Source organism: Streptomyces sp. Act143 (assembly GCF_003143935.1).
In the GTDB taxonomy this organism is placed as follows: domain Bacteria; phylum Actinomycetota; class Actinomycetes; order Streptomycetales; family Streptomycetaceae; genus Streptomyces.
Genome location: NZ_QFRX01000001.1, coordinates 3625836 through 3803390 on the forward strand (window position 1 = coordinate 3625836; position 177555 = coordinate 3803390).

A 177555-nucleotide genomic window follows, 5' to 3' on the forward strand; every position below is an offset into this window, starting at 1 on the left:
TACGGCCACGGCTCTCGCGGTGTCCTCGTCCGACGACGGCGCGTCGAAGCAGGCGAACGTGCGGGTGACGGACGACGACCGCGACGACGAGCGCACCGACGACCACGACGACGCGACGGCGACCGCGGTCGCCGGGAGGAGCGGTGTGACGGCCGCCGACGCCATCGCCGCGGCACTGGAGCAGACGCCGGGCACCGCCGCCTCCGTGGACCTGGAGGACGACGGTGCGGGCGTGTGGGAGGTCGACGTGATCAAGGGCGACGGCACCGAGTGGACCGTGTCGGTCTCCCCGGACACCGGAAAGGTCACCGGCGCGCACCAGGACACCGACGACGACCGCGACGACGCCGAGGACCGTGCCGAGCTCGCCGCACTGAAGGGTGCGGGGACCGACGCCCGCGAGGCCGCGCTGGCGGCCGCCGCCAAGGGGACGGTCACCGAGGTGGGCCTCGACGACGATGACGACAGCCGGAGCGTGGTGTGGAGCGTGGACACCACGAAGGGCGAGTGGAACGTCGACCTCACCACGGGCGAGCTGACGGCGGACCGGGACTAGCCGGCCTGTCCGGCGCCGGCCGGGGCGGCGGGCGCGAGACCCCTCAGCCCCGCCACCCCCGCCGCCACCAGCGCCACACTCCCGGCCACCACGAAGCACACCGCCGACGGAAGCCGCTCCACCAGCAGCCCCGCCGTCGCCGCCCCCGTCGAACTCCCGGCGTTCACCGCGGTGTTGACCCACGTCCCGGCCTGCGTACGGAACCCCTCCGGAGCGGCCTCGTCGGCGATCAGGTACGCCGTCGTCAACGCCGGCGCGACGAAGAACCCGGCGCAGGCGGCGGCGATCGCGAGGACCCCGACCCCAGGAGCCAGTCCCGCCAGCCCCAGGGTCACCCCCAACCCCGCGGCGAGCAGCGGAAGTCGGACCCGTGCGGTCACCCGCCAGTCGACGGCGCCGTTCAGCAGACCCCCCACCGCGCTGCCCGCCGACAGCGCCGCCAGCACCCAGGCGACGGTCTCGTCCCCCCGCCCGTGTTCCGCGGCGAAGGCGACCACCAGCAGGTCCACGGCGCTCAGCGCGAGCCCCATGCCGGCCGCGACCACCACCGGCTGCGCCAGCCCCCGCCCCCGCAGCGAACCCCCGCCGCCTTCCCGCGACTCGGGCCGCCCCGCAGGCCGTACCAGCGCCACCGCCGGCGAGGACACGAAGACCAGCGTGCCCACCGCCATCAGCAGCGCGCCCAGCAGCACACCGACCGCCGCCGACGCGACGCCGATCACCGCGCCGACCAGCAACGGGCCGCTGACGTACAGAAGTTCCTCGGCGACCCCGTCCAGGCTGTACGCGCGCTGCAACAGCCGCCGGTCGCCCACGAGTTCGCCCCACACCGAGCGCATCGTGGGGCCCAGCGGCGGCGCGCAGGCGCCCGCGACGGCGGCCAGGGCGCCGAGTACCACCGCGGACGCACCCGGCCGCCAGCTCACCGCGGCGAGGGCGCAGAGCAGGCCGGAGTGGAGCAGGGACATCGGGATCAGGGCCCGCCGGGGGCCGTGGCGGTCGACGAGTGCCGCGCGGTAGGGCGCCAGGACGACGACCGTGGCGCCGAACAGCGCCATGACGACACCGGCCACGGCGTACGACCCGGTCGTCCGGGTCACCGCCAGCATCACGGCGAGCGGGGCCACGCCGTACGACAGCCGGCCGACGAGGGCCGCGGCGAAGGTGCGGCGGGCACGGGGAACGGAGAGCACGGCGGCATACGAGGGCCGCCGCGTGGAGGACGCGGACATGAGGGAGGTTCCTCTGCGGGAGGCATGAGCAAGGGACGCCGAAGTGCCACGACGGCTGTGATCAGCGGATCGCAGGCACGGGCGCGCTCTATGCCAAGAGGAGGAACATGCGGATCAACGTACCAACATCGTCCGGCGGTTGACCAGGGTCAGCCCTCCGTCAGCCCTCCGTCAGCCCCGCCACCAGCTCGTCGGCCGCGCGGTACGGGTCCAGTTCGCCCGCCACGATGCGTTCCGCCAGGGCGCCCAGGCGGCGGTCTCCGTGCAGGTCGCCGATGCGTTCGCGCAGGGCCGTGACCGCGATGGTCTCCACCTCGCGGGCGGCGCGGGCCTGGCGGCGCTCGGCCAGGACACCGCGCTCCTCCATCCACGCGCGGTGCTTCTCCAGGGCTTCGACGACCTCGTCGACGCCCTCGGCGCGGGCCGCGACCGTCTTGACGATCGGGGGACGCCAGTCGCCGGGACCGCGGGACTCGCCGAGGCCCAGCATGTGGTTGAGCTCGCGGGCGGTGGCGTCGGCGCCGTCGCGGTCGGCCTTGTTGACGACGTACACGTCACCGATCTCCAGAATTCCGGCCTTGGCCGCCTGGATGCCGTCGCCCATGCCGGGGGCGAGGAGGACCACGCTGGTGTCGGCCTGGGAGGCGATCTCCACCTCGGACTGGCCGACGCCGACCGTCTCGACCAGGATCACGTCGCAGCCCGCCGCGTCCAGCACCCGGATCGCCTGCGGGGCGGCCCACGCCAGTCCCCCGAGATGCCCACGGGTCGCCATCGAGCGGATGTAGACACCGGGGTCGGAGGCGTGGTCCGACATCCGCACCCGGTCGCCGAGCAGTGCGCCGCCGGAGAACGGCGAGGACGGGTCGACGGCCAGGACGCCGACCCGCCTGCCCTGCTTGCGGTAGGCGGTCACCAGGGCGGACGTCGACGTGGACTTGCCGACACCCGGCGAACCGGTCAGGCCCACCACGTACGCGTTGCCGGTCAGCGGGGCCAGCGCCGCCATGACCTCACGGAGCTGCGGGGACGCCCCCTCCACGAGGGAGATCAGCCGGGCCACGGCCCGCGGCCGGCCTTCCCTGGCCTGGGCCACCAGGGTGGAGACGTCCTGCATCACAGCTCCGTTCACAAAGAGGTCCTACCGAGGTCCTGCAGAGGTCCTGAAAGGAGAACTCAGGCCTTGGGTACCCGCACGATCAGCGCGTCACCCTGACCGCCGCCACCGCACAGCGCCGCCGCGCCGACCCCGCCGCCGCGCCGCTTCAGCTCCAGCGCCAGGTGGAGGACCAGCCGGGCGCCGGACATGCCGATCGGGTGGCCGAGGGCGATGGCTCCGCCGTTGACGTTCACCGTTTCGGTGGACACGCCCAGATCCTTCATTGACTGGACCGCGACGGCGGCGAAGGCCTCGTTGATCTCGATCAGGTCGAGGTCGGAGACCTCCAGGCCCTCCTTCTTCAGGGCGTTCAGGATCGCGTTGGAGGGCTGCGACTGGAGGGAGTTGTCCGGACCGGCCACGTTGCCGTGGGCGCCGATCTCCGCGATCCACTCCAGGCCCAGCTCCTGCGCCTTGGCCTTGCTCATCACGACCACGGCCGCCGCACCGTCCGAGATCTGCGAGGAGGTGCCGGCCGTGATGGTGCCGTCGCGGGTGAACGCCGGGCGGAGCTTGCCGAGGGACTCCACCGTGGTGTCGCCGCGGATGCCCTCGTCCTTGCTGAAGACGACCGGCTCGCCTTTGCGCTGCGGGATCTCCACCGGGGTGATCTCGGCCTCGAAGACGCCGTTCTTCTGCGCGGCGGCTGCCCGCTGGTGGGAGAGAGCGGCGATCTCGTCCTGCTCGGGGCGCTGGATGCCGAGGCGGGTGTTGTGCTTCTCCGTGGACTCGCCCATGGCGATGCCCTCGAAGGAGTCGGTCAGCCCGTCGTACGCCATGGCGTCGAGCATCTCGATGGCGCCGTACTTGTAGCCCTCACGGGACTTGGGCAGCAGGTGCGGGGCGTTGGTCATGGACTCCTGGCCGCCCGCGACGATCACGTCGAACTCGCCGGCGCGGATCAGCTGGTCGGCCAGCGCGATGGCGTCGAGGCCGGACAGGCACACCTTGTTGATGGTGAGCGCCGGGACGCTCATGGGGATGCCGCCCTTGACGGCGGCCTGACGGGCCGGGATCTGACCGGCGCCGGCCTGGAGGACCTGGCCCATGATCACGTACTGGACCTGGTCGCCACCGATCCCCGCACGGTCGAGGGCGGCCTTGATCGCGAAGCCGCCGAGGTCGGCCCCGGAGAAGGACTTCAGCGAACCGAGCAACCGTCCCATGGGCGTACGAGCGCCCGCGACGATCACAGAAGTAGTTCCGGAAGACATGAGGTGCGATCCCCTTCCAGCTGGACAGCCGAGGAGTGAACGAGGGTTTACTTCGAATGTACTGAGTGGCACTCCGTGCCGTCACCGGCCCGTCAGTGTGATCGCTGGCACGTTGCGTAACCATCTCTCTAGCGCTGCACTGAACACCATGCTGACGCGAATCGACCACATCGGGATCGCCTGTTTCGACCTCGACAAGACTGTCGAGTTCTACAGGGCCACCTACGGCTTCGAGGTCTTCCACTCCGAGGTCAACGAGGAGCAGGGCGTCCGCGAGGCCATGCTCAAGATCAACGAAACCTCCGACGGCGGCGCCTCCTACCTGCAGCTTCTGGAGCCGACCCGCCCCGACTCGACCGTCGCCAAGTGGCTCGACAAGAACGGCGAGGGCGTCCACCACATCGCTTTCGGCACGGCGGACGTGGACGCGGACGCCGCGGACATCAAGAGCAAGGGCGTACGCGTTCTGTACGAGGAGCCGCGACGCGGCTCCATGGGGTCACGAATCACCTTCCTGCACCCCAAGGATTGCCATGGCGTACTGACAGAACTGGTCACTTCGGCGCCGGTTGAGTCACCTGAGCACTGACCCTCGTACATATGGGCCGGTAGGGTTGGGGGCGGTCGCCCCGACAACAGGGGTGGCCGCATGCCGGGGTCCGGGTTTCGGGGGGCGAGCGTCGGGGCAGCAGCCCAGGCTCTGCCGTTGATCTGACACCATTCCCCGGGGGCCTCGTTCGGCGGACGGACGGAGCTCGTTTGGCCAGACTTGCGACCAGGGGACGGATGGGACCGCGCAGTGCGGGGCTACGAACGCCAGGAGCGAGAGCCGGCGGCTGACGTCGACCACCTCTCTCGGTTCGAGGCCGAGATGGATCGGCTGAAGACCGAGCGGGAAAAGGCGATCCAGCACGCCGAGGACCTCGGCTACCAGGTCGAGGTGCTGCGCGCCAAGCTGCACGAGGCGCGCCGCACCATCATGTCCCGGCCCGAGTTCTCGGGCGGCGACATCGGCTACCAGGCCGAACAGCTGCTCCGTAACGCCCAGATGCAGGCCGACCAGCTGCGTCAGGACGCCGAGCGCGAGCTGAGCCAGGCGCGGGCGCAGACCCAGCGCATCCTCCAGGAGCACGCCGAGAACGCGGCGCGGCTCCAGGCGGAGCTGCACCAGGAGGCGGTCACCCGTCGCCAGCAGCTGGACCAGGAGCTCGCCGAGCGCCGCCAGACCGTCGAGTCGCACGTCAACGAGAACGTGGCGTGGGCCGAGCAGCTGCGCGCCCGCAGCGAGCAGCAGGCCCGCCGGCTCCTGGAGGAGTCCCGCGCCGAGGCCGAGCAGGCCATGGCGGCCGCCCGCGCGGAGGCCGAGCGGCTCACCGCCGAGGCCCGCCAGCGGCTGACCAGTGAGGCCGAGTCGGCCCGCGCGGAGGCCGAGCAGCTGCTGCGCCGGGCCCGCGCGGACGCCGAGCGGCTGCTGAACGCGGCGTCCACCCAGGCCCAGGAGGCCACCGACCACGCCGAGCAGCTGCGCAGCTCCACGGCGACCGAGTCGGACGCCGCCCGCCGCCAGGCCAGCGAGCTCAGTCGGGCCGCCGAGCAGCGGATGACCGAGGCCGAGGAGGCACTGCGCAAGGCGCAGACCGAGGCCGAGAAGCTCGTCACCGAGGCCAAGGCGGCCGCCGAGAAGGCCCTGTCGAGCGCCGAGTCGGCCAACGAACAGCGGGTCCGTACGGCGAAGGAGCAGGTCGCCCGGCTGGTCAGCGAGGCCACCCAGGAGGCCGAGACCACCAAGGCGGACGCCGAGCAGATCGTCGCGGACGCCCGCGCGGAGGCCGAGAAGATCGTCGCCGAGGCCGCCGAGAAGGCCCGCACGATCACCGCCGAGGAGACCGCGTCCCAGCTCGGCAAGGCTGCCAAGACCGCCGAGGACGTCCTCAACAAGGCGTCCGAGGACGCCCGCAACACCACCAAGGCCGCCGCCGAGGAGGCCGAGCGGATCCGTTCCGAGGCCGAGGCCGAGGCGGACCGGCTGCGCGCCGAGGCGCACGACCTGGCCGAGCAGCTCAAGGGCGCGGCCAAGGACGACACCAAGGAGTACCGCGCCAAGACGGTCGAGCTCCAGGAGGAGGCCCGGCGGCTGCGCGGCGAGGCCGAGCAGCTGCGCGCCGACGCGGTCGCCGAGGGCGAGAAGATCCGCGCGGAGGCCCGCAAGGAGGCCGTCCAGCAGATCGAGGAGGCGGCCAAGACCGCCGAGGAGCTGCTGGCCAAGGCCAAGGCGGACGCCGACGAGCTGCGCCAGACGGCGACGGCGGACAGCGAGAAGGTCCGCACCGAGGCCATCGAGCGGGCGACGACGCTGCGCCGGCAGGCCGAGGAGACCCTCCAGCGCACCCGGCAGGAGGCCGAGCGCCACCGCGAAGAGGTCATCGAGCAGTCCGAGGGCATCAAGAACGACGCCGAGCAGGCCGCGCGCGAGCTGCGCGAGGAGACCGAGCGCGCCATAGAGACCCGTCGCGCCGAGGCCGCCGAGGAGCTGAGCCGGCTCCAGGGCGAGGCCGAGGAGCGGCTCGCCGCCGCCGAGCAGGCGCTGACCGAGGCCCGCGCGGAGGCAGCGCGGATCCGCCGCGAGGCCGCCGAGGAGAGCGACCGGCTGCGCGCCGAGGCCGCCGACCGCATCCGCACGCTTCAGCAGCAGGCGGAGGCGGAGGCCGAACGGCTGCGCACCGAGGCCGCGTCCGACGCGTCCGCGTCCCGGGCCGAGGGCGAGGCCGTCGCCGTACGGCTGCGTTCGGAGGCCGCGGCCGAGGCCGAGCGGCTGAAGTCGGAGGCCCAGGACACCGCCGACCGGGTCCGCGCGGAGGCGCAGGCCGCCGCCGAGCGGCTGGCCGCGGAGGCGTCGGAGACGCTCGCCGCCGCCCAGGAGGAGGCCGTACGGCGGCGTCGCGAGGCCGAGGAGACCCTCGGCGCGGCCCGTACCGAGGCCGACCAGGAGCGGGAGCGGGCCCGCGAGCAGAGCGAGGAGCTGCTGGCCTCGGCGCGCAACCGGGTCGAGGAGGCGCAGGCCGAGGCGGTGCGGCTGGTCGAGGAGGCCGACCGGCGGGCCACCGAGATGGTGTCCGCCGCCGAGCAGCACGCCCAGCAGGTGCGGGACTCCGTCGCCGGGCTGCACGAGCAGGCCCAGGAGGAGATCGCCGGGCTGCGCAGTGCCGCCGAGCACGCGGCGGACCGTACTCGGCGGGAGGCCGAGGAGGAGGCGGACCGGGTCCGCGCCGACGCCTACGCCGAGCGGGAGCGGGCCAGCGAGGACGCGGGCCGCGTCCGGCGCGAGGCGAACGAGGAGTCGGAGGCCGCCAAGGCGCTCGCCGAGCGCACCATGGCGGACGCGATGGCCGAGTCCGAGCGGGTGCGCACGGACGCGTCCGAGTACGCCCAGCGGGTGCGCACGGAGGCCTCCGACGCGCTCGCCGAGGCCGACCAGGCCGCCGCCCGGACCCGGGCGGACGCCCGTGAGGACGCCAACCGCATCCGTTCGGACGCGGCCTCGCAGGCCGACACCCTCATCACCGAGGCGCGCAACGAGGCCGAGCGGCTCACCACGGACACCATCCGGGACACCGACCAGCTCCGTCAGGACACGGTCGCCGACGCGGAGCGGCTGCGTCAGGAGACCGCCGCCGAGGCCGAGCGGGTCCGCATCGAGGCCGTCGCCAAGGCCGAGCGGCTCATCGCGGACGCCACCGGTGACGCGGAGCGGCTGCGCGCCGAGGCCGCCGAGACGGTCGGTTCCGCCCAGCAGCACGCCGAGCGCATCCGCACCGAGGCCGAGCGCGTCAAGGCCGACGCCCGGGCCGAGGCGGAGCGCACGGTCGGCGCCGCGCGCGAGGAGGCCGAGCGCACCCTCGACGAGGCCCGCAAGGACGCCGCCAAGCGGCGCCAGGACGTGGCCGAGCAGGTGGACACGCTCATCACGGAGACCACCGCCGAGGCCGACAAGCTGCTCAACGAGGCGCAGACGCAGGCGCACAAGACCACCGCGGACGCGGAGGCGCAGGCCGACACCATGGTCGGCGCGGCCCGCAAGGAGGCCGACCGGCTGGTCGCCGAGGCGACGGTCGAGGGCAACTCCCTGGTGGAGAAGGCCCGTACGGACGCGGACGAGCTGCTCGTCGGGGCGCGCCGGGACGCCACCGCCATAAGGGAGCGCGCCGAGGAGCTGCGCGACCGCATCACGACCGAGATCGAGAACCTGCACGAGCGGGCCCGCCGCGAGGCCGCCGAGACAATGAAGTCGACCGGCGACCGCTGCGACGCGCTCATCAAGGCGTCCGAGGAGCAGTTGGCGAAGGCGCAGGCCAAGGCCAAGGAGCTGGTCTCGGAGGCCAATTCGGAGGCGGGCAAGGTCCGGATCGCCGCCGTGAAGAAGGCCGAGCTGCTCCTGAAGGAGGCCGAGCAGAAGAAGTCGGCCCTCGTGAAGGAGGCCGAGGAGCTCAAGGCGGAGGCGATCCGCGAGGCCAAGCGCACGGTGGAGGAAGGAAAGCGCGAGCTGGAGATCCTGGTGCGGCGCCGCGAGGACATCAATGCCGAGATCTCCCGTGTCCAGGACGTCCTGGAGGCGTTGGAATCCTTCGAGGCTCCCGCGGGGGGCAAGGACGGCGGCGTCAAGGCGGGCGTCTCGGTCGGTGCCCCTCGTTCGGGTAAGCCTTCGGACAGTTAACCGACAGGTTCCGGCTGGTCACAACCAGTCGAACTGCGGTGCCGTCTGGGGCCTTTGACCAAGTTTTTGGCAAGCCGTCCGAGGGTTAGCCACTCAAAAGGGGTGTCATTCTCCAGATCAAACACGTATCCGCTCGATGACACACCGCTTCGGCCCCTAGGATTCCCCCTATCACCTCACCGGTCTCATTTGACAGGAACCCCATGAGCGACACTTCCCCCTACGGCTTCGAGCTTGTGCGGCGTGGGTACGACCGCGCTCAGGTGGACGAACGGATCTCCAAGCTCGTCTCCGACCGTGACAGCGCTCTCACCCGCATCACTGCTCTGGAAAAGCGCATCGAGGAGCTCCACCTCGAGACGCAGAACGCCCAGGCCCAGGTAAGCGACGCCGAGCCGTCGTACGCCGGTCTCGGCGCGCGTGTCGAGAAGATCCTCCGCCTCGCCGAGGAGGAGGCGAAGGACCTGCGCGAGGAGGCCCGTCGCGCGGCCGAGCAGCACCGCGAGCTCGCCGAGTCGGCGGCCCAGCAGGTGCGCAACGACGCGGAGTCGTTCGCCGCGGAGCGCAAGGCCAAGGCCGAGGACGAGGGCGTCCGGATCGTCGAGAAGGCCAAGAGCGACGCCTCCCAGCTGCGCAGCGAGGCCCAGAAGGACGCGCAGTCCAAGCGCGAGGAGGCGGACGCCCTCTTCGAGGAGACCCGCGCCAAGGCCGCGCAGGCCGCCGCCGACTTCGAGACGAACCTCGCCAAGCGTCGCGAGCAGTCGGAGCGCGACCTCGCGTCCCGCCAGCAGAAGGCCGAGAAGCGTCTCGCGGAGATCGAGCACCGCGCGGAGCAGCTCCGCCTGGAGGCCGAGAAGCTGCGCACGGACGCCGAGCGCCGCGCCCGCCAGACGGTGGAGACGGCCCAGCGTCAGGCCGAGGACATCGTCGCGGACGCGAACGCCAAGGCGGACCGCATCCGTTCGGAATCCGAGCGCGAGCTGGCCGCCCTCACCAACCGCCGCGACTCGATCAACGCCCAGCTCACGAACGTCCGCGAGATGCTCGCGACGCTCACGGGCGCCGCGGTGGCCGCGGCCGGTTCCCCGGCCACGGACGACGAGCCGATCTCCCGTGGGGTTCCGGCGCAGCAGTCCCGGTAAGTCCCGGTAACACCGCCTGACGGCAACGACAAGGGTCCGCACCCTCTCCCCCGAACGGTGCGGGCCCTTCGTCGTACCGGCGACAGGCTCAAGTGGCAGCGCCCCAGGGCCCGTCTTAGCGTGGCCGCATGATCGAGCTCGAAGGCCTGACCAAGCGGTACGGCGAGAAGGTCGCGGTCAACAACCTGACCTTCACCGTCCGGCCCGGCATCGTCACGGGCTTCCTCGGTCCCAACGGCGCCGGCAAGTCGACGACGATGCGCATGATGCTCGGCCTCGACCGGCCCACCGCCGGCGACGTCCGGATCGACGGACAGCACTACGACCGGCTGAAGGACCCCCTCCGGTACATCGGCGCCCTGCTGGACGCCAAGGCCATGCACGGCGGGCGCAGCGCCTTCAACCACCTCCTCTGCCTCGCGCAGAGCAACGGCATCCCGCGCGGCCGGGTCGACGAGGTGCTCGACACCGTCGGCCTGACCGCGGTGGCGAAGAAGAAGGCCAAGGGGTTCTCGCTCGGCATGGGCCAGCGGCTCGGCATCGCGGGCGCGCTGCTCGGCGACCCGCGCATCCTGATGTTCGACGAGCCGGTGAACGGGCTCGACCCCGAGGGCATCCACTGGATCCGCAACCTCATGAAATCGCTGGCCGCGCAGGGGCGGACCGTGTTCGTGTCCAGTCACCTCATGAGCGAGATGGCGCTGACCGCGGATCACCTGGTCGTCATCGGACAGGGCCGGCTGCTCGCCGACACGTCCATGGCCGATTTCATCGAGCAGAACTCGCGGTCGTACGTCCGTATCCGCACCCCCCAGCGCGAGCGGCTGCTGGACGTGCTGCACGGGGCCGGGATCACGGTCGTGGAGACCGGTGGCGGGGCGCTGGAGGTCGACGGCGGCAAGCCCGAGCACATCGGGGAGCTGGCGGCGCAGCACCAGATCGTGCTGCATGAGCTCAGCCCCCAGCAGGCCTCCCTGGAGGAGGCGTTCATGCAGTTGACCGCCGAGTCGGTCGAGTACCACGCGCACGCCGAGACGCCCCGGGAGCAGCAGACCTGGGGAGACGGCTGGAAGGGGAACTGACCATGGCGGCAGCCCAGGTCGTCCGGTCCGAGTGGACCAAGATCCGGTCGGTGGCGTCCACGGTGTGGACGCTCTCCCTCGCCGTGGTCGTCACGCTCGCGCTCGGCATGCTGATCTCGGCCCTGTCGAAGAACGAGTTCGACAAGATGGACCGCAAGGACCAGCTCTCCTTCGACCCGACCTACATCAGCTTCGCCGGGATGAGCCTCGGCCAGCTCGCGATGATCGTGTTCGGGGTGCTGGTGGTCTCGAACGAGTACAGCACCGGCATGATCCGCACCTCGCTGGCCGCCGTGCCGCAGCGGGGCACCTTCCTGTTCAGCAAGATCGCGGTCGCAACCGGCCTCTCCCTCGTCGTCGGCCTGGCCACCAGCTTCGTCGCGTTCTTCCTCGGGCAGGCCATGCTCGGCGAGCACCGGGCGCACATCGGCGACCAGGGCGTGCTGCGCGCGGTGATCGGCGGCGGTCTCTACATGACCCTCATCGCGATGTTCTCCATGGGCGTCGCCGCGATGCTGCGCTCGCCGATGCTGTCGCTGGGCATCCTGATGCCGTTCTTCTTCCTGATCTCCAACATCCTCGGCAATGTCCCGGCCACCAAGAAGATCGGCCGGTACCTGCCCGACCAGGCCGGCAGCAAGATCATGCAGGTGGTCACCCCCGTCGACGACGACACTCCGTACGGCCCCTGGGGCGGGCTGGCGATCATGGTGGTGTGGGTCGTGGCGGCGATCGCGGGCGGGTACGTGCTGTTGAAGAAGAGGGACGCCTGACAGGAAAAGGGGACTTCTGACAGCACTCGGGCTTTGCTTGCTCTTGAGTGGAACCGTCAGCGCCCGGATAAGCTCCTAACCCTTACGGGGGCGTGCGCCCTGCTGTCCTGAACCTTTCGATGGGTGCGGAGCATGATCGAGGCAGTCGGCCTGACCAAGCAATATGGCGACAAGACCGCTGTGTACAACCTTTCCTTCCAGGTGCGGCCCGGTGCCGTCACCGGCTTCCTGGGGCCCAACGGCTCCGGCAAGTCGACGACGATGCGGATGATCCTGGGCCTGGACAACCCCACCTCGGGGCAGGTGACGATCGGCGGCTACCCGTACCGCAAGCTGCCGAACGCCCCCCGCCAGGTCGGTGCCCTCCTCGACGCCAAGGCCGTGCACGGCGGCCGGCACGCCCGCAACCACCTGCTGTGCCTCGCCCAGCTCTCCGGCATCCCGGCCCGCCGGGTCGACGAGGTGCTCGGTGTGGTCGGTCTCCAGGACGTGGCGCGGAAACGTTCCAAGGGCTTCTCGCTCGGCATGGGCCAGCGGCTCGGCATCGCCGCCGCGCTCCTCGGCGACCCCCAGGTCCTCCTCTTCGACGAGCCGGTCAACGGCCTCGACCCCGAGGGCATCCTCTGGGTGCGGAACCTGATGAAGGCGCTGGCGGCGGAGGGCCGTACGGTCTTCGTCTCCTCCCACCTGATGAGCGAGATGGCGCTGACCGCCGACCACCTCATCGTGATCGGCCGCGGGCAGCTGCTGGCCGACATGAGCGTGAAGGACTTCATCGCGGCGAACTCGGCCGGATTCGCGCGCGTGCGCACGCCGGACACCGAGCCGCAGCTGCGCGAGAAGCTGACGTCCGCGCTGACCGAGGCGGGCGGCCATGTGATGCCCGAGCAGGACGGCGGGCTGCGGGTGACCGGGCTGCCGCTCCCCCGCATCAGCGACATCGCCCACGACACCGACGTACGCCTGTGGGAGCTGTCCCCGCACTCCGCCTCGCTGGAGGAGGCGTACATGCGGATGACGCAGGGGGCCGTCGACTACCGCTCGACGATCGACCAGAAGGCCGGCCTCATGCAGCCCCTGCCGCCCGGCGCGCAGCCCCCGATGCCGGTGCCCGGCCAGGGCCAGCCCGACTGGTACGCCCCGCCGCCGCCCCAGCAGTCCGCTGCGCAGGGCGGACCGGTGGCGGGCCCGTACGGCGCCGCACAGCCCCCGGCGGGCCCGTACGCCGCCCAGGGCGCCCCCGGCGGCGCCCAGCCGCCCGCCGGTCCGTACGGCGCTCAGGCACCGGCCGCTCCGCCCGCAGCCGCCGGCGCGGGCACGGCCAATCCGTACGCCCACACGGCTCCGCAGGCGCCCCAGGCCGCCCCGGTCGGTGCTCCGGCGCCCCAGGCCCCGGCGCAGGCCCCCGCGGACGCAGCCCCGGCGCCGTCGGCCGCGCAGCCCGCCGCCGCCCCGCAGTCCGCCGCCCCGGCCCCCGCGCCCAGCGCCGCGCCCGCCCAGCCCGCCGCCGACCTGACCAAGCCCGAGGACGCCCGATGAGCACGCCCCAGCCTCCGATGCCGCAGGCCGCCGCGCCCCACTGGCAGGCGGCGCCCGCCCCCGCGTACCCGACGTACACCTCGCCGATCCCCGTGGTCCGCACGCACCTCGGGCACGCGATCGCCTCGGAGTGGACGAAGATCCGTTCCGTGCGGTCGACGATGTGGACGCTCGGCGTGTTCATCCTCCTCGTCGTCGGCATCGGTCTGCTGGCCGCCGTGGTGGTGTCGAGCAGCGCCGGCGAGACCGACCTCGCCGGGGAGAACCCGCTGTCGTTCGGCTTCTTCGGGCTGCTGCTCGGCAGCATGTGCGTCATCACGCTCGGCGTGCTGACCACCGCCTCCGAGTACGGCACGGGCATGATCCGCACCACGACGACCGCGTGCCCCAACCGCGTCCGGGTGCTGACGGCGAAGGCCATCGTGTTCTTCGCCGTCGCCTTCGTGGTGACCTTCGGGTCGGCGCTCCTGGTCGCCCTCGCGGACGTGGCCCTGCTGGACAGCACCGGCGTCCGGGACCCCTCGGGCGGCGAGTGGCTCAAGGGCACCCTCGGCATCTCGCTCTACCTGGCGCTGCTCGGCCTGCTCTCGCTGCTCATCGGCTCGATCATCCGGCACTCGGCGGGCGCGATCACCATCATGATCGGCGTGGTGCTGGCCCCGCTGGTCATCGCGCTGTTCATGTTCTCGTCCTCGCTGGAGAAGCTGCGCGAGGCCCTGTTCGAGTACTCCATCCCGAACCAGCTGAGCGTCTTCTACTCCAACTCGCTGACCGAGTCCGGCCCGTCCGGCTGGGACCCGCTGTGGATCATGCTCGGCGTGACGGCCGTCGCGTTCGCGGGCGCCTGCGCGCTGCTGGAGAAGCGGGACGTCTGAGCAGGACGCCCGAAGACGTTCAGAACCTGGGCGCGTTACGGGACCGCTGCACCCGCGTGGTGCGGCGGTCCTTCGCGTTCCAGCAGGCCTTGTGCCAGTGCCGGCGCTCGTCGACGCCGGAGTGGTCGGGCCAGGCCACCACGTGCGGGACGCCGTCCGGGATCAGCTGGTCGCAGCCCGGGCAGCGATAGGACTTGCCCTGCGCACTCGCCCCCGCCACATGACGGACGTTCCACTCCTCGCCCTGCCAGCTCTCCGTGGACTGCCAGCCGCCGTACCGGCCGGACCGGTCGTCCTCGGCGCTCCGGCCGGAATCGGCACCCTTGGGTCGGTTGCGACGCGGGGACACGGAACACCTCTCGGGGCTATACAGGAAACACGGGCCGTGTCCAGCCTACGCGGCGTGGACAGGGGTACGCGAAGGGCACCAACCCCCGCAAGTCCCCCATGCGGACGCCGCATTCGGCAGACAATCCGCAAATCTCTTCGCCAGGCCGTGTCCTCGGCACGTGTCAGACGGTTATGCCGGGTGGGGGAGCTCCGCGTCGGAGCCAAGGAAGCAGGAAAAGCACATGCGCGTTGGAAGTTTCGTGTTGGCGGCCCAGTTCCCGGGACAGGGCCAGGGGGAGGCGCTGCACCGCGCGGTCCGCTCGGCCGAGGTGGCCGAGGAGGCGGGGCTGGACTCGGTCTGGCTGGCCGAGCACCACTTCGTGCCGTACGGCACCTGCCCGTCGGCGATCACCCTGGCCGCGTTACTGCTCGGCCGCACCCGCCGGCTCCATGTCGGCACCGCGGTGAGCGTGCTGCCCACCGCCCACCCGGTAGCCCTCGGCGAACAGGCCGCGCTGCTGCATCTCACGTCCGGCGGGCGCTTCTCGCTGGGCGTCGGGCGCGGCGGGCCGTGGGTCGATCTGGAGGTGTTCGGCTCGGGGCTCGCGGCGTACGAGAAGGGGTTCCCGGAATCACTCGATCTGCTGGTGCGCTGGTTGCGCGAACCGTCCGTCGCGGCCGACGGCGAGCGCTACCGCTTCCGCGAGGTGCCCGTCGTACCCCGTCCGTCGGAGTCCCTGTCGGACGAGCCGGGCTCCGGCCCCGAGGTCATCGTGGCGTGCACGTCCCCGGCGAGTGTGAAGCTGGCGGCCGAGCGCGGGCTGCCGATGCTGCTCGGCATGCATGTCGGGGACGAGGAGAAGGCGGAGATGGTGGCCCTGTGGCGCAACCACGCACGCGCGGCGGGCCGTTCGCAGGACGAGATCTCGGGCGCGGCCCATGTCTCCGCCGGCGTCTGCCAGATCGCGGACAAGCGCACGGACGCCGTGGAAGCGTTGGTGAAGGCGATGCCGGGCTGGCTGCGGCAGGGGCTGGAAGCCCATGTGACGGTCGACGGGCGGCACCGCTCGATGCGCGATCCCCTGGCGTACACCGAACTGCTCTGCGGGCTGCACCCGGTGGGCACCCCCCGGCTGTGCGCCGACCGGCTCGCCGCGACCAGCGAGCGGACCGGCATCTCCCGCTTCGCCCTGCTCGTCGAGGGCTCGGGCGACCTCGCGGCCACCGAGGAGAACGTACGCAGGCTGGGCGCCGAGGTGCTCCCTCACCTCGGCTGACCATGGCCCCGCGCAGAGCTTGCCGCCCCGGTACTGAATGCACCTCCCGCGTACGGAGCGGCAAGCAAGACGGCTCGCTGCGTCAGCAGTCCCGGAACTCCGGGGACTGGTTCAGCAGCTGACTGCGGACCGAGGTGAAGCGGGCCAACGTCTCGTCCACCGAGGCGTCCAGGGGGAACACTGCCACTCGGTGGCAGTTCTGGAAGGCCAGCCGTACCCCGAAGTGCCGTTGCAGCGCGCCGCGTATCGCGTCACTCGCGAGCGCACGCAGCAGCTGACCGCGCGCCTGCTCGTCCGGCGGGGGCGTCTGGTTGTCGGCGAAGGAACCGCCGTCGACCTTCAGCTGGGCCACCAGGGAGCTGATCATCTCCCATGCGTAGGGCAGGGAGGTCCGGACGCAGTCGACGAATTCCGCTTCGTCGACCTCGCCTCGCTCGGCCTTCTCGAGTAGGGCCGGTGAGACGTCGAGCGACATGGGTTCTCCTCTCGCACCCCCGAACAACAGGGGTTGCCGGACAGATGAGGGAGTCCGTGAGGCCGAACACGCTGAGTACATGCCCCACGACCTCCCGTTTACTACGGTAGGCAACCGACCGTGACGGCACCAGGAGATTGCGTACATAGAGGGGCCCCAATGGGCACACAATCGGCCACAAATGAACAGGGGTCGTTCCGGGTGCTACGGGCCGAATCGCTTCCACGCCGGGCCGTCGAGTAGCGTTGCCCACCATGCGTCTCGTCATTGCCCGGTGCTCCGTCGACTACGCGGGCCGGCTCACCGCCCACCTCCCGTCCGCGCCCCGCCTGATCCTCGTGAAGGCGGACGGCAGCGTCTCGATCCACGCGGACGACCGGGCCTACAAGCCCCTGAACTGGATGTCGCCGCCCTGCACGTTGAAGGAGGGGGCGGGCGACGAAGAGGGCGTCTGGACCGTCATCAACAAGGCCGGCGAGAAGCTGATCATCACGATGGAGGAGATCCTCCACGACTCCTCGCACGAACTCGGCGTCGACCCGGGCCTGATCAAGGACGGCGTGGAAGCGCACCTCCAGGAGCTCCTCGCCGACCGCATCGAGACCCTCGGCGACGGCTACACCCTCATCCGCCGCGAGTACATGACCGCCATCGGCCCGGTCGACATCCTGTGCCGGGACGCCGAGGGCCAGACCGTCGCGGTCGAGATCAAGCGGCGCGGCGAGATCGACGGCGTCGAGCAACTCACCCGCTACCTGGAGCTGTTGAACCGCGACCCGCATCTCGCCCCGGTCCGCGGCATCTTCGCCGCCCAGGAGATCAAGCCCCAGGCCCGCGTCCTCGCCACCGATCGCGGCATCGGCTGCACGGTTCTCGATTACGACGCCCTGCGCGGCATCGAGGACGACAAGCTGCGGCTCTTCTGACCGACCGGGGCCTGAGGGGCGCCGACGGGCCTGAGGGACCTGAGGGGGCCTGAGGGGGCCTGAGGGGCCTTCCCATGACGACGGTGAGGGCCGGATTCCATCGTGGAATCCGGCCCTCAGCGCATGCGTACGCGCGTCAGATCACCGCGTCCGACGCCGAACCCGAGGTGCTCGGCGTCCCCGCGGCGCTGCTCGCCGGGGCGCTGGCCGGTGCGCTGGAGGAGGCCGGGCCACTGGCGGAGTTGGTGGTGGACGGCTCCTCCGTGGGCGTCGGGCTCGTCGTCGGCGACGGCGGGGCGGACGTCTCGGACTCGGTGGGTGTCGGCGTCGGCGTGGGCGTGGACGACGTCGGCGGCCTGGTCGACGAGGACGGCGGCCTGGTCGTCGGGGTCTTCGACGGCGAGCTCGACGACGGCGGCCTGGTCCCGCTCGGGTCGTCGGACGGCTGCGCGGACTCGGTGGGCGTCGGGTCGTCGGACGTGCCGAAGGTGCCGTCGGGACCCGGGTCGGTCGGGCGGCTGGTGGCCGTGCCGGTGTCGCCCTTGCCGTCGTCGCTCTTCGGCACGTCGGCGCCGAGGCTGCCGTCGTCCGTGCCCTGGCTCGCCGACGGGTTGACGCCGACCTTGGTGGACGGGTCGTCGGTGTCCTGGTTGGAGGTGGCGCCGAGCGTCACCACCGTGCCGAGGACGGCCGCGAGGAGGGCGCCCGCGCCGGCCGCGACGAGGTTGCGCCGGGCGAGTCCCTTCAGGCCGCCGCGGGCCTTGCGGTTGGGGGCGGGCCCTGCGGGTGCCACGGCCCGGTGGGTGACCAGGGTCGCGGTGTCGTTCGGCGGCTGGAGCGGCGGGAAGGCCGCCGGGATGCCGCCGGGCGGCGACTGCGACTCCTCGTGGCGGGCGTCGGGCACCTCCTCACCGGCGGTCGCGGTGAGGGCCGACGGCATGCCGGACCGGTCGGCGACCAGGGCGAGGGCACGGCGGCCCGCGACGGTGCCGCGCTTGTCGGCGAGGGCACCGCGCAGCGCGATGGCGGCCTCCAGCTCGGCGCGGGCCCGGTCCAGTTGGTCGGCACAGAGCGCGAGGATGCCCAACTCATGGTGGAAGTACGCCTGTTCGCCCACCTCGCCGGAGACCCGGGCGGCCTCGGCGCCGAACCGCAGGGTCCGCTCCCAGGCGCTCCAGTGCAGCCCGGCGGCGAACGCGGGCGCGGCGGTGCGGGCCAGCTGGACGGTGACGTTGTCCTCGCCGTCGGCGGGCGGCGCGACGACCGGCACGAGCACGGCGAGGGCGGCGAGCACGGCGTCGGCCTCGGCGCACACCCGCTCGGGCGTGACCGAGGGGTGTCCGGCCCACCAGGCGTAGTGCCGGGCCGCGGCCAGGGCCTGGTCCTCGATGTCGTCGCCGTACCCGGCGCTCGCCAGCTGCGTCCGCACGCCCGCCGCGAGCCGGTAGCGGGAGCCGACCGGTGTGACGAGGGCGCAGCTCAGCAGTTCGCCGAGCGCGGCGTCCGCGTGGGTGTCGCCGACGAGGGCGGGCAGATGGGCCTGGTGCGGTATCTCGCCGTCGAGCGCCACGGCGAACCGCAGCGCGGCGCGCGCCGACTCGCTGAGCCGGCCCGCGAGCAGCGCGGCCGGCGCGGCACCCTCGGCGAGCGAGGGCAGCGGCACGTCGTGGCCGTCGCCGGCGTCGTAGGGGGCGTCGACCTGGGCGCCCTGGAAGACGCCGAACTCGTCGAAGGCGTCGGCGCTGGCCCGCAGTTCGTCGCGCTGCCGGAGCAGGGCGCCGGCCTGCACGAACCGCAGCGGCAGGCCCTCGGACTCGAACCACAGGTCGCCGGCCCAGTTGGCCTCCTCCTCGGTGAGGACGCGGCCGACGGCACGTTCCAGGAGCTCCACTCCCCCGGCCCGGTCCAGGCCGCCGAGGAAGACCTCTTCGAGAGCGGAGTCGGCGGACGGCGCGGGCACGTCCGGGGTGGCGGCGATCAGGAAGGCGCACTCGGGGGTGGCGTCGAGCAGGTCGTCGAGCGCGGCGCCGCCGAACTCGACGTCGTCGAGGACGACGACCGCGCCGATCTCCCGGACGAGGGCGAGCAGGTCCTCGTGGCCGGGGCGGTGCAGGGGGGCGTCGTAGACGGCGTAGAAGAGGTCGTGGAGGAGGTCGTCGGCGCTGCGGTGGAAGCCGTTGAGGCGGACGACGCCGTCGGGCGCGAGGTCCGAGCAGTCCTCGGCGACGACGTCGAGGAGGCTGGTGCGGCCGGAGCCCGCGGGGCCGGTGAGGCGGACGGAGCGACCGCGGGCGAGCAGCCGCACGAGCCGTTCCCGCTCGTCCTGGCGTTCCAGGAGCGGCAGCCGGGGCGGGGTGGGGCCGGGCGGGGCCGGCGGGCGGGCCGCGCGGTCGGCCTCTGCGCGCGCGACGGCGCTGAGCTTCTGCGGCCGGGCGGGGCGTTCGCCCGGCGGGCAGGCCTCTATCTCGCTGCCGTCGACGGGGTTGACGGTGAGCAGGTGGTCGCCGGAGACCAGCTGCACCGTGCGGGCCAGGGCGGGCGCGCTCTGGCCGAAGTCGGGTGTGAGCGGATCCCGGGGCGGACGCTGGCGCGGCGCGCTGCCGTCACCTTCGTGGCCGTACTCCTCGGGTCCCCGGTTGTTCGGGTCCATAGGTTTCAAGCCCCCCAAAAGCGTCTCGTGTGTCGTGGGTCCGCCGGGACCCAGGCCCCCTCCGGCCTGCTGCACACCGCGCTGTCGCTTCTGGTCCGGGCCCGCTCGTTCAGGGACGTGCTTCCAGCGGGCGACCGAACCCTAAACCTTCGCACAGTATCTACGACAGCCCGGGGTACCGCGCCGTCCGAGACGTCACAGTCTCGTGAGGATTGTGCTCACCGCGCTCTTCACGATGGCAACACCCGGCCCTCACACCGCTTCCACACAAGGGTTCACACCCAGGGCAGCGACTCCACCCCGATGCCGCCCTCGATCGCCAGGATCCGGTGCAGCCGGGTGGCCACCAGCAGGCGCTGCATCTGCGGCGGTACGTCGCGCAGCACCAGGCGCCGGCCGCAGCGGCCGGCCCTGCGGTGGGCCCCCATGATCACCCCGAGTCCGGTGGCGTCCCAGGAGTCGAGCTCGGACAGATCCAGCACGAGATCGCCGACTCCGTCGTCGACGGCCGAGTGCAGGACCGTACGGGCGTCCGCCGCGCTGCGGACGTCGAGGCGGCCCCCGACGACCAGCTCGGCGTGGTCGCCCCTGATGAACATATGCGCTCCCCGTGGTGCGTCTCGTGCTCCGCGAATGTGATGTCCGGTGATGCAACCTCTGACTGCGCAAAGCGGTCAGAGGTTGCCGTCTGTAAGCGAACCGATACCGAATTCACCCCCCGGTGTGACACCTGAGGGGCGTGTGTGATTTCGGTTCCTGATCAGTACGAGCAGCAGCCCTGCCCGTCTTGATCAGTACGAGTAGAAGCCCTGCCCGCTCTTGCGCCCGATGTCACCGGCGTCAACCATCCGGCGCATCAGCTCCGGCGGAGCGAACTTCTCGTCCTGGGACTCGGTGTAGATGTTGCTGGTGGCGTGCAGCAGGATGTCGACGCCGGTGAGGTCGGCCGTGGCGAGCGGGCCCATGGCGTGCCCGAAGCCCAGCTTGCAGGCGAGGTCGATGTCCTCGGCGGTGGCGACACCCGACTCGTAGAGCTTGGTGGCCTCGACGACGAGCGCCGAGATGAGCCGGGTGGTCACGAACCCCGCGACGTCCCGGTTGACGACGATGCAGGTCTTGCCGGTGGACTCGGCGAACTCCCGCGCGGTGGCGAGCGTTTCGTCGCTGGTCTTGTAGCCGCGGACCAGCTCGACGAGCCGCATCATCGGCACGGGCGAGAAGAAGTGGACGCCGACGACCCGCTCGGGGTGCTCGGTGGCCGCCGCGATCTTGGTGATCGGGATGGCGGAGGTGTTGGAGGCGAGGACGGTGTCCTCCCGCACGATCTTGTCGAGCGTGCGGAAGATCTCGTGCTTCACCTCCAGCTTCTCGAAGACCGCCTCGACGACGATGTCGGCGTCCGCGGCGGCGTCGAGATCGGTGGTCGCGGTGATCCGGCCGAGGGCGGCGTCGGCGTCGTGCGCCTCCATCCTGCCCTTGCTGACGAACTTGTCGTACGAGGCCTTGATGCCGTCGGTGCCACGCTTCAGCGCCTCGTCGGTGACGTCCCGCAGGACGACGTCCCAGCCCGCCTGCGCGGAGACCTGGGCGATCCCGGAACCCATCAAGCCGGCGCCGATGACGGCAAGCTTCCGTGCCACTGTTGCGACTCCCCTTTTGAACGCCTTACACGCTGTTTAAGTTGCCTCTCCGGCGGACCCTAGCGCTCGTGAGGGGCTGTGTGACCGGTAAGTAATGCGCGTCACGTCTCATCTGACGGACATCACACCGGCAGACGTCACGAGGGGTCTCGTACGGCGTAGTTGAGCACCTTCTCGCTCAACAGCTCCTCGACGTCGTCCAGGAGCACCAGTACCTCACGCGACACTTCGCCCGGATTGCGCCCTGCGACCATCTCTCGCCCGATGTGGACGAACACTTCCGAGTGGACCCAGCAGATCTGACCGGCGATCAGCCCCGGCAGCGGGTCGGCGTCGGCGGCGCCGGTCTCCTCCCGGAGTGTCGCTTCGAGGTGGTCGTGGATCTCCTGCTGGAGACTCCACAGCCGCGAACGCAGCGGCGGCGCCTCGTGGATGCAGCGCATGAAGCGGTCGTAGCCCTTCATGAGGCCGAGCCTGGGCGAGACCGCCTCGGCCTCGCCGCGCAGCTCGCGCAGGACGGCGCGGGCGGCGGACTCCCCCGCGTCCCGGGCCCGCACCCAGCGCGAGAGCTGTTCGACGACACCGGAGGACCGGTCGAAGAAGAGGTCCTCCTTCGCGGGGAAGTAGTTGTAGACGGTGTTGACGGAGACGTCGGCCGCCTCGGCCACCTCCGCGATGGTCACGGTCACGAAGCCGTGCTCCAGGAACAGCCCGGTGGCGATGTCCGAGATCCGCTGCCTCGTCTCGCGCTTCTTCCGCTCCCTGAGCCCTTCTGCCATGGTCACCATCCTAGCTTCGCTGGACTCCATGAAACTTTGGGGCCATTGCAAAATTTAAGAGACCCTGTTTTTCTAGGGCCATGACCGTCATCCGTACGGCCGGACTGGCCCGTACCTTCCAGACCAAGCACGGCCCCGTGGCGGCCGTGCGCGGCATCGACCTCACCGTCCGCGAGGGCGAGATCCTCGGCTTCCTCGGCCCCAACGGCGCCGGAAAGACCACCACCCTGCGCATGCTCACCACCCTGCTCGCCCCGACCGGCGGCACCGCCACGGTCGCCGGGCACGACCTCGCCACGGACCCGGCCGGGGTGCGCCGGGTCTGCGGTTACGTGGCCCAGTCGGGCGGCGTCGACCCGCAGATCAGCGTGCGCGAGGAACTCGTCACGCAGGGGCGGATGTACCGCCTGACCAAGCCCCAGGCCAAGGAACGCGCCGCGGAGCTGGCCCGTGACCTGGGCCTGACCGAGCTGCTCGACCGCAAGTGCGGGGAGCTGTCGGGCGGCCAGCGCCGCCGCCTGGACATCGCGATGGCGCTCACCCACCGCCCGCAGGTCCTCTTCCTCGACGAGCCGACCACCGGCCTCGACCCCGGCAGCCGCGCCGACCTGTGGGACCTGATCCGGCGGCTGCGCGCCGAGCACGGCACCACCGTCTTCCTCACCACCCACTACCTCGACGAGGCCGACGCCCTCGCCGACCGCCTGGTGATCGTCGACCGTGGCGTGGTGGTGGCCGAGGGCACGCCGAGCGCGCTCAAGCTGGAGCACGGCGGCTCGATCGACGCCACGCTCCAGGACACGTTCCTCGCCATCACCGGCCGCAGCGCCACCCCAGCCGACGCCGCCCCCGTAGCCGTATAGGACCCCGCGACATGCTTCTCCACGACACCGCGCTCATCTACGGCCGCTATCTGCGCCAGTCCCTGCGCTCGCGCTTCGCACTGCTCTTCGGGGTGCTGATGCCGCTGCTGTACCTGCTGTTCTTCGGCCCGCTGCTGACCGATCTGCCGCTCGGCGGGCGGGGCAGCTCGTGGCAGGTGCTGGTGCCGGGGCTGCTCCTGCAACTCGGTCTGTTCGGGGCCCTGTTCGCCGGGTTCATGATCATCCTGGAGAAGGGGTCGGGCATCGTCGACCGGATGCGGGTCACGCCCGTCAGCCGGCTCGGGCTGCTCCTCGGCCGGGTGCTGCGGGACGCGACGGTCTTCGTCTTCCAGGCGGTGCTGCTGGTGCTGGCCGCGCTGGTGATGGGGCTGCGCGCGCCACTCGCCGGCATCCTGATCGGCTTCGCCTTCGTCGGGCTGCTCACCGTCTCGCTCGCCTCGCTGTCCTACGCGGTGGCGATGAAGGTCCGCACGCCCCAGGAGTTCGGTCCGCTCATCAACGCCGTGTCGATGCCGTCGATGCTGCTGTCCGGCCTGATGCTCCCGATGACCCTGGGCCCGGCCTGGCTGGACGTCCTGTCCCACTTCATGCCGTTCCGCTATCTGGTGGACGCGATGCGGGACGCGTACGTCGGCGCGTACACGACCGCGCACATGGCGTACGGCGTGCTGGTCGCCCTCGGTTTCTCGGCGCTCGCCGTGACAGTGGGCACACGCGTCTTCCGGACGGCCGGGGCGTAACTAGGCTGAGCCCATGGTCAATCTGACGCGCATCTACACCAGGACCGGCGACCAGGGCACCACCGCCCTCGGCGACATGAGCAGGGTCGCCAAGACCGACCTGCGGATCTCCGCGTACGCCGACGCCAACGAGGCGAACGCGGTGATCGGGACGGCGATCGCGCTGGGCGGCCTCGACGAGGAGATCGTCGAGGTCCTCACCCGCGTGCAGAACGACCTGTTCGACGTCGGCGCCGACCTGTCGACGCCCGTGGTCGAGAACCCGGAGTTCCCGCCGCTCAGGGTCGAGCAGTTCTACGTCGACAAGCTGGAGGCGGACTGCGACCGCTTCAACGAGCGACTGGAGAAGCTCCGGTCGTTCATCCTGCCCGGCGGCACGCCCGGCGCGGCCCTGCTGCACCAGGCGTGCACGGTCGTCCGGCGCGCCGAACGGTCCACCTGGGCGGCGCTGGAGGTGCACGGCGCCCAAGGAGAGAACGGCAGCATGAACCCGCTGACCGCGACCTACCTCAACCGCCTGTCGGACCTGCTGTTCATCCTGGCCCGGACCGCCAACAACGAGGTCGGGGACGTGCTGTGGGTGCCCGGCGGGGAGCGTTAGCGCTCCCGCTTGGGGAACAGGGTGTAGCTCCCGGCGATGACGAGGTTGATGCCGATCAGCCAGAGCATGCGCTGCTGCCACGCCCGCAGCGAGTCGGTCTCGCCGGCGCCACCGACGTACCAGATCGCGGCCTGGAGCAGGGCCAGGGCGACGACCGCGGCGACGACCCAGCGGCCCGCGACCTTCCATTCGTGGACGGCGCGGGCCGTGCCGTACTTCGGCGGCCGTACCGGCGGCGGTCCGCCCGCGAAGCGGTGGGCGAACCGGGCGTCGGCCCAGCGGACCGTGGAGTGGCCGAGCCCCACGGTGAAACCGATGTAGACGGCGGCCAGGCCGTGCTTCCAGTCGGGCTCGGCGCCGTTGCGGAGGTCGATCGCCGTGACGGTGAACAGCATGAGCTCCAGCAGCGGCTCGCACAGCAGGAGGCCGAGGCCGAGGCGCGGCATCTTCAGCAGGTACCGGAAGGCCAGCCCGGCGGCCAGCAGCACCCAGAACGCCACCTCGCACGCGACGATCAGTCCGACGATCATGAACCCGCTCCCTTCCCTCCTCTCCCAGGTTCGGGCCGCGGTCCCCCGCTTTCGTCGTCGTCGCTGACGAACCCGCCGTACATCGAAAGATGCAGTCCAGGACCGTCCCCGGGGATCAGGCGGGCGGCCCGGCGGCCGTGTTTCATGGGGACATGGCCGTACGACTGCCCCGCCCGCACCGCTTCGACGTGTACATCGCGGGCGCTGGGCTGCTCGGCGGCCTGCTGCTGGTGCTCTTCGGGCTGGGCACCCGGCCGTCCGACGACCCGATCACCCTCTTCGACGGGCCCTGGCCGGTGCTGGTGCCGCTCACCGTGCTGGCCGGCTGCGAGCTGCTGCGCCGCGCGGCACCGCGCGCGGCCCTGCTGACCGGCACGCTCGCGATCTGCGCGGACCTGGTGACGCAGGGCAGCCTCGCCTCGGTGCTGATGTTCACCGACCTCGTCTACGCCGCCGTCCTGTACGGCCCGCTCGCCTCCGCCCGCCGCATCCAGTGGATCACCGGCCTGCTCACGGTGGTCGCGACGCTGGTGCCGTTCGCGGTGTGGCGGGTGCCGGAGGCGCTGCTGATCGGTGTGGTCGTCGGGGTCGTGGCGTACGGGCCCGCCGCCACCGGCTGGATCGTCCGCAACCACCGCGACGCCGCCGAGGCCGCCCGGCTGCGCGCCGAACAGACCGCGCTGCTCGCGGAGATGGACCGCAGCCAGGCCGTCGTCGCCGAACGCGCCAGGATGGCGCGGGAGTTGCACGACATGGTCGCCAACCATCTGTCCGCGATCGCGATCCACTCCACCGCCGCGCTGTCGCTGGACGATCCGAGGACCTCCGCGGAGGCCCTCGGCGTCATCCGCGAGAACAGCGTCAAGGGGCTGGCGGAGATGCGCCGGCTGATCGGCATCCTGCGCGACGGCGACGAGGAGCCGAGCGCGGTCCCGACCCTCGACGGTCTCGCCGCCCTGGTCGAGGACGCCCGCACCAACGGTCTCGACGTGACGCTGGACGCCGGGCACGGCACGACCGTGCCCGCCCCCGTCGAGCTGGCCGCCTACCGAATCGTCCAGGAGTCCCTGACCAACGCGCTCAAGCACGCCTGCCCCGGCCCCGTCACCGTCACCCTGGCCCGGCGCGACGGCTCCCTCGACGTGCTCGTGACCAGCCCGTACGGTCACCGGGACGGCCCGCGCGCCCCCGGCTCCGGCTCCGGTCTGGTCGGGATGCGAGAGCGGGTCGCGCTGCTGGGCGGCACCTTCGAGGCAGGCCCCGAGGGCGAGTCATGGACGGTACGGGCGATGCTCCCCCTGACCGAAGGAGACCCCGCATGATCCGCCCCGTCCGTGTGCTCGTCGCCGAGGACCAGTCCGCCGTCCGGGCGGGCCTCGTCCTCATCCTGCGCAGCGCCCCCGACATCGAGGTGGTCGGCGAGGCCGCGGACGGCGAGCAGGCGGTGGCGCTGGCCCGGGAACTGCGGCCGGACCTGGTCCTGATGGACGTCCAGATGCCGCGTCTGGACGGGGTGTCGGCGACCCGGAAGGTCACGGAGGAGGGACTCGCGGACGTCCTCGTGCTGACCACCTTCGACCTCGACGAGTACGTGTTCGGGGCGCTGCGGGCGGGCGCGGCCGGGTTCCTGCTGAAGAACACGGAGGCGAAGGCCCTGATCGAGGCCGTCCGCACGGTGGCCCGCGGCGAGGGCATCGTCGCCCCGGCCGTCACCCGCCGCCTGATCGCCGAGTTCGCGGCGAAGCCCGTACGGCAGTCGAGCGCGGACCCAGCCGTCCTGGACTCCCTCACCCGCCGTGAACGCGAGGTGCTGTCCTGCCTCGGCGAGGGACTGTCCAACGCCGACATCGCGGGGCGCCTCGACATGGCGGAGGCGACGGTGAAGACGCACGTCAGCCGCCTCCTGGGCAAGCTGGAGCTGCGGAGCCGGGTCCAAGCGGCCGTCCTTGCGCAGGAGTTGGGTGTCTGAGCGGTTGCATACGAGAGTGGTCCAGACCTATTGACCGATGGTCCAGACCTTTCTATTCTCACCGCACCGTGGGCACGAAGGCTCAGTCGTGCCCCCACCCCCGAAAAGGAGGCGCGGCATGCGCTTCAGACACAGAGCCGCGGCAGGGTTCGCGACCCTGCTGCTCCCCTTCGCCGGACTGGTCGGGCTGGCCAGTCCCGCCGAGGCGGCGACGTCCGCGACCGCGACCTACGCCAAGACCCAGGACTGGGGCACCGGCTTCGAGGGCAAGTGGACCGTCAAGAACACCGGTGACACCACCCTCAGCTCCTGGACCGTGGAGTGGGACTTCCCCTCCGGCACCTCGGTCACCTCCGCCTGGGACGCCGACGTCACCTCCTCCGGCACCCACTGGACCGCCAAGAACAAGTCCTGGAACGGCACCCTCGCCCCCGGCGCCTCGATCTCCTTCGGCTTCAACGGCTCCGGCACCGGCGCCCCGTCCAACTGCAAGCTGAACGGCGGCAGTTGCGACGGCGGCACCACCAACCCGAGCGACAGCGCGCCCAGCGCGCCCGGCACTCCGACCGCGTCGAGCGTCACCGACACCTCGGTGAAGCTCTCCTGGAGCGCGGCCACCGACGACAAGGGCGTCAAGAACTACGACGTCCTGCGCAACGGCACCAAGGTCGCGACGGTGACGACGACCTCGTACACCGACACCGGCCTGACCGCCGGCACCTCCTACTCGTACACCGTCCAGGCCCGCGACACCGCCGACCAGACCGGCCCGGTCAGCGGCGCGCTCTCGGTGACGACGACAGGTGGCGGCGGCACCGACCCGGACCCCGGCACCGGCGGCAAGGTCAAGCTCGGCTACTTCACCGAGTGGGGCGTCTACGGCCGCAACTACCACGTCAAGAACCTGGTGACCTCCGGCTCGGCGTCGAAGATCACGCACATCAACTACGCGTTCGGCAACGTCAAGGACGGCAAGTGCGTCGTCGACGACACCTACGCCGCCTACGACAAGGCCTACACCGCCGACCAGTCCGTCAGCGGCGTCGCCGACACCTGGGACCAGCCGCTGCGCGGCAACTTCAACCAGCTGCGCGAGCTGAAGGCCAAGTACCCGAACATCAAGGTGCTGTACTCCTTCGGCGGCTGGACCTACTCCGGCGGCTTCGCCCAGGCCGCCGCCAACCCGGCCGCGTTCGCCGCGAGCTGCAAGTCCGTCATCGAGGACCCGCGCTGGGCGGACGTCTTCGACGGCATCGACATCGACTGGGAGTACCCGAACGCCTGCGGTCTGACCTGTGACACCTCCGGTGCCGCGGCCTTCAAGAACCTGATGGCGGCGCTGCGTTCGGAGTTCGGCAGCGACTACCTGGTCACCGCCGCGATCACCGCGGACGCCTCCGACGGCGGCAAGATCGACGCGGCCGACTACGGCGGCGCCTCGGCCTACGTCAACTGGTACAACGTGATGACGTACGACTACTTCGGCGCCTGGGACAAGACGGGCCCGACCGCCCCGCACTCCCCCCTCACCTCCTACTCGGGCATCCCGAAGGCCGGCTTCAACTCGGCCGACGCGATCGCCAAGCTGAAGGCGAAGGGCGTGGCGTCGAGCAAGCTCCTGCTCGGCATCGGCTTCTACGGCCGCGGCTGGACCGGCGTCACCCAGGCGGCCCCCGGCGGCACCGCCACCGGCCCGGCTCCCGGCACCTACGAGGCGGGCATCGAGGACTACAAGGTCCTCAAGACGTCCTGCCCCGCCACCGGCACCGTCGGCGGCACCGCGTACGCCTACTGCGGCAGCAACTGGTGGTCGTACGACACCCCCGCCACCATCGGCACCAAGATGACCTGGGCCAAGAACCAGGGCCTGGGCGGGGCGTTCTTCTGGGAGTTCAGCGGCGACAGCAGCAACGGCGAGCTGGTGAGCGCCATCAACAGCGGACTGAGCTGACCTGCTCCATCGTTCAACCCGGGGGCGCGCGGTGCATACCGCGCGCCCCCGGCGCATGCGCCCCACCGGGACCTTCGGCCCCACCGCGGGGTCGGTCGGCCAATGCCGGACATGTCACCCCCGCCCCCACAGTGAATCCGTCAGCCAGCAAACGGAACTGTTCATTCAGGGGGAATCATGAACCTCAGGACCAAGAAGACCGCCGTCGGAGTACTCGCGGGCGCGGCGGCCGCCGTCGCCCTCGCCACCGGACCGGCTCTGGCCGCGGTGACCTTCGACCCGGCGACCGGCACGGGGTTCGTAGGCAAGGGCGACGTCCAGACCGCGTTCGGCTGGAACAACAAGCAGCTCCAGACCAACGCGCCCGGCGTCACGTTCGCGTACGACGCCACCACCCACTACAGCGCGGTCTGCGAATGGATCACCGGGGCGGGCACCAAGGGCCAGAAGACCCACGACATCACGCTGAACCGCCACACCGGCGTCAGCAACACGGTGGCCTACGACCCGCGCGTGCAGACCCAGATCACCGGCTTCACCCTCACCGGCTTCGGCAGCACCAGCACCACCGGCACCGTTCCGGCCGTCGGTGAGCCGTGCGTCGGCAACGACGACGGGGTGGACCACAACGGCACCTGGGTCACGGTCGACGAGGTCGGCACCACGGCCGTCTTCTCGGTCGGCTACGCCGGTACGAGCGTGCCGCTGGCCTGAGTCGCTAGGCGACGTTGACGCGCTGACCGGGCGGGGCCGCCTCCAGCCAGGCGAGGAAACCGGTCAGCGCGTCCTCGCTCATGGCGAGTTCGAGCCGGGTGCCGCGGTGCAGACAGGTGAGGACGACGGCGTCCGACAGCAGCGCCAGCTCCTCCTCCCCCTCGGGCAGACGGCGGCCGGCGACCTCGATCGCGGCGCGCTCCAGGACGCGGCGCGGCCGGTAGGCGTAGGAGAAGACGCGGTACCACTCGATGCGGTCGCCGTTGTAGCGGGCGACACCGTAGCTCCAGCCCTTGCCGCTGGTGTCGGTTTTCTCCGGGACGTCCCAGCGCAGGGAACAGTCGAAAGTGCCGCCCGAGCGCTGAATCAGTCTGCGGCGCAGGCCGAAGACGAACAGTCCCAGCACCACCAGGGCGACCACGACTCCGCACACAGTCAGAGCGAGGACCATCGACACCGACCTCCTCGTCTACTCGGTAACGGATCACTCGGTAACGGATTGGAAAAAACATCCACATTCGCCTCAGCCGCGACCAGGGCCGGATTTCTCCGGTCCCAGCCGCGGCTGAGTGACGTCATACGGTCCAGCGCAGGCTAGCGCGTCGCCGCCGCACGGATACGTACGTCCGCGCGACGCTCGGCGGCGGCGTCACCCTCCGCCTTCGCCCGCTCCAGCTCGCGCTCCGCGCGCTGGACGTCGATCTCGTCCGACAGCTCGGCGATCTCGGCCAGCAGCGACAGCTTGTTGTCCGCGAACGAGATGAAACCGCCGTGCACCGCGGCGACGACCGTTCCACCATCACTCGTACGGATGGTCACCGGGCCCGACTCCAGCACACCGAGCAGCGGCTGGTGACCGGGCATGACGCCGATGTCGCCGGACGTGGTGCGCGCGACGACCAGGGTGGCCTCGCCGGACCAGACCTCTCGGTCGGCCGCGACCAGCGCGACGTGCAGCTCAGCAGCCAAGGTGGCTCCTCGGGTCACCACCCGGCAGGTCTGCCGGGTGTTGGTTACAAGTCTAATAGGCGTGAAAGAGGGGGCGGGACGTACCCCGCCCCCTCTTCAAGAGCACACGGCTCAGGAGACGCCGAGCTCCTTGGCGTTGGCCTTCAGGTCCTCGATGCCACCGCACATGAAGAACGCCTGCTCCGGGAAGTGGTCGTACTCGCCGTCGCAGATCGCGTTGAAGGCCGCGATCGACTCGTCCAGCGGGACGTCCGACCCGTCGACGCCGGTGAACTGCTTGGCGACGTGGGTGTTCTGGGACAGGAAGCGCTCCACGCGACGGGCACGGTGGACGACGAGCTTGTCCTCCTCGCCGAGCTCGTCGATACCGAGGATCGCGATGATGTCCTGGAGGTCCTTGTACTTCTGCAGGATGTTCTTGACGCGCATGGCGGCGTCGTAGTGGTCCTGCGCGATGTACCGCGGGTCCAGGATGCGGGACGTGGAGTCCAGCGGGTCCACGGCCGGGTAGATGCCCTTCTCGGAGATCGGACGGGAGAGAACCGTCGTCGCGTCGAGGTGGGCGAAGGTGGTGGCCGGGGCCGGGTCGGTCAGGTCGTCCGCGGGGACGTAGATCGCCTGCATCGAGGTGATCGAGTGACCACGGGTCGAGGTGATGCGCTCCTGGAGGAGACCCATCTCGTCGGCCAGGTTCGGCTGGTAACCCACCGCGGAGGGCATACGGCCGAGCAGGGTCGACACCTCGGAACCGGCCTGCGTGAAGCGGAAGATGTTGTCGATGAAGAACAGCACGTCCTGCTTCTGCACATCGCGGAAGTACTCCGCCATGGTCAGACCGGCGAGGGCCACACGGAGACGGGTGCCCGGGGGCTCGTCCATCTGGCCGAAGACCAGCGCGGTCTTGTCGATGACGCCGGAGTCCGACATCTCCTCGATGAGGTCGTTGCCCTCACGGGTGCGCTCACCGACACCGGCGAACACGGAGACACCGTCGTGGTTGTTGGCGACGCGGTAGATCATCTCCTGGATGAGCACCGTCTTGCCGACGCCGGCACCACCGAACAGACCGATCTTTCCACCCTTGACGTACGGGGTGAGAAGGTCGATGACCTTGACGCCGGTCTCGAACATCTCGGTCTTCGACTCGAGCTCGTCGAAGTTCGGGGCCTTGCGGTGGATGCCCCAGCGCTCGCCGTCGTACTTCTCGTCGACGTTCAGCACCTCACCGAGGGTGTTGAACACCTTGCCCTTGGTGAAGTCGCCGACCGGGACCGTGATGGAGGCACCGGTGTCGGTGACCGCGGCCTGGCGGACCAGACCGTCGGTGGGCTGCATGGAGATGGTGCGGACCAGGCCGTCACCCAGGTGCTGGGCGACCTCCAGGGTCAGCGTCTTCTTCGCGCCGTCCTGGGCCGGGTCGGCCACCTCGACGTGAAGGGCGTTGTAGATGTCGGGCATCGCGTCGACGGGGAACTCCACGTCGACGACCGGGCCGATGACCCGGGCGACGCGGCCCGTGGCCGTCGCGGTCTCAACAGTGGTGGTCATTAGCGGTCACTCCCCGCGGTCGCGTCGGCCAGGGCTGCGGAGCCACCGACGATCTCGCTGATTTCCTGGGTGATTTCGGCCTGGCGGGCCGCGTTGGCAAGTCGGGAGAGCGTGGTGATGAGCTCTCCGGCGTTGTCGGTGGCCGACTTCATCGCGCGGCGCGTGGCGGCGTGCTTGGAGGCAGCCGACTGGAGCAGCGCGTTGTAGATACGGCTTTCGACGTAGCGCGGCAGCAGGGCGTCGAGGACGTCCTCCGCCGACGGCTCGAAGTCGAACAGCGGAAGGATCTCGCCCTTGGGGGCTGCTTCCTTCGCGACCTCGTCGAGGCTGAGCGGCAGCAGTCGGGAGTCGATTGCCGTCTGCGTCATCATCGAGACGAACTCGGTGTAGACGATGTGGAGTTCGTCCACGCCGCCGTCCGCCGTCTCCTTCTCGATGGCCTCGATCAGCGGACCCGCGACCTTCTTCGCGTCCGCGTAGCTGGGCTCGTCGGTGAAGCCCGACCACGACTCCGCGACCTTGCGCTCGCGGAAGTTGTAGTGGGCCAGACCGCGCCGGCCGACGATGTACGTGTCGACCTGCTTGCCCTCGGCCTCAAGACGCGCGGTGAGCAGCTCCGCGGCCTTGATGGCGTTGGAGTTGAAGGCACCGGCGAGACCACGGTCGCTCGTCAGGAGCAGCACCGCGGACCGCGTGACCGTCTCGGCCTGCGTGGTCAGCGGGTGCTTCGTGTTCGAGCCGGTACCCACCGCCGTGACCGCGCGGGTGAGCTCGGTCGCGTACGGCGTGGAGGCCGCCACCTTGCGCTGCGCCTTGACGACACGCGAGGCGGCGATCATCTCCATCGCCTTGGTGATCTTCTTGGTCGCGGTGACGGATCGGATGCGACGCTTGTAGACCCGGAGCTGGGCTCCCATGAGTCAGGTCCCTTCCTTACGTCACTTGGCGGCGGCCGGGGCGTCCTCGCCGAGAAGCTTGCCGTCCGAGGTCTCGAACTGCTTCTTGAAGTCGGCGATCGCGTCGGCAACAGCGGTGAGGGTGTCGTCCGACAGCTTGCCGCCCTCGCGGATGGAGGTCATGAGGCCCTGCTCCTTGCGGTGCAGGTACTCCAGGAGCTCCTTCTCGAAGCGGCGGATGTCGGCGACCGGGACGTCGTCCATCTTGCCGGTGGTGCCGGCCCAGACGGAGACGACCTGGTCCTCGGTGGACATCGGCTGGTACTGAGCCTGCTTGAGCAGCTCGACCATGCGCTGACCGCGCTCCAGCTGCGCCTTCGACGCGGCGTCCAGGTCGGAACCGAAGGCGGCGAACGCCTCCAGCTCACGGAACTGGGCGAGGTCCACGCGCAGACGGCCGGAGACCTGCTTCATCGCCTTGTGCTGCGCGGAACCACCGACTCGGGAGACGGAGATACCGACGTTCAGCGCGGGGCGCTGACCGGCGTTGAACAGGTCCGACTCCAGGAAGCACTGGCCGTCGGTGATGGAGATGACGTTGGTCGGGATGAACGCCGAGACGTCGTTGGCCTTGGTCTCGACGATCGGCAGACCGGTCATCGAGCCGGCGCCCATGTCGTCGGAGAGCTTGGCGCAGCGCTCCAGCAGACGGGAGTGCAGGTAGAAGACGTCACCCGGGTAGGCCTCACGGCCCGGCGGGCGGCGCAGCAGCAGGGACACGGCGCGGTAGGCGTCGGCCTGCTTCGACAGGTCGTCGAAGATGATGAGGACGTGCTTGCCCTCGTACATCCACTGCTGGCCGATGGCCGAACCGGTGTACGGCGCCAGGTACTTGAAGCCGGCCGGGTCGGACGCCGGGGCGGCGACGATGGTCGTGTACTCCAGCGCGCCGTTCTCCTCCAGCGCGCGGCGGACCGACGCGATGGTGGAGCCCTTCTGGCCGATGGCGACGTAGATGCAGCGGACCTGCTTGTTCACGTCGCCCGAGCGCCAGTTGTCGCGCTGGTTGATGATCGTGTCGACGGCCAGGGCGGTCTTGCCGGTCTGACGGTCACCGATGATCAGCTGACGCTGGCCACGGCCGATCGGGGTCATCGCGTCGACGGCCTTGTAGCCGGTCTCCATCGGCTCGTGCACCGACTTGCGCTGCATGACCGTGGGGGCCTGCAGCTCGAGGGCGCGGCGGCCGGACGTCTCGATCTCGCCGAGGCCGTCGATCGGGTTGCCGAGCGGGTCGACGACGCGGCCGAGGTAGCCCTCGCCGACGGCCACGGAGAGGACCTCACCGGTGCGCGTGACCGGCTGACCCTCCTCGATGCCGCTGAACTCACCGAGGACGATGGCGCCGATCTCGCGCTCTTCCAGGTTGAGCGCGAGGCCGAGGGTGCCGTCCTCGAACTTCAGCAGTTCGTTGGCCATGGCCGAGGGCAGACCCTCGACCTTCGCGATGCCGTCGCCGGCAAGGGTGACCGTACCGACCTCCTCGCGCGAGGCCGCGTCCGGCTTGTACGACTGGACGAAGTTCTCCAGCGCGTCCCGGATCTCCTCCGGCCGGATCGTGAGCTCCGCCATCTGGGTTCCCTGCTCTCCTTGTTGGGCCCGAAGTTTCACTTTGGGGGTCTGGGGGCGACCCCCAGGATTCTTCATGTACGGCCCAACCAGGGCCGTCGTAAGTACGTACTGCTATGAAGTTGCTGCTCAGCCCGCCAGGCGGCGGCCGGCGTCCTCGATGCGGTCCGCGATGGAGCCGTTGATGACCTCGTCGCCGACCTGCACCCGGATACCGCCGAGGACCTCGGGGTCCACGTCGATGTTCAGGTGGACCTGGTGGCCGTAGAGCTTCCCGAGCGCGGCGCCCAGGCGCTGCTTCTGGGTGTCGCTCAGCGGGACCGCCGAGGTGACGACGGCGACCAGGCGGTTGCGACGGTCCGCGGCGAGCTTGGACAGGGACTCCAGTCCCGCTTCCAGGCTACGTCCCCGCGGCGCGGTCACAAGACGCGTCACCAGGCGCTCGGTGGTCGCGTGGGCACGGCCGCCGAGCAGGCTGCGCAGCAGCTCGCCCTTGGCCGAACCGGTCGCGGCGCGGTCGGTCAGCGCGGCCCGCAGCTCGGTGTTCGAGGAGACAATCCGGCCGAACCGGAACAGCTCGTCCTCCACGTCGTCGAGCGCTCCGGCCCGCTGCGCGGCCGTGAGGTCGGCGAGGTTCGCCAGCTCCTCCAGGGCGTCCACCAGGTCGCGCGACTGCGACCAGCGGGAGCGCACCATGCCGGACACGAGGTCGGCGGTCTCGCCGCCGACCTGGCCACCGAGGAGACGCTGGGCCAGCTCGGCCTTGGCCTCGCCGGCCTGCGCCGGGTCGGTCAGGACCCGACGCAGCGACACCTCGCGGTCGAGCAGCGCGGTGACGGCGGCCAGCTCTTCGGCGAGCGTGCCGGCGTTCACGGACGTGTTGTCCGTCAGCGCGTCAAGACGCTCACGTGCGGCTGCCAGGGCCTCGCGGCTCGCTCCGTTCATCGAGCCGCCTCAGCCTTCTCCTCGAGCTCGTCGAGGAAGCGGTCGATCACGCGGGACTGCCGGGCGTGGTCCTCGAGGGACTCGCCGACGAGCTTGCCGGCCAGGTCGGTGGCGAGCTTGCCGACGTCCTGGCGCAGCGCCTGCGAGGCGGCCTTGCGGTCGGCCTCGATCTGGGCGTGCCCGGCGGCGATGATCTCCTCGCGCTGCCGCTGGCCTTCCGCGCGCATCTCGGCGATGAGCGTGGCGCCCTGCTCCTGCGCCTCCTGGCGCAGCCGCGCAGCCTCGTGACGGGCCTCGGCGAGCTGGGCCTTGTACTGCTCAAGGACGCTCTGGGCCTCGGTCTGGGCGGCCTCGGCCTTCTCGATACCGCCCTCGATGGCCTCGCGCCGCTCTTCCAGAACCTTGTTGATGGTCGGGAGGAGCTTCTTGGCGAGGAAGCCGAAGACGATGACGAAAGCGATGAGGCCGATGACAACTTCCGGCCACGGCGGAACGAGGGGGTTTTCCTTGTGCCCCTCTTCAGCCGCCAGGAAAACCAGGGCGGATGTCACATCAGTGCCTTTCGTCGAAAGGGTCGGTCGTGAGAGTTCGTCTTAGTAGACGAACGGCATGACCAGACCGATGAGGGCGAGCGCCTCACAGAAGGCGAAGCCGAGGATCTGGTTGGCGCGGATCAGACCGGCGGCCTCGGGCTGGCGGGCGAGAGCCTGGGTGCCGTTACCGAAGATGATGCCGACGCCGACGCCCGGGCCGATCGCCGCGAGGCCGTAGCCGATGGAGCCGAGGTTGCCGTCGACCGCAGCGAGCATCTGGGACATGCCAGTTCTTCCTTCTCTTTACGTGACCGGTGGGGGTTGGCCACCGGATGTCTCTGGGGGTGTGGCAGGGGGCGGTGCTCAGTGGTGCTCGGCGAGCGCGCCCTGGATGAAGGTGCAGGTCAGGAGGACGAAGACGTACGCCTGCACCGCCTGGATGAAGAGCTCGAAGGCCGTCATCACGATGACCATCACGAAGGAGACGGCCGAGTAGGCGATGCCGATGCCGTTGAGCATGTACCAGCTGGCGATCGTGAAGAGCAGCAGCAGGGTGTGGCCGGCGAACATGTTCGCGAAGAGTCGCACCGCGTGTGTGAACGGGCGGACGATCAGGTTCGAGGCGAACTCGATGGTCATGGAGAGCGGGAGAACCGCGCCCAGCGACTTGTCGTAGCCGGTGAAGTTCTTGAAGGCACCCACGACGCCGTGCCGCTTGAAGGTCAGCGAGACCCACAGGACGTACACGATCAGGGCCAGGACCAGCGGGTAGGCGATGATCGACGTCACCGGGAAGGCGGCGACGGGAACGATCGACCAGAGGTTCATCATCCAGATGAAGAAGAACAGGGAGACGGCGAGCGGTACGTACTTCTCGCCTTCCTTCTTGCCGATCGTCTCGTAGACGATGCCGCGGCGTACGAAGTCGTAGCCGGCCTCGGCGACCATCTGGAGCTTGCCGGGCACGAGCTTCGGCCGGGCGAAAGCGGCCCAGAAGAAGCCCACGATGATGACGGAGCCGACAAGCGCCAGCAGCATCGGCTTGTTGAAGTAGAAGCCGTTGCCGTCCGCGTCGCCCAGGAGCGGCTCGAACAGGAACGAGTGGAGGCCCGGGGCGACCGTGTCGAAGCCACACCCGTCGAACAGGTGACAGCTCGTGTCGAAAGCGAGCGTCTGCGTCGGGTCAGCACTCACCGCGGGCTCCTTCATCGTGGCGCATAGGTACGGCAACCTCGTTGTGTCGGCGCGGCGCAGGGCCGCGGTTCGGCACGGGACTGGTGTTACGGATGTGGGGGCGGCTGGGGGGCATCTCGCCTCGCGAGTGAGATTGAGCAGGCGTCAGCTCAGATGCCCGCGCCCGCGATGCCGCAGTTGGCACCGGACGATAGCAGGACTTCTCGTGCGCCTTTATCCCGCCCCTACCCCTCACGACGAGTGCCCCGATTTTTCGGGCTTGTTACCCGAATCGGGTTCGACGTAGAGGATCTTGGACTTCATGTGGGCACGCGTCTGTGCGGCGATCCACGCGAGGGTGCCGGCGACGAGAGTCAGTGCGAAAGCCTTGGGGTTGAACAACGTCGTGTTCTTGAAAGCCGCGACGAACACGAACAGCAGCAGGATCTGAGCCGCGTAGAGCATCAGGCCCATCGCCTGGAACAAGTGCGGAAGCGATTTGGCAGTGCGCTGCAGTACGTAAAGACCGATTCCCATGAACAGGATCACGATCAGCGTCGCGACGCCCGCCCCGATCGCCCCTTTACCGCCGGCGACCACACCACTGACGACGGCGGCAATCGCGCCGACGGCAGCTGTGGGCACAGCGGCCTGGGCCAGGATCCGGACGTCGTTGGACGGCATGGCGGCAACTCCGCTTTCAACGGGGGGAAGGGGTGTCGTCATGGACGAGCGTAGTCCCGGGCTGAGAGGGAACCTCACACCAATGGACCGTCGCACTACGGTCCTTCGGCTCTATCCCGGGTTCTCGTGAACCGTATCACAAACTATTTGATGAGGTCTTTACCTGGTTGGTGTGCTTGCTGTCACACATGAGAGTGACAGTGCGCGTCTGTGCAGAAACGCAACCAACATGTCTGGTATTGGGGCGCTTTGCACCCCCAACCCACTCCCACGACTTGGCAATGCTCTAGTCAGATTCTTACCTTGCCGCGTCAGCGCGACGACTCCGCTTTCCGCCGGTCCAGAAAGCGCGAACGGGCGCCGATGGCGGTCGCCCCGTTGACGCCGGGAACGCCGACGGCGACCGGAGTGCGCTCTTCCTCCTCCGTCGCGGGAGCCAGGGGCTCGGCGGCGGGCACGGATTCCGCAACGGCCTTGCGGCGACGGCGGTAACGGGGCGGCACGAGGGCCTGCGCCCACATCGGCACCCGCGGCGTGAAGCGCGGCAGCAGCAACAGCAGCAGCCCGATCGCGGAGAGGAACACGACACCCAGCACGATCCACATGGACGCCGAGTTGACCGAGTAGGCGAGCGCGCCGAACGCGATCAGCGCCGACCAGAAGTACATGATCAGGACGGCCCGGCTGTGCGAGTGCCCGATCTCCAGCAGCCGGTGGTGCAGATGCCCGCGGTCGGCGGCGAACGGCGACTGACCGCGCCAGGTGCGGCGCACGATGGCGAGCACCAGGTCGGCGGCCGGGATCGCGATGATGGTCAGCGGCAGCAGCAGCGGGATGTAGACCGGCACCGTCTGGTGCACGGCCGCCTTCTCGGACCCGGCGAACAGCTTCAGCGCGTCCGGGTCGACCTGCCCCGTGATGGAGATCGCGCCCGCGGCCAGCACCAGCCCGATCAGCATCGAGCCCGAGTCGCCCATGAAGATCCGCGCGGGGTGCATGTTGTGCGGCAGGAAGCCCAGGCACATGCCCATCAGGATCGCCGAGAACAGCGTCGCCGGGGCGGCGGCCTCGATGCCGTACGACACCCACACGCGGTAGGCGTAGAGGAAGAACGCGGCCGACGCGATGCACACCATTCCCGCGGCGAGGCCGTCTAGGCCGTCCACGAAGTTGACGGCGTTGATGGTGATGACGACCAGCGCCACCGTCAGCAGGGTGCCCTGCCACTGGGTCAGCGCGACCGAGCCGACGCCCGGGATCGGCAGCCACAGGATCGTCAGACCCTGCATGACCATCACGCCGGCGGCGATCATCTGCCCGCCGAGCTTGATCAGGGCGTCGATCTCGAACTTGTCGTCCAGCACGCCGATCAGCCAGATCAGGGCGGCGCCGGAGAGCAGCGCCCGCGGCTCGTTGGACTGGGAGAAGACCCCGTTGAGGTTGGTGAGGTGATCGGCGACCAGGAGCCCGGCGCACAGGCCGAAGAACATGGCGATACCGCCGAGCCGCGGAGTCGGTTCCCGGTGCACGTCACGGGCCCTGATCTCCGGCATCGCTCCGGCCACGATCGCGAACTTCCGCACCGGCCCTGTCAGCAGATACGTCACCGCGGCCGTGATGCAGAGCGTCAGCAGGTATTCACGCACGGGCTTCCCCACAGGTCTCGCTGGCCATCTCAGCCCCACACCCTAGCGACGGACGCATATGGTTGGGGACTTCCGGGTAGCGACGATGGTTGCACGTGTGGCTGTGCACCCGGGTGTCAACCAGGTGTACGACGGGATCGACGGGGGTGCGCCTACCCCGTATCAGGCCGGATACGGCGGAAATCTGCCCGCCAGCTCCCGCACTTCTTCACGGGCCTTCAGCCCCTCGGTCTCCCCGCGCAGCACCCCCGCGAGCAGGGCGGCGATGCCCGCCATCTCCTCCTCCCCCATGCCCTGCGTGGTCACGGCGGCGGTCCCCAGCCGCAGGCCACGGGCGTCCCCGTGCGGCAGCACACAGCAGTCGAGGACCATCCCGGCCGCCGCCAGCCGCCCCCGCGCCGTGCGCCCGTCGACGCCGAGCGGCGCCGGGTCGACGGTGAGCAGATGGGTGTCCGTGCCGCCGGTGGTGACGACACACCCCTCGGCGGCCAGGCCCGCCGCGAGAACCCTCGCATTGGCGACCACCTGATGGGCGTACGCGGTGAACGCCGGTGTTGCCGCCTCGCCGAACGCGACGGCCTTGGCGGCGATGGTGTGCATCTGCGCACCGCCCTGGGTGAACGGGAAGACGGCCCGGTCGACCCGCTCGGCCAGTTCCGCACCGCACAGGATCATCCCGCCGCGGGGCCCGCGCAGCACCTTGTGCGTCGTCGCGCACACGACATCGGCGTACGGCACCGGACTGGGCGCCGCTCCCCCGGCGACGAGCCCGATGGGGTGGGCGGCGTCGGCGATCAGATAGGCGCCCACCTCGTCGGCGACCTCGCGGAAGAAGGCGTAGTCGATGTGGCGGGGGTAGGCGATGGACCCGCACACGACGGCCTTGGGCCGGTGATTGCGGGCGAGGGTCCGCACCTGCTCGTGATCGATGAGCCCGGTCTCGGCGTCCACCCCGTACCCGACGAAGTCGAACCAGCGGCCGGAGAAGTTCGCCGGCGACCCGTGCGTGAGGTGCCCGCCGTACGGCAGCCCGAGGGCGAGGACGGTGTCACCGGGCCGCAGCAGGGCGGCGTACGCGGCGAGTACGGCCGACGACCCCGAATGGGACTGCACGTTCGCGTGCTCGGCCCCGAACAGCGCCTTCGCCCGGTCCACGGCCAGCCGCTCGGCGACGTCCACGATCTCGCAGCCGCCGTGATGCCGGGCGCCCGGGTAGCCCTCGGCGTACTTGTTGGCCAGCGGCGAGCCCAGGGCGGCCAGCACGGCCGGCGAGGTGAAGTTCTCGGCCGCGATGAGCTGCAGCGACGTCGACTGCCGCTGGAGCTCACCGAGCAGGATCTCGGCCAGCTCGGGATCCTGCCGCCGCAGGACGTCGGCGGTCTCGGGCGCATGGGTGACCGACATGGTGGACTCCGGGGCGTCGACGATGACGTACGACCAATGTAGGCCCGGTGCTCCCGAGGTGCTCGGCCGTTACGCCCTCGCGGGTACCCCCGTCAGCGCCGTCACCACCGGATCCAGCGCCTGATGTATCTCGTCCCCCACCGACCGGAAGAACCCCAGCGGCGCCCCGTACGGGTCGTACACCTCGTCCGCCTCCGCCGTCGGCGCCAGCAACCACCCCCGCAGCGCCGCCGCCGCCCGCACCAGCGCGCGGGCACGGTCGACCACGCCGTCCTCCAGGGGGGGCAGCGTGGTCGGGTCTATCGCGCGGACCAGGCGGGTGAACTCCTTCAGGGTGAAGGTGCGCAGGCCCGCCGAGTGGCCCATGGAGATGACCTGGGCGCGGTGGTCGCGGGTGGCCGTCAGGACCAGGTCGGCCATGATGACGTGCTCGTCGAGGAGTTCGCGGCCGGTGAAGCCGGAGGCGTCCGCGCCGAAGTCGGCCAGGACCGTCTCCGCGTTGGCCTCCATGGGCGCGCCCTCATGGCCCCAGGTGCCGGCGCTCTCCACGACGAGGCCGCCCCACAGCGGGTCGCCGAGCCGGTTCGCGAGGGCATGCCGGGTCAGCCGCTCGGTGATCGGCGAGCGGCACACGTTGCCGGTGCTGACGTGGAGGATGCGGAAGGAGTCACGCGGGAGACCGGTGAAGGTCCGCGTCTCTTCCATGTCCCATATGCCACGCCCCGCGTCAGGGGCCGTCAATTCGCCACCTCGAGGTCGGGTACGACCTTCCTGAGCTCCTCCGCGGAGATCGCGCCCGCGCGGAGCAGGACGGGCACCTCGCGCGTCACGTCGACGATCGACGACGGGACGTTGCCGGGGGTCGGGCCGCCGTCCAGGTAGACGGAGACGGAGTCGCCGAGCATCCCCTGCGCCGCGTCACAGTCCTCGGGGGCGGGGTGGCCGGTGAGGTTCGCCGAGGAGACCGCCATCGGGCCCACCTCGGTGAGCAGTTCGATCGCCACCGGGTGCAGGGGCATGCGGACCGCGACCGTGCCCCTCGTGTCACCCAGGTCCCACTGCAGCGACGGCTGGTGCTTGGCGACGAGCGTGAGCGCGCCCGGCCAGAACGCGTCGACCAGTTCCCAGGCCAGCTCGGAGAAGTCCGTGACGAGGCCGTGCAGGGTGTTCGGGGAGCCGATGAGGACGGGCGTGGGCATGTTCCGGCCGCGGCCCTTGGCCTCCAGCAGATCGGCGACGGCCTCCGAGGAGAACGCGTCGGCGCCGATGCCGTACACCGTGTCGGTCGGGAGGACGACCAGCTCGCCACGGCGGACGGCGGACGCGGCCTCGCGCAGACCGGTCGAGCGGTCGGTCGCGTCGTTGGTGTCGTATCGCCGTGCCATATCTAGCGGGCCTCCTCGTACACGTACTGCTGGCTGAGAGTCTTGGGGGTGGTCACGGCAGCGCCTTGCGGGCCGTCGCGAACCGGGGGCGGTTGTTGAGGTCGGGGTGGTCGGCCGCGTCGGCCCAGCCCCGTTCCTCGGTGAAGATCCACGGCACCTGGCCGCCCTGGGTGTCGGCGTGCTCGATGACGACGACGCCGCCGGGGCGGAGCAGCCGGTGCGCGGTGCGTTCCAGGCCGCGGATGAGATCGAGGCCGTCCTCGCCCGAGAACAGGGCGAGTTCGGGATCGTAGTCCCGCGCCTCGGGAGCGACGTACTCCCACTCGGTCAGCGGGATGTAGGGCGGGTTGGAGATGACCAGGTCGACCTGGCCGTCGAGGTCCGGGAAGGCGTCCAGGGCGTTGCCCTGGCGCAGGTCGACCCTGGACCCCTCCATGTTCTTGCGCGTCCATCGCAGGGCGTCCTCGGACAGCTCCACGGCGTGCACGCGGGAACGCGGGACCTCCTGGGCGAGGGCGAGCGCGATGGCGCCGGAGCCGGTGCACAGGTCGACGATGCAGGGCTCGACGACGTCCATGGCGCGTACGGCGTCTATCGCCCACCCGACCACGGACTCGGTCTCGGGCCGGGGCACGAAGACGCCCGGGCCGACCTGGAGCTCCAGGTACCGGAAGAACGCCCGCCCCGTGATGTGCTGGAGCGGCTCGCGCTGCTCACGGCGGGCGATGACCTCCCAGTAGCGGGCGTCGAAGTCCGCGTCCTTCACGGAGTGCAGCTCGCCCCGCTTCACGCCGTGCACGAACGCGGCGAGCTCCTCCGCGTCGTTGCGCGGCGAGGGCACGCCGGCGTCGGCCAGCCGCTGGGTGGCTTGAGCTACCTCAGCGAGCAGCAGACTGCGGGGGTTTGGGGGTCGCCCCCCAAATGATTGCTGCACGCAAGTCCTCCGTGTCGTACTCGGTCGTGCGTAGGTCCCTCTTACGCGGCCGCCAGCTTCGCCGCCGAGTCCGCGTCGACACAGGCCTGGATCACCGCGTCGAGGTCGCCGTCCAGGACCTGGTCCAAGTTGTACGCCTTGAACCCGACGCGGTGGTCCGAGATGCGGTTCTCCGGGAAGTTGTACGTACGGATCTTCTCGGAGCGGTCGACGGTACGGACCTGGCTGCGGCGGGCGTCGGCGGCTTCCCGCTCCGCCTCCTCCTGCGCCGCGGCGAGCAGCCTGGAGCGCAGGATACGCAAGGCCTGCTCCTTGTTCTGAAGCTGGCTCTTCTCGTTCTGGCAGGAAGCGACGACTCCGGTGGGAATGTGCGTGATGCGCACGGCGGAGTCCGTGGTGTTGACGGACTGTCCGCCGGGGCCGGAGGAGCGGTACACGTCGATGCGGAGGTCGTTGGGGTTGATCTCGACGTCGACCTCCTCGGCCTCGGGGGTCACCAGGACGCCCGCCGCGGAGGTATGGATACGGCCCTGGGACTCGGTCGCCGGGACGCGCTGTACGCGGTGCACGCCGCCCTCGTACTTCAGGCGGGCCCAGACGCCCTGGCCGGGCTCGGTGGCGCCCTGGCCGCCCTTGGTCTTCACGGCGACCTGGACGTCCTTGTAGCCGCCCAGCTCGGACTCGGTGGCGTCGATGATCTCGGTCTTCCAGCCGACGCGCTCGGCGTAGCGCAGGTACATCCGCAGCAGGTCGCCGGCGAACAGGGCCGACTCGTCACCGCCGGCGCCCGCCTTGATCTCCAGGATGACGTCCTTGTCGTCACTCGGGTCGCGGGGGACCAGCAGCAGCCGCAGCTTCTCGGTGAGCGCCTCGCGCTGCTCGGCGAGCTCCTTGACCTCGGCGGCGAAGTCCGGGTCGTCGGCGGCGAGTTCGCGTGCGGTCTCGATGTCGTCGCCGGTCTGCTTCCAGGAGCGGTACGTGGCGACGATCGGGGTGAGCTCGGCGTAGCGCTTGTTCAGCTTGCGCGCGTTGGCCTGGTCGGAGTGGACCGACGGGTCGGCGAGCTTCTTCTCCAGGTCGGCGTGCTCAGTGACCAGTTCCTCGACGGCCTCGAACATCTCAGGGCTCCTGTACTGCGGATGAAAAGGGGAAGGCGGGCGACCAAAAACGCCGGTCCCGGCGCGCTCCGAGGAGCGCGACCGCGGACCGGCGCTGGTGGCTCGCTACTTCTTGGCAGCAGCCTTGCCGAAGCGGGCCTCGAAGCGGGCCACACGGCCACCGGTGTCGAGGATCTTCTGCTTGCCCGTGTAGAACGGGTGGCACTCGGAGCAGACCTCGGCACGGATGGTGCCGCTCTCGATCGTGCTACGGGTGGTGAACGACGCGCCACAGGTGCAGCTGACCTGCGTCTCGACGTACTCGGGGTGGATGTCGCGCTTCAAGGTGTCTCCTAGTTTCGGGAGGGCACCGGGTCGCACCCGCGGGCTGCGGGGGCGTGAACCGGGGCCGACGTACCAGTCTGCCAGGACTGGCCGCATCCCCCAAAACGGGGGGTGGTGGTGATCTATTCCCAGCGGTGCGGCAGAGCGGCTAGGACGCCGTCACGACGCCTTCCGCCTGGCCCGTGGCCGTGCCCTTGGTCGCGCTCTTCGGGATCGCCCGGTCGTCCTCCAGGGCCTTCCAGACCACCTTGGCCTTCGCCTCGTCCACGAGGACGCGGTTGGCGTTCGCGGGGTCGTACTGGACCGGCATGGTGACCATGGTCATGTTCTTGGAGCTGATGCCCTTGAGTCCGTTGGCGAACGACATCAGCTTGTTGACCGAGCCCAGGTCGGAGTCGGCCGTCACGGCCTTGGTGGCGGTGTCGGCGAGGTCGTACAGCTTCTTCGGGTTGCCGAAGACGTCGACGTGCTTGATCTGGTCGATCAGCGCCTTGATGAACGCCTGCTGGAGCTGGATGCGGCCGAGGTCGGAGCCGTCGCCCACGCCGTGCCGGGTGCGGACCAGGCCGAGGGCCTGCTTGCCGGTGAGGGTGTGCGTGCCGGCCTTGAGGTCGAGGTGGCTCTCGCGGTCGGAGATGTCCTTGGTGGTGGTCACCTGGACGCCGCCGAGATCGTCGATGAGCTTCTGGAAGCCGGAGAAGTCGACCTCCAGGTAGTGGTCCATGCGGATGCCGGTGAGCGACTCGACGGTCTTGACGGCACAGGCGGCGCCGCCCGTGGAGTACGCGGAGTTGAACATCACCATCGACGCGGCGTCGTGCTCGTTCCCGTCGGTGTCGGTGCACTCGGGGCGGTCGATGAGGGTGTCGCGGGGGATGGAGACCACGCTGGCCTTCTTGTGGCCCTCGTAGACGTGCACGATCATCGCCGTGTCCGAGCGGGCGCTGCCGTCGTCGGCGCCGCCGCCGAGCTTCTTGTTCGAGCCGGAGCGGGTGTCCGAGCCGAGGACCAGGATGTTCTCGGAGCCGTTGTCGACCTTGGTCGGCCGGTCGGTGCCGAGGGCCTGGTCGATGTCGACGCTCTTGATGTTGCCGTTGAGCTTGAAGTACAGGTAGCCGGCCCCGGTGCCGCCCAGCACGACGACGCCCGCGGCGGTCCAGGCCGCGATCTTCAGGCCCTTGTGCCCGCTTCGGGTCTTGCGGCGGCGGCCCTTGGCGCGGTGGCGCGGGCCCGTGGTGCCGGACTCTCCCGGTATGCCGGGCTCCGGCGTGCTCTCGGCGGCCATGTTCTCCTCGTTCTCGTCGGGTCGGTTACCCCCTGCTTTCAGGGTCAGACGTGGTCGCGAACGACCCGGACCTCACCATGGTCGCCCCGACGGGTCAGACGGGGAAACCGGGGAAAGGGTTGCACAACGCACTGTGCCCATCCGGTGGACGGATGGGCACAGTGCGTAGTCGAGGAGTCGGGGTGTACCCGGCTCACCTGCGATTTCAGCCGAAGATGTCGTACTGCTTGAAATCGGTACCGACCGAGATCCTTGTGGCAAAGATCTCGCTGGTGGCCTTGCCGGTGCCCTTGTACAGGTACAGGGTGCCGCCGGGCGTACGGGCCAGGAAGTCGGCCTTGCCGTCACCGGTGATGTCGCCGATGGCGTCGAAGGCGTTGTACGTGGTGTTGCTCCAGGTGCGGACCTTCACGCGGGCGGAGAAGGGGCTGGAGGCGTTGCCGGTGCCCTTGTAGAGGTAGAGGGCGCCGGTGCTGCGGTTGCGGGCGATGAGGTCGGCCTTGCCGTCACCGTTGAAGTCGCCCTTGCCGCGCACCATGTTGTACGCGTTCCAGCCTGTGCCCGTGCCGATCTGCTTGCGGGCCGCGAAGGTGCCGTCGCCGTTGCTCGGGTAGAGCCACGCCTTGCCGGCGGAGTCCACGGAGACCAGGTCCGGCTTGTAGTCGCCGGTGAGGTCGCCGGGGGCGATGATGCGCGTGCGGGTCTTCCAGTTGTCGAAGATCTTCTTGCGGGTGAATTCGCCCGTCGACCACACGTAACGGTCCCAGTAGACGGCACCGGTGGAGCTGTTGCGGTAGATGAAGTCCTGGACGCTGTCGCGGTTCAGGTCGGTCTGGACGACGACGTTGTAGGAGCCCCAGTAGCCGAGGGCCTGCCGGGCTCCGAAGGAGGTTCCCTTGGAGTCCTTCTCGTAGCCCGTCTTCGTGGACGCGTTGCGCACGAACAGGTCGGCCTTGTTGTCCGTGTAGCTCAAGTTGGCGTCGTCGACCTGCGCGTAAGCGGCGCCGAGGTAGGTGCTGACCTTCGAGAAGACGCTGTACGCGCCCTTCTCGACGCAGTCCGTGACGCCCCAGGAGACGACACCCACGATGCGGCCGTTCACGACCAGCGGGCCACCGGAGTCACCGTTGCAGGCGGACGTCGTGCCCGCGTCGCTGCCGGTGGCGGGGTTGCCCGCGCAGACCATGTGCCCCTTGACGAAGTCGGCACCGTAATAGTTCGCGCAGGTGGTGTCCGACTGGATCGGCAGCGTGGCCGTCTTGAGGGTGTCGGAGATGTCCTGCGTGGTGGAGCTGGTACGGCCCCAGCCGTAGAGCTTCGCGCTCGTCCCGGCCTTGTACGAGGTGGTGTCGGTGGACGTCGTCATGCGGATCGGCGTCGCCTTGACCGGCTGGTTCAGGGTGACGACGGCGATGTCGTTGTCGATGGTCCGCGCACTGTACGAGGGGTGGCTCCACTGGCGCACCGCGCCGGTGACCGTGCCGTTGGTGTTGCCGTTCGCGTCCGGCAGCGTCGTGGTGCCGGTGACGATCGCGCCGTACTTGGCCCAGTTGTAGCCCTTGACGCAGTGCGCGGCGGTGAGGATCTTCGTCGGCGAGACGACGGCGCCGCCGCAGAAGAAGTACACGTCGTTGGTCGAGTCCTGGTAGAAGAGCTGGGCCATCCAGGGCGCCGAGGTGATGGTCGTGGTGGTGCCACCGATGATCTTCGCGTCGACCGTGCCGCTGCTGGTGCTGGAACTCAGCGAGGACTTCGAGGTCGTCTGCCCGGCGATGTCACCACCGGCCAGACCCCCCGCGACCCTGGCCTGGAGCTCGGCCTGCGACACCGTGGTGAGAGCGGGCGTCCTGAGCGCCGGCTCGGAGGCGGTGGCCGCCCCGGCCGACGTCATCATGAGCGCGGCCGCGACGGCGCCCGCGACACCGGCCGCGGCGACCGGCAGCCCGATCCGTATACGGCGTCTGTGGCGGCCTCCGGACATGGGTGTACCCACGCAAGTCCCCCCTCGGGATCAGAAGTTCAGGCGGTCGAATCAGTGACCGAAGAGCGCGATCGTACACCGGTCCCACACACCGCGAAGGGCCACCCCTGCACCAGGGGTGGCCCTTCGCTGAAGACTTGCGAAGACTGATGTCAGTCGCCGTTGCCAGGGGTCGGCGTGGTCTTCTGGATCTGCATCAGGAACTCGACGTTCGACTTCGTCTGCTTCATCTTGTCGAGGAGCAGCTCGATGGCCTGCTGCTGGTCGAGCGCGTGCAGCACGCGACGCAGCTTCCAGACGACCGCCAGCTCCTCGTTGCCGAGCAGGATCTCTTCCTTGCGGGTGCCGGACGCGTCCACGTCCACCGCCGGGAAGATGCGCTTGTCGGCGAGCTTCCGGTCGAGCTTGAGCTCCATGTTGCCGGTGCCCTTGAACTCCTCGAAGATCACCTCGTCCATGCGGGACCCGGTGTCCACCAGGGCGGTGGCGAGGATGGTCAGCGAGCCGCCGTCCTCGATGTTGCGGGCCGCACCGAAGAAGCGCTTCGGCGGGTACAGGGCGGTCGAGTCGACACCACCGGACAGGATGCGGCCGGAGGCGGGCGCCGCGAGGTTGTACGCACGGCCCAGACGCGTGATCGAGTCGAGCAGCACGACCACGTCGTGGCCCAGCTCCACCAGGCGCTTGGCACGCTCGATGGCCAGCTCGGCGACCGTGGTGTGGTCCTCGGCCGGGCGGTCGAAGGTCGAGGAGATGACCTCGCCCTTGACCGACCGCTGCATGTCGGTGACCTCTTCCGGACGCTCGTCGACCAGGACGACCATCAGGTGGCACTCGGGGTTGTTGTGCGTGATCGCGTTGGCGATCGCCTGCATGATCATGGTCTTGCCGGTCTTCGGCGGGGCCACGATCAGACCGCGCTGGCCCTTACCGATGGGCGAGACGAGGTCGATGATGCGGGTGGTGAGAACGCCGGGGTCCGTCTCCAGGCGGAGGCGGTCCTGCGGGTACAGCGGGGTCAGCTTGTTGAACTCCGGGCGGCCACGGCCGTGTTCGGGCGCCATGCCGTTGACGGAGTCCAGACGCACCAGCGCGTTGAACTTCTCGCGCCGCTCGCCTTCCTTGGGCTGGCGGACCGCACCGGTGATGTGGTCGCCCTTGCGCAGGCCGTTCTTGCGGACCTGGGCGAGCGAGACGTACACGTCGTTCGGCCCGGGCAGGTAGCCCGACGTACGGATGAAGGCGTAGTTGTCGAGGATGTCCAGGATGCCCGCGACGGGGATCAGGACGTCGTCCTCGGCGAGCTGCGGCTCGGCCGCGCCCATGTCGTCACGGCCACGACGGCCACGGCGGTCCCGGTAACGGCCCCGACGGCCACGGCGGCCGCCCTCGAAGTCGTCGTCGTCCTGCGGGCCCGCGTTGCGGTCCTGACGGCCGCCGCCCTGCTGCTGGTTCTGCTGCTGGCCGCGCTGGCCGCCGCCCTGCTGGTCGTCGCCCTTGCCGCGGCGGTCGCGGTCACGGCCGCCACGGTCACGGTCCTGACGGTCGCCCCGGTCACGGCGGTCACGACGGCCCTGGCGGCCCTCGGCGTCACCGGCGTCGCCCTGCGCCTGCTGGGGCGCCGGCGTCTCGGCCTTCGGCTCGCTCTTCGCCTCGGCGGCCACCGTCTCCGGGCTGCCGGCCTCGGCCGTGGCACGGCGACGGCGGCGCTCCACCGGGGCGTCGTCGGAGGCCGGCTGGCCGGGGATCTCGATCTGCTGCTGGGCCACGGCCTTCTCGGCGGCGGCCTCGGCCTTCGCGTCCGCCTTCTTCTCGGCGGTCTCGCCGGTACGGGCCTTGGAGGTGGCGCGGCGCTTGGGCTTGGTCTCGGTGGCGTCGCCCGCGGCGGTCGCGGCCTTCGCGGCCGGGGCGGCGCCGCCTCCGGCCTGCGCCTCCTTGATGACCTCGATCAGCTGGCTCTTGCGCATGCGCGCGGTGCCCCTGATGCCGAGGCCGGATGCGACCTGCTGCAGCTCGGCCAGCACCATGCCCTCGAGGCCGGTACCGCGGCGCCGCCGGGAGCCGGCACCGGTGGCAGGCGCGGAGGCGTCCGTGGCGGGCGCGGCAGCGGTCTCCTCGACACGTGCGCCCATCAGATCGGTGGTGTCGCTCACGAAGGGTCCTTCCCTGGAGCGGACGTCGGCCTGTCTGGCTCGGCGACCGGTTGTGCTGTCCGACGTCGGTCCCATCCTTGTGGACCGTGCCGGGGCGGTGGTCCGCCTGGGCGGCGGAGGAATCTGGTGATGGCGCTTCCCGGAGCAGTGACACCGACTGGCTGTGTCACACGGCTCGGTCGCACCGGTTCCGGAGCGTGCCCGGCAAGTCGCTCAGTGCTCGCGTACTACGTACTGCCCGCGTACGTCGTACGAAACACAGTGCGGCTTGGGAGGCTCCCGGAAGAATGTCTGTCCCGGACGGGGACGTGAAGCACCTCGCCATGGTGGGGTCGGGTGCAGACTTGAGGTTAACACTACCGGATCCAACAAACATTCCCCCTCTCGAAATCCGGCAACCGAACGTTTTCAGATGTCACTGGCGGGTGCGAGCGGCAATACGCTCGCGCCCTGGGCATCGAGTTCGAGCCGGTTGGCGGCCCATCCCTCGCCCGCCAGATGGGCGACCTTGTCGGCGCTGGCCTCGTCGACCAGCGCGAGAACGGTGGGTCCGGCGCCGGAAATCACCGCCGGAACTCCGTCCGCCCTCAAGCGCTCCACGAGCGCGGCACTCTCCGGCATGGCCGGAGCCCGGTATTCCTGGTGCAGTCGGTCCTCGGTGGCGGGCAGCAGCAGTTCGGGGCTGCGGGTGAGGGCCTCGACGAGCAGAGCGGCGCGGCCGGCGTTGGCGGCGGCGTCGACGTGCGGCACGGTGCGCGGGAGGAGACCGCGCGCGGTCTCCGTCAGAACCGGCTTCCCCGGCACGAAAACCACCGGAACGATGGAATCGGCGGGGTCGAGCCTGATGGCCCGGGCGGCACCGGCCTCCATCCAGGCGATCGTGAAGCCGCCGAGCAGACACGGCGCCACGTTGTCGGGGTGGCCCTCGATCTCGGTCGCGAGCTCCAGGAGCGCGGCGTCGTCGAGCTTGGACTCGCCGCCTATGGTCACGGCACGCGCGGCGACGATGCCGGCGCAGATGGCGGCGGAGGAGGAGCCGAGGCCGCGGCCGTGCGGGATGCGGTTGGCGCACACGATCTCCAGGCCGCGCGGCTGTCCGCCGAGCAGGTCGAAGGCGGTGCGCAGGGACCGTACGAGCAGGTGCTTCTCGTCGCGCGGGAGGGTCTCGCTGCCCTCACCCGCGATGTCGATGTGCAGCCCTGAGTCGGCCACCCGGACGACGACGTCGTCGTAGAGCCCCAGCGACAGGCCGAGGGCGTCGAAGCCCGGGCCGAGATTGGCGCTGGTGGCGGGGACGCGCACCCGGACGGCGGCGGCGCGGAACGCTGGACCGGCCATCGCTCGATGACTCTCCTTGAGCTGCGTGATTGTCGAAGACATTCGATACGTACGTGGAGACCCCGCGGGCCGCGGAGATGACGCGGCTCCCGGCCATGCGCACGGGCATATGCGGCGGGCGGGTTCGGTACAGCCTATCGAAGGAAGGTTCTGTGGCGACATAGGGCGCACAGGAGGCGCACGATGCGTGTCGTAAGCCCCCTGTGCACCCCCTGCAGGGATGTCGCCGGCCGCGGTTGGCTACGCCAGACCGAGGCGCTCGGCAGCCGTCGCCGCGTCGACCGGGACGGTGACGGGCTGCGGGGCGCCCGCGACGGCCCAGTCGGGGTCCTTCAGGCCGTTGCCGGTGACGGTGCACACGATGGTCTGGCCCGGGTCGACCAGACCCTGCTCGGCGGCCTTCAGCAGACCGGCCACGGACGCGGCCGAGGCGGGCTCCACGAAGACGCCCTCCTGGGCGGCCAACAGGCGGTAGGCGCGCAGGATCTCACGGTCCGTCACCTCGTCGATGAGGCCGCCGGACTCGTCCCGCGCGGCGAGCGCGTACTGCCAGGACGCCGGGTTGCCGATGCGGATCGCGGTGGCGATGGTCGACGGGTCCTTCACGACCTCGCCGCGCACGATCGGGGCGCTGCCGGACGCCTGGAAGCCCCACATCCGGGGCGTCCTGGCGGCGACGCCGTCGGCGGCGTACTCCTTGTACCCCTTCCAGTACGCGGTGATGTTGCCCGCGTTGCCGACCGGGAGGACGTGGATGTCGGGGGCGTCGCCGAGCATGTCCACGATCTCGAAGGCGGCGGTCTTCTGGCCCTCGATGCGGACCGGGTTGACCGAATTGACCAGCGCCACGGGGTAGTTCTCGCTGAGCGAGCGGGCGAGGGTGAGGCAGTCGTCGAAGTTGCCGTCGACCTGGAGGATCTTGGCGCCGTGGACGAGGGCCTGGCCCATCTTGCCGAGCGCGATCTTGCCCTGCGGCACGAGAACGGCCGAAACCATGCCGGCGCGGACCGCGTAGGCGGCGGCGGAGGCGGAGGTGTTGCCGGTGGAGGCGCAGATGACCGCCTTGGCGCCCTCCTCCTTGGCCTTGGAGATGGCCATGGTCATGCCGCGGTCCTTGAAGGACCCCGTCGGGTTCGCGCCCTCGACCTTGAGGTGGACCTCGCAGCCCGTGCGCTCGGAGAGCACCTGCGCGGGCACGAGGGGCGTGCCGCCCTCGCGGAGCGTCACGACCGGCGTGGTGGCGGAGACCGGCAGCCTGTCCCGGTACTCCTCGATGATTCCGCGCCACTGGTGGGTCATTGCTGGTTACTCTCCTTCAACCCGCATGATGCTGGCGACACCGCGCACGGTGTCGAGCTTGCGCAGCGCCTCGACGGTCCCGCCCAGGGCGGCGTCCGAGGCCCGGTGGGTGACGACGACGAGGGAGGCCTCGCCGTCCTTGCCCGTCTGGCGAACCGTATCGATGGACACGCCGTGCTCGGCGAACACGGTGGCCACCTGGGCGAGAACGCCCGGTTTGTCCGCCACGTCGAGGCTGATGTGGTACCGCGTGACGACCTCGCCCATGCCCGAGACGGGAAGGGCCGCGTACGCGGACTCGCCGGGACCGGTCGCGCCGTTGAGCCGGTTGCGGCAGACGGCGACGAGGTCGCCGAGGACTGCGGAGGCGGTCGGGGCGCCACCCGCGCCGGGACCGTAGAACATGAGCTGCCCGGCCGCGTCGGACTCGACGAAGACGGCGTTGTAGGCCCCGCGCACGGAGGCCAGCGGGTGGGTGAGCGGAATCATGGCCGGATGCACGCGCGCGGTGACGGACCCACCGTCCTCGGCGCGCTCGCAGATGGCGAGCAGCTTGATGGTGCAGCCCATGTTCTTCGCGGAGGCGAAGTCGGCGGCGGTGACCTCGGTCATGCCCTCGCGGTAGACGTCGTCGAGCCGCACGCGCGTGTGGAAGGCGATACCGGCGAGGATCGCGGCCTTGGCGGCGGCGTCGAAGCCTTCGACGTCGGCGGTGGGGTCGGCCTCCGCGTACCCGAGGGCGGTGGCCTCGTCCAGAGCCTCCTGGTAACCGGCCCCCGTGCTGTCCATCTTGTCGAGGATGAAGTTGGTGGTGCCGTTGACGATGCCGAGCACCCGGTTGACCTTGTCGCCGGCGAGGGACTCGCGCAGCGGGCGGATCAGCGGGATGGCGCCGGCGACGGCGGCCTCGTAGTAGAGGTCGGCGTCGTGCTCCTCCGCCGCCGCGTGCAGGGCGGCGCCGTCCTGGGCGAGGAGGGCCTTGTTGGCGGAGACGACGGACGCGCCGTGCTCGAAGGCGGTGGTGATGAGGGTGCGGGCCGGCTCGATACCGCCGATGACCTCGACGATGACGTCGATGTCCCCGCGTTTGACGAGGGCGGTGGCGTCGGTGGTGACGAGGGCCGGGTCGATGCCCTCGCGGACCTTGGACGGGCGGCGCACCGCGACCCCCGCCAGCTCGACGGGGGCACCGATGCGCGCGGCGAGGTCGTCGGCGTGCGTCGTCATGATGCGCGCCACCTCTGAGCCGACCACTCCACAGCCCAGCAGCGCCACCTTCAGCGGACGCGTACGCATCATCCGACCTCGTTTCCTCATACCGTCTACGGTTGGTCCAGTCTCACTCACCGGACGGGAGTTTCTACCCTTCGTCCGGATCGTGAGACATCTATTTCATTTGTACGGGGGCGGATGACAGGAGATCTTCCGCCCGCCGCTCCTTTCGGCCTTCTCAGCGTGTCGGCGTGTTCAGCCGACGTCGAGACGCAGGAGGTCCTCCTCCGTCTCCCGCCGGACGATGACCCGCGACGCACCGTCGCTCACGGCGACGACCGGCGGGCGCAGGACGTGGTTGTAGTTGCTCGCCATGGACCGGCAGTACGCACCCGTCGCCGGTACGGCGATCAGGTCGCCCGGCGCGATGTCGGCGGGCAGGAACGCGTCCTTGACCACGATGTCCCCGCTCTCGCAGTGCTTGCCGACGACCCGCGCGAGCATCGGCGCGGCGTCGGAGACGCGGGAGACCAGGGCGACGCTGTACTCGGCGTCGTAGAGCGCGGTGCGGATGTTGTCGGACATGCCGCCGTCGACGGAGACGTAGGTGCGCAGCCCGTCGAGGGGCTTGATGGTGCCGACCTCGTAGAGGGTGAAGGCGGTGGGGCCGACGATGGCGCGTCCCGGCTCGACGGAGATACGAGGAGTCCGCAGCCGGGCGGCCTCGCACTCCCGCGTCACGATCTCGGTGAGCGCCTTGGCGATCTCGTGGGGCTCGCGGGGATCGTCGTCGGAGGTGTAGGCGATACCCAGACCGCCGCCGAGGTCGATCTCGGGAAGCTCGATGCCGTGCTCGTCCCGGATGTCCTTGAGGAGCCCGACGACCCGGTGGGCGGCGACCTCGAACCCGGACATGTCGAAGATCTGCGAGCCGATGTGGCTGTGAATGCCGATGACTTCGAGCGAGTCGAGCTGGAGCGCACGACGCACGGCCTCGGCGGCCTGTCCGCCGGCCAGCGGGATGCCGAACTTCTGGTCCTCGTGGGCGGTGGCGATGAACTCGTGGGTGTGTGCCTCGACACCCACCGTGATCCGGATCTGCACGCGCTGCCGCTTGCCGAGTTCCTGCGCGATGTGGGCGACGCGGACGATCTCCTGGAAGGAGTCGAGGACGATCCGCCCGACACCTTCGGTGATCGCCCGGCGGATCTCGTCCTTGGACTTGTTGTTGCCGTGGAAGGCGATGCGGTCGGCGGGCATGCCGGCGGAGAGGGCGGTGGCGAGCTCACCGCCGGAGCACACGTCGAGGTTGAGCCCTTCTTCGTGCAGCCAGCGCACCACGGCACGGCTCAGGAAGGCCTTACCGGCGTAGAAGACGTCGGCGTCGTGCCCGAAGGCGGTGCGCCAGGCGCGGGCGCGGGCGCGGAAGTCGGCCTCGTCGAGGATGTAGGCGGGGGTGCCGTGCTCCTCGGCGAGCCGGGTGGCGGTGATGCCGCCGACGGTGAGGACACCGTCCTCGTTGCGCGTGACCGTCTGGGCCCAGACCTTGGGGTCGAGGGTGTTGAGGTCGGCGGGCGGCGCGGAGTAGTGGCCCTCGGGGAGGACGTCGGCGTGACGGGGCCCGGCGGGGTGGGCGGAACGGCTCATGGCTCTTGGTGGGCTTTCTCAGAGATGTTCGGGGGCGTCGATGCCGAGCAGGGACAGGCCGCCGGCCAGCACCGTCCCGGCGGCTTCGGCGAGGGCGAGCCGGGCACGGTGGGCGGCCGAGGGTTTCTCGTCGCCGCGCGGCAGCACGTCGGGCAGAAGGGCGAGCGCGGCATCGGCGACGGTGACAAGGTGCCGGGCGAGGCGGTCGGGGGCACGGTGGGCCGCCGCCTGGGCGAGCACCCGCGGGTGGTCGGCGAGCAGCGGGATGACGCTGTGCCGTACGTCGCCGGGTTCGGCGGTGAAGCCCAGGTCGGCGGCGTTGCGGGTGAGGGCCCGGGTGCGGGCGTGGGCGTAGCGGACACGGAAGAGAGGGTTGCTCTCGCGCTGGACGAGGTGCTCGTCGGTGATCCGGGGCCGGTCGTGGGCGGCGGGGTGGAGCAGAGCCCAGCGGGCGGCGTCGCGGCCGAGGGGGGTGGGGTCGGCGGGGGCGGGCACGGGCCGTACGTCGACCTTGAGGGGCGCGGGTGATCCGGGAGTGCCGTACACATCGACCCGCGCGCCGAGAACGCGCTCCCACTCCGGGTCGGGCATGCCTTCGCAGCTGGTGCGGACGAGGATGCCCTGGGACCTGGCGATGCGGGCGGCGGCGTCCATGACGACGACGGCACGGACCTCGCGGGCGCCGTGGGGTTGCCAGAGCTGCCCGGCCGGGTCGGCGAACCCGTGGCGGAGCCCGCGGCGCAGGATCTCCTCGACGAGTGCGGCGGACCCTCTGTCACGCAGGCTGATGTTGAGGAATCCGGGCCCGGTGACGACGACGTCGCCGATGCCGGGGCTGTCGAGCAGGCGGGTCCGAAGGATCTCGGCGACCTTCGCGGCCGGCTGCCCTGCGGGCCGGGCGAGCTGGAGGGCGATGTTGGTGGCGTAGTCACCGCAGCCGCCGGGCCCGGGGGGCGCGACGACGGCCCGTCCCGGCACGGACACGCTCAGCTCTCCGCCGTCGACAGCGCGACGGACCGCGCGCAGCACGGTGCGGGAGAGCTCGACGGGGGTCACGGGACAAGCGTATGGGAGGAGGGGGGTGGGTAGGCGAGTCGGTTTATCCGAAGGTCCGGGATGTGGACGCCCGTGGACAGCGGTTCCGCACGCCGGGGCCTCAGCCGCCGGCCCGCCCGGCGCGCTCGGCCTCACCGGCGCCGAGGACGCTGTCGAAGACCGCACCCTCTCCCCCGTCCGGCGTGGCACCGCGCCTGCGTTCCATCAACTGCCGTACGACCCCTACGAGTTCGGTGGGCTCGAAGGGCTTGGCGAGGAAGGCGTCGACGCCGACGTCGAGGCCGCTCTCGATCTCGTACTGCGTGCAGGCGCTGACGATGGCGAGAGGGAGATCGCGCGTACGGGGATCGGACCTGAGCCGAGCGGCGGTCCGAAGCCCGTCGAGCCGCGGCATCACCACATCAAGGGTCACCACGTCGGGCCCCACCTGATGAACGACATCCAGACACTCGGCACCATCGGCCGCGGTCACGACCTCGAAACCCTCCAGTTCGAGATTGACCCTGATCAGCTGCCGGATGACCTTGTTGTCGTCCACAACAAGCACCCGACCCGACGCGCCTGGCACAACTCGAGAGTAGGTCCGGACCGGCCACCGCGTCCGGGTTTTCCCGACTTCCACCCCTACCGGGGGCCACGGGCGGAGTCCGACCACTGGAAATACCTGTTCATGAAGACCCCATCGAAGCTGGTAGGGTTCTACCCGTCGCCGCGCACAGCGCAGCGGACGCCCGCGTAGCTCAGGGGATAGAGCAACGGTCTCCGGAACCGTGTGCGCAGGTTCGAATCCTGCCGTGGGCACTTGCCGGTCAGAGACTCTCAACCAGGGTCTGACCAGGGCATACGCCGAGAGAAGAGGGCGGGAGTCAGTCTCACTGACTCCCGCCCTCTCTCGTTGCCTCTCAGTGTTCCCGACACACCTCCGACACAGTCGTCAAGCCGTGTCGCGCCCCCCGCTCCCGGAGCTCTCAGGCTCCCAACCCATGGTCTTCTCGATCTTCCTGTTGTTCTCCTCCTCGCTGTTGTCGACGCAGCCCGCGTAGTGGCGGTCGATGACCTCTGGAGAGGTGCCCGCGCGGCGGGCCACCTCCGCTACGGGGAGGCCCGAGCGGAGCCAGTCTGTGATGCACGTGGCGCGGCCGTCGTAGGGCTTCCGAGCCAGCGGCGACGCGTACTTGTACGGCGGGAAGGCGTATTGCCGAGCCTCCTGCCAGACACGCCAGTAGCTGGACGTGCCGACCAGGCCGCCCCGCTCGTTCTGGAACAGCCGGCCGTCCGCCGCCGTGCCGAACTCCTTCACGTGCGCTCGGAGCATCGCCACCAGGACTGGCGGAATCGGCACGGGCCGGTCTGCGGCGGGGTCCCGCATCTTGAGGCCACGCTTGTCATGCCGCTCGCCGGAATCGGTCCACTTCTTACCGGACACGGGGCGCGTTTCCCGGAGGGTGAGCACGCCCCACCCCTTCTCCGGCAAGTGGCAGTTCTCCAGCTTCAGCCCCACGACTTCAGCCGGGCGCATTGCGGCGTAGAGGATGCAGCCGAAGAAGGCAACGAGACGTCTCCCCCGGTTTCGGTGCACCGACCCCACATAGGAAACGGCCGTCAAGAACTCCCGCCCCTGCGCTGCGTTCATGAGGACGCGCGGGTCGATAGGGCCGCTGGCAGCAGTGGACGGCCGTTCCAACCCGGCGATCGGGTTCTCTTTGAGATACCCCTTCTGGACTGCGTACGCCATGGCCATGTTGAACCCACGGCGACGACGCTTGTAGGTGTCCTTTGCCGCCAACTTGCCGTCGAGCTTGTAGACGAGCCGGTAGTGGACGTCTTCCGCGACGCTGGAGTTTGTGAGAGCCGAGAGCGGTAGGGAGTTCTCCCGCAGCCACGTGCAGACCTTTTCCAGGTCCGGCGGCGGCTCCTCTTTCACGTGAGCTGGCACGATGGCCCACCTCACGGCCCGCCGCACGGCGCGCAGTTCGGGAACATCCGCGCCCTCTCCCATCATGCCCAGGGCCGCCGATGCAAGGCTGTCCGCGTACCCTTCCCGCGTCTTCGCCGCGGCGGTGCGCCAACGACGTTGCATGAACTCACGCGAGAATTCCCACCATGTGGGGTCCAACTTCGCCTCGGCCTTTGCCGCTTCGGCCGCTTCCTCCTGTCGCACTTCCGACTCGGGCAGACCCGATTCGATCTCGAATGGCTCGCCGCGCCGGTTCATCGCGTGCAGCAGCTCATTGCGTCGGCTCTCGGCGAGCGGGAGCGTGGCGAATGTGTCGCCCCATACTCGACCAGCCACCACCCAACGAACTCTCCATGGGCGGGACTTGCGGCCGGTCTTGGCGATTTTCCAGAGCTTGACATCAAAGGTGTAGCCCGGCCGGGCAGACCCACGAGGGCGCCCGGCCGGGGTGTCGTTCTCAGTGCTCACGCAGCGTCCTCCCGCTCCGCAAGCCAACGCTCATACTCGGATCGGCGAATGCGTACGTCCCCGTTCGGCAGCTTGATCGAGCGGGGGCCTTTCCCGAGTTGGCGCCACCGGTAGAAGGTCGCGGGGGCTACCTTGAGGTCCGCGAGGACCTCCTTGATGGTCAACTTCTCGTCCCCAGCGCGGGCGCTCATGCCGCACTCCTCTGTTCCGTTTTCGGCGTTGGGAGGGCCGTTTCACCCCTCTTGGGAATCCGCAACATCCGCCACGCCGCAACATTGCTGGTCAGCGGCTTGAATCTGTGGCGGATGCCGTTTGTGTTGCGGATAGCTGCCGCCACGCAGGTGCGCGGCGGCAGCTATCGGGCGCGGCTGGTCAGCCAGCGATGCGAAGTTGGCGTGTGTCGGTTTCCGCGTGCATGTGGCGGCTGGCGGAGGGGGCTTCCGCCACAACTTCACCCCCGTTGACCTGCGTTGTTGCGGATGTGGCGGACGTTGCGGACTTCTGGGAGTCCGGGGGGCAGTAGCGGTTCCAGGCGTCTTGGAGGTCTTCCGCGTAGTAGCCCTTGGGGGTGGTGGCGCCGACTCGGATGCCGCGGGGCTTGATGGGGCTGTTGTCGGGGCGCACGTACTGGCTCAGGAGCTTGGACAGGGCGCGTGCGGTGAGCGGTTTGATGCCTTGCCCGTCCTCGCTCATGTCGGCCCACGGGGCGTCGTCCAGGTTGAGGAGGACTTCGAGGATGGCCGCGGTGGGCATCCGGTCCACGCCGCAGAACACCTTGTCGCGCAGGTCGGTCAGCAGCCGCACCCCCAGCGATGCCTGGTCGCCCTCGGATGCGGCCTTGATGAGCGCCACGCAGGCAGCGCGGGCCCGCTCGGGCCAGTGCCCGCCGGCCGCGTCCGCCACGGCGAGCAGGGGTTCCCACACATCCGCGGGCCGGTCGGTGACGCCCTCGGGCATCTGCGGCCATGCTCCGGCGACCTGGTCGTGCAGGGGTGCCGTCCACTCCGCGAGCCGGTCGCGCAGGGCGTGGCCCTGCTTTTCGTGGATGCGCCGCCGGTAGGGCTCGCACTTTTCGTTGGGTGCCTTCTTGCGCATGCGGATGATGACGGAGCGGGTCAGGATCGTGTCCGGGAGGGAGCCGAGTCCGGCCATCGCGACCGCGCAGAACGACGGCAGGAACGCCGCCTTCTGGTCCGAACCCTCCCCGACGCAGCGCAGGGACTTCGCGCCGCGCCGGTAGCCGGAGTTGAGGAACCCGCGGACTTCCTCGTTCCCGCCGGCCTTGGGCCCGAACACCGTATCGATCTCGTCGAAGAGCAGCGTGGGCGTGCCCTCATCCGCCGACACGAGCCGGAACAGGGCGTTGGCGGAGGCGTTGACGGTGGTTGCCGCGCGCGGGGTCAGGGTCTCGATGATCTCCAGCGCCCGGGACTTCCCCGACCCCGGTTCGGGGCTGAGGAAGGCGATGCGGGCGGTGCCGTCGAGGGCGTCCATCAGGTGCGCGTGCGCGTCCCACAACGTGACGGCGACATAGGCGTGCTCGGTGGGGAAGACGTTGAAGCGCCGGTGGAACGCTTCGACCTCATCGAGCAGGACCGCGCCGTCGATGGGCGGTGCGGGCGGGTTGGTGCTGGTCATGCGGCGTTCCTCCTTTCGTGTGCGGGGGTGGTGCGGTGGGGGCAGTGGCCGACGCGGACGCGGGTGGTCAGTTCGATGACCGCCGCCTTGCCGCGGGCGCGTTCGTGGTGGCCGCAGGCGCACAGCCAGTCCGCGACGGGCGGGTGGGTGAACTGGACCTGCAAGCCGGGCGAGATGCCGGTGATGACGACCGTGTCGGTGTCGTCGGGGGGAAGGGCTGAAAGGACGGCCTGACGGCCGTCGTCCTTCGTGCCACGGCCCCCGTCCGGGACACCGGCCATCAGGCGCGAACCCTCCAACGTGAGCGGGTGAGGCTTTTCAGGGCGGGGGTGGGGGCTCATGCGGCCCCCTGCGGGCGGGCGGTGCGGATGGACCAGTCCAGGGCGCTGCGGATCGTGGTCCGGCACTCGCCGGCGGACAGTCCCGCCGCTTCACCTGCCGCCTGAAAAGCCTCCTCCACCATGCCTCGCGGGATCTCGCCCCAGGCGACGAACCTGCCCAGGGCGCGGGCGCTGACCATGAGCTGGTTGTTCCGGCCGCCCTCCGGTCCCCCCTTCTCCGGGGTGGCCCGCACGATGGCGGTCTCGCGTTCCAGGGCAACGGTGGCCCGGCGGGTGGCCTGGCCGGTAACGATGAGCGGCGCGGGTGCCACCGGGGCGGTGACGGGCGCCTGTAGCTGGCTCGCCAGCCAGGCGGGCAGTTCCGTGACCCGGTCCGCGGTGGTGATCTCGTAGTCGCCCTGGGGGAGGGTGCTGCCTGCGGCGACGACGTAGCCGCCCCAGGCGCGGGTGTCGACCAGCGGTGCGAGCATGCCCGCGGTGTTGGTCAGTCGGGTGCCGGGCGGGGTGGTGAAGTACAGGTGCATGCCGCCGCTGGGTGTCCGCACCGTGTAGGTGGAAGGCCAGAGCTGTCCGGCGCGCTCGCAGAGCGCCAGGAAGGAGCTCACGCCGCTAGGCGTGTCCGAACTGCCTTCCCCGTTCTTCTCCTTGGGGACGTCCAGGTCGACGACGACCAGACCGGACGGGCCGGTCGCGATCGCGACGTTGGCCGGGTAGGTCTCCCAGCACAGGGCGATGCGCCTGGGGTCGGTGCTGGCCCGCTGTTCCCACTTCAGGTGCCCGCCAGTGCAGTCGCCGGTGGTGCGGCACCGGGCAGCACCGTGCAGGGCGGGCTGCTTGCTGCCAGGACGCAGGGGGAAGACGTGCCAGCCGCGGGCCGCGGCGGCGAGCGCTACGGACAGCAGCGGGGTGTGTAGGTGTTGGGGCATGCTGGAGGTCTCCAGTTTCTGTTGGAAGTGACTGGAAGGCCGGGGCGGTCGCGGTTCTTTGGCGAGAGAGCGACCGCCCCGGGCGTATTCAGGTCATGCACCAGCCGGAGTCACAGCCGGTGTCGGTGTCGTCGAACGGCAGCGTGTCGACCCCGTCCGGGATCGCGTCGGCCAGCGGCCGAAGCAGGCTGGTCAGATACACGTGGTCCTTGCCGAGCGTGTCCCGGCGCCGGTTGAGCAGCGCTTCGAGGTCGCACGCCTTGGCGAACAGCTCCGGCTCGTTGCGGCGCATGTCGTGCCAGTTCTCCGGCCGGTGGAACGGGCAGAACCAGCACGCCGACTTCGGCGGCACCGGAAGCCCCACGCTGCGGAGGATGCGCGGGCAGTCCGCCCGTCGGATGCCGAGATCCAGCAGCGGGTATTCGATCTGCTCGTGCGGCTCGCAGCGCCGCTTGTTGGCGCGGCCGATCTCGTCCAGGCTGATGCCGATGCCGACCGTGGCCGGGTTGTCGCGGGAGGCGCCGCGCCGCTTCAGTTCCTTGCCGATCACCTTGATTTTGAAGTCGCCGGTGCAGGCCCGGGTGCCCGGCGCCCCGCTCGGAGAGAGCCGCACCGGGATGGGCAGCGACCGTGAGCCCTCCCGGGTGATGCGCCCGTACAAGGTCTCGGATGTGCCGTCTTGGCGGACGCGGCCGACGGTGACCAGCTCCAGCCCGTGGGCTTCGGCGAAGGGGCGCGCATACTGCTCGACATAGCGCAGGGTGGCGGGCTTCTCGGAGTCGTCACCGACGTTGGCGAAGATGAACGTGCGGTAATCCAGTTCCCCGCGCGCTGCCAGCGCCAGAGCCGTGGTCGACTGCACACCGCCGCCGAAGCTGAACGCCTTGATCGGCTCGGTCGTGGTCGTCATGCCGCCACCTCCAGCGTTTCGCCGGTGATGGCCTCAGCGACCATGGCGACAAGGTCGCGGGCGGCGGGCGGGGTGACCGCGTTGCCGAGCATCAGGACGCGGGTGCGCTTGTCGTTGGCGAGTAGCCGGTAGTCGTCGGGGAAGGCCATGGCTGCGGCGTACTCGTGCGGCTCCAGCATCCGGAAGCGGCATTCCTCCACCGAGGTCACGGTGCCGCCGTACAGGGCGCCGTGCCGCTCCACCGTGGTCACCGTCGGCAGCGGCCGGGCCGCAGGGCGGGCGGTGCCGTTGCCGTAGTAGGGGATGACCAGGTCGGGGGCGGTGACGATGCCGTGATGGTTGCCGCCCGCCGTCACCGTCGCCAAGGGCGCGGTGATGGCCCGGTGCGAGGAACCCCCGCCGCGCAGTTCGATCATGTAAGGGGGCAGCGCGAGGCCGGTCTCGTTGCGGGTCGTGACCGTGCGCAGGGGCGCGGAGGCGGGGGCGGCCTTCTTGCCGTCGCGGCCCTCCACCGGCACGGCCAGCGGCTCGCTGAATGCGGCGAACCCGGCCCGGATACGGCGCAGGGTGTCGTCGGCGAGAGGCTGCTTGCGCTCGCCGATGGTGGCCGCGGGCAGGCGCCAGTCGATGACTTCGGCCGCAGACCGGACGGCCGGCTCCACCACCTGGTTGCGGCACTCCACCCGCGGGCAGCGCCACACGTACTGAGCCCGCTTCCCGTAGCGGCCCCACGGGCGGGTGGGGCTGCACATCTTCGTCTGCTTCCAGCCCTGCATGGCCCGGATGCGTCCGTGGACGGGGCAGACGGCCGCCGGGCGGGTCCACTTGTCGAAGTCGGGGGCGCGCTCGCCGCGGCGCCACAGCACCACGTACATGCGATCCCGTGACTGCGGGGCCGGGGCCCCGTAGGCGGCGGCGTGCATGGAGTTCATCCACACGATGCGGTGCTCGTAGCCCCAGGCGTGCAGGGTGCGCAGCCACGCGTCGAACACCGCGCCCGGGGCCTCCTTCGGGCCCCACCAGTAGGCGTCCACGACGTTCTCCACCACGATCGCCCGGTAGCGGTGGACCTCGGCGAAGCGCGGCACGTCGTGCATGGTCGCGCGGGAGCGGATCGCGGCCTCGTCCACCCCGGACGTGGCGAACAGGCCGTCGGCGTACTCGCCGTGCCCGCGTCGCCGGCCCTTGGCGATGGAGTGGTTGGTGCACTCCGGGGACGCCCACAGGATGTCGGTGGCCGGGTAGCGGCGCGGCTCCACCTGGGAGAGGTCGGCGCAGTCGTGGTCGGCGTCGGGGTGGTTGGCCTGGTGGGTGTCGACGGCGTGCCGGGCGTGGTTGGCGGCCATCGCCACCTTCACCCCGGGCACCGCGACGGCACCGGTGGACGAACCCCCGGCACCGCAGAACAGATCGGTCAGCGTCAGCACAGCTTCGGCTCCAGTTGGGTGTGGGAAGTGACGGGAAGGCCGGGGCGGTCGCGGTTCCTTGGCGAGAGAGCGACCGCCCCGGGCGGATCTAGAACGGCGGCTGCTGCCCGCCACCCGCGGTGTTCCACGGGTCGTCCGACGGAGTGCCGCCGTTGCCGTTGGTCCGCTTGCTGTTGATGGTCACGGTGGTGAAGCGCAGGGAGGCGCCGATGTCGTCGACCTCGACGGCGAGCATCGAGCGGTTCTCGCCCTCCGGGGTCTGCCAGTCGTGCTGGCGTATACGCCCGGACAGCACCACCCGCGAGCCCTTGGTCAGGGAATCGGCGACGTGCTCGGCGAGCGCGCGCCAGGCGGCGCAACGGAAGAACGTGGACGTGCCGTCCTTCCACTGCCCGGACTCCTTGTCGAAGGTGCGCGGGGTGGAGGCGACAGTGAAGCGGGCCAGAGCCTGCCCGGATTCGAGAACCTTGATCTCGGGGTCAGCAGTCAGGTTGCCGATGACGGTGATGGGGGTCTCTCCGAACGACATGCTGATCTCTCCTTCAGATACGGCTACTTGGAACGGGCGAGCTTGAGGGTCAGGCCGCCGACACCGACGGGCCCGGCGGCGCCGGCGATGACAGTGGCGGTGTGGGCGGCGGCCTCCATGAGCCAACACAAGGCGAAGACCAGTCCCCAGCCGCCCACGACAACGGCCCCGGCAATCGCGAACGGGTACAGCAACCGCTGCCACCGGACGCTGCTCGCGGTGGCGGGCTGGGTGACGATCACGACGGGCTGTCCGGTGGCCTGGGCGTGGTGGTAGACCTCTGCGGGGATGTGCGGGGCGATGCTGCGGGGCGGTTCGCGGTGGTGCATGTGGTGCTCCCTTCCGGCGAGCCGTGGGTATGCAGAGCGCCCGCACCGGGTGTTCCGGGCGGGCGCCTGCTGGTTACGGTGTGTGGTCGTAGTGACTACTGACTAGTGGCTACTGGCAACCGACAAAGACCTGTTGGGGCCCCTGGTGGTCAGTAGCGGGCTGTTCTACTGGCTAGTGGCAAGTGGTCACTAGCCAGTAGCCAGTAGCTGTGTGTGAGCGTTCAGGCGTGGTCGGGGTGGACGTAGACCGAATGCGGTCCGTTGTCCCGGTAGACCAGCTCCCCACGCTCCGCGGCGGCCTTGAGCGCATCCCGCACTGCCTGCCGGCTGCGGCCGACCAGGTCGGCGACCGCGGACGGTTTCATCCCCGCCGCCCCGGCGTCGGCGATCGCTGTGATCGCGTCCGCCAGCCAGTCCGGCCCGCCCTCGCGCCCCGCCGGATTCGACTCGGTCGGACTGTCGCCGTCGTCGTCACGCAGCGCGGACAGGTTCAGCCCCGGCCGGGGCGAGCGCGGCCGGTCCGGTTCGGGGCGGGTGGTGCCGGGTTCGGGGGTGGTGCCGAACTCTGCGTCGATCTGCTGCATGAACGCATCCGCCAGCCGGTCCGCCTCGGAGCGCCCATCCTGGCGCGGCTCGGGACGTTCGCGCAGGGCGGTCAGGTTCAGCCCCCGCCCCGGCTCGCCGCCCTCATGAGCCGCAGGGGCTGCGGGGGCGGGGTTGTGCATCCACTCGATGCGGTCCGCGTCCCAGCGGCGGGTGTACGCCTCGCCGGCCGCCTTCACCGACACCGCATCGAGCACCGGGTGCCGTTCGGAGGTGGCGGCGACGATCTCGCGGATCTGACTCGGCAGGATGCGCCAGCACTTGAACAACCCCGCCGGGGATTCCGGTGTGCCCATGAACCCGGCGCCCTTGTACGGGGCCTGCTCGACCGTCAGGCCGCGGGTGCCGGGGAACAGCTTGCTCAGGTCCATGCCTTCCTTCTCGCCGCCGGTGAGGGCGACGCGGACCTTGGCCTCGCGGCGGATCATGAGGTTGCCGAGGACGGCGCCGGTGGCGCCCAGCGCGGTGAGCACGGTGCGTACGCCCATGGCGCGCAGGAGACGGATGACCTCCAGGATCTTCGCGGCCAGCTTCTTCAGTTCCCGGTCGGTGCTGACCAGGATCTCCGCGCCCTCGTCGACGACCAGCATGATCTGCGGGATCGTCGGGCCGATGGGCAACAGGTCGGTGTCCTCCCTGGCCATCAGCGACTGATAGGCGATCTTGCGCTGTTTCCCGATCCGCAGCACCGCATCGAGCATGGTGTGCGCCTCATCCACCGTGCCCGCCAGCCAGTCAATGCCCGGCTTGAGCGGGCGCTCCCCTTCGGCGGGCTGGTGCTGGAGTGCGGGCAGCACCCAGGACAGGCCGGCGGAGCCGGCGTTGAGGTCGATGACGAAGGTGAGCGCATCGGTGGCGCGGGCGAACCCCGCGAGGATGTTGTGGACCATGTTGGTCTTGCCTGACCCGGTCGGACCGACCACCAGCGCGCACTGTTCGCGCAGGTAGGTGAGGATCTGCTCCGCGTTGGAGCGGTAGCCCCAGGGGATACCGGTCAGGACCGACAGAGGTGAGTAGTCGGCCGGGTAGTGGGTTTCCGTCTCCAGCACGTTGACGGTGGCCACGTCGATCAGCGTGCGGCCCTGATGGATGCCGGGCCCGGCGGTGGCCGTGCAGCCGTGCGGCAGATGCGCATCCGACGACAGTCCCTCCGCACGGGCGGCGATCTTGCCGTACGTCGTCCCGCCCGGCAGTTCCGCGTCGATCGTGAACCCGGTCCCCGTCGCCCAGTGCTCGACGGCGAGGACGCGCACGGTGATGCCGCACACCCGGCGGATGCGGTCCACCCACTCCTCGGCGATCGCCCGCCGCTCCGCGGACAACTCCGCTGCCACCGCGCGCTCTTCGGCGTGGATGGCTTCTTCCTCGCGGGCTTCCTCGTACAGGTTCGTCGACCGGGTCGCGGTGCCGATGCCCACGCCGATGACGGCGAGGGAACCCAGCGCCTGGAAGGTGAGCGGACCGTTCGTCATGGCCCACGTCGTCCACCCGGCCCCGATCAACCAGGAAGAGGCACGGGCCGCGATCGTGCGGCCCGCGTTCCTGAGCCGGATGCCGGCGGCGGTGTGGCCGATGGCCCCGGCGGCGCCGACGGCGAGGGCCCAGCCTGGGGGCATGCCGGTTGCGGCGCCGGTGGTGGCGACGGCGAACATGCCGGTGGTGGCGGACAGGGCGCCGGTCACGGGTCCGTGACCGGCCGTCCAGTCCCACACCGGACCCGACATCATCGTGGTGGTCGTGTCGGTGTTGGTCATGATCAGACGTTCCAGCCCTTCTCTGCCTCGCTGCCGTTGCGGGGGCTCTCGTGGCGGGCGATGTCCTGCTCGTGCACGTTGCGGAACAGCGGCACCAGCGTCTCGGCCGCGTCCACGCCGTTCAGGAGCTGCTGGTGGATGTCGTCGAACGCGCCGGCCACGTCCTTCTCGAAGGCGAACTCCTCATCGGAGCGTTCGGCCAGGATGCGGAAGGTGTTGGCGACCGACAGCAGCGCGGTGGGCAGGTTCTCGATCATCGTGAGAACTTCCATGTTGCCGTCCGGCTCGTAGGAGCGGGCGGCGTTCTCCATCTCGGCCGCGGCCTCTTCGAACTTGAAACCAGACACGTTGACGACCTCCTGAGCAGACGTGGGAGCGGTGGGGATGATCCGGGCGGGACGCGCGACGCGGTCCCCGATCTCGTTCAGGTCGCGGTCGGCGGCGGCCTCTTCCTCGGCCCGCCGGGCGCGGATCGCACCATCGCGCTGGGCACGGTTGGCGTGGGCGGCGTCCATCAGGCGCCGGTACAAGCGGCGGCCCGGGTGCATCAGCCACCGCCAGCCGAGTCGACGCCCGATCGGCGTGGTCACGCACCCGAGCAGGCCGACCGCGCCAGCGGCGAGGGCGGCGAGTAGCCGGCGGCCCTGGAAGCGCGCTGCCGAACGCAGCAGACCCCAGCGGGCGCGGCGGCGTGCGGGTGCCTTGCGGACCGCGGCCCGCCGGTCGGCGACCTGCTGACCGTTGCGGCGATCGCGGGCGTCGCGGGCCCGGTTGATCAGGGCACGGGTGCCGGACGCGGTACGGCCAGCAGCCCACCCGGCCGCCCGACGCGCAACGCCGCGGCCGGGGGTCTGTGCGGCTTGTTGGCGGGCGGCGGCGCGGGCGTCGCGGCGGGCGTCGGCGACCGAACGGCGCGCGGCGGTCTGCTGCTGGCGGGCGGCCGAACGGGTCGGCGTCTGCGCCCGGTTCGCCTGCCGCAGTGCCCGTACCTGTCCGAGGCGCCCGCCGCCGAAGCCTCCGCTCGTGCTGCGGGCCGCAGTGCGCGAGGCGCCGGTGCCACGACCGTTGGGGCGGGCGGCATGGCGCCCCGCACCGCGACCGGACGGCCGCAGGCCCGAAGTACCCGATCCCGTCCGGGACTTGAGGCCCACACGGCGGCCTCGCCCGCCCGCCCCCGTGCCCCCGGCGCCGCCGGCGCTGCGGCGGGATGCTGCGCCCACACTGCGCTGGGCCCCACCGCGCGCCACACCGGCGCCGGTGGCGGTGGCGCGGCGTTCCTGGGCGGCACGGCGGTAGGCGCGGATGGCGGCGGCGGTGCCGAGGACGACGGCGCCGCCCCCGACCAAGGCCAGCGCAACCGGCCCGCCGCCCACCAGGGTCACGGTGCTGACCGCACTGATCGTGCTGTTCGTGCCGGTCAGGGTCAGCGGCAGCACCGGGATACCACCCGGGGTCTGCGCCACCCCATCCGAAGCCGTGGAAGCAGCGGAGGCGGGTGTGGGGATGGCCGGTGGATCGGGGGGTGTGGTGGCAGCCGGGACGGCTACCAGTTCGGTGGTGGTGTCGGTCATGCTGAGTGCGCTCCTTTTGGAGAGCAGGGCCCGGACGCGATGCTTTGCACGGCCTGGCGTCCGGGCCACTGCACGATGCCGGTCAGAGCTGGTTGGGCTCCAGCTGGAGAAAGCCGACCGAGGCGCCCCGCAGGTGGGGGTCCTGCTCGGTCACGGACCGGTAGATGGCCACGTAGGCGTCCTGCCGGGTGGAACCGGGCGGGGACGTGAAGGTGCCCTCCTGGGTCATGGAGAACTGACCCGGCTTCTCCAGGGTGAGCACGAAGTGATGCGTGCCCTGCCCCTGCGTCGTCACGGGTGCGATCTCCTCAGGTCAGCGGGTGTGGTGCGGGTGGGTGGCGGCGATCTCCTGCCAGCGCCGGGACTCTGCGGCGTCGACGTTCGTCAGCCGAACGTGGAAGTCGCAGCCGGGCTGCGTACAGCGGTGCGTCGTTGCCTGAGCCGCGTCGGCCACGCGGAAGAGCAGGTCGCAGAAGGCGGACAGGCACGCGGCACCGCAGGCCATCACCAGCAGGACGGGCACGCCGTAGCCGGACAGCCGGGCCGCGATGGCGACCGCGAGGGCCGTGGACACGGCGATGATGCCCACCGCGAGCAGGCGGCGGCGGACGGCCGATGGGGTGTGGTTCACCGGGGAACTTCCCTTCCGGTCAACGGGGTTCGGTGGGTTGCTCAGCTCGCCGGGTCTGCGCGGCCGGGTCTGCGAAGGGTCCGCTCCCCAGGGCTCACCGGGTCTGCTTCACTGGTTGCGTCGACTGCTTTCCGGCAGTCGCAACGAGGGCCAGCCCAATTCCCGTGGGCTGGCCCTCATTGATGTGTGCCGGACGGCTTCTACGGCTGTGTGTCCTCGGCTTCGACCAGGTCGGCGTACGCCTTGCGCACCCGCTCTTCCTTCGCGGAGAACCCCGCCGCGCGGTACGCGGCCAGGGCCTTGCGGTAGGACAGCGGCGGATTCTCCGAATGCCGCAGCCACCGCAGCACGACCGTGAGCTGCTCTTCGGTCAACTGCTCGCCCGGCTGCGGCGTCTCGACACCGGCCACGGCCGCCACCTGAACCAGCCGCGACCAGTCCAGCGAGGTGTGTCCCCCGCCCTGCGGCGCGGCGATCTCGCGCGGCGGGGACACGGGCCCGACCTGCGGGGACACAGGGGACACGGGCGGGGACACGGCCGGGGACACACCCCCGTGCGACCACTGCCCCAGCACCCGAGCGAGATCCTCGTCCGAGAACAGCGCCGGAACCTCCTCGGGCGCCTCGGTCACCGGGTGGCCGGTGGTGACCTCCGTCAGCTTTTCGGCCGCCTCATGGCGCACCTTCTGCGCCTTGCCGCGCGCCTTGAGTTCCTCGCGTTCCAGGGCGGCGGCGGTCTTTTGCCGGTCGGTCTTGGCGCGGGTGACGGCCCGGCCGATGGCGACCTGGTCCCGGGTGGCGCTGCGCACGGCGTCGATCTGCTGCTGCGCTGCGGCGGAGATGCGGGTGGCATCCCGCTCCACCGCCATGATGAGCGTGGCCTTGGCCGCGGCCGGTACCACCGCGCCGATGACCGCGACGACGGCGGTGGCGTAGAGCAGGCCGTGGGTGAACAGCACCCCGACCGAGGTCAGCAGGAACACCCAGCCCAGCGTGGCGGGGAGCGTGCCCTTGGAACCCTGGCGGCGGTGCGCGGTCTCCATGGCCAGCGCGTACAGCCACACCGCGTCGTAGATCCCGGCCACGGTGCAGGCGAGCGGTGCCGGGGCCTGGTGGGCGAGGATCTCGCCCACCGCGTACACGGTCCAGCCCAGGGACAGGCCGGTCAGGCCGGCCGGCAGACCCCACTGCGCCGCCCGGCGGGCGGCGGTCTTCCACTGCATGTGATCACTCCTTGTTCTGGTCGTCGGGGTAGGCGCACGGCACGCACACCCCGAGCGAGACGGGGATGACGTAACCGGCGTCCGTGCGGCACTGCGGGCAGGTGCGGCGGGCGGTGTTCGCCCTGTCCAGCGCGGCACGCTTGGCCGGCGTCATCGGCCGTACCGGCTTGGCCTTGTCCAGCCGGTACAGGAAGGCGACCAGCGGGCCGCGCCAGTACCGGGGCCGGAGCACCTGAGCCGCTATCGGCTGACCGCCGGGACGCAGGCCACGGGCCCGCAACTGCCGTCTGGTCGCCATCCCGTCCGGCGCACATCGCCACGGATAGGTAGGGATACCGTGGCGGGCGCCAGTCAGGTCGTAGCACTTGCCCCACGTCGCCATCAGGTCGCCGACTGGACCGGCGCGGGCGCGGGGACATCGCCGTAGCCGACAAGCTCCAGGCCCGCGCCCGCATGGTCCGCAGACGCACTCAGCACGCGGGTACGGCCGCCGCTCTGCTCGTGGTAGGCCACGTCATCCGGGCCGATGCCCAGCGCGTCAGGCCAGGCCTCGAAGCCGGACAGGTCGTCGTAGAACGTCAGCTTCAGCTGGTCCGGGTAGATGGTGGACACCTCCACGGACGGCGCCGCCAGGTGCCCGAAGTCCGCGGCCAGCAGACGCAGCGCCCTCAGCGGTGCGGACAGGTCGTCCAGCGCCAGACTCTTCGTCATGCCGCAACCCCCCGGCGTACCGGACGGCGGCGGGCGGGGCGGGCCATCGGGACCACGTTGAACAGCTCCGGGTTCTCGTCGACGACCCGTGCAGCCAGGCGGATCAGGTCGTCCGGGAGCTCCCGGTATTCGGGGTCGGCGAGGATGTCGCGGGCCGCGTCCAGGCGGGCCGCGCGTTCCTCGTCGCTCTCGCCCTCCACCCCGAGCCACAGTTCGACCGGGGTGCCCAGCGCGAGTTCCGCGAACTCCGCGTCGGTGACGGCCTGATGACCGGCAACGATGTACTTCATGGAGGTCTCTCCTCACAGGGAAGCGGCCACAACGCGCCTGGAGTTGCCTCAACAGACGCGCGCCACAGGGATAAGGAACCGCGCCCGGACCGGGCGCGGGTGGAACCTTCCAAGTGCTCATCAAGCGGGCAGGGAGCGAAGCCCCGTAGCGCCGTACGCTCGGTTACCCGAGGCGGAATGATCCGGGCTCAGCGCCCGTACGACTGGAACGTCCCCCTGCCCGCATGACGAGTGACGGGAAAGCCCGTCACTGTCGTCTCGCGGCTCCGTACGCGCCTTACTCCCTCTCGTTTTGGCCGACGCGTCGGTGACCGCGCCACTCAGTCGTCACTCGCTGAGTGGATGCGCCCTGGATGCCATGGACCGGGTGCAGCCCAACCACCGGGGTCCCCGCCGATCCGGTCCCTGGGTCCTACGCCCGAGGGTCAGACCAGCGGCTTAGCCGATGACACCGATCGATCCGTGAAGACGACGGACTTTTACGTCTCCCCTTCCGCTCGAACCGCGTGTAAGCGAGTCCGGCGGGTCTTCCTGGTGTGTTCGCGCAGGTCAAGCACTTGCGACTGCGGTCCGTGAGGCCCTTCTGAGCTACGCGTTCCGGCGTGACTTCAGATTGACCTAGGTCAATCTGACTGTCAAGAAGGGTACGGTAGAACGACGTGAGATTGACCTAGGTCCGGTTACTCTCGGGGGCATGGATCAGAGCCCCGAAGTGCCCAAGCCCAAGCCGACGGCCAAGGAAATTGCGGCGGATTTCCGCGCAAAGATCACGGGCCCCGATCGGGAGTACAGCGCTGGGAAGCAGCTCCCAGCAGCTCGCGCACTCGCCAAGAAGCTTGGCGTGCAGCTCATGACCGTTCAGAGCGCGTACGGCCAACTCCGCGACGAAGGGTTGATCCTCACTCAGCAGGGGCGCGGGACGTTCGTCCGCGACCCTGCCGCACCTCTCGGGACCGAGCCGGGCAGCAGCCCTGCTTTCGCGGCCCTGGCCGCAGAGCTCAGCACGATTCATGTCGCTCTCCGGACACTCGGGGAGCGACTTGACCGGCTTGAGCGGCTCGTAGGTAGCGAGACTCCACCGTCGCCGTGAGGTCGTCCGCACGCCTCAGCAGGTGTTCGACCCTGAGGCGCGCCTCCCCCAAACTCGCTTTGATCAAAGCGAGTTCAGCAGGAGTCATGCATTCCAGCTCGCCGCTTCGCTCATTGATCCTTGGCATGGCAACGAGCATGCAGCCGTGGACAGCAGAGGACCCGGACAGAGTGTCCGGGTCCTCTTTCCTTGCAGCTCAGGAGGGTTGACGACTCGTCATCGAGTGGCTTCGTCCACGGCGTCCAGGACCGCCCACCAGGGGAGTTCACGCCCCGCCGGCGCCTCGCGCGGCTCGTACAACGGCCACACGTCCGGGTCGTCGATGACGCGCACGCCGCCAGCCCGCAGGGTGTCGATGTGGTGCTGCCACGCGGGGTGGCGGGCGTGCGCCGCGTTCACCCGGGGGAAGACGACGACCGGCAACCCGAGTGTGCCGATTGCCTCGCCCACTTGAGTCAGAGCCTGGTTGTCCATCAGGCCTGTGGCGAGTTTGGCAACCATGTTGGCCGATGCGGGGGCTACGACGTAGCAGTCAACCGGTGGGTGCGGTCGTGCCTCACCTGGCAGGCGCGGTTCGTCGCGCACGGGCAGACCGGTCAGCTTCTCCAACCGCTCGACCTCGCCGCTCATCCGTAGCCACTGACCTGCGGTCGGCGTCAGAGTGACAGCCACCTGCCATCCGCGCTCCATCGCGGGCTCAACCAGACCCGTACGCAGCGCCTCCACGCCTCCGGCCGCCGATCCGACGACTCCGAGCACCCCACGCTTGCCTGAACTCACTGCACCGCCCTGCACCGTTGAGCCATCACGAACACCTCAGACGATCGCGAGCCGCCGGTGACAGGTGATTGCTTGATCAGGTCCCGCAGCGTCTCGCGCACCCTCGGATTGTTCCGTACGAGCTGCGGCGATGTGCGTTCGGCTGTGCGGAGTTCCGTGAACGCCTCATCGCCCTGTCCGCTGAGCGAGAGCGCGCGGGCGAAGTCGATGCGGTGCGACACGCTGCGTTCTTGCGGCATGTGGTCGACGTTGATCCGGCCGTGTTCCACCACGTACGACACGTTGTCGAGGTCCAGCTCAACCGACAGGCGGTGAAGCAGGACGTTCGTGGGACCGAAGCCGGTCTGCCAGTAGTTCTCATCCGAGCCGAGGTCATCCGCAAGTTCCTCGGCTCGGTCCAACAGGCCGGTTGCGGTGGGCCGGTCCTGGTGGCGAGCCGCCGCGACGGCCGCCCGCAGGTGGATCATCCCCAGCAGACTCAGCGCCGCAGGGTCGTTGTCAGTCACCTGAGATGAGAGCCACGCAGCGGCCGTGTTGCCCAACTCCAACGCGTCGTCGTACCGACCGTTGGCCAGCAGGGCGTGCGTGCCGGAGCGTGCGGCGGACGCCAGCACAAGCGGGTCGTCGGACTCGTCTGCGGCACGCATCGCACGCTCCGCAGCGAGCCATGAGATATCCGACTCGCCGATCTTCGCGAGGGTCGTCGCTGCGAGGTGATGGGTGCGCGCTGACACTGCCCAGCAGTCGCTACGGTCCTCGCCGCGCCGTGCGGCTCGCTCCTCCAGCTCTTGCGCAGTCTGGAGGAGCGCGGGAAGCGCGGCGATGACGCTGCCGAGTCGCCCGCCCTGGTAGTCGTTCCATGCTTGCTCCACGCGCACGGCCACAGGCGCCGGCGTGGGGAGCTGCACCTCAGCCTCGGGGCCGAACAACAGACGAGACAGTCGACGCGGGCTCATGAGCGCGTCACGTACGGCCGGGACGTCGTCTTGTTGTTTCTCGTTCTCCATGAGGACGGTCTGACCGAGGAGGTCGCTGAGGGGTACACGCAGGATGCGCGCCAACTCGGCGAGCATGTCGATCCGCGGAGGCTTCCGGCGCCCTGTCTCGATCTTTGCCAACCAGTCGGTGCTACGCCCCACCAGGCCGGCGAGTACCTCTTGCGTGTAGCCACGACGCTTTCGGTAGAACGCGATCCGCTCGCCGATACTCAGGTGATCTCCGAGACCACGCATTGCGTGCTGCCTCCTACTGGTTGGGGGCTGGTTTCACGGTACCGAGGCAGTGAAGAGGCTGGTAGCTGGCCTCTGTCAGCGCTTGGTTAGATCAGAGTCAAGGATCGATCGCCAGGGGACCCGGACAGTGTGTCCGGGTCCCCTGGGGGTGAGTGCAGCAGAAGCTGCCCTCGATAGTCGTCCTTGAGGGCATGATCTGGAACATGTCGACACCGCCGAGTCCGTCAGGACAGCAGACGAACATCCGCAAGGTCTTCTATCAGTGCCAGCTAGGGAAAAGTGACCTTGGCTCCCTTTTCGCAATGGCGTGCGAGGGAATAACTGAACCGCAGGTGAAAGTCTCGACCACGGCAGGGGAGACACTGTTCTGGAAGCCTTCCCTTGAGGAGCTAGTCGAGAATGTGCACCGTGACGCGCCAGAGGTCCATGGGGATTGGGCGAATCTTACCTTTCAAGCCGATTCCTCCTCTCAAGAGAAAGGAGTAAAGATAAGTATAGACAAGGAGCAGACTGAGGTTAATTTTTTGGGGTCTGACGCGACCTGGGCTCACGGCCAAATGGCAAGGGTTGAAAAAGTTCTAGTTTCGAGGGGTGCGGTATTCAGTTCTCCAAGATATGAAAATATCATCACCTTCGTCCTTCATGCCTTCTTTTTGGCGCTCGGAGCATTCTTCCTTATTCGTGGCGTAGATGACGAAACTGTTGCGGATTGCGTCGAGCGGGCCAAGAATGCCTCAAGGAATGACGTATTTTTTAATGTCTTCATGACTGTAGCCTTCTCCTTTGGACTCCTTTTCCCTTTCTTTCAGCTCTTGAAGCGTCGAGCATCCCGAGCGCGATTGAAGGTAGACGCGGACGTTTCAAGAGACTCGTGGTGGTCTCGACTCTCGAACGGAGAAAAGATCGCCGCTGCGGTGGTTCCGCTGACAGCCCTAGGAGCTCTAGGTACGGTGGCCACCGCCGCTCATAATCTGTGGGGCAAATAGGTGGAATCGGATTTTGGTGCTGTACGGCGTCGCAAAGTCAAATAGGAATTCCTGGAACGGGGGGGGAGTATGAATGATGCCATGATTGGCCTATTAGGGGGTATCGGAGGTGCCGTTATCGGTGCGGTGGGGGCTACGCTCGGGCCGCTGCTTATTCAGAGACGGCAAGAGCGCCATCAGGATAAGAATCAAGAGCAAGCGCTCTTGCGTGAGCAGCAGCGAGAGGCTGATTCTTACGCGCGAGGGGTCTTGGAGGATTTCATCAGGATTCGAGTGGCTTCACGAGAATTTCTCGATGCATGTGCCCGTGAAGTTGACTCCATCAAGCTCGGGGTTTTGGTTGACGCGGATTCCGTGGTCGCTGCTGCCAGGCCGCTGGCAGGCCTTGCGTATTGGTTCGAAATGGAGGACGTAGAAGAGGGAAGGGTGTATCGCACGTTCATGGAGTTGCATTACAAGATCGTCTATCTGATTCGTCGATCGACGAGCCCTGAGCCGCCATTTCGTGATTCGGCGAGTCGGGAGCGGTGGCTAAATGATGAAGTATTCCCAGCGTTGCGGGATGTCCAACAGGCGCGCGCGGAAATGATGGCCGATATGCTGAACCAAGTCCAGGTGCGAACGGCTGAGGCAGGCATCCCGGTTCCGCCTCGCATTGGAGAGCTGCGAAGGGTCGGCGGCGTCGATTCGCAGCCGTAGTCGAACGGGGGCCAAGTCGGGGGCCGTCTCTGGGCCGTCGAAGGGCGGCCCACAGTGACCGACAACGACCAGTGACGGCCGTTCGACCCCACGTCAGCCTAGCGTCGACGTCGATCACGCGAGGTCGCCCCGGGCCGCCGTCACTTCCTCCGCAACAAGCGCCAGGAGTGGGAGGAGTACCGCTCCGAGGTCACGGCCTTCGATCTGCGGAAGAACCTGCCGGTCCTGTAACCGCAGTTCAGGGGCGGGGAGCCGGTCGGCGCCCCGCCCCTGCTGCCGGCGGTCTCAGCCCACGTACGCGGGAGAGAGCGCCGCCGTGGTGATGCGCCGGGCCTTACCCGTGCCGTCCGCCGGGACCGTGTACAGGTCCGCCCCGTAGTCGCCCGGCAGGGCGTACACCAGGGTGCGGGAGTCCTCCCACGCCGCCTGGTCGTCGACGCCAGCAGCGCCGTACGGTCGCCCCACACCGACCAGGCGGCGTCGGAGGTAGCTACGAGGATGATGACTGCGAGCACCTCTCGACCCCCGCGTCTATGGAGCCCATGGAACGTCCGCCGCCATCCACTCGGCAAGCGCGTCAGTCATCACCTTGACTGCCACGAGATCACCCGCACGGAAAATGGCGTTCGGTAATTCACAGATGATTCGCCAATCGAATCATCCGCACCAACTCTGCGACACGCTCACCGAGGTCCAGTACGGGCCAGATATCACCAGATTCTCGGATGGCAGCTACCGCAATCTTTACTTTGTCCGGCGTAGCGACTCCGGGCCCACCGTCGCTTGTTCTCTTGACTCCCGAGAACATGTCTCCGTATCTACTATCCTGCTTTACAGGAATTGCCGAGTTATGCACTTCGGTGGCGGCGGACTCAAAAACCTGGTTAGGAACATAGTTCTCGATCTCACGGCCTTCGGTGACCCACGCGTAGCCGCCTGACTCGGAAAACTCTTCGATGATTCTTACTTTAGCTTCCCGGAGTGACTCCCCTTCCGACTTGAGATCGGAGTCGATGACAATAGCCATGTTCCGGTTAATTTTCAGTAGAAGGATGAAATCTTCCACTGTATCCTCTGGGGCAACATATTCAGCGCCACTGAGATGCGACAGCAATTTCCCCCCATAGAACATTATGGTGTAGTGGATTCCTTCGATGAGTGTTGGATCGGCAAGACCAATCCAGTGTCTGACATAAATGCGATCGGACGGCCCCTCTACCCAAACAATGTAGTTGGATTGCAGAATGTCCGACGCGCGATATCCCAGGCTTTTAGAGATTCTCGCCCGATTATGTTCTGTGACTGCCGTCCGAATTTCCGTGCCCCGTTCATACGTATGCGATATTTCGAGGACTGCCACCTCGGGTTTGTCCATAAGGCTCGTTGAATGAGTGCTCAGCAGGTAGCGATTATCGGTCTCCATCATCAAATAGCGAGCAAGCTTCCGCAGAAGGATGGGGTGCAGGTGTAGCTCAGGCTCCTCGATACAGACGAGTGCATCGGAGTACCATGTTGCGGCCGCTGCCAGCATTACGACCTGTGAGATCCCTGCTCCGAGGCTCTCAATCGGAAGAACGCGGTCCCCTACACTTACGTGCACCGTATTACTGTTGTAGGGAATCGCAATCTCCGCATCCCCCTCTTCGAGGACACTCTGGAGGAACGCATTCACCCGCGAGAACTTCTTCGAGTCTTCTCTATAGCGCTCCGCTGACGGCGAATGCAGCGCATGAAGAAATCCGGGGAGGCCTCGGCCATCCAAGCGTGCGAGGTTCGGCGTGGGAGACCCTTCGGCAATAATCTCCCGGAATGCGGGGATTGTAACCACCTTGGGGTATGCCAGTGGCTGAGCGAGACGGTCTAGGAGAGTCAGAATATTATTCTCTAGATTTGATGCCCCGTTCGTCAAACTGCTGGTCGCGTTCGACAGATTACGATCCTTATGCCTCAGGTCATCAGCCAGTGGATCTAGCACTGCGCGACTCAACACCGGCGCACTATTTTCACCCGACGATTCATACCTAAACCACAGGGCTTTATCCGCCTCGCAATAGACATTCGGATGCCTGACGAGTTCCTCTAGGGCTGTGGCCGCAGCAATGTCTAGCCGGGACCGGTATTCCCCGAAGACCGAAACCACTTGATCAATCGGGTCCTCAACTGCCACTGCCACCCCGAACCCGAAAGTGGGAGCAGTCGCCCCATTCGCCATGATGGGGGTTTCCAGGGGAGTCAGCGCAGGGATCTTCGTCCCTCCGCCAGAAAGCGGAGATAGGAACTTCTCGGCGAATCGGAAAACGTTACTCTTCCCACTATTATTGGGGCCGGCGACCACCGTCATCCTATTTAGAGGGAACACTTTCTGCGGCTCAGAGTAGAAGCTGCAAAAGCCTTGGATCTCGAACCCCGAAATCTCACCCATGTCTTTACCTCCGGCACGAACCCCGCAAGCTCTTGAGGTCATTGTGGTGCAAGTTGACCGCTTAGGCAGGCAGAGCCGGAAGAATCACTCGTGGCACTGCCTTTGCGAGCGCTCGCTCAGGGTGGTGCCGCGCGAGTGGGCGAGTCGGCAGACATGGCAGGCCGCCGACCTTCTGTGGATGAGCCATGGACGACGGGCCAACGATGCCCCGGGCGCTGCGTGGACCTGACGGCCCCCTCCACCGCGAAGGCTTACGGAATGGAGGACTCCGGGGAATACGCGGTGACGTTGGCCGCCCCACAGCCCATTAGCACTACTCCTCCGCAAACCAGATCCTTGATCACCCCGAAGAGGATCACTCTCTTCTAAGCGCTGGGTCGAGCACGCCGTGGGCCGGACGCGGCCTACGCTCTACATCGGATGACGCTTGGCGGTGGATAGCCTCTCCAACACCCGGGACGTACAGGCGAGGATCTCCGGCTCAGCGCGCCGAATAAACGTCCCGATCAGGCTGTTCGGCCCGTACCGTCCCGTGATCTCGTCGACTCGGTCGATCGGATTGGTGGGCACGCCGTCCGGTGTGGTGTTCATGTCGCAGTAGCAGAGTGCGTCGTCCAGGCGCCCGCCCTCACGGGGAAACTCCCCCTCCAACTCCTCGCGCAGGCCGCGCGCTTCGGCCTCCATCCAGGCGCAGGAGTGATGAGCCACCAGGTTCTTCACGACCCGTTGGTCCGCCCGCGCCACGTCGCGGAGGTAGCGCGCACCATCCAGCGGGTGAAAGCCGGTCTTGGCCGAGTCCGGGGCATAGCCGATGTCGTGCAGCACCGCCGCCGCTTCCAGCAGGTCCGCGTCCTCGCCGAGGATGAGCGCGATGGTGCGCGCCCTCTCAGCGACTCCGATGCAGTGGTTCCAGCGCCGCGGCAGCGGCTCTGCAAGCAGGGACTCAGCCAGCGGGTACGCCCACTCCGTCAAGGTCGACAAGGTAGGAACGCTCCTCTCGCGTCGGCACGGCACGGACCGTCCGCACTTTGCCTTGCCCCCACTCGCCAGCAGGCCAGCAGCTTCCAGCTTGTCGAGTGCCTGGTCACGGTGAGGCGGGAGACTCCAAACTCAGAAGCCGTCCACAGAAGCAGCTCACCTTGCTGCGTCCGCATAGCCGGGGTCCCGGAAGTCGCGGGCAACAACCCCTTACCGGCTGAAGCTGGCCAGAAGGCGCTCATGTGCCCGGCGCAGACCTGTGGGAGCGTCAAGTCTCTATCGTCCAAGGGGGGACTATGACCGAGAAGCCGCGCCGCTACTACAGCAATGCCACCATCGCCGCGCTGACCACTCTCGCGCGTGGTGGGTGCTACTGGCCAGACTGCAACGTTCCCACCGTCCGCATGATCAACGGGGAACCGCGCCTGAATTTGGAGATCGCTCACATTCGAGCATTCGAAAAGGGCGGCAAACGCTTCGACCCGACTTGGTCAGTGGAGGAACGCAACAGCTTCTCCAACCTCATCCTCCTGTGCCATCCGCACCACAAGGAGATCGACGGCCGCGATGGTGCGCGGTACACAGTTGCGGTGCTGGACAGGTGGAAGAAAGCGCGCGAGGCGGCCGGCCTGAACGCCTTGGCTGGCCTCGGCGACCTCACAGAGCAACGACTGAACCAGATGATCGTCGACGCACAGACAGTTCTTGTCGACCGCATAGGCCCGGCCCTTGACGAGTTCGCCAAGACAGCCCCCGAACTTGCCGCGCTCCTCAAGGTGGCACTCAAGGAACTCGAAGACCCGCGCATCCATGGCTTCGGCCTGTCTGAAGATGGCATCCGAATGTTGAGCCAGTCCGCACGCAGCCTTGGACATCTACAGGACACTGCCCGGGTTGTCGCTGGAGCAGCACGCAGCCTGTCGCACCTGCCAGACAGTGCAAGCACACTCACGGACGCGGCAGACAGCTTGGCGAACCTACCCGACTACGCTCGCATGCTTCGCGATGCTGCGATCAAAGCCGAACAGGCTGCTGCAAGGATGACGGACCGATACTGACGGAGACATCGCGTCGGGACGGCCCGGTCGAAGAGATCAAAGACCGGTTTGCGACACACCTCCGACACACTCCGTACCACTCCCCCTCCGTGTGGGGCCCGACCGCAGGTCAGAAGGGGTGCGGAGGCATGATCAGAAACGCCCTCCGGAACCGTGTGCGCAGGTTCGAATCCTGCCGTGGGCACACAAAAAGGGCGGGACCCAGTCTTACTGGGTCCCGCCCATTGTCGTTGGGTCGTGGGGGCGCGATGTTCCTGCGAGGCAGCATCCCGGTCGGGCAGCCGGGGGCCTCCGTTGCGGCCGCGATTCCCCGGTGTCATGCCGCGACGGCAACCGAGCTGATCGCAGGGGGAGCTGGTGGCCGCGCCCGGCTAACGCGTAGTCGGCCTGGTGGCGTTGGCCGGGTGCCGGGGCGGCTGTGGAGGGTGGGCGGGTGGCGGTGTGTGCTGCAGTGAGCTTGCACACAGATCATCCTTGATGGTTGCCGCAACTCTGGCGTGGGGCCGGGTGGTTGATGGCGGATCAATTTTCGATGCCGTTTGCGGAGTGTAAGAAACCGGGCATGTTCTTCTTTCAACAATGGCCTTTCCGGCTTTCGTCCCGTTCACTCGGGACCGTCCCCCGCAAGGCAGTTCGGACTACGGGAAGCATGTACGGGTATGTCCAATTCGTCCGAGAATTCTGAAGTCCCGATCAATCCACACACCGTCAGCGTCGCCGAGGTGATCCCGGGTGACCTGGTCGCGCTGTCGGCCGAGGACGTGGAACGGCAGCGCTGGTACGTCGTCACCCACACGCTGCCCGAGTCGCCGGAGACCATCCGGATGTCGCTGCGGCCGCCGCTCGGTGGGGTGGACCGTGACGAGGTGCTGGGGCGGGAGCGGACGGTCACCGTCGCCTGCCATCGGCTGGACGTGGCCGCCGTGCCCCGGCTGTCGTCGCCGCCGCTGGACGACGTCGAGTTCCGGGACGGCGACCGGGTGAGCTCGGTGCGGGCCGTCGATCCGCGGGCCGTCGAGGTGACGTACGTGCGGCGCTGGGGGGTCTGGCACCGGGATCTCGACACGTGTGCCGAGGAACCGGTGGCGGACGCGGACGTGCGGTGGTGGGCCCGCGGCGCCGACCGGGAGGGGTACGTCGTACGGCATCACCCTCGGCCCGCGCGGGAAGCCGCTGCCGGTGGGCCCCGGCGGGTGGTCGTCACCGGGCTCGGGGCCGTCACTCCGCTCGGGGTCGGGGTGGAGGCGTTGTGGCGGGGGCTGCTCGACGGGCGGCACGGGATACGGGAGTTGGAGGGGGACGAGTTCGAGGAACTGCCCGTGCGGGTGGCCGGGACCGTGCCCGTCGATCCCGGTGAGCTGCTGCCCCGGGCTGCCGCGCGGCGGATGAACCGGGCCGCCCAGTTCGCGGTGCTGGCCGCCCGGGAGGCCTGGGGCGACGCCGGGTTCACCGACGGCGGGACCCGGGAGAGCGGACTCGACCCCGAGCGGGTCGGGGTCAGTCTCGGGGCGATCCTCGGGGACGCGTCGATCCTCGTCGGCGGGGACCGGAAGCTGCGGGAGAAGGGGCCGCGGGCCGTCTCTCCGCTCACCACGCCGATGACCGTGCCCTCGCAGGCCGCCTCGCAGGTCTCCCTCGACCTGCACATCACCGGTGAGGCCCGGACGGTGACGAGTGCCTGCGCCTCCGGCACCGAGGCGATCGGGCAGGCGATCGACCGCATACGGTACGGCCGTGTCGACGTCGCCCTCGCGGGCGGCGCGGAAGCCGTCGTGACGCCCGCGATCATGGCGTCGTTCGCCTCGATGCGGGCGCTGTCCCAGGCGGGGCCGGAGGACGGGCGTTCACCCTCGCGGCCGTTCGCCAAGGACCGGGGCGGGTTCGTGAACGGGGAGGGCGCGGGGCTTCTCGTGCTGGAGGCCGAGGAGCACGCCCTCGCCCGGGGCGCCCGGATCTACTGCGAGGCCGCGGGGTGGGGGCTGTCCGCCGACGCGCATCACATGGCCGCGCCCGATCCGACCGGCAGCGGGGTCGCGCTCGCGCTGCGGCGGGCGGTGCGGGACGCGGGGGCGCACCTGGTGGACGTCGTCCACGTGAACGCCCATGCCACGGCGACCGTGGAGGGGGATCTGGCCGAGGCGGTGGCGCTGCGGGCGGTCCTGGGGAACCGGAACCTGTCCGTGCCCGTGACCGCGCTGAAGGGGCACCTCGGGCATCTGCAGGGGGCCGCGGGCGGGGTGGAGGCCGTGGCCGCCGTGCTGACGTTGCATCACGGGGTGGTGCCGCCGACCGTGGGGGGCGCGGAGATGGACGACGCCGTGGAGCTGGATGTGGTGACGGGGGCTCCGCGGGAGCTGCCGGCGGACGGGGATCTGGCGCTCAGCAACTCGTTCGGGTTCGGCGGGCACAACGCGGTGCTGGCGTTGCGGCGGCGGCTGGGCTGAGAGGTAGTACCGGATGCCGAGAGGGCGGCAGATGGTGGAGGGCTGTGGCAGGTGACGGAGGGGCGTGGCAGGTGACGGAGGGGCGTGGCAGGTGACGGAGGGGCGTGGCAGGTGGTGAAGGGGTAGCGGGCCGCGCGGGAGCCGGGTCCCGGGTGCCGGGTCCCGGGTGCCGGGTCCCGGGTCAGGCCGAGCGTTTGCGGGTGGTCGTCTTCTTCGCCGGGGTCTTCTTCGTCGTCGAGGTCGCCGTCGACGACGCCGTCTTCTTCGTGGCCGTCTTCTTCGCCGCTGTCTTCTTCGCCGCCGTGGACTTCTTCGTCGATGCCGATGCCGATGCCGATGTCGATGCCGTCTTCTTCGCCGCCGTCCTCGAGGTCGACTTCCTGCCGGTGGCCGGCTTCGGGGTCGTGCGGGACGGCTTGCGTTGCGGGAGTTGTCTGACCTCGGCCGGCTCCTCGCCCCGCGACTCCTTCGCCTCGCGCACGCTCTTCTCCAGCGCCGCCATGAGGTCGAGGACCTTGCCGCCGCGCGCCGGTTCCGGGGTCTCCGGCGGGGTCTCGCCGGCCGCCTTCGCGGCGACGACCTCCTCCAGGGCCTCGCGGTACTCGTCGTGCAGGTCCTCCAGGTCGATCTCGCCCAGGGTGTCCATGAGGGCGTCGGCGAGGTCGAGTTCCTTGTCGTTGACGGTGACCTTCGTGTCCGGGGCGACGCCCTGCGGGGCCCGCACCTCGTCCGGCCACAGCAGGCCGTGCATCGCGATCGCGTCGTCGACCACCCGCAGCATGCCGAGCCGTTCCCGCCCGCGCAGCGCGAACTTGGCGATCGCCACCTTGTTGCTGCGCTTCAGCGCCTCCCGCAGGAGGGTGTACGGCTTCGCCGCGGGGGCGCCGCCGGCCGCGAGGTAGTACGCGGCGTCCATCTGGAGCGGGTCGATCCGGTCGGCCGGCACGAAGGCCACGATCTCGATCGTCTTGGCCGTCGGGAGCGGAAGGTGGGACAGGTCCTCGTCGGTGATGGGGACGATCGTGCCGTCCGAGTCCTCGTATCCCTTGCCGATCTCCGCCCCGCTGACCTCCTTCTCCTCCAGCTCGCAGACCTTGCGGTAGCGGATGCGGCCGCCGTCCTCCAGATGGATCTGGCGGAAGGAGATCGAGTGGCTCTCGGTGGCGTTGACCAGCTTGATCGGGATGCTGACCAGGCCGAACGAGATCGCGCCGTTCCATATGGATCGCACGGTCAGTACCCTTTCGACGCTTAGCGGGCGGTATCGGGTGGTTTGCGTGAGATTCTCATCGTATGACGCCTATCACGGAGGTGGCGGGGCGCCGGCTCGCGCTCAGCAACCTGGAGAAGGTGCTGTATCCCGCGACCGGGTTCACCAAGGGTGAGGTGCTGCACTACTACGCCACCACCGCCGACGCCCTGCTCCCCCACCTGCGCGACCGGCCGGTGTCCTTCCTGCGCTACCCGGACGGGCCCGGCGGGCAGGTGTTCTTCGCCAAGAACGTGCCGCCGGGTGCGCCCGACTGGGTCACCACCGCCGAGGTGCCGCGGTCGGAGGGGCCGGCGCGGATGGTCGTCGTCCAGGACCTGGCGTCGCTGATGTGGGCGGCGAACCTCGTCACCGAGTTCCACACCCCGCAGTGGGTCGTCGGGGCGCCGGAGCGGGCCGACCGGATCGTCTTCGATCTCGATCCGGGGCCGCCCGCCTCCGTCGTCGAGTGCTGCGAGGTCGCGCTGTGGCTGCGGGAGCGGCTCGCGGCGGACGGGATCACGGCGTACGCCAAGACGTCCGGGTCGAAGGGGCTGCATCTGCTGGCGGCGGTGGGGCCGACCCCCTCCGAACGGGTGACGGAGTACGCCAAGGGGCTCGCCGTCGCCGCCGAACGGGCGATGCCGAAGCTCGTCGTGCACCGGATGACGCGGAGCCTGCGTCCCGGGAAGGTGTTCGTCGACTGGAGCCAGAACGCGGCCCGGAAGACGACCGCGGCCCCCTACACCCTGCGCGCCCGCCCGGAGCCCGCCGTCTCCGCGCCGGTCACCTGGGAGGAGGTCGAGGAGTGCCGGTCGGCCCGTCACCTCACCTTTCTGGCAACGGACATGGCGCCTCGGATCCAGGACTACGGCGATCTGCTCGCGCCGCTCTTCGACGCCGGTGCCGCGGGGTCGCTGCCCTGACCCGGTTCGCGGTCGTCCTGGCTTCGCGCTCGGTGCCCAGGGGCACAGATGGTGATCAATGGGGGTATCTCTCATCGAATCACCGAAGGAGCAGCCACCGGCATGCGAGCACGACCACCCTCCGGCACCCGCGCCCACACCCTCCGCCGAGCCCTCCTCGTCGGACTCACCGCCTTCGCCCTCTCCGCCGCGCAGGCCCCGGCCACGGTGCCCGAGAAGGGTCCCGGCGCCGACGTCGTCACCGACTGGAACAGCACCGCCGTCGCCGTGATCGCCGATGACGCCAGGCGGCCGAGCGCCGAGCCGTTCCTCTGGTACGGCTTCGTCCATGCCGCCGTCTACAACGCGGTCGCCGGCATCGAGGGCCGGTACGCGGAGTACAAGTGGGACGTACGAGGCCCCCGGCACGCCTCCTCCGAGGCCGCCGCCGCCACGGCCGCGCGGCGGGTGCTGCTCACCTACTTCCCGGCGTCCAAGGTGCGCATCGAGAAGGCCTACGCCGCCTCCCTCGCGAAGATCCCCGACGGCAGGGCCGAGAAGGCGGGCGTCCGCTTCGGGGAGCGGGCCGCCGAGCGGCTGATCGAGCTGCGCGAGGAGGACGGGCGCGGGGAGAGGGTGACGTTCGCCCCGGAGCCCGGACCGGGTGTCTGGCGCCCGGCCCCGCCGGACCACGGCCCCGCCGTCAATGCCTGGCTGGGCAAGGTGCGGCCGATGCTCTCCGACGACCCGGAGCAGTTCATGCCGGGTCCGCCGCCCGCGCTGACCTCGCGGCGGTACGCCCGCGATCTCGCCGAGACGAAGGCGATGGGCGCGAAGAACAGCACCCGGCGCAGCGCGCGGCAGACCGAGACCGCGCTGTTCTTCTCGCACCCGCTGCCCCAGCAGCTCCAGGCCGGGTTCCGCGATCACGTCACCCGGCACCATCTCGACATCGTCGACGCCGCCCGGCTCTTCGCCGCGGTGAACACCGCGGCCGCCGACGCGACGATCACCACGTGGAACGCCAAGTTCACCTACGCCCTCTGGCGGCCGATCCACGCGGTCCGGCTCGCCGGCACCGACGGCAATCCGGCCACGGTGGCCGACCCGGACTGGGAGCCGCTGCTGCGCACGCCCCCGTATCCGGAGTACATCGGCGGGCACTGCGCCAATGACGGCGCCGTGATGGCCGTACTCGACCGGCTGACCGGCGGGGACATCGACCTGCGGCTGTCGTCGGCGCCGACCGGGACGACCCGGACGTACCGGAGGTCGGCCGATTTCCACCGGGACACGATCGACGCCCGGATCTGGAGCGGCATCCACTTCCGCACCGCCGACGAGGTCGGCACCCGGGTCGGCAGGGACATCGGCGACTGGGCGGTGGACCACTACTTCCGGCCGCTGCACCACCGTTGAGGCGGGCGCTGACGCCGTGCCGTACGGCGGGTCAGCCGGCGGACGTCCAGGTGGTGCGGTCGCGCGCCATCGCGTGCAGCGCCTCCACGTCCGCCGGTTTCAGCACTCCGCCGAGCCGGGCCAGGCCCGCCACCTCCGTGTCGTCGATGACCCGGACCTCGCGCAGCGGGGCGGTGATCCGTACGTCCGCCGGGCCGACGAGGGCGAGGACCGGGTGGACCTCGGCGGTCAGGGCGTAGGAGGCGCGGTCGGCGTCGGCGCGGACGCGGCGCAGCAGCGGGTCGGGGTCGTGGCGGCCCAGGGTGACCGTGGGGTCGGCGACCGTCACCCGCTGCTTGCGGGCGTACAGCGTGTGGATCGCGAACAGGCCGCCCGGGCCGATGGCCAGGTGGTGGACGCGGTCGCCGCCGGGCAGGGGCACCGAGTGCAGGGCGTGCCAGCCCGCCCCGTCGAGCTGGTCGAGGGCCTCGCCCACCGCCTGCTCGGCCAGCAGGGCCCTGCGGCGCGGGTCGGGGCGGAGCCGGTGCGGCGGGCCCGGGTCGCGGTCCAGGGCGATCTGGAGGGCCTCGCCGGGGCGGTTGGGCGCCAGGTCGTCGTCCGGGTGGAGGGTGAGCCGGGCCAGTTCCGCGGGCGTCGGGACGGGCGGCGGTCCCACCGCCACCGGGCCCGTCAGGAACGGGCCGAGGACCTCCAGCACGTCGTCCCGGCGCTCCTCGCTGAGCAGGTTCACCCGGGCCGCCTCCCTGTCGTACCAGGCGACGTTCCGTCCGTCCGTCAGGCACACGTAGAGCCGCTCCTGGCCGTGCCGCCAGGTCGGTATGACGCGCAGTCCGCTCATGCACCATCACCCCTTGACCATGGGAACAGGCGGGGTGCTCCAGGGGCAAGAAGGCGGTTACCTTTGGGGATGGTTGGGAGGGTGGTTGGGTGTGGGGAGTTGGGGAGGCGTTATTTGCGTACCCGCAGGAAGCAGCCCGACGTACCGGCCCCGGACCGTCCCTGGGATGAGATCGTGCCCGGACTGTGGATGGGCGGGCACGAGTTCAAGGGGCACTCGGGGCAACTGGAGTTCGCCGTCGTCAGGGACGAGTTCGATCTCGTCCAGACCCTGCTGAGACTGCCGGGGCACGGGCCCGACCCCGGCGTGGAGCATCATGTGTGGCCGATACCCGACGGGCCACTGGACGGCACCCAGCTCGCGGGGGTGATCCGGCTGGCACAGGCCGCGAGCGAAGCGATCGACGAGGGCCGCAGGGTCCTCGTCCGCTGTTATCACGGCTACAACCGCTCGGGGCTGGTCGTGGCGCACGCCCTGGTCCGGGCGGGGCACTCCGCCGAGGAGGCGATCCGGGTGATCCGGGCCCGCCGTTCGCCCTGGGCGCTGCACAACGACCTGTTCGTCGACTATCTGCGGGCGGGCCTGCCGACCGCGCGGCTGCTGGAGGAGCTGGCCGAATAGTTACCGTCCTGGACGGGTGCGCAAAAAGGACTTCCGTACGAATAAGGTGTACGGGCCGGCAGTCGTCCCCCGTCGCCCTGTCCGTACCGTCCGCGTCTTCCGTCCCGTCCGCCTCTGGAGCACAGTGCCACGCCCCGTCCGATCCGTCCTCGTCACCGCCCTGCTGCTGGCCACCGCCGCGGGCTGCGGTGACGCGGGCGGACTCCAGGGCGCGGGGCCCACCCCGACGGCGACGAGCCCGGCCAAGCTGTGGCCGCAGCTGACCCCGGCGTCCAGCCCCGCGTGGAACTACGACGACGGCGAGTCCGAGGTGGTGAAGGGCGTCACCGTGCCGGACGACGACGTCCGCAAGGTGGACCCGGTGGCCGTCGTGCGGGCGGAGATCCGCCGGCACCCGGACAGCTACTCCGGGTCCAAGGCCACCTACCGTGAGACGACCCGCCGGATGGCCTACTGCGGCAGGACCCCGGCGGACAGCCGTTGCCCGGTGCTCAAGGCGTACTACCGCGACCTGACCGGGGACGGGCACCCGGATCTGACGCTCGGCTTCCGGCTGCTGCCCGGCAACCAGACCGCCGTCCGGGTCTACACCGTGCAGGGCGGCCGGCTGGTCCAGGTCATGAACAACGACGACGCCGTGAGCGGGGTCGAGCTGGCCGGGCACTCGGTGATCATCCACGCCCCCTCCGACCTCGCGGACTACGAGTACCGCTTCCAGTGGACCTGGGACCCGGAGCAGCACGTCATGCTGCTCACCCATGACGAGATGCTGCACATCGGCAAGCGGCGGCCGGCCTCGCCCACGCCTGCTCCGTCGGTGAGCCCCTGATGAGGCTCGCGCTTCCCCGGTGGAGCGGCACGCTCGCCCTCAAGGCCGCCGCGTTCATCACCGTCATGTGCTGTGCGCTGGCCGCGCTGCTCGGCATCCTGGTGCATGTCTCGGTGACGAACCAGACCGTCGGCCAGGCCCGCGACCTGGCGCTGTCCCGGCTGGCGGACGCGACCGATGCCTACGAGGCCGGGGAGACCCTGCTGCCGGGCGCGGGCGTCGATCCGCCGGGGCTGCCCGCGTCGCTGCGGGCGCTGGCGGTGTCGGGCGACCGCGGCACGGTGGTCGCCGACCACGACGGGCGCCCCACGATGTGGGCGGCCGGGCCGGCCGACGGCGACCGGGCGCTCGCCGTCGTCGTCGACTACTCCCAGCAGGCCCGCACGATCAACGCCCTGGACCGGGCGATCCTGTGGTCCTCGGCGCTCGCCATCGGGGCGACGCTGCTGGTGGGCGCGTTCGCGGTGACCCGGGTGACCCGGCGGCTGCACGCCACCGCCCGGGTGGCGCGGCGGATCAGCGGCGGTGACCTGGACGCGCGCGTCGACGACCCCCGCACGAAGGACCCGTCACGGCCGCAGGACGAGGTGGCCGCGGTCGCCGCCGCGCTGGACTCCATGGCGGCCTCGTTGCAGAGCAAGCTACTGAGCGAGCAGCGGTTCACCGCGGACGTGGCGCACGAGCTGCGCACCCCGCTGACGGGGCTGCACGCGGCGGCGGAGCTGCTGCCGCCGGGGCGGCCGACGGAGCTGGTCCGGGACCGGGTGGCCGCGCTGCGGACGCTGACGGAGGACCTGCTGGAGATCTCGCGTCTCGACACCGGGCGGGAACGGCTGGATCTGGACGCGGTGCCGCTGGGGGCGCTGGCGGAGCGGGTGGTGCGGGCGTCGGGGACCGACACGGAGGTCAGGGTCGTGCGGAGTGTCGTCGTCGAGACGGATCGGCGGCGGCTGGAGCGGGTGCTGGGGAACCTGGTGGCCAACGCGCACCGGCACGGTGGACCGCCGGTGGTCCTGACGGTCGACGGGCCCGTGGTGAGCGTCCGGGATCACGGGGACGGGTATCCGGAGTACCTCGTCGAGCACGGGCCGCAGCGGTTCCGTACGGAGGGCGGCGCCAAGGGGCACGGGCTGGGGCTGACCATCGCGGTCGGGCAGGCGGAGGTGCTGGGGGCGGAGCTGAGTTTCCGCAACGCCGACGACGGAGGAGCCGTCGCTGTCCTCACCCTGCGCGGTTCCCCGCGGCCCTGAAGCGCGTTCTCCTATGGCCCAGTGTGAAAGGCGGCCCCCGGACACCCCTCCTAATGTGGCGATTAGTCACGTTCGACCCCTTCGTGGAGGTTCCCCCATGTCCCTGCGGTCACGTCTCTCCATATCCCTCGCCGCCGGCGCTCTGCTCGCCGCCGCTGCCGCCGTCCCCGCCGTCGCGAACGACGACTGGGAGGACCACCGCAGCGACTGGGGGCACCACCACCCGGAGAACCCGCGCCTGTACAAGGGCGTCGTCACCGCGAGCACGCTGAATCTGCGCAGCGCGCCGAACCGCGGGTCGCAGATCATCCGGACCGCGCACAAGGGCGAGATCGTCTCGATCTTCTGCAAGACGCCCGGCCAGACCGTCGGCAGCAACCCCCTCTGGTACCTCCTCACGGACGGCACCTGGGCCTGGGGCGCCGCGCGGTACATCGACAACATCGGGCCCGCGCCCCGCTGGTGCTGACCCCCGTGCCGGACGCCGCGCTGACACCACGGGCAAACAGGTAAGACATCACGCCCTATTTGGGTAGGTTCCGGACATGACCAAGGCCGGAACCACCGTGGTTCGAGCGGATCCCCCCGCTCCCGCCGTCCGCCTCCCCCGGCGCCGGGGCATCGAACTCGCCCTCATCGTCGTCGCCGTACTGCTCTCCGTGTACGGCTACTGCGCGGTCGGCCTCGCCCGACACGGCACCGTCCCACCCGGCGCCGCCGGTTACGGCGCCGGGCTCGGTGTGCTCGCGCTGGTCGCACATCTCGCGGTGCGCTACCGGGCGCCGTACGCCGATCCGCTGCTCCTGCCGATCGGCGTGCTGCTCAACGGCCTCGGCCTGGTCCTCATCTACCGGCTCGACCTGGAGACCCCGGGCGACCGGGCCGCGCCCACCCAACTCGTGTGGTCCACGGTCGGCGTGGCGCTGTTCATCGTGACCGTGCTGTTCCTGCGGGACTACCGGGTGCTCGACCGCTACTCCTACGTCTGTGTCGCCGCGGCCCTCGCACTGCTCGTCCTGCCCATCGCCTTCCCGGCCGTGAACGGGGCCCGGATCTGGGTGCGCATCGCCGGATTCTCCATCCAGCCGGGCGAGTTCGCGAAGGTGCTCCTCGCGGTGTTCTTCGCCGCCTATCTCGCCGCCAACCGCCACACGCTCGCCTGTGCCGGACGCCGGATCTGGTGGCTCCAGCTGCCCACCGGGCGGGTGCTCGGGCCGGTCGTCGCGATCTGGCTGCTGAGTGTGGTGGTGCTGGTCCTGGAACGGGACCTCGGTACGTCGTTGCTGTTCTTCGGGCTGTTCGTGGTGCTGCTGTACGTCGCCACCGGGCGGACCGGATGGATCGCGGTGGGGCTGCTGCTGGCCTCGCTGGGCGCGGTCGCCGTGGGCTGGCTGGAACCGCATGTGCACAGCAGGGTGCAGGACTGGCTGCATCCGTTCGCCACCATCGAGGCCGGTCAGGGCCCCAATCAGCTCTCGCAGTCGCTGTTCGCGTTCGCCGCGGGCGGCACGATGGGCACCGGGCTCGGACTCGGGCACTCGATCCTCATCGGCTTCGCCGCCAAGTCGGACTTCATCCTGGCGACGGCCGGGGAGGAGCTGGGACTGGCCGGCCTGTCGGCGATCTTCCTGCTGTACGCGCTGCTGGTGGAGCGCGGCTACCGGGCGGGGCTGAGCCTGCGCGACCCCTTCGGGCGGCTGCTCGCGATCGGGCTGGCGTCGATCGTGGCGTTGCAGGTGTTCGTCATCGCGGGCGGGGTGACCGGGCTGATCCCGCTGACCGGCATGGCGATGCCGTTCCTGGCCCAGGGCGGGTCGTCGGTGGTGACCAACTGGGCGATCGTGGCCCTGCTGATCCGGGTGAGCGACTCCGCCCGCAGCCAGTACGACGGGGAGGTCGCCGCATGACGCGCCACCTCCGGATGACCCGCTACATCCGGCACGCGGCCGGCTTCTGCGCCCTGCTGCTGGTGGCGCTCCTCGTCAACGCCACCCGCATCCAGGTCTTCCAGGCCCGGTCCTACGACGACAACCCGGCCAACCGCCGTACCGCCATCGCCCGTTACGGCCAGCCGCGCGGCGACATCCTGGTCGGCGACGACCGGGTCACCGGCTCGAAGGACACCGACGGGCGGCTGCGCTACGAACGGACCTACCCGAAGGGGCCGTTGTACGCGCCGGTGACCGGCTTCGCCTCGCAGGTCTACGGCACGACCTTCCTGGAGCACACCGAGGACGGCATCCTCTCCGGCACCGACCCGATGCTGTCGGCGTTCCCGCTGTGGAACGGCCTGACACGGCGCCAGAACCCGGGCGGCAACGTCGTCACCACCATCGACGAGGCCGCCCAGCGGGCCGCCTACGAGGGGCTGGCCGGGCGCAGGGGCGCGGTGGCGGCGGTGGAGCCGTCGAGCGGGCGGATTCTCGCGCTGGTGTCGAGTCCGTCGTACGACCCGCAGGCGCTGTCGGGCAACGACGCGGCGGTGGAGCGGTCCTGGGCGCGGCTGAACGCGGACCCGGACAAGCCGATGCTCAACCGGGCGGTGCGGCAGACCTATCCGCCGGGGTCGACCTTCAAGGTCGTCACCCTGGCCGCCGCGCTGGACGCCGGTGTGGTGACGGACGTCGACAAGGCGACCGACTCCCCCGACCCGTACACCCTGCCGGGCACGACGACCTCGCTGACCAACGAGGCCACGGGGTGCGTGGACGCGCCGGTCAGGTCGGCGTTCATGTGGTCCTGCAACACGGTGTTCGCGCGGCTCGGCGTGCGGGTGGGGGTGGCCGACATGGCGGCCACGGCGGCGCGGTTCGGCTTCAACGACACCGGGCTCGGGATTCCGTACTCCGTCGCGGAGTCCACCTTCGACGTGTCCGTCGACAAGGCGCAGCTCGCTCTGTCGTCGATCGGGCAGTACAACACGCGGGCCACGCCGCTGCAGATGGCGATGGTGTCGGCGGCCGTCGCCAACGGCGGGCAGATCCGGTCGCCGTACCTGGTGGAGCGGACGACCCGGTCGGGCGGGGCGACGGTGGGCACGGCGGGCGCGCGGCCGGTGCGGCAGGCGATGCACCCGGCCACCGCCGTGCGGCTCAAGGAGCTGATGGAGGAGGTGGTGACCGAGGGCACCGGCACCAACGCCGCGATCCCCGGTGCGACCGTCGGCGGCAAGACCGGCACCGCCCAGCACGGCGTCGACAACTCCGGCACCCCCTACGCCTGGTTCATCTCCTGGGCACAGGGCGAGCGCGATCTGGAGCCGAAGGTCGCGGTCGCGGTGGTGGTGGAGGACGCGGAGGCGGACCGGGGGGAGATCAGCGGCGGCGGGGACGCGGCGCCGATCGCGCGGGCCGTGATGGAGGCGGTGCTCAAGCATTGAGACGGGGGTACCACCGGCCGGGGGGCCGACCTACCGTTCGGTACATGACTTCAGCCGCCGCCGCGTACGAACTCGCCCAGGTCAACATCTCCCGCCTCAAGTTTCCGCTGGACTCAACGGAGTTGAAGGACTTCGTCGACAACCTCGATCCCGTCAACGCCTCCGCGGAGGCCGCCGACGGCTACGTCTGGCGGTTGCAGTCGGAGGGCGGCGACGCGACCGACATCAAGGTCTTCGGCGACGACTGGCTGATCATCAACCTGACGGTGTGGCGGGACAGCAACGCGCTGACGGCCTTCATGTACCAGGGACAGCACCGCGAGATGCTCACGCGACGGCGCGAGTGGTTCGAGAAGGTGGAGGAGGCGATGACAGCGCTGTGGTGGGTGCCGGCCGGCCATCGCCCCACGGTCGCCGAGGCAGAGTCCCGCCTGCTGCATCTGCGGGCCAACGGGCCGACACCGTACGCCTTCACCCTGCGGACGTCGTTCCCGGCGCAGGGCGCGCAGCCGGTGTCGTTCGCGGTGCCGGAGGATCTGGGCTGCGGGGTCTAGGGGGTCGCGCCGGGCACTGCTTCGCGCCGCCGCCACTGCTGCGGGACCCCGGTCACGCCGGTACGGGCGGCCAGCGCGGCGGCCGCATCGCCGCCCCGTTGCCGAGGCTGTCCCTAGGGCCCAGGGACAGGCCCTGGCCACCGAAGAGCTCCCGGGCGGGATCGGCGTCGTAGCCGAGGGCGAAGGCCCGGGCCGGCTCCGTCTGCCGGATCTCGTCGAGCACCCGGCACACGCCGAACGCGTCCCCGAGGGCGAGCCCTTCGAGGCCGCGGCGGGCGGTGGTACGGGTCATGGAGTCCCCCGGTCGATGGCTTCCCGCACTTCGGCGACCCGGTCATGCTCCTCCGCCGCGAAGCGCTCCGCATCCAGTTTCTCGGCGATCTCCTCGTCCTGCGCCATCAGCAGGTCGAGGTTCGAGTCGCCCATCTCGAAGACGCCCATGTCGACGTAGGCCTGCTGGAGTCGTTTGCCCCACAGGCCGATGTCCTTGACGCACGGGACGATGCGGGAGAACAGCAACTGGCGGAACAGGGCGAGGAATTCGGACTGCTCGCTGTACTCCTCGGCCTCGGCGGTGGGGATGCCGAAGTTCTCCAGGACCTCGACGCCCCGCAGGCGGTCGCGCATCAGCCGGCAGCCCTCGATGACGAATTCCTCGCGGTCACGGAGTTCGGCGTCGGTGAGCTGCTTGTAGTAGTCGCGCAGGGCCATGCGCCCGAAGGCCACGTGCCGCGCCTCGTCCTGCATGACGTACGCGAGGATCTGCTTCGGCAGCGGCTTGTCGGTGGTGTCGCGGATCATGCCGAAGGCGGCGAGGGCGAGGCCCTCGATGAGGACCTGCATACCGAGGTAGGGCATGTCCCAGCGGCTGTCGCGGAGGGTGTCGCCGAGCAGCGACTGGAGGTTGTCGTTGATCGGGTACAGCATCCCGATCTTCTCGTGCAGGAACCGCCCGTAGATCTCCGCGTGCCGGGCCTCGTCCATCACCTGGGTCGCCGAGTAGAACTTCGCGTCGAGGTCGGGGACGGACTCGACGATCCGCGCGGCGCAGACCATGGCGCCCTGCTCGCCGTGCAGGAACTGGCTGAACTGCCAGGAGGCGTAGTGCTTGCGCAGTTCGCCCTTGTCCTTGTCCGTCAGCTTCGCCCAGTGCTTGGTGCCGTACAGGGACATGGACTCGTCGGGGGTGCCGAGGGGGTCGTGCGGGTCGACCTCCAGCTCCCAGTCGATGCGTTTCTGCCCGTCCCACTGCTTGTCCTTGCCCTTCTGGTAGAGCGCGAGGAGACGGTCCCGGCCGTCGTCGTACTCCCAGGCGAAGCGTGCCGCGCCGGTCGCCGGCACCTGCCAGTGGGGGTCTCCCGGATCTGTGGCGTACAGGTCGAAAGTCGGCATGCTCCGCAGGCTGCCCCCTCGTAGACGCGGGGTCAACAAGTCGTGCGCAAGGGATTGACGAGCTTGCTGACGGGCAGTCTCATAACCTCATGACGACGCTGACGGACGCCGATGCGGTCGCGGGGCTCCGCGACGCGCTCGGCCTGCTCAAGGACCGGGAGCAAGTGGCCGAGCGGCTGCTCGACTCCTCCGCCAAGCACTCCTTCGACCCCGACAAGGAACTCGACTGGGACGCGCCCTTCGAGGAGGGCAAGTGGTTCTGGCCGCCCGAGCTGGTGTCGCTGTACGACACCCCGATGTGGCGGCGGATGAGCGAGGAGCAGCGCATCCTGCTCTCGCAGCACGAGGCGGCGGCGCTGGCCTCGCTCGGCATCTGGTTCGAGATCATCCTCATGCAGCTGCTCGTCCGGCACATCTACGACAAGGCGGCCACGAGCGCGCACGTCCGCTACGCGCTGACCGAGATCGAGGACGAGTGCCGTCACTCCAAGATGTTCGCGCGGCTGATCTCCCGCGGGGACACGCCCTGGTACCCGGTGAGCCGGGCCCACCACGCCCTGGGGCGGCTGTTCAAGACGATCTCGACGACCCCCGGGTCCTTCACGGCGACGCTGCTCGGTGAGGAGGTCCTCGACTGGATGCAGCGGCTGACGTTCCCGGACGAGCGGGTGCAGCCGCTGGTCCGCGGGGTGACCCGCATCCATGTCGTCGAGGAGGCCCGGCACGTGCGGTACGCGCGTGAGGAGCTGCGGCGGCAGATGGTGACCGCGCCCCGGTGGTCGCAGGAGTTCACCCGGGTGACGTCCGGGGAGTTCGCCCGGGTGTTCTCGGTGGCCTTCGTGAATCCCGAGGTCTACACGAACGTGGGGCTGGACCGGCGCGAGGCGCTGGCGCAGGTGAAGGCGAGCGGGCACCGCCGGGAGGTCATGCAGACCGGGGCGAAGCGGCTCACCGACTTCCTGGACGACATCGGGGTTCTCCGGGGAATGGGGCGGCGGCTGTGGAGGTCCTCGGGGCTGCTGGCTTGATCATCGGGCGCCGGCCCGGTGGGGGCTGCGCGACCAGCCACAACGGACCCGCGGAGGGCCGACTACCCTGCGAGGCATGACGCCATCCGCCCCCGCTTACCGTCGGCTCAGTGTCGAGGAACGCCGCAGCCAGCTCCTCGAAGCCGCGCTGTCCCTCTTCGCGCACCGCGTCCCCGAGGACGTCTCCCTCGACGACGTGGCCGAGGCGGCCGGGGTCTCCCGCCCCCTGGTCTACCGGTATTTCCCCGGTGGCAAGCAGCAGCTGTACGAGGCCGCCCTGCGGTCCGCCGCCGAAGAGCTCCAGCAGTGCTTCGACGAGCCCCACGAGGGCCCGCTGCTCACCCGTCTCTCCCGGGCGCTCGACCGCTACCTCGCCTTCGTCGACCAGCACGACGCCGGGTTCAGCGCGCTGCTCCAGGGCGGGAGCGTGGTGGAGACCAGCCGTACGACGGCCATCGTGGACGGTGTGCGCCGGGCCGCCGCCCAGCACATCCTCAGCCATCTCGGGGTCTCCGAGGCCGGCCCGCGGCTGCGGATGACCGTGCGGATGTGGATCACCGCGGTGGAGGCGGCCTCGCTGATCTGGCTGGACGACGACAAGGAACCGCCGGTCGAGGAGTTGCGGGACTGGCTGGTGGAACAGTTCGTCGCCGTGCTGTCGGTGACCGCGCGGCGCGACCCGCAGACCGCCGCGCTGGTGCAGGCCCTCGCGGCGGATGGCTGACACTGGTGCCGTGAAGAGCGAAGACACCCCCTTCGAGGGCGGTCCGATGGACGGCCGCGTCCTGCCGGTCCTCCTCGGCCCGACCGGGCACCCGCCCAAGCACTACCGCATCCCGGTCCCGGACCCGGACGGCGGTCCCCCCACCGTGCTGGTGTACCGCCGGGTGCCGCGCGGCCAGAGCAGGCTGGGGCTCCAGAAGGGCTGGAAGTACGAGTACGCCGCCGAAGGCGAGAAGGGGGACGGGAAGCCGTCGCGGTTGAAGTGGCCGTGGTCCAAGCCCGACGCCACGCCGGGCGGCAAGCGGGACGACACCGACGGGTGACGCCGTTGCGCCGAACCGCGCACACCCGGCGCGCGCGGGCGAGGCGTCCGTCCGATGCTCGCGGTGCGGAGCAGAGGGGCTGTTCCGTGCCGGAGGTGATGACGTGCCAGGAAGGCTTCTGCGTCTGGTGTGTACGGCGGCGGTGGCGGCCGGCACCGTCCTCGCGCCCTTGCCCGCGGCGGCCGTACCGGAGCCGCCGTCCGGTGAGCGGTCCGTCGCCGAGCTGCTGACGGACCTTCAGCGGCTCTACCAGGACGCCGAGGAGGCGACCGAGACGTACAACGCCACCGAGGAGAAGCTGAAGGAACAGCGGGCGGAGGTGCGCCGGCTCGACGGTGAGCTGGCCCGCGCCCGGCTCTCCCTCCACGACAGCCGCGGCGCCGCGGGCCGCCTCGCCCGGCAGCAGTACCAGAACAGCACCGACATCTCGCCGTACGTCCGCCTCCTGCTGGCCCGCGACCCGCAGCACGCGCTCGACCAGAGCCATGTGATCGGGCAGTTGGCGCGGGAGCGCGCCGAGACCGTCGGCCGGCTGACCGGGAGCGAGCGGAAGGCCGACGGGCTGGCCCGCAGGGCCCGCAAGGCACTCGACGGGCAGCTCACCCTCGCCGCACGGCAGAAGAAGGACCGCGACACCGTACAAAGGAAGCTGCACGACGTCGAGGAGCTCCTCGCCTCGCTCACCGAGGAACAGCTCGGCGCGGTAGCCGAGTTGGAGCGGACCGACGTGGCGGCGGCGCAGGAGGAGCTGGTCACGTCCGGCGCGCTGGGCAGCGCGGAGGGCGAGCCGACGCGGGCGGCCGACCGGGCCGTGCGGTACGCCGTGCAGCAGCTCGGGAAGCCGTACGAGTGGGGCGCCGAGGGGCCCGAGGCGTACGACTGCTCGGGGCTGACGTCCCAGGCCTGGGGGCACGCGGGCCGGCCCATCCCCCGCACCAGCCAGGAGCAGTGGGCGCAGCTGCCGCGGGTTGCGCTGCGCGAGCTGCGCCCCGGCGACCTGGTGATCTACTTCCCGAAGGCCACCCATGTCGCGATGTACCTGGGCGGCGGGCAGGTCGTCCAGGCCCCGAGGACGGGCGAGAAGGTCAAGGTCTCCCCGCTCGCCTCCCACCCGATTCTCGGGGCCGTGCGTCCCGACAGGGTTCAGGACAGGGACGCCAGGTAGGCCGCCGTCTTCTCCGGCTCGTAGAAGAAGTTCTCGAAGTCGGCGGGGTCGTTGAACGCGTTGGCGAAGCGGTCGGCGGCCGGCTGCAACTGGCCCGCCGCGCCGATCAGGTTGAGGATGTGCTCCGGCGGCGGGGCCAGCATCGCGTTCGTCCACTTGGTCACGTGCTGGGCGGTGTCCCAGTAGCGGTCGAACGTCGACTGCATCCACTCCTCGTCGAACTCCTTCTCGCCGCGCTCCAGGATCGACGCGAGATAGGCGGCCGCGCACTTGGAGGCGGAGTTGGAGCCCTGACCCGTGATCGGGTCGTTGGCGACGACGACGTCCGCGACGCCGAGGACCAGGCCGCCGCCGGGCAGCCGGCCGATCGGGTTGCGGACCGTCGGGGCGTAGCGGCCGGCCAGCGTGCCGCCCGCGTCGGTGAGTTCGACGTTCGTGGCGCGCGCGTACTCCCAGGGCGTGTACCGCTCCATGAGTTCCAGGGTCAGGGAGAGATGCTCCGCCGGGTCCTTGACGCCCTTGAAGACGTCGAGCGGGCCGCCGGGTATGCCCTCCCAGAACAGGATGTCCGCGCGGCCGGAGGTGGTGAGGGTCGGCATGACGAACAGCTCGCCGACGCCGGGGACCAGGTTGCAGCGGACCGCGTCGTGATCCGGGTGCTCGGGGCGGGGGCCCAGGCCATGGACGTACGCCACCGCCAGGGCGCGCTGCGGTTCGCTGTAGGGGGAGCGCTCCGGGTCCCGGGCGAACATCGAGACCAGTTCGCCCTTGCCCGCCGAGACCAGCACCAGGTCGTAGGTGCGGGAGAAGTAGTCGAGGTCGGAGACGGCCGCGCCGTGGATGACCAGCTGGCCGCCGCGCTGGGCGAAGGTCTCCATCCAGCCGGCCATCTTCACCCGCTGGTCGACCGACTGCGCGTACCCGTCGAGCCTGCCCACCCAGTCGATCGCACGGGCCGCCGGGCCCTCGGCCCAGGAGCCGGGGGCGGCGACCGAGACGCCGAGTCCTTCGATCTTCGGGGCCTGGGACTCCCAGAAGTTCAGCTGGAGATCACGCTCGTGCTGCAGTGCGGTGTGGAACATGCACTGCGTCGACATGACCCGGCCGGAGCGGATCTCGTCCGCGGTCCGGTTGGACATCAGGGTGACCTCGTACCCGTGCGACTGGAGTCCGAGGGCGAGCTGGAGACCGGACTGGCCGGCTCCTACGACGAGTATCTTCCGCATGCGGGTGGTGGCTCCTAGTTCGGATTTACTCGGGGGTTTCGTCCAGCGCGTGGCCGACCAGGGACAGCAGCGTCTCGATGACCGAGATCCGGCGTCGCGCGTCCATGATCATGACAGGTATGTGGGCGGGGATCGTCAGGGCCTCCCGCACGTCCTCCGGTTCGAACAGCTCGCTGCCGTCGAAGTGGTTGACGGCGACGACGTACGGCAGCCCGCAGCTCTCGAAGTAGTCCAGGGCCGGGAAGCAGTCCTTCAGGCGCCGGGTGTCGGCCATGACCACCGCGCCGATCGCGCCGCGCACCAGGTCGTCCCACATGAACCAGAACCGCTGCTGGCCCGGCGTGCCGAACAGGTAGAGCACCAGGTCGTCGTCGAGCGTGAGGCGGCCGAAGTCCATGGCCACGGTGGTGGTGAGCTTGCCGGGCGTGGCGGTGAGGTCGTCGGTCTCCTCGCTCGCCTCGGTCATCAGCGCCTCCGTCTGGAGGGGGGTGATCTCCGAGACGGCGGTGACGAGGGTGGTCTTGCCGACGCCGAAGCCGCCCGCGACCACGATCTTCGTGGCGATGGGCGCGCGGGTGCGGTCCGTCTGCCAGGACTTCAGGTCCTCGTCGGTGTCCGCACCGACGTTCACGCCGACGTTCTCGCCGACGCCCTCAAAGACGACGGAGTCCATTCAGCACCCTTTCGAGCAGAGCGCGGTCCGGACGGCCGGTGCCATGACCGGTGCCGGTGCCGTACACACGGATCTTTCCCTGGTCCGCGAGGTCGCTGAGCAACACCCGGACCACACCGAGCGGCATCTTCAGCAGCGCGGCGATCTCGGCCACCGTGCGCATCCGGCGGCAGAGTTCGACGATGGCCCGCATCTCCGGCATGACCCGGGTGTTGAGGGAACCATTCGCCAGTTCCTTGCGCTCCTCCGGGGCTTCGAGCGCCGCGACGAACGTCTCCACGAGGAGGACGTGACCGAAGCGGGTACGGCCGCCGGTGAGCGAGTAGGGGCGGACGCGGGCGGGTTTGCGGTCCCCGCCGCGGACGGGGAGGGAGGGACGGTCGGTCATCGGGTGCTCCCCGCCGATTCGGTCTCGCTCTCCAGGGATTTCCGTAGCTCGCTGCGCAGTTCGGGCGTCAGGACATGGCCGGCGCGGCCCACGAAGAGGGCCATGTGGTACGCCACCACGCTCATGTCGCAGTCCGCGGAGCCGTGCACACCGAGCAGCGAGCCGTCGCTGATCGACATCACGAACAGGCTGCCCTCGTCCATCGCGACCATCGTGTGCTTCACCGGCCCGGAGTCCATCAGCCGGGCGGCACCGATGGTGAGGCTGCCGATGCCGGAGACGATGGTGGCGAGGTCGGCGGAGGAGCCACGGGGGCCCTTCGGGGCGGCGGCGCGGGGCTGACGGGCCGCGTCGTTCCGGCCGGGGTCGGAGGAGAGCAGGAGCAGGCCGTCCGACGAGACGACCGCCACTGACTGGATGCCCGGCACCTCCTCGACCAGGTTCGTCAGCAGCCAGTGCAGGTTGCGGGCTTCACTGCTCAGTCCGAAGGTACTGGGCGCGGTCAACTGCTTGCCTCCTCAGGAGTGCCCCCCGTGGCTTCTTCGGATGGTGCGGGCGTCCTCGTCTGACCCGTGTGTTCGGCGATCTCTGCCTCCACCTCGCGGTAACCGGCCTCCGCCCCCCGGCGGAAGCCGCCGAGCCGCCGGCGGAGGGCTTCGGCGTCGACGGAAGCACTGCGCTGGCGGGGCGGTTCTGATGGTGCGGTGATCTTCGGGGTGCGCTTGGGGAGGCCCTTCGCGGTGAGCTGGTCCTCGTCGGGGGTGCGGGTGTGTTCCGTCTCGGCTTCGCCTTCGCCGGACGCGTTCCCGCCCGCATCACCCGTACCGCTTTCGTCGTCGGGTGCGGGTGGCCCCTGGGGGGCGGACGCGCCGTCGGCGGCTGCGGGCTCGTGGATGGTGGCCGGCTCGGGCTCGTGAGCGGTGGCCGGCTCGGGCTTGTGAGCGGTGGCCGACGCCGGTGTGGTGCCGGTCGGCTGTACCGGGGCCAGGAGTTCCATCGTCGTCTCCGACGGGGTTTCCGCCCCGGCCTCCTCGGACCTCCGTACCGCCTTCTCCGCCAGCTCCACCAACGCGTCACCGGTCTTCGAACGGCCGTGCAGGACGTTGGAGTTGGCCTCCGCGTCCGCGCCCGGGAGCGCGAAGGTGTGAGGGGTGCCGGAGAAGGGGGTGGCGGAGGGGACCGCGGCCGACGGTGCCGCCGCCAGGAGCGGCTTCGGCAGCACGACCACCGCCGCGATGCCGCCCTGCTTCTGCTCGCGGAGCCGGACCCGGACGCCGTGGCGGTGGGCCAGGCGGGCGACGACGTACAGACCGAGGCCGAGACCCTCCTCGCCCTCCTGGTCGTACGGGGACTCCGGGTCGAAGTCGGCGAGGCGGGAGTTGAGGCGGTCCAGGCGCTCCTCGGTCATGCCGATGCCCTCGTCCTGCACGGAGAGCATCACCTCGCCGCTCTCCAGGAGCCAGCCGGAGACCTCGACGGGCAGGTCCGGCGGGGAGAACGACGTGGCGTTCTCCATCAGCTCCGCCAGGAGGTGGGAGAGGTCGTCGGCCGCGAAGCCCGCGACGTGCGCGTGCGGCGGGAGGGCGGCGATGCGGACCCGCTCGTAGCGCTCGATCTCGCTGACCGCGGCCCGGACGACGTCCACCAGCGGGACCGGGCCGGGGTGCTGCTGGACGTGTTCGGTGCCCGCGAGGACCAGGAGGTTCTCGCTGTGGCGGCGCATGACCGTGGCGAAGTGGTCGAGCTTGAAGAGGGTGGCCAGCCGGTCGGGGTCCTGCTCGCGCTCCTCCAGGCTCTCGATGACGGCGAGTTGGCGCTCGACCAGGCCCAGGGTGCGCAGTGCGAGGTTGACGAAGGTGCCGCCGATGCTGTCCCGCAGCCGGGCCAACTGGGCTGCGGAATCGGCGAGTTCGGTGCGCAGCTCTTCGCGGGCGTCGGCCATCTTCTGGCGCTGGGCGACCAGGTGCTTGCGGTCGGCCTCCAGGGTCGTGATGCGGCCCTGGACGCCGAGGACGTGCGCGTGCAGGGCGTTGACCGAGCGGACGACCTGGGCGAACTCGTCGTTGCGGCCGGTGAACTTGACGGGTTCCTCGACCCCCGGGTCCGCCGCCGTGGCCAGGCGGGCGGAGCCCAGCCGCAGGACCGCGAGGGGGCGGGTGAGGGTGCGGGCCATGGCGGTGGCGATACCGACGGCGAGCAGCATCAGGGCGCCGAGGACCGCTATGCGGATCTCCCAGGCGGTGACGTCGTCGTCACGGAGACGGGCGAGGTCCTCGGTGCGCTGGTTGTAGAGCGCGGACTCCACGCCGCGCATCAGCTCGACGCGGGCCGAGAGGGCGGCGTCCAGCTTCTTGGTGCTGGTGGCGAGTTCGCGGTCGGAGAGGGTGGGCTGGCCGGTGAGGGAGGCCAGGTACTTCTCGGCGGAGTTGACCTCGGGCCCGGTGACGGTCGAGTCGTAGCGCGCGGCGGTGGCCTCGGGCGCGGTCTCGTGGAAGTCGGCGAGGGCCGCGTCGGAGCGCAGGCGGGCCTGCTGGGCGGCGGCGGTGAGGGCGTCGCGCTGCTTGGCGTCGGCCTCGGAGGTGGTGGTGACGGTCGAGGTGATGCCGGTGATGGGGTCGGTGACCGTCTGGGTGCCGCTCGGCACGTTGAGGGCGGCGAGGAGCAGGCCGCGGGTGGCGGCGGCTTGCTGGACGGCGGAGTCCAGCTCGGCGAGGGCGTATGCGCCGGTGCCCGCGCGGGGCGGCAGCTGCTCGGCGAGGCGCTCGGCGAGGCGGTGCAGCTCGGTGATGGTGGCGGAGTAGGACGTGTGCGCTTCGAGAGCGGTGCTCTTGCCGGTGAGCGCCGCTCTGCGCAGGGCGGCGATCCCGTCGAGGTCGGCACGCAGGTCGGCCGGGGTGTCGGTGTCGGCGCGCAGCTCCTCGACCTGCCGGTCGACCCGGGTGCTGCGCTGCTCGGAGGGCGCCTTGGACTCGGGCCGGCCGGCGGCGACGTAGGAGGTGACCTCGTCCCGCTCGTCGGCGAGCGCGTGGGCGAGGGCGAGCGCGTCCTGGGTCTGCTCGGCCAGCGTCACCAGGTCCTGGGAGTCGCTGAGGTCCTGGGAGGCGGCGAGCACGGAGGGCGCTCCGGCGCCGGCGACGGCGGCGGCCACCACGGCGACGGCGACGATGAGCCGGTTGCGCACGTGGGTGGGACGGCCCTTGCCCACGACGGCCCCGTCAGGGGTGGCGGAGGTGGTGTCGGCGGGAGCCGTCTGCTTGCTCGTACGACGTGGCCGCGTCTTCTGCACCGGTGCTCGCATTCCTGACTCGTGTACCCATGGGCCCGGGTGACGCTCCGTCAACTGACGGGTACTCCCGGTACGGTTCCCGACCCTCCCAGCGCCAGTGGGCAGTGGTCGCGCATCACCCGACCCGCCACTCGAAGGAGTGAACCCCGGAGGGGAGTTGAGGGGCAAGTTCCCGCGGCATGGTCAGCGGCCTTGCGCGGCGGGCCGGTTGGACGTCGGCGGCGCGCGATGGCATTATCTGCCGCCGCGCCCGGCCGGAGTGCATCATTCCATCCCAAACCAGACGCCTGACCTGCGCGCCCGCGCCGATCCGGGGTCCGATGCCAGCCTTTCGTGAACGCTGTGAAGGCCTCGTGCAGACTGGCCGGATGCGCACTGAACTCGTATCGGAGCCCGGCGACCCGACCCGCCCCAACGAGGACTTCGCGAGCGTCGCCCTCCCGGCTTCCGGACGGGGTGGAGCACTGGTGGTCCTGGACGGGGTCACCCCGCCGAAGGGCCCCACGGGCTGTCTGCATTCCGTCCCCTGGTTCACCGCGCGCCTGGGCGGCGCCCTGACCGAACTGACCGTTTCCCTCCCGGATGTTCCGCTGCCGGAGGCCCTGAGCCTCGCCCTTGCGCGTACCTCCGCTTCCCATGCGCACACCTGTGACCTTTCTCACCCACGCACACCACAGGCAACGGTGGTGATGGCGCGGTGGTCACCGCAGTCGCTGGAGTACCTGGTCCTGTCCGACTCGGCCCTGCTGGTGGAGGCGCCGGACGGCGCGGTGACGGCGCTCCTGGACGACCGCCTGGCCCTGCTGCCGCGGGCGTCCCTGACGACGGACGCACACATCGACGCGCATCTGCGCAACAAGGAGGGCGGGTTCTTCACGGCGGCCGCGGATCCCGCGGTGGCGGAGCGGGCGGTGACGGGGACCCTCCGGCGCGCGGAGGTCCGGGCGCTGGCCGCGCTCACGGACGGGGCCACGCGATGGGTGGAGAAGTTCCGGGAGGGGGACTGGACGGACCTCTTCACGTTCGTGCGGAAGGAGGGGGCGCGGGCGTTGGTGGAACGGGTGCGGGAACTGGAGGCCGGGGACGTGGAGCGGGCGTTCCTGGGGCGCAGCAAGACGCATGACGATGCGTCGGTGGTGTACGTGGAACTCTGAGGCGGCGTCAGGGGGTCGATGACGGCTCCGGGCTGTCCGACACCTGCGCGGCCGGGTCCGCCGGGGCCGGACCGCTGTCCGGCACGATCCACACGCCCACCATGGCCGTCGCCAGGGCGGTGGCAGAGGCCACGAGGACGGTCGTCGCGGGGACGGCCGCGGCGGACAGGGACCGGAAGTTGCGGATCTGCCCCCAGTGGAGGCCGGCGACCCGCACGAGACGGGCCTCCCAGTACAGACCGAGGATCAGGAAGATCGCGAGGCAGTTGCCGGTGGTGAGCGCCAGCTGCTGGGCGAACTCCTTCAGTTCCAGTCCCCGGTAGAGGAGTTGGGCGAGTTCCGCGGGCAGGACGACGGTCAGCAGGCACAGGGACTTGCCGAGGGGGCTGCCGCCGCGCAGCCAGGAGTAGGCGTAGCCGTAGACGAAGCCGTAGACCGCCCAGCGCAGGGCGTAGGCCCAGACCTGGGCGTCGTACGGGAAGTCGGCGCTGAGCGAGGGCGGGACCGTGTAGGCCAGCCACGGCACGCTGAGGGCCGCGAGCAGGACGCCGGCGGCCGTGCCGTTGCGCAGGGCGGAGCGGCCTCCGGAGGTGCCGAGCGCTTCCAGCCGGAGGGCGACGGAGTCCTGGGGTGCCGTGCCGCCAGGCCCGAGAGCGCCCAGTCCCCGCCAGCGTGCGTTCCACTGGCGGGTGGTCAGCTCGCCCTCCGCGAGGGCGGTGCGGGAGGCGGTGAGGAACTCCCGTCGGCCCGCCGCCAGGGTCTGGTCCTTCAGCAGGGCGTGTATCTGCCGGTTGTGTACGGCCGGGCTGGTGCCGTGCAGCCGTACCGCACGCTTCTCGTCCTCCGGTGGCAGGAGCCAGGCGAAGCCGATGGCGGCGAGGAGGAGGGCGAGGTAGTAGCCGCCGCGCTGGGCTGCGCTGCCGAACATCGTCAGCTCGTAGGCAGCCAGTCCGGTGCCCACGGCCGCGATCCCGAGGCCGACGGCGACGGTGCGGACGTGGGGTGGCCAGCCCTCGTACCGCCAGGCGTGGGCGCGCAGGGCCAGCAGGGCCGCGGCCAGGGCCAGGCCGAGCTGTGCGACCGGGAAGGACGCAGCGTTCGCCGGGTACCTGCCGATGACCCACCACGCGCCTTCGTAGCCCGCGTCCCACCAAGGACCCCAGTCCTGCAGGACGGCCATTCCCGCAAGGTAGGCGACCAGCAGCGCCCATCCCAGCCGTCCCATCCACACACGCCGCTCCACGGCGATCGCGATGTACCAGATCAGGGCGTACCAGCCCCAGCCCAGAGAGCACATCGTCCAGTTGTTGGCGAGGTCCCACACGAGGCGCTGCTCCTGCCGATCCGGCAGAGCGGTGCCCGGCCCGGCAGCCAGGACGGTCAGCAGGGTGCCGCCGGCCGCGGTGGTCGCCCACCGGCGTCCCACCGTCCCGCAGATGCCGCCGCGCAGGCCGCAAGCCACCACCGCCGTCACCACCACGGCGGCGGCCAGGGAGAGCACGGGCTCCGGCGTGCCCTCCAGCACCGCGAAGACCACGGCTGTCAGGGGCAGTACGGCGGCCGGCAGGAACACGGGCCACAGATCCGGCAGCAGCGGGGCGCGCCCCGTGGTGAGCCGGAGCAGGAAGGCGGTCAGGAGGTAGGGCAGCAACACCCCCCACCAGACGGTCAGCAGGGCGCCACGGCCCGGGTAGAGCCATCCTGGCCACGGCAGGTCGTCCGACCCGCCGAGGGCGTACAGCATGGAGGCGCCGGTCAGCACACATGCCGCCGTGGCGAGGACGGTCCAGCGCCGCCGGGTGGGGGGCGGCGCCCACTCCCGGACGAACGGCAGCACCCAGCGCAGCGCCACCGCCGCGATCGCCGCGGTCAGCCAGAATGCCTCGCGCAGCGCGGTCTCGTGCTGGAGCAGCGCACCGAGGTGTTCGGCCGGGCCCTGTTCATGGCCGCCGGAGCCCTGCCCGGTTCCCGGCGGTCCGAGCACCACGGTGAGCGTCTCGCCCCTCTTGCGGAGGCGGAGCTCGGCGCGGTGCCGGCTCTGGCTCAGGACGGTGCCGCCTTTGATGCTGAGGACGGGACGCGTCGGTACGTCGAACGTGACGGTCCAGGAGTCGTAGATGCCGCCCTTGCCCAGTCTGTTGTCGGTGTCCCCGATTCTGAACGTGGCATGACCGGAGGGACATTCGTAGCCGGACTCCGGCCCGGGCCAGGTGGCCTTCTGCGTGTAGGAGACGTACACCGTCGAGGACGGGGTCTGCTGAGTGAGCGGGCCCGCCTCGGTGTCCTCGACGAGGGCGAGCGCGTCGCAGGGCTCCGGCGCTCCACCGAGCCAGATCATGTGCGGCATCCATTCGCTCAGCGTCTGGTCGCCGCCCCGCAGGTCCTTGACCATGGGGTCGGTCGCTCGAAGGACCAGTTCGTGCTCGGCCTCCGCTGCCCACTGCCCCTTCTCCGGGAAGACCCGCAGTGTGGTGCTGCCGGTGCGCGGGGGGTGCCCCTCGGCGCGATATCGCTTGTCCGTGGCGCGGTAGGCCTTCTCCTCCGAGGACTCCCGCTCCTGGCCGGAAGGGGCCCGATCCTTTGCCAACAGCCTGTCGGCCGCCCGCACCCACCCCACATGAGCAGCCCCGGCGGCCAGCACCACCAACAGCAGCAGCGCTCCCCCGGCCGACCGCCCGCGCCAACCCGCCGCACCCGCCATCGACGGCCACCCCCGTCCCCCAGGGCGGCCAGAGTAGCGGCCGGATCAGCGTGTCAGACAGGGATTCAGCGCTCCATGCCGAGGTTCAACTGGTGCAGCAGCCGTGCGAGTTCGGAGACCTCCTGCGGATCCCAGTCCGCCAGCCGCCCCGCGTACCGGGCCCGGCGCGCGTCCCGTACCCGGCCGACCCGGGTGCGTCCTTCCTCGGTCAGCTCCACGAGCCAGGCGCGGCCGTCCGCCGGGTCGGGCGCGCGGGTGACGAGGCCGAGTTCCTCCAGGGCGCGCAACTGCCGGGACATGGTCGCCTTGCCGACGCCGATGTACGCGGCGAGTTCCGTGGCGCGCTGGCGGCCGTGCTCGTCGAGGCGTACCAGGAGGCCGTACGCGGAGGACTCCAGGTCGGGGTGGACCTCGCGGGCCATCTCGCCCTGGTTGGCGCGGGCGCGCCGCAGCAGCACGGTCAACTCGCGTTCCAGCGCCAGGAACTCGGGCTGGTCCACACCACTCCTCCGCGCGCCGGAGCCGACTCCGCTCCCGCCGCCGTTTCCGTCTTCGCGCACGTCAGTCCCTGCCTCGGTTTCCTGGTCGTGAAAGTTTCCGCCAAATGCCGTCATCGCCGCAGCTCGGTCAGTATTTCGCAGGCTTAGACCAACGGCAGCCCCCGGCCCCTCTTCCCCCGCCCTCGTCTACGTGCGTAGCTTCTTTACCAGGCACCGACTGGCATGACCACGCCAGAACACCCCCCACGGTCCGGCACGTTCCCCCACCGAGCCTCCGGAGGCACGCATGCCCGTGCACAGACCCAGACCGGTCCGCCTGCTCCTCACGGCCCTCCTCGCGACCCTGCTCGCGACCCTCCTCGCGGCCGTCTCCCTCCCCGCGTCCGCCGCCGACACCCCGGCCCGCGGCTCCGCCCACATGGGCATCGGCGTCCTCGCCCACGACGGCCGGGACGGCACCCCGCGCGACACCCGCGCCACCCAGACGGAGGGCGTGGACGTCTCCGGCCACCAAGGCAACGTCGCCTGGTCCACCCTGTGGAGCAGCGGGGTGAAATGGGCGTACGTGAAGGCCACGGAAGGCACGTACTACACGAACCCGTACTTCGCCCAGCAGTACAACGGCTCCTACAACGTCGGCATGATCCGCGGGTCGTACCACTTCGCCACCCCGGACACGACCGGCGGCGCCACCCAGGCCGACTACTTCGTCGACCACGGCGGCGGCTGGTCCAAGGACGGCCGGACGCTGCCCGGCGCCCTCGACATCGAGTGGAACCCCTACGGCGCCTCCTGCTACGGCAAGACGCAGTCCGCGATGGTCACCTGGATCCGCGACTTCCTGAACCGGTACAAGGCCCGGACCGGACGCGACGCAGTCATCTACACCGCCACCAGCTGGTGGACCGAGTGCACGGGGAACTACGGCGGCTTCGCCACCGCCAATCCGCTGTGGATCGCGCGGTACGCGTCGACCGTGGGGACGCTGCCTGCGGGATGGGGTTACTACACGATGTGGCAGTACACCTCCTCCGGGCCGACCGTCGGCGACCACGACAAGTTCAACGGGGCGCTCGACAGGGTCACGGCGCTCGCCAACGGCTGAGCCCCTCCCCGTACGCGCACGGACGGCGAAGGCCCGGGCCTCCCTCACGGGACCCGGGCCTTCCCTCATCCGGTCGCGTCCGTCACGCCGCGACCGGAACCTCCGGCGTGGCCCCGTTCGTGGCCGGGGACAGCGCCAGCTCCAGGACCTGGCGGACGTCGGTCACCGGGTGGACCTCCAGCTTCTCCAGCACCTCGGCGGGGACGTCGTCCAGGTCGGCCTCGTTGCGCTTGGGGATGATGACGGTGGTGACGCCCGCCCGGTGCGCGGCCAGCAGCTTCTGCTTCACGCCGCCGATCGGCAGGACCCGGCCGGTCAGGGAGACCTCTCCCGTCATGGCCACGTCCGTGCGGACCAGCCGGCCACTGAGCAGCGACGCCAGCGCCGTCGTCATCGTGATGCCGGCGCTCGGGCCGTCCTTCGGGACCGCGCCCGCCGGGAAGTGGATGTGCACGCCCCGGTCCTTCAGATCGCCGACCGGCAGTTCGAGCTCGGCGCCGTGCGAACGGAGGAAGCTGAGCGCGATCTGCGCGCTCTCCTTCATCACGTCACCCAGCTGACCGGTGAGGGTCAGACCCGCCGCGCCCGTCTCCGGGTCGGCCAGCGACGCCTCGACGAACAGCACGTCACCGCCGGCGCCGGTCACCGCCAGCCCCGTCGCCACACCCGGTACCGCCGTGCGGCGCTCGGCCGGGTCCTGGGCGGACTCGGGGACGTGGTGGGGGCGGCCGATCAGGGCCCGCAGGTCCTCGTCCGTCACCGTGAACGGCAGCTTCCGCTCGCCCAGTTCGTGCTGGGCGGCGACCTTCCTGAGCAGCCGCGCGATCGAGCGCTCAAGGGTGCGGACGCCCGCCTCGCGCGTGTACTCGCCGGCGAGCTTGCGCAGCGCGCTCTCCGCCAGCGTCACCTCGTCCTTGTCGAGGCCCGCCCGCTCCAGTTGGCGCGGGAGCAGGTGGTCACGGGCGATGACGACCTTCTCGTCCTCGGTGTAGCCGTCGAGGCGGACCAGCTCCATACGGTCGAGCAGGGCCTCCGGGATCGCCTCCAGGACGTTCGCCGTGGCGAGGAACACCACGTCGGACAGGTCGAGTTCGACCTCCAGGTAGTGGTCGCGGAAGGTGTGGTTCTGTGCCGGGTCCAGGACCTCCAGCAGCGCCGCCGCCGGGTCGCCGCGGTAGTCGGAGCCCACCTTGTCGATCTCGTCCAGCAGGACCACCGGGTTCATCGACCCGGCCTCCTTGACGGCCCGCACGATCCGGCCGGGCAGCGCGCCGACGTACGTACGCCGGTGACCGCGGATCTCCGCCTCGTCGCGGACGCCACCCAGGGCGACGCGGACGAACTTGCGGCCCATGGCGTGCGCGACCGACTCACCGAGGGACGTCTTGCCGACGCCGGGCGGGCCCACCAGGGCCAGGACGGCACCGCCGCGACGGCCGCCCACGACACCCAGCCCGCGCTCGCTGCGCCGCTTGCGCACCGCCAGGTACTCCGTGATCCGCGCCTTCACGTCCTCCAGGCCCGCGTGCTCGGCGTCCAGGACCGCCTTGGCGCCCTGGATGTCGTAGGCGTCCTCGGTCCGCTCGTTCCACGGGAGTTCGAGGACGGTGTCCAGCCAGGTGCGGATCCAGGAGCCCTCAGGGGACTGGTCGGAGGACCGCTCCAGCTTGTCGACCTCCTTCAGCGCCGCTTCCCGCACCTTCTCGGGCAGGTCGGCGGCCTCCACGCGGGCGCGGTAGTCGTCGGACTCCTCGCCCTCCTTCTCGCCGTTGAGCTCGCGCAGCTCCTTGCGCACGGCCTCCAGCTGGCGGCGGAGCAGGAACTCGCGCTGCTGCTTGTCGACGCCCTCCTGGACGTCCTTGGCGATGGTCTCGGCGACGTCCTGCTCGGCGAGGTGGTCGCGCAGTTGCTGGGTGGCGAGCTTGAGGCGGGTGACCGGGTCGGCGGTCTCCAGCAGCTCGACCTTCTGTTCGGTGGTCAGGAAGGGCGAGTAGCCGGAGTTGTCGGCGAGCGCGGAGACGTCGTCGATGGCCTGCACGCGGTCGACGACCTGCCAGGCGCCGCGCTTGCGCAGCCAGGCGGTGGCGAGCGCCTTGTACTCCTTGACCAGTTCGGTGACGTGGCCGGGCAGCGGCTCGGGCACCGTCTCGTCGATCCTCGTCCCCTCGACCCAGAGCGCCGCGCCCGGCCCGGTCGTCCCGGCGCCGATCTGCACGCGCCCGCGACCGCGGATGAGCGCGCCCGGGTCGCCGTCGGCGAGCCGGCCGACCTGCTCGACGGTGCCGAGGACACCGGTGCTCGGGTACGTGCCGTCGATGCGCGGGACCAGCAGGACCTTGGGCTTGCCGGGCTCCGAACGGGCGGCGGCCTGGGCGGCCTCCACCGCGGCGCGTACGTCCGCGTCGTTCAGATCGAGCGGGACCACCATTCCGGGCAGCACGACCTCGTCGTCGAGCGGCAGCACAGGCAGAGTGAGCGGGTTGGACGTCGAAGCCATGATCTCCCTTTCGGCAGTCAAGTTGAGCTATGCCGACTCAATGCGCGTGAGCCTCCGAATGTTCCCCGGGCCGCGTTCGCTGTGAGCGATCACTTCTGTCGGGGCACGCGACGGGCCGCGTATCGTGGGCGCAGGTAATAGCCGCTAAGCACTTTCAATCATTACTGGGGGATGGCGTGGACGAGACCGTGCAGGCATGGGTGGACGGGTGGGTCGTCTCGCGCGGGGCCGCGCCACCGGTCCCGGAACCCTGGGGCTGCACGATCGACATGGGCATGGACGGCCACGTCACCCGGCATGTCCTCGGCGCGCTCGGCGACGCCGTGGACGAGACGAACGTACGGAAGGCCGCCGAGGCGGTGACCGGGGCCGGGATCTGGCTCAAGGTGTTCCGTGATCCAGCCGTGGTCGGCGACTGGCTGGGCGCGGACTGGTGGATCGACCCGGAGCCCGGCTACCTGATGACCCTGCCCCTGACCCGCCCTCCGGCCCCGGAGGCCGACGGCCTCCGGACGCTCCCCGACGGCTACCGGCAGCGCACCTGGTCCCGCGGCGGGGTCGTCCGCACCATGATCGCCGCCCCCGACGGCTCCTGGGCGGCCCGCGGCCAGCTCGCCCCGACCGGCGCCACCGCCGTCGCCGACCAGATCGCCACCTCCCCCGGCCACCGGCGCCGCGGCCTCGGCACCCTCGTGATGCACACCCTCCAGAGGGCCGCGCTGGAACAGGGAGTCGAGCGGTGCGTCCTGGCGGGGACGCCGGAGGGGAGGGCGTTGTACGAGTCGCTGGGGTGGACGGTGTCGGGGATGCTGACGAGCGCGCGGTTCACGGGGCGCTGAGCCTCCGGATCGGGCGGGGTGGATAAGAGCGCCCTCCGCGACCGGCCACGGCGACCGCCCTTCCGCGAGTACTACGGCCTGCGCGCCGCCCCGTACCAGCTGCGCTACCGCCGCAACGGTGCAAGCCTCGCCCACGAACAGACTGTCAGGGCAACGGAGTTGGCGGCGGCAGCCAAGGCCCGTTTGCGGGGCGGGAACTGACGGAAGTGAACCCCTGCGTCGCCGTATCCTGAGCCGGCGCGAAGGGGGGACGGCCGATGGGACCGTTGATCGCTGTGATGGGGAGTGCGGATCCGGCGCGGCGGCTCGACCCGCCGCTGACGGACGCGGACGGCGCGCTGAGGGCCTGCCAGGAGATCGGGGCGGAGCTGGCCGCCCAGGGGTGCCGGATCATCGTGTACTCCAGCGAGGCGCAGTTCATCGAGAGCCGGGTCGTCAGCGGCTTCCTGACCCGGCCGGACCTGCCGCCGGGCTCCGTCCAGGTCCGGCCGCCCTACGAGGACGGCGACACAGACTTCCCGCTGCGCGACGAGCGGTCCGAGGTCTTCGACCTGCGCTACGAGCCCGGCAACGACTGGGAGGTCAGCTTCTACCGGTCGCTGCGGGACGTCGACGGGGTCGTCCTCGTCGGCGGCGGCCGTTCGACGCTGATCACGGGGATGATCTGCCTGGCGTTCGGGATACCGGTGTACCCGCTGGCGTCCTTCGGCGGCTCGGCCCGCAAGGTATGGGAGACCATGAACCGGTCCACCCATCACGCCACCCCCGACGAGGTGTCCGCCATGGGCGCCCAATGGGGTCCCGGCAGCGCCCAGCGGTTGGTGCGGCTGCTGGGTACCCAGCGGGAGCGGCGTGCGGAGAAGCAGCGTGAGGAGGCGCTGTCCCGGCGCGGCGCCACCCTGCGGGCCGGGCTGGGCGCGGTCACCGGCATGCTGCTGCTCCTGCTCGGCTTCGCCACCATCCCGCTCACCTACGCCGTCGAGTCCAGCACCGCGGTCAACGTCACCGCGCTCATCGTGGGCGCCCTGGCCACCGGCACGTCGGGGGCCATCACCCGGACCGTCTTCGACCGCGAGACCCACTGGGCGCGTACGGCGGTCCTCGGCATGTCGGCCGGCGGCCTCGCCTTCCTGCTGTTCGTCTCCGCCCAACTCGCCGCGTCCCCCGACATCCTGGCCGGTGAGGGCGTGCGCCGTCTGCTCTTCTTCGTCCTCGCCGTCGGCTATGTCTCGGGCTTCACCTTCGACGCGGTCTACAACCGCCTGAAGCAGACCGAGCCCCCTGCGCCGCCGGTGATACCGGGGCTGCCGACCGGAGTACCGGGCGGGGCGACGCCGCCGCAGTCGCCAGGGGGAGCCTGAGGGAAGGGCCGGCCCGGCTGCGGAACACGGCGCCGCACCCTCGGCGTCGGCGTCGGCGAGGACCTGCTCCACGACCGAACGGACCTCGCCGAATTCTCCGGCGCACCCGGTACCGATGTGTACCGACGTGTACCGATGCCCTTCCCGTCACGCCCCGGACGACATCGTCACCGAACTCCTCGCCCAACTCCCCGCCACCGCCTGACCAACGGCCACGTGGCCACCCCGATCCCCAGCGACATCAGATGCCCCCAGTTGCTCAACGGATCGCTGAAGGCGACCAGGTCCTGCACCAGCGTCGCCCCGAAGAGCACCAGCAACGGCCACCGCACCCAGGGCCGCAGCAGCCCCGTCAACGCCCCGAAGCTCGCCGCGACGCCGAAGCTGATGCCGTAGTCCAGGCGGTGCAGTGAGCTGTCCGGCAGCTGCCCGGCCAGCACCGCGAGCCCCACCGGCACCTCCGTCGCCAGCGTGGCCAGAACATGTCCGAGCAGGAAGACGACCGCCGTGCGCGCCCCGCCGATCCGCCGCTCCAGCGCGGTGAGGACGAGCAGGAAGCCGACCGCGTACGGCGACAGCAGCCCGCCCACGATCCACAGCGCGCTCGCCGCCAGCACGAGCACCGGCGTCCGCACCAGGTGGTCCACATCGGTGCTGGAGCCCTGGAGGAGGGAGTGGACGAGGCCGGGGTCGGCGTACTCGGTGATGAGGGAGGTCAACGCGAGGACGACGGCGTAACCGAAGGTGAACGGGGTCCCGGTGGCGGTGGGGAGGAGACGCCAGGGACGGACGTGGGGGCGCCCCGGGGCGGTCTCGGCGGCCGGCGACGGGACGCGCTGGCCGGGAATGCCGTCCAGCAGCCCGGACACCTCGGGAAGGCGGGTCGTCTCCGTTCGTTCCACCGTGACGCGCTCCTTCCGTTTCACCCCACGATTCGCGCCCGACCACCCGCCTGTCTGTGACCGGCGCCACGCGTCCCCCGATTCACAGCCACTTCTCAAGAACCGCCGCCGAGTTCGGGACCCGCCCGCCGGCCCGGCGCCCGCCCGCGTCCGGGCCCGCGGGGCCCGGAGAAATTCCTGTGCAGCAGCCACCGACCTGCCAAGATGGACCGATGCCCATCTCGTACGACACCCCTGAAGTCCTGGACCGTCGCGAGGGCCCGCACGGCGAGGTCGTGCTGCGCCGGCACGGCGAGTTGCTGCAGATCATCGCCAACGGGTGCTTCCTGATGGACACCTCCGACGGGCGCTCGGAGCGGCTGCTGGTCGACGCGGCGCTCGCCGCGCTCGACGACAGGGCGGCGCCGAGTGTGCTGATCGGCGGGCTCGGCGTGGGCTTCTCGCTCGCACACGCCGCGGAGAATCCGCGCTGGGGCCGGATCACGGTGGTGGAGCGTGAGCCGGCCATCATCGACTGGCACCGTCACGGTCCGCTGTCCGCACTCTCCTCCCGGGCCCTCGCGGATGCACGCGCAAAGGTTCTGGAAACAGATCTTGTCACTTACGTCCATGAGACATCGGACACGTACGACGCGCTGTGCCTGGACATCGACAACGGCCCCGACTGGACCGTCACCGAGGGCAACGACGGCCTGTACTCGCCGGCCGGACTGGCAAGCTGCGCAAGGGTGTTGACGCCGGGCGGCGTGCTGGCGGTGTGGTCGGCGCAGCCCTCTCCGGAATTTGAAAGTTCCCTATGGAATGCCGGGTTCCAGCAGGTGCGTACCGAAGAGATCCCGGTTGCCCGGGGCGTTCCGGACGTCGTGCACCTCGGCGTCCGACCTGGATAGCCGAGGCGCGGTGACTCCCCGTACTCTGCTTCCCTGACGCAGATCATTCAAGCGTCAATCGCAAGCATGCGCAGGCAAGCCAGAGAGCGGAATCACCCCACTGATTCCGGAAAGCAACTTTTGGGGCGGGCGATGGAGCAGACACACACCTCCCACAACGGCACGGCTACGGCCACCCCGGGCGCGCAGCGCCGAGTGCTGGTGGTCGAGGACGACCCGACGATCGTGGAGGCCATCGCGACCCGGTTGCGCGCCGAGGGATTCCTCGTGCAGACCGCGGGCGACGGTCCGGCGGCGGTCGACACGGCCGAGGCCTGGCAGCCCGATCTGCTGATCCTCGACATCATGCTGCCCGGCTTCGACGGGCTGGAGGTCTGCCGACGGGTGCAGGCCGCCCGTCCGGTGCCGGTGCTGATGCTGACCGCGCGGGACGACGAGACCGACATGCTGGTCGGGCTCGGCGTGGGCGCCGACGACTACATGACCAAGCCGTTCTCGATGCGGGAGCTGGCCGCACGCGTGCACGTGCTGCTGCGCCGGGTGGAGCGGGCGGCGCTGGCCGCGGCCACGCCCCGCTCGGGCATCCTGCGCCTCGGCGAGCTGGAGATCGACCACGCGCAGCGGCGGGTGCGGGTGCGCAGTGAGGACGTCCACCTCACGCCGACCGAGTTCGACCTGCTGGTGTGCCTGGCGAACACCCCGCGCGCGGTGCTCTCCCGGGAGCAGCTGCTGGCCGAGGTGTGGGACTGGGCGGACGCCTCCGGCACCCGCACGGTCGACAGTCACATCAAGGCGCTGCGGCGGAAGATCGGCGCCGAGCGGATCCGCACGGTGCACGGCGTGGGGTACGCCCTGGAGACGCCGACGCCATGAGCGACGGTCCGGCCGGACGGAGAGGTCCCGGGAGCCTCAAGGGCCCCGGGGAACCCAGGAGTGCTCCCGGTGAGCCCTGGGGCGGCGTACGCCCGTTCTCGATCAAGACCAAGCTGGGGGCGCTGGTCGTCGCCTCGGTCCTGATCACCACGGGCCTGTCGATGATCGCGGTGCAGACGAAGACGGAGATCCGTTTCATCACCGTCTTCTCGATGATCGCCACCCTGCTGATCACCCAGTTCGTGGCGCACTCGCTCACGGCCCCGCTGGACGAGATGAATGCGGTCGCCCGCTCCATCTCGCACGGCGACTACACCCGCCGGGTCCGCGAGAACCGCCGGGACGAGCTGGGCGACCTCGCCGAGACGATCAACCGGATGGCCGACGACCTGGAGGCCCAGGAACAGCAGCGCAAGGAACTCGTGGCGAACGTCTCCCACGAGCTGCGGACGCCCATCGCGGGCCTCAGGGCGGTGCTGGAGAACATCGTGGACGGGGTGTCGCCCGCGGACCCCGAGACGATGCGCACGGCCCTGAAGCAGACGGAGCGGCTCGGCCGGCTGGTCGAGACGCTGCTGGACCTCTCCCGCCTCGACAACGGCGTCGTACCGCTGAAGAAGCGCCGCTTCGAGGTGTGGCCGTATCTGTCGGGCGTGCTGAAGGAGGCCAACATGGTCGCCTCGGCCCGCGCCGGTCTCGGTTCCGGGTCCGGCAGCCACACGCGTACGGACGTGCATCTGCACCTGGACGTGACCCCGCCGGAGCTGACCGCGCACGCGGACCCGGAGCGTATCCACCAGGTGGTGGCGAATCTCATCGACAACGCGGTCAAGCACAGTCCGCCGCACGGCCGGGTGACGGTCAAGGCGCGCCGGGGGGTGCTGCCGGAGTCCCTGGAGCTGGAGGTCCTCGACGAAGGTCCGGGCATTCCGCGCTCCGAGTGGCACCGCGTCTTCGAACGCTTCAACCGCGGCAACATCACCCGGCCGCACGGCCCGGGCAGCGACGGCGGCACCGGGCTCGGGCTGGCGATCGCCCGCTGGGCGGTGGATCTGCACGGCGGCCGGATCGGAGTGGCCGAATCCGAGCGGGGATGCAGGATTCTTGTCACTCTCCCGGGACTTCCATCTCTGCCAAGTTGACGTAAAGTTCGAAGCGGAGCTTCAAGATCCACGGGCGTCCGCGCTGACGAACACGTGTGACCGGGCTCCGCAAGGCCACAGGCCCGCGCCATCGGCGTCCAGGGCCCCGCTCACCCCTTCCCGGGTGACGCCGTGAGAACCGGAACCACGCTTGTTTCCCGCCATTTCCAGCGCCGAAACACGCTTTTTCATGTGACTTACACGACGATGAACCGGCCCGGCCTGACCTTCTGGGTCTTGGAGGCGTAGCCTTTATTCCCGCTGTCCATCACCTTGTGAAGCGGAAGAGGGCGGTTGCCGCCGTGTCGCCACAGTCCCCCAGTAACTCGAGCATCTCGACCGACGCAGACCAAGCGGGCAAGAACCCCGCGGCCGCGTTCGGACCGAACGAGTGGCTCGTCGACGAGATCTATCAGCAGTACCTCCAGGACCCGAATTCGGTAGACCGAGCCTGGTGGGACTTCTTCGCCGACTACAAGCCGGGCGCGGCTGCCGCCCCGGCTGCGCCGGCCGCCCCTGCCGCGGCCGCTCCGGCCGCGCCCGCCGCCCCGGCGGCGCCCGCCGCCCCGGCGGCGCCCGCGGCCCCGTCGGTGCCCGCTCCGGCTCCCGCGGCCCCGGCCGCCGCCCCGCAGCCCGCCGCCGCGGCCCCCGCGCCGGCCGCCCCGGCTCCGGCCGCGGCCCCGGCTGCCGCTCCGGCCAAGCCCGCCGCCGCCAAGCCGGCCGCGAAGGCCGCGCCCGCCGCGGCGGCCGCCGCCCCCGCGGAGGGTCCCGAGCTGGTCACGCTGCGCGGCCCCGCCGCCGCGGTCGCGAAGAACATGAACGCCTCGATCGAGGTGCCCACGGCCACGTCCGTGCGCGCGGTCCCGGTGAAGCTGCTCTTCGACAACCGCATCGTGATCAACAACCACCTGAAGCGCGCCCGGGGCGGGAAGATCTCCTTCACCCACCTCATCGGGTACGCGATGGTGCAGGCCATCAAGGCCATGCCGTCGATGAACTACTCCTTCATGGAGAAGGACGGCAAGCCGACCCTGGTCAAGCCGGAGCACGTCAACTTCGGCCTCGCCATCGACCTGGTGAAGCCCAACGGCGACCGCCAGCTGGTCGTCGCGGGCATCAAGAAGGCCGAGACGCTGAACTTCTTCGAGTTCTGGCAGGCCTACGAGGACATCGTCCGCCGCGCCCGTGACGGCAAGCTGACGATGGACGACTTCTCCGGTGTCACGGTCTCCCTGACCAACCCCGGCGGCCTCGGCACCGTCCACTCCGTCCCGCGCCTGATGCCCGGCCAGTCGGTCATCATGGGCGTCGGCTCCATGGACTACCCGGCGGAGTTCCAGGGCACGAGCCAGGACACCCTGAACAAGCTCGGCATCTCGAAGGTCATGACGCTCACGTCGACCTACGACCACCGGGTCATCCAGGGCGCCGCCTCCGGCGAGTTCCTGCGGATCGTCGCGAACCTCCTCCTCGGCGAGAACGGCTTCTACGACGACATCTTCGAGGCCCTGCGCATCCCCTACGAGCCGGTCCGCTGGCTGCGGGACATCGACGCGTCGCACGACGACGACGTCACCAAGGCCGCCCGTGTCTTCGAGCTGATCCACTCCTACCGGGTCCGCGGCCACGTCATGGCCGACACCGACCCGCTGGAGTACCGCCAGCGCAAGCACCCCGACCTCGACATCACCGAGCACGGCCTCACCCTGTGGGACCTGGAGCGCGAGTTCGCGGTCGGCGGCTTCTCCGGCAAGTCCCTGATGAAGCTGCGCGACATCCTCGGCGTGCTGCGCGACTCGTACTGCCGCACCACCGGCGTCGAGTTCATGCACATCCAGGACCCCAAGCAGCGCAAGTGGATCCAGGACCGCATCGAGCGCCCGCACACCAAGCCGGAGCGCGAGGAGCAGCTGCGCATCCTGCGCCGGCTGAACGCGGCGGAGGCCTTCGAGACCTTCCTGCAGACGAAGTACGTCGGCCAGAAGCGCTTCTCCCTGGAGGGCGGCGAGTCCGTCATCCCGCTGCTCGACGCGGTCATCGACTCCGCCGCCGAGTCGCGCCTGGACGAGGTCGTCATCGGCATGGCCCACCGCGGCCGGCTGAACGTGCTCGCCAACATCGTCGGCAAGTCGTACGCGCAGATCTTCCGCGAGTTCGAGGGCAACCTCGACCCGAAGTCGATGCACGGCTCCGGTGACGTGAAGTACCACCTGGGCGCCGAGGGCACCTTCACCGGTCTGGACGGCGAGCAGATCAAGGTCTCCCTGGTCGCCAACCCCTCGCACCTGGAGGCGGTGGACCCGGTCCTGGAGGGCGTCGCCCGCGCCAAGCAGGACATCATCAACAAGGGCGGCACGGACTTCACCGTCCTGCCGGTGGCCCTGCACGGCGACGCGGCCTTCGCGGGCCAGGGCGTGGTGGCCGAGACCCTGAACATGTCGCAGCTGCGCGGCTACCGCACCGGCGGCACGGTCCACATCGTCATCAACAACCAGGTCGGCTTCACCGCGGCCCCCGAGTCCTCGCGCTCGTCGATGTACGCGACGGACGTGGCGAGGATGATCGAGGCCCCGATCTTCCACGTGAACGGCGACGACCCCGAGGCGGTCGTCCGGGTTGCCCGGCTGGCCTTCGAGTTCCGCCAGGCGTTCAACAAGGACGTGGTGATCGACCTCATCTGCTACCGCCGCCGCGGTCACAACGAGTCGGACAACCCGGCCTTCACCCAGCCGCTGATGTACGACCTGATCGACAAGAAGCGCTCGGTGCGCAAGCTCTACACCGAGTCCCTCATCGGTCGTGGCGACATCACCCTGGAAGAGGCCGAGCAGGCGCTCCAGGACTACCAGGGCCAGCTGGAGAAGGTCTTCACGGAGGTCCGTGAGGCCACGTCCCAGCCGGCCTCGGCGGAGTCCTCGGACCCGCAGGCCGAGTTCCCGGTGGCCGTGAACACGGCGGTCTCCACGGAGATCGTCAAGCGGATCGCCGAGTCCCAGGTCAACATCCCGGACAACATCACCGTCCACCCGCGTCTGCTGCCGCAGCTGCAGCGCCGGGCGGCGATGGTCGAGGACGGCACCATCGACTGGGGCATGGGCGAGACCCTCGCCGTCGGCTCGCTGCTGCTGGAGGGCGTCCCGGTCCGGCTCGCGGGCCAGGACTCGCAGCGCGGCACCTTCGGCCAGCGCCACGCGGTCATCATCGACCGTGAGACGGGCGACGAGTTCACGCCGCTGATGTACCTCTCCGAGGAGCAGGCGCGCCTCAACGTCTACAACTCCCTGCTCTCCGAGTACGCGGCGATGGGCTTCGAGTACGGCTACTCGCTGGCCCGCCCCGAGTCCCTGGTGATGTGGGAGGCGCAGTTCGGCGACTTCGTCAACGGCGCGCAGACGGTCGTGGACGAGTTCATCTCGTCGGCGGAGCAGAAGTGGGGCCAGACGAGCGGTGTCACGCTGCTCCTCCCCCACGGCTACGAGGGCCAGGGCCCGGACCACTCCTCGGCCCGCCCGGAGCGGTTCCTCCAGCTCTGCGCCCAGAACAACATGACGGTCGCGATGCCGACGCTCCCGTCGAACTACTTCCACCTCCTGCGCTGGCAGGTGCACAACCCGCACCACAAGCCGCTCATCGTCTTCACCCCGAAGTCGATGCTGCGTCTGAAGGCCGCGGCGTCGAAGGCGGAGGAGTTCACGACCGGTCAGTTCCGCCCGGTCATCGGCGACGCGTCGGTCGACCCGGCCGCGGTCCGCAAGGTCGTCTTCTGCGCCGGCAAGGTCTACTACGACCTGGAGGCCGAGCGTCAGAAGCGCGGTGTCACGGACACGGCGATCATCCGCATCGAGCGCCTGTACCCGCTGCCGGGTGCCGAGCTCCAGGCCGAGATCGCCAAGTACCCGAACGCCGAGAAGTACCTGTGGGCCCAGGAGGAGCCGGCGAACCAGGGTGCCTGGCCGTTCATCGCGCTCAACCTGATCGACCACCTGGACCTGGCGGTCGGCGCGGACGTCCCGCACGGCGAGCGCCTGCGCCGCATCTCGCGGCCGCACGGCTCGTCCCCGGCGGTGGGTTCCGCGAAGCGGCACCAGGCGGAGCAGGAGCAGCTGGTGCGTGAGGTGTTCGAGGCGTAGGTCTCGCGCACCCGGCGCATGCGGAAGGCCCGGTCCCCTCAGGGGGGCCGGGCCTTCGGCCTGCCGGTCCGGTGTCAGCCCAGGAAGGGTTCGAAGTCCCAGTAGGGCCTGGTGCGTTGGCGGGCCGAGATGGTGTGCGGGTGCTGGGCGCCCAGGGTGCGGGTCAGGCCGAGCAGGCCGTCCTCCTCCAGCTTCCCGGCCTCCTCCTGCTCGCGGGCCGCCCGCAGGTCGGCGGCGAGCGCCACCTGGCAGGACAGGGTGAGGGGATGCTCGTCGCCCAGCTGGTGCCGCACCCGGCGCAGGGTGTCCCGGCTCAGCTCGACGGCGTCGGCGATACGGCCGTTGAGGTTGCGGGCGCTGGCGGCATTGAGGGCGCAGCCCAGGACCCAGGGGTGGTCCGGACCGAGGGTGGCGGTGAGCCCGGCGAGGGCGGCTTCGAACATCGCCATGGCCTCGGCCCGCTCGCCCGCGGCCTGCATCACCAGACCGGTGTTGGCGACCATGCCGGTGGCCACGGGGTGGGCGGGGCCGAGGAGGGCGCGGTAGCCGGCCTCGGCCTCGTCGATGTGGTCGCGCGCCTGGCTCAGGTCGCCGTGTTCCCTCAGGTAGTTGCCGTAGTTGGTGATGAAGGCCAGGGTGCGGTAGTGGTCGCGGCCGTGCACCTGGGCCAGCTGGTCCAGCAGGCTCGCCATCTCGGAGCCCACGTCCTGGACGTGGCCGCCCTCGCGGCGGCGGCACATGACCAGTTGCCCGCGGGCCGAGAGCGTCTGCGGGTGCTGGGCGCCGAGGACCTGCACATGGAGGCGGACCACCGGCTCCTGGCGGGCGAGGGCGTCCCGGTAGCGCCCCAGCAGGCGCAGGTCCTGGGCGACGGCGTTGCCCGAGCTGAGGGTGCTGATGTGCCGTGCGCGCAGCACGTTCTCGCGGCGGGCGAGGGTGTCCAGGTCGAGGTCGTACGCCTCCTGGTAGCGGCCCAGCAGACGCAGGCCGACGCCGAGGTTGTGCCGGGCGATCAGGGTCAGGTTCTCCTCCGGGCCGAGCAGGCGGGCGTATCCGTCGCGCACCTCCTGCTGGAGCTCGTGCGCCTCGTCGTAGCGGCCGAGGTGGCGCAGGCTGGCGGCGATGGCGCCCTTGACCGACAGTTCGGGCAGCTCCATGCGCGGCTCGGCGCTCCGGAGCCGCGCGTGGACGGTGCGGTCGAGCTCGTACGCCTCCCGGAACCTGCCGCTGGCCCGCAGGATGTTGCCCTCCTGGGTGGTCAGGTCGAGCATGGGCTGGGCGAGCGGGTCCATGATGTGCGACCAGTGGTCGCGGATCCGCTGGGCGAGGTTCAGACCGCTCTTGTACTCCCCGCTGCGCATGCAGTAGCGGAGGCAGTTGAGGACCGTCTCCTGGATTCGCGGCTGGGTGCTGCTGAGCGCGCCCGAGGGTTCCAGGTGGGGCAGCAGCTCGGCGTACCGGGGCCAGTTGCGGCTGTCCAGCGGGTTGCCGGGGTCGGCCTGGGCCAGCAGGCTGCGGACCGCCCGGCGGTGCAGGTCGCGGCCGTCCTCACTGGTCAGCTTGGAGACGATGTCGTGGACGAGGCGGTGCATGTGCACCGACTCCTGGTGCGGGCCCATCTCGACGCCGACCGGACCGCGGGTCTCGCGGGTGAGCACGGAGTAGTTGACGAGGGTGTCCAGGGCCCGGGTCCAGGAGGGCAGGTCCGTGGCCATCCAGCGCAGTTCCTCGGGGAGGTCGGTCTGCGGGTAGGCGCGGATGAGGCCGAGCGGGATGCGGCCGGGGGCGAACGACGTGCACAGTCCGAGGACGTCGATGGCCTGCGGCTGGGCGTTGCGCAGCCGGTTGAGCAGTATCGACCAGGACGTCATCGACGACTGCGGGAAGCCTTCTCCGGTGGCCGGTTCGTCGACCGTGGTGAGCCTGCGCTCGCGGACCATGCGCAGGTACTCGGGCACCTCCATCCGCGACTCGCCGAGCCAGGAGGCGGCCTGCACCAGCGGCAGCGGTACGTCACCGAACTCGGCGGCGACCTCGTCCGCCTGTTCGGCGGTGATGTGCGGGGCCCTGCGCATGAGGTAGCCGGTGGACTCCGGGCGCAGGAAGGCGGGCACCTCGACGACCTCGCTGTGCTCGCTCCAGCCGCGGTTGCGCGAGGTGATCAGGACGTGTCCGGGGCCCTGCGGCAGAAGCGTGTTGACGCCGTCGGTGTCGTCCCAGCCGTCGAAGATCACCAGCCACCGGGTGTACGGCTCCCCGCGGCGCAGCGCCTCGCGGGCGGCGCGGATGCGCTCACCGGGTTCGCTGCCGATGCGCAGCCCCAGCTCGACGGCGAGTTCACCGAGCCGGTCGCGCTGGATGTTGCGGTCGTCGGAGTTGATCCACCACACCACGTCGTAGTCGGGGCTGAAGCGGTGCGCGTACTCGGCGGCGAGCTGGGTCTTGCCGATGCCGGACATGCCGAGCAGGGTGCACACGGCGGCGCCCCGCTCGGCGTCGGCGAGACGCTGGTGGAGCGTGGTCAGCAGGTCGTCGCGGCCGGTGAACCGGGGGTTGCGGCGCGGCACCTCGCCCCAGATCTCGCACCGGGTCTCGGGATAGCGGGCCCGGTGGGCGACCGCTCTGGGGACGCGTCGGCGTTGCAGGCCCAGCCGCCTCAGCAGGCGTTCCTCCGCGGCCTCCTCGTTCAGTCCCCACAGGCTGGCCGGTTCCAGGACGGCGGTGGCCGGGAGCAGTGGCCGGTTGGTGAGGTTGACGGCGGCGAACCGGTCGGCGTGGGCCGCGACGAATCCGCGCAGGGCGTCGTTCCACTCGCCCGCGGGACGGGGGCCCAGTTCGAAGAACCAGTCGTCCAGCACGAGCAGGACGGGGCCGGAGGACAGCAGCAGGTCGCCGAGCGAGTCCTCCAGCGGGGTCTCGCGCGGCGGGTCCCAGCGTTGGAGTGTGGCCTGGTGTCCGTGGCTCTCCAGGCACTGGGCGATCCATGTCGCCCATGAGCGGTGGTAGCCCGGGAAGACCACCAGGACGCGCTCGGACGCCGAGGCGCCATCGCTGTCCGGCCGCTGCTGTTCCGCCATCACACGCTCCCTGTTCCCGCGTCCGCCGCACTCTCGCGCCACACGCTAACGCAAAGCGGTCATTCGCCCACGCAGCGTCACAGTCCGCAATGGGTCGGCACGCCGAGACCGGCGTGATGCCTACCCATCTCGTGGACGAACTCCCTTCCAGCAGTGGTCAGTTCATCGGATTCCCGGAGCAGGGACAAGGCTTGCCCGACGTCTTCCCTGAACCCCGCGAACCGCTCGTCGGCCCGGCTCCGCCAGGCGGCGGGCGCGGCCGGTTCGTTCCGTACCCGCCACCACAGATCGGTGAGCGCGAGATGCGCGTAGGCGCCCTGGAGCACTGCCGGGACGGGCCGTGGATCATGGCGCCAGCCCACCCGGTGCGTGGCGGGGCCGCCGCGTCGGCACAGCGGGACGAGCTCGTCGAGCACGGCCAGCTTGGTGTGGTGGGTCTCGTGCACCAGGGTCTCCGCCAGCTCCCAGGCCTGTGCGGGCAGCTGGCTGAGGGCAGCGCCGGGAGCGGCCCGCAGCGTGGCTCCCACCGGCGCGGCTCCCCGGGGCACCGCGGTGGCCAGCGGCACCACGGCCCGCAGCACGGTGCCCGGCTCGGCGGCCCGCCCCGGATCGACCGCCGCCAGCAGCTCACGGGCCTCGCCCCACCGGCGGACCCACAGCCGGCGGGGGCAGTCGGGACGCTCGGCCGCGCGCAGGGCCCGCGGTCCGATGCCGAGCGGCGGCACCCGGTACGGGTCGAGGTCGTCGAGAATCACCACGCTGCCGGGCAGGGTGCGCAGCGCGGACCAGCCGGGGCCGCTGCCGATCCCGCGCGGAGCGCCGACGACCGGACGGGCCACCGGGCTCTGCAGCACGACGCCGCTGTGCCCCTCGGCGTCCCTGATGTGGACGAGCCCGGCCCCGGCGCTGAGGCGGACGCTGCCGGAGGGGCAGCGCAGGACACCGAGGCCGGGCAGGGCCAGGGTCCCCGACGGCACCGGCAGCGTGCCGCCGACCTCCCGGCCTGCGCGGACGGCGGCCGCGAGCGCCACGCCTCCCAGATGGGCCAGGTGCCGGTCGAAGGCGGCGCCCGCCGGTGTGGCGAGCGCCTCGACGAGCCATGCGCCGGTGAGCGGGTAGTCGAGGACGTCACGGGCCGCGAGCGGGTCGGTCTGCTCGGCCCGCACCAGCAGGGCCCAGTCCTCCTCGAAGCGGCGCCGCACCGCGGCGGGCAGCAGCCGGCTCTGCTGTTCGACCCGGACGAGAAGGGACTTCACGAGCAGCATGCGACGCGCGTGGAGTGCGGCACGCAGTGCCGCCGTCCCCGCGAGGGTGGGCCGGGTCCTCGCGAGCGATGCGAAGACCTCGGAGGGGACCGCTGTCCCGGTCATCCTCCGGTGCCCCCGCGCCGGTCCTTGTCGGCAAGGCCGACCGAAAACGTACGTTCACCGGGCCCGGAGCGGGTCACCTCGGGGTCCGTGTCGCCGTACCACATCTCCCGGAACGCGGCGGAGGTCCGCAGCACGCGGCCGACGGCCGCGATGAGGCCCGGGTCGTCCATGGCACGCAAGGTCCGCAGGTCGACGTCGGTGAGGTCGGGCAGGAAGGCGCCCCGCGCATCCTCAGCACCGGGGCCGGCTGCCCGTTTCCTCTGGTCCCCCACCCTCGGCTCCTCCCTGCCTCGGCCCACCCCCGCGCGGCCGCAGTGGCTGCCCACTTCTTCCCGACAGGCCGGAACCAGAAACCCGGCCCAGATCAACTCCGGTCATGCTCGGCCCAGTTGCTCCACTCCTCGGTCCACGGCCACCACGGCGGCGCCCACGCCTGCCACTCCGTCTCCGACATGCCCCGGCCGCGAGCGGCGGGAGCCAGGTCCTCCTCGGGATGCTCGTCCCTGCGGCGGGCCAGTTCCACATCGGCCCAGTCCACTTCCCGCAACGCCCCCACCAGCCGCTGCCACTGCTCCCGGGCCGCCTGGCAGGCCGCCCGGCCGGCGCTGGAGCGGCCCATGAGCGTCAGCACCGCCCCGCACCCGTACCGGGCCCGGGCGGCGGTGACCGACCCGGGATCGGCGCCGTGGGCGAGACGGGCCTCGCGCTCGGCGTTCTCGTACGCCTGGAGCGCCTCGACCAGCACCGGCGCCCCGGCGCGGTACCAGCCTTCGAGGCGGACCCGGCCCAGCTGGAGCCAGGCCTCGGCCCGCACCCCGGCGTCGGCCGCGACGCGTACCGCCTGGCCGAGGAGGTGGCGGCTCTCGAACAGGTCCGGCAGGAAGCCGAGATGGCGAAAGCGCTGGGCCAGTGCGCCGGCCACCAGGGCCTGGAGCCGGCCACGCTGCGCGGAGCGGGCGGGAAGGGCCTTCAGCGCCTCGCGCAGGACGTTCTCCGCACGGTCCACGAGCCCCTCGCCGTCGTCCCGTGAGGCGCGCCGCAGCAGCGATTCCCCCCAGGCGACGAGGAGTTCGACGCGTCGGGGGCCGTCGGCGGGGGCGAGCAGCGCGGCCTTCTCGTACACCTCGTCCGCCTCCCCCGGCGCGCCCGTCGCGTCGAGGAACGCGGCGCGCGCCGCATAGCAGGGCTGGAGCAGGCCGGGGTCGTCGGCCGCGGCCCGCTCGGCCCGCAGCAGGGTGTCCCGGGTCTCGGCGTCGTCGGCCCCGGCGGCGCGCAGCGCCCGCACCAGATCGAGCAGGGCCGGGCTGCGCACGGCGGCGGGGGCACCCTCGCGGTCCAGCAGGGCGCACGCCTGACGCAGTTCGGGTACCGCCTCGCCGGGCCGCCGCAGGTCGAGCAGGAGGCGTCCGCGGCGCAGCAGGCGGGAGCGGTGGGCGGTGGGCGGCCAGGACGCGGGCACGGGCTCGTCCGGTGACGCCGCCCGGCGGGCCGCCGCGGGCCAGGGCGGCAGGCCGGGGGCCAGCACGTCGAGTGCCGCGGACAGCTGCTCGGGCTCGCCGGTCAGCTGCCACAACTCATGCCTGGAGGCGGCCAGTTCCAGGGCCGACTCGGCCTGCTCGGCGCTGTCGTCGGGTGCCGCGCCGTGGGCCGCGGCGAGTGCGGCCACGGCGTCCCGCAGCAGCTCCGCCCTCCGCTCCCCCACCCGCCCCGCGACGGTCCCCGCCTCGGCGCGCAGGACCCGGGCGAGGACGAGCCGGGCCCGTACGGCCCGTACGCCCTCCTCGGCCGGTGCGGGGGTGCGGACCGCGGCCTCGGCCTGTTCCCTGGCCCGGTGCAGGACCGCCGGGTCGCCGAGCGTGCGCCACTGGCCGAGCAGCCGCGCCGCCTCTTCGAGCGGCTCGGGGGTCACCAGGTCGGGCTGGTAGAAGCGCAGGACGCGGGCCGGGATGCTGGCGAACAGCTCGGCCGCGACGCTGCTCCGGGCGTCCGGGGGCCCGCCGTCGTCGAGGACCGGGGTGGCGGGGGCCGGGTCGTGGTCGGCGAGCTGGGCGGCGGCGAGGGCGGCGAAGTTGCGGGTGCCCTTGCCGAAGTGGCGTTCCACGTAGGCGGAGCAGTGTTTGAGGACCAGCCCGGCGGTCTCCTGTTCCAGGTCGCCCAGGAGCAGTTCCTGGACGCGTCCCGGGTAGGCGAAGCAGGGCTGGTCGTCGGGGCCGGGCAGGCGGCGCAGCAGGCCGCCGAGCAGCACCTCGGCCAGTTCCATGGGGCCGGTGTCGGGGAGCATGACCCGCTGGACGATCTGCATCACCGGCAGGGTGAGGGGGGCCGCGGCGAGGTAGACGGCGAGGCGGAGGGCGCCGGGTGAGGCGCTCGCCCGGAAGGCGCGCAGGAGTTCGTCGTCGGTGCGCCGCACGGGCACCGGTCCGGCGGCCGGTCGTACCGCGTCGGGGGTGGTCCAGGCCGCCCAGGCGCGCTCGCTGGTGGGGCCGGTGCCGGACAGCAGCCGGGCCCAGGTCGCGAAGGCCGCGGGGGTCGGCTGCAGCACCGGGACGGGGCGGGCGTACCCGGCCGGTTCGTCCCAGGGGTCCTCGTCGGGCTCGAAGGCGAGACGGCCGCCGAGTTCGGCGGGCCGGCGCAGCACTCCGGGTTCGGCGGGCAGCGCGGTACGGCCCCACAGCCGGGGCGGCAGCGGCTGGACCACGGCGAGCGGGGAGGTGCGGGGCCAGCGGTGCAGCAGCCGCTGTGCGCCGCCGCGCTGCCACAGGGGGCCCACGCAGTCGCTGATCACCAGGGTGAGGCGGCGGCCGGTGGGGTCGTGGAGTTCGTCGGCGCCGCGCAGCCGGGTGTGCCGGCCCGGGCCCGCGGTGGTGCCGACGAGGGGGGTGCCGGAGCCGTCGTCGTAGAGCTGGTGGACCTGTACGGAGGCGAAGGCGCCGGACTGCTGGCAGGCCTGCCGCAGTTCCTCGACCATCTGGCCCCATACGGACATGGCGGGGCCGGTGTCCATCAGGAGCTGGATGTCGCAGCGGTGGCGGCGGTCGGCGCGCAGCAGGGGTACCAGTACGCCGGCGGCGGCCGCGTGTTCGGCGGTCGCCTCCTCGTCGATCCGCTCGTCCTGCGCGGTCGTGGTGGCCACCCGGTAGCGGCCCAGGGCGCGCAGGGCCTTCTCCAGGCCGAGGAGTCCGGGCAGCGCGGTGGCCGCGGGGGCGCGCACCGGGAAGGCGGGCTGGCCGCCGCCGGTCCGCGGACGCGGGCCGGGGTGCGCCGCGTGCAGGGGTACGGCGCCGGGGCGGGCATCCGGTGCGGTTCCGGGGCGGTCGGGCGCGCCGGGGCCGACGGGCGGTCGCACCGGCGTGCCCGGTCCCGGCGGTTCCTGGGCGGCCGGGGGGAGCGGCGGCCCGCCGGGGGCGGCGCGGGGCGAGCCCTGGTCCAGCCACCGGGCCAGCCACACCGCGTCCGCCACGTCCTCCGCGGAGAGGTCGAGGCCGGCGCGGCGCAGTCGGGCGATCAGTTCGTCCAGATGCCCCTCCTGCATCCGGTCATCACCTCGAACGGTCGAGCGGCTGCATGAGCATGTCCGCGATCCGCTCCCGGGTGAGGCGTTCCGCGTGCGGGGTGTGCTGGGTGAGGAAGAGGGCGTTGAGGAGCTGGTCCGCGGCCACCACCTCGCCCGGGTCGCGGGCGAGGAACCGGGCGATCAGGTCCCGGCCCGCGGCGGCGCCCTCGGCGCCGAGGTGCGCCTCGACCATGGCGGTGAGCTGCTCCTCGCCGGGCGGCTCCAGTTCCAGCTGGACGCACCTGCGCAACAGGGGCGCGGGGAAGTCGCGTTCGCCGTTGGAGGTCAGCACGATCACCGGGAAGGCGGCGCAGGCGATGCGTCCGCCGTGCACGGACACCCGCTCGCCGTCGTCGGTGAGGACGTCGACGACGGGTTCGCGGTCGGCGAGGCGCTCCAGCTCGGGAATGCCGAACTCGCCTTCCTCCAGCGTGTTCAGGAGGTCGTTGGGCAGGTCGAGGTCGCTCTTGTCCAGCTCGTCGATGAGCAGGACGCGGGGCCGCTCGGCGGGCAGCAGCGCGGTGCCGAGCGGGCCGAGCCGGATGTACGACCCGATGCCGGAGGCGGCCGCCGCGGGGCTTCCGGCGTTCCGATCGCCCTGGGCGCGCTCCAGTTGGACGTCCTGGAGGCGGCCGATGGCGTCGTAGCGGTAGAGGCCGTCCTGGAGGGCGGTCCGGCTGACGATCGGCCAGCGCAGCACCCGGCCCAGGCCCAGTTCGTGGGCGATCGCGTAGGCGAGGGTGGACTTGCCGGTGCCGGGGTTGCCGGTGACGAGGAGCGGACGGCGCAGATAGAGGGCCGCGTTGACGGCGTCGACCTCGGCGGCGCGGGGGGCGTAGTTCTCCACGAGCCGGCGTTGCACTCCGAGCCGGCGGGCGCTGCTGGGGTCTTCCGGGCCGGCCTCGGCGCCGTCGCGCGCCGCCGCGAAGTCCCGCCAGGGCGGGGGCGCGGGTAACTGCCGCAGTCCGTCGTGCGGTTGACCCGCACCGCGGTAGATCCGCCAGTCGTTCACCATGGGCTCCTCCCGGCTCTGGTGATCATGCAGCGGGCCCGGCCGTCCGCCGCCACGTTACCGCCCGGCGGCCGGGCCTGCCGAGGTTCCGGCGTGTCGAATAGCGCTGACGATGGATCAACCCCCTTGTCCGAAAGGTGAGTTGACGTGCGGATCGGCGGGTGGGCGGACACGGGCTCAGAGCTCGGGTCCGGCCAGGGCCGGGGGTTGCATCGGTTCCGTTCCATGGCGTGGTCGGTCGGGCGGGTCCAGGAGCAAGGCGATCCTGCCCTTGAGGCCTTGCGTCTCGGCGGTGTCGGGGTCGGACAGGCGGATGCGCAGTTCGCGTACCTGGCGGGCGAGGCGGTCCGCCCGGCCCGCCAGCTCCAGCAGCCGGGCGGCCTGCGCGTGGAACGCCGCGCACTCGTCGGGCCGGTGGGCGTCCCGGCGCCACACCGCGACGCTGTGCCCGGCGAGCAGCGCGCGTCCCATGGCCTCGTGGCCGTCGCCGCTGCCCACGGGACCGCAGTGCACGGGCACGCACGCGTCGTCCGCTCCGCCGAGCCGGCCGTACACGGCCAGCGCGCCCTCCCGGCGCACACCGGGCGCATGCCCGTCCGCCGGCGCCTCGGCACGCAGCGGCACCGCGGTCAGCGGGCCGCGGGTCACGCCCTTCTGGCGGCGGCGCCATTCGGGGCTGGGCGGCCGGGTGTTGCGGTGCTGGGCGCGCAGGACGACGGTTCTGCGCAGGCCGATGGGCATGGCGTGCTCGTCGAGCGCGTCGGAGTCGTCGTCCCCCGTGCCGTGCGGGGTGAGCTGCCACTCGTCGACCGGCAGGTCGAACAGGCGGCGCGGCAGGAACACCTCGACGGCGGCGAGGTGTTCGTCGTGGTCGCCGAGGCTGAGCGCCTTCGCCAGGGGACCCCGTACGGACTCCTCCAGCTTCCCGAGCGGCACCCCGACGTCGTCGCCGTCCACGGGGGTGACGACCTGTCCGTCGTAGAGGAGCTGGACGCTCCACGGATAGCGGTCGCCGTACTGCACGTCGCCGATCCGCACGAGGACGTCGACGCGGGTCGACGGTGCCGCCGCGTCGGGGACGGCGGCGGTTCCGGCGAACGCGGGGGCCGTGCGGGAGGCCCCGCCGAGGTCCGCGAGGAGGGTGCGGATCGCCTCGCCGACCGGCCAGTAGGCGTGCCGCTCGGCCTGTTCGGTGAGCCACGCGGCGAACGCCCGCAGCAGCCGCGGGTCCTGTCCCGCGGCCCGCCGGGCCACGTGCGCCGCGTACAGCAGTACGGCGTCCAGTTCGACGTCGGCGTTGCCGCGGCTGCCGCTGCGGTCGCGCAGGCCGTGCAGCAGTCCGACGCCCTCCCGCCAGGTCCGCGGGTCGTGCACGAGCAGCGGCGGGGTGTCCTCGCCGGTCACCGCGGCCTTGACCTGAGCGACCAGGTCGACGACGGGGCCGGGGCCGGTGGGCGGGCGCAGTTCCGCGAAGTATCCGTAGAGGCGGACCCGCAGTTCGGGGTCGAGGCCCGGGGCCCCCGAGCGGTGCAGATCGGCCTGGGCCGTGGTCCAGGCGGTCGCCGGTGAGTCGGTGAAGTGCCGGAGGTGGTGCAGGTCGTGCTCGCGGATCACGGTGTGCAGGACGTCGCCGCCGTCGCTGTCGAACAGTTCGCGCAGGGCGGTGACCGGGACCGCGGCCCCCTCGTTCTCCCCGCGTCCCTTGTTCATGCCGATGACGGCACCGGACCGCCGGTCGAGCACCGGCCCGCCCGACAGGCCGCCCACCGGCAGGGCACCGCTGAGCAGCAGCGCCTTGCCGTCCACCCCGCTGATCCGGCCGGTGCCGTAGCGGACGCTGAGATCGCCGGTCTCCAGCGACCAGCCGTGCAGACTGACGCTCGCGTGCAGCGCCGGGGCCCGGTCGCTGAGCCACACGCACCGCGCGTCGTCGGCGTCCCGCACCCTGACCAGGGCGATGTCCGGGAACTTCCAGGAGCCACGGCCGCGGCCGAGCGCCTCATGACCGGGCTTGGCGAGGATGACCTGGCCGGTGGTGGTGCCGCCCTGCCAGCTGACACCGACCGGGCCGCCCGCTCGCATCACGGCCGCTCCCCCCTCCCCCACGACATGCGCACAGGTCAGCAGCCAACCTGGTGCGACGAAGAAACCACTGCCCCAGTAGTCGTCACCGTCAGGTGCATACCCGTCACCACCCGCCACGATTCGCGCGAGCGCGGGGCGCACCATCGCTTCGAGGGAGCTCAAGGGCTCCCCGAAGGAGGTCATTCGCCGGGGAGGGGCGAGGGTCCGGGGGTGCCGCCGCCCCCTTGCCCCGGGTCCTGCCCGGTGCCGTCGCGGGCGGGTTCCGTCCAGGTCAGCTGCACCGTCAGCGAGGTCTGTCCGCCCGCTCCCGCGATGGCGCTCACGACCCGGCCGGCCTGCGCCGACAGTTCGATGCCGAAGCTGACGGACACCTCCACGGGTGCGGTGGTCTCCAGCCCGGCGCGCAGGGAGCGCACGACGCCGCCGACCGTGCCGGCGAGGCCGCCCGCGAGCGAGGAGATCCGCTCTCCCGCGCCGGTGTCCCGGTAACCGCCCCCGTGCGACGCGGCACCGTCCGCCGCGCCGATCCTGGCCCATACGACGGTTCCGTCGTCGAGCCTTATCCGTTCGATCCCTCCGCCCACGACTCCCCCGTCCGTTGACTTCCGGCTCCCCCGCATCGAGGGAAGCATCCCCACCGCGATGGGAGGAGAAGGCTAACTCCCTGTGAAGTGGAGTGCGAGAGGGCCCAGTTGGGCGATTTCCGCCGGTGGCCGGGGGGCTCCTACTCGTCGTCCTCGTCGTCCAGCCGCGCCAGCCAGGTGGCGAGCCGCTCGACCGGCACCTCGAAGTCCGGGTTGAGGTCCACGAACGTCCGCAGCTGCTCGGCGAGCCACTCGAAGGTGACTTCTTCCTCGCCGCGCCGCTTCTCCAGTTCCTCGATGCCGCGGTCGGTGAAGTACATGGGGTTCTCCTGCGTACGTCCGTGTTCTGAGTGTCGTGTGGGTGCCGGTTCCGGAGTTCCGGGGCCGGGCTCCCGGGCTCCGGGCTCCGGGCTCCGGGCTCCGGGCTCCGGGCTCCGGGCTCCGGGTACCGGGTACCGGGTTCCCGGTCCTGCGTCTCGGTCTCGGGTTCCGTTTCTCGAGCTCGGGTCCGTTTCCCGGTCTCCGGTTCCGTGGACAGCCTATGCAAGCCGCGGGGGCGGGGGCGGCTGGCCCGCGCCCTGCCCGCGCGCGGGCGCCGGTATGTCGCGTCGGTCGTGTGTGCGCGGGTCGTGTGCGTGCGGGCGCGCGGGCGCGTACGCCGACCGCGCGGGCGGTTCGGCTGTCAGTCGCGGGGGTGGCTCAGGTCGTACGCCAGCCCCAGCGCCCCGTGTGCCAGCAGCAGGGCCCCCGCCGTGATCCAGCCGCCGCTGCGGCGTCGTAGGCCGAAGGCGGTGAGCGGGAGGCCGGCGGCCACCTGGGCGAGGGCCAGGGCGCGGGCCCTCGGGTCGCCGGACCAGGGGAGCCAGCGGGCCAGGTCGCGGCCCGCGACGACTTCGAGCTCGCCGCGGACCGTCTCGCGCCAGCCCTCCCACTCGACGGCGCGGGCGTCCGGCTGGACGCGGGCGACCTCGCGGAGGCGGTCGGCGGGTTCGCCGGGGGCGAGGCCGGTGGGCAGGGTGAGGCCCGCGCGTGTGAGGACCGCGAGCAGGCCGGTCAGGCGGGCACGCGCGTCGGCGACGGAGTCCGGTTTCGTCAGCTCGTCCAGGGACTGCACGTCCAGGACCGGGTCGAGGCCGAGCCGGGCGGCGAAGGTGCGCATCGCCTCGTCCTCGCCGGCCGGGGTGCCGTTGGCGAGCCAGACGTAGCCGACGGGGCGGCGGAAGCCGGACGCGAGGGTGTAGCCGCTGCGCTCGGTGTCCCACCACAGGGCGAGGACCGGCCAGGGGGCGCCGACGGCGAGGGCGGTGGCCCAGCCGGTGAGGACGCGGTCGACCGGTTCGCCGCCGTCGCGCCAGGGCTTGCCCTCGGGGACGAGGAGGCTCCAGTCCCGGCCCGCGCTCGTGAGCAGCATGCGCTCGCGCAGCAGCCGGGCGGCGGGGGCGACGGCCTCGGGCTCCGCGCGGCAGAGGAGCAGGGCGCCGGGCGCGGTGGCGGGAGCAGCGGGTTCCGTCGGCATGGTCACACGCTAGGCGGATTCATACGTTTTAGGCACTTTTGCAGGGCTGGACGTCCCCAGAACGGGTGTCTTGACTTTCGGCATCCGCGATATATCGTGAATAGCGGAATACGCGATATGGCGCGTGTGGTGCGGTGTTGCGTGTCGTCGTCACGGGGAGGTCTGTGCCATGTCCGAGTGGTCCGTCGCAGAGCCGAGGAAGCTCGCGTTCGACGAGCCGGTGCGCGAGCTCCATGTGCGCATCGTCAACGGAACGGTGAACGTCGTGGGGACGGACGAAGGTTCCGCCCGCCTGGAGGTCTCCGAGCTGGAGGGCCCGCCCCTGGTCGTGCACCAGGAGGGCGGCACCCTGACGGTCGCCTACGACGACCTGCCCTGGAAGGGCTTCCTCAAGTGGCTCGACCGCAAGGGCTGGCGGCGCAGCGCCGTCGTCTCCCTGGCCGTGCCGGCCGACACCCGCGTCGAGGTCGGGGTGGTGGGCGCCGGGGCCGTCGTCTCGGGCATCCGAGGACCGTCGTCGGTGAAGGGGGTCACGGGCGACGCGACCCTGGTCGGCCTCTCCGGCCCGGTCCGTGCCGACACCGTCTCCGGGAATCTGGAGGCCCAGGCCGTCACCGGCGACCTCCGCTTCAACTCCGTCTCCGGCGACCTCACGGTCGTCGAGGGGTCGGGCTCCTCCGTGAAGGCCGACTCGGTCAGCGGCTCCATGATCGTGGACCTCGATCCGAACGGCCCCACCGACGTCCGGCTGACCAGCGTCTCGGGCGAGATCGCCATCAGGCTGCCGCAGCCCGCCGACGCCGAGGTGGAGGCCAACACCGCCAGCGGCACCATCTCCAACGCCTTCGACGGCCTCAGGGTCCACGGCCAGTGGGGCGCCCACAAGGTCACCGGCCGCCTCGGCGCCGGCACCGGCAAGCTCCGCGCGACCACGGTCTCCGGCTCGATCGCCCTCCTGCACCGGCCACCCCGCGAGGACGAGGACGCAGACGGCGGCTGGGAGGAGGACGGCGGCTTCGACGGCCCCGCGGAACATCGCGTGGAGCGGGTGACGGAGGACGGCGCCGGGGGCCACACGGATCACCGCGTCGAGCATGTCGTGGTGGACGCCGAGCCGGAGGCCGGTGAACCGGGACCCTCCGTCGCCGACCCGATGGACGGCCCGAAGAGCGACTCGGGGGACAATTCCGTCTCCGGCCCGGGTGGCGCCCCGCAGGACCCGGACGCCACCGACGTCACCGACACCACCCCGGCCGACGGCACGACCGACAAGAAGGTGCTCTGACATGCCCCCCGTCTTCGCCCACGGCCGCCTCCGCCTCTACCTCCTGAAGCTGCTCGACGAGGCCCCGCGACACGGCTACGAGGTGATACGGCTGCTGGAGGAGCGCTTCCAGGGGCTGTACGCGCCCTCGGCCGGCACCGTCTACCCGCGGCTGGCCAAGCTGGAGGCCGAGGGCCTGGTCACGCACACCACCGAGGGCGGCCGCAAGGTGTACGCCATCACGGACGCGGGCCGCGCCGAACTGGCCGACCGCAGCGGGGAACTGGCCGACCTGGAGCTGGAGATCAGGGAGTCGGTGGCGGAGCTCGCCGCCGAGATCCGGGCCGATGTGCGGGGCGCTGCGGGTGATCTGCGGCGCGAGATGCGGGCCGCCGCCTCCGAGGCCCGCCGCGGCGGTGGTACCGGCCGCGGACAGGACGGCCCCCTCGGGGACTTCGCGGAGTACGCGGACCACGAGTCGTGGCGCGCGGCCAAGGAGGAGATGCGCCGCGTCAAGCAGGAGTGGAAGGAGCAGGCCCGGCGCGCCAAGGACGAGAGCAGGCGGGCCCGCGAGGAGGCCCAGCGGGCCCGGCGACAGGCCAAGGAGGCCCAGGAGCGGGCCCGGGAGCAGGCGCAGGAGGAGGTGCAGCGGATCGCCCGGCGGGTCCAGGAGCAGGTGCAGGACCACTTCGCGCGGGGCGACTGGCCCACGGGCGTGCGCGAGGGCCTGACCGAACTGGCCAAGGAGTTCGGCGAGTTCGGGAAGGACTTCGGCAAGGAGTTCGGGAAGGACTTCGGGTTCGGGCGGGGCAACGCCCACAAGTCGGCGCCGGCGCCCGAGCACTCCCCCGAGTACTCCCGGACACCGGAGGACTTTCCCGCCGACTACGAGCCGTCCTGGGCCCACGAGTCCGGCACCGGCGACCCGGCCCGCGACCTGGACCGTCTCCTGGACCGCTTCCGCGACGACATCCGCGACGCGGCCCGCGACCATGGCGTCACCGCGGACCAACTCCGCGACGCCCGCCGCCATCTGTCCACGGCGGCGGCCCACATCGGGGCGCTGCTGAGGACACCGAAAAGCTGACCGAGCAGGGCTCGGCGGCCCACGGCACCTCACGGCTCACGGCTCACGGCTCACGGCTCACGGCAGCCCACGGCTTACGGCGGCCCACAGCCCAGGCGCCCCACAGCTCAGCCCGCCTTGGCCGCTCCCCCGCCGTAGAGGACACGGGTCACCGACTCGTACGTCACCCCGTGGTCGGCGAGCACCTCGCCGGCCACGCCGGGGCGGGCGGTGAGGGCCAGGAGGATGTGCTCGTCGCCGATGTGCCGGTCCCGGCGGGAGACCGCGTTGCGCAGGGCGAGTTCGAGGACGCCCTTGGCGTCCCGGCTGAAGGAGCGGTGTCCGGACCACCAGCCCTTGTCGTTGCGGTCCCCGGACATCGCGCCGACGCCGTGCACCTCCTCCACCCGGGCGACGATCGCGGCGACGTCGATGCCCAGTCCCGCCAGGGCGTCGGCCTCGGCCCGGGACAGACCGGCCCGTCGGCGTGCGGCGGCGAGATCCTGTCGTACGGACTCCTTCCGGTCGGTGAGCCCGAGTGCGGCCAGCGCGAAGGACGCGCGGCTCGCCTCGCGATCGAGTACCGCGAGCAGCAGGTGCTCGGAGTCGACGGTCGACGTCCCCGTCCGCTCGGCCTGCTCCACCGCGCCGGTCACCACGGCCCGCGCATCCTTCGTGAACCGCTCGAACATCAATGCCTCCCGTACTTCTTGTGCACGGCCTGCCTGGTCACCCCGAGTTCCGCGGCGATCTCCTGCCACGACCAGCCCTGGTTGCGAGCGCTGCGCACCTGCACCGACTCCAGTTGCTCCAGCAGGCGGCGCAGCGCGGCGACGGCCCGCAGGCCGACCCGGGGGTCGCGGTCACCCGCCCGCTCGGCGAGATCCGTTGCTTCGGTCATGCCGTCAACCTACGTTGACATGCGGTCGACGTCAACCAAAGTTGACAAGCGTGGTACGGAAAAGGCGGGCCCGGACATCCGGACCCGCCCGTCAACCGACCGCCGGTGACTCAGGAGTTCGTCAGCACGATCTTCCCGAACTGCTCCCCCGACGCCAGCCGCTCGAAGCCCTCCCGGGCCCGGTCCAGCGGAAGCTCCTCGTCGATGACCGGGCGGACCCCGGCGGCGGCGCAGAAGGACAGCAGGTCCTCCAGCTCGTCCTTGGTGCCCATCGTCGAACCCACGACCTTGAGCTCCAGGAAGAAGATCCGGGTCAGCTCGGCGTGCGAGGGGCGGTCGCCGCTGGTGGCACCGGAGATGACGAGCGTGCCGCCCGGCTTCAGCGACTTCACCGAGTGCGACCAGGTGGCGGCGCCCACCGTCTCGATGACGGCGTCGACCCGCTGCGGCAGCCGCGCGCCGGACTCCAGCGCCTCCACGGCCCCCAGCTCGACGGCCCGCTTGCGCTTGGCCTCGTCCCGGCTGGTGGCGAAGACCCGCAGCCCGGCCGCCTTGCCGAGCACGATCGCGGCCGTGGCGACACCGCCGCCGGCGCCCTGCACGAGGACCGAGTCGCCGGGCCGTACCCCGGCGTTGGTGAAGAGCATCCGGTACGCCGTCAGCCACGCGGTGGGCAGACAGGCCGCCTCCGCGAAGGAGAGCTCCTTGGGCTTGGGCAGGACGTTCCAGGTGGGCACGGCGACCTGCTCGGCGAAGGTGCCCTGATAGCGCTCGGTGAGGATGGAGCGCGGCTCCTTGGGGCCCACGCCGTGACCGCTCTGGCCGATGACGGAGTGCAGGACGACCTCGTTGCCGTCCTCGTCGACACCGGCCGCGTCGCAGCCGAGGATCATCGGCAGCTTGTCCTCGGACAGGCCGACGCCCTTGAGGGACCAGAGGTCGTGGTGGTTGAGGGAAGCGGCCTTGACGTTGACGACGCTCCAGCCTGGGCGGGCCTCGGGAGCCGGACGCTCCCCCAACTCGAGGCCGCTGAGCGGCTGGTCACGGTCGATGCGGGCGGCGTAGGCAGCGAACATGATGTTGACGATAGGTTCCCCGGCCGTCCGAGGGAACCGGAGGGCCCTGTGACACACGCCCTCTTGCCACGGGCGCCGTCACCACCCGGACAGCCCCGCCGGCAGGTAAAAAGCGGCCCCGCCCGGCACGAAGCCGAACGGGGCCACCCCATGCCCACTCACCTCAGCGGCGAGCCACACCCTCCGCGCGAGCCGCCGCGGCCACGGCCGCGGTCACGGCCGGCGCGACCCGCTCGTCGAACGGCGACGGGATGACGTAGTCGGCGGCCAGGTCGTCGCCGACCACCGAGGCCAGCGCCTCCGCAGCCGCGATCTTCATGCCCTCGGTGATGCGGGAGGCCCGCACCTGGAGCGCGCCGGCGAAGATGCCGGGGAACGCGAGGACGTTGTTGATCTGGTTCGGGAAGTCGGACCGGCCCGTGGCCACGACCGCCGCGTACTTGTGCGCGACGTCCGGGTGCACCTCGGGGTTCGGGTTGGCCATGGCGAAGACGAAGGCGCCCTCCGCCATCGACGCCACCGCTTCCTCGGCGACCGTGCCGCCGGAGACGCCGATGAAGACGTCGGCGCCGGCCAGGGCGTCCTCGAGGGAACCGGTCAGCCCGGCCTTGTTGGTGAAGGAGGCGACCTCACGCTTGACGTCCGTCAGGTCCGCACGGCCTGCCGAGATGACGCCCTTGCGGTCGGCGAGCGCCACGTCGCCGATGCCGGCCTCGACCAGCATCTTGGCGATGGCGACCCCGGCCGCGCCGGCGCCCGAGATGACCGCACGGAGCTGACCGATCTCCCGCCCGCTCAGCCGCGCCGCATTGCGCAGGGCCGCCAGCGTGACCACGGCCGTGCCGTGCTGGTCGTCGTGGAAGATCGGGATGTCGAGACGCTCCTGGAGGCGCTTCTCGATCTCGAAGCACCGCGGCGCCGAGATGTCCTCCAGGTTGACCCCGCCGAAGGAGGGGGCGAGGCGGACCACGGTCTCGACGATCTCGTCGACGCCCGTGCAGTCCAGCGCGATCGGCACCGCGTCCACGCCGCCGAACTGCTTGAAGAGGATGGCCTTGCCTTCCATGACCGGAAGGGAGGCCTCGGGCCCGATGTCACCGAGTCCGAGGACCGCCGTGCCGTCGGTCACGACGGCGACGACGGACGACTTCCACGTGTAGTCGTGGACGAGCTCGGGCTGCTCGGCGATGGCGCTGCACACTTTCGCCACGCCGGGCGTGTACGCGAGGGACAGGTCGTCCTTGTCGCGGATCGGCACGGTGGCCTGCACTGCCATCTTGCCGCCGCGGTGCAGCGCGAACGCGGGGTCGAAGGAATCGAGGGGCTCCGCCCCGCCGTCCTGGCCCGTATCGCTGTCGCTGCGAGGATTGACGATCTCCGCTGCCACTGGTTCTACCCCTTAGATATTCATGGTTTGAGGGTGGCCACTCCTGGTTGAGAAGTGGGCGGGCACCGCGTACGGCCCTGTGTCGGTGATGCGTACGGGCCGTGCACGACGGGCGCGCCGCACACGCGCCCTGAGCCCCGGATGAGGGGTGTAAAGAACCTTCTTACCCGACGGACGGCACCTGCGACGAGTCCAATACGTGCAAGGTCACATGACGGACCCCGCACACCACATATCGGTGACATGAATCATGAACAAATATGTGGACACGTCCTCGACACCCCCTTGACAGCGGGTCGAGCGGCCGTACGGGCCAGGAGGTCGGCGCTCACATCGTGAGATGCGCCGAAGATCCTCCGGCTGGAAGGATGGATTCCCGCAAGAGGTGCGGCCTTGATGTCCGGCCTGATGCGGTTCGGGGGTCACCCGTTATCCGATTTTGACATGGCTGGCCCCCTGAATCGCACAGTCCGAATGGCAAGATGCCGTAATCACACGAGGTCGCGGCACTCGAAGGCGTGTGCTCTCGTCGACCTAGGAAACCAAGGCCACTGCCGACCCCATCGGCAGAAGCCCGCCCCATCGGCAACTCCACCCATCCGCCGGAGGAACCCACCATGACCGCAAGCTCCACCCGTCGTACGACCGCCGCCCGCTCCCGGCTCGCAGCGGTCGGCTCGATCGCGGTCGCAGGCGCCCTGCTTCTCACCGGCTGCGGTGACCAGACGAACGACAGCGGCAACGACAGCACGAAGGAGAGCGCGTCCTCCAGCAAGGCGCCGCTCTTCGACAAGCTGCCCGCGGCCATCCAGAAGGCCGGCGTTCTCAAGGCCGGCACCAACGCCGAGTACGCGCCCATGGAGTACCAGGAGGGCGGCAAGATCGTCGGTGTCGACATCGACATCGCCAACGCCCTGGGCGAGAAGCTGGGCGTGGAGTTCAAGTTCACCTCCGGCTCCTTCGACGGCCTGATCACCGCCCTGAACTCGGGCCGCTACGACCTCGCGATGTCGTCCATGACGGACACCAAGCAGCGTCAGGAGGGCCTGGACGACAAGGGCAAGAAGCTCGGCCCGGGTGTCGACTTCGTCGACTACTTCAAGGCCGGCACCGCCGTCTACGTCGCCAAGGGCAACCCGAAGGGCATCAAGTCCATCGAGGACCTCTGCGGCCAGACCGCCGCCGTGCAGCGCGGCACGACGTACGAGGCCGCCCTGCAGACGCAGTCCAAGGCCTGCACGAAGGACGGCAAGAAGAAGATCGACATCGAGTCGTTCGAGAACGACACCGAGGCCCAGACCCGCGTGAAGTCGGGCGGCGCGGTCGCCGGTGTCAACGACTACCCGGTCGCGGTCGACCTGGCCCGCAAGGCCGACGGCGGCAACGCCTTCGAGGTCGTCGGCGAGCAGGTCGACGCCGGTCCGTTCGGCATCGCCGTGAACAAGGACAACAAGGAGCTCACCTCCGCGCTGGAGGCGGCCGTCAACGCCATCATCGAGGACGGCACGTACAAGAAGATCCTCGACAAGTGGGGCGCCCAGTCCGGCGCCATCGACAAGGCCGCGATCAACGGCGGCAAGTGACCGACCCGGCACCACTGAAGGGCAGTCACGGTGACTGACAAGTTCGAGAAGGAGCCGGCGGACGCGGCGCCGCCGGTCTCCAAGGAGGCCTCCGCCGCCTCCGTCGCACCGGAGGCGATCAAGGCCGTCCCGGTCCGGCACTGGGGCCGCTACGTCAGCGCGGTCATCGTGCTGGCGCTGGTCGGCCTGCTGGTCAACGCCTTCGCCACGGCCGACAAGATCCAGTGGCACGCGGTCGGCGACTACGTCTTCGACGACACGGTCCTCAAGGGCGCCGGGCGCACCCTGCTGATCAGCGTGCTCGCCATGGTCATGGGCGTGGTCCTGGGCGTGATCCTGGCCGTCATGCGGCTCTCCAAGAACCCGGTGACGAGCTGGGTGGCCTGGGTCTACATCTGGTTCTTCCGCGGGACCCCGGTCTACGTCCAGCTCCTGCTCTGGTTCAACCTGGCGCTGATCTTCCCCACGCTGAATCTCGGTCCGATCTACAAGGACGAGATGGTCGACGTCATGACGCCGTTCATGGCCGCGCTGCTCGGCCTGGGTCTGAACGAGGCGGCGTACATGGCGGAGATCTGCCGTGCCGGCCTGATGGCCGTCGACGAGGGCCAGACGGAGGCCTCGCACGCGCTCGGCATGAGCCACGCCAAGACGCTGCGCCGGATCGTGATCCCGCAGGCGATGCGGGTGATCGTGCCGCCGACCGGCAACGAGTTCATCAACATGCTCAAGACCTCGTCGCTGGTGTACGCGGTGACGTACAACGAACTGCTGCGCGCCACCTCGACGATCGGCTCCACGTCGTACGCCGTCATGGAGATGCTGTTCGTGGCGTGCATCTGGTACCTGGTCATGACCAGCGTGTTCAGCGTCTTCCAGTTCTACCTGGAGCGCCGTTACGCCCGGGGCACGTCCCGGAACCTGCCGGCGACGCCGTGGCAGAAGGTCAAGGCCAACATGATCTCCCTCTCCGGCTGGCGGCGATGACCATGAACGCAATGGTGAAGTCCGAGGGCGTGCACAAGTCCTTCGGCCCGGTGGAAGTCCTCAAGGGCATCGACCTGGAGGTCAAGCAGGGCGAGGTGTTCTGCCTCATCGGCCCCTCCGGCTCCGGCAAGTCGACCTTCCTGCGGTGCATCAACCACCTGGAGAAGATCAACGCCGGCCGGCTGTACGTCGACGGTGAGCTGGTCGGCTACCGCCAGAAGGGCGACAAGCTGTACGAGCTCAAGGACAGCGAGGTCGCCCTCCAGCGCCGGGACATCGGCATGGTGTTCCAGCGGTTCAACCTGTTCCCGCACATGACGGCGCTGGAGAACGTCATGGAGGCCCCGGTCCAGGTCAAGGGCGTCAGCAAGGCCCAGGCCAGGGAGCGGGCGGGCGAGCTGCTGGAGCGCGTGGGTCTCGCCGACAAGGCGAAGAACTACCCCTCCCAGCTCTCCGGCGGCCAGCAGCAGCGCGTCGCCATCGCCCGGGCCCTCGCGATGGACCCGAAACTGATGCTGTTCGACGAGCCCACCTCGGCCCTCGACCCGGAGCTGGTCGGTGACGTCCTCGACGTCATGCGCGACCTCGCCGAGTCGGGCATGACGATGGTCGTCGTCACCCACGAGATGGGCTTCGCCCGCGAGGTCGGCGACAGCCTGGTCTTCATGGACGGCGGTGTGGTGGTCGAGTCCGGCAACCCGCGCGACGTCCTGACCAACCCGCAGCACGAGCGGACGCAGGCGTTCCTGTCGAAGGTCCTGTAAGCGCGTGTGAGCGCACGGGAAAGGGGCGGTACGGGTCTCCCGTACCGCCCCTTTCCCATGTCCTCACCTGACCGCGAGCAGCAGCGTGTCCGAAGGCGAGCACCACACGGGTCGTGCCTCCCCGAAACCCTTCTCACGCAGCACGCGCGCGTGCCACGCGGCGGACGGCATGTCGCCGTCGGCGTGCTCGCCGTAGATCTCGAAGCGGCGGGCGGTAGGTCCGGCGAGGACGGGGTCCTGCCCGGCGACCTCCCACCACTCGGCCCAGTCCAGGGCGCCGTCCCGCTTGGCCTGTTCCATGCGGGCGTGGCGCTGGGCGCGCTCGGCCGCGTTGATCCGGGGCGTCGTCTCGTCGATCATGTGGTCCGCGTTCATGAAGACACCGCCGTCGCGGACGAGTTCCGCGACCCGACCGTAGAGGGCCGCGAGGGGTTCGCTGTGCAGCCAGTGCAGGGCCGTGGCGGTCAGGACGGCGTCGTAGGAGTCGTACGGCAGGGTCGTGGTCCAGTCCGGGTCCTTGAGGTCGGCGGTCACGAAGGTGACCCGGTCGTCGCCGGCGAAGGTGCCCTCGGCGATGGCGAGGAGGGCCGGGTCGAGGTCGACGCCGGTGCTGGTGGCCTCCGGGAACCGGGCGAGCAGCCGGGCCGTGATACTTCCCGTGCCGCACGCGAGGTCCAGCACGCGCGGCCGGGGTCCGACGAGGGCCTCGACCATGTCGAGCATGATCCGGAAGCGTTCCTCGCGGTCGGGCATGTACCACTCCTGCTGCCGGCCCCAGCTCTGCTGCCAGGCCTGCCAGTCGGTTTCGGTACGGGTCGTCATGGGAGCCCCCTCTTCATGCGCACACGTAATACCCTGGAAGCACGATCAGTCATTACCAACCGACCGCACCACGACCATAGAACGCCTCCGTAAGGACTACAAGTGGAACTGGCCTATTACTCGGATTACGCCGTGCGTCTCGTCAACAGCGAGGACCCGGCCCGGGGCAAGGACGCACTGACCTCGGTCGAGGCCGTCCGCGACCTGTTCGGCGCCAGCCAGGAGGCGGCCCGCCGGGCCACCGAGTCCGACGTCACCCGCTTCCGCTCGGTCCGGGCCCGGCTGCGCGCGGTCTTCGAGGCCGCCGACGGCGGCGACGAGGCACTGGCGGTCAACCTGCTCAACGCACTGCTGCTGGAGTTCCCGGTCAGCCCGCAGATCTCCGGGCACGACCACCGGGACGAGGACGGCCGCCCGCTGTGGCACATGCACCTGGCCGACCACCCGTCCAACGTGACCGCGGGGTACGCCGCCATCGCCGCAATGGGGCTCGCCTTCCACCTCACCGAGTACGGCGTGGACCGCCTCGGCCTGTGCGAGGCCGCACCCTGCCGCAACGCCTACCTGGACACGTCCACGAACCGCTCCCGGCGCTACTGCTCCGACCGCTGCGCGACCCGCGCCAACGTGGCCGCCTACCGCGCCCGCAAGCGCCTGGAGGCCGACCGGTCGGAGAAGACGGGCCGGGCCGCCGACAGCACCCAGCGGGCCAGCGCCAGCGGCGAGCGCTGACCGGCCTCCGGCGGGCGGTAGCGGAAGCGGACCTTGCCCAGGATCAGGTCGTCGGGCACGACGCCGAAGTCGTTGCTGTCGGCGGTCGCGCCCAGCGGATTGTCGGCCAGCACCCACCAGCCGCCCGGCCGGCGCTCCGCCGCCCGCTTCACCACGAGCAGGTTCTGCTGCAGGGGATGGCGCAGGATGACGATGTCGCCGGACCGCACCCGGCCCGTGTAGCGGACCAGCAGCTGATCCCCGTCGTAGAGCGTGGGCACCATCGACGGCCCGGTCACCTCGACCCACCCGAAGGGCGGGAGCGCTGCTCCGTGTTCGGTCTCCTGCGACAGCTCCGGCATCCCCGGCACCTCCCCGGTACGTTCATCCACCAGTCCCAGTCTGACCCCGGACTTTTGTCCTAAGCCCATGGGGGCACTCGCGAAAACCCGTCTCGCAGGGAGTAATGTCCCACCTGAGAAGACGATCACGAGGAAGGAATGCTCCATGCTTTCCCGCCTGTTTGCCCCCAAGGTCAAGGTCAGCGCCCACTGCGACCTGCCCTGCGGCGTGTACGACCCGGCCCAGGCCCGCATCGAGGCGGAGTCGGTGAAGGCCGTCCAGGAGAAGATGGCCGGCAACGACGACCCGCACTTCCAGGCTCGCGCCACCGTCATCAAGGAGCAGCGCGCCGAGCTCGCGAAGCACCACGTGTCGGTGCTCTGGAGCGACTACTTCAAGCCCCCGCACTTCGAGAAGTACCCGGAGCTGCACCAGCTGGTCAACGACGCCCTGAAGGCCCTGTCGGCCGCCAAGGCGTCCACCGACCCGGCCACCGGCCAGAAGGCGCTGGACTACATCGCCCAGATCGACAAGATCTTCTGGGAGACCAAGAAGGCCTGAGCCTCACCACGTCTCGCCGTACGGCGGCGCAGTGACACAGATCACTGCGCCGCCGTCGCGTGTCGAGCGCGTGTTCTGCACGTGCGTGCCCGTGCGATGCTGGCGACGTGAACCGTGAGGATCTGGTGCGCCTGCGCAAGGCCCGCGACCGTATGGACCGGGAGTACACCGAGCCGCTCGACATGGCGGCCCTCGCCGGCACCGCCCTGATGTCCCCGGGCCACTTCCAGCGCAGCTTCAAGGAGGCCTACGGCGAGACCCCGTACGGCTATCTCATGACCCGCCGCGTCGAGCGGGCGAAGATGCTGCTGCGCCGCGGCGACCTCTCCGTCACCGAGGTCTGCATGGCCGTCGGCTGTACGTCGCTGGGGTCCTTCAGCGCCCGCTTCACCCAGCTGGTGGGCGAGACGCCGAGCTCCTACCGGGCTCGTTCGCACGAGGAGAGCGCGGAGATCCCGCCCTGTGTGGTGCGGGCGTACACCCGCCCGAGGCGGGCGTGAGGCCGGTATCGACCTTAGGTTGGCTCCATGGACCTGAAACTCCACACCTGTTTCATCGCCGTCGACGACCACGACAAGGCGATCGCCTTCTACTGCGACGTCCTGGGCCTGGAGGTCCGCAACGACGTCAAGTACGAGGGCATGCGCTGGACGACCGTGGGGTCGCCGCTCCAGCCGGACGTGTCGATCGTCCTGGAGCCGCCCGCCGCCAACCCCGACCTCTCCCCCGCCGACCGGGACGTGATGGAGCAGCTGCTGGCCAAGGGCGTGCTGCGCGGGGTCAACTTCACCACCGCCGACTGCGACGCCCTCTTCGCCCGGGTCAAGGAGTCCGGCGCCGAGGTGCTCCAGGAGCCGACGGACATGCCGTACGGCGTGCGCGACTGCGCGTTCCGGGACCCCGCCGGAAACATGCTGCGGTTCATGCAGGCCCCCTGACCTACGATCCCCGGCATGAGCATCCGCTGGACGTACGCCTTCATCGACCGCCCCGCCGAACTCGCCGCCCGCGCCCATGAGTTCTGGACGGCGGTCACGGACACGCAACTGTCCGCGCCGCGGGGCGAGTTCGTGACGCTGGTGCCGTCCGGCGCCGACCCGTGCGTCAAGGCGCAGGGCGTCGACTCGGGGGCCGGTGGCGCGCATCTCGACTTCTCGGTGGACGACGTACCGGAGTTCGTGCGGTCGGCGCTGCGGCAGGGCGCGACCCTGGCCGCCGAGCACGAGGGGTGGGCCGTACTCCGTTCCCCCGCCGGGCAGTTGTTCTGCGCGGTGCCCTGGCACGGCGAGTCCGTACGCCCGCCCGTCGTGCACGGCAGCCGCCTCGACCAGGTCTGCCTGGACCTCGCACCTTCGCGCTACGACGCCGAAGTCGCCTTCTGGAGCGCCCTGTTGGCCGGCTGGGAGGCGCGGCCCGGTTCACTGCCCGAGTTCCACGTGCTCGTCCCGCCGCCCGGGCTGCCGGTCCGCATCCTGCTCCAGCGGCTCGGCGAGGAGCGCGGCGCCTCCGCCCATCTGGACCTGGCGTGCGCCGACATCGAGGCGACCCGGGTGCGGCACGAGGGGCTGGGCGCGGCGACGGTCGCCCACGGCAGGCACTGGACGGTGATGCGCGATCCGGCCGGCGGCACGTACTGCCTGACCGGCCGGGACCCGGAGACCGGCGGGCTGCCTAGCGCGGGGTGACCTCCCACGGTTCCACGTCCACCACGGCGGCCACCGGGAGCGGCCCGTAGATGTGCGGGAACTCCTCCGCGCCGGGCTCCGGGGCCTCGTACTTCAGGGGTACGCCGAGCCGGTCGGGGTCGATGACCAGCAGTACCAGCTCGTCGGGGCCGTCGTAGTCGCCGTAGAGGAAGGCCGCGACCTTCGGGCATTGGGCGCGCGTCGAACAGTGGATGAAGCCCTCCTCCTGGAGGGTCTTGCCACGGGTCGACATCTCGTACGTGCCCCGGGCGCGGGCTTCCTCCCACAGGGAGCGTTCGGTGAGGTGCACGACGTGTTCGGTCATACGGGCCACGCTACGGCCTCAGCCGCGCCGCCCGCCTCCGCAATCACGGCTGCTCGGACGGACGACCGAGCGTCTTGTCCGGGGCGTCAGCGCTTCCTGCTGTACGTGCGCACCAGGACACCGTTCCCGAAGGCGCGCACGGCGTCGAGGGCGAACTCGTCGACCGAGAAGCCGGCGGCGAACATGGGCATGCCGGTGCCGAGGGCGACCGGGTAGGTCTTGATGACGAGTTCGTCGACCTCGTCGCGCAGTTGACCGGCGAGCTGGGCGCCGCCACAGAGGTAGATCCCCAACTCGCCTTCCTCGGACTTGAGTTCGCGAACCCTGCCGAGCAGGTCGGTGGCGATGATCTCGACGTGCGGGTCGGGGGACTCGGTGAGGGTGCGGGAGGCGACGTACTCGCGCAGATGGCCGTACGGGCTGGTGAAGCCCTCCTTCAGGCCGACCTCGTAGCTGCCGCGGCCCTGGATGACGGTGTCGAACCTCTTGTGCGGCAGGTGGTGGACGCCGAGCGCCCTGCGGCCGTGGGCCGCCATGGTCTCCGGATATTCGGCCGTGAGGAACGCGATGAACTCCTCGTCGACGAACGGGTACATGAACGACGCGTCGCCGCTCTCGTCACCGATGAAGCCGTCGATCGAGCAGGCGACGAAGTACGTGAGCTTTCGCAAGCGGGTCTCTTTTCGTAGGCTGCGTTCTGTTCTACGAACCACTTCGGATGTAGTACTTCAGTTGTAGTACTTCGGTTGTAGTGGTTGCAAGGGAGTTTCCGGGTGCGACCGGAAGTGGGAGAAGGGGTTCCGCATGGCCGTCAATCCGCAGCGGCGGGCGGCGCTGGTCGACGCCGGGGTCGAGGTGCTCGCCCGGGAGGGGGCGCGCGGGCTGACGTTCCGCGCGGTGGACGCCGAGGCCGGGGTGCCGGTGGGCACCGCCTCCAACTACTTCACCGGGCGCGACGACCTGCTGCGGCAGATCGACACCCGGCTGCACGTGCGGCTGGCGCCCGACCCCGAGGTGCTCGCCGGACTGCTGACGAGGCCGAAGGACCGGGCGCTGGTCACGGCGTTCATGCACGATCTGATCGCCCGCGCGACCGCCGACCGCACCGGCTATCTGGCCCTGCTGGAGATGCGCCTGGAGGCCACCCGGAGGCCCGAACTGCGGGAGTCGTACACCAAGTCGGTACGCGGCGACCTGGAGTACGGCATGGAGTTCCACCGGGACGCCGGGCTGCCCGGCGGTGACGAGACGGTCGTGGTGCTCTATCTCGCGATGCTCGGACTGATCCTGGAGCACCTGACCCTGCCGGGGGTGCTGGACGGGGTGCTGCCGGGGGTGGGGATTCCGGAGGGGCTGGTGGAGCGGATCGTGGCGACGGTGGTGCCCGAGGCGTAGGTCAGTCTCGGACTCGGGGTTCGCGCCACATCGGCCACATCCGCGGGCCGTCGGGGAGGTCGAGCGGGCGGTCCACGAGCGTGAAACCGAGGCGTTCGTACAGGCCGCGGCTGCGGGCGCTGCTGGCCTCCAGATAGGCGGGCCGCCCCTCGCGGTCGCAGCGGTCGAGGACCGAGCCGATGAGGGCGGTGCCGAGCCCCTCGCCCTGCCGCTCCGGGTGCACGCCGATCATCCACAGGTACTCGTGGGCACGGCCGGCGGGGTGGACGTCCTGGGTGAGCCGGGCTATCAGCTCGACCCGCTCGTTGTCGGGGTCGACGCTCGCGCGGACCTGGGCGGGGCCGTCGTCGTCGCCCTCGTCGTGCTCCTCGGCCGCCACCGGCAGCCACAGCGCGCAGGCCGTGCCGTCCTCGGTGAGGTCGATGCGGCCGTCGGCCAGCACGATGTCGGTGAAGGCGGCCATGAGCCGGTGATGGGTGGCCCGGCGGTACTCGTCGCCCGGGAAGACCCACCGGCTGACCGGGTCGCTCTGGAACGCCGTGTCCAACAGCCGTACGACCAGCTCGCGATCATCCTCGCCCGCCGCCCGGATCGCCACGCCCATGGTCCGCCCCTCTTCGCCAACTCACTCTGTCCATGCGGGGGTTGACTCTATCGGGGGTGTGATGCGAAGGGCCCCTGGGGCGTGGATGAGCGGAAGTGGCGGGGCCCGCACGCCGTGGGGATGTGCGGGACCCGCCGGGCCGGAGCCTCCCGGGACCGCGCGGGGTCAGGAGCCGCGCGGCCCCGGGGGTTCCGGGGTCTGGGTGGACTGCGTCCGCCTCCGTGTTCGTGCTCGTGTCCGTATGCGTGCTCGTGTCCGCGGCCGTGCTGGTGCCCGCGGCCGTGCTGGTGCCCGCGCTGGTGCACGCGGTCGTACTCGCGCTCGTGCTTGTGCTCGTACTCGCGCCCGTGCCTGTGAGTACGGCCTCCTGTAGTCCCAGCGCTCAACTGCTGCGCCGTGTCACGTACTCCGCGAGGGCCAGGAGCCCGCCTGCCGCCTCCGGATCGGGCACCGCCCGGGCCAGTTGGCCCACCGCACGGCCCATCCGGTCGGCCGCCTGATCCTGCGCCCAGTCGCGTCCGCCGGCCTGCTCGACGGCGACGGCCGTGCCGTCCAGGTCCTCCTCCGCGCGGGGAGCCGAGTAGAGCTCGGCCAGCCGGACGGCCGCCGGGGTGCCGGAGGTCAGCGCGGCGACGACCGGCAGGGACTTCTTGCGGGCGGCGAGGTCGGCACCGGCCGGCTTGCCGGTACGGCCCGGGTCGCCCCATATCCCGATGACGTCGTCGATGAGCTGGAAGGCGAGACCGGCCTCGCGGCCGAACGAGTCCAGCGCCTCGACGTCGTCCTCCGACGCGCCCGCGTAGAGCGCGCCGAGCGCGCAGGCGCACCCGAGCAGGGCGCCCGTCTTGGCCTCGGCCATGCCGAGCACCTCGTCGAGGGTGACCTCGCCGGGGCTCCGCTTCTCCAGCGCCACGTCGGTGTGCTGGCCGGCGCAGAGTTCGACGACGCAGTCCGCGAGCCGGGCGGCGGCCGCCGCGGACGCCGGGTGCGGGTCCTCGGCGAGCAGCCGCAGGGCCAGCGCCTGGAGAGTGTCCCCGGCGAGTATCGCGTCGGTGTCGCCGAAGACCGTCCAGGCCGTGGGCCGGTGGCGCCGGGTGGTGTCGCGGTCCATCACGTCGTCGTGCAACAAGGTGAAGTTGTGGACCAGTTCCACCGCCGCTGCCGCCCGTACCGCCGCGGCCCGGGCCTCGGGCCCGCCGAGCGCGGTGGCCGCGGCGAGGACGAGCGCGGGCCGTATCGCCTTGCCCGCATGGCCCGCGGCCGGGGTGCCGTCGGCGTGCTCCCAGCCGAAGTGGTAGAGCGCGACCCGGCGCATCGATCCCGGCAGCGAGTCGATCGCGGCCCGCAGCGCGGGGTCGACCACCTCCCGCGTCCGCTCCAGGATCACCGCCGCCTCATGCCCGTCGATCGGGGCAGACCGGCCGGTCTCCGGGGCCGGGCGGTCATCCCCGGTGGCCCCGACGGGCCGCCGCCCTTCGAGTGCCTCGGAGCGACGGCGCCGTGTTGCCGTCATGAACTCACCCATGGGTCACCTCGGTAAGTCCGCGGACGGTGGCGCATCCGCTGCCGTCGGGCGCACCGCACCAGGGTGCTCCCGCCCTCGCGGGCGGGGGCACGGCGCATCAGGGGCGCGCAGGGTCACCGCCAGCGGCCGATCTCGACGTTCTCCAGGACGCCGAGCGCGTCCGGCACGAGGACCGCGGCGGAGTAGTAGGCGGTCACGAGGTACTTGATGATCGCCTGTTCGTTGATGCCCATGAACCTGACGGACAGGCTCGGCTCGATCTCGTCCGGGATGCCGGTCTGCTGCAGACCGATGACGCCCTGCTCGGCCTCACCGGTACGCATGGCGATGATCGAGGTCGTACGGGCCTCGGTGACCGGGATCTTGTTGCACGGGTAGATCGGCACACCGCGCCAGGTCGGGATGCGGTTGCCGCCCACGTCGATGGTCTCGGGGACGAGCCCCCGCTTGTTGAGCTCGCGGCCGATCGCGGAGATCGCGCGCGGGTGGGCGAGCAGCAGCTTGGTGCCGCGCCGCCGGCTGAGCAGCTCGTCCAGGTCGTCGGGGCTGGGCACGCCGTCGTGCGGCTGGAGCCGCTGGTCGTACTCGCAGTTGTGGAGGAGTCCGAACTCGCGGTTGTTGACGAGCTCGTGCTCCTGGCGCTCCTTCAACGCCTCGACGGTCAGCCGGAGCTGGTGCTCGGTCTGGTTCATCGGCTGGTTGTAGAGGTCGGCGACGCGTGAGTGGATGCGCAGGACGGTCTGGGCGACGCTCAGTTCGTACTCCCGCGGCCTCGCCTCGTAGTCGACGAAGGTGTGCGGGATGTCCGGCTCACCGCTGTGGCCGGCTGCGAGCGCGATCTCCTTCTCACCGTATTTGTTGGTGCTCTGCTCCGGGATCGAGCGCTGCCGCCGGAGGTGCTCGCGCAGGGTGTCGGTGCGCTCGGCGACCTGCTCGACGTCGTTGCGCGGCAGTACCAGCACCGTGCAGGCGGTGGCCGCGCGGGCGGTGTACTCCCAGATGGCGTCGGGGTCGAGCAGCGCATGGTCGCCGAAGTAGGAGCCGTCGGCGAGGACTCCGAGGACGGCGTCATCGCCGTAGGGGCCCGTGCCGACCTTCTCCACCCTGCCGTGCGCGAGGAGGTAGACCTCGTCGGCCTGGCTGCCGAAGGAGGTGATCACGTCTCCCGGCCCGAACTCGCGCTGCTGGCAGCGCCGGGCGAGCTCCGTGAGCACCTCCTCGTCCTCGTACGACCTCAGCGCCGGCAGTTCACCCAGCTCCGCCGGGATGACCTCGACGCGGTCGCCCGTCTTGACGAAGGTGACCCGGCCGTCCCCCACGGCGTAGCTCAGGCGGCGGTTGACGCGGTACGTACCACCCTGGACGTTCACCCATGGCAACGTGCGCAGCAGCCAGCGGGAGCTGATCTCCTGCATCTGGGGTGCGGACTTGGTGGTGGTGGCCAGGTTCCGCGCGGCTTCCGTACCGAGACTCTGCTGCGGCCGGCCCTGCTCCGTGCGGACCTCTTCGCCTACCGACATATGTGAAACGCCCTCCCGAGAACATGCCCGGGCGCCGGTCTGCGCCGGGGCATCTGTGTGCGCAAGCCTTCCTCACGGAGCGTGGCGGTGCTATTACCCGAAAGAGCGGGAATGGATCTTTCGCTTGCTGGGCATTGATCGCGTTCTCGTACGTGCGTGCCTTTCCGGTCGGCCGCCCGGCCTTTGTCCGAAACGGCTCGCACGCCGTACGAACGAGTAGTCCGGAGGGTCTGCTTTCGGTACAAGCACGGTTACGAGGCGACCGCGAGAGGCGGGCGCCGGCGCGCACGCGAAGGAGGCGGCATGGCCCCACCCATGTCCGCGACGGAGTTCCTGGACGCCCTGAAGGACGAGGGCGTCACCGTCGTCGAGGTCGGCGACTGGAGACACCACAACCGCAACCACAAGGGCCCCTGGGGCCCGGTCCACGGCGTGATGATCCACCACACGGTCACCAAGGGCAGCGAGCGCACCGTCGACCTGTGCCGCGACGGCTACGCGGACCTCCCGGGCCCCCTCTGCCACGGTGTCATCACCAAGGACGGCCGCGTCCACCTGGTCGGCTACGGCCGCGCCAACCACGCGGGCCTCGGCGACGACGACGTCCTGCGGGCGGTGATCGCGGAGAAGTCCCTCCCCCACGACAACGAGACGAACACCGACGGCAACCGCCACTTCTACGGCTTCGAGTGCGAGAACCTGGGCGACGGCCGCGATCCCTGGCCGGAGGCCCAGCTGGCGGCGATCGAGCGGGTGTCCGCCGCGATCTGCCGCCACCACGGCTGGACGGAACGGTCGGTCATCGGCCACCTGGAGTGGCAGCCGGGCAAGGTGGACCCGCGCGGCTTCACCATGGCGTCGATGCGGGAGCGCGTCAGGGACCGCCTCAAGTGACAATGGGGGCGTGACCGGCCCCGACCTCGCCTCCCTGCGTCCCCGGCTCCCGTCGCCGCTCCAGGAGATCGAGGACGACCGGTGCGCGCGCCGGGGCGTCCGGCTGCTCCTCAAGCGCGACGACCTGATCCACCCGGACCTGGTCGGCAACAAGTGGCGCAAACTGGCCCCGAACCTCCGGTCCGCGGCCGGCCGCCCGATCCTCACCTTCGGCGGCGCCTACTCCAACCACCTCCGCGCCACGGCCGCCGCCGGCCGCCTGCTGGGGCTTCCGACGGTGGGGGTGGTGCGGGGCGAGGAACTGGCGGACCGCCCCCTGAACCCGTCCCTGACCCGGTGCGTGGCCGACGGCATGCGCCTGCACTTCGTCGACAGGCCGACGTATCGCCGCAAGGCCGAGCCACCGGTGCTCGAAACGATCCTGCGGGCGACGCAGGCGGAGGACGCGTGGGTCGTGCCGGAGGGCGGCAGCAACGTCCCGGCGGTACGCGGGTGCCGGGCGCTGGGCGAGGAGCTGCGGGGACGGGCGGACGTGGTCGCGGCGGCCTGCGGCACCGGGGGCACGTTCGCGGGGCTCGCGGCGGGGCTGGGGACGGGGCAGCGGGCGGTGGGGATACCGGTGCTCAAGGGCGGTTTCCTGACCGCTGACATAGCGGGCCTTCAGGAGGCGGCCTTCGGCGGGCGGCGGGGCGACTGGTCCCTCGACGACCGGTTCCATTTCGGGGGTTACGCGCGTGTGACGCCCGAACTCGACTCCTTCGCCGACGACTTCGAGAGGCGACACGGGGTGGCCGTGGAACGTCTCTATGTCGCCAAATTGCTGTACGGGGTGCTGACTCTGACGGAGGAGGGGGCGTTCCCGGTGGGCAGCAGAGTGGTGGCGGTGATCACAGGGGCGCCGTTCACGGGGTGACCACGGAAGTCCTCACTCCGCCTCCCGGTAGGCCGCCGCCTCCTCCAGATCCAGTCTCCGCAGCAGCGTCCGGAGCATCTCGTCGTCGATGTGGCGGCCGTCCCGGAGCTTCACGAACACCGTGCGTTCGGCGCTGATCATCTCCCGGGACAGCCGGCGGTAGGTGTCGTCGGCGGTCTCCCCGGTCACCGGGTTCACCGCGCCGAGGCGTTCCCAGACGGCGTTGCGGCGGCGCTCCAGGACGGTGCGGAGGCGGTCGGCGAGCGGGGGCGGCAGGGTGTTGCGCTCGTCGGAGAGGAGTTCGTCCAGGCGGCGTTCGGCGGCCCGGGACGCCTGGGCCTGGGCGTTGGCCTCGGCGAGGGTGGAGGCCTGTGCGCCGGGTTCGGGGAACTTCACCAGCCGGATCAGCGGGGCGAGGGTGAGCCCCTGCACGACCAGCGTGCCGATGACCGTGGTGAAGGTCAGGAAGAGAATGAGGTTGCGCTGCGGGAAGGGCTCGTCGCCGTCGTGCAGGGTGAGCGGGATCGAGAAGGCGATGGCGAGGGAGACCACGCCGCGCATGGCGGCCCAGGACACCACGGCCGGCCCGCGCCAGGTGGGCGCCTTCTCGCGTTCACGGACCCGCGCGGACAGCAGTCGCGGCAGGAAGATCGCGGGATACACCCAGACGAACCGGGCCGCGACGACGATCAGGAAGACGGCGACCGCGTACCAGGCGGCGTCGAACCCCTCGTACTCCCCGAGGCCCTTGAGCACGACCGGCAGTTGCAGTCCGATCAGCGCGAACACGGAGGTCTCCAGCAGGAAGGCGACCATCCGCCACACCGCGTCCTCCTGGAGGCGGGTGGCGAAGTCGACCTCCCACGCGCGGTGGCCGAGATAGACGGCGACGACCACCACGGCGAGGACGCCGGAGGCGTGGAACTGCTCGGCGGCGGCGTAGGCGACGAACGGGATCAGCAGGGAGAGGGTGTTCTGGAGGAGGGGTTCCTTCAGGTGGGTGCGCAGCCAGTGGATCGGGACCATGAGGACGAGACCGACCAGCACACCGCCGATCGCCGCGAGCAGGAACTCGCCGATGCCCTCCGCCCAGGAGACCCCCTCGCCGACGGCGGCCGCGACGGCGACCCGGTAGGCGGTGATGGCGGTGGCGTCGTTGAGCAGGGACTCGCCCTGGAGGATCGTGGTGATCCGGGACGGCAGCCCGACCCGGCGCGCGATCGCCGCCGCCGCGACCGCGTCGGTCGGCGCCACCACCGCGCCCAGCACCAGCGCGGCGGCCAGCGGCAGTCCCGGTACGACGAGATAGGCGACCCAGCCGACGACGACCGTCGCGAAGAGCACGTACCCGACCGACAGCAGCGCCACCGGCCGCAACTGGGCCCGCAGATCGAGGTAGGAGCTCTCGGTGCCCTCCTTGTAGAGCAGCGGGGGCAGCACGAGCGGCAGGACGATCTCCGGGTCGAGGGTGTAGTCGGGCACGCCCGGCAGGTACGACACCGCGAGCCCCACCGCCACCAGCAGCAGCGGCGCCGGCACCGGGGTGCGCCGGGCCGCCGCGGCGATCGCGGCGCTCCCCGCCACCAGCAACAGCAGTGGCATCACGTCCATGGCCCTCGCCCGCCCTCGTCCATCGTCTTCCGCCCGCCGTCGATTTTCCGCGCGACCGTCCGCACACCCGTCGTAACCTGGCAATCATGAAACAGTGCACGCACGCCGACGCGCTGCCGCACCCGGAACCCGCGCCGCTCTCCGACACCTGCCCGGAGTGTCTGCGCGACGGTACGCACCCGGTGCAGCTGCGGATGTGCCTCACCTGCGGTCATGTCGGCTGCTGCGACTCCTCGCCGGGCAGGCACGCCACCACGCACTACAAGGAGTCCGGGCATCCGATCATGCGCACGTTCGAGCCCGGTGAGGACTGGCGCTGGTGCTTCGAGGACCACGTACTCGTGTGAGTTCCCGCGCGGCCGGCCGGCCCGGCGCCGACTCCGTTTCCGGACGGTTCGACGGTCTGACGTCTGGGTACGTCAACCCGGCGCGCGTTCTTCCCAATTGGAGCCGCAGACCTCTAGACACGGAGCGTGTCCGCAGTTTTACTGTGAGTAACGGCAAGGGGTCGGGGTCCCGGGGACAGGAAAGTTGAGAGCGCGATAGCGTCACCGCTGAACCACACTTCGCGTTACCCCGGGGGGCGACCCTCGGCCCCGAAAAGCTTGTACCACCTTGGAGGTGAGGGTGTCCCAGATCGCAGGCGAGCCCGCGACCCAGGACTTCGTGGAAGTCCGGCTGCCGGCTGCGGGTGCCTACCTGTCGGTGCTGCGTACGGCGACTGCCGGTCTCGCGGCCCGTTTGGACTTCACCCTCGACGAGATCGAGGACCTGCGCATCGCGGTGGACGAGGCCTGCGCGATCCTGCTCCAGCAGGCCGTGCCCGGCTCGGTGCTCAGTTGCGTCTTCCGCCTCGTCGACGACTCACTCGAAGTCACTGTCTCGGCGCCGACCACGGACGGTCATGCCCCTTCGCGGGACACCTTCGCCTGGACCGTCCTGTCCGCACTCGCGGGCAAGGTCTCCTCCGCCGTGGACGAGGACAAAACCGTTTCGATCAGCCTCTACAAACAGCGCGGCGCGGGACCCGGGCCGGCGTGAGGACAGGGGACGGGCCGGTGCGTGACGAAGAGCGCGGCACACGGGAGCTGCCGGCCGAGGGCACAGGCGGGTCCCGACACACGGGGGACTCCATCGACAGCGCCGTCGATGCGGCCGGCATCGCCGGCATCCCCGAACAGGCCCGGCCGCATCCGGAGGACGACTCCCCCGGGGCCGGCTTCCTGGACGACGGGCAGCGGGATCAGGAAGGTGCCGTGCGGAGCACGTCTCTGGACGGACGGATCGGGGTGTCCCCTGTCCGAGCGGAGACGAGGGCTCGGGGAAGGGCGACGGGCAGGACGATGAGCGAGCACGAGCGGGACGATCAGCAGGGCGAGCAGAGCGGCCGGAGCGGGCAGAGCGGACAGGCCGCGCAGCACGACTCCCAGGACCGCAGCGGAGCGCGCGCGATGTTCGTCGAGCTGCGCAAGCTGAAGGACGGCAGCCCGGAGTACGCGGAGCTGCGCAACCGGCTGGTCCGTATGCACCTGCCGCTCGTCGAGCACCTCGCGCGCCGCTTCCGCAACCGCGGCGAGCCGCTGGACGACCTCACGCAGGTCGCCACCATCGGCCTGATCAAGTCCGTCGACCGCTTCGACCCGGAGCGCGGCGTCGAGTTCTCGACGTACGCGACCCCGACGGTCGTCGGCGAGATCAAGCGGCATTTCCGTGACAAGGGCTGGGCGGTCCGCGTCCCGCGCAGGCTGCAGGAGCTGCGTCTCGCCCTGACGACGGCCACCGCCGAGCTGTCCCAGCAGCACGGCCGCTCCCCGACCGTGCACGAGCTGGCCGAGAAGCTGGCCATCTCGGAGGAGGAGGTCCTGGAGGGCCTGGAGTCGGCGAACGCCTACTCCACGCTGTCCCTGGACGTCCCCGACACCGACGACGAGTCCCCGGCCGTCGCCGACACCCTCGGCGCCGAGGACGAGGCGCTGGAGGGCGTCGAGTACCGCGAGTCCCTCAAGCCGCTGCTGGAGGACCTCCCGCCGCGCGAGAAGCGGATCCTGCTGCTGCGTTTCTTCGGCAACATGACCCAGTCGCAGATCGCGCAGGAGGTCGGCATCTCCCAGATGCACGTCTCCCGGCTGCTGGCCCGCACCCTGGCCCAGCTGCGGGAGAAGCTCCTCGTGGAGGAGTGACGGTCCGGTCCCGGTTTTCCGGCGCCTGTGAGGCCGTACGACCGGCTACCGCTCCCCGTCCTGTGTGCGACCCGGCCCCTTGATCCCGAGGGCCTGGGTCGTCGCCGGGTTGACCAGCAGGACCAGGGCGGCCACCGCGACGACCGCGAGCGCGATGCCCGCCGGGATCGCCACGCTGTCGGCCTGGAGCAGGTTGTAGGCCACCGGCAGCGCCAGGATCTGGGTGATGACGGCCGGTCCCCGGCTCCAGCTTCGCTGCGCGAGCAGGCCGCGCGCGGCGAGCAGCGGCAGCAGGGCGAGGACGACGAGCGTGATGCCGCCGGTGACGGCGGTCTGCCGGTCGTCCGGGTCGCCCGCGAGTCCCTCCACGAGCATCCAGACCCCGCCGACGACGAGGGCGAGCCCCTCCAGCGCGGCCAGGGCGGCGGCGTAGGTCAGGCGCCGCGGGCGCGGGCCGGGGGTTTCCTCGGGGGCGGGCGTCTGCTCACTGGTCACCCCTGAAGGGTATCCGTCGCCGCCTCGGCTCCCCCGGCCAGGCGGGGGCAACGCACCGCCGCTCGCGGGGGTTGCCCGGCCCGCCCGTGGCAAGATTCACGTCCCGAAGTCTTACGTGATCCCTACCTCGGCCTGTGCCCGGTACCCCCCAGTAGGTACGCTGCCAGTCATGCGTGCACTTCTCGTGGTCAATCCGGCGGCAACCACCACAAGCGCACGTACGCGCGATGTCCTGATCCATGCGCTCGCGAGCGAGATGAAGCTGGACGCGGTCACCACCGAGTACCGCGGCCATGCGCGCGACCTCGGCCGGCAGGCGGCGGAGAGCGAGGACGTCGACCTGGTCGTGGCCCTCGGCGGCGACGGCACGGTGAACGAGGTCGTCAACGGCCTGCTGCACGCCGGTCCGAACCCCGAGCACCTCCCGGGTCTCGCCGTGGTCCCCGGCGGCTCCACCAATGTCTTCGCCCGTGCCCTGGGCCTGCCCAACGACGCGGTGGAGGCGACCGGCGCCCTGCTGGACGCCCTGCGCGAGGGCAGTGAGCGCACGGTCGGGCTCGGGCTCACCTCCGGCACCCCGGGTACCGAGGACGAGGCCGTCCCGTCCCGCTGGTTCACCTTCAACGCCGGCCTGGGCTTCGACGCCGGCGTGGTGGGCCGGGTCGAGCAGCAGCGCGAGCGCGGCAGGAAGTCGACGCACGCCCTCTACGTCCGCCAGGCCCTGCGCCAGTTCTTCGGCGAGGCCCACCGCCGGCACGGGACGATCACGCTGGAGCGTGCGGACGCGGAGCCGGTGACCGATCTGGTCCTGTCCATAGTCTCGAACACGTCTCCGTGGACGTTCCTGGGCAATCACCCGATGTACGCATCGCCTAAGGCGTCGTTCGATAAGGGACTCGACGTACTCGGTCTCAGCCGTATGACGACGGCCGCGGTTGCCCGGTATGGCACCCAGTTGCTCACTTCGTCCCCGGAGCGTGGACCCCATGGCAAGCATGCGGTGTCCCTGCACGACCTTGACCAGTTCACCTTGCATTCGAAGGTGCCTCTGCCCCTTCAGATGGACGGCGACCACCTCGGGCTGCGTACGAGCGTGACGTTCACAGGCGTACGCCGTGCACTGCGTGTGATTGTGTGAGCAGAAGGGGCTAAAGTCCTTTCACTCGAACGTTTAGGCCAGCATCCACCCCATGGAAGTACGGCTGTGACCTAGTCGACACCGAGGAATCAAAAAAAACTTTCCGGAAGGGGTTGTATCCGCCGCTGAGGTTTGCGAGTCTCTACGTGGCGATCGGGACAGCCCGCAACACCGGCTCCACAGATCACCGGAACCCCTCTTCACATCACAGGACCTCGCCAGGGAAACCTGACGGTCGGCCCTTCACTTGTTGAGGGATTCGTGAAAGCGTTCACATTCACAAGCAACTTGCACGTAATACCAAGGAGAGGTAGCAGCCATGGACTGGCGTCACAACGCCGTTTGCCGCGAGGAAGACCCCGAGCTCTTCTTCCCCATCGGCAACACCGGTCCTGCGCTGCTGCAGATCGAGGAAGCCAAGGCCGTCTGCCGTCGCTGCCCCGTTATGGATCAGTGTCTGCAGTGGGCGCTCGAGTCCGGTCAGGACTCCGGCGTCTGGGGTGGTCTCAGCGAGGACGAGCGTCGTGCGATGAAGCGCCGCGCCGCCCGCAACCGGGCCCGTCAGGCTTCTGCCTGACACACCCACCCCGCCTGAGCTTGGCGGCGCGTACAGCGAGTACGCATCTCCCGCCCCCGAGCCGCAGCGCGCAGTACCCCCGGTGCGCAGCACAAGCTGGCAACGAGCATTCGAGCCCCGGACCGCTTCTGGTCCGGGGCTTCTTGCTGCGCTCGTTTTCTGAACAGGCGGCGTTTGAGACTTACTTGGCAGTGCGCGCCTTACTTGTTGGCGCGCACCGGGACGTCGAGGATGACCCGCGTGCCCCGCTCCGGTGCCGGGACCATGTCGAACGTTCCGCCCAACTCGCCTTCCACCAGCGTCCGTACGATCTGCAGGCCGAGGTTGCCCGCGGTGTGCGGGTCGAAGCCCTCGGGCAGGCCGACCCCGTCGTCCTGGACTGTGACGAGCAGACGGGCCTCCTTCGTCGTGCCGCCGCGGACCGCCGAGACCTCGACCGTGCCGGTGTCGCCCTCGCGGAAGCCGTGCTCCAGGGCGTTCTGCAGGATCTCGGTCAGCACCATCGACAGCGGGGTGGCGACCTCGGCGTCGAGGATGCCGAAGCGTCCTGTGCGCCGGCCGGTCACCTTGCCCGGTGAGATCTCGGCGACCATCGCGAGGACCCGGTCGGCGATCTCGTCGAACTCCACGCGCTCGTCCAGATTCTGGGACAGCGTCTCATGCACGATCGCGATCGACCCGACCCGGCGCACCGCCTCTTCGAGTGCCTCACGGCCGCGGTCGGACTCGATACGGCGGGCCTGGAGGCGGAGCAGCGCGGCCACCGTCTGGAGGTTGTTCTTCACCCGGTGGTGGATCTCCCGGATGGTGGCGTCCTTGGTGATCAACTCGCGCTCACGGCGCCGCAGTTCGGTGACGTCACGGAGCAGGACGAGGGAACCGATGCGGGTGCCCTTGGGCTTGAGCGGAATGGCCCGGAACTGGATGACCCCGTCACCCGACTCGATCTCGAACTCGCGCGGGGCCCAGCCGCTGGCGACCTTGGCGAGCGCCTCGTCCACCGGGCCGCGGGTCGGGGCGAGTTCGGCGGTGGTCTTGCCGAGGTGGTGGCCGACGAGGTCGGAGGCGAGGCCGAGGCGGTGGTACGCGGACAGCGCGTTCGGGGAGGCGTACTGGACGATGCCGTCGGCGTCGAGCCGGATCAGCCCGTCGCCGACGCGCGGGGCGGCGTCCATGTCCATCTGCTGGTTCGCGAACGGGAAGGAGCCGGCCGCGATCATCTGCGCGAGATCCGACGCGCTCTGGAGATAGGTGAGTTCGAGGCGGCTCGGGGTGCGCACGGTGAGCAGGTTGGTGTTGCGGGCGATGACACCGAGGACGCGGCCGTCCCGTCGTACGGGGATCGACTCGACCCGGACGGGGACCTCCTCACGCCACTCCGGGTCGCCCTCGCGCACGATCCGGCCCTCGTCGAGGGCGGCGTCGAGGAGGGGGCGGCGGCCGCGCGGGACGAGGTGGCCGACCATGTCGTCCTGGTAGGAGGTGGGCCCCGTGTTGGGCCGCATCTGGGCCACCGAGACATAGCGGGCGCCGTCCCGGGTGGGGACCCACAGGACGAGGTCGGCGAAGGAGAGGTCGGAGAGCAGCTGCCACTCCGAGACCAGCAGATGGAGCCACTCGAGGTCGGAGTCGTCGAGCGCGGTGTGCTGGCGGACCAGTTCGTTCATGGAGGGCACGGATGCGAGCGTACCTGGCGGTATGTGGGTGGCCTAAAAGCGGCGTGAAAACACCCGCGGGCCGCGGCGCCTGGGAGGGACCCTCAACCCTCCCGGCACCGCAGCCCGGAGCAATATCGGCCACGGGGTGTGCGGTCCCGGACGGCCGAAGGATGAGGAGCCGGGGCAGTCAGGGCAGAGAGCTCCGGTTCCTCGGTCCGTCTTCCTGTGCGGGGAAGACGGAAGTACGTGTTTTCAGTTCTCGTCGACGCACATCACCTTGATTGTGGACTAGACCACTCGGTGTGTCCATGCGTTGGAGGCTGTTTGTTGTTGTCAGTTCTTCCAGGGTCCCGCTGACGCCTCGACCCCGACTGGAGAACTAGTGGGACGCCCTAGCATCCACCACGCAGCCTAACCCGTGTGGGTTCATGTGCGCGGCCAGATGGCCATGGCAATTTCCGCGAGCGCCTCCAGTTCCTCCCGGCTCGCCCCGTCCCGCGCCTGTTGCGACATGCCCTGGATGACGGCTCCGGCGTGCCGGGCGAGGGCCGCGGCGTCGGTGCCCGCCGGCAGCTCCCCCGCGGCGATGTCCGCCTTGATACGGCTCTCGAAGGCCGCGATGTTGGCGTTGCGCCGGTCGCGCAGCGATCCCTCCACCTCGGCGCTGCTGCAATTGGTGGCCGCGTGGATGACGAGGCAGCCGTGCGGGCGGCCCGGAGCGGTGTACTCGGAGGCCGCCTCCCGCAGCATCCGTTCGACGGCGGCCCGGGCCGTGGGCTCCTCGGCGAGGGCCCGGTCGCCGAAGGAGCCGTAGCGCACGCCGTACTCGCGCACGACCTCCTCGAACAGGGCCCGCTTGTCACCGAACGCGGCGTACAGGCTCGGGGCGCCGATCCCCATGACCCGGGTGAGGTCGGAGACCGAGGTGGCCTCGTAGCCGTGCTCCCAGAAGGCGAGGATCGCCTTCTCCAGGGCGGTGGCGCGGTCGAAGGAGCGGGGGCGGCCACGGGGTTTGGGGGCGGGGCTGGCTCCAGGGCCGCCGTCCGAAGCCCTGACCTGCGCTTTCGTCTCCTCGGTGCGCTCCATGGAGTGAATTCTATAGGGGGTGCTAGAGAAATGTCGGCGGGCTGTTGTACGGTCTTTCTGTAGCGACCACTAGGGAAATGTGAAAGGGGCGCCGGCATGGGCGTGCTTGCGGGCAGGACGGCACTCGTCACGGGGGCGAGCAGGGGCATCGGGCGGGGCATCGCCGAGCGGCTGGGCCGGGACGGGGCGCGGGTGGCCGTGCATTACGGCAGCAACGAGGCGGCGGCGAAGGAGACGGTCGCCGCGATCGAGGCGGCGGGCGGCTCGGCGTTCGCGATCGGGGTGGAGCTGGGGTCGCCCGGGGACGCCGAGGCCCTGTGGGAGGAGTTCGACCGGCATGCGGACGGCTTGGACATCCTGGTGAACAACGCCGGGATAGGGGTGTCCCGCCCGATCGACGAAATAGACGAGGCGGAGTACGACCGTGTCTTCGCCGTGAATGTGAAGGCACCGTTCTTCGTCGTCCGGCACGGCATGGGCCGCCTGCGGGACGGCGGCCGCGTCATCAACATCTCCTCCGGCCTGGCCCGCACCGCCGTCATGCCGAACAACATGGCGTACGCCATGACGAAGGGCGCGCTGGACGTCTTTTCCCGGGACCTGTCCAAGGTCCTGGGCCCCCGGAACATCACGGTGAACTCGGTGGCCCCGGGCATCATCGCCACCGACAACACCTATGAGCTGCTGCACGCGAGCGAGGAGGCGTGGGCGCAGGCGGCGGCCTTCTCCGCGCTGGGCCGGGTGGGCGAGACGGCCGACGTGGCGGACGTGGTGTCGTTCCTGGCGTCGGACGGCGGGCGGTGGGTCACGGGGAGCTGGGTGGATGTGACGGGTGGCTCGCTGACGTAGGTCGGCCGGGTCGGTATGTCATCCCTGGCGCCGACCGCACCGCGCCGACGACGTCTCCGTCATCGCCGGGCCTGATCACCCGGCGCTCACCATGTCTCCGCCACCTCAACGGCCGACCGCCTGGCGCTCACCGCACCTCCGTCATCTCCGGGCCTGATCGCCTGGCGCTCACCACGTCCCAGCCACCTCAACGGCCGACCGCCTGGCGCTCACCGCACCTCCGTCATCTCCGGGCCTGATCGCCTCGCGCTCACCGCGTCTCCGTCACCTTCGCCAGTGCCCTGGGCGCGTCCGGGTCCTGGCCGCGGGCGATGGTGACCTCGTAGGCCAGGAGTTGCAGCGGGATGATCTCCAGGACGGGCTGGAGTTCCTCGGGGACGCCCTCGGTCGGCAGGACGAAGCCGGCCGAGGCCTGCTCGACCTGGTGGCGAGGCCCGATGACGACCAGGTCGGCGCCCCGGCCGCGCAGCCGGTCGAGAACGGGCTGGAGCGCCTCGCCGCCCTTGCCGTCGGTGACGACCGCGATGACCGGGGAGACGTTGTCGACCATGGCGAGGGGGCCGTGCAGCAGGTCGGCGCCGGAGTAGGAGAGAGCGGGGATGTAGCTGGTCTCCATCAGCTTGAGGGCGGCCTCCTTGGCGGTGGGGTAGCCGTAGCCGCGCGAGGTGATCACCATGCGCTCGGCGAAGCGGTAGCGGGAGGCGAGGGCGCGGACCTCGTCCTGCCGGGCGAGGAGTCGTCCGGCGAGGTCGGGGAGAGCGTTGGCGCGAGCGCCGTCGCCGCCGCCGAGGCCCTCGACGAAGAGATAGAGCGCGAGGAGGGAGGCGGTGTAGGTCTTGGTCGCGGGGAGGGCCTTCTCCGGTCCGGCCATGATGTCGACGTGATACTCGGAGACACCGGCCAGCGGTGAGTCGGGGTTGTTGGTGACGGCGAGGGTGATCGCGCCGGCCTCCCGGGCGGCCCGCGTCGAGGCCACGAGGTCCGGGGAGCCGCCGGACTGGCTGACGGTGACTACGAGGACGTCGGTGAGATCGGGGCGGGCGCCGTACGCGGTGGTCGTCGACATGGAGGTGAGGCCGCAGGGCAGGCCGAGGCGGATCTCCAGGAGGTACTTGGCGTAGAGGGCGGCGTTGTCGGAGGTGCCGCGGGCGGTGAGCAGGACGAAGCGGGGTCGGCGGGCGGCGATCTGCTGGGCGGTCTGCCGGATGCCGGGGGCGCCCTGCTCCAGGATGCGGCGCAGCACGGCCGGCTGCTCGGCCATCTCCCGGGCCATGATCCGACCGGGGAGGTCGCTCCGGGCATCCGGCGTCGAGGTCCCGACCGGGGTCGGGGGCGGGGTGGTGTCCGTCATGGCGGGGGCCTCTCGAGGTGCGGGGGCGAATCCCGGGTCCGGCGGTGCGCCGGGAGTCGGGCGGGGAACGGGTCCGGCGGTGCGCCGGGAGTCGGGGCGGGAAACGGGACCGGCGGTGCGGCGGGAGTCTGGGCGAATCTCGGGTCCGGCGGTGCGCCGGCAGTCGGGACAGGAAACGGGGTCGGTGGTGTGCCGGCAGTCCCATTTCACGCCTTCGAGCGGAACGCCGCCCGTCCTCCGTGTGGCGTGCCGTGGGTCTTCGGTGAGCGGGGCCGGTCATCCCGCTTTCACCTGGGCCGGATGGCCTGATTCTGTTAGATTGGTCTAAACCACATGGCCCTTTTCGGGTCCAGTCGAGCCCTCTCACAGACCGTCTCTCAGATCGGCAGGCCCAGCGTGGAAGTTGTCATCGTCCCGGACGCCAAGGCGGGTGGCGAGCTCATCGCCGAGGCCATGGCGCGGCTCCTGCGGCGCAAGCCCGACGCCCTGCTCGGAGTGGCCACCGGCTCGACGCCGCTGCCCATCTACCAGGCGCTGACGGCCAAGGTGCGGTCCGGTGCCGTGGACGCCTCGCGGGCGCGGATCGCCCAGCTCGACGAGTACGTGGGGCTGCCGGCGGAGCATCCGGAGTCGTACCGTTCGGTGCTGCGCCGTGAGGTGCTGGAGCCGCTCGGGATCGGGATGGACGCGTTCATGGGGCCGGACGGGACCGCCGAGGACATCCCCGGCGCCTGCGAGGCGTACGACGCGGCGCTGGCCGCCGCCGGGGGCGTGGATCTGCAGTTGCTCGGGATCGGCACCGACGGGCACATCGGCTTCAACGAGCCGTGCTCCTCGCTGGCCTCCCGGACCCGGATCAAGACGCTGACCGAGCAGACCCGGGTCGACAACGCGCGGTTCTTCGACGGGGACATCGAGCAGGTGCCGCACCACGTCATCACGCAGGGGATCGGGACGATCCTGGAGGCCCGGCACCTGGTGCTGCTGGCCACCGGTGAGGGCAAGGCGGACGCGGTGGCGGCGACGGTGGAGGGCCCGGTGGCCGCGGTGTGCCCCGCCTCCGCTCTCCAGCTGCACCCGCACGCCACGGTCGTCGTCGACGAGGGTGCCGCCTCCAAGCTGAAGCTGGCGGACTACTTCCGGCACACGTACGTCAACAAGCCGGAGTGGCAGGGCATCTGACCCCCCGCGGAAACGCCTCGGGCGCCGGTTCCCTGGCGGGGAACCGGCGCCCGTCGTGTCGTAGGGCTCCCTACTCCCCCACGATGACCTCCGCCGCCGCCCGTCCGCACACCCTGGCCGCGCCGTGCGTCGCGATGTGCAGGGCGCCGCGGGGCGGTGCCTGGGGGACGCCCATCTCGACCACGATCGTGTCCGGGCGGGTACGCAGGACCGAGTCGAGGGCCGCGCTCATCCAGGGGTGGCGGTGCTCGTCGCGGACCACGGCGACGATGCGGCGGCGGCCCGCGGCGGCCAGGGCCGCCATGCCGGCGCCGTCCCCGACGAAGCTGCCGGTGTCGGTGCCGGGGAGCAGGCGGGTCAGTTCCGCGGCGACGCCCCACGGGGTCTCGTCGCCGACCGCGATGTTCGCCACCGGGGTGAAGGCGGCGACGAACGGCGCCTCGGTGAGCGGGGCGAAGCCGTCGGCGCCGGTGAGGGCCAGGGCGCGGCGGGCCGCGCGCAGGCCCACGTCCGGGTCCCCGGCGGCCGAGGCGTCCGCGGCCGACGCCGCCGCCGTCCAGCGGGCCAGGGAGCGGACCCTCTCGGCGGCGTCCGCGAGGCGTTCCTCGGGGAGTTCACCGGCGCGGACGGCCGAGACCAGGGCGTCGCGCAGGCGCCGTACGGTCTCGTCGTCGGCCAGGCCGCCGCCGACGCAGATCGCGTCGGCGCCCGCCGCGATGGCGAGGACGCTGCCGCGTTCGATGCCGTACGTGGCGGCGATGGCCTGCATCTCCATGCCGTCGGTGACGATCAGGCCGTCGTAGCCGAGTTCGCCGCGCAGCAGGTCGGTCAGCACCTTGCGGGACAACGTCGCGGGGTGGTCGGGGTCCAGGGCCGGGACCAGGATGTGGGCGCTCATCACCGCGCGGCTGCCGGCGGCGATCGCGGCGCGGAACGGGGCGAGTTCGCGCTCCGGCAGGACCGAGGCGTCCGCGTCGATGCGGGGCAGCGCGTGGTGGGAGTCGGTCGCGGTGTCGCCGTGGCCCGGGAAGTGCTTGGTGCAGGCGGCCACGCCCGCCGACTGGAGGCCGGTGACGTAGGCGGCGGTGTGGCGGGCGACCAGGTCGGCGGTGGCGCCGAAGGAGCGGACGCCGATCACCGGGTTGGAGGGGTTGGAGTTGACGTCGGCCGACGGGGCCCAGTTGAGGTTCACCCCGCAGGCCGCGAGGCGGCGGCCGAGTTCGAAGGCGACCTCGCGGGTGAGGCCGACGTCGTCGACCGCGCCCAGGGCGTGGTTGCCGGGGAAGCTGGAGCCCGTCCGCACCTCCAGGCGCGTGACGTCACCGCCCTCCTCGTCGATGGCGACCAGGACGTCGTCGCGCTCGGCGCGCAACTGGGCGGTCAGCGCGGCGACCTGGTCGGGCGAGGCGATGTTGCGTCCGAACAGGCCCACCGAGGCCAGGCCCTCGCCGAGGCGGCGCAGCAGCCAGTCGGGGGCGGTGGTCCCGGTGAAGCCGGGCTGGAGGACCGTGAGCGCGTCACGCGTGAGGGTGTCGGTGCCCTTGGCGAAAGTCGTCATCGGGTGGCGTTATCCCTTCACCGCGCCGGCCGTCAGACCATTGACGGCCCTGCGCTGCAGGAAGACGAAGAGGATCAGGATGGGGACGGCGAAGAGGGAGGACGCCGCCATGGTCGCGCCCCAGTCGTCACCGAAGGCCGTCTGGAAGCTGGACAGCCACAGCGGCAGCGTCTGGGCCTCCGCCTCCTTGTTCAGGACCAGGACCAGCGGGAACTCGTTCCAGGCGGTGATGAAGCCGAAGAGCGAGGTGGACATCAGACCGGGGGCGAGCAGCGGCAGGATCACCTTGCGGAAGGCCTGCGCGCGGGTGCAGCCGTCGACCATCGCCGCCTCCTCCAGGTCCTTGGGCACGGCGGCGACGAAGCCGCGCAGCGTCAGGATCGTGAAGGGCAGGATCATCATCATGTAGAAGACGGTCAGCGGGACCAGGCTGTTCAGCATCGAGGCGTCCCGGACGATCATGTACATCGCGATGATCATGACCTCCCAGGGCGCCATCTGGGCCAGCATGAACCCGATGATGAAGCCCCGGCGGCCCTTGAACCGCATCCGGGCGAGCGCGAAGGCGCCGGCCAGGGCGACCGCGAGGGACAGGACGACCGCGCAGACCGTGACGATCAGCGAGTTCTTGACGTAGGTCCAGAAGTGATCGACGCCCGTGGCCGTCTTGAAGTGCTCGAAGGTGATGTCGGTCGGGAACCAGACGGGGTTCTCCGAGATGATGTCGCCGGTCGGCTTGAAGGCCGTGGCGAACATCCAGTACACGGGGAAGACGAAGCCGGCGAACAGGATGACGGCCGTGGCGTTGGGCCAGATGCGGCTGAACAGCGAGCGCTTCACAGCTCGTCCTCCTCTTGCTTGAGCACGATCCGCAGGTAGTACGCGGTGATCACCAGCAGGATCAGGATGGTGAGGACGGCGATCGCCGCGCCCATGCCGTAGTGCTGGTTGCCGACGCCCTCGATGTAGGCGTAGACGGGCAGGATCTCGGTGAGCCGGTCGGGGCCGCCGCCGTTGATGGTGAAGACCTGCACGAACGCCTTGAAGATCCAGATGACCTCCAGGAACGTCGTGGCGTAGAGGAAGGGGCGGAGGAAGGGGAGCGTCACGGTGGTGAAGCTCTTCCAGGCGCCCGCGCCGTCCAGGGCCGCGGCCTCGTACAGCTCGCCGGGGATCGTGGTCGTGGCGGCGTACAGGTTGATGGCGACGAAGGGGATCGACTGCCAGACGATCAGCACGGTCACGACGAAGAACGTCGACAGCTGGCTGCTGGTCCAGCTGTAGTCGGCCATGGAGTGCCAACCGAGCTTGTCCAGGACCCAGTTGACGACGCCGAAGCGCTGGGCGAAGAGCCACTGGTAGACGGTGGTCGCGGCGACCACCGGCATCGCCCAGGCCAGCACGAGCCCGATCATCAGCGTGACCCGCATCCGCTGGCCGAGGCGGGCCAGCAGCAGGCCGACCAGGGCGCCGAGGAGCATGGTCAGGACGACGTTGACGGCCGTGAACAGGATGGAGCGGCCGGTGACGCGCCAGAAGTCCTCGCCGGTGAGGGCCTGTTTGTAGTTCTCGATGCCGTTCCACTCGGTGACATGCTGGATCAGCTGTCCCATGTTGAGGTTCTGGAACGACAGCAGCAGGTCCTTCAGCAGCGGCCAGCCGAGCAGCAGCACGGTGGCCGCGCAGGCCGGCAGCAGCAGGAGGTACGGGGCGAGCGCGCCCGCGCGGGAGGCGGGCCGCTGCTCACCGGGCCCCCGCTGGTCCACTTTCGTCACGTCCACCGGACCGGAGGGCGGCCGTTCGGTCTGCACGGTCATGCTCGCGTCTCTCTACTCGACCTACCGGAAAGCGGGGCGGGGACCGTCGACCGGCCCCCGCCCCGTTGCCCTTACTGCTGCTGGGCGAGGCGCTTGTTGAACTCGCTCTCGACCTGCTTGGCGGCCTCGGCCGGCGTCTTGCCGTTGAGGACGGCGGTCATGTACGTCTTGACCGGGTTGGGGGCGTTCTCGACCGCGGCCCACTCGGGGATCAGCGGCGTGGTGCCACCACCGGCGGCGGCGGGAGCCGCGGCCTCGGCGACGGCGTTGCCCTTCAGGTTGCTCTGCAGCGCCTCCTTGTTCGGGATGACGCCGTTGAGCTTGGCCAGCTCGCCCTCGTACTTGTCGGACAGGGCGATCTTCAGGAACTCCTTGGCGAGCTCCTGCTTCTTGCTGCCCGCGGCGACCGCGAGGTTGGAACCGCCGAGGAAGACGCCCTCGGGCTTGTCGGCCGTGGCACCCGGGATGGTGAAGTAGCCGATGTCCGACTCGATCTTCTTGTTGGCGGCGATGGCCGTGCCGGCCTCCCAGCCCATGCCGATGAAGGCACCGACGTTGCCCTTGGCGAAGACCTCGGCCTGCTGCGGGGTGGCCTCGTCCTTGTCCTTGGGGGCCTTGGACAGGGCCTGGAACTTCTTGTAGGTCTCCATGGCGGCGGTGACCTTGGGGTCGTCGAGGTTGGAGACGTACTTGTCGCCGTCCTGCTTCACCAGCTCGGCGCCCTCACCGATGGTGAGACCGACGAAGTGGTACCAGTTCTGGCCGGGCAGGTAGATCGGCTCGGCCTTGGTCTTCTCGCCGATCTGCTTGAGGTCGGCGTAGAACTCATCCCGGGTCTTCGGGGTGTCCTTGATGCCGGCGTCGGCCCAGACCTTCTTGTTGTAGATGACGACGCGGTTGGCGAAGTACCAGGGCGCCGCGTACTGCTTGCCGTCGTAGATCGAGGACTTGTTCAGCGACTCGGTCCAGTCGGCGCCGATCGACGACTTGAGGTCGGCGAGGTCGGCGAGGCCTCCGGTCTTGGCGTAGGCCGGGGTCTGGGTGTTGCCGATCTCGAAGACGTCCGGCGGGTTCTCCTCGGACAGGGCGGTGGTCAGCTTCTGCTGGATGCCGTTCCACTGCTGGATCTCGAACTTGACCTTGGCCTTGGTCTTCTTCTCGAAGGCGGCCTGGACGTCCTTCTGCCACTGGTCCGGTGAGGAGCCGTCCATCACCCAGACCGTGAGCGTCTGACCGGCGTAGCCGTCGGCCCCCGCCTTGTCGCCGCCGTCGCCGTTGTCGCCCCCGCACGCCGCAATGGAGATCATCATGCCCGCGACACCGATCGCGGTTATCAGCTTGCGCTTCACGCCACCCTCCTCAGGGATGCCACAAACCCCCCTGCCTCCCCGCGGTACGTGGGGCCGGGAACTGGACCAATGGTGTAGACCAGCAATCGGAGCTTGGCCCAGACCAACAAGCCTGTCAAGGGTGGCCGAATCGGCCCTGACCAGCCGTTATGGGACCTACATATGCAGGAACCTTTAAGTAACAAGCTGTCGAAAAGAGCGCCGCCGGAGCGCACAATTCCACTAGACCACTTGACCTGTTGGACTAGACCAGAACAAGGCGGCGGCGGTATACAGAGAGGATCACGGAGCGTGCGAGGGGCATCCCGGTACGCTGCCGTGCCACGATGTGAGCCGCATCCGGAGCCGGGAAGGCAGAGGCATGAGCACCGAGGTCAGCAGCGCGGAGAACGAGGGTGGGGCGACCGTCCGTACCGCGCGCGTGCCCAAGTACTACCGCCTGAAGAAGCACCTGCTCGACATGACCGAGACCCAGGCGCCCGGCACCCCCGTCCCGCCCGAGCGCACGCTCGCCGCCGAGTTCGACACCTCCCGCACCACCGTGCGGCAGGCCCTCCAGGAACTCGTCGTAGAGGGCCGCCTCGAACGCATCCAGGGCAAGGGCACGTTCGTCGCCAAGCCCAAGGTCTCGCAGGCGCTGCAACTCACCTCCTACACCGAGGACATGCGCGCCCAGGGCCTCGAACCCACCTCGCAGCTCCTCGACATCGGCTACATCACCGCCGACGACCGCCTCGCCGAGCTCCTCGACATCACCGCCGGCGGCCGGGTACTGCGCATCGAGCGCCTCCGCATGGCCAACGGCGAGCCGATGGCCATCGAGACGACCCACCTGAGCGCGAAGCGCTTCCCGGCCCTGCGCCGCTCACTGGTCAAGTACACGTCCCTCTACACCGCCCTCGCCGAGGTCTACGACGTCCATCTCGCCGAGGCCGAGGAGACCATCGAGACCTCGCTGGCCACCCCGCGCGAGGCCGGTCTGCTCGGCACCGACGTGGGCCTGCCGATGCTGATGCTGTCCCGCCACTCCTTCGACAAGGACGGGGAGCCGGTGGAGTGGGTGCGGTCGGTCTACCGGGGGGACCGGTACAAGTTCGTGGCGCGGCTGAAGCGGCCCGTCGACTGATGCTCGCGGTGTAGCGCAACTGCCGCTGCTGCTCTACGGTCCTCCCGTCTCCGTATGGACGGGAGGACCGCCCTGTGCGTACCGCGAACGTCCGAACCACCGTCATCTGGACCCTCGTCGCGCTGGTCGGAGCCACCGGCTGGGCCATGCTCGCGCTCGCCCGCGGCGAGGACGTCTCCGCCGCCTGGATGGTCGCCGCCGCCCTCGGCTCGTACGCCATCGCCTACCGCTTCTACGCGAAGTTCATCGCGTACAAGGTCCTCAAGGTCGACCGGACCCGGGCCACCCCGGCCGAGCGCCTGAACAACGGCATCGACTTCCACCCCACCGACCGACGGGTCCTGCTCGGCCACCACTTCGCCGCGATCGCCGGCGCCGGACCGCTCGTCGGGCCCGTCCTGGCCGCACAGATGGGGTACTTGCCCGGCACCGTCTGGATCATCGCGGGCGTCGTCTTCGCCGGGGCCGTGCAGGACATGGTGGTGCTGTTCTTCTCCACCCGCCGGGACGGCCGCTCCCTCGGCCAGATGGCCCGCGAGGAGATCGGCCCGTTCGGCGGCGCCGCGGCCCTCATCGCCGCCTTCGCCATCATGATCATCCTGCTCGGGGTGCTGGCGCTGGTCATCGTCAACGCCCTCGCCCAGTCGCCCTGGGGCACCTTCTCCATCGCGATGACGATCCCGATCGCCCTGCTCATGGGGTTCTACTTGCGCGTGCTGCGCCCCGGCCGGGTCAGCGAGGTCTCGCTCATCGGCGTGACCCTGCTGCTGTTCGCGCTGGTCGCGGGCCGCTGGGTGGCGGAGTCGTCGTGGGCCGGCGCCTTCACCCTCGCGCCCTCGACGCTGGTCGTCTGGCTGGTGGCCTACGGCTTCGTCGCGTCGATCCTGCCGGTGTGGATGCTGCTGGCCCCGCGCGACTACCTGTCCACCTTCATGAAGATCGGCACGATCCTCCTGCTGGCACTGGGTGTCGTCATCGCGCTGCCCACGCTGAGGATGGACGCGGTCACGGACTTCGCCTCGCGGGGCAACGGCCCGGTGTTCGCGGGGTCGCTGTTCCCCTTCGTCTTCATCACCATCGCCTGCGGCGCGCTCTCCGGCTTCCACTCGCTCATCTCCAGCGGCACCACGCCGAAGATGATCCAGAAGGAGACCCAGGTCCGGATGATCGGCTACGGCTCCATGCTGATGGAGTCGTCGGTCGCGATCATGGCGCTGGTCGCGGCGAGCATCATCGACCCGGGCCTGTACTTCGCGATGAACGCGCCCTCCGGAGCCATCGGCACCACCGTGCAGGAGGCCTCCCGGGTCGTGACCGGCTGGGGCTACTCCATCTCCCCCGACGACCTGGCCCGCGCCGCCGAACGCGTCGAGGAGTCGTCGCTGCTGTCCCGGACCGGCGGTGCGCCCACGCTCGCCGTCGGCGTCTCGGAGATCTTCTCCAAGGTCACCGGCGGGAGTCTGCGCGCCTTCTGGTACCACTTCGCGATCATGTTCGAGGCGCTGTTCATCCTGACCGCGCTGGACGCCGGCACGCGCGTGGGCCGGTTCATGCTCCAGGACATGCTGGGCAACGTCATCAAGCCCTTCAGGAACGTGAGCTGGAAGCCCGGTCTCGTCATCACCAGCGCGCTGGTGTGCGGGCTGTGGGGGTACTTCCTCTGGGTGGGCGTCCACGAACCGCTCGGCGGGATCAACCAGCTGTTCCCGATCTTCGGCATCTCCAACCAGCTGCTGGCCGCGGTCGCGCTGGCCGTCTGCACCACGCTGCTGGTGAAGTCCGGACGCCTCAAGTGGGCCTGGATCACCGGGATTCCGCTCGCCTGGGACGCCACGGTCACGCTGACCGCGAGCTGGCAGAAGGTGTTCTCCGGCGACCCCAAGGTGGGCTTCTTCAAGCAGCGGTCCGTCTTCCAGGACGCCATCGACGACGGCAAGGTGCTGCCGCCCGCGAAGAACATGGACGACATGCACACCGTGGTCACCAACTCCACGGTCGACGGCGTCCTGTCCGCGGTCCTCGCCCTGCTGATCGTGGTGGTGATCGCCGACGCGCTCAGGGTCTGCGTCCGCCACGTCCGCCGCCCGGCCCTGTCCACGCTGAGCGAGGCGCCGTACGTCGAGTCGCGTCTCGTCGCCCCGGCCGGGCTGTTCCCGACCCGCGAGGAGAAGGAGGAGGCACGCCATGAGGTCGGCACTCCGGCGGGCACTTAGGGGCGTCCGCTGGTACCTGCGCGAGCTGACCGACGAATCGGCGTACGACCGCTATGTCGCGCACCTCCGCCGGGACCACCCGCAGGCGGACGTGCCGACCCGGCGGGCCTTCGAGCGGATGCGGACGGACCGGCAGGAACACGATCCGCGCCAGGGATTCCGCTGCTGCTGACAGCGCCGCACGGCCGGCACGGCGCACCTTCACCGAATCGACATACCGATATGCGGACGAGGTCTTCCACTCCCGTCACACCGTGACCTAGATTGCCTGCGCGTTACACGGTGATCAGTGGTGATCAGTGAGGGGAACGGAGCCGCCGAATGTCATCAGATTCGCCCGAGGCCAGACCACCGGTGGTGACACCCGTGCGCGTGGTCATCGCCCTCTGCCTCGTCGCGCCCTTCGTGGCGATGCTGTGGGTGGGGTCGTACGCGAAGGTCGACCCGACCTTCATCGGTATCCCCTTCTTCTACTGGTACCAGATGCTGTGGGTGATCATCTCCACCGCGCTGACGATGACCGCGTACAAGCTGTGGCAGCGTGACCAGCGCGCCCGTCGTGGAGGTGCCCGGTGAACGACGGCGTGAACGGCGTC

The 177555-nt window shown here is 70.5% G+C and carries 166 protein-coding genes, 1 tRNA gene and 2 pseudogenes (1 of these 169 cut by a window edge); 69 read left to right on the forward strand and 100 right to left on the reverse strand.

All coding sequences use genetic code 11. The features are described from left to right. Positions 1 to 556, forward strand: the 3' portion of a protein-coding gene (locus DI272_RS16030; protein WP_109496031.1) for a PepSY domain-containing protein. Its footprint begins 56 nt before the window's first position; 556 of the gene's 612 nt are visible here — the last part of the coding sequence; the start codon falls outside the window, past its left edge; it ends in the stop codon at positions 554 to 556. Here DI272_RS16030 and DI272_RS16035 read toward each other — a convergent pair. The 3 genes from DI272_RS16035 to DI272_RS16045 form a co-directional block, all read right to left on the reverse strand. Further along, on the reverse strand, positions 553 to 1788 hold the full coding sequence (locus tag DI272_RS16035; protein ID WP_109496032.1) for an MFS transporter: 1236 nt from the start codon (positions 1786 to 1788) through the stop codon (positions 553 to 555). The two genes, DI272_RS16030 and DI272_RS16035, sit on opposite strands and share 4 nt — an antisense overlap. A 160-nt stretch (positions 1789 to 1948) precedes the next feature. Further along, entirely contained in the window at positions 1949 to 2905 is a 957-nt protein-coding gene (gene meaB, locus DI272_RS16040) for a methylmalonyl Co-A mutase-associated GTPase MeaB (RefSeq protein WP_079311656.1), read from the reverse strand. A gap of 59 nt (positions 2906 to 2964) precedes the next feature. After that, the gene (locus DI272_RS16045) at positions 2965 to 4161 is read right to left on the reverse strand and encodes an acetyl-CoA C-acetyltransferase (protein WP_109496033.1); all 1197 of its coding nucleotides are present in this window, start codon (positions 4159 to 4161) and stop codon (positions 2965 to 2967) included. A 148-nt stretch (positions 4162 to 4309) separates the two neighbouring features. On the opposite strand from DI272_RS16045, the gene mce reads away from it, so the two are divergent. The 7 genes from mce to DI272_RS16080 all read left to right on the forward strand — a co-directional run bounded on the left by mce (position 4310) and on the right by DI272_RS16080 (position 14283). After that, positions 4310 to 4750, forward strand: a complete 441-nt coding sequence (gene mce, locus DI272_RS16050) for a methylmalonyl-CoA epimerase (RefSeq protein WP_109496034.1) — start codon at positions 4310 to 4312, stop codon at positions 4748 to 4750. A 210-nt stretch (positions 4751 to 4960) separates the two neighbouring features. After that, positions 4961 to 8872, forward strand: a complete 3912-nt coding sequence (scy, locus tag DI272_RS16055) for a polarized growth protein Scy (protein ID WP_109496035.1) — start codon at positions 4961 to 4963, stop codon at positions 8870 to 8872. Positions 8873 to 9075: 203 nt separating this feature from the next. Beyond that, positions 9076 to 10014 carry a cellulose-binding protein gene (locus tag DI272_RS16060; RefSeq protein WP_109496036.1) on the forward strand — a complete coding sequence of 313 codons (939 nt, stop codon included), beginning with the start codon at positions 9076 to 9078 and terminating at the stop codon, positions 10012 to 10014. 128 nt (positions 10015 to 10142) lie between these two features. Further along, positions 10143 to 11096: an ABC transporter ATP-binding protein gene (locus DI272_RS16065; protein ID WP_109496037.1), complete on the forward strand. Its 954-nt coding sequence runs from the start codon at positions 10143 to 10145 to the stop codon at positions 11094 to 11096. A gap of 2 nt (positions 11097 to 11098) precedes the next feature. Next, positions 11099 to 11869, forward strand: a complete 771-nt coding sequence (locus DI272_RS16070) for an ABC transporter permease (protein ID WP_109496038.1) — start codon at positions 11099 to 11101, stop codon at positions 11867 to 11869. A gap of 132 nt (positions 11870 to 12001) precedes the next feature. Next, a complete protein-coding gene (locus tag DI272_RS16075; RefSeq protein ID WP_109496039.1) occupies positions 12002 to 13408 on the forward strand; it encodes an ABC transporter ATP-binding protein in 1407 nt (468 codons plus the stop codon). Next, positions 13405 to 14283 carry an ABC transporter permease gene (locus tag DI272_RS16080; protein ID WP_109496040.1) on the forward strand — a complete coding sequence of 293 codons (879 nt, stop codon included), beginning with the start codon at positions 13405 to 13407 and terminating at the stop codon, positions 14281 to 14283. Before DI272_RS16075 ends, DI272_RS16080 begins: the two co-directional genes overlap by 4 nt. 19 nt (positions 14284 to 14302) lie before the next feature. On the opposite strand, the gene DI272_RS16085 is transcribed toward DI272_RS16080, so the two are convergent. Beyond that, positions 14303 to 14632 (reverse strand): ATP/GTP-binding protein, encoded by a 330-nt coding sequence (locus tag DI272_RS16085; protein ID WP_109496041.1) that lies wholly within the window; start codon positions 14630 to 14632, stop codon positions 14303 to 14305. A 223-nt stretch (positions 14633 to 14855) separates the two neighbouring features. On the opposite strand from DI272_RS16085, the gene DI272_RS16090 reads away from it, so the two are divergent. Further along, positions 14856 to 15890 (forward strand): LLM class flavin-dependent oxidoreductase, encoded by a 1035-nt coding sequence (locus DI272_RS16090; protein ID WP_109496042.1) that lies wholly within the window; start codon positions 14856 to 14858, stop codon positions 15888 to 15890. 82 nt (positions 15891 to 15972) lie between these two features. Here the strand turns inward: DI272_RS16090 and DI272_RS16095 are convergent, their stop codons facing one another. Continuing rightward, positions 15973 to 16365: an SCO5389 family protein gene (locus tag DI272_RS16095; protein WP_097269047.1), complete on the reverse strand. Its 393-nt coding sequence runs from the start codon at positions 16363 to 16365 to the stop codon at positions 15973 to 15975. Positions 16366 to 16619: 254 nt separating this feature from the next. On the opposite strand from DI272_RS16095, the gene nucS reads away from it, so the two are divergent. Continuing rightward, complete coding sequence (nucS, locus tag DI272_RS16100) at positions 16620 to 17291, forward strand: endonuclease NucS (protein ID WP_109496043.1); 672 nt, start codon at positions 16620 to 16622, stop codon at positions 17289 to 17291. 136 nt (positions 17292 to 17427) lie between these two features. Here the strand turns inward: nucS and DI272_RS16105 are convergent, their stop codons facing one another. The 4 genes from DI272_RS16105 to DI272_RS16120 all read right to left on the reverse strand — a co-directional run bounded on the left by DI272_RS16105 (position 17428) and on the right by DI272_RS16120 (position 22360). Continuing rightward, positions 17428 to 19941: an ATP-binding protein gene (locus tag DI272_RS16105; protein WP_109496044.1), complete on the reverse strand. Its 2514-nt coding sequence runs from the start codon at positions 19939 to 19941 to the stop codon at positions 17428 to 17430. 275 nt (positions 19942 to 20216) lie between these two features. Then, complete coding sequence (locus DI272_RS16110; protein WP_109496045.1) at positions 20217 to 20540, reverse strand: STAS domain-containing protein; 324 nt, start codon at positions 20538 to 20540, stop codon at positions 20217 to 20219. A 192-nt stretch (positions 20541 to 20732) separates the two neighbouring features. Beyond that, positions 20733 to 21581 carry a 3-hydroxyacyl-CoA dehydrogenase family protein gene (locus DI272_RS16115; RefSeq protein ID WP_109496046.1) on the reverse strand — a complete coding sequence of 283 codons (849 nt, stop codon included), beginning with the start codon at positions 21579 to 21581 and terminating at the stop codon, positions 20733 to 20735. 137 nt (positions 21582 to 21718) lie between these two features. After that, positions 21719 to 22360, reverse strand: a complete 642-nt coding sequence (locus DI272_RS16120; protein ID WP_109500862.1) for a TetR/AcrR family transcriptional regulator — start codon at positions 22358 to 22360, stop codon at positions 21719 to 21721. Between the two features lie 80 nt (positions 22361 to 22440). On the opposite strand from DI272_RS16120, the gene DI272_RS16125 reads away from it, so the two are divergent. From DI272_RS16125 to DI272_RS16135, 3 genes are read left to right on the forward strand one after another with little or no spacing between them, the layout of a single operon-like run. Continuing rightward, positions 22441 to 23223 (forward strand): ABC transporter ATP-binding protein, encoded by a 783-nt coding sequence (locus tag DI272_RS16125; protein ID WP_109496047.1) that lies wholly within the window; start codon positions 22441 to 22443, stop codon positions 23221 to 23223. An 11-nt stretch (positions 23224 to 23234) separates the two neighbouring features. Then, positions 23235 to 23984 carry an ABC transporter permease gene (locus DI272_RS16130; protein WP_109496048.1) on the forward strand — a complete coding sequence of 250 codons (750 nt, stop codon included), beginning with the start codon at positions 23235 to 23237 and terminating at the stop codon, positions 23982 to 23984. A 13-nt stretch (positions 23985 to 23997) separates the two neighbouring features. Continuing rightward, positions 23998 to 24585 carry a cob(I)yrinic acid a,c-diamide adenosyltransferase gene (locus DI272_RS16135; RefSeq protein ID WP_109496049.1) on the forward strand — a complete coding sequence of 196 codons (588 nt, stop codon included), beginning with the start codon at positions 23998 to 24000 and terminating at the stop codon, positions 24583 to 24585. On the opposite strand, the gene DI272_RS16140 is transcribed toward DI272_RS16135, so the two are convergent. Continuing rightward, positions 24582 to 25115: a hypothetical protein gene (locus DI272_RS16140; RefSeq protein WP_109496050.1), complete on the reverse strand. Its 534-nt coding sequence runs from the start codon at positions 25113 to 25115 to the stop codon at positions 24582 to 24584. The two genes, DI272_RS16135 and DI272_RS16140, sit on opposite strands and share 4 nt — an antisense overlap. A 152-nt stretch (positions 25116 to 25267) precedes the next feature. Here DI272_RS16140 and DI272_RS16145 point away from each other — a divergent pair, with 152 nt between their 5' ends. From DI272_RS16145 to DI272_RS16160, 4 genes are all read left to right on the forward strand, one after another. Beyond that, a complete protein-coding gene (locus DI272_RS16145; protein WP_258314576.1) occupies positions 25268 to 26437 on the forward strand; it encodes a sensor histidine kinase in 1170 nt (389 codons plus the stop codon). Beyond that, on the forward strand, positions 26434 to 27084 hold the full coding sequence (locus tag DI272_RS16150) for a response regulator transcription factor (protein WP_109496052.1): 651 nt from the start codon (positions 26434 to 26436) through the stop codon (positions 27082 to 27084). Before DI272_RS16145 ends, DI272_RS16150 begins: the two co-directional genes overlap by 4 nt. Before the next feature lie 118 nt (positions 27085 to 27202). Beyond that, a complete protein-coding gene (locus tag DI272_RS16155) occupies positions 27203 to 29035 on the forward strand; it encodes a glycoside hydrolase family 18 chitinase (RefSeq protein WP_109496053.1) in 1833 nt (610 codons plus the stop codon). Between the two features lie 177 nt (positions 29036 to 29212). Further along, positions 29213 to 29749 carry a hypothetical protein gene (locus DI272_RS16160; protein ID WP_109496054.1) on the forward strand — a complete coding sequence of 179 codons (537 nt, stop codon included), beginning with the start codon at positions 29213 to 29215 and terminating at the stop codon, positions 29747 to 29749. 4 nt (positions 29750 to 29753) lie between these two features. Here DI272_RS16160 and DI272_RS16165 read toward each other — a convergent pair whose 3' ends face one another. From DI272_RS16165 to DI272_RS16290, 26 genes are all read right to left on the reverse strand, one after another. Continuing rightward, positions 29754 to 30200, reverse strand: coding sequence for a DUF2550 domain-containing protein (locus DI272_RS16165; RefSeq protein ID WP_059192320.1), 447 nt, complete (start codon positions 30198 to 30200; stop codon positions 29754 to 29756). 143 nt (positions 30201 to 30343) lie between these two features. Next, positions 30344 to 30718, reverse strand: coding sequence for a F0F1 ATP synthase subunit epsilon (locus tag DI272_RS16170; protein ID WP_046262507.1), 375 nt, complete (start codon positions 30716 to 30718; stop codon positions 30344 to 30346). A 111-nt stretch (positions 30719 to 30829) separates the two neighbouring features. After that, entirely contained in the window at positions 30830 to 32266 is a 1437-nt protein-coding gene (gene atpD / locus DI272_RS16175; RefSeq protein WP_109496055.1) for a F0F1 ATP synthase subunit beta, read from the reverse strand. Continuing rightward, on the reverse strand, positions 32266 to 33183 hold the full coding sequence (locus DI272_RS16180; RefSeq protein ID WP_109496056.1) for a F0F1 ATP synthase subunit gamma: 918 nt from the start codon (positions 33181 to 33183) through the stop codon (positions 32266 to 32268). The genes atpD and DI272_RS16180 overlap by 1 nt, the downstream gene beginning before the upstream one ends. 21 nt (positions 33184 to 33204) lie before the next feature. Continuing rightward, on the reverse strand, positions 33205 to 34794 hold the full coding sequence (gene atpA / locus DI272_RS16185; RefSeq protein ID WP_079311050.1) for a F0F1 ATP synthase subunit alpha: 1590 nt from the start codon (positions 34792 to 34794) through the stop codon (positions 33205 to 33207). Positions 34795 to 34920: 126 nt separating this feature from the next. Then, on the reverse strand, positions 34921 to 35736 hold the full coding sequence (locus DI272_RS16190; RefSeq protein ID WP_109496057.1) for a F0F1 ATP synthase subunit delta: 816 nt from the start codon (positions 35734 to 35736) through the stop codon (positions 34921 to 34923). Next, positions 35733 to 36287 (reverse strand): F0F1 ATP synthase subunit B, encoded by a 555-nt coding sequence (locus tag DI272_RS16195; RefSeq protein ID WP_109496058.1) that lies wholly within the window; start codon positions 36285 to 36287, stop codon positions 35733 to 35735. The genes DI272_RS16190 and DI272_RS16195 overlap by 4 nt, the downstream gene beginning before the upstream one ends. 42 nt (positions 36288 to 36329) lie before the next feature. Beyond that, a complete protein-coding gene (atpE, locus tag DI272_RS16200; protein WP_030860414.1) occupies positions 36330 to 36554 on the reverse strand; it encodes an ATP synthase F0 subunit C in 225 nt (74 codons plus the stop codon). 78 nt (positions 36555 to 36632) lie between these two features. Then, a complete protein-coding gene (gene atpB / locus DI272_RS16205; protein WP_181387203.1) occupies positions 36633 to 37478 on the reverse strand; it encodes a F0F1 ATP synthase subunit A in 846 nt (281 codons plus the stop codon). A gap of 216 nt (positions 37479 to 37694) precedes the next feature. After that, on the reverse strand, positions 37695 to 38126 hold the full coding sequence (locus DI272_RS16210; RefSeq protein WP_109496059.1) for a hypothetical protein: 432 nt from the start codon (positions 38124 to 38126) through the stop codon (positions 37695 to 37697). A gap of 311 nt (positions 38127 to 38437) precedes the next feature. Continuing rightward, complete coding sequence (locus tag DI272_RS16215) at positions 38438 to 39772, reverse strand: MraY family glycosyltransferase (RefSeq protein ID WP_109496060.1); 1335 nt, start codon at positions 39770 to 39772, stop codon at positions 38438 to 38440. Positions 39773 to 39934: 162 nt separating this feature from the next. Then, positions 39935 to 41176: a serine hydroxymethyltransferase gene (gene glyA, locus DI272_RS16220; RefSeq protein ID WP_109496061.1), complete on the reverse strand. Its 1242-nt coding sequence runs from the start codon at positions 41174 to 41176 to the stop codon at positions 39935 to 39937. A gap of 69 nt (positions 41177 to 41245) precedes the next feature. Then, the gene (locus tag DI272_RS16225; RefSeq protein WP_109496062.1) at positions 41246 to 41917 is read right to left on the reverse strand and encodes a protein-tyrosine-phosphatase; all 672 of its coding nucleotides are present in this window, start codon (positions 41915 to 41917) and stop codon (positions 41246 to 41248) included. Continuing rightward, complete coding sequence (locus DI272_RS16230; RefSeq protein ID WP_109496063.1) at positions 41914 to 42561, reverse strand: L-threonylcarbamoyladenylate synthase; 648 nt, start codon at positions 42559 to 42561, stop codon at positions 41914 to 41916. Before DI272_RS16230 ends, DI272_RS16225 begins: the two co-directional genes overlap by 4 nt. 52 nt (positions 42562 to 42613) lie before the next feature. Then, on the reverse strand, positions 42614 to 43453 hold the full coding sequence (gene prmC, locus DI272_RS16235) for a peptide chain release factor N(5)-glutamine methyltransferase (protein ID WP_109500864.1): 840 nt from the start codon (positions 43451 to 43453) through the stop codon (positions 42614 to 42616). Positions 43454 to 43536: 83 nt separating this feature from the next. After that, positions 43537 to 44613, reverse strand: coding sequence for a peptide chain release factor 1 (gene prfA / locus DI272_RS16240; RefSeq protein WP_109496064.1), 1077 nt, complete (start codon positions 44611 to 44613; stop codon positions 43537 to 43539). Positions 44614 to 44718: 105 nt separating this feature from the next. After that, a complete protein-coding gene (gene rpmE / locus DI272_RS16245; RefSeq protein ID WP_079311057.1) occupies positions 44719 to 44937 on the reverse strand; it encodes a 50S ribosomal protein L31 in 219 nt (72 codons plus the stop codon). 148 nt (positions 44938 to 45085) lie between these two features. Further along, complete coding sequence (locus DI272_RS16250) at positions 45086 to 46222, reverse strand: LCP family protein (RefSeq protein ID WP_109496065.1); 1137 nt, start codon at positions 46220 to 46222, stop codon at positions 45086 to 45088. 205 nt (positions 46223 to 46427) lie between these two features. Beyond that, positions 46428 to 48203, reverse strand: a complete 1776-nt coding sequence (locus tag DI272_RS16255) for a trypsin-like serine protease (RefSeq protein WP_109496066.1) — start codon at positions 48201 to 48203, stop codon at positions 46428 to 46430. Between the two features lie 152 nt (positions 48204 to 48355). Further along, positions 48356 to 50356 (reverse strand): transcription termination factor Rho, encoded by a 2001-nt coding sequence (gene rho, locus DI272_RS16260; protein ID WP_109496067.1) that lies wholly within the window; start codon positions 50354 to 50356, stop codon positions 48356 to 48358. Between the two features lie 408 nt (positions 50357 to 50764). After that, the gene (thrB, locus tag DI272_RS16265; RefSeq protein WP_109496068.1) at positions 50765 to 51694 is read right to left on the reverse strand and encodes a homoserine kinase; all 930 of its coding nucleotides are present in this window, start codon (positions 51692 to 51694) and stop codon (positions 50765 to 50767) included. Positions 51695 to 51934: 240 nt separating this feature from the next. Next, positions 51935 to 52993, reverse strand: coding sequence for a threonine synthase (gene thrC / locus DI272_RS16270; RefSeq protein ID WP_109496069.1), 1059 nt, complete (start codon positions 52991 to 52993; stop codon positions 51935 to 51937). A 6-nt stretch (positions 52994 to 52999) separates the two neighbouring features. Continuing rightward, entirely contained in the window at positions 53000 to 54292 is a 1293-nt protein-coding gene (locus DI272_RS16275) for a homoserine dehydrogenase (protein ID WP_181387204.1), read from the reverse strand. A 168-nt stretch (positions 54293 to 54460) separates the two neighbouring features. Then, on the reverse strand, positions 54461 to 55852 hold the full coding sequence (gene lysA, locus DI272_RS16280; protein ID WP_109496070.1) for a diaminopimelate decarboxylase: 1392 nt from the start codon (positions 55850 to 55852) through the stop codon (positions 54461 to 54463). 18 nt (positions 55853 to 55870) lie between these two features. Further along, positions 55871 to 56908, reverse strand: coding sequence for an ArgS-related anticodon-binding protein NrtL (gene nrtL, locus DI272_RS16285; protein WP_109496071.1), 1038 nt, complete (start codon positions 56906 to 56908; stop codon positions 55871 to 55873). A gap of 100 nt (positions 56909 to 57008) precedes the next feature. Further along, on the reverse strand, positions 57009 to 57455 hold the full coding sequence (locus DI272_RS16290) for a response regulator (protein WP_375138043.1): 447 nt from the start codon (positions 57453 to 57455) through the stop codon (positions 57009 to 57011). 182 nt (positions 57456 to 57637) lie between these two features. Here DI272_RS16290 and DI272_RS16295 point away from each other — a divergent pair. Beyond that, positions 57638 to 57709, forward strand: a tRNA-Arg gene (locus DI272_RS16295). 133 nt (positions 57710 to 57842) lie between these two features. Here DI272_RS16295 and DI272_RS16300 read toward each other — a convergent pair. The 17 genes from DI272_RS16300 to DI272_RS16385 all read right to left on the reverse strand — a co-directional run bounded on the left by DI272_RS16300 (position 57843) and on the right by DI272_RS16385 (position 72216). Beyond that, on the reverse strand, positions 57843 to 59333 hold the full coding sequence (locus DI272_RS16300; protein WP_181387205.1) for a site-specific integrase: 1491 nt from the start codon (positions 59331 to 59333) through the stop codon (positions 57843 to 57845). Further along, a complete protein-coding gene (locus DI272_RS16305) occupies positions 59330 to 59524 on the reverse strand; it encodes an AlpA family transcriptional regulator (RefSeq protein ID WP_109496072.1) in 195 nt (64 codons plus the stop codon). Before DI272_RS16305 ends, DI272_RS16300 begins: the two co-directional genes overlap by 4 nt. A gap of 181 nt (positions 59525 to 59705) precedes the next feature. Then, positions 59706 to 60971, reverse strand: a complete 1266-nt coding sequence (locus DI272_RS16310; RefSeq protein WP_109496073.1) for a DUF3631 domain-containing protein — start codon at positions 60969 to 60971, stop codon at positions 59706 to 59708. After that, a complete protein-coding gene (locus DI272_RS16315) occupies positions 60968 to 61252 on the reverse strand; it encodes a hypothetical protein (protein WP_109496074.1) in 285 nt (94 codons plus the stop codon). Before DI272_RS16315 ends, DI272_RS16310 begins: the two co-directional genes overlap by 4 nt. A gap of 56 nt (positions 61253 to 61308) precedes the next feature. After that, positions 61309 to 62238: a bifunctional DNA primase/polymerase gene (locus DI272_RS16320; RefSeq protein WP_109496075.1), complete on the reverse strand. Its 930-nt coding sequence runs from the start codon at positions 62236 to 62238 to the stop codon at positions 61309 to 61311. 88 nt (positions 62239 to 62326) lie between these two features. Then, positions 62327 to 63148, reverse strand: coding sequence for a phosphoadenosine phosphosulfate reductase (locus tag DI272_RS16325; RefSeq protein WP_109496076.1), 822 nt, complete (start codon positions 63146 to 63148; stop codon positions 62327 to 62329). Continuing rightward, the gene (locus DI272_RS16330) at positions 63145 to 64575 is read right to left on the reverse strand and encodes a DNA cytosine methyltransferase (protein WP_109496077.1); all 1431 of its coding nucleotides are present in this window, start codon (positions 64573 to 64575) and stop codon (positions 63145 to 63147) included. The genes DI272_RS16325 and DI272_RS16330 overlap by 4 nt, the downstream gene beginning before the upstream one ends. An 88-nt stretch (positions 64576 to 64663) precedes the next feature. Beyond that, complete coding sequence (ssb, locus tag DI272_RS16335) at positions 64664 to 65104, reverse strand: single-stranded DNA-binding protein (RefSeq protein WP_109496078.1); 441 nt, start codon at positions 65102 to 65104, stop codon at positions 64664 to 64666. 23 nt (positions 65105 to 65127) lie between these two features. Continuing rightward, positions 65128 to 65433, reverse strand: coding sequence for a hypothetical protein (locus tag DI272_RS16340; protein ID WP_109496079.1), 306 nt, complete (start codon positions 65431 to 65433; stop codon positions 65128 to 65130). A gap of 221 nt (positions 65434 to 65654) precedes the next feature. Next, positions 65655 to 67790 (reverse strand): ATP-binding protein, encoded by a 2136-nt coding sequence (locus DI272_RS16345; protein ID WP_258314578.1) that lies wholly within the window; start codon positions 67788 to 67790, stop codon positions 65655 to 65657. Positions 67791 to 67792: 2 nt separating this feature from the next. Further along, positions 67793 to 69361 (reverse strand): hypothetical protein, encoded by a 1569-nt coding sequence (locus DI272_RS44520; protein WP_181387206.1) that lies wholly within the window; start codon positions 69359 to 69361, stop codon positions 67793 to 67795. Positions 69362 to 69443: 82 nt separating this feature from the next. Further along, positions 69444 to 69656 carry a hypothetical protein gene (locus DI272_RS16360; RefSeq protein ID WP_109496081.1) on the reverse strand — a complete coding sequence of 71 codons (213 nt, stop codon included), beginning with the start codon at positions 69654 to 69656 and terminating at the stop codon, positions 69444 to 69446. 18 nt (positions 69657 to 69674) lie between these two features. After that, positions 69675 to 69992, reverse strand: coding sequence for a hypothetical protein (locus DI272_RS16365; RefSeq protein WP_109496082.1), 318 nt, complete (start codon positions 69990 to 69992; stop codon positions 69675 to 69677). A 200-nt stretch (positions 69993 to 70192) separates the two neighbouring features. Further along, positions 70193 to 71215 carry a hypothetical protein gene (locus DI272_RS16370; protein ID WP_109496083.1) on the reverse strand — a complete coding sequence of 341 codons (1023 nt, stop codon included), beginning with the start codon at positions 71213 to 71215 and terminating at the stop codon, positions 70193 to 70195. Between the two features lie 4 nt (positions 71216 to 71219). Then, the gene (locus DI272_RS16375; protein WP_109496084.1) at positions 71220 to 71597 is read right to left on the reverse strand and encodes an RRQRL motif-containing zinc-binding protein; all 378 of its coding nucleotides are present in this window, start codon (positions 71595 to 71597) and stop codon (positions 71220 to 71222) included. Next, positions 71597 to 71926, reverse strand: a complete 330-nt coding sequence (locus DI272_RS16380) for a hypothetical protein (protein WP_109496085.1) — start codon at positions 71924 to 71926, stop codon at positions 71597 to 71599. The genes DI272_RS16375 and DI272_RS16380 overlap by 1 nt, the downstream gene beginning before the upstream one ends. Next, positions 71923 to 72216 carry a hypothetical protein gene (locus DI272_RS16385; RefSeq protein ID WP_109496086.1) on the reverse strand — a complete coding sequence of 98 codons (294 nt, stop codon included), beginning with the start codon at positions 72214 to 72216 and terminating at the stop codon, positions 71923 to 71925. Before DI272_RS16385 ends, DI272_RS16380 begins: the two co-directional genes overlap by 4 nt. 694 nt (positions 72217 to 72910) lie before the next feature. Between DI272_RS16385 and DI272_RS16390 the strand changes: the two genes are divergently transcribed. Further along, positions 72911 to 73306 (forward strand): GntR family transcriptional regulator, encoded by a 396-nt coding sequence (locus tag DI272_RS16390; protein ID WP_109496087.1) that lies wholly within the window; start codon positions 72911 to 72913, stop codon positions 73304 to 73306. A gap of 216 nt (positions 73307 to 73522) precedes the next feature. Here the strand turns inward: DI272_RS16390 and DI272_RS16395 are convergent, their stop codons facing one another. Together DI272_RS16395 and DI272_RS16400 are read right to left on the reverse strand one after the other, a co-directional pair. Continuing rightward, positions 73523 to 74032, reverse strand: coding sequence for a flavoprotein (locus DI272_RS16395; RefSeq protein ID WP_258314579.1), 510 nt, complete (start codon positions 74030 to 74032; stop codon positions 73523 to 73525). Positions 74033 to 74082: 50 nt separating this feature from the next. Next, positions 74083 to 75318 carry a helix-turn-helix transcriptional regulator gene (locus DI272_RS16400; RefSeq protein WP_109496089.1) on the reverse strand — a complete coding sequence of 412 codons (1236 nt, stop codon included), beginning with the start codon at positions 75316 to 75318 and terminating at the stop codon, positions 74083 to 74085. Positions 75319 to 75470: 152 nt separating this feature from the next. Between DI272_RS16400 and DI272_RS44160 the strand changes: the two genes are divergently transcribed. The 3 genes and pseudogenes from DI272_RS44160 to DI272_RS46225 form a co-directional block, all read left to right on the forward strand. Next, positions 75471 to 76304: a hypothetical protein gene (locus DI272_RS44160; protein ID WP_146238333.1), complete on the forward strand. Its 834-nt coding sequence runs from the start codon at positions 75471 to 75473 to the stop codon at positions 76302 to 76304. A gap of 69 nt (positions 76305 to 76373) precedes the next feature. Further along, the gene (locus tag DI272_RS44165; RefSeq protein WP_146238334.1) at positions 76374 to 77003 is read left to right on the forward strand and encodes a hypothetical protein; all 630 of its coding nucleotides are present in this window, start codon (positions 76374 to 76376) and stop codon (positions 77001 to 77003) included. Positions 77004 to 77147: 144 nt separating this feature from the next. Next, positions 77148 to 77234, forward strand: a pseudogene (locus tag DI272_RS46225) (glutamine synthetase); the annotation flags it as partial. 54 nt (positions 77235 to 77288) lie between these two features. Here DI272_RS46225 and DI272_RS16410 read toward each other — a convergent pair. From DI272_RS16410 to DI272_RS16420, 3 genes and pseudogenes are all read right to left on the reverse strand, one after another. Continuing rightward, a pseudogene (locus tag DI272_RS16410) lies at positions 77289 to 77441 on the reverse strand (TolB-like translocation protein); the annotation flags it as partial. 196 nt (positions 77442 to 77637) lie between these two features. Beyond that, positions 77638 to 79425, reverse strand: a complete 1788-nt coding sequence (locus tag DI272_RS16415) for an ATP-binding protein (protein WP_181387207.1) — start codon at positions 79423 to 79425, stop codon at positions 77638 to 77640. A 411-nt stretch (positions 79426 to 79836) separates the two neighbouring features. Beyond that, positions 79837 to 80406, reverse strand: coding sequence for an HD domain-containing protein (locus DI272_RS16420; RefSeq protein WP_109496091.1), 570 nt, complete (start codon positions 80404 to 80406; stop codon positions 79837 to 79839). Between the two features lie 293 nt (positions 80407 to 80699). Here DI272_RS16420 and DI272_RS16425 point away from each other — a divergent pair, with 293 nt between their 5' ends. Together DI272_RS16425 and DI272_RS16430 are read left to right on the forward strand one after the other, a co-directional pair. After that, on the forward strand, positions 80700 to 81461 hold the full coding sequence (locus DI272_RS16425; RefSeq protein ID WP_109500870.1) for an HNH endonuclease signature motif containing protein: 762 nt from the start codon (positions 80700 to 80702) through the stop codon (positions 81459 to 81461). 659 nt (positions 81462 to 82120) lie between these two features. Next, positions 82121 to 83905, forward strand: a complete 1785-nt coding sequence (locus DI272_RS16430) for a beta-ketoacyl-ACP synthase II (RefSeq protein WP_109496092.1) — start codon at positions 82121 to 82123, stop codon at positions 83903 to 83905. Between the two features lie 181 nt (positions 83906 to 84086). Here the strand turns inward: DI272_RS16430 and DI272_RS16435 are convergent, their stop codons facing one another. Then, positions 84087 to 85136, reverse strand: coding sequence for a Ku protein (locus DI272_RS16435; protein WP_109496093.1), 1050 nt, complete (start codon positions 85134 to 85136; stop codon positions 84087 to 84089). A gap of 62 nt (positions 85137 to 85198) precedes the next feature. Between DI272_RS16435 and ligD the strand changes: the two genes are divergently transcribed. Together ligD and DI272_RS16445 are read left to right on the forward strand one after the other, a co-directional pair. Continuing rightward, on the forward strand, positions 85199 to 86080 hold the full coding sequence (gene ligD / locus DI272_RS16440; protein WP_109496094.1) for a non-homologous end-joining DNA ligase: 882 nt from the start codon (positions 85199 to 85201) through the stop codon (positions 86078 to 86080). Positions 86081 to 86182: 102 nt separating this feature from the next. After that, a complete protein-coding gene (locus DI272_RS16445) occupies positions 86183 to 87478 on the forward strand; it encodes a vanadium-dependent haloperoxidase (protein ID WP_109496095.1) in 1296 nt (431 codons plus the stop codon). A 31-nt stretch (positions 87479 to 87509) separates the two neighbouring features. On the opposite strand, the gene DI272_RS16450 is transcribed toward DI272_RS16445, so the two are convergent. Beyond that, on the reverse strand, positions 87510 to 88316 hold the full coding sequence (locus tag DI272_RS16450; protein WP_109496096.1) for a nuclease-related domain-containing protein: 807 nt from the start codon (positions 88314 to 88316) through the stop codon (positions 87510 to 87512). A 114-nt stretch (positions 88317 to 88430) separates the two neighbouring features. Between DI272_RS16450 and DI272_RS16455 the strand changes: the two genes are divergently transcribed. The 7 genes from DI272_RS16455 (at position 88431) to DI272_RS16485 (ending at position 94949) form a co-directional block, all read left to right on the forward strand. Beyond that, positions 88431 to 88937 (forward strand): dual specificity protein phosphatase family protein, encoded by a 507-nt coding sequence (locus tag DI272_RS16455; RefSeq protein WP_109496097.1) that lies wholly within the window; start codon positions 88431 to 88433, stop codon positions 88935 to 88937. A 124-nt stretch (positions 88938 to 89061) separates the two neighbouring features. Continuing rightward, positions 89062 to 89766 carry a hypothetical protein gene (locus DI272_RS16460; protein ID WP_109496098.1) on the forward strand — a complete coding sequence of 235 codons (705 nt, stop codon included), beginning with the start codon at positions 89062 to 89064 and terminating at the stop codon, positions 89764 to 89766. Next, complete coding sequence (locus DI272_RS16465; protein ID WP_109496099.1) at positions 89766 to 91016, forward strand: HAMP domain-containing sensor histidine kinase; 1251 nt, start codon at positions 89766 to 89768, stop codon at positions 91014 to 91016. The genes DI272_RS16460 and DI272_RS16465 overlap by 1 nt, the downstream gene beginning before the upstream one ends. A gap of 97 nt (positions 91017 to 91113) precedes the next feature. Next, a complete protein-coding gene (locus tag DI272_RS16470) occupies positions 91114 to 91485 on the forward strand; it encodes an SH3 domain-containing protein (RefSeq protein WP_109496100.1) in 372 nt (123 codons plus the stop codon). 76 nt (positions 91486 to 91561) lie between these two features. Next, positions 91562 to 92923 carry an FtsW/RodA/SpoVE family cell cycle protein gene (locus DI272_RS16475; protein ID WP_181387208.1) on the forward strand — a complete coding sequence of 454 codons (1362 nt, stop codon included), beginning with the start codon at positions 91562 to 91564 and terminating at the stop codon, positions 92921 to 92923. Positions 92924 to 92937: 14 nt separating this feature from the next. Then, entirely contained in the window at positions 92938 to 94395 is a 1458-nt protein-coding gene (locus DI272_RS16480; RefSeq protein ID WP_109500872.1) for a penicillin-binding transpeptidase domain-containing protein, read from the forward strand. A 44-nt stretch (positions 94396 to 94439) separates the two neighbouring features. Beyond that, positions 94440 to 94949, forward strand: a complete 510-nt coding sequence (locus tag DI272_RS16485) for a DUF3291 domain-containing protein (RefSeq protein WP_109496101.1) — start codon at positions 94440 to 94442, stop codon at positions 94947 to 94949. A 52-nt stretch (positions 94950 to 95001) separates the two neighbouring features. Here DI272_RS16485 and DI272_RS16490 read toward each other — a convergent pair whose 3' ends face one another. Both DI272_RS16490 and DI272_RS16495 read right to left on the reverse strand, forming a co-directional pair. Then, entirely contained in the window at positions 95002 to 95241 is a 240-nt protein-coding gene (locus DI272_RS16490) for a hypothetical protein (RefSeq protein WP_258314580.1), read from the reverse strand. After that, a complete protein-coding gene (locus DI272_RS16495) occupies positions 95238 to 96341 on the reverse strand; it encodes a ferritin-like domain-containing protein (protein ID WP_109496102.1) in 1104 nt (367 codons plus the stop codon). Before DI272_RS16495 ends, DI272_RS16490 begins: the two co-directional genes overlap by 4 nt. An 89-nt stretch (positions 96342 to 96430) precedes the next feature. Here DI272_RS16495 and DI272_RS16500 point away from each other — a divergent pair, with 89 nt between their 5' ends. The 4 genes from DI272_RS16500 (at position 96431) to DI272_RS16515 (ending at position 99580) form a co-directional block, all read left to right on the forward strand. Next, complete coding sequence (locus DI272_RS16500; RefSeq protein WP_109496103.1) at positions 96431 to 97369, forward strand: diiron oxygenase; 939 nt, start codon at positions 96431 to 96433, stop codon at positions 97367 to 97369. Between the two features lie 76 nt (positions 97370 to 97445). Next, the gene (locus tag DI272_RS16505) at positions 97446 to 98093 is read left to right on the forward strand and encodes a TetR/AcrR family transcriptional regulator (RefSeq protein ID WP_109496104.1); all 648 of its coding nucleotides are present in this window, start codon (positions 97446 to 97448) and stop codon (positions 98091 to 98093) included. Then, positions 98086 to 98415: a hypothetical protein gene (locus DI272_RS16510; protein WP_181387209.1), complete on the forward strand. Its 330-nt coding sequence runs from the start codon at positions 98086 to 98088 to the stop codon at positions 98413 to 98415. Before DI272_RS16505 ends, DI272_RS16510 begins: the two co-directional genes overlap by 8 nt. 103 nt (positions 98416 to 98518) lie before the next feature. Then, positions 98519 to 99580, forward strand: coding sequence for an NlpC/P60 family protein (locus tag DI272_RS16515; RefSeq protein ID WP_181387210.1), 1062 nt, complete (start codon positions 98519 to 98521; stop codon positions 99578 to 99580). On the opposite strand, the gene DI272_RS16520 is transcribed toward DI272_RS16515, so the two are convergent. Genes DI272_RS16520 through DI272_RS16540 form a run of 5 tightly spaced genes read right to left on the reverse strand, consistent with a single transcriptional unit; the run spans position 99559 to position 105153 of the window. Continuing rightward, positions 99559 to 100806, reverse strand: a complete 1248-nt coding sequence (locus tag DI272_RS16520) for a styrene monooxygenase/indole monooxygenase family protein (RefSeq protein WP_109496107.1) — start codon at positions 100804 to 100806, stop codon at positions 99559 to 99561. The two genes, DI272_RS16515 and DI272_RS16520, sit on opposite strands and share 22 nt — an antisense overlap. A gap of 25 nt (positions 100807 to 100831) precedes the next feature. Continuing rightward, positions 100832 to 101479 (reverse strand): ATP/GTP-binding protein, encoded by a 648-nt coding sequence (locus DI272_RS16525; protein WP_181387211.1) that lies wholly within the window; start codon positions 101477 to 101479, stop codon positions 100832 to 100834. Further along, entirely contained in the window at positions 101460 to 101867 is a 408-nt protein-coding gene (locus DI272_RS16530) for a DUF742 domain-containing protein (protein ID WP_109496108.1), read from the reverse strand. The genes DI272_RS16525 and DI272_RS16530 overlap by 20 nt, the downstream gene beginning before the upstream one ends. Continuing rightward, complete coding sequence (locus DI272_RS16535) at positions 101864 to 102373, reverse strand: roadblock/LC7 domain-containing protein (RefSeq protein ID WP_109496109.1); 510 nt, start codon at positions 102371 to 102373, stop codon at positions 101864 to 101866. The genes DI272_RS16530 and DI272_RS16535 overlap by 4 nt, the downstream gene beginning before the upstream one ends. Then, positions 102370 to 105153: a nitrate- and nitrite sensing domain-containing protein gene (locus tag DI272_RS16540; RefSeq protein ID WP_258314581.1), complete on the reverse strand. Its 2784-nt coding sequence runs from the start codon at positions 105151 to 105153 to the stop codon at positions 102370 to 102372. The genes DI272_RS16535 and DI272_RS16540 overlap by 4 nt, the downstream gene beginning before the upstream one ends. A 368-nt stretch (positions 105154 to 105521) precedes the next feature. Here DI272_RS16540 and DI272_RS16545 point away from each other — a divergent pair, with 368 nt between their 5' ends. Continuing rightward, positions 105522 to 106307, forward strand: a complete 786-nt coding sequence (locus DI272_RS16545) for a protein phosphatase 2C domain-containing protein (RefSeq protein WP_109496110.1) — start codon at positions 105522 to 105524, stop codon at positions 106305 to 106307. Between the two features lie 7 nt (positions 106308 to 106314). On the opposite strand, the gene DI272_RS16550 is transcribed toward DI272_RS16545, so the two are convergent. Together DI272_RS16550 and DI272_RS45985 are read right to left on the reverse strand one after the other, a co-directional pair. Continuing rightward, complete coding sequence (locus DI272_RS16550; RefSeq protein WP_146238335.1) at positions 106315 to 109008, reverse strand: hypothetical protein; 2694 nt, start codon at positions 109006 to 109008, stop codon at positions 106315 to 106317. 65 nt (positions 109009 to 109073) lie between these two features. Beyond that, positions 109074 to 109568: a MarR family winged helix-turn-helix transcriptional regulator gene (locus tag DI272_RS45985; protein WP_109496112.1), complete on the reverse strand. Its 495-nt coding sequence runs from the start codon at positions 109566 to 109568 to the stop codon at positions 109074 to 109076. A 226-nt stretch (positions 109569 to 109794) separates the two neighbouring features. Between DI272_RS45985 and DI272_RS16560 the strand changes: the two genes are divergently transcribed. Then, a complete protein-coding gene (locus tag DI272_RS16560) occupies positions 109795 to 110613 on the forward strand; it encodes a lysozyme (protein ID WP_109496113.1) in 819 nt (272 codons plus the stop codon). 82 nt (positions 110614 to 110695) lie between these two features. On the opposite strand, the gene lon is transcribed toward DI272_RS16560, so the two are convergent. Then, positions 110696 to 113110 carry an endopeptidase La gene (lon, locus tag DI272_RS16565; protein WP_109496114.1) on the reverse strand — a complete coding sequence of 805 codons (2415 nt, stop codon included), beginning with the start codon at positions 113108 to 113110 and terminating at the stop codon, positions 110696 to 110698. Between the two features lie 176 nt (positions 113111 to 113286). Between lon and DI272_RS16570 the strand changes: the two genes are divergently transcribed. Continuing rightward, the gene (locus DI272_RS16570; RefSeq protein ID WP_109496115.1) at positions 113287 to 113949 is read left to right on the forward strand and encodes a GNAT family N-acetyltransferase; all 663 of its coding nucleotides are present in this window, start codon (positions 113287 to 113289) and stop codon (positions 113947 to 113949) included. Between the two features lie 257 nt (positions 113950 to 114206). After that, positions 114207 to 115310 carry a hypothetical protein gene (locus DI272_RS16575; protein ID WP_258314582.1) on the forward strand — a complete coding sequence of 368 codons (1104 nt, stop codon included), beginning with the start codon at positions 114207 to 114209 and terminating at the stop codon, positions 115308 to 115310. A 167-nt stretch (positions 115311 to 115477) separates the two neighbouring features. Here the strand turns inward: DI272_RS16575 and DI272_RS16580 are convergent, their stop codons facing one another. Continuing rightward, positions 115478 to 116212, reverse strand: a complete 735-nt coding sequence (locus tag DI272_RS16580) for a rhomboid-like protein (RefSeq protein ID WP_258314583.1) — start codon at positions 116210 to 116212, stop codon at positions 115478 to 115480. 212 nt (positions 116213 to 116424) lie between these two features. Here DI272_RS16580 and DI272_RS16585 point away from each other — a divergent pair, with 212 nt between their 5' ends. The 4 genes from DI272_RS16585 to DI272_RS16600 all read left to right on the forward strand — a co-directional run bounded on the left by DI272_RS16585 (position 116425) and on the right by DI272_RS16600 (position 123247). Continuing rightward, positions 116425 to 117102 carry a spermidine synthase gene (locus DI272_RS16585; protein WP_109496118.1) on the forward strand — a complete coding sequence of 226 codons (678 nt, stop codon included), beginning with the start codon at positions 116425 to 116427 and terminating at the stop codon, positions 117100 to 117102. Between the two features lie 132 nt (positions 117103 to 117234). Beyond that, positions 117235 to 117975, forward strand: a complete 741-nt coding sequence (locus DI272_RS16590; RefSeq protein WP_046261291.1) for a response regulator transcription factor — start codon at positions 117235 to 117237, stop codon at positions 117973 to 117975. Next, positions 117972 to 119117 (forward strand): ATP-binding protein, encoded by a 1146-nt coding sequence (locus DI272_RS16595; RefSeq protein ID WP_109496119.1) that lies wholly within the window; start codon positions 117972 to 117974, stop codon positions 119115 to 119117. The genes DI272_RS16590 and DI272_RS16595 overlap by 4 nt, the downstream gene beginning before the upstream one ends. Positions 119118 to 119419: 302 nt before the next feature. Continuing rightward, the gene (locus DI272_RS16600) at positions 119420 to 123247 is read left to right on the forward strand and encodes a multifunctional oxoglutarate decarboxylase/oxoglutarate dehydrogenase thiamine pyrophosphate-binding subunit/dihydrolipoyllysine-residue succinyltransferase subunit (RefSeq protein ID WP_109496120.1); all 3828 of its coding nucleotides are present in this window, start codon (positions 119420 to 119422) and stop codon (positions 123245 to 123247) included. A 74-nt stretch (positions 123248 to 123321) separates the two neighbouring features. Here the strand turns inward: DI272_RS16600 and fxsT are convergent, their stop codons facing one another. From fxsT to DI272_RS16650, 9 genes are all read right to left on the reverse strand, one after another. Next, entirely contained in the window at positions 123322 to 126324 is a 3003-nt protein-coding gene (fxsT, locus tag DI272_RS16605; RefSeq protein WP_109496121.1) for an FxSxx-COOH system tetratricopeptide repeat protein, read from the reverse strand. A gap of 77 nt (positions 126325 to 126401) precedes the next feature. Next, the gene (locus DI272_RS16610) at positions 126402 to 127694 is read right to left on the reverse strand and encodes an HEXXH motif-containing putative peptide modification protein (protein ID WP_109496122.1); all 1293 of its coding nucleotides are present in this window, start codon (positions 127692 to 127694) and stop codon (positions 126402 to 126404) included. Next, positions 127691 to 127966, reverse strand: a complete 276-nt coding sequence (locus DI272_RS16615) for a hypothetical protein (RefSeq protein ID WP_109496123.1) — start codon at positions 127964 to 127966, stop codon at positions 127691 to 127693. The genes DI272_RS16610 and DI272_RS16615 overlap by 4 nt, the downstream gene beginning before the upstream one ends. Positions 127967 to 128058: 92 nt before the next feature. Then, a complete protein-coding gene (locus tag DI272_RS45990; RefSeq protein WP_109496124.1) occupies positions 128059 to 131226 on the reverse strand; it encodes an SAV_2336 N-terminal domain-related protein in 3168 nt (1055 codons plus the stop codon). A gap of 7 nt (positions 131227 to 131233) precedes the next feature. Further along, positions 131234 to 132259 (reverse strand): MoxR family ATPase, encoded by a 1026-nt coding sequence (locus DI272_RS16625; protein WP_109500875.1) that lies wholly within the window; start codon positions 132257 to 132259, stop codon positions 131234 to 131236. 177 nt (positions 132260 to 132436) lie between these two features. After that, positions 132437 to 134506: a serine protease gene (locus tag DI272_RS16630; protein ID WP_258314584.1), complete on the reverse strand. Its 2070-nt coding sequence runs from the start codon at positions 134504 to 134506 to the stop codon at positions 132437 to 132439. Between the two features lie 17 nt (positions 134507 to 134523). Further along, on the reverse strand, positions 134524 to 134928 hold the full coding sequence (locus tag DI272_RS16635; RefSeq protein WP_258314585.1) for a CU044_2847 family protein: 405 nt from the start codon (positions 134926 to 134928) through the stop codon (positions 134524 to 134526). A gap of 140 nt (positions 134929 to 135068) precedes the next feature. Beyond that, the gene (locus DI272_RS16640) at positions 135069 to 135248 is read right to left on the reverse strand and encodes a DUF6104 family protein (protein ID WP_003992906.1); all 180 of its coding nucleotides are present in this window, start codon (positions 135246 to 135248) and stop codon (positions 135069 to 135071) included. 362 nt (positions 135249 to 135610) lie between these two features. Further along, entirely contained in the window at positions 135611 to 136444 is an 834-nt protein-coding gene (locus DI272_RS16650; RefSeq protein WP_109500877.1) for a hypothetical protein, read from the reverse strand. 169 nt (positions 136445 to 136613) lie between these two features. Between DI272_RS16650 and DI272_RS16655 the strand changes: the two genes are divergently transcribed. After that, complete coding sequence (locus DI272_RS16655) at positions 136614 to 137729, forward strand: DUF4097 family beta strand repeat-containing protein (protein WP_109496125.1); 1116 nt, start codon at positions 136614 to 136616, stop codon at positions 137727 to 137729. A gap of 1 nt (position 137730) precedes the next feature. Continuing rightward, positions 137731 to 138795, forward strand: coding sequence for a PadR family transcriptional regulator (locus tag DI272_RS16660; RefSeq protein WP_109496126.1), 1065 nt, complete (start codon positions 137731 to 137733; stop codon positions 138793 to 138795). Between the two features lie 107 nt (positions 138796 to 138902). Here the strand turns inward: DI272_RS16660 and DI272_RS16665 are convergent, their stop codons facing one another. From DI272_RS16665 to DI272_RS16680, 4 genes are all read right to left on the reverse strand, one after another. Then, complete coding sequence (locus tag DI272_RS16665) at positions 138903 to 139466, reverse strand: Clp protease N-terminal domain-containing protein (protein ID WP_109496127.1); 564 nt, start codon at positions 139464 to 139466, stop codon at positions 138903 to 138905. Then, the gene (locus tag DI272_RS16670; protein ID WP_059192380.1) at positions 139466 to 139675 is read right to left on the reverse strand and encodes an HTH domain-containing protein; all 210 of its coding nucleotides are present in this window, start codon (positions 139673 to 139675) and stop codon (positions 139466 to 139468) included. The genes DI272_RS16665 and DI272_RS16670 overlap by 1 nt, the downstream gene beginning before the upstream one ends. 110 nt (positions 139676 to 139785) lie before the next feature. After that, entirely contained in the window at positions 139786 to 140751 is a 966-nt protein-coding gene (locus tag DI272_RS16675; protein ID WP_109496128.1) for a zinc-binding dehydrogenase, read from the reverse strand. Positions 140752 to 140914: 163 nt separating this feature from the next. Further along, the gene (locus DI272_RS16680) at positions 140915 to 142138 is read right to left on the reverse strand and encodes an NADP-dependent malic enzyme (protein ID WP_109496129.1); all 1224 of its coding nucleotides are present in this window, start codon (positions 142136 to 142138) and stop codon (positions 140915 to 140917) included. A gap of 617 nt (positions 142139 to 142755) precedes the next feature. On the opposite strand from DI272_RS16680, the gene DI272_RS16690 reads away from it, so the two are divergent. From DI272_RS16690 to DI272_RS16700, 3 genes are read left to right on the forward strand one after another with little or no spacing between them, the layout of a single operon-like run. Further along, positions 142756 to 143721, forward strand: coding sequence for an ABC transporter substrate-binding protein (locus DI272_RS16690; protein WP_109496130.1), 966 nt, complete (start codon positions 142756 to 142758; stop codon positions 143719 to 143721). Positions 143722 to 143751: 30 nt separating this feature from the next. After that, complete coding sequence (locus DI272_RS16695; protein WP_109496131.1) at positions 143752 to 144708, forward strand: amino acid ABC transporter permease; 957 nt, start codon at positions 143752 to 143754, stop codon at positions 144706 to 144708. A gap of 2 nt (positions 144709 to 144710) precedes the next feature. Then, positions 144711 to 145472, forward strand: coding sequence for an amino acid ABC transporter ATP-binding protein (locus DI272_RS16700; RefSeq protein WP_109496132.1), 762 nt, complete (start codon positions 144711 to 144713; stop codon positions 145470 to 145472). A 63-nt stretch (positions 145473 to 145535) separates the two neighbouring features. On the opposite strand, the gene DI272_RS16705 is transcribed toward DI272_RS16700, so the two are convergent. Beyond that, entirely contained in the window at positions 145536 to 146294 is a 759-nt protein-coding gene (locus tag DI272_RS16705) for a class I SAM-dependent methyltransferase (RefSeq protein WP_109496133.1), read from the reverse strand. Positions 146295 to 146396: 102 nt separating this feature from the next. Between DI272_RS16705 and DI272_RS16710 the strand changes: the two genes are divergently transcribed. Continuing rightward, positions 146397 to 147026 carry an ABATE domain-containing protein gene (locus tag DI272_RS16710; RefSeq protein ID WP_109496134.1) on the forward strand — a complete coding sequence of 210 codons (630 nt, stop codon included), beginning with the start codon at positions 146397 to 146399 and terminating at the stop codon, positions 147024 to 147026. Here the strand turns inward: DI272_RS16710 and sodX are convergent. Next, positions 146930 to 147367: a nickel-type superoxide dismutase maturation protease gene (gene sodX, locus DI272_RS16715; protein WP_109496135.1), complete on the reverse strand. Its 438-nt coding sequence runs from the start codon at positions 147365 to 147367 to the stop codon at positions 146930 to 146932. The genes DI272_RS16710 and sodX overlap by 97 nt on opposite strands. A 145-nt stretch (positions 147368 to 147512) precedes the next feature. On the opposite strand from sodX, the gene sodN reads away from it, so the two are divergent. The 4 genes from sodN (at position 147513) to DI272_RS16735 (ending at position 149593) form a co-directional block, all read left to right on the forward strand. Further along, entirely contained in the window at positions 147513 to 147908 is a 396-nt protein-coding gene (sodN, locus tag DI272_RS16720; RefSeq protein WP_023546844.1) for a superoxide dismutase, Ni, read from the forward strand. A gap of 107 nt (positions 147909 to 148015) precedes the next feature. Beyond that, on the forward strand, positions 148016 to 148408 hold the full coding sequence (locus tag DI272_RS16725; RefSeq protein WP_109496136.1) for a helix-turn-helix transcriptional regulator: 393 nt from the start codon (positions 148016 to 148018) through the stop codon (positions 148406 to 148408). 27 nt (positions 148409 to 148435) lie between these two features. Next, entirely contained in the window at positions 148436 to 148846 is a 411-nt protein-coding gene (locus DI272_RS16730) for a VOC family protein (RefSeq protein WP_109496137.1), read from the forward strand. A 15-nt stretch (positions 148847 to 148861) separates the two neighbouring features. Next, a complete protein-coding gene (locus tag DI272_RS16735) occupies positions 148862 to 149593 on the forward strand; it encodes a VOC family protein (protein ID WP_109496138.1) in 732 nt (243 codons plus the stop codon). Here the strand turns inward: DI272_RS16735 and DI272_RS16740 are convergent. Next, complete coding sequence (locus tag DI272_RS16740) at positions 149580 to 149918, reverse strand: DUF952 domain-containing protein (protein ID WP_109496139.1); 339 nt, start codon at positions 149916 to 149918, stop codon at positions 149580 to 149582. The two genes, DI272_RS16735 and DI272_RS16740, sit on opposite strands and share 14 nt — an antisense overlap. Positions 149919 to 150004: 86 nt before the next feature. Then, positions 150005 to 150589, reverse strand: coding sequence for a dihydrofolate reductase family protein (locus tag DI272_RS16745; RefSeq protein WP_109496140.1), 585 nt, complete (start codon positions 150587 to 150589; stop codon positions 150005 to 150007). Between the two features lie 133 nt (positions 150590 to 150722). Here DI272_RS16745 and DI272_RS16750 point away from each other — a divergent pair, with 133 nt between their 5' ends. Then, positions 150723 to 151313 (forward strand): TetR/AcrR family transcriptional regulator, encoded by a 591-nt coding sequence (locus tag DI272_RS16750; RefSeq protein ID WP_109496141.1) that lies wholly within the window; start codon positions 150723 to 150725, stop codon positions 151311 to 151313. 1 nt (position 151314) lies between these two features. On the opposite strand, the gene DI272_RS16755 is transcribed toward DI272_RS16750, so the two are convergent. The 3 genes from DI272_RS16755 to DI272_RS16765 form a co-directional block, all read right to left on the reverse strand. Beyond that, positions 151315 to 151917: a GNAT family N-acetyltransferase gene (locus tag DI272_RS16755; protein ID WP_109496142.1), complete on the reverse strand. Its 603-nt coding sequence runs from the start codon at positions 151915 to 151917 to the stop codon at positions 151315 to 151317. Between the two features lie 382 nt (positions 151918 to 152299). Next, on the reverse strand, positions 152300 to 153430 hold the full coding sequence (locus tag DI272_RS16760; protein WP_375138044.1) for a family 2 encapsulin nanocompartment cargo protein polyprenyl transferase: 1131 nt from the start codon (positions 153428 to 153430) through the stop codon (positions 152300 to 152302). Between the two features lie 125 nt (positions 153431 to 153555). Beyond that, positions 153556 to 154962, reverse strand: a complete 1407-nt coding sequence (locus DI272_RS16765) for a family 2B encapsulin nanocompartment shell protein (RefSeq protein WP_109496144.1) — start codon at positions 154960 to 154962, stop codon at positions 153556 to 153558. A gap of 303 nt (positions 154963 to 155265) precedes the next feature. On the opposite strand from DI272_RS16765, the gene DI272_RS16770 reads away from it, so the two are divergent. Both DI272_RS16770 and DI272_RS16775 read left to right on the forward strand, forming a co-directional pair. After that, entirely contained in the window at positions 155266 to 155856 is a 591-nt protein-coding gene (locus DI272_RS16770; RefSeq protein WP_109496145.1) for an N-acetylmuramoyl-L-alanine amidase, read from the forward strand. A gap of 10 nt (positions 155857 to 155866) precedes the next feature. Next, positions 155867 to 156769: a 1-aminocyclopropane-1-carboxylate deaminase/D-cysteine desulfhydrase gene (locus DI272_RS16775; protein ID WP_109496146.1), complete on the forward strand. Its 903-nt coding sequence runs from the start codon at positions 155867 to 155869 to the stop codon at positions 156767 to 156769. A gap of 12 nt (positions 156770 to 156781) precedes the next feature. Here the strand turns inward: DI272_RS16775 and DI272_RS16780 are convergent, their stop codons facing one another. Continuing rightward, on the reverse strand, positions 156782 to 158380 hold the full coding sequence (locus DI272_RS16780) for a Na+/H+ antiporter (RefSeq protein ID WP_109496147.1): 1599 nt from the start codon (positions 158378 to 158380) through the stop codon (positions 156782 to 156784). Between the two features lie 86 nt (positions 158381 to 158466). Between DI272_RS16780 and DI272_RS16785 the strand changes: the two genes are divergently transcribed. From DI272_RS16785 to DI272_RS16795, 3 genes are all read left to right on the forward strand, one after another. Then, complete coding sequence (locus DI272_RS16785) at positions 158467 to 158727, forward strand: UBP-type zinc finger domain-containing protein (RefSeq protein WP_109496148.1); 261 nt, start codon at positions 158467 to 158469, stop codon at positions 158725 to 158727. A 280-nt stretch (positions 158728 to 159007) separates the two neighbouring features. After that, positions 159008 to 159421 (forward strand): anti-sigma regulatory factor, encoded by a 414-nt coding sequence (locus DI272_RS16790; protein ID WP_004925829.1) that lies wholly within the window; start codon positions 159008 to 159010, stop codon positions 159419 to 159421. Positions 159422 to 159438: 17 nt separating this feature from the next. Next, positions 159439 to 160560, forward strand: coding sequence for an RNA polymerase sigma factor SigF (locus DI272_RS16795; protein WP_375138045.1), 1122 nt, complete (start codon positions 159439 to 159441; stop codon positions 160558 to 160560). A gap of 45 nt (positions 160561 to 160605) precedes the next feature. On the opposite strand, the gene DI272_RS16800 is transcribed toward DI272_RS16795, so the two are convergent. Beyond that, a complete protein-coding gene (locus DI272_RS16800; protein WP_109496150.1) occupies positions 160606 to 161055 on the reverse strand; it encodes a hypothetical protein in 450 nt (149 codons plus the stop codon). A gap of 169 nt (positions 161056 to 161224) precedes the next feature. Between DI272_RS16800 and DI272_RS16805 the strand changes: the two genes are divergently transcribed. Then, complete coding sequence (locus DI272_RS16805) at positions 161225 to 162193, forward strand: diacylglycerol kinase family protein (protein WP_109496151.1); 969 nt, start codon at positions 161225 to 161227, stop codon at positions 162191 to 162193. Between the two features lie 319 nt (positions 162194 to 162512). Then, positions 162513 to 162770: a WhiB family transcriptional regulator gene (locus DI272_RS16810; RefSeq protein ID WP_006142322.1), complete on the forward strand. Its 258-nt coding sequence runs from the start codon at positions 162513 to 162515 to the stop codon at positions 162768 to 162770. Between the two features lie 200 nt (positions 162771 to 162970). Here DI272_RS16810 and DI272_RS16815 read toward each other — a convergent pair whose 3' ends face one another. Both DI272_RS16815 and DI272_RS16820 read right to left on the reverse strand, forming a co-directional pair. Further along, positions 162971 to 164437, reverse strand: a complete 1467-nt coding sequence (locus DI272_RS16815) for a sensor histidine kinase (protein WP_109496152.1) — start codon at positions 164435 to 164437, stop codon at positions 162971 to 162973. Between the two features lie 417 nt (positions 164438 to 164854). Beyond that, positions 164855 to 165514 (reverse strand): TetR/AcrR family transcriptional regulator, encoded by a 660-nt coding sequence (locus DI272_RS16820; RefSeq protein WP_109496153.1) that lies wholly within the window; start codon positions 165512 to 165514, stop codon positions 164855 to 164857. 96 nt (positions 165515 to 165610) lie between these two features. Here DI272_RS16820 and DI272_RS16825 point away from each other — a divergent pair, with 96 nt between their 5' ends. After that, complete coding sequence (locus DI272_RS16825; RefSeq protein WP_109496154.1) at positions 165611 to 166363, forward strand: SDR family oxidoreductase; 753 nt, start codon at positions 165611 to 165613, stop codon at positions 166361 to 166363. 250 nt (positions 166364 to 166613) lie between these two features. On the opposite strand, the gene DI272_RS16830 is transcribed toward DI272_RS16825, so the two are convergent. Continuing rightward, positions 166614 to 167714 (reverse strand): SIS domain-containing protein, encoded by a 1101-nt coding sequence (locus tag DI272_RS16830; RefSeq protein WP_375138046.1) that lies wholly within the window; start codon positions 167712 to 167714, stop codon positions 166614 to 166616. 396 nt (positions 167715 to 168110) lie between these two features. Between DI272_RS16830 and nagB the strand changes: the two genes are divergently transcribed. Then, the gene (gene nagB, locus DI272_RS16835; RefSeq protein ID WP_109496155.1) at positions 168111 to 168896 is read left to right on the forward strand and encodes a glucosamine-6-phosphate deaminase; all 786 of its coding nucleotides are present in this window, start codon (positions 168111 to 168113) and stop codon (positions 168894 to 168896) included. A gap of 70 nt (positions 168897 to 168966) precedes the next feature. On the opposite strand, the gene DI272_RS16840 is transcribed toward nagB, so the two are convergent. The 4 genes from DI272_RS16840 to DI272_RS16855 all read right to left on the reverse strand — a co-directional run bounded on the left by DI272_RS16840 (position 168967) and on the right by DI272_RS16855 (position 173620). Next, on the reverse strand, positions 168967 to 170454 hold the full coding sequence (locus DI272_RS16840) for a glycoside hydrolase family 3 protein (protein ID WP_109496156.1): 1488 nt from the start codon (positions 170452 to 170454) through the stop codon (positions 168967 to 168969). A 9-nt stretch (positions 170455 to 170463) separates the two neighbouring features. Further along, positions 170464 to 171294 (reverse strand): carbohydrate ABC transporter permease, encoded by an 831-nt coding sequence (locus DI272_RS16845; RefSeq protein ID WP_109496157.1) that lies wholly within the window; start codon positions 171292 to 171294, stop codon positions 170464 to 170466. Further along, positions 171291 to 172271 carry a carbohydrate ABC transporter permease gene (locus DI272_RS16850; RefSeq protein WP_109496158.1) on the reverse strand — a complete coding sequence of 327 codons (981 nt, stop codon included), beginning with the start codon at positions 172269 to 172271 and terminating at the stop codon, positions 171291 to 171293. The genes DI272_RS16845 and DI272_RS16850 overlap by 4 nt, the downstream gene beginning before the upstream one ends. 71 nt (positions 172272 to 172342) lie before the next feature. After that, positions 172343 to 173620 (reverse strand): extracellular solute-binding protein, encoded by a 1278-nt coding sequence (locus DI272_RS16855; protein WP_109496159.1) that lies wholly within the window; start codon positions 173618 to 173620, stop codon positions 172343 to 172345. Positions 173621 to 173981: 361 nt separating this feature from the next. On the opposite strand from DI272_RS16855, the gene DI272_RS16860 reads away from it, so the two are divergent. The 4 genes from DI272_RS16860 (at position 173982) to DI272_RS16875 (ending at position 177535) form a co-directional block, all read left to right on the forward strand. Beyond that, positions 173982 to 174746, forward strand: a complete 765-nt coding sequence (locus DI272_RS16860) for a GntR family transcriptional regulator (RefSeq protein ID WP_079309601.1) — start codon at positions 173982 to 173984, stop codon at positions 174744 to 174746. Between the two features lie 74 nt (positions 174747 to 174820). Beyond that, positions 174821 to 176959 (forward strand): carbon starvation CstA family protein, encoded by a 2139-nt coding sequence (locus tag DI272_RS16865; protein WP_109496160.1) that lies wholly within the window; start codon positions 174821 to 174823, stop codon positions 176957 to 176959. Then, positions 176931 to 177131 (forward strand): YbdD/YjiX family protein, encoded by a 201-nt coding sequence (locus DI272_RS16870; RefSeq protein ID WP_109496161.1) that lies wholly within the window; start codon positions 176931 to 176933, stop codon positions 177129 to 177131. Before DI272_RS16865 ends, DI272_RS16870 begins: the two co-directional genes overlap by 29 nt. 149 nt (positions 177132 to 177280) lie before the next feature. Beyond that, the gene (locus DI272_RS16875) at positions 177281 to 177535 is read left to right on the forward strand and encodes a DUF3311 domain-containing protein (protein WP_109496162.1); all 255 of its coding nucleotides are present in this window, start codon (positions 177281 to 177283) and stop codon (positions 177533 to 177535) included. Positions 177536 to 177555 lie beyond the last annotated feature (20 nt).

Bases quoted from the DNA above. Each gene is read 5' to 3' on its own strand.
- DI272_RS16035 (WP_109496032.1), bottom strand. From the start codon at position 1,788: ATGTCCGCGTCCTCCACGCGGCGGCCCTCGTATGCCGCCGTGCTCTCC.
- meaB (WP_079311656.1), bottom strand. From the start codon at position 2,905: ATGCAGGACGTCTCCACCCTGGTGGCCCAGGCCAGGGAAGGCCGGCCG.
- DI272_RS16045 (WP_109496033.1), bottom strand. From the start codon at position 4,161: ATGTCTTCCGGAACTACTTCTGTGATCGTCGCGGGCGCTCGTACGCCC.
- mce (WP_109496034.1), top strand. From the start codon at position 4,310: ATGCTGACGCGAATCGACCACATCGGGATCGCCTGTTTCGACCTCGAC.
- DI272_RS16060 (WP_109496036.1), top strand. From the start codon at position 9,076: ATGAGCGACACTTCCCCCTACGGCTTCGAGCTTGTGCGGCGTGGGTAC.
- DI272_RS16065 (WP_109496037.1), top strand. From the start codon at position 10,143: ATGATCGAGCTCGAAGGCCTGACCAAGCGGTACGGCGAGAAGGTCGCG.
- DI272_RS16070 (WP_109496038.1), top strand. From the start codon at position 11,099: ATGGCGGCAGCCCAGGTCGTCCGGTCCGAGTGGACCAAGATCCGGTCG.
- DI272_RS16075 (WP_109496039.1), top strand. From the start codon at position 12,002: ATGATCGAGGCAGTCGGCCTGACCAAGCAATATGGCGACAAGACCGCT.
- DI272_RS16080 (WP_109496040.1), top strand. From the start codon at position 13,405: ATGAGCACGCCCCAGCCTCCGATGCCGCAGGCCGCCGCGCCCCACTGG.
- DI272_RS16090 (WP_109496042.1), top strand. From the start codon at position 14,856: ATGCGCGTTGGAAGTTTCGTGTTGGCGGCCCAGTTCCCGGGACAGGGC.
- DI272_RS16095 (WP_097269047.1), bottom strand. From the start codon at position 16,365: ATGTCGCTCGACGTCTCACCGGCCCTACTCGAGAAGGCCGAGCGAGGC.
- nucS (WP_109496043.1), top strand. From the start codon at position 16,620: ATGCGTCTCGTCATTGCCCGGTGCTCCGTCGACTACGCGGGCCGGCTC.
- DI272_RS16105 (WP_109496044.1), bottom strand. From the start codon at position 19,941: ATGGACCCGAACAACCGGGGACCCGAGGAGTACGGCCACGAAGGTGAC.
- DI272_RS16110 (WP_109496045.1), bottom strand. From the start codon at position 20,540: ATGTTCATCAGGGGCGACCACGCCGAGCTGGTCGTCGGGGGCCGCCTC.
- DI272_RS16120 (WP_109500862.1), bottom strand. From the start codon at position 22,360: ATGGCAGAAGGGCTCAGGGAGCGGAAGAAGCGCGAGACGAGGCAGCGG.
- DI272_RS16125 (WP_109496047.1), top strand. From the start codon at position 22,441: ATGACCGTCATCCGTACGGCCGGACTGGCCCGTACCTTCCAGACCAAG.
- DI272_RS16130 (WP_109496048.1), top strand. From the start codon at position 23,235: ATGCTTCTCCACGACACCGCGCTCATCTACGGCCGCTATCTGCGCCAG.
- DI272_RS16135 (WP_109496049.1), top strand. From the start codon at position 23,998: ATGGTCAATCTGACGCGCATCTACACCAGGACCGGCGACCAGGGCACC.
- DI272_RS16140 (WP_109496050.1), bottom strand. From the start codon at position 25,115: ATGATCGTCGGACTGATCGTCGCGTGCGAGGTGGCGTTCTGGGTGCTG.
- DI272_RS16145 (WP_258314576.1), top strand. From the start codon at position 25,268: ATGGCCGTACGACTGCCCCGCCCGCACCGCTTCGACGTGTACATCGCG.
- DI272_RS16150 (WP_109496052.1), top strand. From the start codon at position 26,434: ATGATCCGCCCCGTCCGTGTGCTCGTCGCCGAGGACCAGTCCGCCGTC.
- DI272_RS16155 (WP_109496053.1), top strand. From the start codon at position 27,203: ATGCGCTTCAGACACAGAGCCGCGGCAGGGTTCGCGACCCTGCTGCTC.
- DI272_RS16160 (WP_109496054.1), top strand. From the start codon at position 29,213: ATGAACCTCAGGACCAAGAAGACCGCCGTCGGAGTACTCGCGGGCGCG.
- DI272_RS16165 (WP_059192320.1), bottom strand. From the start codon at position 30,200: ATGGTCCTCGCTCTGACTGTGTGCGGAGTCGTGGTCGCCCTGGTGGTG.
- atpD (WP_109496055.1), bottom strand. From the start codon at position 32,266: ATGACCACCACTGTTGAGACCGCGACGGCCACGGGCCGCGTCGCCCGG.
- DI272_RS16180 (WP_109496056.1), bottom strand. From the start codon at position 33,183: ATGGGAGCCCAGCTCCGGGTCTACAAGCGTCGCATCCGATCCGTCACC.
- atpA (WP_079311050.1), bottom strand. From the start codon at position 34,794: ATGGCGGAGCTCACGATCCGGCCGGAGGAGATCCGGGACGCGCTGGAG.
- DI272_RS16190 (WP_109496057.1), bottom strand. From the start codon at position 35,736: ATGAACGGAGCGAGCCGCGAGGCCCTGGCAGCCGCACGTGAGCGTCTT.
- atpE (WP_030860414.1), bottom strand. From the start codon at position 36,554: ATGTCCCAGATGCTCGCTGCGGTCGACGGCAACCTCGGCTCCATCGGC.
- atpB (WP_181387203.1), bottom strand. From the start codon at position 37,478: ATGAAGGAGCCCGCGGTGAGTGCTGACCCGACGCAGACGCTCGCTTTC.
- DI272_RS16210 (WP_109496059.1), bottom strand. From the start codon at position 38,126: ATGCCGTCCAACGACGTCCGGATCCTGGCCCAGGCCGCTGTGCCCACA.
- glyA (WP_109496061.1), bottom strand. From the start codon at position 41,176: ATGTCGGTCACCCATGCGCCCGAGACCGCCGACGTCCTGCGGCGGCAG.
- DI272_RS16230 (WP_109496063.1), bottom strand. From the start codon at position 42,561: ATGGCACGGCGATACGACACCAACGACGCGACCGACCGCTCGACCGGT.
- prfA (WP_109496064.1), bottom strand. From the start codon at position 44,613: ATGTTCGAGGCCGTCGAGGAACTGGTCACTGAGCACGCCGACCTGGAG.
- DI272_RS16250 (WP_109496065.1), bottom strand. From the start codon at position 46,222: ATGGCCGCCGAGAGCACGCCGGAGCCCGGCATACCGGGAGAGTCCGGC.
- DI272_RS16255 (WP_109496066.1), bottom strand. From the start codon at position 48,203: ATGTCCGGAGGCCGCCACAGACGCCGTATACGGATCGGGCTGCCGGTC.
- thrB (WP_109496068.1), bottom strand. From the start codon at position 51,694: ATGGCCGGTCCAGCGTTCCGCGCCGCCGCCGTCCGGGTGCGCGTCCCC.
- thrC (WP_109496069.1), bottom strand. From the start codon at position 52,993: ATGACCCACCAGTGGCGCGGAATCATCGAGGAGTACCGGGACAGGCTG.
- DI272_RS16275 (WP_181387204.1), bottom strand. From the start codon at position 54,292: ATGATGCGTACGCGTCCGCTGAAGGTGGCGCTGCTGGGCTGTGGAGTG.
- lysA (WP_109496070.1), bottom strand. From the start codon at position 55,852: ATGAGCCGTTCCGCCCACCCCGCCGGGCCCCGTCACGCCGACGTCCTC.
- DI272_RS16305 (WP_109496072.1), bottom strand. From the start codon at position 59,524: ATGAGCGCCCGCGCTGGGGACGAGAAGTTGACCATCAAGGAGGTCCTC.
- DI272_RS16310 (WP_109496073.1), bottom strand. From the start codon at position 60,971: ATGACCAGCACCAACCCGCCCGCACCGCCCATCGACGGCGCGGTCCTG.
- DI272_RS16315 (WP_109496074.1), bottom strand. From the start codon at position 61,252: ATGGCCGGTGTCCCGGACGGGGGCCGTGGCACGAAGGACGACGGCCGT.
- DI272_RS16320 (WP_109496075.1), bottom strand. From the start codon at position 62,238: ATGCCCCAACACCTACACACCCCGCTGCTGTCCGTAGCGCTCGCCGCC.
- DI272_RS16325 (WP_109496076.1), bottom strand. From the start codon at position 63,148: ATGACGACCACGACCGAGCCGATCAAGGCGTTCAGCTTCGGCGGCGGT.
- ssb (WP_109496078.1), bottom strand. From the start codon at position 65,104: ATGTCGTTCGGAGAGACCCCCATCACCGTCATCGGCAACCTGACTGCT.
- DI272_RS16340 (WP_109496079.1), bottom strand. From the start codon at position 65,433: ATGCACCACCGCGAACCGCCCCGCAGCATCGCCCCGCACATCCCCGCA.
- DI272_RS16345 (WP_258314578.1), bottom strand. From the start codon at position 67,790: ATGACCAACACCGACACGACCACCACGATGATGTCGGGTCCGGTGTGG.
- DI272_RS44520 (WP_181387206.1), bottom strand. From the start codon at position 69,361: ATGACCGACACCACCACCGAACTGGTAGCCGTCCCGGCTGCCACCACA.
- DI272_RS16370 (WP_109496083.1), bottom strand. From the start codon at position 71,215: ATGCAGTGGAAGACCGCCGCCCGCCGGGCGGCGCAGTGGGGTCTGCCG.
- DI272_RS16375 (WP_109496084.1), bottom strand. From the start codon at position 71,597: ATGGCGACGTGGGGCAAGTGCTACGACCTGACTGGCGCCCGCCACGGT.
- DI272_RS16380 (WP_109496085.1), bottom strand. From the start codon at position 71,926: ATGACGAAGAGTCTGGCGCTGGACGACCTGTCCGCACCGCTGAGGGCG.
- DI272_RS16385 (WP_109496086.1), bottom strand. From the start codon at position 72,216: ATGAAGTACATCGTTGCCGGTCATCAGGCCGTCACCGACGCGGAGTTC.
- DI272_RS16390 (WP_109496087.1), top strand. From the start codon at position 72,911: ATGGATCAGAGCCCCGAAGTGCCCAAGCCCAAGCCGACGGCCAAGGAA.
- DI272_RS16400 (WP_109496089.1), bottom strand. From the start codon at position 75,318: ATGCGTGGTCTCGGAGATCACCTGAGTATCGGCGAGCGGATCGCGTTC.
- DI272_RS44165 (WP_146238334.1), top strand. From the start codon at position 76,374: ATGAATGATGCCATGATTGGCCTATTAGGGGGTATCGGAGGTGCCGTT.
- DI272_RS16415 (WP_181387207.1), bottom strand. From the start codon at position 79,425: ATGGGTGAGATTTCGGGGTTCGAGATCCAAGGCTTTTGCAGCTTCTAC.
- DI272_RS16425 (WP_109500870.1), top strand. From the start codon at position 80,700: ATGACCGAGAAGCCGCGCCGCTACTACAGCAATGCCACCATCGCCGCG.
- DI272_RS16430 (WP_109496092.1), top strand. From the start codon at position 82,121: ATGTCCAATTCGTCCGAGAATTCTGAAGTCCCGATCAATCCACACACC.
- ligD (WP_109496094.1), top strand. From the start codon at position 85,199: ATGACGCCTATCACGGAGGTGGCGGGGCGCCGGCTCGCGCTCAGCAAC.
- DI272_RS16445 (WP_109496095.1), top strand. From the start codon at position 86,183: ATGCGAGCACGACCACCCTCCGGCACCCGCGCCCACACCCTCCGCCGA.
- DI272_RS16450 (WP_109496096.1), bottom strand. From the start codon at position 88,316: ATGAGCGGACTGCGCGTCATACCGACCTGGCGGCACGGCCAGGAGCGG.
- DI272_RS16465 (WP_109496099.1), top strand. From the start codon at position 89,766: ATGAGGCTCGCGCTTCCCCGGTGGAGCGGCACGCTCGCCCTCAAGGCC.
- DI272_RS16470 (WP_109496100.1), top strand. From the start codon at position 91,114: ATGTCCCTGCGGTCACGTCTCTCCATATCCCTCGCCGCCGGCGCTCTG.
- DI272_RS16475 (WP_181387208.1), top strand. From the start codon at position 91,562: ATGACCAAGGCCGGAACCACCGTGGTTCGAGCGGATCCCCCCGCTCCC.
- DI272_RS16480 (WP_109500872.1), top strand. From the start codon at position 92,938: ATGACCCGCTACATCCGGCACGCGGCCGGCTTCTGCGCCCTGCTGCTG.
- DI272_RS16485 (WP_109496101.1), top strand. From the start codon at position 94,440: ATGACTTCAGCCGCCGCCGCGTACGAACTCGCCCAGGTCAACATCTCC.
- DI272_RS16490 (WP_258314580.1), bottom strand. From the start codon at position 95,241: ATGACCCGTACCACCGCCCGCCGCGGCCTCGAAGGGCTCGCCCTCGGG.
- DI272_RS16495 (WP_109496102.1), bottom strand. From the start codon at position 96,341: ATGCCGACTTTCGACCTGTACGCCACAGATCCGGGAGACCCCCACTGG.
- DI272_RS16500 (WP_109496103.1), top strand. From the start codon at position 96,431: ATGACGACGCTGACGGACGCCGATGCGGTCGCGGGGCTCCGCGACGCG.
- DI272_RS16505 (WP_109496104.1), top strand. From the start codon at position 97,446: ATGACGCCATCCGCCCCCGCTTACCGTCGGCTCAGTGTCGAGGAACGC.
- DI272_RS16510 (WP_181387209.1), top strand. From the start codon at position 98,086: ATGGCTGACACTGGTGCCGTGAAGAGCGAAGACACCCCCTTCGAGGGC.
- DI272_RS16520 (WP_109496107.1), bottom strand. From the start codon at position 100,806: ATGCGGAAGATACTCGTCGTAGGAGCCGGCCAGTCCGGTCTCCAGCTC.
- DI272_RS16525 (WP_181387211.1), bottom strand. From the start codon at position 101,479: ATGGACTCCGTCGTCTTTGAGGGCGTCGGCGAGAACGTCGGCGTGAAC.
- DI272_RS16530 (WP_109496108.1), bottom strand. From the start codon at position 101,867: ATGACCGACCGTCCCTCCCTCCCCGTCCGCGGCGGGGACCGCAAACCC.
- DI272_RS16545 (WP_109496110.1), top strand. From the start codon at position 105,522: ATGCGCACTGAACTCGTATCGGAGCCCGGCGACCCGACCCGCCCCAAC.
- DI272_RS16550 (WP_146238335.1), bottom strand. From the start codon at position 109,008: ATGGCGGGTGCGGCGGGTTGGCGCGGGCGGTCGGCCGGGGGAGCGCTG.
- DI272_RS16560 (WP_109496113.1), top strand. From the start codon at position 109,795: ATGCCCGTGCACAGACCCAGACCGGTCCGCCTGCTCCTCACGGCCCTC.
- lon (WP_109496114.1), bottom strand. From the start codon at position 113,110: ATGGCTTCGACGTCCAACCCGCTCACTCTGCCTGTGCTGCCGCTCGAC.
- DI272_RS16575 (WP_258314582.1), top strand. From the start codon at position 114,207: ATGGGACCGTTGATCGCTGTGATGGGGAGTGCGGATCCGGCGCGGCGG.
- DI272_RS16585 (WP_109496118.1), top strand. From the start codon at position 116,425: ATGCCCATCTCGTACGACACCCCTGAAGTCCTGGACCGTCGCGAGGGC.
- DI272_RS16590 (WP_046261291.1), top strand. From the start codon at position 117,235: ATGGAGCAGACACACACCTCCCACAACGGCACGGCTACGGCCACCCCG.
- DI272_RS16595 (WP_109496119.1), top strand. From the start codon at position 117,972: ATGAGCGACGGTCCGGCCGGACGGAGAGGTCCCGGGAGCCTCAAGGGC.
- fxsT (WP_109496121.1), bottom strand. From the start codon at position 126,324: ATGGCGGAACAGCAGCGGCCGGACAGCGATGGCGCCTCGGCGTCCGAG.
- DI272_RS16610 (WP_109496122.1), bottom strand. From the start codon at position 127,694: ATGACCGGGACAGCGGTCCCCTCCGAGGTCTTCGCATCGCTCGCGAGG.
- DI272_RS45990 (WP_109496124.1), bottom strand. From the start codon at position 131,226: ATGCAGGAGGGGCATCTGGACGAACTGATCGCCCGACTGCGCCGCGCC.
- DI272_RS16640 (WP_003992906.1), bottom strand. From the start codon at position 135,248: ATGTACTTCACCGACCGCGGCATCGAGGAACTGGAGAAGCGGCGCGGC.
- DI272_RS16650 (WP_109500877.1), bottom strand. From the start codon at position 136,444: ATGCCGACGGAACCCGCTGCTCCCGCCACCGCGCCCGGCGCCCTGCTC.
- DI272_RS16655 (WP_109496125.1), top strand. From the start codon at position 136,614: ATGTCCGAGTGGTCCGTCGCAGAGCCGAGGAAGCTCGCGTTCGACGAG.
- DI272_RS16660 (WP_109496126.1), top strand. From the start codon at position 137,731: ATGCCCCCCGTCTTCGCCCACGGCCGCCTCCGCCTCTACCTCCTGAAG.
- DI272_RS16665 (WP_109496127.1), bottom strand. From the start codon at position 139,466: ATGTTCGAGCGGTTCACGAAGGATGCGCGGGCCGTGGTGACCGGCGCG.
- DI272_RS16670 (WP_059192380.1), bottom strand. From the start codon at position 139,675: ATGACCGAAGCAACGGATCTCGCCGAGCGGGCGGGTGACCGCGACCCC.
- DI272_RS16675 (WP_109496128.1), bottom strand. From the start codon at position 140,751: ATGTTCGCTGCCTACGCCGCCCGCATCGACCGTGACCAGCCGCTCAGC.
- DI272_RS16690 (WP_109496130.1), top strand. From the start codon at position 142,756: ATGACCGCAAGCTCCACCCGTCGTACGACCGCCGCCCGCTCCCGGCTC.
- DI272_RS16700 (WP_109496132.1), top strand. From the start codon at position 144,711: ATGAACGCAATGGTGAAGTCCGAGGGCGTGCACAAGTCCTTCGGCCCG.
- DI272_RS16705 (WP_109496133.1), bottom strand. From the start codon at position 146,294: ATGACGACCCGTACCGAAACCGACTGGCAGGCCTGGCAGCAGAGCTGG.
- sodX (WP_109496135.1), bottom strand. From the start codon at position 147,367: ATGCCGGAGCTGTCGCAGGAGACCGAACACGGAGCAGCGCTCCCGCCC.
- sodN (WP_023546844.1), top strand. From the start codon at position 147,513: ATGCTTTCCCGCCTGTTTGCCCCCAAGGTCAAGGTCAGCGCCCACTGC.
- DI272_RS16730 (WP_109496137.1), top strand. From the start codon at position 148,436: ATGGACCTGAAACTCCACACCTGTTTCATCGCCGTCGACGACCACGAC.
- DI272_RS16735 (WP_109496138.1), top strand. From the start codon at position 148,862: ATGAGCATCCGCTGGACGTACGCCTTCATCGACCGCCCCGCCGAACTC.
- DI272_RS16740 (WP_109496139.1), bottom strand. From the start codon at position 149,918: ATGACCGAACACGTCGTGCACCTCACCGAACGCTCCCTGTGGGAGGAA.
- DI272_RS16750 (WP_109496141.1), top strand. From the start codon at position 150,723: ATGGCCGTCAATCCGCAGCGGCGGGCGGCGCTGGTCGACGCCGGGGTC.
- DI272_RS16755 (WP_109496142.1), bottom strand. From the start codon at position 151,917: ATGGGCGTGGCGATCCGGGCGGCGGGCGAGGATGATCGCGAGCTGGTC.
- DI272_RS16760 (WP_375138044.1), bottom strand. From the start codon at position 153,430: ATGACGGCAACACGGCGCCGTCGCTCCGAGGCACTCGAAGGGCGGCGG.
- DI272_RS16765 (WP_109496144.1), bottom strand. From the start codon at position 154,962: ATGTCGGTAGGCGAAGAGGTCCGCACGGAGCAGGGCCGGCCGCAGCAG.
- DI272_RS16770 (WP_109496145.1), top strand. From the start codon at position 155,266: ATGGCCCCACCCATGTCCGCGACGGAGTTCCTGGACGCCCTGAAGGAC.
- DI272_RS16780 (WP_109496147.1), bottom strand. From the start codon at position 158,380: ATGGACGTGATGCCACTGCTGTTGCTGGTGGCGGGGAGCGCCGCGATC.
- DI272_RS16785 (WP_109496148.1), top strand. From the start codon at position 158,467: ATGAAACAGTGCACGCACGCCGACGCGCTGCCGCACCCGGAACCCGCG.
- DI272_RS16805 (WP_109496151.1), top strand. From the start codon at position 161,225: ATGCGTGCACTTCTCGTGGTCAATCCGGCGGCAACCACCACAAGCGCA.
- DI272_RS16810 (WP_006142322.1), top strand. From the start codon at position 162,513: ATGGACTGGCGTCACAACGCCGTTTGCCGCGAGGAAGACCCCGAGCTC.
- DI272_RS16815 (WP_109496152.1), bottom strand. From the start codon at position 164,437: ATGAACGAACTGGTCCGCCAGCACACCGCGCTCGACGACTCCGACCTC.
- DI272_RS16820 (WP_109496153.1), bottom strand. From the start codon at position 165,514: ATGGAGCGCACCGAGGAGACGAAAGCGCAGGTCAGGGCTTCGGACGGC.
- DI272_RS16825 (WP_109496154.1), top strand. From the start codon at position 165,611: ATGGGCGTGCTTGCGGGCAGGACGGCACTCGTCACGGGGGCGAGCAGG.
- DI272_RS16830 (WP_375138046.1), bottom strand. From the start codon at position 167,714: ATGACGGACACCACCCCGCCCCCGACCCCGGTCGGGACCTCGACGCCG.
- DI272_RS16840 (WP_109496156.1), bottom strand. From the start codon at position 170,454: ATGACGACTTTCGCCAAGGGCACCGACACCCTCACGCGTGACGCGCTC.
- DI272_RS16850 (WP_109496158.1), bottom strand. From the start codon at position 172,271: ATGACCGTGCAGACCGAACGGCCGCCCTCCGGTCCGGTGGACGTGACG.
- DI272_RS16860 (WP_079309601.1), top strand. From the start codon at position 173,982: ATGAGCACCGAGGTCAGCAGCGCGGAGAACGAGGGTGGGGCGACCGTC.
- DI272_RS16870 (WP_109496161.1), top strand. From the start codon at position 176,931: ATGAGGTCGGCACTCCGGCGGGCACTTAGGGGCGTCCGCTGGTACCTG.
- DI272_RS16875 (WP_109496162.1), top strand. From the start codon at position 177,281: ATGTCATCAGATTCGCCCGAGGCCAGACCACCGGTGGTGACACCCGTG.